This window comes from Streptomyces sp. NPDC050636 (assembly GCF_040654775.1).
In the GTDB taxonomy this organism is placed as follows: domain Bacteria; phylum Actinomycetota; class Actinomycetes; order Streptomycetales; family Streptomycetaceae; genus Streptomyces.
Window position 1 is genome coordinate 115,344 of record NZ_JBFAIP010000002.1, and the last position, 229,930, is coordinate 345,273.

Consider the following 229,930-nt stretch of genomic DNA (forward strand, 5'->3'; position numbering starts at 1 on the left):
AGCGCGGTGCGGCACTGGGCCCAGGTCGGCAGCGCCGCGGGCTTTCCGTTGGCCGCCACCTTCTTTCGTGCACCTCTCCCGCCCAAGTTCTGTCTGTCCTCTCCATCGATCCCGCGGGCCCCGCGCGATCAGGTCTCAGCGGCGGCGTCTCCGCCGCGGCGCGGGCGTCAGGCGAAGGCCAGGGCCCGCCACGGGGAGCCCGGGTCCTGCAAGAGAACACGGTGGATGTGCACGGTCTCCGCGTACTGCGGGCCGAACCAGCCGTTGTCGAACGCCAGCATGCGGCCCAGCGCATAGCCCGCCGCGAATTCCTCCCACGAGCCGTACACCTCCTTGGCCTGCGCGCCGACCCGCTGTACGGCCTGTTCGGCCTGCTGCGGCCCGCACAGCCGGGCGCCGAGGCCCCAGCGGACGAGATTGACGGCATGCGCGTAATCGAGCGCGACGAGGGACACGACCCGGCCGTCCGCCGGCAGCAGCCCGTCCGTACGGAACCGCTCCTCGTAGCGGCCTACGATCTCGGGGATCTCGGGCGCGGTCCCGGCGCCACCCTCCAAGCCCTTCGAACCCTCCGAGCCCTTCGAACCCTGCGCCCCCTTCGCGGCCTCCATGTCCGCCGCGTCCTTCGGCTCCTTGGAGGCGCGGGCGCGCAGCGCCGCCTCCGTGTCGGCCGGCACGAACTGCCCGCCGAGCAGCTGGTCGAGACGCTGCTGCCAGGAGGCCGGATCGACCACCGACCACTGCTCGCGCAGCGTCTGCGCGTCCGCCGCATGGTCGAGGAACACCGTGCCGAGTTCGTTCCACGGCACGCTGTGGTGCACCGCTATCGGTGCGCCGCACGCCAGCCCATGGGCCAGCGGACCGTGCAGCGGGCCGCCGAAGTGGGTGGCGAGCAGCCCGCCGGGCCGTACGCCGACGTGCGCGCGGATCCGCATCCAGGCGGCGCGGTGCGCGGGCGAGGCGGCCAGCAGCGCCGCACACGGCGTCCCCGGATTGACCGCGAGCTGCCATTTGTCGTTCGGCCAGTCCTGCGCCAGCTCGTCGACCGAGACCCGGTCGAAAAACTGCTGCGGCTGCCAAGGCGGCAGCATGCCGCGCGTCAGGACGGGAATGCAGGTAGCGCCCGTCGAGGGGTCGTTGTAGACGGGCAGCGGGTCCTGACCCTGCTGCGGCACCGCCAAATACAGGTCTTCGCCGGCGATCGCCGTGACCTGTCCGTCCCAGTCACCACGCGCCGTCGCTTCGCAAAGCCGCCGTTCCGTCTCGGTCGGCGGCATCCATCCCGGAGTACCCACAGGCCAGACCCTACGGTGAGCGGGGAGTTCGCCGGGAATCGGGGGTTGCCGAACCGGCAAGAAAGATTGCCTGCATACGATCCCGTATCGGAGGCTCCACCCCATGAGCAACCACGACAACCCCGGACACGGGCACGGCAACGATGCTGTCGTCGACACCGCGCACAACGACACCGCGCACCACGACAGCACCCACCACGACAGCACTCACATCGACATCACGCATATCGACTGGGAGGTGCTGGGGCCGCTCCTCGAACGGGGTGCCGAGGTCCAGACGCCATTCTTCGAAGCGGCGACGGCGTGGCTGCGCGAGCTGCTCACGGACACCGGGGCCGGCGCCGGTCCCGGCGGTACCGGTACGGGCACCGGCCCCGATTCCGTACGCCGTTCCGTACGCCGCGTCCTCGACGTAGGCAGCGGCCCCGGGGTCACCAGCTGCCTCCTGGCCCACGCCTTCCCCGCCGCCGAAGTGGTCGCGGTGGACGCCACCGAAGCCCTCCTGGCGCGCACCCGCGAGCGCGCAGCCCGCCTCGGGCTCGGCGACCGCGTCCGCACCCACCTCGCCGAACTCCCGGGCGGGCTCGACGCCCTCGGCGGGGCCGACCTCATCTGGTCGAGTAAGGCCCTGCACCATGTCGGCGACCAGCGGGGCGCCGTTGCCGCCCTCGCCGGCCATCTGCGGCCGGGCGGGCTGCTCGCCGTCTCCGAAGGCGGCCTCACCCCCCGCTTCCTGCCGCGCGACATCGGCCTCGGCCGGCCGGGGCTACAGTCCCGCCTCGACGCGGTGGGTGAGGAGGGGTTCGCCGAGATGCGGGCGGCGCTGCCCGACGCCGTGGACGACATCGAGGACTGGCCCGCCTTCCTCGCCGATGCCGGCCTGCGCACCCCGCGTACCCGCAGCTTCCTCGTGGACCTGCCGGCTCCGTTGCCGGCAGATGCGCGTGAGCACATCCGCGCCGGCCTGATCCGCAGCATGGAGCTGTACGGAGACCGGCTCGACGAGGACGACCTCACGACTCTCGCCCGCCTCACCGACCCCGACGACGCCGCGGGCATCACCCGCCGCCCGGACGTCTTCCTGCTGTCGGCCCAGACGGTCCATACGGCCCGCGCACAGTAGCCACATCCGCGCTCGACGAGCTGGACCCGGCCACGCCCACGGCCCGTCGTCGCCCATCACCACGAGGAGTCCCGCGGCTTCTTCGCCGTCACCGCCCAGGAGACCCGATTCCGGCCCGGATGTCGTAGTCACCGCCCTCGCCGACGACCGCTGCCCGCTCCTGCTGCGACGCGGCGACACCCTGCTCGAAGCCCACGCCCGACGGGCGTTCGGCGACCCCGCGCCCCGGCTCGACTCCGTGCTGCTCGGTTGCGTCAGCTCCCGTTCAACGGCTGCGGGGCGATCACCGCGAACGTCGCGCCCTGCGGGTCCGTCACGACGGCCATCCGGCCCGCGATCATGTCGAAGGGCTCCTTGAGCGCCGAGCCGCCGCCCGCCGTCACCTTGGCGACCGTGCCGTCGGTGTCCGCCACCGCGAAGTACGTCAGCCAGTGCGAGGGGGTGCCGGGCGGCAGAGCCGACGGCATGGACTGCATTCCGCCCACCGGGCGGTCGTTCACGCTGAGCGCGAAGTAGTCCTCGGCGCCTTCCATGGCTTCGCTGTCGATGCCGAGCGCCGCCTTGTAGAAGGCCGCGGCAGCGTCCCGGTCGGTGGTGTTGAGCTCGTTCCAGATCAGGGCGCCGTGCTGGTTGACGATGCCGGCGCCGGGGAAGTCGACCGCCTGCCAGACGCCGAAGACGGCGCCGGTCGGGTCGGCCGCGATGCTCATCCGGCCGAGCGTCATCACGTCCACGACAGGCATGACGACGGTTCCGCCGGCGGAATTGATCGCCTGCCCGGTGGCGTCCGCGTCGGCGGATGCCAGATAGGTGGTCCACACGGTCGGCGGCGCGGGCTGGTCGTCCATCGGGACCGCGGCCATGATTCCGGCCACCGGCTTGTCGTCGAGCCGGCACACGGCGTAGCCGCCGTACTCCGGTGGCCCGATCTCGCCGGTCCACCCGAAGACGTCGGAGTAGAAGTCGATGGCGGCCTGCTGGTCGGGGGCCGCCAGGTCGACCCAGCAGGGCGTCCCGGGCTGGTAGGGAGCGGTGACGTCGGGCATCGTTGCCTCCTTGGGAGCGGTGCGTACCCCTCAGGACGTGCCGGAGGGCCCCTCTCCCACACTTCCCGCCGCCCGCCGAGCCCGCCACTCGGCCGAGGCGGGCCCCGGCGAGGGCGGCAGGCCAGAGGCGCAACGGCAGGGCGGCCACGGCGCTGATGGCCCCGGGCCCGGAGGCACGTCAGAGTGTCCGCGCATGCACGTCAGAGTGTCCGTGCATGAGGGACAAGCGCAGAATTGAGAGAGCCGCCCTGTCCTCCGGAGGGCGGAGCAGTTACTGTCCGCGGCGGGTGGAAGGGACAGCCGGTGCCGTCAGATCGGCCGAGCGACAAGAAGGCTCCCGGTCCGCTCTGGTCCGAGCCCGGGTCGCTGCTGGAGCATGTGCCCGTTGCCGTATTCGGCCTCGATGACGACAACCGGATCTGCTACTGGGGCCCTGGCGCACAGCACCTTTTCGGCTACCACGCCACGGAGGCGCTCTCGAAGCCCGGTGCCCTCCTCCTCGCCGGGTCCCCCGGAGGCGGCCTCGACGCGTGTTCCCGCATGGCCGAGCGAGGCCGCAGCGAGGGGTACTGGCGTGGTCGCCTGTTCGCCACGCATCAGGACGGTACGGTCTTCAGCTGCGGGTTCCGTGTCTTCCCGGTGACCGGCGTCGCCGGGCACTCGGTGGTCATGGCCCTGGCGAGCCGTGGCGACGAGCTGGATCGGGTGAAGACCAACCTCGCCTTCCTCGACGCCCTCTTCGCGACCTGCCCCATAGGCCTGGTCATGCTGGACGAGGATCTGCGCTGCCTTCACCTCAACCAGGCGCTCGCCGACATGAGCGGGCTCCCCATCGCGGACCACCTCGGGCGGCGCCTCACCGAGATCATGATCACCTCGGACGGCGGTGAGTGTGAGCGCATACTGCGCGCCGTCGCCACGCACGGCAAGCCCATCGCGGGGGTGCTGGTGGGCATGCGCACCCGGGGCCATCCGGACCGGGACAAGGTGCTGTCACTGAGTTTCCTCCCGCTCACGCAGGCAGTGGGCACTCGCCCGGGAGTGGGCGGGCTGCTGGTCGACGTGACCGACCGGGAGCAGGCCATCGTGGAGGCCACCGCCACCCGTCAGCGACTGGCGCTGTTGGACCGGGCCTCCGCCCGGATCGGCACCACCCTGGACGTGGAGGTCACGGCCCAGGAGCTGGTCGATGCCGCGGTTCCGGACTTCTCCGACGGAGCCGTCGTGGAGCTCGTGGAATGGATGGACGAGGGTGAGGCGTTCGACCCGGCGCTGCCGGTGGTCACCCGCCGAATCGCCTCCGGCACCGTCCTGCCCGCTCCGGCGACTGAGCTGGTGAGCGGGCGGGAAGTCGTGCACTACCCACCCGGCTCCGCCATCCATCAGATGCTGCGCACCGGCCGTCCGATCTCCGTGCCGGTGAACCAGGAGTTCATGGTCCGCACCGTGCTGGACGAACATCGCGCCCGCCTGCTGGCCGACAGCGGTCTCGTCCATCTCCTGCTGGCCCCGCTCATCGCCCGGGCAACGGTGCAGGGATTCGCCACGTTCGGCCGATCCGCGGCCAGACCGGCATTCACCGAGCAGGACCTCAGCCTGGCCGGAGAACTCGCGTCCCGCGCCGCGCTCTGCCTGGACAACGCGCGTCTGTACAGCCAAGAGAGAAACATCGCGCTCACGCTCCAACGGGCTCTCCTCCCCAGCTTCCTGGCGGCCGGCCCTTACATGCACATCGCTCACCGCTACCTGCCCGGCAGCCGTGTCACCGAGGTCGGCGGCGACTGGTACGACGTGGTCGCCCTGCCCGAGGACCGAGTCGCCCTGGTCGTCGGCGACGTCATGGGACACGGCGTGTCGGCCGCCGCGGCGATGGGCAGGTTGCGGATCACCGCCAAGACGCTGGCCCGGCACGACCAGGAACCGGATGAGCTGCTCACCGAACTCGACCGGTGCGCCCATGAGGCGGGCATCGAGCTCGCGACCTGCCTCTACATCCGCTACGACCCCACCACCGGATGCACCCGGATCGCCAGCGCAGGCCACCCGCCGCCCTTCGTTCGCTACCCGGACGGCCGGATCGAGGTCATCGACGACGTGCTGGGCGTCCCCCTCGGTGTCGGCGGCGTTCCCTTCCACACGACGGAGATCGACCTACCCGACGGCGCCACCCTCGTCCTGTATACCGACGGCCTCATCGAGGCTCGGGGACACGACATCAATGAGGGGCTGAACGCGCTCCGTTCGGAACTGGGTCAGGTCTCGGACTCGTTGGAAGCAGCGGCAGACCACATCCTCGCCCGCCTCGTACCGAGTTCCCCGGCCGACGACACCGTCCTGCTCCTCGCCCGAGTACACCGCCTGCAGCGGTGACGGCTCGAAGTCGCCGGGCTTCCTTCTCGCAAGAAACTCCACCGCTGCCCCGGACTTCTGGGCAGCGGCGGAGTCGGCAGGACCGGATTACACGTCGAACGTGGCAGGGTCGGGCCCCAGGCGCTTGCCCTCGTCCAGGGCGGCGATCGCGCTCAGGTCCGCGTCGTCGAGCTCGAAGCCGAAGACGTCGATGTTCTCCTGGATCCGGGACGGGGTGACGGACTTGGGGATGACGACATTGCCGAGCTGGAGGTGCCAGCGCAGCACCACCTGGGCGGGGGTCCTGCCGTGCTTCTGCGCGATCGCAACGATCGCCGGGACCTCCAGCAGGCCCTTGCCCTGGCCCAGCGGCGACCAGCCCTCGGTCGCGATGCCGTGCCGGGCGTGGAGCGCGCGACTGTCGGCCTGCTGCAACTGCGGGTGCAGCTCGATCTGGTTGACGGCCGGCACGACGGAGGTCTCGCCCAGCAGCCGCTCCAGGTGCTTGGGAAGGAAGTTCGAGACACCGATCGCCTTCGCGCGACCGCTCTTCGCGATCTCCTCGAAGGCCCGCCAGATGGTGAGGTAGTCATCGCGCATCGCGCGCGGCCAGTGAATCAGATAGAGATCGAGGTAATCGAGCCCAAGCTTGCTGAGGGACAGGTCGAACTCGCGCAGAACGCTGTCCCGCGTCCACGCTTCGGAGGCGCTGTTCCACAGTTTGGTGGTGACGAAGAGTTCGTCACGGGCGATGCCGGAAGCGTTGAGGGCCTTTCCGGTGCCCTCTTCGTTGCCGTAGATGGCCGCGGTGTCGATGCTGCGGTATCCGGCAGCCAGGGCATGGCCGACGGCGGTGAACGCCTCGTCGTCGGGTACCTGCCAGACACCGAATCCGAGCTGCGGCATCGCGGTGCCGTTATTGAGCGTGATGGAGGGAACCTTGCTCACGGGGGATTCGATCCTTACGTCGACTTTCGTGTTCTGAGTGTTCTGAGTGTTCTGGGATGTCAACGATCATCCGCCGTGACACATTCCCGCGCATCCCCGCGCATTTTCATGGCAGGGGTTTTCACGGGAGGGGCGGGGCGGGGCACGGTCGCCGCGGTCAACTCGCAGAGGGTGAAGGCGCCGGCGCAGAGCACCACGAGCCCGGTGAGGAGTTCCAGGGCGCCGATGAGCCCCGGGAGCCCGCCCGGGGCTGGGGACCCGTCAGGAGCGAGTCCGTCGGAGACCGTCCAGGTCAACCACAGCAGACCGCCCCACGCGAAGACCGTCGCACTGCCGGTCCAGGCCAGGGCGAGCGCCGTACGGGTGCGGAGCCGGGCGAGCGGTGTACGGCGGGGCAGCAGGCGGGGGAAGAGAAGCAGCAGCAGGCCGGTGGCGCCGGCGAGCGCGAGCAGGCCCTGGACCACGTCGGACGTGTAGCTGACGACGTTGCGGGCGGCCGCGTCGGCCGCATCCATGCCCAGCGTCGAGCCCGAGCCCCAGAGCAGACGGATCACGCCGATGGCGGCGATCAGTACGGCGGCGGGCCCCACGAAGATCCGCTGCACCGCGCGGGTTCCGGTGTCGGGCAGGTCGCGCACCGGGCGGCGGAGCAGTCCGCCCCAGCGCTGATGCGCGTACACCCCGAAGGCGCCGAGCAGCGTGATGGCCTCGACGAGGAAGCCGGTGTAGACGACGGCGAAGACCCAGGGCTGGAGGAAGTCACCGGTGGCTATCGGGTGGTGCCTGCCGAAGACGAGGACCGCGAGGGTGCTGCCCACGAAGCTCAGCATCAGCGGGATGAGCAGCCCGGACGCCATCCACAGCGGAAAGGTCAGCAGCCAGGCCGGGGTACGGCCACCGGCCGGCCGGGTGAGCGTATGCGCCACCGTGGCGGCGATCGCGTCGAGCAGGAAGGTGACGGCGTTGGCCACGATCCAGGTGGTGTGGCTGACCCGATCGATGTCGACGACGCCGAGGTCGAAGCCCAGCACCCACAGCAGCTTCAGGGTGAGGTACGGGGCACAGGCGGCGACGGCGATCCGGCCGAGCAGCGTGAGATGGCGGGGACTCATGACCCGGAGTCTGCTGGGCGCGGGCGGGCCGGGCGTCCTGCGCCGGGACGATCCGGTTCCACCACGCGGGGGAGGCCGCAGCCCCACCCTCGTCACGTCTGGTACAGCGCGTCCACCTCGGCCGAGTACGCCGTCTCGATCGCCTTCCGCTTGAGCTTCAGGGACGGCGTCAGCAGACCGTGTTCCTCGCTGAACTGGTTGGCCAGTATCCGGAAGGTGCGGATCGACTCGGCCTGTGAGACCAGGGTGTTGGCGGCGACCACGGCCCTCCGGATCTCCGTTTCGAGGTCCGGGTCGCGCACCAGGTCCGTCGGCGGCATCTCCGGTTTGCCGCGCATGGTCAGCCAGTGCGCGACCGCCTCCGGGTCCAGCGTCACCAGTGCGGCGATGAACGGCCGGTCGTTGCCGACGACGATGCACTGCGCGACCAGCGGATGCGCCCGCACCCGCTCCTCCAGCACCACCGGCGAGACCGTCTTGCCGCCCGAGGTGACCAGGATTTCCTTCTTGCGGCCGGTGATCGTCAGATATCCGTCCTCGTCCAGGGCGCCCAGGTCACCGGTGGCGAACCAGCCGTCGTGCAGAACGGCGTCGGTCGCCTTCGGGTCGTTGTGGTAGCCCTGGAAGACCTGGCCGCCGTAGAGCCAGATCTCGCCGTCCTCCGCGATATGCACCGTCGTGCCGGGAATCGGGATGCCGACGGTGCCGAAACGGGTCCGCTCGGGTGGGTTCGCGGTGGCGGCCGCCGTACTCTCCGTCAGGCCGTAGCCCTCGTAGATCGTCACGCCCGCGCCGGCGAAGAACAGCCCGAGCCGGCGCTCCATCGCCGAGCCGCCGGACATCGCATGCCTCACCCGGCCGCCCATCGCCTCGCGGACCTTGCTGTAGACGAGCTTGTCGAAGAGCTGATGCTGCATCCGCAGGGCGGCGCTGGGGCCCGACGCGGTGCCGAACGCCTTGTGCTCCAGCGCCTCCGCGTAGCGCACCGCGACCTCCACGGCCTTGTCGAAGGGCCCGACCTTGCCGTCCGCCTCCGCCCTCCGGCGGGCCGCGGCGAAGACCTTCTCGAAGATGTACGGCACCGCCAGGATGAACGTGGGGCGGAAGGACTGGAGGTCGGGCAGGAGCGCATGGGCGGCGAGTTCGGGCTGGTGGGCCAGCTTGACCCGGCCACGGATGGCGGCGACCTGGACCATCCGCCCGAAGACGTGCGCGAGGGGGAGGAAGAGCAGGGTGGCTGCCTCGTCGCCCGGCTTGGAGTGGAAAACGGTCTCGTGGCGCAGCACGATGTTGTCCGCCTCGGCCATGAAGTTGGCGTGCGTGATGACGCAGCCCTTGGGGCGGCCGGTGGTGCCCGAGGTGTAGATGAGGGTGGCGACGGCGTCCGGGGTGACGGCCATACGGTGCCGGTGCACCACGTCGTCCTCGATATGCGCACCGGCGGCGGTCAGCTCGGCGATCGGGTCGCGGTCGAGCTGCCACAGCTTACGGAGCCCGGGGAGCCGGTCCACGACCGAGCCGACGGTCATCGCATGGTCCTCGTGCTCGACCAGGCAGGCCGAGACGTCCGCGTTGTACAGCATCCAGAAGACCTGCTCGGCCGACGACGTCGGATACAGCGGCACGGACTGGGCGCCGACGGACCACAGCGCGAAGTCGAACAGGGTCCACTCGTAGCGGGTGCGCGACATGATGCCGACCCGGTCGCCGAACCGGACCCCCTGTGCGAGAAGGCCCTTGGCGAGCGCCATGACCTCGTCCCGGAACTGCGCCGCGGCGACGTTCTGCCAGCGCCCCTCGTGGTCCTTACGTGCGAGGGCGACCCGGCCGGGGTCGGAGTCGGCGTTGTCGAAGACCGCGTCGGCCAGCCCGCCGACCCGGGGCGCGGTCGCCAGCGGCGGGACGGTGAACTCGCGCAATGACTCGGCCCTTCGTGGTGCTCCTCACAGGGCCGCGACCGTACCCCAAGGTGACGACAAGCGGCAGTGTCCTACCACGGCCCGAATGTGGCGGCGCGGGAATTGGCCAACGGGCGAAATTGGGTTACTACGGGTAAGCGTGGACATGATCCGGCCACTTGGGCGCCGAACAATCACGATGCCGGGACGGTATCTGCACCAAATCTCTGCACCGGCCGTCGCGCGTGTCGGTGTTTCGCGCCGTCTGGGTGGTGATTACGGCATATGCAGCCGGTCGCCGCCCGCGAGGATCGCGTCGGCCAGCGCCTCCGCCGGGCCCCTCGCCGCGGCGTCGCGCTGCCCGTACAGCAGGACGAACTCCACCCCGCCCAGCTCCGGCAGCCCGGCGCGTGGCGGAATCCGGACCAGACCGGGCGGAATCATGCCGAGGGTGTGCGCCATGACGCCCAGGCCCGCCCGGGTCGCCGCGATCAGCCCGTTCAGGCTGCCGCTGGTACAGGCGATCCGCCATTCCCTTCCCTCGCGCTCCAGCGCCTCCAGCGCGCGGGCGCGGGTCACCGCGGGCGGCGGGTAGACGACCAGCGGGACCGGGCGCTGCGGGTCGAGGCGCAGCCGTTCGGTGCCCACCCACACCAGCCGGTCGCGCCACACCAGCCGCCCGCGTGACTCCTCCGGGCGCCGCTTGGCCAGGACGAGATCCAGCCGGCCGGCCGCCAGCAGCTTGTGCAGCGTCCCGGACAGCTCGACCGTCAGTTCCAGATCGACCTCGGGGTGCTCGCGCCGGAACTCTTCCAGCACCTCCGGCATCCGGGTCAGTACGAAGTCCTCCGACGCGCCGAACCGCAGTCGGCCGCGCAGCCGCGTCCCCGCGAAGAAGCCGGCGGCCCGCTCGTTCGCCGCCAGGATCGTGCCCGCGAAGCCGAGCATCGCCTCGCCGTCCTCGGTCAGCCCCACGGCGTGGGTGTCCCGGACGAACAGCCGCCGCCCGGCGGCCTCCTCCAGCTTCCGCACGTGCTGGCTCACGGTCGACTGCCGCAGCCCGAGGCGGTGCGCGGCCTGGGTGAAGCTCAGCGTCTGCGCGACGGTGAGGAAGGTGCGCAGCTGCACGGGTTCGAACACGGGGGGCCACCTCGCTCCATCGTCGATCGCGACAGGCAATCGGCCAGTGCCAGAGGCGCCCTGCAGCCCCACGCCCATCGCGCTACGTTCACCGTTCATCGGGATACGTAATAACAGTGACCACGGTAAGAGGGGTTCCCGATCGCCGCAACGAACGGCAGCCTGAAGAGGACGTCGTCCACGCCACTGCCTGCCGCCGTCCACGCCACTGCCCATGGCGCCGTCCCCGAGCCGCCGAACGACGCGAAAAGAGCCCATGCGCCGCCCATTGATCCCGATACCCTCCCGGCTGCCCGTGGACGGATACATCCTGGCCCTGGTCGGGACCGTCGCCCTGGCGGCCCTGCTGCCCGCGCGCGGACCGGCCGCCACCGTCGCGGACGGCGCCTCCACAGGCGCCGTCGCGCTGCTCTTCTTCCTCTACGGCGCCCGGCTCTCCACCCGTGAGGCAATGGCCGGCCTGCGCCACTGGCGGCTCCATCTCACCGTCCTGGCCTGCACCTTCGCCGTCTTCCCGCTGCTCGGCCTGGCCGCCCGCGGACTGGTCCCGTATGTCCTGCCGCCCGCCCTCTACACCGGGCTGCTGTTCCTGTGCCTGGTGCCCTCCACCGTCCAGTCCTCGATCGCCTTCACCTCCCTCGCCCGCGGCAATGTCGCGGCGGCGATCTGCGCCGGCTCCTTCTCCAGCATCGTCGGCATCGTCGCCACGCCCCTGCTTGCGGGGCTGGTCCTGCACAGCGGCGGCGCCGGACTCTCGGCCGACTCGCTGCTCTCCATCGCCTGCCAGCTTCTGCTCCCGTTCGTGGCGGGGCAGCTGCTGCGGCGCTGGATCGGAACCTTCATCACGCGCCACAAGAAGGCGCTCGGCTATGTGGACCGCGGCTCGATACTGCTCGTGGTCTACACCGCCTTCAGTGCCGGCATGGTCCAGGGCATATGGCACCAGGTCTCGCCGCTGCGTCTGCTGTGCCTGCTGGGCGTCGAGGCCGTGCTGCTGACGCTGATGCTGACCGGCACGGCGTACGGCTCGAAGAAGCTCGGCTTCCCCCGCGAGGACCGGATCGCGATCATCTTCGCCGGCTCGAAGAAGAGCCTGGCGGCCGGACTGCCGATGGCCAGCGTGCTCTTCGGCCCGCAGGCCGGGCTCGCGGTGCTGCCGCTGATGCTGTTCCACCAGATGCAGTTGATGGTGTGCGCGGTGTTGGCGAAGCGGTACGCGGCGGGGACGGGGATGGGGGCGAAGCCGGAGGTCGGGGCCGGGCGGGCTGCCGGTCGCGACACCGGTTCCGAGGCCGCCGCGTCCGGCGTCCCGCGCTAGTGCTGGACACCAACGGGGCCTTCGCGCTGCTCACTTCTCGTCGAAGAGGAGGTCTTCGGAGGGATGGGTCATCTTCACGGTCTCGCTGTTGGTGATCTCGACGATGTTGTGCAGGCCGGTCAGGAAGCGGGGCGGGTCGGCCGACAGGATGCGGAACCTGTCCGCGGCACCGCCCAGGTACGCGGGGAGGCAGGTCAGCGACGTGTTGCCGAGCGACAGGTACTCCTTCAGCCGGCGGAACAGCTTCGGAAGGATCACCGCGTCATCGGTGATCGAGGACATCCCGGTGATCTTCGCCCCGGTGAGGGTCACATCGCCCAGGGAGCCGCTCGTGGTGTTCCACACGCCCTTGCCGGGGCCGGCCTGCGCCTGCTGGGTGGCGGCGGCCAGCTCACGGCGCAGATCCGCGGGGAAGCCCGAGTAGAAGGTGGGGTAGGCCAGCCCCTCCGTGAGCAGGTGGTGGTTGGCCGTCTGCTTCAGGAGCCGCGTCTTGACGTCGATCTCGTAGCCACTGGCCCCGGGCGGGACACCCCGGCCGACCAGCGCCACGCAGCGGCCGAAGGTGTCGCTGCCGCGGGTGAGGACGAAGCCCGGGACTCTGTCGGGAGTGGCGGAGATGTTCTCGTGGCCATTTTCGGGGTCGACGGTGCGCCGGATGTCGGTGAAGCCGAGCCACGTCAGAAGCGTGTCCGTAGCGGCATCGGCGAATTTCCGTGGCTGGCGTTCCTCCGTCCCGTAGTTTCCCTTGTAGTGGGTCTCTAGCGCGTCGATGCCCTCGAGGCGCACATCGACGTGACCGTCCTTCGCGGGCTCCGGCTTGTGACACCCCCGAACGAGCTTCCATTCGCCCACGTAGTCCGGAATGAACGCGACGGTGTCCCCGTCGGGCCTGGTGCGGCCCGAGAGATGAAATGATCCCTTGATCAGCAACATTGGCATGGCGACTCCCACGAACGCCGGGACAGGCCACACGCAGCCACATGCCTCATTGAGCACATGCCTCATGCAGCCATATGCCTTGCAAGGCGATTGCACAGAAGGACAAACCGGTTCCCTTCCATGCTGCGACCGGCTCGGCGCCACCGCCATCGGGGACCGGCTCCTCGCCCGTCATCGGTCGCATTCGTCCTCTCGTGCCGAGCTGTGATCGTGTCTCGGTCCCCAAGCCCCGCGCCCCGCCTCACGCCACGTCGTACCACTCCTTCTCCGCGGCCCAGTGGCGCACCCACCCGGCGAACCCCGGCTCCGCGGTCGTCAATCCGAAGGGCGCGCCGAACGGGACCGCGCCCTCACCGGTGATCTGCCATATGTGGCCACGGTGTTCGCCGGTGACGATCAGATGCCAGTACATGCCGCAGCCGTCCGTGCCGAGCACCACGGAACCGTGGGCGGCGACCGGTGCCAGCAGCGGCTCGATCTTCTCGGACGGCCGCGGGTCGTCTTCCCACAGCCAGGCCGCGGTCAGCGGGAACGGTGCGTCGAGGGCGCGCTCCACCGACTCGTCCGACCAGTCGTCAGGCAGCGCGGCCAGCGGGACGAGGCCGTAGTCCGGTGGCCCGTCCGCACAGCCGTCGGCGATCTCGGCGACGAAGGTGCGGTACGGCTCCGGGAGCGTGATGCCGTGCCCCGACTCGAAGGTGCGCACGGCCGCCCAGCCCAGCGGCGGGTTGCCCCGCCCGGGGGCGAAGACGGCACGTAGCGCCTCGGTGTCGGTGTGGATCTCGGGGGCAGGACCGGTGTGGGACTCATCGGAACCGGGGGATCGGTGGCACTGCTCGGGCTGCACGGCATCCATGAACTCCATGCTGTCACCGCCCACTGACATCGCCGCCCCGCCGACATCACGGCCGGTACCGGGCATCACGGCTACGGGCGGCACCGCAGGCTCAGCCCCCACCACCCCCACGCACGTCGTCCAGCGGCAGCCCGAGGACCAGTGCGCCGGTCGGCCAGGCGTCGGCGGTGCGTGCGTCGGTCAGTGCGGCGTCGGTCAGCGCGCGCCGGTAGACGCGTACTTCGTCCAGTGCGCCGGTGAACTGGGCGCGGCCGTCCGGTCTCTGGCCGAGGTGCACGCCGAAGACCGAGCCACGGCTGACCGATCCGGGGACGTCCGGGACGACGGTGGTCGCGAAGCCGTCCACGGTGAGGAGGAGCAGGCCGCCCGTGCGGCGCAGCGCGAGATGGTGCCATTCGCCGTCGTTGTAAGCGCCGGTGGTCGCGGCCTGGGCGGTGGTGGCCGGCTTGGCGCCCTCCACGGCGGTGAGGCGGGCGACGATCCGGTCGTTCGTGGGGTCGGCTTCCACCGCGACCTGCGGGGATCTGCTGCCCACACCGCCCATCCACAGCAGTGGCTGTTCGCCGCTGGTGGCGGTGTAGCGGAACCAGAGGGCGCAGGTGAAGTCGTCGGTGCCGAGCGGGAGGGAGTCGTGGAAGGGCAGGCGTACGGCGTCGTCCTTGCCGTCGAAGGACAGCGCGTTGCCGAGGAAGCCGTCGGTGGTGCGCGCGCCGCCCAGTACGAGGGCCGACCGGGCGCCCCGGGCGTCGTCGCGGGTCGTCGGATCGGGGCCGCGGCGCGGGCCGAGCCAGTCCTCGGTGAAGCGGGCGAAGCGGATCTCGTCGCGGGCGTCCACCTTTCCGGCCTCGTAGAGCAGGCCGGTGACCTCGGGTGAGATGGCGACCATGTCCGAGTAGCCGGACCAGTCGCCGGTGACCCGTGCCCCCCGGTCGACGCCCTCCCAGGTGCGGCCCTCGTCCCAGGAGGAGCGGATGGTCATGGTCCGGCGCCGGTCGGGGTCGGCGGGCGCCGCGAAGAGGGTGCGGCTGCGGTCGTCGGCGGCGCGGGAGGACGACAGGCGCAGCGCCGAGGCCTGCACCATCGGGCTGTAGAGGTCGGGGATCGCGCGGAACGGCGCGGCGAAGGTGTTGCCGCCGTCGCGGCTGACCGCGGCGTCCCGGTGGCCCAGGTCGGTGCCGTCCTGTTCGCGTCCGTTGACGTAGATCGAGCCGTCGGAGCGTTCCAGGAGCGTCATTTCCGAGGGCTTCTGCCGGAAGGTGCCGTCGTCGGCGATCGGCCAGGTGTCCAGCGCGCCGACCCGCCAGGTGGCACCGCCGTCGTCGCTGTGGATCAGGGCTGCGTGGTTGGCGGTGACCCGGTCGTCCGCGTAGCTCTCGGCGTTGATGCCGAAGACCAGGCGGCCCGCGTGCCGGCCATGGGTGAGCTGGATGCCGTGGACGGGGCCGGTCGCGTACCAGGAGTTCCACTGCGGGGGGCGGATGGCGGGGGTGAGATCGCGGGGCGCGGACCAGGTGGCGCCGTCGTCGTCGCTGTACTGGAGGTGCGGGGTGCGGTCACAGGGGACGTCGCAGCTGAGGCCGTCGTCGCGGCCCTTGTTGTAGGTCTCGGCGATGACGATGCGTCCGGTCCGGCGGTCCACGATGGGGGCCGGATTGCCGTGCGTATCGCCGTTGCCGTGGTTGATGATCTGGAGCGGGCCCCAGGTGCGGCCGCCGTCGGTGGAGCGTTTGACGACGAGGTCGATATCGCCCGCGTCGCCGCAGTCGTGGGCCCGGCCCTCGGCGAAGGCGAGGAGGGTGCCGCGTACGGACTTCACGACGGCCGGTATGCGGAAGCAGGCATAGCCCTGCTCCTGGGCGGCTTTGAAGAGAACCTGCTGGTCGAATCCGCCTGCGGGGGACGGCGTGCTGGACGCCTTGGACGCCTTGGAAGTGTTGGAGGTGATGGACGTGGTGGAGGTTTCGGACGATGCGTCAGGCGCCGCCTGGACGGGGGCGGTCGGGAGGAGGGCGAGGGCCGCGGCGGCCAGCGTGGTGAGCGTGGCCGCGGCGCGGTGTCGCCTGGGTCTGCTGCGGGGGCTGGGGTGAGCGCGGAGAACTGACGTCATGGTCCGGCCTGCCCTTCGAGGCATCGGCGACGGGTCATCAGGACATCCAACGTCCTATGTGCAGTTGCGTCGGAAGCTACTGCCACGTGCGGACCGCGACAAGGAGCCTGCGTCGGTTCTCCGCCCCGGGGCCCGAATTCACTCGCCCGGCCCGCAGGAACTGCGCCGTGTGCGTTGCACGGGCCGGCAGTGCCGGGTGCGGCACACGCGCCACATGCGCCGGGTGCGCCACCTGACCCGGGTGTGACCCGGCGTCACGGCAGCAGCACCACCTTGCCGAGATTGGCCCGTGCCTCGATGATCTCGTGCGCCTTCGCGGCGTCGGCCAGCGGCAGTTCGGCATGTACGACGGCCCGCAGCCGCCCGGCACCGGCCAGCTCCCACAGCTGCGCGCGGTGCCGCTCGTACAGCTCCCGGTGCACGGTGGAGAAGCGCCGCATCGTCAGCCCCGTGATGGTCTTGGAGCCCGCCAGCAGTTCGAACGCCGGGACCGTGCCGCCACCGGAGTTGAAGAAGATCAGCCGGCCGCCGGGCGCGAGCGCGGCCAGGGCGCGCGGCAGCAGCTCGCCGCCGACCCCGTCCAGCACGATGTCGGCCGGCTCGCCCCAGGACTCCTGGTCGTACGTCACGGCCTCGTCGGCCCCGAGGCCGTACAGGAACTCCGCCTTGGCCGCGGAGCTGACGGCGGCCACCACCCGTGGCACGCCCTGGAGCTTGGCCAGTTGGACGGCGAGATGCCCGGTGCCGCTGGCCGCACCGGTGATCAGTACGGACTCGGTGCCGGCCGGCGCTGCGGTGCTCAGCGCGGCGAGCGCGACATGTCCGGGGCGTACCAGCGCCACCGCCTGCGTCGCGCTCGCCCCATCGGGGATACGGCTCGCCAGGAAGGCGGGCGCGAGGGCGAGTTCGCAGTACGAGCCGCTGAAGGTGAGCGAGGTGACGCGGTCGCCGACGGCGAAGCCGGTGACGTCGGGGCCGAGCGCGATGACCTCACCGGCGATCTCGCCACCGGGCGTGCCGGGCAGGGGGTCGCCCCCTCCGTTGCCGTCCCCGCGCACCCGCCGCACACACGGCAGCGTGACGCCGATCGCCTCCGTACGCACCAGCAGCTCGCCGGGGCCGGGCTCGGGCGCCTCGGCCTCCTCGACGCGCAGGACTTCGGGGCCGCCGTAGGTATGGAATCGGACTCGGCGCATGGGCGGACTCCTCCGGGGTCGTCGATCGGTGGCAACCGACCGGGATGCAGTCGTCGAGTGGCGAGCACCCGGCCGACATTCATTGGGTGCCCCAACGATAGCCATGGATCATTGGGATTGCCAATGATTATCCATTGGGCCATCCAATGGATTGATGGATTCTCGATACGGTGGTCCCATGTCCGACAACCCATACGCTCCCCGCCGCATCCGCACCCTCCCCAGCTGGCTGCTGGGCCGCGCCGCCGCCCGCGGCCACCGCCTCGTCGCCGACGCCCTCGCCTCCGAGGGCATGCGGATGATGCATCACGCCGTGCTCTCGGCGGTCGCCGAACTCGGCCCGGTCTCCCAGGCGGAGCTCGGCCGGACGCTGAGCATCGACCCCAAGGACATGGTCGCCATCGTCAACGACCTCCAGAAGGACGAGCTGGTGACCCGCACGCCCGACCCCAACGACCGGCGCAAGAACGCCATCGAGATCTCGGCGGAGGGCCAGCGGCGACTGCGCCGTACCCAGCGCCTCGGCGACCAGGCCAACGCGGAACTGACCGCGGCCCTGAGCCCGGAAGAGCGTGAGCAACTGATCGCGCTGCTCACCCGGATCGTCACGCCGGAGCGCTGATCGGCCGCGGAGCGCTGGTCAGTCAGGGAGCGCACCTCACCGGCCGGTGAGGTGGCGCCGGCCGGTGAGGTGGCGCATGAGCGGGCGCCGCGGCCTCAGCCTGTGGTGGCCGCGGTGCGCAGGGAGAGGCGGTGCTCGCCCGCGTACACGTTCATGGAGGCCCCCCGCAGAAAACCGACCAGGGTCAGCCCGGTCTCCGCGGCCAGGTCGACGGCGAGCGAGGAGGGGGCGGACACCGCGGCGAGGACGGGAATGCCCGCCATCACGGCCTTCTGTGCCAGCTCGAACGACGCCCGGCCGGACACCATCAGCACGCAGGAGGACAGCGGCAGCAGCCCCTGCTGCAACGCCCGCCCGACGATCTTGTCGACGGCGTTGTGCCGTCCCACGTCCTCCCGGATGTCCAGCAGTTCACCGTCCGTGCTGAACAGCGCGGCGGCGTGCAAACCCCCGGTGCGCTCGAAGACGTGCTGGGCGGCCCGCAGCCGGTCGGGGAGGGCGGCGAGCGTCGCCGGTTCGATACGGACCGGGGTGTCGGGGGAGGTGTCCAGGGCCCAGCGGGCGCTGGTGCGGACCGCGTCCAGGCTGGCCTTGCCGCACAGCCCGCAGGAGGACGTCGTATAGACGTTGCGTTCCAGGGTGATGTCCGGGACGGGGACACCATCCGCGAGCCGGACGTCCACGACGTTGTAGGTGTTCACACCGTCCTCTGTCGCCCCCGCGCAGTAAACGATGCTTGCCAGTTCGTCGGCGCTCGCCAGTACGCCCTCGCTGACGAGGAAGCCCGCGGCCAGCGCGAAGTCGTCGCCCGGTGTGCGCATGGTGATCGCCAGCGGCTTCCCGCCGAGCCGGATCTCCAGCGGCTCCTCCGCGACGAGGGTGTCCGGGCGTGTGCTCACCACACCGTCGCGAATCCGGATGACGCGGCGTCGCTCGGTGACCCGTCCCATGTCTGATCAGTCCCACTCGGTCAATTCAGCGCTGCTGTATGTGTTGGTAGCCGAAGCGGCCCTTGATGCAGAGATTGCCATGGGTCGCCGGGGCGTCGTGCGGCGAGGTGACCTTGACGATTTCATTGTCCTGCACGTGGAGGGTGAGGTTGCAGCCGGCTCCGCAGTACGCGCGGACCTCGACGCTGCACACATCGACGCACTTGTAGCAGGTGATGCACTTGCCGTAGTCACGGACGTACAGATCGTTGCCGACCTTGGGTTCCTCGTTCATCCGCGACGCGTCCACAATCTGCGGCTCCTGTCGGTCCTGCGGGTCGTGCGGACCCTTGTCGGTCGTGCGGGCTCTGTCGGTCCTGCGGGTACTGCCGGCCCTGCCGCCCTGCCGGCCCTGCCGATCCTTCCTCTGCCGCGTCAGACCTTCATCTCACGGCCGCCGAACGCGCCCGAGCCGTCCGCCGCGGCCCACGCCGAATCCAGCCCGGCCTGGTCCAACGTCCGCCAATCCGGGGTCTCCTGGACGAAGAAACGGCCCAGCCGCCGCCCCAGCTCGGCCATCGTCCGGCCGGACGCGCCGCGGTCGGTGCCATACCCGTCCAGCGCGTCGGGCCGCTCCGGTACGGCGCACAGGGCGGTCTCCAGAGCGGCTGCGTCCTGGAGCGCCTTGACCGCACCGGCGCCGGTGTGCGGACGGGCGACGGAAGCCGCGTCACCCGCCAGCAGGAGCCGCCCGGCGGTGTAGCTCGGCGCCGCGAAGTCGTACATCGGCTGGATGAAGACTTCCTGCGGTGGCGTCAGCCGGATCAGCCCGCCCCAGTACGGAGGCAGCAACTCGCTGGTGACATAAGCGAGATGGGCGTGCAGAGGGCCGGTGAGGGTGCCGGGCGGCAGGCTGGTGGGCGTGTCCAGCCGGAGGTCGAGGCCGGTGGGCGGGGTCGTGTAGAGGATCCAGTTGGCGCGGTGACCGCCACGGCCGTCCGGGATGCGGTAGATGACGACGTGGCCGCCGGGGAAGACGCCGTAGACGAGGTCCTCTTCCGCCCAGGGATTCGACGGCAGGCCGGGCAGGTCGAGCTCCGCCAGCCGCTCGGCGGGGACCGCGCCGCGCCAGGCGAGATAGCCGGCGTAGCTGGGCCGGACGTCGGGGAACGCGGCGTTGCGCACGATCGAGCGGTAGCCGTCGGCGCCGATGACGAGGTCGAAGTGCTCCGTGTCGCGGTGGTCGGTATCGAATCGGCCCGGATCGGAGTGGTCGGTAGCGAAGCGGCCCGGATCGGAGTGGGCAGTACCGAAGCGGCCCGGATCGCCCTCGTCGGCGTTGCCGAGGTGCACCGTGGCGCCGTCCGCTGAGCCGGTGACCTTGCCGACCGTCACCCCCGTACGGAAGTCGGTGGTCGCCGGCAGCCGTCCCCGCAGCTCGCGCCAGAGCGGTCCCCAGCAGTACGAGCGGAACGGGAAGGGCTGGACGCCGACCAGGCGCCCCAGGGGTGCGGCGCCCTCGCGGGTGTACCAGCGGCGGGTGGTCAGCTGCACCCACGGCATCGCCGCGTCCATGTAGCCGGCGGCGGACAGCTCCGCGTACCGGGCGTTGTGCACCGCGAGGCCGACGCCGCGATCCGCTAGCTCTCCGGCGGCACGTTCGTAGACGGTGATCCGGTCGGCGCCCGCGCGGTGTGCGGCGAGTGCCGCGGCGCAGCCGGCGATACTGCCGCCGACGACGGCGACGGTGCCGCCCTGGATCGGGATGCTGCCCTTACGCATACGGGTTCCCCTTGCCTGTTCCGGCGTGCCCGAGATGGTGCGCTCCGGTGCCGATGGTCGGTCGGTCCGGCTCAAACGGGGGAATTCTCGCAGGACTTGACGGGCGCCGCGATCCCGCCTGGGACGCGGATGGCCAGGTCACGCTGTGCGCTCGTGGGTAGCTCGGCGGCAAAACTGCAGACGACAGCCGATCAGTGATGCCGCCCGCCCGCGGGGTGACGTCGGTCGGCCGGATCCGGTCCGATCCGCGAGACCACCCCTGGCCGGCCACCGCCGTCCGGGTAGTGTGCAGCCGATCAAGCACTACCGATCAAGCACCACAGAGTACGCATCACTGATCAAGCACCACAGATCACGCATCACGCACCGAGCCCCCACCATGAATGGCGAGACGCACATGAGCGAAGGGACAGCACCGGCGGTCGGCGACGCGGCCTCCGTCGCCGACGAGGCGGCCCGTGAGCGGCTGCTCCACCTGCGCAGCAGCATCGACAACCTCGACGCCGCCCTGGTGCATCTGCTCGCCGAGCGCTTCAAGTGCACCCAGCAGGTCGGCGAACTCAAGGCCCGACACAGCCTGCCGCCCGCCGATCCGGCCCGTGAGGCCGCGCAGATCGAGCGGCTGCGCACGCTTGCCGCGGATGCCCGGCTGGACCCGGCGTTCGCGGAGAAGTTCCTCAACTTCATCATCGGCGAGGTCGTACGCCACCACCGGGCGATCGCCGACCGGACACTTGAGGAGCCGGGCGGGTCGGCCGCGGACTGAGTTTCGCCACTGCCCGAAGCTCCGCGCGTAAGGAACCTGCGGCGGCCTGCCGCACCCCGTGGCGTCCCGCCGCCCACCCCCTCCGGGGGGTGGGTCCAGTGGCGCGGATGTGGATGCAGGCGCGGGCGCAGATGTAGCGGTGAGGTCGCGGCTGCCGTGGTGTGGCTGCCGAGGTGCGGCTGCCGTGGTCCGGCTTCAGCCTGAGACGCCCCGCCCCTCAAATCGCCGCCCTGCTGACCAGCGAGATGATGCCGGCCAGCAAACAGCCGCCGTCAAAGCCCACGAGTCCACCGCCACCCACCGCCATCCACCGCCATCCACGGCCATCGCGCTGCCCCTCCAGCGCCATCGGCTGCACCTGGACCCGGTGATCCGCGCCTGCGGGTCGTACGCCTTCGCGTTCCGCAGGATCGCGGTGAACGCGCCCCGCACCTCGGCCGGAGAGCCCAGCCCGACCAGTAATCCGCCGGCATCGGTCTTGTGCCGGATGTCCGGCGAGACGATCTTCAGCGCGACCGGGAATCCGATCCGGTCAGCGAGCGCCATCGCGCCATCGCGCCACCGTGTCATCAGCCGTCGGCCATCAGCCATCGGATCGCCGCTGTCCAGAAGGCGGAGGCGTTTCAAGTCGCGGCATCCGCAGGGGCGTACGGCGATCGAGCCGGGCAGCGCGTACCGTGCCGACCGCAGGTCACTCCCTCGGTGCGGACGTCAAAGTGCCACCCCATGCGGACGTCAAAGTGCCACCCCATGCGGACGTCAAAGTGCCACCCCATGCGGACCTCAAAGTGCCAATCCGTCCGCCGCGTGATGCCGGCTCAACCCGTCGATATCGAGGCCGAGTTCCATGCCTCGCACGTCGTGCGCCCGCCAGCCCCGAGTGACTCTCGCCATACCTGACTCCGGACCGTCCCGCGCCGCCGCCACGGACCACTACCGTCCGGTAACACACGGCTCCATCGGGAGCCGACCGAGCGCCACCACCCTGCCCCTCCGGCCGTGCACCGAGAGCGGAGACAACGATGGCACCGAACCGCAGCTCCATTCCCGGCCCGCAGCCGACCCCGGCCGCGACACCCGCCCCTGCTGTCCCACCCCTCACCCTTAAACCCGGTACGTCCTGGCAGGACGCCTGGCGGCGCAGCCTGGCCGCCGCCCCCGAAGCGTTCCGCGATGATCACGTACTCAACCTCTGGGCCGGCGTATGGCAGCCCGACGGCAGCCCGCTGCCCGCCGCCAGCCCCCTCGACGGCACCCCCATCGCCGGCCCACCCCGCCTCGACGCGGACACCGCGCGGCACGCCGTACGCGCCTCTCTCGACCAGCACCGCACCTGGCGCCACGTCCCCCTCCCCGAACGCAAGGCCCGTATCACCGCCACCCTCGACGCCCTCACCGAACACCGCGAACTCCTCGCCCTGCTCCTCGTATGGGAAATCGGCAAGCCCTGGAAGCTCGCCCGGGCCGATGTCGACCGCGCCATCGACGGAGTCCGCTGGTACGTCTCCGAGATCGACCGGATGCTCACCGGCCGCACCCCGCTCCCCGGCCCGGTCAGCAACATCGCCAGCTGGAACTACCCGATGTCGGTCCTCATCCACGCGATGCTCGTCCAGGCCCTTGCCGGAAACGCCGTGATCGCCAAGACCCCCACTGACGGTGGCCTGTCCTGTCTCACCCTCGCCTGCGCGCTTGCGGCCCGTGAAGGCATCCCTGCCACTCTCGTCAGCGGCAGCGGAAGCGAACTCTCTCCCGCTCTCGTCCGCTCACCCGAGATCGGCTGTGTCTCCTTCGTCGGCGGCAGGGACACCGGCGCGCGCGTCGCCACCGCCGTCGCCGACCTCGGCAAACGCCACATCCTCGAACAAGAGGGCCTCAACACCTGGGGCATATGGAACTTCACCGACTGGCAGTCCCTCACCCCCATCCTCCGCAAGACTTTCGACTACGCCAAACAGCGCTGCACCGCCTACCCGCGCTTCGTCGTCCAGCGCTCTGCGTTCGCCGATTTCCTGGCCGCCTACCTCCCGGCCGTACGCGCCATCTGTTTCGGTCACCCCTTGGCCGTAGCCGCCCCCGACGACCCGCTCCCCGAACTGGACTTCGGCCCCCTGATCAACACCACCAAGGCCAAGGAACTGACCGACCTCACCACCGAGGCCATCTCCCGCGGCGCCGTCCCCCTCCACCGGGGCACCCTCGCCGAAGGTCACTTCCTCCCCTCCCAAGACACTTCCGCGTACCTTCCCCCGACCACCCTCCTCTTCCCGCCCCCTTCCTCCCCCCTCCACCACGCCGAGCCCTTCGGCCCGATCGACACCATCGTCCTAGTCGATACGGAGGCGGAGTTGCTGGCCGCCATGAACGCCAGCAACGGCGCCCTGGTGGCCACCCTTTCCACCGACGACCCCGAGACCTACTCCCGACTGGCCCCCCAGATCCGCGCTTTCAAGGTCGGCCACGGCAAGCCCCGCTCGCGCGGCGACCGCGACGAACTCTTCGGCGGCTTCGGCAACTCCTGGAGCGGCGCCTTCGTCGGCGGCGAACTCCTCGTACGTGCGGTGACCGAAGGCCCGCCCGCAGAGCGCCTCCCCGGCAACTTCCCCGACTACCACCTGATGCCGTAGGGCCCTGCCGGCACCCGCCCTGCTACCCGATCCCCTGCCGGTCGGGAATACGACGCGAACCGCCGCTCGGCAGCCGTCGGCACCGTACGCTCCACCGCCTGGAGCAGGAGCGTACGGTGCCGCACCGCAGACTCGGCCCCACCAACCTACGGCGGCAGGCCCCGCACCAGCGGCACCATGGTGACCCACCGCACACTGGTCTCACTCTCGTGCGAGGTCAGCACCAGCAGCGAGAACAGCAACGCCGCCGGAAAGACGGTGAACGTGATCTTGCAGCTCCAGCTCCGGACGAAGATCCGCACCACCCGGGGCGTGAGCCGACCAAGCGCCATCCGCCGCAATCACAACATCCAGCGCCGCCGCCCCCACCACCACAGCCACACCACACAGACCAGCCCCGCCGTGGGCGCAAAGTCAGAACGTGTCCCGCAGCTGCTCCCGCAACGGCGACAGCGCCCGCAGTCGCCGAGGTCCGCAGGGCCTCCACTCCCACCCGATTTGTCCCTCGCTGCCCATAAGTCGAGCTTATGTGTCGCACGGATACGCAGGTGAAAGGCACTCCGAAACCTTGGTATTGTTATCCATGTCGCCGCGGGGAACACCCCGTGAAGATCACACCTAGTCCGGGTGGCGGAATGGCAGACGCGCTAGCTTGAGGTGCTAGTGCCCTTTATCGGGCGTGGGGGTTCAAGTCCCCCCTCGGACACTCACCCCAAAATGCCTGGTCAGTACGCTGACCAGGCATTTTGCATAAGGATTCGACCGGGTGCTCGAAGCCGGAACACGTGAACCCTGGCAGAGTGGCGCGCTGACCTGGGCTTTTTCTAAGGTAAGGCCGTGGGGGTTCATATCGGCGCCACGGGGGACGCGGGGCGAGATCCGCCTCGCTAGCGGGCGTGGTTGACGCTGCGCGCCGCCTCCGCTGCGAAGGTATTTGCGGGTCGCGCAGTGGCACGTTGCTGCGTGTGAAGCTGATCGTGGGCATCGAGCAGGAACTCCCAAAGGGCCCTTGCGGCTGCGGGGGTCAGCTCAGGTGGTTCCTCCGGCACCACCACAGTGACCTTTGGGTGCCGCCGCTCTGTGTCTGCCACTGAAACCACCGAGCCTCTCCACCAGTACCGGCTGGCGGAGCGGGCGAGAACAGCAAGGGTCTTGGTCTCGCCCGGTCCCTGTCGCGGACGTCGCTCGTTGAGGAATCGTTCAAGCTCGGTGATGACGGCGGCGGTCTTGTTCGCTGCTCCGCTGGTCAGGTTGAAGACGTCGAGCGGGACTCCGAAGAAGTCCGCCAGCACTGACATGTACGGCGCGGTCGGCTGGGGTCCGCCCTCCTCGCGGAGGCGACGGATGTACTCGGCCGTGCTGGTGCCCGCGCCGTGGCGGTGGTTGATCTCGTCTGCTACCTGCTGGTTGGTGTACTCGACGTACCGACCCGGGCACTCAGGATCCTGGGGAGCAGACGCCTCGAACAGGAGGTTCAGTCGGGCGGCGAAGGTCGGCCGCCCGGGGTCGCGGACTGAGGTCGCGGGTAGTGGTCCTTCTTGACGAGTGGTCAGGTGATCACTACAACCGGTGGGCCAACGATCGTTGGACCACCCTTCACTCACAAACAATCATTTGACACTGATCATTTACCGACTTCCATGGATGCATGTAGGGTGCAGCGATCCTCCCGTGATCGCCCACTGTCCGCATGTCCGCCAGTCGATCTGGGCCGCCACCCAGAGGAGTCACCAGTGCCTTCCCCGTTACCGCAACCAACGAGCCGGCAGCGCGACCTGAACGAGAGTCAGTGCTTCGCTCGCTCGCGCTTGGCATCGAAATCGGCACGCCAACGCCTCTCCGTGACCTCGCTGGCCTCGACCAGCCGACTCGACGGGATGCCCGAGTGGGGTGGGCAGTAGTGGCGGCCCCGACTCCCCGCCGAAGGCACGTCGCCCTGGCCACCCACGGCCTCCTCGACTTCCTGGCCGGTGACGTGCGATGACCCCACGCCGAGCCACCTGTCCCGTGCCCGAGCTGCTGCCTGCCGTACATGCCTACGACTACGAGTTCATCGCTTGCCGCCTGTACGACCGCTACCTCCTGAAGCACAGTCACGCCATCCGTGTCTTCAGCGCTCCGCGCCTGGCGGTCCGGCCGGCGGCTGCCGACGCGGCGGATGCCTAGAAGCCGGGCCGGTGGAAGTCGCCATCGCGACCCGGTCCCTGCTGACAGGACGGCCCGGCTTCCCCAACGCACGCATCCAGCTCACCTCAGCCGCTCTCACCACAGCTCTGGATCGTCGAGTGGGGCGATCGAGCCGACGACTGGCCGCTCAGGGATCCGGAACGGGTGCGCTTCTACGGGTACTCCGACCGCGTCATCGACGAGGCCGTGGCCCGTCTGATTGAGCGACATCTGATGACAGTGCCCGCCGGCAAGCCTGGAGTCGCGCAATGAACCGAAACTTCGTGCCGGATACTGAGGTGGGCGTCAATCACCTCGGTGGGAGCGCGCGCGTCGGTACCAGCGTGCAGGCCGGCAGTATCGCCGCTGTACACATTGCACCTCGGCCAGGGCGCAGATGTGCCGTGGGCCCTCCCCTTCCAAACGCGAAAGGTGGGGTGAGAGAGGGAAGTCGACAGACACCAGCTTCGTGCGGCAGGGCTCTCCTTCGCTGTCACCCGTACGACGCTCGTCTGCTGCACCGGCCACCACGTCGGACATGAGTGGTGCCCTCTCCGTACCCGAGCGCTGGGTGACACCCAGCGCGGATCTGGTCCTGAGCAAGGAAGACTCACCGGCGCAGTGAGGCAACGAGCGCAATGCACGGTTGTGCGGCCCGAGGCGGCCCCGGACGCTACAGAGCGGACACCGTACCGTCAAGTCATCCGCTGAAAAGGGCAGCCCGGAATCGTTCCAGGCGCTACGGCCGCTCCGTGCACTTGGTAGCCACCTCTGGATGCTGCTGATGAGTTACTCCCGTGACGAGCAACCCGTCCCTCACAGTGATCTCTTGGAGCCTGATGCACCAGCGCCCGCGCACACCTACTGGACGCCCCTGGCTATCCCCCGCCCACAAGGCGGGACTCGCCGGTCTGGTGGGAACCGCGGTCGAGTGGTACGACTTCTTCGTCTTCTCCACCGCATCCACCCTGGTCTTCCCAGAGTTGTTCTTTCCCGGAGCGCAGCAGGCCACCGGTCTGCTGGCATCGTTCGCGACGTTCTGGGTTGGCTTTCTGGGCCGCCCTGTTGGTGCAGCGCTATTCGGCCATTTCGGGGACCGGTTCGGACGAAAACGCAGTCTGGTGGCGACACTTGTACTGATGGGGGCGGCTACCACAGGCATCGGACTGCTGCCTCGTTACGAGGAGGCCGGGATCACCGCTCCGGTGCTGCTGTGCATCCTGCGGTTCGTCCAAGGGATCGCAGTGGGCGGCGAATGGGGCGGCGCGGTGCTGCTGGCCGGTGAGCACGCGCCGCAGGGGCGCCGGGTGATCCTGACGGCCATGGTGCAGCAAGGGACCCCGCTGGCCTCAATCCTGACCAGCGCGGTCTTCCTCCCGTTCTCGCGACTGGGCGACGGCGAATTCCTGGCCTGGGGCTGGCGGGTCCCCTTCCTGCTCTCCACCGTCCTCATGGCCGTCGGCCTGGTCATACGGCTGAAGGTAGCCGAATCCCCGGAGTTCGAGGGACTGTCGGTGCAGGGGCGGGTGGCGCCCGCCCCGGTGCGTGACACCTTGCAGCGGCACTTCCCGAAGATGGCGGTGTGCGTCGGGGCCTGCGCCGTTCCGGTTGCCGGGACGTATCTGGCCGGCACCTTCGTGCTGTCCTGGGCGACCGTGCACATCGGCTTTCCCCGGGAGAAGGTGCTGGGCGTGGTGCTATGTGCGGCTGTCACCCGATTCCTGGTCCAGCCCGTCGCTGCGATAGCCGCCCAACGCTTGGGGGTCGCACGGATCTGCGCCCTGGGGCTGGCTCTGTACTTGCTCGCGGTTCCGGTCACCGTCCTAGCCTTGGGGAGCGGTTCGCTGGTCCGGATCGCGCTGGGGGTGTGCGCGTTGGAGTCCGCCAGCGCCGTCGTCTACGCGGTGGTCGCCGCGCTGCTCGTCGATGCCTTCCCGGTCCGGGTGCGCTACACCGCGATCTCCTTGGCTCAGCAGTTGGCCGGTGTGGTGTTCGGGGGCACGGCGCCGGCCCTGGCCCAGACCCTGGTCGCGGTGGGGCACGGCTCGCTGTGGCCGGTGGCGCTCTACCAGGCGTTTCTGGCCGTCCTGTCAGCCTGCTGCCTGCCGGCTCTGGCATCCGCCCGCCGCACTGCCACGGCGGCCGCATGCCCCCGCCCGGAGGCGATCAATGCGCCAGGATAGTTTCCGTGGGGCAACGTCATTGGCCGGGCTAGACTCTCTCCCTCTTGGCAGACGCCGGGTTGGCTCCTGCCTCCGTTGGGAGACCTCTGTTGGGAAGGGCGAGAGATGCGCAGTACCGGATCGGCACGCGGCGAGGACGACCGTCCGCTACTCCTGCAACTCGAGCAGCGCCTCAACAAGCTGATCGAGACGCTCTATCCCGACGAACGCACCCGGCCCGGTTACGCGCGGCTCGCCAAGGAGATCCGCGAGACGACCGGAGGGGCCATCTCTGCCACCTACCTCTGGGAACTGGCCACCGGAAAGAAACGCAATGTCACGCTGGAACAGTTGGACATCCTCGCGCAGTTCTTCGGAGTACCACCCGAATACTTCCTCAACGACGAGGTGTCGGAACGGGTCAATGCTCAACTGACGCTGGCCACCGCACTGCGCGACACCAAGATCCGCAGTCTGGCGCTGCGCGCCGAAGGGCTCTCACCTGCCAGCCTGGACGCGCTACTCACTATGGTCGACGAGGCCCGCAAACTGCAAAACCTCTCGGCGATGAACCACCCGAGTCCCCCCGCAGCCGGATCCCATGACTGAGGCAGCGTTCCCCTCGGAATACCCGGGTGGGCTGGGTCCGTTGTTACGCCACTGGCGTTCCGGATCGCACGCGCCCCGAAAGCGACCGGTCTTCCCCACAGCAGGCCATTGGGAGACGCATGCCGAAAAAGTACGCTCAATTACATCAGCGTTGCCAGTCGGTCCTGGACCAACTCAGTTTGCCAAATCCCTTCACCATCGATGCTTTGTGCCAGGAGCTGTCCGCCCAGCGGAGACGTCCGTTGCATCTGCATCCGCTGCCGCAACAGGACGTCCGGAACGACATCTGCGGAATGTGGCTCGCCACCGAGACCGACGACCACATCTTTTTCGAGCAGCGCACCAGCCGAGTGCACCAAGAGCACATCCTGCTGCATGAGATCGGGCACATGCTGTTTGACCACTGCGGCACGGACCTGAGCCACAGCGAGGTGTCTCAGGCCCTTCTCCCCGATCTGAGCCCGCAGTTGGTGCAACGGCTGCTCGGCCGCGCCAGCTACACCAACCGTCAGGAACAGGAGGCGGAGATGCTTGCCAGTCTGCTGCGCATCCGCGCTTCACAGTCCGCCGCCAGAGCTCCGCACGGCGTGCTGGGCCGGCTGGAAGCCGCGCTGGGGGCGCGTGCCGCGGATGAACGCTGAACCCTCCGACGTGCTGTGCTGGTTCGACTACATCTGTGTGGGCTGCCTGTGGCTGGCTCTGGCTTTGCGTGCCTCCGCCGGCCTGCGCACTCCTGAGCAGCGCGGACTGTGGTTGGCCGTGGCCACCGCTGTGGTGTCCATGACGCTCACGCTCCCCGCCGCAACCCAACTCTCTCTCCAGGTCCCTGGAGGGGTCCACACCATCGCCCTGGCACGGAACCTGATCGGAGTGCTCTCGTCGGGCGCAATCCTGTACTTCGTCTCGACGGCCGCCGGTGGCCGACTACGTCTGAGCGTGTGCTACATGACGAGCCTGGCCATAGTGTCCCTGCTGGTCCTGGATTTCCTGGCTCCGCTGCACCAGGAACACGCCGTGACGGGCCACGGTGCGCCGACTCCCTCCACTGCCTATTGGCTCGTCTTGGTTCTGGTCCATCTCGCCGCGGACATCTCCTGCACCTCCCTGTGCCGCCAGTACAGCAGACGCACGGACAATCCCGTCCTGAAGGCGAGCTTACGGATGTTCGGAATCGGCACCGCGCTCTCCGGCCTATTCTGGTTCTGCCAGCTCATCGACCTGCTGCTTCACACCGATCGGCTGCTGCCGTACCTCCCGTACGTCATGGACTTGCACGGGCTGCTACGGGCGATCGCCCTCCTGACACCCTCGCTGTGGGCCGTGCAGGGCGCCGTCGCAGAGATCTGCACCATCTGGTACCTGTGGCCGCTGTGGCACGACCTGGTACAGGCTGTGCCGAACGTCGCGTTCCTCAAACCCCGCCACCGACTGCTCGAGATCGTGTGGCCGCAGGCATCCTGGCGGCTGCTGGCCTACCGCAAGATCATCGAGACCCGGGATGCCATCCTCGTCCTCAATGACTATGTGGCCACCGGTACGTGGGCTCGCGCGCGCCGCCATGTGGCCGCTGTGGGGGTCGCTCACGCCAAAGTCGATGCGACGGTGCTCGCGTGTGTGATGACGGGGGCACGCAGCGCCAAGCTCGCCGGCTTGCCTCACCAGCAGTCCGCTGACGGTCGCGTCAACTTCGACAACGGCGACCTCGACAGCGAGAAGGCATTCCTCCTCGACGTGGCGCGAGCTTACGCCTCGGTCCCAGCCCGGAACTTCGCGATCCATCCGAACACATCCGGCAGGAAGTGAGTATTGATGACCAGCATCCTGATCACTGGAGCGACCGGCAGACCGGCTTGTACCCTGCGGGAGAACCCGATGGTGGTTCCCACCTCGGCTGTGATGAGCGAGGCCATCTGATCCTGGCAGGCAGCAAGTTCGTCAGACAACGCGGCCAGTAACTCGGCACGGCGATGAGGCGCGGTGGGAGGGTGTGCGGCCGGTCGAGAGCACTGGTGATCACTCGCTGCACGGCCAGCTCTGCCGTGGGCGCGTCAAGATATACGAGCCCTGTCTACTTTGGTCCGTGAACGGCGGCTCAGTTCCCCGCCGACGACGAACGCAAGTGTTCCGGCAGGGCCTGTCAATCCAACGGCTCTGTCGCACATCGGGCCCTGTGGAACGGGCCTGTCCCGGTAGTCCGCTACAGGCGCGGCGTGCGCGCCTCGATCCGGTAGTCGAAGGCGGCACCGCCGACGCCGACCGTGGTCATCCCGCCGTCGACGGTGAGGACGGCCCCGTTGACGTAGGACGCGGCGGGTGACAGCAGCCAGGCGATCGCCTCGGCGACCTCCTCCGGATGACCCGGCCGTCCGGCGGGAGTCAGCCGGTTCGCCTCCTCGTATGCCGCCTCGGCACCGCCCGCCAGCCCCGCCTCCGTCGCGAACCGCGCCATCCGCTGGTCGGCCATCTCCGTACGCACCCAGCCCGGGCACACCGCGTTGGCCCGCAACCCCTGCGGCCCGTAGTCGATGGCGAGGGAACGGCAGAGGTGGAGCAAACCCGCCTTGGACGTCGCATAGGCGGCGTTGCCGACGCTGTTGCGGAGCGCGGCGACCGAGGTGACCGCGACCACCGCGCCGCGGGCCGCCAGCAGATGCGGCAGCGCGGCACGCAGCAGCAGGAACGGGCCGGTGAGGTTGGTCCGTATCAGCTCTTCCCAGTCCTCGACCGCGGTGTCGCCGACCGCGCCGCCCCGCCCGATTCCGGCGTTGAGCACCACTCCGTCGAGTCTCCCGTAGGCCGTCACCGTCGTCTCGACGAGCTCGCGCACGGCCTCGGGGTCAGCCGCGTCGGAGGGGTGGGCCAGCGCTCCGGTCTCCTCGGCCACCCGGCGCAGTGGCTCGGGCCGCCGCCCGGAGATCACGACCTGGTGCCCGGCGGTGCGCAGCAGCCGGGCGGTGGCGGCCCCGATTCCCGTTCCCCCGCCCGTCACCAGGACAACACGCGGTTCCGACATGGTCGTTCGCCTCCGAAGATCGGCTTCCGGTTCCCCGCACTGCGAGCATACGAAGCACCGGCACCGCCGGGCCGACCGGGTGCAGCTGCCGTCGGCAGCACGCGGCTGGGTGCGGGGCGAGGAACGACCGCGGCGAACAAAGCGGCGATTAACCTCGCTCTTCCGGTTGGGATGGTGAGGGGGTTGGTGCGTCAACAACTTGTCGATGCACCGGGCAGTTTCGTGGAGTGAGCTTCTTGAGCGGTGCCGCTTCGAGGGTGAGGACGGCCTGAACGATTGATGTGAGGCGGTGGGGGCTGCAGCGGGCTTTGCGGAAGATTCGCCAGGTCTTTAGGCGGGCGAAGGCCCGCTCGATCGGGCTGCGCAGTCGGGAGTGCGCGCTGTTGACGCCCTTCTGGCGCATCGTGAGTTCGCGTCCGCAGTGACGCTTGAACGGGGTGTGAAGGTGCCGCCCGCTCCTTCGTACGCCTCGTCGGAGAGCACGGGGGTTCGTAGATACTCACAGACAGTGACGACGTGATGGGTGCGGGCGGCGGTGATGTCCACGGTCCGGCCCGCCAACGCGGGCGAGTACCAAAGGAGTTCGCCGGCCGGTCCGGTGACGGCCTGGATGTTCACGCCGTGCCGTCTGGCCTCGCCAGAGTAGTCGCGGATGTTGTCGTCGACTCGGTCGCACTCGGCGATGGCGCCGCCGACAAGCACGTACTGCGGCTTTGCCTGACGCAGCGCACGCAGCAGCGATGGGGCATGGTCCGCGAGAAGGCCGGTGACGCTGTGTACGTGGGGGTGAGCGGTGGCCTCGCTGATTCCGAAGCCCGCGGCGATCTTGCCGAGGGTGGCGTGTTCGCGCAGATACACCAGCGCCACCAGGGCCCGCCCCGATGGCCGGAGTTTGCAGCGGCGGTCACCCTCACGGGTGACGATGATGAGCATGGTGGCCCACTCCACCAGTGCATGTGGCAGGTCGAGTGCGCAATGATACGTGACCAACGAGGACCCCGGATCGGTGAGTTGGGACGTGAGACACCTCGCTCACCACTCCGAGGGCCTCGCCTGTCACGGGGCTCGCTCTCTCACCCAGTCAGTGACCAATGGGTGCGTTGCTTTCTGAGTGACCGGGTGGGCGTGCCTGGCGGGGCGTCGTCTCGTTGCGGTAGCTGGTGATCAGCTGTGGTGGGAGGCGGGTTGGGATAGGTGGCGACCCACCGCCACGGATCTACCAGCTCGCCCCCGCGAGCCGCTGTCCAGCACGAACCATCGGCCCCAGATACACGCCGTCCCACCAGCCGGCGGCGTGTTTCCGTACGTCAACCCCCGAATCCACGGACTACCCCGCTACATCAACTGCGGAACCCGGGATCTTGCGCCGCCGGATGAGTGAATTCAAGCCAGCATCGGCGCTGCCGCCACCGGCGTGATCGACTCCGTCGGCGTGCGGGCTGAATGTCGCACGGTGACCGATCGAGGCCTTGATCGGCAGGGAAGTGCTGACGGCCACGATCAGAGTCGGGCCTGGTCACACTGTCCGCCATAGCGGACAAGTTGACGTTCTGGCATCCGCTGTCTACCGTGGACGCCCGTCTCGGGTGGGGTGGGCAACGGACCCGCCGGTCCCTTCACTTGAGTGGAAGGAAGTGTCGTGTCGGGGGATTTAGGTCGACGGGCGGACAACACGAACCAGCCGGGGACGCAGGCTGAGGCAGGCCTCAACGGTTGGTCCCGGCCTACGGCATTGCCCCTGCAGCAGTTGCAGCTCGCAGAATCGCCCAGGTCCGCCGGCGTGGACGCGGAGCATGTGCAGAAGCTCGCCCGGATCGCGAATGCGCTGCCGCCCATCTTGGTCCACTGGCCCACGCTCCGCGTCATCGACGGGGTACATCGTGTGCATGCGGCACGTCTCCGCGGAGATGACCACGTGGACGTCTGCTATTACGAGGGCACCCCAGAGGACGCCTTCATTGAGGCGGTACGGCTGAACACTTCGCGTGGACTGCCTTTGACCCGGGCCGATCGCGCGGCTGCCGTTACGCGGATACTCGGCACGCACCCCCAATGGTCCGACCGTCTGATCGCCTCGGCTGCGGGGGTGACCGCCGGCACCGTGGCGGCGGCACGGCGGTGTTCAACTGCCCAGGACGGACAGTTGAACATGCGCAGGGGACGGGATGGCAGGCTGCGGCCGGTAGACCCGGCCGAGGGACGCAGGCGGGCCGGACGCCTGTTGGCCGTACAACCTGATGCCACGCTGCGGCAGATCGCGGACGAGGCCGGAATCGCGTTGGCCACGGCTCGTGACGTCAGGGAACGTGTGCGGCGCGGCGAAGACCCGGTGCCCCGTGGGCTTCGAGGGCCCGAAGCGGCATACGTCCCGAACGAGCCGGCGTCGGGGACGGACGCGGCGGTCACGTCCGGAACCGGGGACACGCGGATGGCGCAGCTCGTGACGCAACTCCGGAAGGATCCCTCCCTGCGGCTGACGGCAACAGGCAGGGAGCTGCTGCAGATGACGAATGCCCCGCTGCTCTTGCAGGGGGAAAAGGTGCAGCAATTTGTCCAAGCCGTCCCCGGGCACCGCACCGATTCAGTAGCCCAGATGGCACGGGGCTGTGCTCAGCGTTGGTTGGAATTCGCGGAACAGTTGGAGCGTCGTGCGTAAGGGGCGGTGAAACACCGCAGCCTCACGGACGGTCTGCCCCGAGGAACCGTGAGATTCCGGGCGGAGCTTCTCAGCGAGGCGAAGCTTCTCAGCGAGGCCACAAGACGATCGCCGTAACCCCGTTCGCGTGCACGCGGGCGCCGACTGCGGTCACGCTCACAGCCGCCACGGTTGCGCGGCCTTCAGTCACGAATGGGTGCCGCAATCGAGACCGTGCCCACTCGCAGCTGGTCGGACATACAGACCCAGCCTCGCTCTCGGGTGTTGTGCAGCAAGTCAGCGGGACCTGTCCGGAAGATTTCAAGTCCAGTGAGATGGTCATGCTGCTATGAGGTTGTTAAGGATTTTCCAGCAGCCATCTGCCCTGGAGGACGCCTGAGGCTGTTGCAGTTGAAAGTGCTTGATCGGCCGCCTCTGGTGATGCAGCATCGAGGAATCGCAGAAGATTCCAGCTAAATAGCTTCCGACTATCGAGGATTGGTCCTCCACGAGTGTGGACGGGATAGTCAGTCAGGATCCGATTGCTCATCTCAACCCCGCTCGTGGACTGATTCCTTGTACTCGAGTACGAAAATCGAGCCCTCCTCCATGCGGGCCCAACCAGAGGCGGGCGTCAGCGCCAGGGGGACGCGCGGTTAATCCGGCATAAACCGGCCATTCGTTGAAGTTACTCGAAGGGGCGTGACAGCGATGAGTAGTGATGAGATACGGCAACGGCCGGAGCGCGACAAAGAGATGACTGAGTCGGGGGAGGTGGAGCAGGTGTCGGCGGCGCGCGACGGTACTGATGTGGGTTATCGCGATATTCCGGTCCATGTTCTCGTTGAGCGGCGGGCTTTGATCGGTGGGGATCGGGTTGCGGTGGTTGATGGCACGGATTCGGTGAGTTATGCCGGGCTTGTGCGGCGGAGTGATGATATTGCCGCTGAGTTGCTGGCCAGGAATGTACGGCGCGGTGATCTGGTTGGTGTGTGTTTGCCTCGGGGAATCGATGCTGTTGCGTCCTTGTTGGCGATTCTCAAAGTGGGTGGTACCTGTGTGCCGCTCGCTTTGGAGCAGCCGGTTGGCCGGTTGGCTTTTATCCGGGAGGACAGCGGTCTAGCTGTGACCGTTACGACTACGGAGACTGCTGAGCAGATCGGGATCGAGTCTGGGCGGACTGTGTGTCTTGATACGGATATTGTTGCGGATTCGGCATCACGGCTGGGTTCTGTTCCGGTCGAGGTTTCTGGTGATGATGTCGCGTACGCTCTGTACACCTCGGGGTCGACCGGAGCTCCCAAGGCCGCGCTGCTCACTCATGCGAATATCAGCAATTTCGTCTTGTGGTGTCTGGATGAGGGTCTGGTCGACGGTGATAGTCGGGTGGCGCACGCGACGAACCTGGGGTTCGACGCGGCGATTTTTGACATTTTCGCGCCGTTGGCCGTGGGCGCCGTGGTGTGTGTGGTTCATCGCGAGGTCATTGTGTCGCCGGCCGCAACGGTGCGATGGTTCGTCGAGAATGAGATTACTGTTGGATTCCTGACCACGAGGGTGGCGGAGGCGTGCCTGGCCGAGCCGTGGCCGGCCGATGCCGCTATGCGGTGTCTGGTTACCGGTGGCGAGCAGGTCACCATGTGGTTGCCCGCGCACATTCCGTTCAAGGTCCTGCAGATCTATGGACCTACGGAATGTACTGTGTGCGTCGCGACGATGTTCCTGCCCCCGGAGCCTCCGGGTGGAGGGGTGCCGCCGTTTGGGCGGCCTATCAGGAACACCCGGATCTATCTGCTGGACCCGTCGGGACAGTTGGTGGCTGACGGTGAGCCGGGGGAGCTCTATATCTCTGGTGCCGGCGTGGGTGCGGGCTACTTGGACCGCTCCGAGCTCACCGCCCAGCGTTATCTCCCGGACCCGTTCGTTCCCGGTGCGCGCATGTATCGCACCGGGGACCTGTGCCGCATGAACCCTGAGGGCAACCTCGAATTCGTCGGACGGATGGACCACCAGGTCAAGCTCCGCGGCCACCGCATCGAACTCAACGAGGTCGAGGCCGCTCTGGCCTCCCACCCAGACGTGAACGACGTCGTGGTACTGCTCCGTGAAGACCGCCCCGGCGATAAGCGGCTGACCGCCTACTTCACCTACGCGTCCGGCGATGAACCGCCGGCGACCAGCGATTTACGCCGGCATATTTCCGAACGACTGCCGTACTACATGATACCGACCGGCTACGTCAGCCTGTCCCGCTTCCCGCTCACCCCCAATAACAAGGTCGACCGCAACGCGCTTCCCGCACCAGAGAACACCCGCCACGGTATGGCGGAAGATTATCTTGCGCCGAGGACGGACATCGAGCGCGACTTGGTCACGCTATGGGAAGAACTATTGGGGACGGCGCCGATCGGCGTCGATGACGACTTCCATGTCCTTGGCGGAGACTCGCTGATGGCGGGCCGGGTCGTTGAATGGATACGAAGCAATCATGCTGCGGACATACCTTTCTCCCAAGTGTTGGCCGGCGCCACGGTAGGAGAGCTGGCGGCACTGATTGAAGAGGGAGTAGGCAGCGCTGATCGAGCGCCGGGCCGGATAGCCATGATCGGCACGCGTGACGCTGATCACCCGGTCACAGCAACGTCAGGGCAGTTCGGCCTGTGGCTGCAGGAACAACTGGCGCCCCAGGACCGGGCCTACAGCGAGACGGCACTACTCACCATTCGCGGGTACCTCGAGCCCGCGCTGGTCCAGGACTGCCTGACCGACCTCGTGCGTCGTCACGAGGCACTACGCACATGCCTACGCATGGTCGAGGGCACGCTGCGGCAGATCGTGATCGACCCGGCGCCCGTACCTCTTGAACTGCACGACTGTGAGGAGGACGACGCCTGGGCGGTCGTTCAAAGGGAGCTGGTGGATCAGCTGACTCGGGTTCCCTTTGACCTGGCGAACGGACCACTGTTGCGCACCACGCTGCTGCGGGTGAGTCCGGAGCTCCATGTTCTTGTGCTGGCCATCCACCACGTTGCAGTTGACGGGTGGTCGCTGGATGTGTTGTTTGAGGAGTTCACCGAGGCGTATGCCGCGGCCTCATCGGACAAGTCGCTCGAACTCGCACCTTCCCCGGCCTTCGCAGATTTTGCAGCCTGGCAGAATCAGCAGATTCGGTGCGGCGGCTTTGAGCCCAGCGTCGACTACTGGCGTCAACATATGGCCGGGGCACCTTCGGTGCTGGAGATACCGACCGATCATCCGAGACCGGCCTCAGCTTCCGGTCCGGCCGCCGTCGTACGCGCAACGCTGTCGCCTGGAATCGTGCGTGCGCTGCGGGAATTCGGCAGCGCCGAACGTTTCACACCGTTCATGATTGTCCTGGCCGCTTATCAGGCCATGCTTGCGCGCTGGACCGCAAGCACCGACATTGTGGTCGGCGCACCGCTGGCCAACCGGCCGGCCGGCTTTCAGCGAACTGTCGGCTACTTCCTCAACTTGGTGCCGCTCAGGACCGAAATCTCTGGTTCGCTGAGCTTTCGGGACCTGTTGAGCCGCGTGCGGGACAACGTTCTGGGTGCCCACGACCACCAGGAAGTCCCATTCCCTCACCTGGTCGAGCAGCTTATGAGCACCAGGATTCCCGGCACCGCGCCGATGTTTCAGGTCGCGATCGTGTCGCAGGAGGTGCAGCGCCGTACATTCTCGACCACCGGGATCGATGTTGAATATCGGCACGGGTCCCCCCTCGGCGCGAAGTGGGACCTGACCCTGCACATCATCTCCAACCGCGCGGGCACGCTGCCCGGTATCCAACTGGAGTTGGAGTACCGCTCGGATCTGTTTGACGAAAAAACGATGACGAACCTCCTGGACTGGTTGTGTGATCTCCTCGATTCGGGCATCGCGGATCCGGACCGCCTGGTCGGGGACTGGGTGTCGCTGCCGGGCGTTGTCAGGATGGTGCCGGCGGAGATCACCGGTCGTTCATCGAAAATACTCGAAGGGGCGTAACAGTCATGAGCAGTGATGTGGGTTATCGCGATGTTCCGGTCCATGTTCTCGTTGAGCGGCGGGCTTTGATCGGTGGGGATCGGGTTGCGGTGGTTGATGGCACGGATTCGGTGAGTTATGCCGGGCTTGTGCGGCGGAGTGATGATATTGCCGCTGAGTTGCTGGCCAGGAATGTACGGCGCGGTGATCTGGTTGGTGTGTGTTTGCCTCGGGGAATCGATGCTGTTGCGTCCTTGTTGGCGATTCTCAAAGTGGGTGGTACCTGTGTGCCGCTCGCTTTGGAGCAGCCGGTTGGCCGGTTGGCTTTTATCCGGGAGGACAGCGGTCTAGCTGTGACCGTTACGACTACGGAGACTGCTGAGCAGATCGGGATCGAGTCTGGGCGGACTGTGTGTCTTGATACGGATATTGTTGCGGATTCGGCATCACGGCTGGGTTCTGTTCCGGTCGAGGTTTCTGGTGATGATGTCGCGTACGCTCTGTACACCTCGGGGTCGACCGGAGCTCCCAAGGCCGCGCTGCTCACTCATGCGAATATCAGCAATTTCGTCTTGTGGTGTCTGGATGAGGGTCTGGTCGACGGTGATAGTCGGGTGGCGCACGCGACGAACCTGGGGTTCGACGCGGCGATTTTTGACATTTTCGCGCCGTTGGCCGTGGGCGCCGTGGTGTGTGTGGTTCATCGCGAGGTCATTGTGTCGCCGGCCGCAACGGTGCGATGGTTCGTCGAGAATGAGATTACTGTTGGATTCCTGACCACGAGGGTGGCGGAGGCGTGCCTGGCCGAGCCGTGGCCGGCCGATGCCGCTATGCGGTGTCTGGTTACCGGTGGCGAGCAGGTCACCATGTGGTTGCCCGCGCACATTCCGTTCAAGGTCCTGCAGATCTATGGACCTACGGAATGTACTGTGTGCGTCGCGACGATGTTCCTGCCCCCGGAGCCTCCGGGTGGAGGGGTGCCGCCGTTTGGGCGGCCTATCAGGAACACCCGGATCTATCTGCTGGACCCGTCGGGACAGTTGGTGGCTGACGGTGAGCCGGGGGAGCTCTATATCTCTGGTGCCGGCGTGGGTGCGGGCTACTTGGACCGCTCCGAGCTCACCGCCCAGCGTTATCTCCCGGACCCGTTCGTTCCCGGTGCGCGCATGTATCGCACCGGGGACCTGTGCCGCATGAACCCTGAGGGCAACCTCGAATTCGTCGGACGGATGGACCACCAGGTCAAGCTCCGCGGCCACCGCATCGAACTCAACGAGGTCGAGGCCGCTCTGGCCTCCCACCCAGACGTGAACGACGTCGTGGTACTGCTCCGTGAAGACCGCCCCGGCGATAAGCGGCTGACCGCCTACTTCACCTACGCGTCCGGCGATGAACCGCCGGCGACCAGCGATTTACGCCGGCATATTTCCGAACGACTGCCGTACTACATGATACCGACCGGCTACGTCAGCCTGTCCCGCTTCCCGCTCACCCCCAATAACAAGGTCGACCGCAACGCGCTTCCCGCACCATCGATGGAGGATGAGGCAGGGGAGATTCGCCCCACGAGTGGTGTATCGGATTTGGTAGACCGCGTCAGGGCCATCTGGGAGCAGACGATCGGGGTCACCGAGATCGGCTTGGACGACACTCTCTTCGAGCTAGGGGGCTCATCGCTGCATGTCCCTGAGATTCACCGGAGGATAAGCGATCTCTTCGACGCCCCCGAACTCGGCATGATCGATGTTTTCAACTACCCCACTCTGCGTACGTACACCACCCATCTCGCCAAGCTGATTGAGGGAGCGTCCTCGGCGACACGCACGGTAACCCGGTCCGTCCCCGCCCCTGAGACAGCGGACGATGACTCTGCGATCGCCATCATTGGCATGTCGGGCCAGTTCCCCGGTGCGCGGACCGTCGACGAGTTGTGGTCGTTGCTACGGGAGGGGCGCGAAGGTATTACCCACGAGATCCCCGGCCGGACGGAAACAGACTGGGTCGCCTCGGCTGGGCTTATCGCCGATCGCGACGGCTTCGACCCTCAGTTGTTCGATCTCAGCCCGGCTGACGCAGAACTGATGGACCCGCAGATGCGGCGGTTCCTTGAGACGGCATGGGCCGCGCTGGAAGACGCCGGATATGCTCCAAGAACGCAGGGATTGCCCCCCGTTGGTGTTTTTGGTGGCTCGTCGTTTCCTCGGGACTGGGCGGAGCGGTTCGCGGCCTCGCGACCCGAACCCGGGACTACGGCCGAACGCCGCTTCATGAACGGGAACCCTTGGCAGAACCTTGCCACTCAGGTCGCGTACAGGCTCGGCTTGACCGGACCGGCAGTCGATGTGCAAACAGCCTGTTCCACTTCACTCGTCGCGGTTCATCTTGCCTGTCGGAGTCTCATCGAGGGTGACTGCGATCTCGCACTCGCCGGTGGCGTGGGCCTGACCCAGAGCGCCGGTTACTACTACGAAGAGGGAGGAATCCTGTCGCCGGACGGCCGTTGCCGGCCATTCGACGCAGAGGCACAGGGCACGCTGCCCGGCAACGGAGTCGGCGTCGTAGTTCTCAAACCATTGAACCGCGCGCTAGCCGATCACGACACCGTGCACGCGGTGATCCGGGGATCGGCCGTGAACAATGACGGCGCCCTCAAGGTCGGCTTCTTCGCACCGAGCATCGAAGGCCAGCGAAAGGTCGTTCAGTCGGCCTGGCGCGCGGCGAACGTCTCGGCCGAGAGCATCTCTTACATTGAAACGCACGGCACTGCCACCGTTCTCGGCGACTCAGTCGAGGTCAATGCATTGACCCAGGCCGTTCGGGCCGACACCGATCGAACAGGTTTCTGCGCCCTCGGATCAGCGAAGAGTAACCTAGGCCATCTCGACGCGGCCGCCGGGGTGACCGGTCTCATCAAGGCAGCGCTGGCCGTCAAAAACGGCGTCATCCCGGCTACTCTCCACTTTCGGAAACCCAATGCCGAACTGGATACCCCGAATAGCCCGTTCTACGTCAACGCCACAACCATCCCGTGGCCGGACTCCGGCTCTGCCCCTCGCAGGGCGGCAGTCAGCGGATTCGGCGTCGGTGGGACCAATGCCCATGTCGTCCTGGACGCCCCGCCTGCACCGCAGCCAGTCAACCACGCAGCCGGGCCGCAACTGGTGCCGATCTCTGCTCGGACGCCGGCGGCGCTCGAGACCATAAGCCGGCGCCTGGCAGATAACCTCAGCACCCACCAGCATCCGCTGGGCGACGTCGCTTTCACCCTCCGGCACGGACGTGGTTCGCTGCAGCATCGACGCGCCATGGTCTGCCACACCACAGAAGACGCCGTCGCCACTCTGCGAGATGTGGAACAGCACCGTGGGTTCACTGGTGTGGCGGACTCGCGCCGCCCGCTCCGGCTGGTATTCATGTTTCCTGGGGTAGGCACCCAGCATCCCGGTATGGGGCGCGATCTGTACGATCGTCACCCCGTCTATCGCACCGCACTCGACCGGTGTTCCGAGCTGTTCGAACGAAGCCTCGGTACCGACATCAGGGAGTTGCTGTTCCCCGAGTCCGGCCAAGAAGAATCCGCCGAAGAGCAATTGCTGCGCCCATCGAGGAACATGGCGGCGATCTTCGCCACCGAGTATTCATTGGCTGTGCTGCTCGATTCGTGGGGTATTCGCCCTGATGCGGTCATCGGCCACAGCCTTGGTGAGTACACCGCTTCCTGCGTGTCCGGGATACTGTCAGTCGAGGGCGCGGTCAAACTTGTAGCGCGGCGTGGAGAGCTGTGCGATGAGCTGCCGGAATCGGCGATGCTCGCGGTATCGCTCGATATGTCCACTCTCGCCGATCGGCTGGACGAACGCCTGACGGTGGCGGCAATGAACGGTCCTCGCTCCAACGTGGTATCAGGGCCTATCGATGCGATCCGAGAATTCCAGTCAACGCTGGACGCCGACGGAATCCGAGCACGTCAGCTACCCATGAAGGCGGGGTTGCACTCACCACTGGTGGAACCGTTTATGGGTCAGTTTGCACGCTTTGCGGCTACCGTGAGCACCAATGCACCGAGGGTGCCGGTGGTGTCCAACGTGACGGGAGATTGGTTGCCGAAATCCGGCATTATCGACCTCAATTACTGGGCCCAGCACCTTCGACAGACGGTGCAGTTCGAAAAGGGCCTCACCACGCTCCTGGACTCGGCTGATGACAACACCGTGCTGGTCGAGGTCGGGCCGGGCAAGACGTTGACCACGCTGACGCGGCTGCACTCGCTCGTGGAAAAGGTTCGAGGCGTGATCCCGGCACTTCCTGTCCCGACATCGCCCGGCACCGAGCGGGACTCGTTGCTGGAGACCATCGCGCAACTGTGGTGCGACGGCGTCGAGATTGACTGGAGCGCATTGGACGCCGGCGAGCAGCACGCCAGGATACAGCTGCCGACGTACGCATTCGAGCGATCAGCGACTATCTCGGAAAACGGCACTCCAGCAATTGCCGCCGAAAGGTCACGCAAGGTCGTCACCGATGAAGCCGAGCTGGCGCGCGGACTCGCCGAGCTGTGGGGTGAGCTGCTTGGCGTTCCGGATCCACACGACGAGGACAACTTCTTCGACAGGGGCGGTCATTCGCTGTTGGCCGTCGAGTTCAGCACCCGCGTCCGCCAGGAACTCGGCAGTCCGGTAGGCCCGCACCTACTCCTGGAACACCCCACCTTCAGGGAGCTCGTCAGCCACATCCAACAACTTGCCGTTACCGGCGAACGGTTGCACGCCGAGCCATCCGGCATCCTGACCGAACTCCAGCAAGGCAATCCGGGCCAGACACCAATATTTATGGTTCAGCCGATAGGAGGCACGGTCTTCACCTACCAGGCGTTCGCCCGGCATCTCGGGGTCGACCGACCGGTGCATGCATTTCGCGCGGTAGGGCTGGAAGTAGGCGAGAAACCGTACGAGAGCATCACCGAAATGGCCTCTCGGTACGTGGACGAGCTGCTGGCCGTCCAGCCGAACGGGCCACACGTCATCGGAGGCCACTCGTCCGGTGGTGTCGTCGCCTATGAAATGGCATATCAGTTGATTGAGCGAGGCATCGATAAGCCCCTTGTGGTGATGATCGACACTGTGACTTCCGAACAGTCGCACTCGCTCCAGAATGTCTCGGATGTGGAAAAGCTGGTGGACACCCTGCTCGATATTGCCCCTGAATCCACGGCGGCACTGCGAACCGCAATCGCCGAGGATCCGCTCATCAGGGGCGTTGTGATGCAGACGAATCTGGCGCTGGCGAGCTACTACCCAAAGCCATGCGCGGCCGACATCATATATTTCCTGGCGGCAGAGCGTGACGAAGTTCTAGACCCCCGAGCAGGCGAATGGTGGGCAAATTATTGTGAGGGGGAAATGGAAATGCATACTGTTCCCGGAAACCATTTCTCGGTGATGGAGGAGCCACAGATAGCGCAGATTGCCGAGCTACTGATCTCACATTGGAACCGGACAGAAGGTGTGAATTAATATGCCCAATGAAGTCATAGTCGTAGGCGCCGGCCTCGCCGGCCTCACTTCTGCTATCGCGTTGCAGCAGCGGGGCTATTCGGTTCTGGTGCTGGAGCGCCGCTCCGTGGCGGGTGGGCTGTGCGGGAGCACGCGCATCAATGGGTATCAATTCACGCTCGCATGCAACGACTTCGGTTCCAGTCTGCGGCAATATCTGTCCGAAATAGGAGTGAACCTACCGTTCCACGAACACAGTTCTATATTCTATTGCGGGGACGAGGAGTACGTCCTTCCGCCCACCCCTCGAACTCTGGCCAACCTGGCTCGGCACGAGCCGGACAGGGACAGAATGACTGGAGCCCTGCGCGATCCCGGTAGCGAAAATAGGTTTGAATATGCCGGACAACTCCTGGACGCTACTGTGCGCAATCGAGACTTCGCGGATTTCCTGGCGATACCCTCGTATGTCTCCGGCCTCAGTCCCGCCACCCACCGGCTTGACTGGTTCCTTCAGGGGTCCAGCAGGAACCCCGATTACGGATACGACAAACTGATCACGCCGGCAGGTGGCCCGCAAGAGATCACTGATGCGTTGACTGCGCGCTTGGTTCACCTCGGTGGTCGTCTCCAATTCGACACCGATGTGCATGATGTCCGCCAAGCAGAGGGCGGCAAAGTCGTAATGACCTCCCGGGGCGAGTATCGCGCCCGGTGGATCGTATCCAGCCAAGGCCGATTGAGTCACAATGCAACCCGATCGGGTCTGGAACTAGCCACTTTGCACATTGCCACACGGCCCGACGTGCAATTCCCGGCAGGCGTCCATACCGTTGCTCATCTGCCATCCGGTCTTGGCCGCTGGCTCGGGATGCTCGATGCAGGTCAACTGCCGAGTCGATTCGGCTTTCACATATTTCCCTGTGCGGCTACCGCAGAGTACCGGTCGTTCAACGTGTACTTTTACTATCCGCGTGGCGTCGAGGAATTCGATGCTCCGACCGTGGAGGTGATTCAAGAATACATCTTGGGCGAGTTGGAGAGAATGATCCCTGGTTTTTCGGCCGACATAATATTTCGACAACTCGTCTCTCCCGCAGAGTTCAAGAAGCAGCACGATCTGCGGCGGGTATCCATTCAAGATATTCTGCCCCGTGGCGTCCAGAAGCCTGCGATCTACGACGCGGAAACCGACATATACCACGTCGGGAATACCGTCGGGCCGCCTGCGTACCATGCCTGTGCGGCCGTTCTGTCCGGTCTGGAGGCTGCCGAATTGCTGGCCTCCAGCAATCCCCGCGACCATAAACCCGCAGCATAAGTTCACCGCATCAGGAAATGGAATTTCGTATGTTCATCGAAACAGTGATAGTCGGTGGCGGCCAGCAGGGATGCGGCGTCGCAGGGGCGCTTGCCAGACTTGGCTATGAATCCTTGGTGCTGGAACGAGGCGAGGTCGGCCAAGCGTGGGCACATGAGCGTTGGGACAGTCTGTACGTTAATACGCCGAATCGGATGGTTGATTTTCCGGGCTGGCCATACGATGGCGACGACCCTGAAGGCTTTATGCCGGCCCGTGAGGTGGCTGAACGCCTCAGGCGCTACGTGTCCGGAATGGGTATCCAGGTTCGCGAACGTACTCCCGTTCGGGCTGTTGAGTCTCTGATTGATAACCCGTCCTGTCGCGATGCACGATTCCGGGTCCATCTCGCCAATGATGGTGATGTCATAGAGTCCCGCAATCTAGTTGCGGCCTTGGGTGGGTATTCTTCTCCGTGCGTGCCTGATGTGGCCTCGGATGTCGACCCTTCGATCACGCAGCTGCACAGTTCGCATTACCGTAATCCCCAGTCCTTGCCAGACGGTGCAGTTCTCGTCGTGGGTGCCGGGAGCAGCGGGCAGCAGATTTGCGAGGATGTGCGTGAATCTGGTCGGGACGTATACCTCGCGGTCGGTCGTCACAAGACTGCGCCCCGTTTCTACCGCGGCGCCTGCGTGCTCGACTGGCTGCGGTTCATGTCAATCGAAGGCAACTTCGAGTCCGCGTCTGTGGGACGTGATCTGTCCCTTTCGCTGCCTGGTGCGTCGGTACTCAGTGGTAGAGACGGCGGTCGAGACCTGAACCTGTCCATCCTGGCCAAGCAGGGTGTCACCCTTGTCGGCTCTGTGCGCGCCGCGGAGGGCGCGGTTTTGTTGCTGGAAGAGAATGTCCGCTCGATAGCGGAAGCTGCTGCCCGTGCAGAGCACGAGCTTTTGGACGCTATCGACGCAGCCATCGAAAAGCGAGGGCTGGAGGTCCCTGGCCGAACACCACCTACTATCGTCGATACCTCGCTTCTCTCCGGCTATGGGAAGAGCCTGGACCTCATCGCCAACAACATCACAACGATCATTTGGGCGACAGGGTTCGTACCGGACTATCGGGTCTTGCCCGGCGCGGCCCTTGATGAGAACGGATCTCCGGTGCATCGCAAGGGAGTTGGCGCGTTGCCTGGTTTGTATTTCGCGGGCCTGCCTGAGGGCAGGATTGTAAGGCCATTGCTTATTGGGGCTACACGCGCCAACGGCGAGTTTGTCGCCCGACAGATCCAGTTGGACAATACTCTTCGCCATGATTCGCCAGCGGCGGCTGCCCAACTCTGGGCAGCAGAAGGGGCCGCTGCACGTTGAGTAGCCGTTTCTCAACCGGTCATGGCGTGCAGGTCGAACAAGGGCCCTGATGGTGTGATCTTCCGGGGATACGTGCATGCAGGCAGGGCCTCTCGGTCCCCTCAGTCGTAGATCGGCGTGCTCGCTGTAGTTCGTCGATCTCGTGCAGGGAGTAACTGCCGGATATGAAGGCAGAGTTCCGTGACCTCCTGACGGAGGTCACGGAACTGGAGCGGGCTGAGGGGATCGCCGACCAGCTTGATGACCTGCTGCTCGACATCGCTTGGATTTTCCCTCGCACCGATCTGTGGGGGCGGGTGGCGGCGTGCGTGCGCGGCCTGCTGCCCCCGCTGTCCCGCAAGAACGGCTGGCTGATCTCCGAGTACATCGGCGAGGAGACTCCCTGGGGGCAGCAGCACCTGCTGGATCGTGCAGTGTGGGACGCGGAAGTGCTGCGGGACTTCACCCGCCGCTATCTGATCGCCGGGCTTCGAGGATGGCGGGCTGGGGCCGGGCCCGGCGGGCCGGGTGTGCTGGTGATCGACGAGACCGGCTTTGCCAAGCGCGGCAGTGCCTCGGCCGGGGTCGCGCGGCAGTACTCCGGCGCTCTGGGCGGAGTTTTCCCTTGTCAAGTGGGGGTGATGGCTGCCTGGGCCACCGGGGTCGGCCAGGCTTTGATCGACCGGGAGCTGTACCTGCCCCGTGAGTGGACCGAGGACCGTGCGCGGTGCCGCCGCGCGCGCGTCCCCGACCGGGTCGGCTTCGCCGTCAAGCCGCGCCTGGCCGAGCAGATGATCGACCGGGCGGTGCCGGACCTGCCCGAGGGGCGGGTGTGGGTGGCCGCGGACGAGGTCTACGGCCGCGACGGCGCCTTCCGCCCTCATCTGGAGGCGGCGGGCCTGCCCTACGTGGTGACGGTGCAGGCCAACCAGAGCGTGCTGCCCCGCCCCGGCTGGAGGCACATCGCCCGCCTCGTCGAACGCTGCGCGGCCGAGGAGGACTGGGTCGAGCTGCCGGCCGGCCCCTCCCGGCTGGACTCGCGTATCTGGCAGTGGTGGGTGCGCCGGATACCCGTCCCGGACGCGGCCGTCGGCAGCGGATGGGCCCGCTGGCTGCTTGCCCGGCGCCGACCCGAGACGCCGGATGAGCGGGACTACTACCTGGGCTGGGGCCCGGAGGGCACCTCGGTGGAAGAGCTCGTGCTGGTGCCCAGCGCCCGCTGGCGGGTGGAGGAGGCGATCAAGCTCGCGAAGTCGGCCGCTGGGATGGCCGACTACGAGGTGCGTCACTTCCACGGCTGGTACCGGCACGTCACCTTCTCCCGGCTGGCCGCGGCGTTCCTGGCCGCCCAGGCCGCTGGTGGAGCTGGCTGCGTTAGTCGACCGGTTGCATCGAGATCGGGCAGGAGCTCTGCCAGGCCACCTCCATCGTCAGGAGCGATCGCGCGATGGTTGGAGAGCAGGTGCCCGATTTCGTGCTGGACGATGTGCTCCTGGTGGAGCGGTGGTTCGTAGCAGATATGGTCCTCGGCATCGGTGGCCAGCCACAGCCGGCAGGCTCCATGCAGTGCCGCCTCGTGCGGCAATGCGTGAAGGCGCAATGGTCTTCCACGGCGGGCGGCCAGAATGCCGCACAGAGTCTGGACGGACAGAGCGTTCGGCAGGTCGAGCTGGTCGATTACCGCTTCGCAGCGTCGGCGCAGCCCGGGTGATTTGTTCGGCATGGGTGTCCGCGTCGGGCCTCTCTCGATGGGGGTAAGGGCCACTGCGTTTCAGGGGGTGCCGGCGGTGTGCCTGCGTCGGGCTCCTCCCCTCGCACCTGGTCCAGGTTCTCCACACGGCGGGCTTCGTTGACGATGGTGAGGAGGGCGTCCAGACTGGCGGGCGACAGGCCCTCTGCGCGGAGCGCAAGGTTGCGCACTTTCGTGTCGCGCAATGCGACGGCGAGCGCTAGCTGGGCGTTGACACGGCGTGAGACCTCGTCGTTGATGAAGTACTCCAGCGGGACTCCGAAGAACTCCGCCAGGACGCTCAGTTGCTCAAGCGTTACGTTCCGCTTGCGTCCGGTCGCGAGTTCCCACAGGTAGGTGGCCGAGATCGTGCCACCTGTTGATTCCCGAATCGTGGTGGCGAGCCGGGCATACCCGGGGCGTTTGCGCTCATCGGGATACAGCGCGGTGATCAGACTGTAGAGCCGATCGCCCAGGTCGTGCAGCCGGGGCGGGCCGGTTTCACCGCGAGCTGCCTCACCGCTGGCCATGGGTCCCCTTTCGAACATCGAACGCGCGGCTATGATCTCGTGATCCTGTCGGCGTTACTTGGTCTTGTGTGTCTTGTGTGTCTTGCTTTCTTGGCATGGAGCTCTCTGTGGAACAGGCCACCGAGCTACGGGAGTTGGTGAGCAGTCGGGATGTCCCCGCGGATATCGCTACGCGGGGCCGGATCGTCTTGTGGGCGGGTGAGGGGCGCCGCCGCATGGACATTGCCGAGCTGCTCGGTGTGTCGCTGCCGACGGTGGACCGCTGGAAGCGGCGTTATGCCGAGCGGGGCCTGGCCGGACTGGAGGGGGAGCGTCCCGGTGGCGGGCGGGAATAGGTGCCGGCGCGGGTGCGGGCCCGGGTGATTACCCTGACGCGGATGACGCCGCTGGATGGCACGGGTCTTTCGCACTGGTCCACACGGGAGTTGGCGAAGTACCTGAAGTGGGCCGAGAGCATTACCGTGTCCTGGCACTACATCGCCCGGGCCTGGCGGGAGGAGAGCCTGAAGCCGCACCGGTCCGGCACCTTCAAGATTTCCAAGGACGCCGCGTTCGCGGAGAAGGTGGCCGATGCGATCGGCCTGTATCTGGCCCCGACGGGCGGCGCGGTGGTCCTCTCGGTCGACGAGAAGACGCAGATCCAGGCGCTGGACCGGACCCAGCCGGTGCTGCCGGTCGCCTTCGCGGCGAGCGAGAAGCGCACCGCCGACTACGTCCGGCACGGCACCACGAACCTGTTCGCCGCCCTGAACGTGACCACCGGCGAAGTGCTCGGCGAGTGCAGGCCGCCCCGGAACGGCAAGGATTTCCTGGCCTTCTTGAAGAAGGCGGTCAAGCCGCATGCCGCGAAGGACATCCATGTGGTCCTGGACAACCTCTCGACGCACACCACCCCGGAAGTCAGGGAGTGGCTGTCGAAGAACCCGCACGTCCACTTCCATTTCACTCCCGTCGGCTCTTCGTGGCTGAACCAGATCGAGATCTGGTTCGGAATCCTGACCCGGCAGTCCATCTGCCGGGGCACGTTCTCCAGCGTCCACGTCCTGATCAAACAGATCCGCGACTACATCAACTCCTGGAACACGACCGCGAAACCGTTCACCTGGACGGCGACCGCTGGCGAGGTCCTCGCTAAGGTCCGACTCGTCACGACCAACGTAAAGAAACTCGTCAATAACAACTCGAACTGATATGAACAGGATCACGAGACACTGGATGCCGAGAGGCCGGCCGTTCTCGTCAAGGACGCTCGGAACTCGAAACTTCAGGGCCTGCCCGACACGGGGTGTGTCTTGACTCGTCCGGCAGCAGAGATCTCGCGGGTGAGTCTGTCTATCTGCGACGGATGGCCAGGGCCTACCGCTCGTCCACCTCGCCTATCAGCACACGTTACTGACCAGAGCCGCGGCCCTAGGCGGGAGTCGAACGGCACAGTTCCCGGGTCCAGCGCCGTGATCCCACCATCGCAGCGCAGAGACCGAGGCGACCGCGACGACCGAGCCACGGGCCTTCGATACGTGCGGGAGAGCGGCGCGCAACATGTTGAGACTCCTGCTTGCCGAGATCGTGCTGCATGACTCCATGCAGAGCGGCGGAGTAACGCCACGGAACCAGTTGATGGCAGACAGGACGGCTCAGTGGACACCCTGGTGTCCAAGTGTTCCGTCCTTCCGCCGACCGGATCCTGTACGGAGACCGGCTGCGCATTGCCGATCTACCGGTGCCGCCGCGCAACGCCCGTGCCCCGTTCAGGAACCACGATGCAGCCCTGACGTGGCTGTGGACGGGGTCCGTGGATCGAACCACGGGCAGGGGAGGCGGACTCTGGCGCGGGGCGTCAGGCCTGGGGGCTGCCTACGACAAGACGTCATCGCCGTCGGTCTGTTCCAGTAGCCGGACCTCGTCGGCGGGCAGGCGCTCCGCGGGCGTGAGCCGGGTGGATCGGGCGGGCAGGAACCAGGCAAGGGCGGCGGCGAGGACACAGAAGCCGGCGGAGGACCACAGCACCATGGTGTAACCGCCCACCGTTGGCTGACCGTTGCCGCTGACATGAGCGGCCAGGACGGTGGCGGTGAGCGCGCTGCCCAGGGAAAAGCCGGTGAAGCGGACCACCTGGTAGAAGCCCATGGCGCTACCTGTCTCCCGGGCGGGGATCGACTGCACGATCAAACCGGGAATCGCGGCGAAGGTGGTGCCCAGTCCCACTCCCAGGACACCCGTCATCACGAAGGCTTGCCACAGGGCGCCATGGAAGACCGCGAAGAATCCGCAGCCCAGCGCGGCTACGAGGCAGCCCAGCGTCAGCACCGCCCGGATCCCTATGCGTGTCACCAAGGCCGGCAGTGTGCGGGAGCTGATCAGCATGAAGAAGGACAGGGGGATGAGGACGAGGCCGGCCACGACGGCCGATGCGGAGAACCCGAATCCGCCCGAGCGTGGGGATTGCGCAAACTCCGTCACCCCCGAAAGCACCATGTACATCGCGACGCCGAGCACCATGGCGCAGGCATCGGCGGAAAGCACGGAGGGATGGCGCAGCAGACGCAGCTGAACCAGCGGGTTCCCGGCGCGCAGCTGCTGCACGGCCCACACCGTGAAGAGCACTACCCCGGCGGCCAACAGGCCGATGATCGCCGGCGAGCCCCAGCCCCACTGTGTCCCCTCTGCCACTGCCACCAGCGCGGTGACCAGCGCCAGCGCGAGCAGCACGGCGCCGGCCCAGTCGAGCCGGTTGGGGGAGCTACGCCCCGCGCTCGACGGTATGACTGCGGCGACACAGATCAACGCGAGGCCGGACACGATCGTGCCGAACCAGTACGCACCCGCCAATCCCCACGCCTCGGCGAGCAACCCGCTGATCGGGTAACCGGCGCCGAGGCCGGCCCCCGCCGATACCGACAACAGCGCGATCATCGGCGCGACCTTGGCCTGCGGCAGTTCTTCCCGGGCGGTGGCCATCGCCAGCGGCGCCAGCCCGAGCCCGACGCCCTGCAGTCCGCGGCCGACGAGCAGCATCCCCAAGCCGCCTGCCAGCGCAGCCACGACACCGCCCGCCGTGACCACGGCCAAGCCGCCGAGTAATGTCACTCGCCGTCGCGGGCCGTCGCCGAGCCGGCCCAGGACCGGTGAACTCGCCGCGCCGACCAGCAGCGCCACGGTCAGCGACCACTGCGCCGTACTCAGCGACTCATGAAAATCGCGAGCAACAGTGGGGATCAGCGGAGCACCGAACGAGCTGATGATGCTGGAGACCAGCGTGGCCAGCACCAGCACCGGCCCGATCAGCGCGCTGCGACGCCTCCCGCTCATCATCGTGCCCCCTCGGTCCGCCGCGTGCCCATCAGTCGCTCAACAACCACGCCCGGGCCGATCAGTGTCACAAGCTCGGTGTCTGCAAGGCCGAGCAACGCGCCTCGGAGAACCTGTGTGATGTGCTCGACGATCTCCGAGTAGTCGCTGACGACGCCATCGGTGACCTGAACGTCGGACGGCTGGAAGTAGCGCGCGATGTCGACCGCAGCGTCGTCCGGCTGACCGATGATCCGCCGGGTCAGCACATGACCTATGACCATGAGACCTCCCAAGAGAAGTGCGTGCAACTTGCACGCAATAGCGTACGCCCATTCCGTGCGTTTCGCACGTATTATTGTTGGATGGCGAATACGGGTTTGGCACGGGACCTGGAGCAAGCGCTGGGACAGCTGTTGCTGCGGCGCAACCGGAGCGTGCTCTACGACGCGGTCCTCGACTCGGCACCGACGGGTGTCGATCGTCAGACCTACCCGGTGCTCAGTGGGCTGGCTCGACTCGGACCGCAATCGGCGGCGCGGCTTGCCGACGAGGTCGGCATCGACCGATCCGGCGCAAGCCGCTATGCCGACCGACTCGAAAGCGCGGGCCTGCTTGAGCGCAGCCCCGACCCCTGCGACGGCCGGGCCACCCTGCTCGCACTGACGCCCAAAGGTCGCGCCACGGTCACTGGGCTCCGCGACGCGCTGACCCGGCACCTCGCGGGCCGGATCGCGGACTGGCCCGATGGGCAGGCGCAGGCACTGATCGACGGTATTCGCCTACTCATCGACATGCCCCAGGACTGATGCGATGAAGGGGCGGGGCCTCCCGCTCCTGCCGGGTGCGCAGGATGCTCGGCTCGGGCAGAAGTCCGAACTCGGGGAGGCCCTGGATGAGTTCACCGTACGACGGTGTGCAGTGGGTGGGAATGGACCTGCACCGGCATCGCTCGGTGCTCGTGCGGATGGCGGCGGACGGGCGGAGGCTTGGTGTCCTGGCGGGCGGGCTGCTCCCCGCACCCGCGGGGATGGTCCCTCCGCGAGTGTGTAGGCCGTGCTCGGCTACGGCAGCCGCAGCTCGCCCCGCATCACCGGCATGTGGGTATGGTTCAAGTCCCCCCTCGGACACCGACCGGTAGCCCACGGGTTGTCGCAGAGTGCTGGTTGAGATTCATCTCGACCAGCACTTTCTGTTTTCCGGGGTGGTAGGTGAGGACGAGCCCGAGGTCTTTGTAGGTCGCGGCCCGATCAGCTCGGTCGGCGTCGTGCAGGACGGCGGCGAGATTGCTGTACGAGCGGACCAGCGCGGCGATCTCGTCCCTGGATGTGTGGTTGCCGTGGGCGGTGAGTGCTTGGTTGAGGTCGGCTTCGGCCTGGGCCCGCACGCCCTGGGTCTGGGCCATCCATTTCGTGACGGTCGCGGGTCGGCGCCTGCTTCGAGTGCGGCGCGGTGGGTGGCGAGCTTGGCGTTGCACTCGGCGATGGTGTCGCGGGGCGCGGGCGGCGCGGGCGTTGGTGTCCGGTGGGGCGGGGAGGGCGCTGGCCAGGGCGTCGGTGGTGTCGTCGATGCGGTGCGGGGCGAACAGCTTGCTCAGCCAGGCGTCCAGGGGCGGTAGGACGTGCTTTTCGCGCAGGTAGATGCTGCGGGTGCGTTTGACGCCGTGGGCGGGGCCGGTGCGGGTGCGGGAGGTGAGGATGTCCTGGGCTTGGGCGAAGGTGTCGTCGTCGATGAGCGGGGTGTGGGCGAGGGTTTTCGACACGATCCACTTGTCCTGGGCGTTCCAGCGCTGGACGGTGGTGTAGCCGAGGGTGACGTCCTCGATGTTGAGGAGGGTGTCGTCTTTGCGTTGCCGGTTCCATACCTGGCGGCCGGTGCAGCGGGGGTTGGTAAGGACGGCGCTCTTGCTCCAAGCTCGGGTGTCGCGGTGGCGGTTGCGGGCCGGATCGTGGGCGGAGGGGCTGGGGATACCGTCGCGGGTGAGGCCCTTGGCGATGGCGAAGATGCCCAGCCCCCGGAGGAACTCGGCGAAGACCCGCTGCACAACCGGGGCAGTCTCGGGGTCCACTCCAAGGCCGCGCAGGCGTTTGCCGTCGGCGGCTTTGGCGGGGTTGGGGTGTGGGCCGAGGTCGACGAGACGGTAGCCGTAGGGCGGGCGTCCGCCGAGGTAGCGGCCTTCGATCTCGGTCTGGGCGGCCATCGCCGCGTGGACGCGGGCCTTGATCCGGTTGCGTTCGCCCTTGGACATGCCGCCGAACACCGACATGATCAGGTCGTGCGGCCTCGTTGGTCGGGTCGATGGCCCGCCCATCTCGCGGACGCAGACCGCGGATTCGACGCGGTGGTGATCGGTGAGCCGCAACGTGCCTTCTACGGCGACCACCTTGGAAGGTAGGACAAGCCAACAGGTGGCGCGGCAGGTGCCCCGTTCTCGGGGCACCTGCCGGTCCCTACAGCTCTTGGTGCGGGCGGGCCGGCAGACCGTCGATGCTGGCGGAGTTCTTCTGCCGCATGTAGTCCTCCAGTTCCTGGTCCGACTTGCGCATGCCCCACTGGTCCTGGAGGTCGCGCTCGCGGACCAGGTCCATCTCCGGCACCGTGAATCCGCACGAGTCGGTGATGCGAGCGAGCGAGACGACCATGATGGAGCGTGGGATCGGGTGCTTGCCGAAGTGGCCGATGAGGGTGTCCCATTCGGGGGCGTCAGGGAAGACGCAGCGGGCGGTGCCGTACAGCCGGAGAATCTTGGGGCGGCGGGAGAACGAGCAGAACATCAAGGTGATCCGGCCGCTCTCACGGACATGGGCGATGGTCTCGGCTCCGGAACCTATGAGGTCCAGGTAAGCCACCGTCGTGTCGTCGAGGATGGTGAACGTATCCATGCCCCCTTTGGGGGAGACATTGACGTGCCCGTCCGAGGACACGGGTGCGGTGGCCGTGAAGTACATGGGTGCCTGGGCGATGAAGTCACGCAGCGAAGGGGTCAGCCCCTCGTAGAGCTTGCCCATGGGGGTTACCTCTCTGAACTCTCTGAAGAAGGGGGCGTGCCGGGGGCGGAGCGCAGGGCCCCGTGCAGATGCACCAGGCTGTCGCCAAGGGAACCGGTCCGTACGTGCTCCACTGAACACACCGTCAACTGATGGTCTCCGAGACGGAGTTGGTGGTGGCGTGCACAGACCAGCCAGGCAAGACAGTCATCGAGCAGTGGTACGCCGTGTGGCCCGGTGCGCCAGCGGGTGGGCGGCGCGAACCGGTCGACGCCGACGGCCGCGAACCGCTCGGCCACGTCGCGCTGGGCGGCGCTGAGCAATTGGATCCCGAATCTCCGGCAGTCCTTGATCTTGGACCAGGTCGAGGACGACTCGGCAAGTGCGAACGAAACCAGCGCCGGTTCGGCGCTCACCGAGGTGAACGATGTGATCGTCACCCCCGCAGGGCCGGCGGGCGTGGCCGCGGTGAGTACCGCGACGCCGGAGGCGTGCCCCCGCAGTGCGGAGCGCAGCAGACCGGAACCGACCGTGGGCGCTGCGGGGCCCGGGGGCGGCGCCGAGGAGACCGGGGCCGTCATCGAGGCCGGGTCGGTGGTGGTCACGACCCCGTCCCGGTAGGTGCGGTGCCGAGCAGCCGCTCGGGTCGGGGGGCCACGGCCGTGATGGGGCGGGGTGTGCCCGACTCTGTGCCGGGCTGGGTCTTGATGGTGATCCGGGCGGCCAGCTCGTGCGCCCGGGCGCGCGCGTCCTCGGCCGACTCGCCGCGCACGATGAGCAGCCCGGACCGGTCGTACGACCAGGCGATGGGTGCCACCGTGTCACCGGGCCCGAGGGTGAGCTGCAGGGTCACCACGTGCGGATCGGCGCGCACCTCGTCGGCTCCGGTGACGGACTCGACGACGCCCGGCTCGGCGGTCAGGAAGCGGATGGCGCCGCCGCCCCTGGCCGGGCCCGGCGTGATGGGTGCGGTGCGGTCCGCGTACCAGAGGAAGGCCAGCGCGTCGATGTCGGTCCCGTATACCTCGTCGACCAGGTCGGCGATCCGGTCGCCGCCACGCCGGTTGTGGGACTCCACCAGGCGGGGGCCGTCGGGGGTGACGATCACCTCAGAGTGCGAGGGGCCGTCCTTGATGCCCACGGCATCCAGCATCCTGGTCACCAGCGACTCCATCCGGGCCGTGCTGTCCGCGTCGAGGGCCGCCGGCTGCACATGCCCGACCTCGACGAACGAGTCCAGCTTCTCCTTGGCCGTGTACGCGACGACCACATGCTCGCCCGCGAAGCTGAACGCCTCCACGCTGAACTCGGGGCCCCGCAGATATTCCTCCATCACAAACGTGTGCAGCCCGAACTCCGCTGCCCAGGCCGCGACTTCCGGGACCGCGTCGGGGCCGTGCACCAACCGAACGCCAAGGCTGCCGGATCCGTATCTGGGCTTGATCACCGCGGGCCCGAACTCGGCGACGAAGGCGCGGATGTCGGCCTCGGTGTGCCCCAGGCGGGCGGCGACCCCTTCGATGCCGCGTTCGGCGAGCAGCGCCCGGAAGGCCAGCTTGTCCTGCAGCACTCGGACGGTGTCGAGGTCGGTGCCGGGCAGGCCGAGTGCCGTCGTCGCGGCCGCCGCCGACTCCAGACCGTCCTCGATCATCGAGACGACCCGGGCCAGCGGCCGGTGCCGGTGTACGCCGGCCAGCAGATCGGCGACGGCCTGCGGATCGCGGTAGTCCGTGAGATGGGCTTCGGCCACCAACTCCAGGCCCGACCTGTCGAGTTCGTGCACTCCGTGCACCCAGACGATGGCGAAGCCGGCCTGCCGCGCCTTCTTCAGGGCGGCGACCGTGCCCCCGATGACCGCGATCCGCGGTGCGTTCTCGTGTGTCATGCGCGCAGCTCCCGTCCCGCGGCGTTCTCCAGCCAGCGCACGACCTCGACGTTGTCGGCGCCTTCCGGCATTTCGTCCTGCGCCTTCTCCCACAGCTCCTGGCAGGCGTGGCCGAAGGCGGCGGGGCCGCCCGCGGAGTCGAGCAGCGATGTGCCGATACGGATGTCCTTGAGCATCAGACGCAGCGCGAAGCCCGAGTCGAACGTGCCGGGCAGCACATGGTCGGGGAGCTTGGTCTGCGAGGCGTGGTTGCGGCCCGTGGAGGCGTTGATCACCTCCAGCATCACCGCGGGTTCGAGGCCGAACGCCCGCCCGGCGAGCATGACTTCCGCGACCGCGGCGAGATTGACCGCCGAGAGCAGGTTGTTGAGCGCCTTGAGCGCGTGTCCCGCGCCCGCCGGACCCACCCGGTGGACCCGGCCGAGCGCACCGAGCACCCGTTCCGCCCGCTCCACGTCCCCGGGTGCACCCGCGGCCATCAGTGTCAGCTCACCCGCGCGCGCGGCGGCCGGGGAGCCGGAGACCGGCGCGTCCACCACGGATACCCCATGGCCCTCGGCCGCGCGGCCGAGGGCCAGCGTGTCCTCGGGAGCCGAGGAACCCGTGTCGACGATCAGGGAGCCGGCGGCGAGGTGCGGCAGCAGCTCCTCGGCCACCTGCCGCACAGCCGCTCCGTCGGGAAGCATGGTGACCACCACCGGCGCGGCCAGGTCCGCGACGTTTGCCGCCGTGCGCACGCCCGGGTGCGCGCCGGCCGCCGTGGCGACGCTCGTACTGACGTCGTACGCGACCACCTCGAACCCGCGCTCCGCGAGCCGGCGGCACATCCCGCCGCCCATGGACCCCAGGCCCGCAAATCCCACCCGCATGATCCGTTCCTTTCTCGGTACTTGTGCTTGCGCGTCCGGGCGGACGCGCTCATGCCGTTCCGGCGCGCTCATGACGTACCGGTGGCGACCAGCCCCCGGACGATCAGGACGAGCGCCGCGACCACGGCGAGGGTGAGCACCGCGCCGCGCATCCGGCCGCCGTCCACATGCCGCCGGACCGGCCCCGACAGCGCGAACCCGGCCACCACCGCAGGCAACAGCAGTGCCCCGAAGGAAAGTTGCTCGCGCGGAAGGCGGCCGACGGCGGTGAGGGAGCCGAGCGAGAGCAGTGCCCCGGCCGTGAAGAAGACCCCGAGGGTGCCGCGGACCGTGGGCCCGGGCTCCCGGTGATACACCAGTGCGATGAACGGCCCGCCGATGGACGACGCCGTCCCGGTGAGGCCCGCCACGGCGCCGGAGGCGAGCAGCGTGCCCCGGTTCCTGGGCAGCCGGGCCGGGGCGAAGGCAAGGAGCGAGACGACGCCCAGCGTGATGCCCGCCGAGAGCAGGTCGAGCGTCGGCCCCGAGACCACGAGGATCACGTACGAGGCCGCCGCCGTGCCCGCGATCCGCCCGGCCAGCGCCCAGGAGACGCCGTACCAGTCGGTGTGGGAGAACTCCCGGACCGCCCCGAGCGCGGCAAGGACGGCGGCGACGAGCAGCAGCGACCCCGGCATGAGCTCCGGCGCGGCGATCTGCACCACCGGCGCCGACACCAGGGCGAGGCCCACTCCCAGGCTGCCCTGGACCAGCGCACCGAAGAACACCGCGACGGACGCGAAGGCAAGGACGGACAGTTCAGGCATCGACGGGTACCCCTGTACGCATCCGCTCCCCGGCCGCGCGGGCGACCCGCTCGGCCGCGCCGCCCGCCACCACGAGCACCGCCGCGGCCACCACCCAGCCGAGCGACCCCGAGCCGAGGAGCAGTCCGGTGACCATCACGGGGCCGAGGACCCGCTGTCCGGCCACGCTCAGATTGAAGACGGACAGATAGCGTCCGCGCTGTTCCTCGGGGGCCAGGGCGATGGACAGGTCCCACACCGCGGAGTTGGCGATCACCTCGGCCAGGGACAGCGTCACCACGGCGGCGGCCAGCCACGCCACCGCGGGCCCACCCCCGACGGAGCCGGACGCGGCGAAGCACAGACTGCTCACCGCGAGCACGGCGCCCGTCCACGTCAGCATCCGCGTGGTGCGCCGCTGGCTCGTCGCCAGCTTGCTGACCGGGATCTGCAGCACCACGACGAGCACGGTGTTGAGCGCGAACAGCACGGACACGGTGGCCCGTGGGGCGTCGGTGTGCTCCAGGATCCACACGGGCATCGCGACCAGCAGCATCGTGTCGAAGAAGAACAGCAGGAAGTTGAGCCCGGTCAGCGTCAGATAGCGCGCGTCGGGCAACACCCGGCTCCTGACCGGCTGTTCCTCGGCCGCCTCCGGGGCACCGCCGGCCGTCGGCGCGGCCAGCTCGGGAACCCGAAGGACGAGCACCGCACCGCCCAGGAAGGCGAGCCCGATGGCGATCAGCGTGACCCGGTAGGCGGCCTGGGTGTCGCTGGCGAGCGCGACGCCCGCCGCCATCGCGCCGACCCCGAGTCCGCAGTTGCGTACGACGTTGACCACCGCGAGCAGCCTCGTGCGCTCCTGGCGCTCCGGCACGGCCACGGCGACAAGGGCCTGGAGCACCGGGGGCCCCGCCCTGTCGCACGCCACCGCGCACAGCGTCACCGCCATGAACTGCCAGAAGTCCGTGACGAAGACGTACGCCGCACAGCACACCCCCCGCCCCAGGTACACGGCGGCGAGCACCCGTCGCGCCCCGTACCGGTCGGCGAGGACCCCGCCGAGCAGCGAGATCCCCAGGGCCACCACACCGGCGAGGGCGAGCCCGGAGGCCACCTGGTTCGCCGAGAGGTCCACCTGCCGGGTGAAGTACGCCATGGAGCTCGCCATGAACAGGCCGATGCCGAGCGACTGGACGAGGGCTGCGGCGGCGAGCCTGCGGCCGCCCGCGGTGAGCTTCACGTCACTCGGTCCCGAAGTCGAAGTCGACCTGGTCCTCGAGCTCCATCTCGCGCACGATGCGCCGCACCCCGGAGAAGTCGCGCACCAGCAGGCCGGTGCCGGCCTGGCGGCGGCAGTCCTCGACGATCTCGTCGGCCTTCTCGAAGCCCGCCGCCTTCAGGATGCCGGGCCACACCGCGAAGTCCTGCTCCACGAAGGCGTGCAGCGCCTTGGGCAGCGAGTCGACGAAGGCGCGGCGCTGTTCGTTGTTCATGTGCACGTACAGCGCCTTGGCGACCTCGACCATGACGGAGGAGTGCGCGGACTCGTCGCGGGCGTGCAGCCGGGGCACCAGGGCGTGCAGCGGCTGGACGGTCTTGTCGCGGGAGAGCAGCTCCAGATAGGCGTTGACGCTGATCTCCGAGACGGTCGTCCACACCAGCTTCAGCAGGTCGCGCTCCCAGCGCTCCGACACCTTCGCGTCGGCCTCCAGGAGGCGGCGGTAGGTGACCGTGTGCGGGTAGGCGGGCTCGCCGGTGATCTCCCGTACCTCGCGGGTGCGCTGCATCGCGATCATGTGCATGTACGTGTGCCAGACCTCGTCCACGTGCGTCTGCTGGACGGCGCGCTTGAGCTGGACGCTGTCGGCACCGGGAAAGGCGCCGTGCATGATCATGGCGAAGGTCGGGTTGGCGACGTACTCCTCGGCCGCGATGACCCGCTCGTTGTAGACGAGCCAGGCCATGGTGAGGACCTTCTGGCGCTGCTCGGGCGTGGCCGCGAGGTACAGCGGGTGCTCGGCGAACGGCAGCAGGCGCTCCGGGTAGTCCGGCAGCTGCTCGTCGTACTCCTCCGGCTCCGATATCTGGTCCAGATCGGTGCGGATCGTGGCACGCCGCGGCCAGGAGTCGGCGATCCGGCGCAGCACGGTCTCGTCGATGCCGTGCTCGTGGCCGTGCTCGTCACCGTCTTCGAAGTCGCCCTCGATGGTCTGCTCGTGCTCGGCGATGCTCAACTCAAGTCCCCTTCGGATACGTCATCTTGTGCGGCCGACGCGATGGCGTCGGCGAGGAGGGCGAGGCCGGGCGCCAGCTCCTCGGCGTCCGCCACGATCGGCGGCATGATCTTGAGGACCTGGCCGCGGGCTCCGGACGTCTCGACCAGGAGTCCGCGCGTGAAGGCGGCCCGCGAGACCCGGTCCGCGAGCGCCGGGTCGGTGAAGCCGAGCCCGCGGATCAGGCCGCGGCCAAGGACGGTGCAGCCGAGATCGGCGAACTTGGCGGCCAGTTCGGTGAGCCGGTCCTCCAGCGCGGCGGCGTTGCGCAGCACCCGCGCGGCGAACTCCGGGTCCGCCCAGCGGTCCAGGCAGGCCGTGGCGGTGACGAAGGCGAGGTTGTTGCCGCGGAAGGTGCCGCTGTGTTCGCCGGGGCCCAGCTGGTCGAGCTCGGGGCGGACCAGGACGAGGGCCATGGGCAGGCCGAAGCCGCTGATGGACTTGGACAGGCAGATCAGGTCGGGGACGATGCCCGCCTCTTCGAAGCTGAAGAAGGTGCCGGTGCGCCCGCACCCGGCCTGGATGTCGTCGACGATCAGCAGGATGCCCCGCTCACGCGCCACTTCGGCGAGCCTGCGCAGCCACGGCGCGCTCGCCACCGCGAGGCCGCCCTCGCCCTGCACGGTCTCCACCACGAAGGCGGCGGGCAGGTCGATGCCGCTGCCCGGGTCGTCGAGCATCCGGGTGAGGTAGTCGATGGTGTCGACGCCTTCGCCCGCGTAGCCCTCGTAGGGCATCCGCGTGACGTGGCCGAGCGGTACGCCGGCCGCCCCGCGCTTGAACGAGGTGGCGGACGCGGCGAGCGCGCCGAGCGAGAGGCCGTGGAAGCCGCCGGTGAAGGCGATGATGTCGGTGCGTCCGGTGACCCTGCGGGCCGTCTTGAACGCAGCCTCGACGGCGTTGGTGCCGGTCGGCCCGGTGAACTGCACCCGGTGGTCGAGCCCGCGCGGCGCGAGCACCACCTCGCGGAAGCGGTGCAGGAACGCGGCCTTGGCGCCGGTGTGCAGGTCGAGGCCGTGGACGGGACCGTCGGCCTGCAGGTAGTCGATGAGGGCGGCGCGCACCTCGGGCGGGTTGTGGCCGTAGTTGAGCGCGCCGGCGCCCGACAGGAAGTCGATGTACTCGCGGCCGTCCGCGTCCCACATCCGGTGTCCTGCCGCCCGCGTGAAGACGGCGGGAAAGCGCCGGCAGTAGGTGCGTACGGCCGATTCGAGCTCGTCGAAGACGGCCGTGTCCGATCCGGGGGTCGCCGCTCCCGCGGTGACCGGTTCGGTGGTGGTCATGAGGCACTCCAAGGGTCGATGCCGGTGATCTCGGCCGTCTCACGGGGGGTCAGGGCGGTGCGCGGGGAGAGCGGGAACCAGCCCGCGAGGCTGAGCCGCAGCAGCTCGCGCATGCGGTCGGCGATCAGCTCCGGGGTGTAGCGCTCGGGCACCTCGGCCGCGTCGATCACCGGGGTCGGCGGGAAGTAGCGGCCGCCGGGTACGGGGCGCACGACGGCGTCCCACAGGTTGAGGCTCTGGCCGCCCCAGCGGGCCCGGCCGCTGAACACCGAGTACAGCGGCAGGCCTTCGGGGTGCGGTCGGCTCAACGCCTGGTTCACTGTCTCGCTGACCATCTCGACGATCAGTCCGCAGCCGCCCGCGGACCGGGCCCTGCGAGCCTGCGCGAAGAGCGCGAGCGCGCCGTCCAGGGCGTCGCCGTGCCGGGTCAGACCGCCGCTCTGCGGGGTGTAGCCGAGGTGCGCCAGGGTGGGGGTGCCGGTCGCAGCCACCGCCTCGATGCAGTCGAACTCGCGCTCACCCGCCACCTCGATCTTGACCGCGTCCGCGCCGGCCGCGACGAACCGGTCGGCGGCGGCCCGTGCCGTGGCGGTGCTGTGGGTCGCCCCGTCCGGCAGGTCGGCGAGCAGGAACGGCCGCTTGTCGGCGGGGAATTCGGCGTCCAGCGCCTTGCGCACCTCGGCTACCAGGCCGGTGAGGGTGGCGAGGCCCCACTCCTGCTCGTCGGCGCCGGTCAGCGTGGTGCCACTGCGACCCAGGTGGGTCATGAAGTACGAGTCGCCGACCATCACGCACTCGATGGGGGCGTCGTGCAGGTCCGGTGCGCGCAGCGCCTTGGCGAGGCCTTCCACCTCGTAACCCCGATACGCGTTGATCTTCAGTCCGAGCTGTGCCGGGCTGTCGTACCGGTGCAGGTACGGAGCCAGCGCGGAAGCTGCCGCCGGCCTGGCCACGGTGGTGTCAACGGTCATGGCCGCCCTCCCAGTAGATCTTGTTGATACGGCCGATGGCGTCCGCCACCACCTCTTCAGGCGCCGCGGTGAAGCAGAGCCGGGCCCAACCGTCGCAGTGGGCGCCGAACACCCGGCCCGGCGCGAGTCCCACCCCCGCCTCGGCGCAGCGACGCACGAACTCCGCGCCGTCGCCGTAGCGGCCCAGGTCGAGGAAGGTGTAGAGCCCGCCCGTGATGCGGGTGTGCGGAATCTCCAGGGCGGCGTCGGCGAGTCGCCATGCCCGCTCCGCCGCCGCCCGGCGCCGCGCGAGCTCGTCGGTGGGTGTGGCGAGCGCCCGGAACGCGGTGTGCTGCGCGGCGGTGGACACCGAGTACAACGTGTGCAGCGACCACTTGGTGAGGATCTCCTCCGCGCCGGGCGGCGAGATCAGATGGCCGACACGGGCGCCGGGCATCGCATACGTCTTGCTGCAGCTGTGCACCGAGAAGGTGCGCTCGGCCGCGCCGCGGACGGTCGCCATGTCGAGAAAGCCGCCGCCGCTGAAGTCGTAGTTCTCGTACGCGTTGTCGGCAATCAGCCACAGGTCGTGTCGCGCGGCCAGCTCGGCGAGCGCGCCCAGGGCCTGCTCGTCAAGGCGGAAGCCCGTCGGATTGTTGGGGTTGTTGAAGTAGATCGCCCGGGTGCGCGGCCCCACGGCCTGCTCGATCGCCGCGATGAAGTCGAAGCCGGGGTCCTCGCACAGCTCCAGAAAAACCGGCACCTCGTGCGGTGTCCCGCCGGCCGCCCACACCAGGCCGGTCGCGAACAGCCACTGCGGGGACAGGATCAGTACCTCGTCTCCCGGGCTCAGGATCGCGTGCAGGGTCACTGCGATGCCGTGGGTGGCGCCGCTCGTCACCAGGACCTGCCCGGGGGCGACAGGGGTGCCCCGGCGCCGGCTCGCCGCCTCGGCGAACGCCGAGCGGAGCGCGGGGACTCCGCCGGGCGGGGCGTGCTCGTGGGCCGCGATCCCGAACTCCGCGCGCTCCCAGGTGCTGGGCCGCGCGCACGGCTCGAAGACGGTCTTGCCTTGCTGCAGCGGCACCGGGTCGGCGTGCGCGCCGGAGCGCAGCAGCCGGTCGACGGCCACCAGCGGGGAGGGCGGTATCTCACTGAGGTTTCTACCGAAGGACGGCATGAGGTGTGCTCACTCCTGGACTTGGAACGGGGCGGGGCCGAGCGGGAGTTCGGCGGCAGCGCCCCGGGCGGGCCGGTCGATGCCGAGGTTTCCGCGCAGGGTGGTGCTCTCGTACTCGGTGCGGAACAGGCCCCGGCGCTGCAGTTCGGGCACCACGAGGTCGACGAAGTCGTCCAAGCCCTCGGGGAGCACGGGCGGCATGACGTTGAATCCGTCGGCGGCCTCGCCGGTGAACCACTCCTCCATGAGGTCGGCGACGTCCTGGGGGGTGCCGATGACGATGCGGTGCCCGCGGCCGCCGGTCAGGGACTGGTACAGCTCCCTGATCGTCAGACCCTCGCGGCGCGCCTTGTCGTAGACGAGCTGCTGGCGGCTGGTGCTGCCCTGGGTGGGCGGCAGTTCGGGCAGCGGCTCGTCCAGCGGGAAGCCCGAGATGTCGACGTCGCCGAGGAGCTGCGTGAGCAGGCCCAACCCGACGACCGGGTCGACCAGTTCCTGCAGTACGGCGTACTTGTCCTCGGCCTCGGCGCGGGTGCGGCCGATCACGGGGAAGAGGCCGGGCATCACCTTCATCTGGTCGGCGTCGCGCCCGTAGGCGGCGGCCTGCTGCTTGATGCCGCGGTAGAACGTCCTGGCCTCGTCCAGGGTCTGGGCGGCAGTGAACACCACCTCGGCCCAGCGGGCGGCGAAGTCCTGGCCGTCCGCGGAGGCGCCCGCCTGGATGAGCACGGGGTAACCCTGCGGCGAGCGGGCCACGTTGAGCGGACCGTGCACCGAGAAGTGCTCGCCCTTGTGGTCGAGCACATGCAGCTTGTCGGGCTCGAAGTAGCGCCCGGACTCCTTGTCGTAGCCGAACGCGTCGTCGTCCCAGCTGTCCCACAGGCCGGTGACGACCTCCATGAACTCCCTGGCCCGGTGGTAGCGCGACGCGTGGTCGGGCTGGGAGTCGCGGTTGAAGTTCTTCGCCTCGGCGTCCGTCACCGAGGTGACGATGTTCCAGGCGGCCCGGCCGGCGCTGAGGTGGTCGATCGAGGCGAACTTCCGCGCGATGTGGAACGGTTCGTTGTACGTCGTCGAGGCGGTCGCCGCGAGACCGATGTGTGTGGTGTGCACGGCGAGGGCGGACAGCAGCGTCAGCGGGTCGAACTGGAGGAAGCGGCCCCAGCGGCTCAGCTCGTCGGCATTGCGGTACGGGGTGCGGATGCCCACCCCGTCGGCGACGAAGAACATGTCGAACTTGCCGCGCTCGGCGGTGTGCAGGAGCTCGCGGTAGTGGGCGAAGTCCAGGCCGCCGTCCGCGCGGGCCGTGGGGTGCCGCCAGGAGGCCACATGGTAGCCGGGGGTCAGGAGGAAGGCTCCCAGACGGAGCGTACGGCGTGTCACGCCCATGGCAGTTCTCCGGTGTCCTTGCAGGTGAGGAGCTTTGGGTCAACGCGGACACTAGATCAGGAGCCGAGGCGGGACAGGGTTCTGCCCGCACTGTGGCTTTACCACGGAAAGCGCCTTCTGCCTCTTTTGATTACCTCGCTATGACTGCCCTATGACACCGGTGGAAACCGCGCGGGCCCCGCACCCTTCAGGGTGCGGGGCCCGGTGGCGTGGGACTGGGGCGTCCTCGTGGACTGCGATCAGAGAGGGCGCGCGTGGGAAGCCTCGCCGGGCGCGGACTCGTAGTGGTGCTCGGGGCGCCCGGCGCCCCCGTACTTCAGTGTGAGCTGGACCCTGCCGCACTCCTGCAGGTGCTTGAGGTAACGCTGCGCGGTGGAGCGGCTCACTCCGGTCAAGTCGGCCACCTCCTGTGCGGACAGCGGCTGGCCGGCCCGGACCAGAACGTCGCGGATGCGCTCGGTGGTCGCTGCCGAGTACCCCTTGGGCGGTGCTTCCGCCTGGACCGGCGTGTGGAGCGTGCCGAAGATCTCGTCCACCTCGCCCTGGCCGAGCTCTGCGAACCGGTCGAGACGGGTGCGCATCTGCGCGTAGGACGTCAACTTGGCCCGCAGCGCCGGAAAGCCGAACGGCTTGACCAGGTACTGCAGGACACCGTTGCGCAGTGCCGAGCGCACGAGCTCCGCCCCGTGGGCCGCTGAGATCATGATGATGTCGGTCTCGTGGCCGAGTCGGCGAAGCCTGCGCACCAGGCGCAGTCCGTCCTCGTCCGGAAGGTAGTGGTCGAGCAGCATCAGATCGACGCCGCCGCGTTCGACGGCCGTCAGTGCCTCGGCGGCCGTGTGGGCCCGGCCCACGACACGGAATCCCGGAATGCGGGACACATAGCCGGAGTTGACCTCGGCGACGTAGAAGTCGTCGTCCACGACCAGAACGTCGATCACAGTGCGGATCCCGCCGCCATGGGCGGTTCCTGGGGCAGCCGGACCGTGAACACGGCACCGCCACCTAACCGTTCGGTCAGCCGGATCGAGCCGCCGTAGCGTCGCGTGATGCGGTGGACGAGTGCGAGGCCGAGCCCTCGGCCGCGATGTGGTGGCGCCTGCTTCGTCGACCAGCCCATGCGGAACACCGTCGTGCGCAGGGCGGGTGGCACACCGGGCCCGTTGTCGGCGACGGTCAGCACCGTGGCGCCCGGCTCCGCCCGCACGCCGACCTCGGCGAAGGGCTTCGCCGCCGGTTGCGCGGCCGCCGCGTCGACAGCGTTGTCGATGAGATTGCCCAGCACCGTCACCAGGTCGCGCGAGGCGACAGAAGGCCGGGACGGTGTCGCATTGTCGGCTAGCCGCAGCGTCACGCCCCGCTCGGCGGCGGCCGCCCGCTTGCCGGCGAGGAGGGCGTGAAGCAGCGGCTCGGACCGCCGCCCCGGCGGTGTGTGAAGCTCCGGTGCGGGGGCGCCGGAGAGCTCCGCGACGAACTGCCGGGCCTGTGCGTACATTTCCAGATCGAGCAGGCCCGCGAGGACGTGCAGGTAATTCGCCAGCTCGTGGTCCCAATCTGGCGGTGTAGCGGCGAGAATCCGTTGGTTCTTCAACCTTCCCCCTGTGTAAATGCAAGATCAAGATCTTGGGTCCCTGCCTTCCTACATGGCCGAAATGAGCAGAACAATCTTTCCGAGGTAAAGCCAGCGTATTTACCAGGACCGCCCTGACCGGGACCCGCGCCTTTAGCCTTGGTGCCGCACGCAGTCGGGTGCGTGCTTTCCGGGAGTCTTGGGGAGGCGCTGGTGGAAACTGGAGCAGAACGGAATGTTCTGGCTTTCGTGGACAGCGACTATGCGGACACCCCGTACGACAAGTGGGCCTGTGATGCGGGGGTACGGCCGCACCTTCTGGTCTCTGCGGGCAAATTCCCCCAGTACCGACACATTCCGGGCGCCATCCCCGTCGCCGGCTATCCCCACGGCGGCGAAGCGGAACGGACGGCCCTCGACCTCGCGGAGCGCATGCCGCCCTGCGCGGTACTCGCCCGCATGGAAGGCGACTTGCTGCGCGCCGCGCGGCTGAGGGAGCTGCTCGGTGTGCCGGGCCAGGACTTCGCCAGCGCCCTCGCGTTCCGCGACAAGGTTCACATGAAGACTCTGGCGCGCCAAAGCGGCGTGGACGTACCGGAGTTCGCTCCGGTACGCGTGGCCTTCGACCTCTTCGGCTTCGTCCGCGAGCACGGCTACCCCGTGGTGGTGAAGCCGGCCTTCGGTTCCGGTTCCACGGGCACTCATGTGCTGCGCGGCCCCGCGGATCTGGCCCGGCTGCTGGCCGAAGGTCTGCCCGAGCACGCAGAGGTGGAGCGGTTCGTGGAGGGTGCGATGTACGTCGTGGACGGGCTGGTAGTGGAGGGCGCACCGGTGGCCACGTTCGTCTCGCGCTACCTCAACGACTGCCTGTCCTTCCGCGACGGCACATATCTGGGTTCGGCACAGCTCACCCGTGCCCATCCGATGACATACCGGCTCATCGACTATGCGCGAAAGGTCCTCGACGCGCTGCCCACCCCCGAGTGCACCACCTTCCACCTGGAGGTCTTCCACACACCCGAGGATCGCCTCGTACTGTGCGAGATCGGCAGCCGGACCGGCGGCGCGCTGACCGCCCCCGCCATCCGCGCCGCCACCGGCTTCGACCTCGACGAACAGTGGTTCCGGGCTCAGGTCACCCCGGGCGGCGTGACCGATACCGGGGTTCAGGGCGTCGCACCAGGACAGAGCGCGGGCTGGGTCGTCTTCTACCCCGAACGGGGCACGCTCGCGGCCCTGCCCGAGGATCCCCCACCCTTCGTGGCGGAGGAACGCCTGCGGGGTACGGTGGGCACGGCGTACCAGGGGGGCGAGAAGTCCGGTAGGTACGTGGCGGGTTACGTGCTGACCGGTGTCGACGACCAGGAGGTCGAGCGGCGCGCAGAGGAACTCGCCAGGTGGTATGCCGCGGGGGTGCGGTGGGCCGGAAACGACGGCGGGGACGACCGGTCGGACGACCCGGACGACAGCCCCAACTGACAGCGAAACAAACCCGCTTCGGGCCGTACGGCCTGGTCCGACATCTGAAGCGGAGAGCCAGGGAGCGGAATGCGCTACATCATCATCGGGTCCGGAGCCGTCGGCGGTTCGATCGGGGGGCGGCTCCACGAAAGCGGCCACTCCGTCGTCCTGGTCGCCCGCGGCGCACACTTCGAGGCGCTGCGCCACAGCGGGCTGCGACTGACGGTCCCCACCGGCACGCTCGCCCTCGACGTACCCGTCGTGTCACGGCCCGAGGACGTCGAACTGCGTGACGGCGATGTGCTCGTTCTCGCCGTCAAGACCCAGGACAGCGTGGCCGCCCTGGATGCATGGTCCGCGCGGCCGGTGGCGGGCGGCGGCACGGCGGGTGAACGCCTGCCTCTGGTGTGCGCCCAGAACGGGGTGGAGAACGAACGCCTGGCGCTGCGCCGCTTCCGCGAGGTGTACGGCATGTGCGTCATCCTGCCCAGCAGCCACCTGAATCCGGGCGAGGTCATCGCACCCTGCGGCCCATACACCGGTGCCCTGGTCCTCGGCCGGTACGGGACGGGCACGGACGACGCCGCCCGGCAGATCGCGGACGACCTGGAGAAGGCGCACTTCCTGGCCCCGGTAGCGGCGGACGTGATGCGCTGGAAGTACGGCAAACTCCTCGGCAACCTCGCGAACGTGGTCGAGGCGGTGTGCGGCTCCACCTCGGACGCCACCGCCCAGGACCTGGTCGCCCTGGCGAAGGCCGAGGGAGCCGCGGCCCTCGACGCCGCGGGCATCGCCTATGCGAGCGCGGCCGAGATCACCGAGCTGCGCAGCGGGGCGGTCGACCCGCAGCCGATCGCTGGCGAGCGCGCTCTCGGCTCGTCCTGGCAGAGTCTGGTGCGGGGCGCGGGATCGATCGAGACGGACTACCTCAACGGGGAGATGGTGCTGCTCGGCCGGGAGCACGGCGTGCCCACCCCGGTGAACACGGCCCTGCAGCACGCTGCCCGGGAGAGCGTACGCCAGAGCCGGGAGCCGGGCGGCCTGACGGCCCAGGAGTTGAGCACGCGCATCACCGGGGGCCTCACCGGGCGAATTCCAACCTGAAGTCACAGGTCACGGGCCTGGCGTGAGCGGCGGGTGGGGTGCTCGGGCGGTCGGCGGCGTGATCGTCTCGGGGGGATCGTTCGCCAGGCCGCCCGCAGGCCCGGAACCGGCGACGCAGCGGGTGGCCGCAATCCGGGGAGCGCGGATCACCTCCGCTCGCGCGGAGAAGACGGGAAGGCCATTGGTGACCCCAACCAGGTGAACAGCCGACCCGCGCACGCACGCCGTCATGTGGTCCTCCGCCCCTTCGCCTCGACCCGTCCCGAGGGCGGGGCCGTCGTCCTGCGCATGGCGACCGCACTCTGGCTGTACTGGTTCACCGCAGGCGGGGTGGACGAGGGACGGCACTGGATCGAAGTCGCGCTGCGGCTCGGTGGCGGTCAACCGTACGAGCGCGCCACAGCCATGTGGCTCTGCGGCTATCTGGTCATCTTGCAGGGGGATATCACCCTCGCCGAGCGCTACGCAGACGATGCGGCAATGACGGCGGGCACGGCAGACGCGGGTGGCGCGGTTGAACCAGCAGGCTCGACGGGCGCAGGTGGGCTCGTGGCTGGTGCGTCGATGATCCGGGGCCTGGCAGCCCTCTTCCGCGGGGAAATGGACTCCGCATGGGCCCTGTCCGAGCGGGCCGTGCGCGGCTTCCGGGAGGAGCAGGACGCCTTCGGTGTCCAGCAGAGCCTCAGTCAGGTGGGAATGGCAGAGATGATGCGAGGCCACCTGGACGAGGCTCGTGCGGCGTTGGACCAGGCTTACGCATACGCGGTGCAAGGCGGCGAGCTGTGGCACCGGTCGTACGTGGTGTGGGCGCTGGGCATGCTGCACGCCGAGGAGGGGCGGCCTGATCAGGCCCTGGCAGAGTTCCGACGGAGCCTGCGGCTCAAGAACACCTTCCGGGACGCGCGCGGGATCGGGGCGCTCCTAGAGACGACAGCCTGGGTGATCGCGGATCAGAGGGATCCGCTGACTGCGGCGCAGTTGCTGGGCGGTGCCCAGGCGGTGTGGCCCGCAACCGGACTGCGGCTGTTCGGTTTCCGTGCGTTGATCGAGACCAGCGAGCAGTACCGCAACGACATCCGCACCGAGCTGGGCGAGCGGGACTTCGCCGAGGCATTTGCTCGCGGCTTGGCGATGACGGTCCGGGATGCCGTTGCTCTGGCGCTCGGGGAAGGGCCTCGATGACACCGAACTCCTGGACGCCGGTCGCTGTGCAGGGCTTCGTGAAACAGCACTGATACCAAACGCTGCTGAACTACCTGGTGAGTGCTCCCCACTGCCTGTTTGACCTGCTGATCAGCGTCCTGTGAGGATCCCCGCATGAACGCTCGAATACTTGCCGGAGCCCTGCTGAAGATGGCGTTCGGGCCATCGGCGAAGAGGCGCTACCCCGCCCCGCTGACGGCCCACCAGCGGTGGATGGTGTCGCTCGACGCTGTCTTGGCCGAGCGGATGTGGGGGCACAGCCACTTGATGCTCTATCCCCTGAAGCGGATCAACCCCACCAACTGCCAGGTAAGCCTGAAACATAGCTGGGACATCACCTGCTCGGGGAGCCTGCATTCAACCTTGAATTGGCTTGCCTCGGAGGGGCACCGAGAGCAGATGGCACCGATCGTCGGACACCCACCAGTTGCGTGGGACTTCGGCCGCTACGTCACGGTCACCCGGCTGGGATTCGGCGCCGGCTACATCGATGAGGCAGGCGCCTGGCAGCTCCTCACGAGCGCGGTCGCACCCGTGGCACAGGCCTACCCATCGTGGCAGGCCTTCGCGCACGACTTCGTCACCGGACGCGAGCTGTGGATGCGCAACGCAGGGGGTGAATGGGCCGGTTCCCAGGAAGAGACCGTTCAGGCCGTGCATCGCCTGCTGGATCCGACAAACACCGACAGCCCGTGGCAGCAGGTCCCGTGGGAGACCATCCACCACGGCGACCACGTCCCCCCTCAACGCCGGTGACAAGAGCGGCAACGGCGCAATGCGCTCCCAGAGCTCATCCGGGTGACCCATGGTGAGCGGCGGATGACCTGCCCGGTGGGCCGGTCGATGAACGCCAGTCGGTTCAGGCCGTGGCGGGTCAGGATCCGGTGCACGGTCGAGGCGGGCAGCCCAGGACCTGACCGATCCGCGCGGGGCCGAGCCTGCGCTCCTTGCGCGGTTGGCAGATCTGGGTCTCGGTCTCGGCCGTGGTCTTGTGCGGTGTGCGGTCGGCTGGACCGGTCGCGCAATCCGGGTTCGCCCTCGGCCGTGAACCGTCGCATCCATTTGTGGGCTGTGGTGAGGGATATGCATGTTCAAGACCCAGCGGCCGTTAACAATGCTCGTGATCAATGCAACTAGGACCTGCCCGACGGATCGTGCGACGGAAACACGCCTGATCGGTCACCCCGCTGCGGGCTCCGTCGCCATCACACGCACCGGGCGCGTCTCCGGCAGCAGCGCGAAGCAGCCCAGACTGAGCAGAGCGATCCCCGTCAGATACGCGGCCACGCCCCAGGGCACCGGGCCGCCCTGCTCGGCGAGCGTCGTCGCCACGATCGGTGTCAGCGCTCCGCCGAGGACCCCGCCGAGGTTGTAGCCGACCGCGGCCCCCGTGCAGCGCACGCGCGGTTCGTACAGCTCCGGCAGATACGCGGCGATCACAGCGAACATCGTGATGAACGCCAGCATCGCCCCCAGGAAGCCGAGGAACATCAACAGCGGCGCCCCCGTGGCGAGCAGCGCGACCATCGGGAACATCCACAAGGCGGAGGCCGCGCATCCCGTCAGGCACAGGGGGCGCCGGCCGAAGCGGTCGCCCAGCAGCGCCGCCAGCGGTGTCAATGAGCCCTTCACCACCACCGCGGCCATGATGCAGGTCAGCATGACAGTACGGCTCACGCCCAGTCGTTCCGTCCCGTAGGTGAGAGACCAGGTCGTCACGGCGTAGAAGATCGCGTATCCCACCGCCAGCGCGCCGGCGGTCAGCAGAACGAGCCGCCAGTGGTCGCGCACGACTTCGGCGAGCGGCACACGTGCGTGGTCCTCGATTTCGCGGAAACGCGGACTCTCGGCGAGCGACGACCGCAGCCACAGCCCCGCCACGGCCAGCAGCCCAGCCGCCCAGAAGGGCACGCGCCACCCCCAGGACGCGAACTGCGCGTCGGACAGCGTCGCCGACAGCGCCAGCATCACGCCGTTGGCGAGCAGGAATCCCAGTGACGGCCCAACCTGCGGAACGCTCGTCCACAGCGCGCGCCGTTCGGCGGGCGCGTGCTCTGCGGTCAGCAGCACTGCCCCGCCCCACTCCCCGCCGAGCCCGAGCCCCTGCAGAAACCGCAGGACGAGCAGCAACACGGGAGCGGTCACCCCGATCGTGTCGTACGTCGGCACGCAGCCGACCGCGACCGTGGAGGCCCCGGTGAGGAGCAGTGACGCGATGAGAACCGGGCGTCTGCCGTGGCGGTCCCCGATGTGTCCGAACAGCACCGAGCCGAGTGGCCGGGCGACGAAGCCCACGCCGAAGGTTCCGAAGGCGGCCAGCGTCCCGGTGACCGATGAGAACGTGGGGAAGAACAGCGGCCCCAGGACCAGCGCCGCAGCGGTCCCGTAGACGAAGAAGTCGTAGAACTCGATGGCCGTCCCGGCGAGTGAGGCGGTCGCGAGCCGCAGCATGGAGGGCGCCCTTACGGTGCGTACGTCGTGCATGCCACGTCAACTACCCACGGTGATCAGCGGTTACGGGGGTGCGGGGCGCGGACGCATCAGTACGTCACGGCGATGCCCAGCGAGACCGTGGACGCGGATCGTGCCCCACAGGGGACGACAAGCCGGCGGTCGGTGTATCCAAGTTGGTGTGACCAAGTCGGTGTGTCCAAGCAGAGGCTGATCGACCGGGCAGCGGCGTGACTCGACGGCGAGCAGTAGCCGTTCAAGACGGCAGTCAGCCCATTCTGTTGGAAGCCCCAGGAGCGCGAGCACCGCACAGGTCGTGATTGCCCCGCGGGTGTCTGCGCTCGGCCGGCTGGCCACGTGCCCCTGAAAAAGGGTTCGGGCTGGTAGCGGGGCGGCTGCGAGGTTCCGTTGAGGGCCGGGCCACCCGGATCCGGGTCGTGGAGTCGATCACGTGGAACGCTCCAGGGCGGCGCGCCAGGCCGGGCTGTCGACGTAGTGGTTGTCGAAGCGTTCCGAGGACTCGGCGATCTCCTTCGGGTCTGCCTCGCCGCGCATCACCCGGCCGAGCAGGCGCAGGTAGTCGAACCTGCCCATACCGGGGGTGAAGACGAACAGGACATCCGCTTCGCAGCCCGGGGCGGCCGCGAAGGCGTGCGGGGTGTGGGGCGGTACGGCGAGGAAGTCGCCTGCCTTGAGGACGGTGACTTCCTCGCCCACCAGGACCTGCAGGGCTCCGCTGATGACGAAGAAGAGTTCCGACGCCCGGGTGTGGAAGTGGGCGGGCGCTCCCACCGCGCCCTTGGCGAAGGTGGATCGGTAGCTCGTGCAGCCGCCTGCGGTGCCGTCCGAGTCGGCCAGCAGGGTCATCACGCTGCTCGGGTCGGCACAGGTCTCGGCATCTGCATGGCGGGTCAGCATCGCTTCGAGCGGGGTCGTGGTCGCGGGCATGGTGGGTGTTTCCTCGTTCATGATCGTGATCCTAAGTGCGAGGGTGGGACGGGACTGGGCGAGGCGTGTCAGCCGCCCAGCGTGATCAGGACTGCGATCGCTGGGCCGAAGGCGCCGCCCAGCTGGTAGCAGAGGTTGAACAGGCCGATCGCTGTGGGGCGCTGAGTGGTCGGCGCGGCCTGGGTGGCGTATACGGCGAGCGTGGCCTGGCCCGCGCTCGTCGTGAAGACGGCCAGCGTCGCGACCAGCAGGAGCAGCGGTGCCCAGGGGGTCAGCGCGGCGGTGAGCGGGGCCAGCGCTCCGACCGTGAGCAGGATCGTCAGGACCCGCGGGCGGCCCAGCCGGGCCGAGGCCGCGGCCAGCACCATGGAGAGCACGGAGCCTGCGAGGAGGGCGACCAGCTGGCCGGTGCCGATCGTGGAGGTCGACCAGTCGGTACGGTCGCGCAGCAGCTGCGGGATGGTGAAGAGCAGCGTGAAATACGAGGTCGCGAAGGTGCAGGCGAGCAGGGCGGAGAGGGCGAAGGCCCGGGTGCGCAGCAGCGTTGCGGGGACGAAGCCCGTGGGGTTGGACCGGATGTGCAGGGCCAGTAGCACGGTCGTCAGCAGCGAGGCGGCCACCGCCGGGAGCGGGTAGCGCGGGATGAGTACCAGTGCCGTCGCCGTCAGGACCAGCAGGGCGGCGCCCCGGCCGTCGAAGGGGGTGGTCTGCTTGGGTGCGGACAGGTCGGCGCGGCGCATGACCGCCGGCAGGGCCAGGAGGGCGACCGCCCCAACGGCGAGTGACACCCGCCAGGAGGCCGTGCCCGCGATCGCCGAGCCGAGCAGCGGTCCGACCGCGCCCAGCGTCCCGAAGCCCGCCGTGATCACCCCCATGCGGCGGACCGAGCCCGCCAGGCTCATCGCCGCGGTGACCAGGCCCGCGCCGCCCACCGCCTGGGCCGCCCGGCCTGCCATGGCCAGCGGCAGCCAGGGCGCCACGGCGACGACCGCGGTGCCGGCCACGATCAGGGCCGCGCTCAGCCGGAGCGTGTTGCCCAGGCCGCGGCGGCGCAGCAGGCCCGCCATCAGCGGGGTGCCGACGGCCATGGCCCAGGCGAAGACCGTGACGAGCCAGGTCGCCGTGGCCGTACGGATGCCGAGCGAGCCGGCCATGTCGGGCAGGATCAGGACCGGGCTGTTGGCGCTCGCGGCGACGGGGGTGGCCAGCAACGCCAGCCATGCGGACGGGACTTGGCGCGAAGCCGGCGTGGCGGGCGCGGTGGCGGGGGCCGGTGCCTGCGCGGCGGGGCGGGGGCGGGCGAGCAGAGACATGGCAGGCTCCGGAAGGTGAGGGGGCGGCGTGGCGGGCTCAGGGAAGTCAGGAAGGCGGTTCGGGCAGACCAAGCAGCTCACGCAGCTCAGGCGGCTCAGACCTTGGTGACGACCTCGTGGTACGCGAGCCGCGGCGAGCGCGGGAACCAGGCGTCCGCTCCGGGGCGGCCGATGTTCACGACCATCAGAGGCGTGTGGTCGTCGTCCAGGAACTCCTTCTGCACACCCGGGAAGTCGAAGCCGGTCATCGGCCCCGCGGCCAGCCCCGCCGCGCGCACGCCGAGGATGAAGTACGCCGCCTGGAGCGTCGCGTTGAGCAGCGCGGACTCCTCGCGGACCGGGCGGTCGGCGAAGATGAGGTCCTTGGCCTGTGGGAAGTGCGGGAGCAGCGCGGGGAGCTCCTCGTGGAACTCGTTGTCGGCGGCGAGGACCGCGATCAGCGGCGCGGCCGCAGTCTTGCGCCGGTTCCCCTCGTCTATGAGGTCCAGGAGTCGCTCGCGGGCCTCGTCGGAGCGGATCAGGACCACCCGCAGCGGCGACTGGTTGTAGGCGGTCGGGGCGTACTTCACCAGGTCGTAGATCGCCTGGACCTGGTCCTCGGTCACCGGCTCGGCGGTGAAGGTGTTGGCGGTGCGGGCCTGGCGGAAGAGGAGGTCCTGGGCGGTGGGGTGGAGAGCGAGCTCGGACATCGGGGTGCTCCTGTCGTTCAGTCTTGATAATCTCAACGTTGAGATAAAAGCAGCTCGACTCTCTCAACGTCAAGTGTCTTAACGTTGAGAAGATGTCCATTGAGAGGAGTGACGGTGATGAGCGATGCCGTGGACGCGATCATCGGCCAGTGGGCCAAGGAGCGCCCCGACGTGGTGGAGGACCTCTGGCCGGTGCAGCTCTTCGGGCGGATCCAGCGGCTGGCCCGGGTGGTCGACAAGTCCGCCAGGGCCGCGGCCGCCGCTCACGGCGTGGAGCACGGCGAGTTCGACGTGCTCACCACACTGCAGCGCTCCGGGCCGCCCTACACCCTCACCGCCGGGGCCTTCCTCAAGGCATCCATGGTGACCTCCGGTGCGATCACCAACCGCATCGACAAGATGGAGGCGAAGGGCCTGGTCGAGCGAGTACGTGACGGCGACGACCGGCGCACCATCAAGATCCGCCTCACCGAACACGGGCACGAGGTCACCCGGGCCGCCTTCGCCGACCATCTGGCGAACTACGCACAGCTGCTCGCCGACGTGGACCGCGACCTGGTCGACAAGACCGCCGAGGGCCTCCGCCAAGTGCTGGAGACCCTCGGCGACACCACCATCAAGTGACGGCTGTCCGACAGTCCGGGAACGCACACGGTGAGCCGGATGTGATGGCCGTCGCACCCTGTTCGTGATGCCGCCAGTGCGCGGCGTCCGCCTACCGGCTCTGAAGGAAGGGCAGAAGCGCCGGGTGCGTCGCGCGAGCTTGCGCGGGTCCATCTCTCCGTCGTCCTCATCGGCCGGGCTGGGATGGGCTGTTCGTCTGGACCACGTTGTGCACAAACGGCACCAGCGGTCGTTCGGGGACCCTTGGATGTTGCTAACGGCCGCAGCCCTGGCGACGTCGCGGATCAGGCTGGGCGCGCTGGACACCCCTGTCGCCCGGCGGCGTCCGCAGCAACTCGCCCGCCAAGTAGCTACCTTGGATACCCTCAGCGGCGGCAGGGCCATCTTCGGATCGGGTCTGGGCGGTCCAATCTGAGGACGAGTACGGCAGCTTCGGTGACACAACCGACCCCCTCGTACTCACCCAACGCCTCGACGAGGGACTGGACTTGCTGCAACGCTACTGGTCGGGCGAGTCCGAAGAACACGACGGACAGCACTACCAGGTACGAGATGTGACCTTGCTGCTCGCCACCATGCAACGCCCCCGACCGCCGGTCTGGATTGCCGGATTCTGGTCGAACCGCCCGCCGATGCGCCGCGCTGCCCGCTGGGACGGCGCGGTCCCCTTGTTCGCTTCCGCCAGGCACGGCCACGTTCCGCCCGTCGATCAGGTCCGCGACCGAGGGCGCGCGGACCGACCGTTTGGGGTTACTGCTCGACCAGTTCGACCACGCCAGGGAGATGGCCCAGGTGCGGACGGGGCTCGGCGACGAGGAGTACCTGTGGGAGCCGGTGCCCGGTTCTGGTCGATCCGGCGCCGGGGCGAGGCGGCGACGCCCTGGGCGTTCGGGCCGGGCGAGTGGGTGCTCGACTCATAGGAGCCGCACCTGTGATCCACGTGTCATAGCGCCATGGTTTTGCACTGCTGGCCGACGTGCTCGTTCCTCAACCCGTGCGCCGGACGGCGTTGACCAGGACGGCGAGACCTCCGACGATCCGTCCCGTGTCGGCCCGTCGTTGCACCAGGTCGACCCGGTGGCGGTGCCCCGGTTCCGAGCCCTCCGGCAGTTCGACCTTGAGGCCGACCACGAGCGGTGAGAGCGGGTCGGCGCCGAGCGCCACCGGCTCGTCGGGCAGCTCGAGCAGCCCGGCCGAGCGGTGGACCACCGCGACCGGAAGCCGGGCATCGGATCGCCGTACGTGGACGAGCTGCTCCCCGCCGAGTCGCTTGGGCAGGGCGATCGGGACGACGGCGAACTCCCCTGGTACCAGGTCGACCACGGCGACGTTCTTCTGGGCGAGGTTCCCGGCCTCCCAGACGTGGCTGCCAGCCGCGGGGTCGTCGAAGCGGCTCAGCACCGCGGCGACCACGCAGGTAGGGGATCCGGGCGGTGGCACCGACGCCCGAGGCCAGCGGGCCTTGACGACGCGGGTCTCGCCCGGCGCCAGGTGGAACTCGGCCTTCACCGCCGTGGCCTCGAAGAAGTCGGCCGGGAAGACGAACTCGGTCCCGGCGTACCCGGTCGCCCGGAACGTCACGACGAAATGCGCCGCCGCATCGGCACCGGCCCGGTTGCGCACCCGGGCATGGAACCAGTTGTCCTGCCCGTACTCCGGATTCTGGTGGGTCGTGCCGCCGTCGTTGCCGGTGCGGACCCAGAGATCGGGCGAGTCCCAGAACGCGCCCGCCCAGGTATCCGCCCCGGGGTCGGCTACGTCGTCGCGCAGCCACAGGGCGGGAGCCGGGAGGGGGTCGGGCAGGCCGTAGACGAACCGGTGGAAGGCGTGCACCACCCGGACGTCGCCGCTGCGGGCGACCAAATGCTCCTCCAGCCGCTCGGTGGACAGCGGCAACCCGCCCGCCTGGGCCTCGTACAGGGAGCGCATGTGTCGGTTGAGAGGTCCGGCGCCCATCATCGCGGCCAGTCCCTTGAAGAGAGCGCTGCCCGCGACGTAGGAGGCCTTCGGCGTGTGGCGCTGCCAGGGGTCCCGCGAGCACAGGGTTACGGGTGGCTCGGTGAAATCGAGAGGCACGGCGTCGTCCGCTCCGTCGTCGTGGAACGTGGTGAAGCCCTCGTCCCACCACCCGTCGGCTTGGCCGGCGGGCTTGAGGCCGCGGGCGAACCAGCTGTGGAACGTCTCGTGCAGGAGGGCGCCGGCCGACGTGGTCGTCCCTCCCTCGTACTCCATGCCCCCGCTGCCGGTGAAGTACGCGATGTACCGGTCATCATGGAGGTAGCCGCCATAGCCGTTCTCGTTGTCGATGAGGAGGGTACGGGTCGCGTCGATCTGAGCCTGGAGGTCGACGGCCGAGCCGGCCGGCCGCCACGCCTCGATGTTGACCGTTTTGCCGGACACCGGCAGCATCGCGGTTCCGGTGCTCCGCTCGACGGTGTCGGACGCCCGGATCTCCAGCAGGGGGGACACCGAGCTGGACCGGGCCGGGAACGCCACCGTCCAGTGGCGGGCGGCGAGTTCGGCGATGGAACCGTTGGTGATCACCGAGTGCGGGACGGCCGTGTTGTCGATCCGGATGTCCAGGTCGATGGAGTACTGGTCGAACTGCAGGTTGGCCGGCAGCCAGGCCTCGAGGTAGCGGGCGCGGTTCAAGTCGGACAGCGCGAGCGCGAAGGCCAGCCGGGGACCCGGCGCCCACTCGAATCTGGGCAGGTAGGAGCCGCCGAGCTGGCTGTCCGGGACGGCCAGGGGATACCGCACGCGCAGGGTGTGCACCGACCCCTCGCTCTGGCTCGACTCGATGACGCGCAGATCGGTGAAGGGACCGGTGCCGAAGGCATGGTGGGCCAGCTTGGCGGCGGGGAACGGCGTACCGTCCAGCCATGCCTGGGAGACCGACTGACGCAGGTCGAAGAAGGGGTTCCCGGCCGTCGGCCCCACGGTGTAGGTGAGGGTCGCGTCGGCCGAGGCCGAAGCGGACGCACCGTCGAAGACGATCGACGCCGTGAGGGAGCTGATGTCGACAGGGACGGCGAGCAGTCCGTCGACCGTCTTCGGTGGTGGAGCCACTTCCCAGTTGCCGGCCATGGTCCTCTCCCGGGTCAGCCGGAGCCGGAGTCCGGATGACCGAACTCGATGTCCAGGCTGATCTTCTTCACCGTGACCTTCGTGACGTCCGCTCCGTCGACGCCAAGGCGCTCGAGCAGGCCGTGCGCCGCCGTGCCGTCGGCGCGTGCGCTCAGCCCGCGCAGCCCGCCGCCTTCCGCATCCGCCGTCAGGCCGGGATCGACGGTGTAGCGCATTCCACCGATCTCCATCCCGTCGGCCAGCAGGGACACCTCGATCGTCTGGTCGCCGGCGGCCCGCAGCTCGTCGGCGGTGAACGACGCGCCCGGCACCAGCTGCAGCTCCAACCTGTGCTTCTCGCCCGGGTTCAGCCGGAATCCGTTCGCCGCATCGTTGAGGTCGAGCGCCCACCCCTTGTCCGCGAGGACACTCGGCATGGTGACCCTGAGCTCCATGTGCGCCGGCCGGGGCAGGTTGTTGCCGGCGAAGAAGACCGCGTCGGCCATCGACGAGATCAGGGCCTCCGGGCCCGCGCCGCCGGGCACGAGGGTGACGTTGCGCTGGCCGATGTTGTTGTCGTTGGGCACCAGCCGCCATTCCTCGATCGACTCCGAGCCGGTGAAGTGCACCACGTTGCTCGGGTCGCCCGCCGTGGAGGCGATCATCAGCGCGCAGTCGTGGCCGTGGACGTTCTCGTTGGGCACCCACTCGAACGGGCCGAACACGACGTCCGCCGCGTTGTTCGCCGCGACACTGGGTGAGGTCAGCCCCGCCGCCGGCGACATGGGCGTGAAGTCGCCCGGCCAGCTCAGCCCCGCTCCGGGCAGGCAGTGGTAGCCCTTGACGGTCACGGTCCCCGACGCCGAGGTACCGCGGTTCTTGACCTTCACGTAGAAGAAGTTCTTCGTGCCCGCGATGGCGTTCTGGTGTTCGGGCAGACCGTCAGGCGCGTTCCGGTTCCACATCGACTGATTCGCCCAGTGCACCGGCTGGAACTCGTACTCCCCGGCGCGCCCATCGTCGATGTACACGTCGACGGCCGGCGGCTTGCCGCCGTACGATCCCTGCTTCTCGAACCCCCAGCGGATCACCTTGTTGTAGGCACCGCCGGACAGACCCTCGGACAGCCAGTTCTCCAGGTCCGCCTCCTGCAGCTCCTCGCACCACAGCTGGGCGCCGCGGCCGGGGACCCGGGTCATGGTGATGGGGTCCACGTTGTCGGGGTTGGTGCCGGGTGTGAGCTGTCCGATGGCGCGCAGGATCAGGTACGTCGCAGCGCGGGAGGCGAACAGTCGCCTTCCAAGGTCCGGGTGGTCGCCCCCGATCGCGCGGTAGATCCGGAAGTGGCAGGTGGCCAGGATCTGCTCGCTCTGGTAGTTCTCATCGTCCTCGGGTCCGCCCCATCGCCACGTGCGGTCGAAGCGACGCGAGGTCGAGGGCCGGAACGGTGCGTAGCGGAACCGCTCCGCCGTCCCCCGCAACGCGGACTCCGGGTCCATCTGCAGCGCGGCCAGGCCGTCGCCGGCGCTGTGGGCGAAGCCGAACGTGCCCGTGCCCACGTGGTCTCCGAGAGACCCGTGACCACCCATCTCGTGCCAGTGCACCCACGGGTCGACCGCGCGGCCCAGGGGCTGGGTGGTGTTGGTGAGGTCGCACAGGGAGTAGCACATGTGGTCCGTGCCGCCGGTGCCGTTGGGCGCCCAGTGCGCGTTGACGTCATCCACTCCTGTGCCGCGGTGGTCGACCGGGATGGGGAAGTCCGTCCCGTCGAAGTAGCTTTCGATCGGGAATCCCAGGTCGGCGATCCTGCGGAACAGCTGGGTCTGGTGGTAGTAGGCGTTGACCGCCGCGAAGTCATTGGTCCGCGGCGCGAAGTTGAAGTCCGACCCCGACGGACGAGTGGGAGGGGCCGGGTTCGGAGCTTCGACGTCCTGGATGACCACGTATGTGCCCCGCAGTTTCTGGGACCCGTTGACCGGAGCGTCGAGTTGGTGGAGGACCTCGCTCGAGTCGTGGTTCTGCAGGATCGCGTCGCTGTCGTCAGCGGTGACGGTCAGATCACCGGTGCCCACATTGGGGTCGACCCGGAAGACCATGCCGTTGACGAAGCAGGTCTGGCACTCGATGTAGAGGACGGAGCCGGTCTCCACCTCGGAGAGGAGGAGCCAGACCAGATTGCCGTACCCGGGAAGGTCGTGCCGGACGATCATCTCGGCGCACAGGTACGTGCGTCCGGGCTCGATCGACCCGTCGACCGGAGCGATGTCCGGGAACGGTTGTGTGGTGTCCTCCCCGGTCCGGGCCCCCTCCTCGCCCGAGGGGCCCGCCAGGTCCTCGTCGGGGGGTGCCGGTTTGCCGGCGAAGCGAAGCTCGGGCTGGTAGCGGTAGGCGACGAACCGTCCGTTCATCAGGCCGGTCTCGGCGGTCCCGCCGTTCCGCTGGTCGGCGGCCCGCCCGGTGAGCCCGAGCGCGCGCCGCACGACGCGTGTCGCTTCCTTCACATCGGCCGGGGTCTCGGCCTCCGCGTCCACGCGGTGCGCGACGCGGCCGAGGAATCCGGCGCCGTCCTGGAAGAGCTTGCGGTAGGAGTCGATCCGCTCCTCGCTCGGCAGCCGGCCTTCCAGGTCGGGATCCGTGTTGTTCGTGACGCCGACGACCCGGTTCGGCCCGTGCTTCACCTTGACCGAGATCCCCCGCCGGAACACCGGCACGTCGAAGTAGGTCTGCGTGAAGGCGACGGTCGTTCCGTCGAAGAGCCTCTTGTCGTCCTCGAGCCGGTACTCGATGTCCTTCTCCTCGGGCGCCGTGGCCGCGGCCCTCATACGCAGGTTGCCGAGTGGCGGCCGCGCCAGCCCGAGCACGTCGGCGGCTTCCCTGAGGTAGGCGCTCGCCGCCTCGACGGGGTCGTTCTCCTCGCTGGCCTGGAGCTCCTGGCTGTGCCGGATGTGCGTGACGTTGGCGCCATCCTTGGTGATGTGGCCCTTGACCGAGCCGTTATAGAAGGTGGACATCAAAATCTCCCCGTCCAACAGACCTGATATCTGTCTCGAGAGCCTCTCCGGCGCCGCCTTGGACAACGGCTGATACACCGTCAGGACGAAATGCGCACGGCAACAAGAATTGCCTGCACGGTGATGAGGCCACCGGCTCCGCGAGGGAAATGTGGGCAACGCGGCTATTTAGGCTTCGAATTCGAGACTACGCCGCGCATTTCCCGCTGTCGACCGGCGGAGTTGTTGCCTGGTTAACCATTCGTTGTAGGGCGCGGGGAACGCCCTTGACCTGGAGAAACGGGTAGGGAGCAGACAAAACAGGACCGGCAAACGAGTACGCCGAGGTTGCCCGGCAGGCCGCCGGCGGCATGACTGTCGCCAAGATCGCCGATGACTGGAGCGTGAGTGTCGAGCGGGTCGAGCAGATCCTCGCCCACACCGGTGAGCCGGAGTGGCCCGTGGGAGAACTGAAGCTGACTTGGATGTCGCTCGGCCTCTATGGACCGGCAAGGTCGCTGAACGGCCAGATCTCCACCTGCAAGCCACGGGCGCGAAAGCCGTGGGCTGTTCCCGTGTCCTGGTCTACGCGGTCACCACTCTGGTCGGTACGACCGTCGTCGCCCTCGTGGCGATGGGGGCTGGCGCTTCCCTTCTGGGGAAATCCATCCCAAGGAGACGAGCCGGGACACCTACATCGTGATGGGCATCGACTTTGGCGGAGCCGTGATCTGCCTCCTCCTGGGTGTGCTCGGCGCGGCGCTGGGCTGGGCTGGCCTCGATCTCCTCGGCAACTGGTTCGCCAACTTGGTTGGGCTCGTGTGACGCGGCGCAGGAATACTGTCCGTCCTCGCTGACAACCTGTTCCGAACCCCGGCTTCCCGGACCTGGCAGCTCTCCCCTGTACTGGGAGCAGACCGCCCTGGAGTGACGCCGGCCGATAGGTGGCCGGACAGGCAAGCCTCAGCCCAGGTCGTGTGCGGAAGACGACTCATAGCTGGCCGCCGTGTCGACCGGTAGTTGGCCACTGAGGGCCCGTACCGACAGACGATGGCCTCACCGTCAGTTGTGACGGCTCAGGCGCTGGTGCAACGACGCGCTGATTCGTGAGGGCTCATCGCCGTGATCGGCCCGGCTGGTCGTCCTGGCACGCCAGGACGACCAGCCGAAGATGTGGTGCCACGGTCAACGAGCCACGGCGAAGAGGGCAATGAAGAAGGGAGCCATGTAGAGCAGCAGGAGCGCACCCGCTACGGCCGCCACGATGAGGACAGCCTTCATCGCTTTCTCCATGGCCCGATGGTCGCGGGCGGGTCGCACAGCGACTTGGGGACAATCCTCATGATCAGTCACGGAGTCATCCTGCTGATTGCGGTGGCGGCAGGCTATCCGTAGAAGTACTCAGTGCGACGGTCGCCTCCGATGCCCCGCCTAGCCAGGTCGGAATCGACATGGCCGTCTATCGGCCGACGTGACTGAGCGCGCCAGTTGGCGGCTCTCGCAAAGTAGCGCGCTCATGAGTTGGTAGCTGAGCGGTTCCTCGTAGCACCCCCAACTTCGGGCGCTCGTGCGCCGGCGACTTTGTGGACGACGCCTCGGCGTAGCCCGCCGACTATCCTCACCTGGGCCGGGGCCATCTGCTTGCGGATCGGCAAGGGCCGGTCGACGAGGGGGCGTTCGCAACGGGAGTGTGGGCCCCGCTGTCGGTCCGGCGATTCATTACGAGACGGGGGCACAGCGGAATATGGACGGTGCAGAGCTCGTGGCGGCGGTCCGGCGGGGGGACGCCGAGGCGGTGACCGCTTTGCTGGAGGCGGGCAGGTGGGGTTGATCACCAACTGCCGTCGGAACTCGTGCATAAGATGGCGTCCTCTACACAGAACTGACGCTTCATCAGGTTGAGGGTGATGTCCGTCGTGATTGGCCGTGGACGGTGACAGTTCTGGTCATGCGGACCGACATGCTGTTCTGGGACTCCTTGTCCCTTGAGGTCCGCTGCTGCTGCGTCGCTATATCCCTCGCCGGCCGGACATCCGTCGACGAGGGGGCCCAGCGGCGCCGCATGTGCCGAGGACGACCGGTACACCTTGGCGCGCCGTTGCCGACCCGTCGTGTGGCGCGTGGGTCAGGCTGCGGCAGCCAGGGCGTCGAACTCGTCGTCGGTGAGGGTGATGCGGGCGGCCTCAGCGTTTTCCTCTAGGTGGGCGGTCTGGGAAGTGCCGGGGATGGGGAGCATGACCGGGGAGCGGTGCAGTAGCCAGGCGAGGGCGAGTTGGGAGGGGCTGGCGCCGTGTTGTTTGGCGACGGCGTCGAGCGGGCCGCCGGAGCGGGCGAGTTCGCCGGTGGCTATAGGGAACCACGGGATGAAGGCGATGTTCTCGCGCTCGGCGTACTCAAGAACGTCTTCGGCGCTGCGGTTGGCGAGGTTGAAGAGGTTCTGCACGGAGGCGATCTCCGTGATCGCGCGGGCCTCCTTGAGCTGCTGGACGGTCACTTCGGAGACGCCAATGTGGTGGATTTTGCCTTCCTGCTGGAGCAGGACGAGCTCACCCAGCTGGTCGGCGAGCGGCACCTTCTCGTCGATACGGTGCAGCTGGTAGAGGCCGATACGTTCGACGCCGAGGTGGCGCAGGCTCAGTTCGGCCTGCTGGCGCAGGTACTCAGGTCGGCCTACGGGGCGCCAGTCGTCGGGGCCAGGGCGGGTCAGCCCACCCTTGGTAGCGATGAGTAGGTCGTCGGCGTAGGGGTGCAGGGCCTCGCGGATGAGCCGCTCGCTGACGAAGGGGCCATAGGAGTCGGCCGTGTCGATGAAGTTGATGCCCAGCTCTACGGCGCGGCGCAGCACCCGTACTGCCTCGGCTGGGTCCTTGGGCTCGCCCCAGATGCCGGGGCCGGTGAGTTGCATGGCGCCGTAGCCGAGGCGGTTGACGGTCAGGTCGCCGCCGAGGGCGAAAGCGCCGGAGGCATCCGCAGGGCGGGAGCTGTTCTGGTGGCTCATGTGACCCATTTCTTTCACTTGGAAACTGTGTAGTAACTGCACGCCGAAACCACGGGATAGTCAGGTTGAACCCCGAAGTCCGGCTGCCACGCGGCACCGTGTCCTGCTACGGGGCCATGGGTTGCCGGGTGAGGGAGTGCGGGAGGCATAGGCGTGATCGTGGGCGAACGTGCGGCTGCTCGTAGGCCGAATTCCGTTGTGGTGGGGAGTTAGTCAGTCCAGGTGTCGTCGGTAGTGCAGTCCGGGTGCGCGGTCGAGATCGAGCGTTGCATGCAGGTTCCTTCACTGCCGGGCGTGCCACCGCTCCGAACTGCCGTTGCATCACTTACCGTGCCGCCATCACCCGGTACGGACGTTATGGACATCACGCCGTCGCCCAGTTCAGTCCGCGGAAGATGCCGCCTCCTGCTCCTCTGCAACCATGCCCAGCTCCCGCATGCGTCCGATGGTCCGGTCGTGCCGTTCGTCCCCGAGGCCCGTGGTCAGCCAGGCCGGTGCGTACCGCGGGTACCTTGCCGGGTCGTACGGGACGTCCAGCTCGGATTCGTCGACGGCCGCCATCTGCCGACGGAAGCGCTCGGTCTCCTCCGGGGTCTCCGGGTCCCTGACGTAGCTGACCGTCCACTGGTGGCGGTCGATGCCGCCGAGTGTCGCGTGCCAGAGGTGCCAGTCGAAGGCTACGACGTCGCCCGGCCGGGTCTCCAGCACCTGGAGGGGGAGCCCGGCGAGCTGGCGGCGCAGGCGCTTGCCGTCCCACTCACCCGCCCAGACGCCGGACTCGCGGTGCCATCCGGCCAGTACGGCGCTGTAGTCGGCGTGGTGGGAGCCGGGCAGCACCCGAAGCGCACCTGTGTCGCCCGTCACGTGCTCCAGGTACATGATGAGCTTGACGCCGGACATCCCAGGGACCGCGTCCTTGTGCAGCGGGGCTTCCCGGTAGAAGAGGACGCTTTCCGCGAAGGTCGGCAGCACGTTCCCGACGAGTTGCCCGGCCGTGTCGAGGAACCGGGGGTCCTCCAGCAGGGACAGGCTGAGCGGCGTCCGGTCCGGCGTCATCATGGGCAGGTAGCGGCCGGGGATCCCGCCCCCATCGGTCCGCTCGTCGGTCACGAAGGCGTCGGCGTGGGCCCGTCGGACCTCCTCCGTCAGGCGTCCGGTCTCGTCGTCGTTCAGGAGTCGCGGCAGCACGACGTAGCCGAAGTTGCGGTAGTGCTCGATCTGCTCGCGGGAGAGTCGCATCGGGGGGGATTTTCCTTCCTTCCCGGCTTACGCCGTCGGTCCTTGGGGGCTGTCGGGGAGCAACGCGGCTCGGGCGGTGCGGACGGCCTTGTCCTCCGCCGGGTTCAGCGCGCGGTCGTCTTCGTCCGCCCAGCGGGCCCAGACGGAATCCTCGGGCGAGGTGAAGCCCGCGTTCTGGCGCAGGTTGATGGTGTCGTCGCGGCCCAGCAGCCGCAGGGCCCGCCGGTCGCCGGTGCGGCGCGCGGTGCGGGCGAGGGCGGTGCAGTTGGGGCCGGTGAAGGTGTCGTCTTGGCGCATCGCGGAGGTGTTGAATCCGATGCCGAGGAACTGCCGCTCCTCCGCCAGGACGCTGTGCGAGCCGGAGTGCAGCAGGTTGTGGTGGATGACGACGAGGTGGCCCGGCCGGGTGGCCAGCAGTCGCTCCTCGGGGTGGGGCCGGTCCAGCGCGTCGGGGGCGATCGTCACGGCGCGGCGGTGGGAGCCGGGGACGACTCGGAGGGGGCCCGCGTCGTCCGTCATGGGCTGGAGATAGAGGAAGCAGATGATCAGCAGGGGGTGGGCGTAGCCGCCCTGTGGGAAGGAGCCGAAGCGGTCGCGGTGCCAGTGCACCGGCAGGCCGCGGAGTTCGGTCTCCATCGCTGGGGCCCCGAACAGCACGGTGCTGTCCAGTTGGACTCGGGGGCCCATGACGGCTTCCGCGAACCGCAGCAGCCGGGGCCGGCTGACCACCGGCCAGACCTCCTGGGGATAGCGCTCCACCAGGTTGGTGACGAAAAGCGGCCGGTCGTCGGTGCCGTCGGTGAATCGAGTGTCGGCGACGGCCCGTTCGCGCAGCCTCCGGAAGCCGGCCACGTCCTGTTCGGTGAACAGGCCGTCGAGCACGATGTAACCGTCTTCCCGGAAGGCCTCGACGGCTCGTGCGACGTCCACGGGACGGTCGAGCGGATGGGTGATCACGGGCTTTCCACACTCCTCTTGTCTCGTGCCGTCCCGGCCGGTTCGTCCGCCGCCGCTCTCCGGTGGGCCGCCGCGCGCAGCGCCTGCACCCAGAGCGTGTACATCCGGTTTTCCCATTCGCGGGCGATGCCGAAGAGTCGGTTGGCGTGCATGTGCGCGAGGCTCGCGTGGATCTCACGCGGGGGCCGCCACAGTTCCCCGGCCCGGTGCAGCCTGTCCGCCGTGCCGGCGGCTGCGGGCAGCAGGTCGGCGTACGGGCGGAGGAGGTCCGGCGGCGGGGCATCGTCCCGGGGCTCGGCGGGCGCGGGGTGGTCCGCGGCGGCGATCCGCAGGCCGAGCCGGCGGACGAGGCTGCGGACGGTGTCGTCCGCGCGGTGGCCCTCGCTCAGGTCGGCTGCCAGGGAGAGGCGTTCGGCGGGGCCGAGTCCCCAGTGGGCGAAGAAGCGGTCCAGGGTGAAGGTGGCCTCCATGAGGCGGTCCGGGCCGGGTTCTGCGGCACGCGCGTCGCCGAGTACGGCCGCGCAGACCGTGCTGTCGGCGCCGAACGCGCGCTCCATGGCGGCGAGCGCGGCCGGACCGCCGTACCGTTCGGTCTCCGGCCGGTAGGTGTCGACCGCGACGGCAGGCAGCCCCTCGGCGTCGGCCGCCTCGCGGGCCCAGTGCAGGGCCCGGATCAGCACGTCTTCCCCCGCCTTCGGGCTGGCGCCACGCAGCCGCAGGCGCAGGTGGTGGTCCGGATCGGCATACCGAATCCAGAACCAGCGGTCCAGCAGGCCGTCGTCCTCGAGATTCCGGACGAGGCCGGGGACACGGCCGGACGCCAGGCGTTCGAGCTGCTCCGGCGTGCCGTAGAGCTTGAGGTACGCCCACTCGCCGCCGGGCAGGCACCGGCGGTCCGCTGGGGCGAGGACCCGGTCGGATCGGCGGGCCGGGCCCTTGCCGGGGGTCGTCGCCTCCGTCGGCGCGTTTCCGGCGCGGAGGCTTCCCGTCGTCACCACCGGGACAACGACCTCGGAGAGGTAGGGCGCCCCGGCCTCGTCCCGCAGCCACAAGTGATCGAAGTCGGGCAGCATCTCCTGGACGACGACCCTTCGCCGCCCCTGTTCCCGGGCCCGGCGCAGCTGGGCGGCCAGTTCGGCGGCGAAGGCGGGGTGTTCCAGGTCCAGGAGCAGGCGGTTGTCGAATTCGACCAAGTACACGTGGCGCGGCACGCGCCACTCCCGGCGCCAGCGCTGGACGCCGTGGAACCAGCGCTCGTCCGCGCTGCCCGAACCCTCCGGGACCACCGTGGTGTCGGTGACGTTCCACTGGGCGGGGCTCAGCACGATCCGGTCCCGGACCAGGCGCGGCAGGAACGGGGCCTTGCCGACGCCGCCCCAGTGGAAGACGGACGGCAGGGGGCGGGCGTCCTCCGCGATTTCGAGCAGGAACCGGCAGACGTTCGGCGCCTGCATGAGGGTAAGCATGTGGCTTTGTCCGACGGCCAGTCGACGGCCCAGCCGCCGGGAGCGGACGACGAACCGCCCGCCCTCGACTCCCACCGTGAGGTCGGACAGCGGCAGCACGCGGTCGGCGGGCACGGACGGCGCCACGTTGACGGCGATCTCATAGGGCCGGACGACCGGGTGGAGGGCGACGTTCGCCGCCCGGCCCGCGCTGGGCAGGTAGCTGAGCTCGACCGGCAGGGCCCCCTCGGCGCGCGCCTCGGCCTCGTAGAGCTCCCGCAGAGCCGAGAGTTCGGCCTCGTCCAGCAGGTCGTGGAAGCGGCTGAGGGAGCGGCCGCCCGGGGCCAGGGGGGTGACGCCGAGGACGGCCCGCCAGTCGCCGCGGTCGAGGTGCTCCCGGCTGCGGGCGTGCAGTTGGAGGAACACGTCGAGGGCTGACGGGGCGGGCGAGTCGGCGGGTGTCCAGCGGGTGAGCCGGGTGATCAGGTCGTCGGTCAGCTCGACCTCCGTCTCCCCGGAGTTGAGGGCGCCGCTGACGACGCGCAGCAGGATGTCGTCGCGCTCCTGTTCACGGGCGGGGGGCGGGGGGCTGGGGGGTCGCACGGGGCGCGGTTCGGTGTAGGTGGCGGGTGGTCCGAGCCCGGTTTCGGGCGACAGCAACTCCTCCACGGGCACCTGGGCCCCGATGCCGTACCGCTCCAGGAAGGCCTCCCGGTAGGTCGACAGGTGGTCGTGGCCGTGCGGGAATCGGCCCAGGCGCAGCAGGATCTCCGCGGCGTCGGCGGCGGCCCGGGCCACGTCCCGGTGCAGGGTGCGGCCGACGGTGGCGAGGCGTGCGTCGGCCTGTGCGGCGGGCGTGGTGGTGCACAGCGCGTGCTGGCTGCTGTGGAGAACGCGCAGTGCGTCGTCTGCGTCCGCGGGCGCGGCGCGATCGAGGCTGGTGGTGCGGGCGAGGACGTCGTCCAGGGCCGCGGTGAACGATGCGCCGCCGGGGAGGCGGTCGACCGCGTCGCGCACGGAGCGGGTGGGGTCGGGGTCGGTGGGTGACGGGCGGAGGGCGCCCACGAGGAAGTGGCTTTCCCAGAGCTTGCCGAGGAGGGCGGCGACCCGTCGCGGACCGGCCTGGGGGAACTCGGCGGCGAGCTTGGCGTGCAGGTCCCCGAGGGCGATCGGTTTCGTCGCGTGGTCGAGGACGGCGGCGACCGGCCGGGAGATCCGGACCGTGGCCCGCCGGACGTCGCGCCGCCCGTAAACGTCGGCCTGCGGCAGGATGAGCCGGTCGGCCACGACGTGGCAGGCGCGGTTGACGTGGACGGGCAGGGCGGCGCGCAGCGTCTCGTCCTGTTCGATCCGTTCGATGACGCCGAGCAGCCAGCCGAAGTCGGCGCGGGTGCGGACGGCGGCGAGCACGGTGGCGCCCAAGCGCTCGGTGCTGCTGTCGGCGAAGCGGCCGACGGAGACACCCGCGAACGCCCCGAATGGGGTGGGGCGTGTGCTCATGCGTGTGACGTAGCGCAGCAGCGCGGCGCGCGTGCGGGCGCGCCGCCGCGACTCCTGCGCGTCGCCGGTCGCGTCGGACGGGTCCGACCCGGCGAGCCGGTGCGCGACGGCGTCGGCCAGGGACGGGCTGGCGTGCCGGAGGGCGAGCCGCACGGCGGGCAGGGCGGCCGTCCGGAGCAGGTCCGCCTCCCACGTGCGCACTTCGGTACCAGGCCGGGGGCCGGCCTTTGAGAAGACGTCCGTGCTCAGTGCCGGGGCCCGCAGAACGTAGAACGGCGCGGGCTCGTACAGGGGCCGGCCCGGCGCCGCGGTGCGGACGGTCACGTGCGCTCTCTCCTTCACTATGGGTGGGGCGACGCATCCTTCGACAGGGTGTGCCGCTTCTCTCCCCGCTTCGGCGGTGCCGCTCCGTCAATCGATGAGCAGGCTGCGGTCCCACAGCGGTGCCGTGTCGGTGACGGCGGCCAGCATGCTCAGCAGCACGCCGCAGACGCCGGTGAGAAAGCCGGGGTCGTCCAGATGGACTCCCGGTCGTTCCTCGTCGCGGTAGCCGAGGGGGGTGGACGGGTCGTACTCGGCGGTCAGCCGTGCCAGGGCCGCGTCCGCCGCCGCGCGAGCCCGGCCGCCGGGGTCGTCGGGGGCGAACAGGGTCCACAGCCGCAGCAGCCCGGCCGTGCCGTGGCAAAGACCCGGCGAGTCCCCGGCGGTGTGGTCGAGTTGGGGCCGGTGGTCGACTGCGGCACGGCGCAGGGCATGCCGCTTGAGGTCGCCCCGCCCTAGGGCGGTGCCCGCGTGCCAGAGGGCACGGGCGATGCCGAGGCCGCCGTAGCACCAGCCGGGACGGCCGGGCGGCTGCCCCGCATCCGTGGCGGGAGCGGGGGCTGGGACCGTGGCGGGCCAGTCGGGCGCGCCGTCCGGGGCGACGGGCTCCGTGCGGCGGGCGTGCAACCAGTCGGCGGTGTCGCCGAGGGCGCGGTCGAGGGCCGGTCCGCCGTGGCCGGCGCGGCGGGCGAGAGCGAGGGCGGCGAGCGGGCCGGCGATGCCGTGAGCGAGGCCGAAGTCGTAGTGGCCACCGGGGTGTCCGTGGCCGTCGGCGTGCGCGGCGATCCGCCAGCGCGGTGCGTCGGGCGGACCGGCCAGCCGGACGAGGTGGTCGACGAGCACCGTGACGGCCTCCGTGACGGCCGGACCGGCGTCGGTGGCCGTGACGAGGTAACCGAGCAGCCCGGCGGCGCCGTTGACCGCGTCGTAGTCGTGGTCCTGTACGCCGTCCTCGCCATGGCGCCAAGGGTGATCCCGGACGCGTTCTGCCAGCGCGCGGTCGAGGGAGCGCCGGACCGTGTGGTAGCGCGGGTCCATGGCCTCGGCCGCGGCGAAAGTCAGGGCCACGCCACCGAGGCCGCCGTGCATGCCCAGTCCGGCGATGGGCCGGGCCCGGGTGGCCTCGGCAAGGGTCTTCAGGTGGGTGTGGGCCGCGGCGTCCCAGCCCTCGCCGGGCAGGGCGCGGGCGAGTTCGGTCATCAGCAGGGCGACGCTGGGCAGCCCTGAGGACAGCGCGGTGGGCCAGAACTCGAAGCCGCCCGCCGACCGGCTCCGGGCCAGGTCCGCGTACCGGGGCGCCGCCTCCGGGTCACGCAGCCGGCCCGCTGCCTCGCGCACGATCCCGAGGGCCGGGTCACGTGGTGACGTGCGGACCGGGACGTCACGGCCGCAGCGGGTTGCGGGCACGACGGCCGGGACGTCCCGTTTCATTTCGACGTTCTCCAGCCCGTCAGCGACCTAACGCGGTCGGGTCGCCCTCGGGGCTCTCGGAGCCCGAACAGCACTTGGTCCAACGGCAGCTGTACGGGTGTGTGCACCACCAAGCCGTGGGCTCGGTGTCCAGGGCGTCCGGCGACGCGATGTGAATGTCGAGGTCGAACTCACTGTCCAGGTCGATCAGCGTTGCGGATGACACGACGGATCACTCCATTTCGGAACATCTCTTGAACAGCTATCAAGACGTGATCACAGAAGTTAAGTTGCGTTCGAACACGTGTCAACTGACTTGAGGGACAGGGGAATCGAATGGCTGGTGTTCGTGCGCCTCGTCCAACAGGCCGCGAGCAAGGGGGAGTTATGCACGTCCTGGTACTCGGCGGAACGGGTTTCCTCGGCAGGCCCTTGGTGGCGCGGGCCCTAGCGCGCGGCCTGCGCGTCACCACGTTCAACCGCGGGACGCACGGCCCGGACCACCCGGGCGCCGAGGTGGTGCGCGGCGACCGCACGCGGGCGCCGGACCTCCGGCGGCTGGCCGTGTGCGGTCCGTGGGACGCGGTGGTGGACACCTCGGGGATGCTCCCCCGGGACGTGCTCGCCTCGGCCCGAGAACTGGAGGGGGCCGCCGGCCGGTACGCGTTCGTCTCATCGCTGGCCGCCCTCGGCTGGCCGCGGACCGCGGTCACCGACGACTCCCGGCCACGGCCCTGCCCCTCCGACGCCGGTCTCGACGAGGCGGACTTCGACACCCTCAAGGCGGGCTGCGAACGGGCGGTCACGCAGGTCTTCGGACCGCGCTCCCTCATCGTCCGGCCGGGCCTCCTGCTCGGGCCGCACGAGGACCTGGGGCGACTGCCGCGGTGGCTGAACCGCGCCGCGCGGGGCGGCAGGATTCTTGCCCCGGGGCCGCCCGACCTGCCGCTGCGCTTCCTCGACGCGCGCGACCTGGCCCGCTGGCTGCTCGATGTCCTCAACGGCCCGCAGCCGGCAGGGGCGTTCAACGTCACCGGCCCGCCGGGACAGACCACGCTTGGTGAACTGCTGACGCACTGCCTGGACGCCGTCGGCACCATTGGCGCGGAGACCGTCTGGGCCGACGGGGCCTTCCTACGGGCCCACGACATCCGTCCGTGGCTCGGCCTGCCGCTGTGGGCCGCCGACGACGCGGGGGCCTGGTCCGTGGACACCTCCCGGGCGGAAGCAACCGGCCTGCGCACCCGACCCGTTGCCGAGACCGTGCGGGACACCTGGGCCTGGATGACGGTCGGCGGTACGGCGGGCCGGGACTACGCGGCCGGTGCCTACGCGCTCACCCCGGCGCGGGAGGACGCCCTGCTCCGGGCCTGGGACACCCGGACCGACGGAGCGGGGACGCCGGACGCGAACGGCCGGGCCGGCGGTCGGGAGACGGGGGCCCGGGACGTCCGGGTGCGGCAGGCGTGACGGCGCCGGTCAGCAACCCGACCCGGGGGCGGGCGGAGCCGCGTCCAGCTTCCAGTGCCCCTTGTCCGCCTCCACGAGCGTCCACGCCGTGCAGGAGGGGGTACCGACGACGTCGACGCGCAGCGCGTCCCGGACCACCCGCACCGCGATCCGGTCCTCGGGGACGTCCTTGAGCTTGTCGAGGAAGCTCTCGGCGTATTTCTCGCCCGCCGTGTCGTCCGTGAAGCGTTTCTGCAAGGCGTCCGTGTCGCCCTTCCGCAGCTCCCGCTGCACCGCCTCCGCGAGCCGTTGCGGGCTCGATTCGCTGCCGTCGTCCGCCGTGGCGATGGAGACGGTGACGAAAATCAGCCACCCGGCGAACGCGGCGATGCCCAGCCGCATGCCGAGCACATGCCGTCCGGACCGGGACGTGGTGGTCAGCCGAGTCATAAGTCCCATTGAACTACACACGACAGGGCACTCACTTTGAGACAGCGGCTTTCAGACGCTGACGAACGACACCGGAACGGGAGGCGCTGGGCCCAGTGACGTCCGATCAGGAGCAGACGAACGACGCGGAACGGGAACTCTTCGGGGGCCGCCTCCGGATGGATGAGGCGTCGGCCCGGCACGAGCAGGTGCCGCTGGAGATCCCCTTCCATAGGATGGCCGGCCGGGTCCCAGCGTTGCTGGCGCGGTCCGCCGCGATGGCCTGGGCGGTGGACCGCGTCTCCCTCGTCACCGTGGCCGTCGCGGAGGTGGGCCGCGGCACGGCCACGGCCATCGGGCTGCTGGCCACCAACGAGGTGCTGATCGACCTGTTCGCGGGCGGCCCGACGCCGGACCGGGTACGCGCCGCGCTGCCGTCCCTGCTGCTCGTGGCCGGTACGGCGGTACTCGTCGCGCTGCTTACGGCCATGTCCGCGCTGGCGGTGGGCCGGCTGGAACCCCAGGTGGAGCGGGCCGCCTCGCTCCGGCTGCTCTCCCACGCGATCCGGGTGGAGCTCGCCGACCTGGAGGACGCCCAGGTACGCCGGCTCCTGGAGACGGCCGAATACGGCACCGACGCCGCGCGCCGGCTGATCGGGCACGCCGTAGCCGTGATCAATGGCTTGATCTCACTGGTCGCGGCCGCGTGGGTGCTGACCGTGCTGCACCCGCTCCTGTTGCCCCTGCTCCTGCTCACCGCCATGCCCAAGGGATACGGCACAGTCCGCACGGCCCGCCGGGTCTACCGCAGCATCCAGCGCTGGCTCGACCACGTACGGGTGCGCAGGCGGCTGTCCGACCTGCTGCTGGCCCCCGACCCGGCCCGTGAGCTCCGCGCCCACGCCGTAGGACCCCATCTGTTGCGGCGATACCGGGAGCTCACGGATCAGTCCACGGCGGAGCAGAAACGGCTCGCGCTGGCCGCCGCCGGCACCGACCTGGCCGCCGGTGCCGTGTCCGGCGCCGCCACCGGGAGCACGTACGCCGTCCTCGGGCTGCTCCTGGTCTCCGGACACCTCCCGATGGCCGCCGCCGGCACCGCGGTGCTGGCCGTCCGCAACACCACGAGTCAGCTGTCCGGACTGGTGCGGAACGTCAACTACCTGTACGAGCAGTCGCTCTACCTCCTGGACCTGGACCGCGCGGTGGCCCTGGCCCGCGAGCGCGCCATTCCGGCCGGTGGCCTTCCGCTGACCGGACGGCCGACCGTCCTGGAGCTCGACAACGTCTCGTTCACCTACCGGGGGCAGACCGCCCCCGCGGTCACGGGCGTGAGTCTGCGCATTCCGCGCGGCAGCGTCGTCGCCCTGGTCGGGGACAACGGCTCGGGCAAGTCGACGCTGGCGAAGCTGATCGCCGGGCTCTACCTCCCGGACTCCGGCCAACTCACCTGGGACGGCACCGACATCAGAGAGCTGGACCGCGACACCGTCTTCGACCGCGTCGCCCTCGTCGACCAGGACTTCCTCAAGTGGCCCTTCACGGCCCGCGCCAATGTGACCCTGGGGCGTCCCGAACGCGCCCACGACGAGGCCGCCCTGCGGCGCTCCGCAGCGTTCGCCGACGTGGACGGCTTGATCCGAACGCTGCCCCGCGGCTGGAACACCCTCCTCGAACGCGGCTTCCACGGCGGCCAAGGCCTCTCCGGCGGCCAACAGCAGCGCTTTGCCCTGGCCCGGGCCCACTTCCGCGACGCGTCCGTCGTCATCGTCGACGAACCCACCGCGGCCCTCGACGCCGCCTCCGAGATCGAGGTCTTCCACCGCATACGAGCCCTGGCCGACAGCGGCCGCACGGTCGTCCTCATCACCCACCGCCTCGCGTCGGTGCGCTGCGCCGACACCATCTACGTCCTCGACCGGGGCAAGGTGATCGAACAGGGCGACCACGACGGCCTGCTGACCGCGCAGGGCAGCTTCGCGGCGGCCTACCGCCTGCAGGCGGAACAGTTCCGGGACGGACCGGAGCAGCCCCCGTACACCGGGGCGGGCCGGACCACGTCGTGCCGGTCACCCAGGCCCGCCGGTCCCGGGTGACCGGCACGACAACCGCATCTGGTGCTGGACAGGCGACACCGCCCCCTGAGCGGTCGAGTTGATCCGCACCTTGGAAAGGGGCCGTAGACAGCGTCCTCGACGTCTACGCAACCAGAGCCCACGGGTGCTGGACCGTCGTGGTCCCCTGCACACGCGGGGCCCGGGGGACGCAGCCCGCCGACGGGGGGCGCGTGTCCGGAGTAGGTGGTTGGTGGGGGCTCGTGGAAGCCGAACTTGGGGTGGGCAACGAGCCGGTCGCACACCGAGTGCGGCAGGTCGGTGGGGGTGTGGGGCCGGGTGCTCGGCGACGAGTGGTTCGTCTTCTACAACAACCTGAAGAGCCCCGACGGCTCGCTGGAGCACACCGGCGACAACCTCACCGGCGACGGCGAAGGGGACGACGAGTCGGTCCTCATCGACCGCTCCAAGGTGCCCGCCACCTGCGACAAGGTCGTCTTCCCGGTCTCGATCCACGACGCCGACAACCGCGGGCAGACTTTCGGCCAGGTCAGCAACGCGTTCATCCGCGTGGTGAACCAGGCCGACGGCCAGGAGCTCGCCCGCTATGACCTCTGCGAAGACGCGTCCACGGAGACGGCGATGATCTTCGGCGAGGTCTAACGGCACGGCGGCGAGCGGCAGTTCCGCGCCGTCGGCCCGGGGTATGTGTCAGGGCTGCGAGGCATCGCTCTAGACTTCGGGGTCAATGTTTCGTAAGCCAGGTACGGCGCGGGGGAGCCCCGTACAAAACGATTGGGTAGCCAGTGCTTCTGAAAACGTTCGGCTGGTCGTTCGCGGTCACCGCGCTCGGCCTGGTCGCGGCGGTGTTATACGGGGGGTGGACCGGCTTCGGGATCGTGGCGATCCTGTCCATCCTCGAGATCTCGGTGTCCTTCGACAACGCCGTGGTCAACGCCGGGATCCTGAAGAAGATGAATGCCTTCTGGCAGAAGATCTTCCTCACGATCGGCGTCCTGATCGCGGTCTTCGGCATGCGCCTGGTCTTCCCGGTCGTGATCGTCGCCATCAGCGCCAAGATCGGCCCGATCGAAGCGGTACGGCTCGCGCTCAACGACAAGGACCAGTACCAGCAGCTGGTGACCGACGCTCACCCGTCGATCGCCGCGTTCGGTGGCATGTTCCTGTTGATGATCTTCCTCGACTTCATTTTCGAGGACCGTGACATCAAGTGGCTCGGCTGGCTCGAGCGCCCGCTCGCCAAGCTCGGCAAAGTCGACATGCTCTCCGTCTGCATCGCGCTCATCGTGCTCATGATCTCCGCGATGACCTTCGCCACCAACGCCCACCAGCACGGCGGCATCCATGCGGACAAGGCGGAGACCGTCCTGATCGCCGGCATCGCGGGCTTGATCACCTACCTGATCGTCGGCGGCCTCTCCGGCTACTTCGAGAACAAGCTCGAGGAAGAGGAGGAGCGCGAGCACGAGGCCGAGGAAGAGGCCAAGAGGAGCGGCAAGAAGGTCCCGGCGGTCGTGATGGCAGGCAAGGCCGCGTTCTTTATGTTCCTCTACCTGGAGGTCCTGGACGCGTCCTTCTCCTTCGACGGCGTCATCGCCGCCTTCGCGATCACCAACGACATCGTCCTGATGTCGCTCGGCCTCGGCATCGGCGCGATGTACGTCCGCTCGCTCACGGTCTACCTGGTCCGCCGGGGCACCCTCGACGACTACGTCTACCTGGAGCACGGCGCGCACTACGCGATCGGCGCCCTCGCCGTGATCCTGCTCGTCACCATCCAGTACGAGATCCACGAGGTCATCACGGGCCTCGTCGGCGTCGTCCTGATCGCCTGGTCCTTCTTCTCCTCGGCCCAGCGCAACCGCAGGCTAGCGGCGGCCGAGGTAAAGGACATGGGGTCCAACGAGAAGGCTGAGGTCTCCTCCGGCGTCTGAGCCGGGCCGCCAGCGCGGGCCGCAGGGTCGCCAGGCGGACGGTGTCCTCCGCGATCGACGACACCGACGTCAGAGTCAGGCCCCACCCGCCGTCGTACCCCTGATGGCGCAGCAGGGTTCGGGCGGCCTCGCCCGCTCTGCCCTCGAACGCTGCAAGCCCCGCACGTGCCCGCTTCATGATTCGCCTCCGCCATCGACAACGGATCGTCTGGACGGACCGATACCCGATTCGGCTACCACGGAGGCGTGTTCACGACTCGGCGCTATGGGTAGCGTTCGGCGCCGTACCCACTGTTTGACTCAACCCAGGTGAATGACATCGGGAGTTCGACAGCGCCCATCCGGGGGAAGTGAACCCTTCTCGGCAACTTCTCGTGACGGTACGTGATTTTTGCTCAGGCGGTGCGGCCGTGTTCGAGGTGGAGCAGGACGAGGGCGGCTCGGGCGATGCGGGTGATGGCTGCCGGGTCGAGGCTGACCCTGCGCAGGGCCTCGGAGGTGACTTTCAGCAGGGCGTTCGTATGCTCCGCCATGCCGTGCACGCTGCGGAGCACCGCGTTGAACGTCCGGTCCGGCTCGGTGAGTTCGTCGCCTTTGGGCTTTTAGGCCGGGTGGCTGAACCCGTCACGGATGTTCTCGTAGCCCAGGTCGGTCAGGTTGGGAATGCCGAGGGTGGCGGCGAGCCGGTTGAGGGCGTCGACGAGGCCGTGGGTGCGGACGCAGGTGGTGTCGTGCTCGCGGCCCGGCCGGACCGGGGAGCCCCGCAGCGGCCAGCCGTCCGGGGCCGCGATGCCGTTGTCCCGGGCGAGTTGGACGAGCCATGAAGCCTCTCGGCTGGGACATGATCTTCGCAGACCCGTTCCCACCAGGGGCTTCACACATATTTGACGCTGGGTCACCATCTCGACCACCTGCACGCGGTCACGCACCATAACCATGGCGTTGCCGAGAAGACCTCAATGGATATAACTGATTGAGATGATGTCGTCCCGCCCAGCGGAATGGCGGGAGAATCATCATATGATATACAAGTATAATGCCTTTACAGCACCCCTTCCGCTTCGGTGTCAACATGTTCGTTCCCGGTTCGCGACGCGAGTGGAGCGCGAAGTGCCGCAGAGCCGAGGAACTCGGGTTCGATGTAGTCGGAGTGGCCGATCACCTGGAGTTCTCCGCACCGTTTCCAGCAATGGTGCTCGCAGCCGAAGCGACCGAACGGGTACGGCTGAGTACGTTCGTGTTGAACACACCGTTCTACAACCCCGTCCTTCTCGCGCGCGAGGTGGCGAGCACCGACCAATTCATCGATGGGCGTATGGAACTCGGGCTCGGCGCAGGATACGTGAAGGCCGAGTTCGACACCGCGGAGATACCGTTCCTCAGTGGCGGAAAGCGGGTCGAACAGCTGGAACGGACTGTCACCACGTTGCGTTCTCTGTTCAAGGACACGGAATATCAGCCGCGTCCAGTCCAACCATCCGGACCACCACTGCTGATTGGGGGCTGGGGCGACCGGCTGCTGCGGCTGGCCGCCACGCACGCCGACATCATCGCCTTCACCGGAGGCTGGGCCAACACCACCGGTGATGTACTCCATCTCGCCGGAATCGCGCAGACGGAAGAACGGGTCGCCTACGTGCGCGGCCTACTCGGTGACCGCGCCGACGCTGTGGAGCTCAATATCATGGTGCAGCAGGTGATTCCGCCCGCCGAACGCAGCGCGATACCTGACAGATTCGATCCGCTGCCGCCCAACGCTGAGGACAGCCCCGAAGAGCTGCCTTCCATGTTGATCGGAACCCCGACGGAGATGGCGCAACAACTCAAGGAACGCCGCGAACGCTACGGCTTCACCTACTTCACGGTCATGGAATACAACATGGAGAACTTCGCGCCGGTCATCGCCGCGCTGCGCTGAACTACAAAATTCGCCACAATGCCGCCGATGACGGGGGCTTTGATCGAAAGGGGTGACCCGATTCGCATCGGCGCCAGAACCAGTCGTGGAACGGCCGGCGTGAATCTCGCGCTCGCCGACCAGGGAAGCCCCACAACCCTTATGCTGCTACGCCACGGTGAGACGGCATTGACACCGGAGAAGCGGTTGTCCGGCAGCGGCGGCTCCGATCCGGAGTTGTCGGAGACCGGGCAGCGGCAGGCCGAGGCCGCCGCGAGGATGCTCGTGGTACGCGACGCGGTGCAGGCGGTGGTGTCCTCACCGCTGCGCCGAGCCCAGCAGACGGCCGAGACAGCGGCACGACGGCTGGGCCTGGACGTCCAGGTCGACGAAGGGCTCACTGAGGCGGATTTCGGTGCCTGGGAGGGACTTACGTTCGCCGAGGTGCGCGAGCGCTACCCGGACGAGCTGGCAGCATGGCGCGCTTCTCCGGCGGTAGTGCCGGGCGGAACCGGGGAGACATTCACCTCGGTTGCGCGCAGGGCCGTGCTCTCACGGGACCGGCTCCTGGCGCAGTACAGGGGACAGACGGTGTTGGTCGTCTCGCATGTCGGGGTGTTGCGGACGCTGGTTCGGCTGGCGCTCGGCGCACCGCCCGAGTCGCTGTTCCGGATGGAGCTGTCGGCGGCCTCACTGTCGGCCGTGGCCTATGACGGGGATGGGAATGCGTCGGTGCAATCGCTGAACGACACGTCGCACCTGGCGGACCACCGCTGACCACGCCGGCAGACGAGGGCGCGGTGCCCGGCACCGCGCCCTCGTCGGTCAGCGTCGAATCGTCTTGGTGCGCATGAGGAATTCAGCGAGGTAGCCGTCGTGCGGCAGTCCGTGCTCCATCCACGGTGTCGGATGGTCACCGACGTAGACGTTGGCGATGGTCGGTTCGGCCACCAATTCGTCGATCAGGTTCTCGTCGGTGGTGACGGCAGTGAGGACGAGGGTGTCGCGCAGCGGCCGGATCCCGGCGTCGCGGTCCCACGGTGCAACCCACGCACAGGGGAAGCCCAACTCCATCCCGAGCTGTTCGGCGAACGGGCTGTCGAGCTGGTGCACCGCCGGCCGGAGCACCGCGGAACCATCGCCGAGATCGCCGACGATGCCGTCACCGCCGAGCCACGCCTTGGTGCCCGCTGCCCGCTGCCGCAGATACGCGTCCCACCGACGGGCGGGACCGACAGGCATCACGGGCAGGACTGCGCGTTCGTCCGTCGGGTGCAGGCTGGGCAACGCGGCGAGGCGTTCGGCGATCGCCGCGGCCACGGGGGCGGGGTCGCCCTCGACCAGTACGCCGGTGGCGTTGACGCAACCGACGCCCCCACCACTGCTGATCGACTCCACGATGGTGTCGACGATCGGTTCCCACTCGGTTTCGGCGGTGATGAGAATCTTGGAGCGCCCGGGGCCCTGCGGCAGAATGCGTCCATCGCCCGCGTATTTGCCCACGACATCCGCGCCGCCGTACACCATTCCGAAGTCGGCGTGCCGGAGGATGTCGTCGGCCACGTTGTGGTCGGTGGGCAGGAACGCGATTCCCTCGTCGCCGAAACCTGCCTCGCGCAGGGCAGTGACGAGCCGATGTGGGGTGAACGGCTCACGACGGGAGGGACGCACGGCAACGCGATAGCCGAGCGCGAGGGCGTCGAACCAACCCTGGTGCACCGCAGGGTGATTGCCCGCCGCATGGACGGCGAATACCTCACCGCGCCGGGTCCACACCGCCGCACCGTCACGGGCCCGCGGATCGCGCCACGAGCCGACCGCAGCGGCCGGCTGCGCGTTCGCCACGCTGTGGTGGATCCGCTCGGCGGCCCGCGCAATTTCGTCGGTGGCATTGCGCACCACCGTGATCGGTATCCCGGTGACCGTGCTGACGGTTTGCTGATATTCCTCCGGCGTCAGTCCCGCGATCGACTGCGTGGCGAAAGCCCGGCCCGCCTGCGCGAACGCCGCGATCCGTGTGTCGACGGGTAGCGCCGGCGCTCGGCGCAGGGCCTTTATCGCGCGGGTGATGTAGAGCGAAGGTGCGAGACTCAGTGTCGCGACCGGGTCTCCGGCAAGATCTCGAATGGTCTCCTGGCGCCGGGACCGATAGGGGCCGCCGGGGCCGAGAACGTCGAGGGACAACATCAGTACACGCCCTCGATCACCTTCGTATCGCCGAAGGACGCCACGGGTGCGACGTCTGCGACCGAATCACCGAAGCCGCCATCCACCGGTGCGATCCGGGTTGCGTAGTCCCGCTCGATGTTGTTGACCAGCAAGGCAGTTCGGCTCATGTGATGCACGACTATCTGCCCGCGCTCGCCGTACGGAACAACCTGGCCGGTGTCGGGGTCGATCACCCGGAACGTGGTGTACGGAGCGAAGGAGTCGAACACGCACGGCTCGTCGTCACCGAGGCCGGGTCGCTCCACCGATGTCCCCAGCATCATCGTGCCGCCGTACCCGCCGACGAACTTGGCGCTTCCGAACACCTCGTCGCGCAGCAGATCTCGGGTGTCGGCGTCCAGATGTGTACCGCCCCAGATGATCGCGCGAACCTTCCGGTTCACCAACTCGACCAGATCGTCGTGCTGCGCGAGGCGCTCCAGCATCGGCGGGGTGGCGAAGAGGACGCCCACATCCTGGCTGGCCAAAATGTGGCCGACCTGTTCGATGAGGTGATCGGTGTAGGCGTCGGCCACGTCTGTCCGGCCCTGCGCGAGCAGCTTCTTCACCCATCGCGGGTCCAGATCGATGCTGAAGTTCAGCCCACCCCGACCCATCGCGGCGTCGACCGCCATTGCTCCGACATTGTGCGGCCCGGTGGGAACCGCACTGAGCCAGTCGACATTTCGAGGTACGCCGTGAGCATCCAGTCGCTCACTGAACCATTCGACGCTGCACCGATGCCACTCCGCGGCGTACGTCACTCGCTTGGGCTGCCCTGTGGTACCGCCGCTTTCGTAGACGGCCGCCCTGTGCTCGTCACCGTAGCCACGGGGAATCAGCTCACGGACGCCGACATCGCGCAGCTCGTCCACCACATTGGGAAACAGGCCGAGATCGTCGAAATCCCGGACATCGGTCAGCGGATCAAAGTCGAGTGCCTCGGCCCGTTTCAGCCAGAACGGTGACCCGGTCTCCGGACTGAAATGCCACCGCATCATCTCCCGAACGAACTCTCCGCCAGTTTGCTCGACCATGGATTTCCTCTCGAAATAGTTGAACAGATGCCCGGAAACTGCTCGTTGGCCTCGTCATGGGTCTCACCAAGCGCCGTCGCGACGATGTCCTGGTGATTTCCTACCCGGTCTCGGCCGACCCTCTGAGGCAGCGGGTGGTGGAGAGGCCGGACGTGTCGATCCAGGATTTCTCGTCGAGTACGAGGTTTCGGATGATCTCTCCGGCGGCAGGTGCTTGGCACAGTCCCTGACCGGAGAATCCAGCCGCGTAGAGGAACGGGCGGGAGCCTTCACGGCCGATGAAAGCCATCCCGTCCGGACTGACATCGAGGTCTCCGCTCCACCCGTGCTCGAGGCCGTTGTCGGCGAGGCTCGGGAAGGTCGTGCCGAGGTGGTTCGACACCCGTTGCAGCCAGGCCTGTCGGGTTTCGTCCGGAGCGGGGCGGCCCATCCCGACGAGGATGCGGTCTCCCCAGCTTCGAATCCGCAGGCTGGACGGGTGCATGGTCATCGGCAGAGCGTTGCGCGGGGCACTACCGGGAGTGTCGGTCAGGAGCATTTCGACGGGGTATGTGGTCACAGGAATGCGCACGTCGGCCATGGCGGCGACCGTTCCCGCCCAGGGGCCTGCCGCGCAGACGATGGTGTCGGCGCGGATGCTGCCCGCGGGCGTGTGGACCCGCCCATCTGGGTCGATGCCGGTGACGGGTGTTTCCGTGCGCAGGATGGCGCCGGCCTGCTGGGCGGCTGTGGCATAGCCGCGCACGATCGCGGCGGGATCGCAGGCGTAGGCCTCGGGCGACCAGGCTGCCGCCAGGATGCTTCGCTCGTCGACCAGCGGGTTGAGCCGCGCTGCTTCAGCAGCGGTCACGAGTTCGACGTCCACTCCAGCTGCCTGCTGGGCAGCTTGGGTGTCTCGGAAGTCCTGCACCTGGTGTTCGTCGGTGAACAGCACGAGCAAGCCGATGCGCTTCAAGCCGAGGTCGGTTCCGGTCCGTTCGGTGAAGGCGTGGTAAGCCGCCAGGCTGCGGACGGCAAGGCTGCTGATGAGAGCGTTGCCGGGAAAGTAGGTACGCACAACGCCCGCAGTGGTCCCGGACGATCCCGATCCGAGCGCGCCACGCTCCAGCAGGACGGTACCGACGCCTGCCTCGGCGAGCTGGCACGCTATTGAATTGCCGATGACGCCTCCGCCGATGACGAGGACGTCTGCGCGTTCGGGGAGTTGGCTCACGACTGGCGGACCGATTCATCGGAGCGCAGTTGGCGCAGGTGATCGCCGGTGTCCCACGGGTACAGGTGCAGATTCCAACCGCCCAAACAGTTGATGTAGAGGGCCAGTTGGCTCGCCACGCTCAGGAAATCATCGCGATCGAGCTGGTCGAGGCAGGCCAGGAAGCGCTGGGTGAAACTCCAAAGCTGCTCCAGGCCGCAGTAGCCCAGAAACTCGGCCGGAATACCGACCAGCAGGCGCGCCATGTGACGCAATGAATCCATCGGCATGCCCTGGACCGCGGCCCGGACCAGACCACCGTAGGTGGCATACCCCAGCGGGCGGGTCTCACCGTTGACGAACAACAGAGTGGGTAACACCGTCTCAAAACTCCCTGCCCCGGAAGGGATCACCCCCTCGTGGAGATCAGCGAGCTCCTGTGGTGCGGACAGCCAGGCCCGCTCGGTCGCGGTGTACACGTCGTGTATGAGACGTTTCGCGTCGGGATCTGCGGCGGTCAAATGCGGAATACGATGGCCGCCTTCGGTTCCCGCCTTGCGGACCTCCGCCAAGATCGGCTTCTTCGTCGAATAGACCGAATCCCAGATCGCCTTGCCGGCCTCCAGTAGTGCGGGGATGTCCTCCTGCCGGATCCGGCCCACCGGGGATGCCGGCATCGGTTCGGTCAACGTGCCGTACTTGATGCCCAAATGCTGTAGCGCGGAGCAGAATACGGTCCCATCGGGCGCCTCGCGTCGATCTGCGATCCGAGTAGACGCGGACAGATGCAGCAGCGACGGTATCGGTGCCGCGTGATACAGATGCTGTCCCGCCACCAGCGCGTGTCCCTGCAGACTCTGGTAGGGCAACGACTCCCACAGCGCGTCGGCAAGTTCAGCGTTGCGACCGTCGAGTTCCGCGGTCACGGTGATATCCAGGTCGGGCCAGGCGATCTCGATATGCCGACCGGAAAACGTTTCAGTCAAGATTTTCCCCTTGTTCAGTGAGATGCCGCCGCTGCTATTTCTCTGCGAAAGAGTCACGGACGGAGTCGGTTTCCTGCGTCATCATGGCGATGGTCGTCTCGACGACCTCGGCATCGTCCCCCGGCATCCCGTACCACTTTTATAGGTGCGGCACGCGCATCCGATGCTTGACCATTTGGTTGGGTGTGTTCAATCCGCCCACATCGGCTGACGGCAATGAGAGAGCCGCGACACCGGGTCGCCAGCAGCCAGTTGAGGAACTCATGTGTGCCGCCGCCGGAGTCGGTGCGGATCAGGGACAGCCGTCCGCGCCGGTGCCTCTTCGGCACTGGGCCAGAGCGACGCGGGCGGCCTCGATGTGGTCGGCAGCGGTGTTGCCGCCCGCGTTGCCCGGCCGCAGCAACGCGGCGACCGGTTCCCTGGAACCCTCATGGCCATGGTCGACGAACGCGAACAATGGATGGTGACCGAAGGTCTTCTTCCAGGCCACAGCGGCGTCCTGCTTCTCGGAGTGCGCCAGGACCAGCACCCCGTCGATGTCCACAATCACCTTGTTGCCCGCGTGCGGGCAGCCTTGCAGGGCAACCGCCAGACCCGGTCGCGGACTTAGGTCCGGGACTGCCGGATCGTCGCAAGGGCAAGCGCAAGCGGCCCGGTACTGGCGAGGGCATCGATCAGTCGGGGCACGGGCGGGTCGGAGGCCACCGGCCCGAACACCGCCGACTCGGCCCGCAGCATGCCCACATCCGCCAGGCAGTCCCCACCGAGCGCGACCGACAGCGCGACATCCCATTCGGATGCTGCGACTGGTCGATTCACCTAAGTGATGGGGTTCTGCAGGTCACTTGTGAATCGTGACGCAGGCCCTACTGTCGGGATAGTTGCTCCACGAGATGCAAGCCGGGGTTCCGTCAGGGAAACTCAGGCCGACCTTGTCCGTGAATTCGAATCTACTGGCTGCGCAGATCTTGCCGCTGGTCGTGACGTAGTTCCGACCGATCGATATGGTCGCGCGGCCGCAATTGTCGGCGTGGTTCTTGGTCAGCGTGGCCGTTACGGATTCAACGTGCAGCTTAGTGCCGGTTAGGTCAATGCACTTACTGCCTGTGCTGCCGGCGTTTCCGATGCAGCTGCTGGCGGAGATCTTTGTGAGGTCCGCTGCCGAAGCTTGCGTCGCTGGAATCGCTGCGCTGCTCATAGCTAATACGGCTGCTGCGGCAATACGAGTGATCATATCTCCCCCTAAATTTGCGGTCAGAACATCTTGTTCTTGTGGGTCGCTAAGGCTCAAGTCGATTAACGATTTCACGCCTACTTTGGCCGATTCAAGATCACCCTAAGAGGTCATCTCGGGCATTTTTGGCAATGTTCATGCAGATGGTGAATAGTTCCTGTGCAACGCCTATGGCAAGTAAGGGTGTTTAAGGTAATAAATAAGCGGATTACGGCAATGATTCCCTAGGAGGCGTCTGGGCTGCCTTGGGGCAAGCACTCAGCCTGGTGCCGGGGACGCGTGTGCTCGACCTCGCGAACGGATCGGGCGAGATGCTGTGCAACTGGGCACGCGCCCACCATCACGGGGACCGGGTCGGACGTCGCTATCGGCCGGTACGTCGTACGGCTTCGGCGCAGCTCTTCCTGCGGCGCCGTATGGGCCGAGGTGCGCACGCATGCGCGCAGCGGGGTGCGAGAGGTATCGATCAACGCCGGACCGGAAGAGCACCTGATGGCATACCCGAAGAGCGAGCCGGAAGGCAGCAGCAGCCCGATGGTCGCCACGTCGAGTCGCTGGGCAGAGAAGGCGTGCGCGGTGGTGGCAGCCAAGCTGGCATGCACGAGCAAGGACGGCTCTGAGGTGGTTCCCGCTCCGGCCGATTGGCGTCCGGTGCCCGTGGTCCGCCTCTGAGCCGTTTGCCGAGGCTGGTCAGGGCGGCGTCGCACGTCTGGATACGGCTGTCCTGGCCGTCTTGCCCCCTACAGCCGGACTCCTTCCGCACCAGTACCGTTGCACGCTCACGCGATGCGGATACGGGACCTCGGGGGCGTGCCCAGTGGCGGGGAGCGAACTGATACTCGGTAAGACGATCGCCAAGGCGCGCAGGCGCAAAGGATGGCCGCAGCGCGATCTGGCTGCGATGAACGGCCGGTCGGAAAGCTGGGTGTCGCGGGTCGAGCGGGATGTGTTCCCGGTCAACAGCCTGGATCCGTTGCGTCAGATCTCCGATGTCTTGGGCATTTCTCTGGCCGAACTTCTTGCTGCTGTACCGCCGCCCGGACGATCGCCGGTATCGGCTCGGCGTCGGTCCAGCTCGACTAGGGTTGTTCGCCATCTTGGTCCGGAGGAGGGTGACGACCCCGTGCGACGCCGCGAACTTCTGGCCGCTGCGGCGGTGGTCTTCGCCTCTCCTCTGGCCGGGGCAACGCCGACCGAGGCCAGCACCCTCGCCCCGCCCGAAGACCTCCTGCTTATGGCACTGCCACTGTGCCGAGGAACAGTGAGGTGTCACCGGTCGGCGTCACTGCCGCGGTGAAGACATCCCGGCAGGAGAAGAGAGCTGGTTGCGGTTGGTGGCTTCCTGTGCGAGTCGCTGGCCGGCTGTGAGAGGCGGTGGGCCTGTGCAGACAGGGGCGCGGGCAGCCAGGAGGCGAGCGTCTGGGCGCGGTCGTCGGCGATGGGGGTAGAGGGGGTGGGGGTGTGGTCGAGGCGGCGGCGGTACAGGCCGGTGGCAGGTTCGATCGGTGGCAGGCCGTGGTGGACAGCGGTGAGGGAGACGCGAGCTGGGATGGCTAGACCATCGGCGTCGAGGTCGCCGTAGTAGAGAATGCGGTGGACTTTGGGGAGTTCCCTATGCCGGGCATCAACTGGTCGCGGGTCTTGCCCGTGCGCAGTTCGCGGCGCAGGACGGCGGCGGCGTTGGTTTTGACGTAGAGGTGAGTCTGGAAGTCTTCGCCGGTGTCGTGGTCGAGGTGGTGGTGGCCGTCGCGGGCGAAGCAGTAGGTGCAGACCCGGAACGTACCACCTCCGAAGATCCCGGAGCGGTTCAACGTAGAGGGCGACGTCCATCTGACTGAAGGGCCCGCACCTGTGGTCCACATCGTGGAGAACCCCAGCGTCATGGCCCTCGCCCTACGCCGCTTCGGCCTGCGCTGCCCGCCGCTCGTCTGCACATCGGGCTGGCCCAACAGCGCGGCGATCCACCTCCTGCGCCTGCTCGCGCACCATGGTGCGGCCCTCCGCTACCACGGCGACTTTGACGGCGAAGGCATCCGCATCGCTGCATATGTACTGGACAAGACGCCCGCCCGGACCTGGCGCATGGGGGCGGAGGACTACCGCGCCGCCGTGGTCCGCACCCCATACGGCCCTCCGCCCGGCCGCCTCACCGAGGCACCCTGGGACCCGGAGCTGATTGTGGAGATGAACGGGCACAGCACCGCTGTGGTCGAGGAACTGATCGCCGACATACTCCTGGCAGACCTGGCCGATGCCGCTCGGTCGGATGGCATGACCGGCGGCAACTGATCAGGTGGTGGGGGCGACTGCCCACCGTGTGACATACATCGGTGTGGCACATACGCGAAGCTTGATACATGACGATGAAGCGAACCAACGTCTACGCCGATCCGGAAGACCTCGCCATCATCAAGGAGGCGGCGAAGCGGCGGGGCATCAGTGAGGCCGAGATCATCCGCCAGGGCATCCATCTCGCGGCAATGGCCAACCGCGTCTGGGACGAGCCTCTGTTCTCCCGCACCTTCGAGGGGTCTGGCCGTACGCCGACCAAGCGCGAGGTGCATGATGTGGCCGTGATGCTGTAACTGACGCCGTTCGCCGTGAGGCCTAGACCGGATCCGCCGCGTGATCATCGTCATCGCGGACACGTCCGGACTGCTGGCGGCGCTCGACTCCACCCAGCCCGAACACGAGTCGGCGAATGAAGCGATCATGGCCGCCGGGCTGGTGACGTCCCTCTGCTGCTTGCCGAGACCGACCACGTTGCCACGACCTGGACCTAGCGGACGCCGTGAACGTAGCCCTCGCCGCCGACTACGACACCGACGCCGTGCTCACCCTCGACCAACCGCGACTTGCGCGCCGTGCGCCCGCTCGGCCGGCACAAAGCATTCCGGGTACTGCCCGACGATCTGCCTCTCTGACGACGCCCATCCCGGCCCAACCGAAAGGTGCAACCGGATGGGCTTGCGATGGAGGGCGACCAGGCTCAACAGCGGCTCAGGCAGCAGGGGCACAGCGTCCGAGCGTGCGTCAAACGGTTGCCCGTAGCGCACGCAGCGCCCGTAACGCGCTGACCTCCGCCCGGGCGAGGGCGGCTGACACGCGCCCGAACAGCGCCGAGGCCTGGACGCGGTTCGGTGCCACGGGGGGCTGCCCACCCCGATGGAGCGGGAAGGTGGCGCGAGGAAGGCCACCAGCTCCCCCTGAACATCGTGCAGTTCCGCGGCGAGACGCGTGACCGGCGCATCGCCGCTGCATCGATCATCTGCCCTGCGGGCACGGCTTGTTGGGCCTGCTGAGGAAGAAGGGAAGTCACGTCCCCCACACTCCCTTGCGGGAAAGACCGGTTGTAACGCGGGGGCGGACCCGGCCGGCACCAAGGCATGGCCCGGACAAGGGCGGTGCGGCCTCAGCATCCCGATGCTTCGAGGAGTTCGTGCAGAAGATGGGCCGCGGTGATCACGCCGAGCAGGTGCGTGCCGTCCTTCGCCTTTTCGGCCACGGCGACCAGTGGGCTGCGTACGCGGGCCATGGTCGATCACATACTCCGGCACCAGGACGGACCCCGCTGACCTGCGCTGGGTCCGCGCCGACGGAGCGATGGTGCCGCTACGAACGGCGAAGTATCAGGTCAAGCTTTCTTGACTACGCTGGACTTGAGCTGCATGGGGCCAAACCCGTCGATCTTGCAGTCGATGTCATGGCCGTCCACGCCGTCCACGAGCCGGATATTGCGCACCTTGGTGCCTGCCTTGATCCCGGTCGGGTTGCCTTTGACCTTCAAGGTCTTGATCACGGTTACCGAGTCGCCGTCGGCGAGCACGTTCCCGACCGAATCCTTGATCACCTTGTCCCCGGTGTCAGCGGTGGAGTCAGTGGACGCGCGTGACCACTCATGCCCGCACTCCGGGCAGATCAGGAGCGCCCCCATCTCGTAGGTGTACGCGCTGGAGCACTCGGGGCACGGCGGCAGGTTCTCGGTCACTGAGACAGTGTATTTCAGCCGGTGAACCGCCTCGGGCCGCAGGGCGTGCCCGACCTGCCCAGTGCCCCGGACGCTGTTCAGAAGCTTGCGCTCGTCGTCGGCACCGCTGCAGCCTCCGCCGCAGCGCTGCCCGGCGTCACGTAGATGTGGATCTTATCGAGCCTTTATATGCCCCTTCACTACCGTCACTAAGTCCGATTTGTGGCGTGAGGTGGCTCTGTGTGACGCGACGGCCACTTAGAAGGAGATTCAGTGCATCTGTCACCCAGCCCTGACCTGCCCCCCGACGGCACGAGGCCGGCCCGTCGCCGCATCCACCCGATCGCGCTCCTGGCAGGGGCCGCAGCCACCGGCTTCGGCGCTCTTTACGTGACGGGCCTGCTGGCTTCCGGTGATGAGGTGCCGGCGGGCACGCGGGTGCGTGGGGTGGACATCGGCGGGCTGAGCCGCTCACAGGCTCAGGAGAGGCTGGACCAGCAGATAGGCAGGACCTGGCCGGAGCCGGTGAAGGTGCGCATTGGCGGATTTACCGCCACCATCGACGCGCGTGCGGCCGGCTTCTCCATGGACAGTGCGCAGACCGTCGCCCGTGCCGCGCGGGCGGGCGCCGACCCGCTGACCGTGATCGGCCGCCTGTTCACCGGTGGTGACCGCGACATCGAACCGGTGATCCGCGCCGACGAGGCGAAGACCCGCGCGGAGCTGACCAAGACGGCCACGCAGTACGACGGCACGCCCCGGAACGGCGCTATCTCCTTCGAGCAGGGCAAGCCGGTGCCCGTAGAGCCCCGCAACGGGCAGTCCCTCGATGTGCGCGGCGCGGTCGAAGCGCTGAGCTCGGCAGTCCTCAGCCGGCAGGCGGGACCGGTCGCTCTGCCGGTCCGGCGGAGCGAACCCGCCGTCGACGCGGCAGAAGTGAACCGTGCCATGGCGCAGTTCGCCAGGCCCGCGATGTCGGCCCCGGTCACGGTGACCGTAGGCGGACGGCAGATCCCCATCAGCCCCGCGACGGTCGGCAAACACCTCACGATGAAACCGGACAAGACCAACCGGCTCATCCCCGAACTCGACGGTGAGGCGCTCCTGCGGGATCCGGCGGTGGCCCGCCCCCTGGCGCCGGTCACCGGCAAGATGGCCGAGGCGCAACTGCGCCTGGACGGCGACCGGGTGGTGGCCTCGGACGCCAAAACCGGCCGGGAGGTCACCGCCAAGGGGCTTGAGCAAGCCGTGCTGCCCCTGCTGACCAGGACCGGGGCGGCCCGTACCGCAGCGCTGGCCGCCAAGGAGATACAGCCGAAGCTCACCCGTGACGCCGTCGAACGACTGGGCATCAAGGAGAAGATGTCCACCTTCACGGTCAACTTCGAGCGCGCCCCGTACCGCACGACGAACGTCGGCCGCGCCGCGGAACTGATCAACGGGTCGGTCGTGCTTCCCGGCAAGACCTGGAGCCTGAACCGCACCGTCGGTGAGCGGACCAAGGCCAACGGCTTCGTGGACGGCATCATCATCCAGAACGACCAGTACACCAAGGCGGCCGGGGGCGGCGTCTCCACCGTCGCCACCACCGTCTTCAACGCCCTCTTCTTCGCGGGCGTCAAACCGCTGGAGCACGGGGCGCACTCGTTCTACATCGAGCGCTACCCGGAAGGCCGGGAGGCAACGGTGGTCTGGGGCAGTCTCGACCTGAAGTTCAACAACGACTCGGGCAACGCCATCTACATCCAGGCCAGCGCTACGGACACCTCCGTCACGGTCAGCTTCCTCGGCACCAAGAAATACGACTCCGTCGAAGCGGTCACGGGCCCTCGCACCAACGTGAAACAGCCGGGAAGCCGCCCCGGGGCCGCGAAGAACTGTCTGCCGCAGACACCGCTCGAAGGCTTCGACGTCAACGTCGACCGGGTCTTCCGCTCTGACGGCAAGGAAGCCAAGCGAGAGACGTTCAAGACCCACTACGTGCCTCGCGACGAAGTCACCTGCGGGCCGAAAACCGCTGACCGACCGGCCGACGACAATCGCTCGGCCGATTCCCCACGTGAACGGTGAGACCTGGTGTGCGGGAGCGCTCGGGGTCGGGCCTGTTCGCGGGTGCATGGTTGCCCCGAGGCGCTGTCAGGGGGTGTGACCGTTTTCCGTATCCCGAACCGGGCCTTCGCTTTCGGCGAGTTCGGACCACTCGGGATCCGGCCCACCGCAGGCTCTGACAGGGCCGAACAGGGCACCCTCGACCTGCTGTCGGACCTGCGGTGGAACGGCCGTGAGATTACGCGAGGATCGAGAGGGAGCGGTGCCCATGCTCGGCGTCTCGGCCCCGGCCGCTGGTGTGCCGGCGGGGTCAGTCGTGGGGGCTCTCCGGCCGCGCCCCCCGCACGGCATAGAGTGCTCCGCCCACGACGAAGGTGCCGGCTGCGGCTGCCCATGCGGCGGGCTGCGGCCCCGGTTGCACGGCCCAGGCCCAGATCATCGCGGCTCGGCCAGGGGCGCCACCGCCTGCCAAGGACACCGCGCCGAGATACGCGACCGTCGGCAGCCAGCTCAGCCGGGCGCCGATCACTGTTGCGGCCACCGCAGTGATCCCCACCGCCCCTACGAGGTTGCGGACCATCACGGGGGCACCGAACTCCTGCGCGTGCCCTGGCACGGCGAGCGCCAGTGTGCCGGCGGCGAGGGTGGTCAGCGCCAGCAGATGAGCCAGCCGCCGGGGCCACGCGGGGCGCACGGCTGTCCGCTCCAGCTCCGCAGAGTGCTGGTAGAGGCTGTTGCCGATCACCGCGGCGGCGATCATCGGCGCGAGTGCCATAACAAGGGGCACGTGCTGGTACGGGTCCGTGTAGGCGTTCAGCCGGTGTGCGCAGACGGCGGCCAGGAGCGCGGTGCCGAGGAGCGTGGCCACGGTGAGCGGCAGGGCGCGCGAGCGGCAGTAGAGGACGAGTCCGTACGTTGGTGCGTAGGCGGCTGTTTCGGGCCTCATAGGGCGGGCACCCCGCTCACGTCGCAGCGGCCCGCGGTCGCGAAGTAGCGGCCGAGCCAGGCGCGCCGCTGGTCGTCGCGCATGGTCGTGAGGTGGGACAGCGCCCGTGCGTTGGCCTTGGCATCGGCGTTTGCCGTGGCGTTGCCCCACTCGCGGGCATTCTCCTCCGTGGTCTGCCGTCTGCGCTCACTGAGGCCGTTGGAGACCAGCCAGTCCCGTACGGCGTCGTCGGTCCTCTGGGTCGGGAAAGTATCGCAATCGCGCGACGTCAGCGCTGCCGCGGCCTCCCACGCGAACTGCTCCGGTTCGGCCAGTTCACCGCGTACGACGCTCTGACCGAGGTAGAGCGTGGGCAATTCCGCCTCGCCGCTACGGGGAGCACGGTGCAGGTCCTCGAAGCGGGCGGGGACGTTCGCCACTCCGTCGAGCCGGCTCGTGATCCCCGACAGGGCGCGCGAGACCTCCGGCAACAGGTCGCGGTTCAGCGCGTTGACGCACACGCGCGGAGACGAGTCGTTGCACACCTGCGCCTTCCCGGCGGGGTTCGGGTGCCACATGTCCTCGCCTGTCCGCATGAGGGGCACGGCCGCGGCGGCCGCGATGGCCAGGGCCGGCAGTGCGGCGTACCAGTGACGGCGGGCGGCGTACGCGAGAACGGCCGCGGCGGCGAGACCGCCCGTCCACGCTGCCATCGCCAACGGCTGCCACCAGACCGGTAGTGCGTCGCCGCCGCCGTGGGTCGTGGCCGGGCTGAGGAAGCGGAGCGCCGCCTTCTGGTCTGTGGGCAGGGCGAGTGCCACATATGCGCAGCCGGCGAGGGCCAGCGCGGCCAACCGCCACCGCACGAGCCGTCCGACGACCATGCCGCCCAACGCCACCGCGGACAGGAACACCGCGTCCGCCGCCGGCGGGGAGGCGTGCGGCCGGCCTGACGAGGCGTACGGCCAGGTGGCCGCCAGTGTCCCGACCGCGGCGAGTACGTATCCGGCGAGGACGCCGAGTACCACCGGCGCCGCCGCCACCAGGAACTGCGCGAGCGGGCCCCTGGCGCCGCAGACCCGCAGCTCCGCTGTGCGTGACCGGCGCTCCCGGCCACCCTGCCAGCACCCCGCGGCAGCCGCCAGGGGGCCGCCGAGCAGCACGGCCGCGGTATGCAGTTGCAGCTGAGCCAGTCCCCAACTTCCCTGCCAGTAGGCCGCTTTGGCCGCCAGTGGCAGAGCGAGAGTGAGGAACGTCGCGAGCGCGATCCAGCGGGCGGGGCCGCTGCGCACCTCGGCGAACAGCGGGTGGTGAGTGCGGCGGGACGGCTGCGCAGTGCCGGGGACGGACGGTCGGGAAAGGGTCGGTGCGCTCATCGGTGTGCCCCCGCGGTGGTCGCCGCCTCGGCGCGGTGGCCGCGTAGGGCTGCCGTGTAGCCGCGCTCAATGGCGTTGCCGCCGATTCCCGCGCCGTCCACACTCTCGCCGAGCCCGGCGAGTGAGGCAGGCGTGCCGCGGTAGGCCACCTGGCCGGACTCGACGAGGGTCACCTGGGTGCACGCCACGGCCACGTCCTCCACCAGATGGGTGGAGACGACAACCGTGCTTTCGCCGCCCAACTCCTTTAGTAGTGAGCGGAATTCGACCCGTTGCTCGGGGTCGAGTCCGGCGGTCGGTTCGTCGAGCAGCAGCACGTCCGGATCGTTGACGATGGCCTGCGCGATACCGACCCGCCGCACCATGCCGCCCGACAGCGTCTTCACCTTGGCGTCGATTCGGTCCGTGAGCCCGACCCGCGCGACGGCCCGCTCGACCGCCGTCGCGGCCTCGGCGCCCGGCATTTCCTTCAGCCAGGCCACGTAGGCGACGAACTCCCGCACGGTGAAACCCGGGTAATACCCGAAGTCCTGCGGCAGGTAGCCGAGTCTGCGCCGGGCCGCCGCCAGTTCCCGGTGGCCGGACAGGTCGTGACCCAGCAGTTCCACGCGTCCGCCGTCGGGGCGGGCGACCGTGGCCAGTACCCGGATCAGGGAGGTCTTGCCGGCGCCGTTCGGGCCGAGCAACCCGTGTACTCCGGGGCTGAGGTCGAGGTCGATGCCGTCAAGGGCGACGGTCTTGCGATGCCGGACGGTCAGCCCGGTGACGCTTATGGTGCTCGGGGTGGTCACGGATTCTCCAGACGGTCGAAACGCAGGCCCCGGCCGGAGCCCGGGCTGAAGTCGAATGAATGGCGGCGCAGGGCGAGCACACCCGCGCAGAGCGCAGCGGCCACGGCCCAACCCCCTTGCACAGAGGCCCCCGAGAGGTACTGAGCCAGCTGCTCGGCGAGCGCGGTCACCGGGAGGATCCGGCCATCGCCGCCGCTGTCTGCCCCGCCGTCGCCGTGCGCCGCGAGCGCCGGCAGCAATACCGCGAACGTCCAGCCCGCGGTGACGATCCCGGTGGCGGTCCGGCACCCGACGTACGAGCCGAGCGCGAGCGCTCCCAGCGCCAGCGCCAGCCCCGGCAGCAGCCAGGCCGCGGCGCCGGGCGCACCCGGGGGACCCGGCAGGAAGGCGCCCACCGTGGTGAGCAACGGCACGCTCACCCCGAGCACGGCGGCGGCCCTGGTCAGCAGCAGCCGCAGCCCGCCGGACGGCGTCGTGGCGCTGATCTCGTACATCGGATCGGCATGCGGCCCGTACGAGAGCGCCACGCCGGCGAGCGGCAGTACCGGGGCGAGCGTGAGAAGCAGGGGACGCGCGCCGTCGAACCCGGCACCGTATGCCAGCCCTGCGGCTGCGGCACACACCAGCAGCAGCGCGACTACCCACGATCCCCGCAGGGCCGGCCCGGCGGCCCAGAGTGCGCGGCCGAGTTGACGGTTGAGGGCGGGAGAGGGGTGGCGGGCGGAGCCCGCGGTCTCGTGCGGCTTCGTCTCCGCCTCCTCCTCCGCAATCGCGAGGAGCACCGATCCCCGTACCTCTGCCAGTACCGCCGTCGCGACCCCCGTCGTACCGACCGCCCTCGATACCGCGGTCGCGCACGGGGTGCATGCCTCGACGTGCTTCTCCAGGGACCACGCGTCGGGCTCGGGGAGAGACCCGTCCGCGTAGCGCGCGCTCATAGCGGCGTCCACGTGCCATGCCGACGGGGCGGCATCCCGTCCGCGACCACCCCGGTGTTCGTCTTTCCACGTCATGCGAGGTCTCCCAACGGCATGCCACCATCGGACAACTGGGACAAGAGGGTGCGCAGTTCGCGGCGGGCCCGCATGGCCCGGGTCTTCACCGTGCCCTCGGGTATCCCGAGCAGAAGCGCGGCTTCGCGTGTGGTCAGCCCATCGACGACGGTGGCACGCAGCACCTCGCGCAGCTCCGGAGAGATCCGGTCGAGGGCAGTGCCCACATCCCCGTACTCAAGCCTGGCCAGGACCCGTTCCTCGGCGGACGGCGCAGTCGCGGCCGGCTCGTACTCGACGCGCTCGGCCCGTGCCTGCGCTCGCTGCGCGTCCACCAGCCGCCGCCCTGCGATCACCCACAGCCAGCCGCCGGACTCACCGCCCCGGTAGGTACCGGCGGAGCGCCACACGGTGACAAACGTGTCCTGGAGGACCTCGCGCACGGTCTCCGGGTCCCCGCACCGCCGCGTCAGCCGCGCGTGCAGCCAACCGGCGTGCCGGTCGTAGAGCGTGGCCAGCGCAGCCTGATTCCCCCGGGCCACGGCACGCAGCAGCACCGCGTCGTCATCTCGGTCTCGGTCTGCCCCCATGGGGCGAAACAGTCTCACGCCCTCTCTATCGCTCGGCGGACCGCGGTTGGTTCATGAGGCACACGCAAGGGGCTCTGGACGAAGACGGAGGCGAACACGGTGAAGGCTCCGGCCGCTGAGCGGTCGGAGCCTTGGTTCAGCCCAGTGAGGCTCGGTGTCGTCCGCGTCCTTGCCGTCACGAGGGGCGCCAAAGGGACAAGACTCGCCTCGGCGGCTTGGGAAATCTTGTGCACCTCAACACGGCAAAACCCCGAAGCCGTGGTTCAGGCAGTGCCGTAGAGTCCGGCCAACTCGGCGATGGCGCGGGTCATCTCAGCTCGGGCCTCGGGAGGGCCGAGGACCTGGACGTCGGTACCGAACTGCAGCAGGTGGCGGACCGCCTCCACGACGGGGTAGGCGACCTCCACCCGCAACCACTCGTCGGTGCCGGGCTCTGGGACAGGCGGCCCGGTGAAGTAGCCGTCGGCGATACGGGTCACCATGTCCAGCCGCTCCCGGCGCAGCCGGACGGCGATCGTGACGCCGACGCTGCGGTCTTCCACCTCGCGGCGCAGGTCGTGCCAGACCTGGGTCAGCTCCACGCCGGGGCGGCGGCGTGCTTCGGCCTCGATGACGCTGACCTGCGACAGCCGGTCGGTTCGGAAGAGCCGCGGCTTGCCCTTGTGGTCGGCGACCAGGTACCAGGTGCCGGCCTTGGCCACCAGCCCGTAGGGGTCGAGGGTGTAGGTGCGGAGCGCGGTCCGGCCGCCGTGGCGGTAGCGGACGCGCAGCCGGCGGTCGCTGAGGACCGCGGCGTACAGGGCCTCCAGGTCGGTCTCGGGGCGGGGCGCGGCATGCCAGCGGTCCGGTTCGACGAGGATGCGGCGGCTGGTCAGCTCGGCCGCCGGGCGGTGCGGCGCGGGCAGCGCGGCCATCACCTTGCGCAGCGCGGAGCCGAGGGCGTGGTCGAGGCCGAGCGCCGAGTGTGCGCTCTGCGACGCCAGGACGAACAATGCGCGCGCTTCGTCGGTGGTCAGACCTGTGACGTCGGTGCGGAAGCCGTCCAGGAGCCCGATGCCGCCGTCCTGGCCACGCGCGGCGTACACCGGGACGCCGGCCGCCGACAGCGCTTCGACGTCGCGGTAGATGGTGCGCTGCGACACCTCCAGGCGCTCGGCGAGTTCCTTGGCCGGGACCAGGTCACGGTGCTGGAGCAGCAGCACGATCGAGAGGAGGCGGTCGAATTTCACCTGCGCAGAATATGACGGCGGGTGTCATATAAGCCCATCAAGATCGCTCCCGTTGGCACCGACGAAGGAGCAGGACTGTGGAGCGTCACGACATCGAGACCCTGGCCGCCCGTGTAGAGGGGCCCGTGCTGTTGCCCGGCCAGGAGGGCTTCGACGAGGAGCGGACGGGCTTCAACCTTGCCGTGCGGCACCGTCCGGAGGTGATCGTCGGCGCCGCGCGGGCCGAGGACGTGGCGGCGGCCGTTGCCTTCGCCGCGGCGCACGGCCTGCCGGTGGCCGTACAGAACACCGGGCACGGCTTCTCGGTGGCCGCCGAGGGCGGACTGCTGGTCACCACCCGGCGCATGGACGCTGTCCGCGTCGACCCCAAGACCCGCAGCGCGCACGTCGCAGCCGGCGCCCGTTTCGAGCAGGTGATACCCGAGGCGGCGCGGCACGGCCTGGCGCCGCTGAACGGCTCCGCCCCGCACGTGGGCGTCGTCTCCTACACCCTGGGCGGAGGGCTCGCGCTGCTCGGACGCAGCCACGGCTGGGCGGCCGACCGGGTGCTGGCCATGGACGTGGTGACCGCCGACGGGCGGCTGCGCCACGTCACCCCGGACGCCGAGCCGGAGTTGTACTGGGCGCTGCTGGGTGGGCGGGACAACTTCGGCATCGTCACCGGCATGGAGTTCGGCCTGGTCCCGGTGGCCCGTCTGTACGGCGGCGGGCTCTTCTTCGACGTCGAGGAGACCCCCGGGATCCTGGAGGCGTACCGGCAGTGGACCGCCACTGTGCCCGATGAGATGAACTCGTCGGTGGCACTGATTCCCTTCCCGGACGACCCGCAGGTGCCCGAGCCGATGCGCGGACGCCACGTCTGCCATGTGCGGATCGCCTTCACCGGCTCCCCCGAGGCCGGCGAGCGGATGGTCGAACCGCTCCGCCAGGCCGGTCCCCGGCTGCTGGAGAGCCTGCGCGACATGCCCTACGAGCAGAGCGCCGACATCCACGACGACCCCCCGGTCCCCATGCCGTGGGCTGCCGACGACGCCTTCCTGGCGGACCTGGACGGCGACACGGTCCGTACGCTCCTCAAGCACACCGGCCCCGGCACGTCGCTGCCGGCCATTGTGGAACTGCGCCACCTGGGCGGTGCGTTGGGCCGCCGACCCGAGCACCCGAACGCCGTCGGCCATCGCGACGCGCGCTTCATGCTGGCGGTCCTCACCCCCTTGACCGGCGTCTCCGCCGCCGACGCGCACGCGTTCCTGGAGCGCGTGTTCAAGGACCTGGAGCCCTGGACCAGCGGCCGGTTCCTCAACTTCATGGGCCACGGCGACACCGCCGATCAGGAACGGATCCGCACCGCCTACACCACGGACGACCACAGGCGGCTGACCGCGCTGAAGGCCGAATACGACCCCCAGAACATCTTCCGCATCAACTACAACATCCCGCCGCGCACCAGTCGGTGACGTCGACTCCTTGGAGGCCTCCATGACACCGTCGTCCGCGGATGTCGCCCCGACCGATCCCCACCTGCCGGCGCGTCGCTCGGCTGGCCGGCCGTGCACATCCGCCGGCCGCATCAGTGCGGCTCGTCGTCGTGATCGGGGTCGCGTGGGTGGCGGCGAGCGTCGCCTCCCTCGTCCTCAACTGGTGGGACACCAACGCCGTTGGCGCGGTGTGGACCGTCCTGCAGGCCATCCCCGTCTCGGTGTTCGCCATCCTGCAACTCGCCGCACTGCGCGGCAGAACCTGACCCACCGCTACCAAGCCCGCGCCAAGCGCGCCGGGCGGCGCCATCCATTCTTGGAGTCCCGCATGACCATAGACAGCCAGCCGGTGAACGCACCGGGCTCGTCCGTCACGTTCATCAACATCTTCGAAGTAGCCTCTGAACAGCTCGATGCGTTCGTCGCACAGTGGGAGCAACGCGCTGCACTCATGAGCACCAAGTCCGGGTTTCTCGACTCCCGGCTGCACCGGGCCCGTTCGTCGGAGACCCGGTTCCAGCTCGTCAACGTCTCCCACTGGGAAAGCCGGGAGGCGTGGGAGGCCGCCACTGCGGACACCGAGTTTCGCGAGCGCACCCGAGCCGCGCGCGAGGACCCGCAGACGCCGATCACGTCAAACCCGGGACTGTACGACGTCGCCGCCGAGTTCTCCGCAGTAGCAGCGGAGCCGAGGTAGTCACGCCGACCGCCCGCCGTGTCGGCCGCCCGCCGTGTCGGCCGCCGGGTGGGGCGGTCGATGGCCCGGATCGCGGAGTTTCCTGAGCCGGCTGCGGAACAGGCCTGCTGGTGGGGGCGCATCCTGGAGGTCCTGCACGGTCTGCCACCGGATGCGCCGGGCGGGACGAAGCCGCGGCCGGAGTTCGACCCGCGACAGCACTCGCCGGCCCAGCGCGAGCGGGCGCGCGCCCTCACTGCCCGCGGGCCTGGGTCCGCCGACGGCGGGCCGACTCGGGACGTGGCGCACCTCGACTTGATAGGCAAGTGAGCAGTTGCCTATCCTGAGGTCGTGGCCGCCGACCTCTTCAAAGCCTTGGCCGACCCCACCCGCCGCACCATCCTCGACGAGCTCGCGGAGAAGTCCGGACAGACACTGTTCGAGATCTGCTCGCGACTGAGCATGAAGCATCGGCTCGGCATCTCGCGCCAGGGGGTCTCCCAGCACCTCGCCGTGCTGGAGGCCGCCGGGCTCGTCGAGACCAGGCGGGAGGGCCGCTACAAGTTCCACGACCTGAACACCGCCCCGCTGCGGCAGATCACCGAGCGATGGCCCTTGCCCGACACATCCGGACCAGAGGAGAGCACCCCATGAAGATCCATCTGACCAGCGTCTTCGTCGACGACCAGGCCAAGGCCCTGCACTTCTACACCGAGATCCTCGGCTTCGTGAAGAAGCACGACGTCCCGGTGGGTGAGAAGGACCGGTGGCTGACCGTCGTCTCGCCCGACGAGCCCGGCGGCACCGAACTCCTCCTGGAGCCCGCCGGCCACCCGGCCGTCAAGCCCTACCGCGACGCGCTCGTCAAGGACGGCATCCCGCTCGCCCAGTTCGCCGTCGACGACGTGAAGGCGGAGTACGAGCGCCTGCGCGGCCTCGGCGTCCGCTTCACCCAAGAGCCCCTGGAGATGGGACCCGTCACCACCGCCGTCTTCGACGACACCTGCGGCAACCTGATCCAGATCGCGACACAGCCGCAGTAGCCGGTCGGCCGCGTGCGGGGCTCAGCCACGGCGAGGCTTGAGGACGGCGACCTGCGCACCGCCTTCGAGTGGCCCAGGCGCCAGACCGGCTCCACCCCGGCGCCCTCAACACCGTCATGCGCGACGTCAGCTCCCACCTCACGTCAACGGCCGAGCCACGCGACGCGCGATTCGAGCCTTACGGTCGTGACACACAGTAATCGCTGGCGGCCAGTTCGGCACGCTGCACACGACTAACTTCGCTTCCGAAGGACAGCTCAGCGTCAGTCGGGTCATCCCGGACCGTGACGCCTTGCCTCAGACAGTCCAGTCCACCCAGGCACGGCGACGGCGATGGCGTCGGCCGTGTCAGACGTGCGTGAGGAGACGCTCCAGCGGCCGGGGAACGCGCTTGAGGTCCAGGTGCGCGACCAGCGCCTGCGCGTAGAGCGCCTTGCGACCGCTGTGCGTGCCCATGAAGCGCCGCAGCTGGTGCTCCACGGGCCGTTCCCGCTGTGCCGGCTGGCCCTGGAAGGTATGGAAGGGGCGCATCTCGCCCTGGTCCTCGATCACCTGCTGCACGCCCTCGGCCCCGAGAGCGCGGATCAGCTCGTCCTCCAGGTCGGCGACGCACACGTGGAACCCAAGCGTCTCCAGTCTGGTGTGCGTGAGTCCGGACCCGAGCCCGACCCGCTCCAGATGGCGCCGGAAATGACGCTCCTCGCCGATGTCGCAGAGACCGGCCAGCGGGAGGCCGAGCCCCGGAGGACCACACACGTCCAGGAAACGCCCGATGCTCGTCGCACCTCCGAGCGGTACCACCGCGACGCCCTCCGCACCGAGGTCGCGGCCGTAGCGCGTGGCCAGCGCTTCGAGCGCGACCTGATCACTGCTCCCCTCGACGAGCACGATCGTCCGCACACCGCCGCCGGCCAGCTCCCGCGCCACCGCGGCGGCCGCACCCGCTCCCGCTCCGCCGGCCGCCCACGCGGCCACCGCCAGGCGGAATCGCCTCAACTCGTCCACGAAACCTCGCTTCCCGACGCCATCCTGGCACGGCTGAGATCTCGTACGCACGCACGTTTTCCGGGGGCAGTGACTCAACAAGACGGAGGAGGCGGCACCCTCCCGCTCCCCCCTCGGCGTCGCCGGACACGAAGGCTCCACCGCCATCGTCGGCCTCAACGGACTGCGCCTCCTGCGCCAGACCGCCTGGCCAAGCCTCACCAGGAACACCGCGTGAGCAAAGACTCCAGCCGCACCAACCCAACGTCGTTAGAGGAAAAGGCCGTTCACGTGAGACAGGGATCTCGGCGGCCAGGGTGAGACATGCCGGGGAGCCACAGGTCACAGCAGCGAGGAATGACGCGCGACTTGAGATCCCACACGGCACTCCAGGCCCTCGCGCATGACCAGTTGCACGTGCTGGCGCGTGGTGTGGCGCTTGCGGATGGGTGGTTCAGTCAGGACGTGCGGCGGTCCGGCGCAGACCTTGAGTCCGGCGCAGTTGGCGGCTGTGGCGCTCTGCCGAGCCTCGGGGAGCGCAACGGGCTGGTTCCACTCCATCGACCTCGCGACCGCCCGACCGCGCATCACTCACGAAGCTGACCAACAGGAAGGCGCACAGCATGAGTTCGGCGTTACGCAGACATCCCGCCACCTGGAAACCGCAATACGGCCCGGACAAGTGGGAGAGGCGATGGCCGACCCGCGCCTTCTCCAGAGCCTTCTTCCGGAATTTGGCTCTTCGAAACCCTTCGCCGCGTTCTTGAGCGGGGTCTTTCCGGCCAAGGGAATACGAGAACACCTTTGGTATGCGTACGGAGCAGGTCTTTCATCCCGTACCTCGTGAGTAATTCGGCAATCATCAGACGTGCCACCGAGACGGGATGGGTAAGAGCCGTTCGGACCTCGTAGTCACGCTTCGGAATCATGGGAAGGCAGACCGCGATGAGTATGCCTGTTGCGGCGGCGGCAATGATCCACCAGGTGCCTGCAGAGGAGTGCAGGGCAACCACTAAAGCGCAGGGCTAACTAACCCCAGGGCAAACTAGCTCCAGGTGAGCCACGCCCACAGCGCGAACGCCACGGCGAACGCGGCAGACAGTTGCACCGTCAGCCTCTTGTTCGCCGGGGCCGCCTTGCTGGCCGACGTGCCCAGCGGGTCCTCACCCTGCTGCACCGCTATTCGCATGTCTGCGCGACGCCCTATGGCGCCGAGAATCAGCGCGAGGACCACGGTGGAATAGATAGCGAGAAGTTCTCCGAGACCGTGCCCTCGCAGCTTCCCGAGCGCCGTCAGGAAACCTATCCCGACGAGGGGGACAAGAGCGATCTGGTTCCTGGACCGGGGTGTTGGCATCATGGGCAGCCAGACGACGAGGAAGAGGACCGTCGTGATGACGGCGATGATCCACCAGACACTTTCAGAGATGTGAGGGGCGTGCAACGTTCTCTCCCTTATCACTGTGGGGCCCGCAAAGCGGGCCCCACAGCTCAGCTATGCACAACGGGCAGTTAACCGAACAGGTCAGTGATGCCCGAGTAAATCGAACCGGCGGCGTCGCCGAAGACCTCCTTAGTCTTCGTGGCTCCCGACTTTACTAGATTGCCACCTTTCGAAACGGCGTCCTTGAACTTGCCACCGACGAAGCCGACTACGGTACCGGCCGCGGTGCCAGAATTCACCGCTAGTGAATCCGTGATCGACGCCGGTGAAGATGGAGCTGCCGACCCCGATGGCGCTTGTCCTGACCGCCGGGCAGGCCGCCGACAGTGCCCATTTCATCCCCGTCCTCGATATCGCGGGGATTCCGCGGCGGTCGGCACGGCGATGCGCGGCAGTGTCCCCATCGATGGGAGAAAACAGGTCTGGGTCGCTGTGGTTCGAGCTGTATGCCGAAGAGGCCGGGGGCAGGCGCGCCGACCCCCGGCGGCCGCGCCGCTAGGCCGGCGGGCCTATGATCGGCTCTAGCTCCCCCGGCAGCTCGATCGTGAGCGTGCCGTCTCCGTTGTCGAAGGCGGTCAGCGAGGTCAGGGTTCCGTCACGCCACCAGTACAGGTGTGGGGAGATGGGGCCGTTCCCTTCGTTGGCGTCGTTTTCGTACGATTCGAGGCCGAAGGAAGCCAGGGCTTTGACGGCCGTGCCCGCATGGTGGTCCATGATCGGGTGGAAGGCGAAGTGGTGCCGGCCGGGGACGGCGACCAGCACGCCTTCGGGCGGCGGGTGTCCGTGCGTGGTCCGCATAACCTCGTCGAGTATCAGCACCTGGCTCCCCACGTAGTGGGAGTCGCCGGCGACGAGGTGGAGGACCGTGCCGTCATCGAGCTCGACCGTGTCGTACTCGAACGGATCCTTCAGGAGGTTGGCCCGTCCGGCCGCCCGCAGCTTTTCCAGCCCGCCGTACTGCGCCACGTCACAGTCCCTGAGCATGCTGACGGCGTCGCCCAGGTCGAGGGAGAGGGCCTCGACGAGACCTTCCGCCACGGGCCGCGCGTACTCGTAGGCGTCGACGATCTCCGGCGGCAGCATGTCATCGGCTATCAGCCGGAGATAGACAAGCTCTGACATGTTGTCAGGATTGCGGTCGGGATGGCTGTTTGGGTTATGGAAGAAATTCACAGCAGGAGCGTAGGGCGCCCCACTGACAGTCCCTCACCGCGAAGCCGACACCGGCCGCTGCACCCGGATCGACTGCTAGTTGGGAGAGCTCAATTTCGTCGGTAATTCAGGGCTGGTCGGTGAATGGTTCAACTCGGACCTCTCGTCCCCCCCCACGGCCAACGGTCACAGCCACCGCAAGACGGTACGGACACCGGGCCGTAGCGCCTTCGGCCTGCCGCCACGTACCGTACGCCCCGCATTCAGCCGGGTCTGATGCCATACGCAACGCCTGCCGACGGCACGGCCGACATCCCCTGTCCCCACCAGACAAGGATCACCGTATGAGCCTGGATCGCCGTAATCTGCTCAAAGCCGCAGCGGGTGCCGGGGCGTTGAACGTCCTGTGGCCGCTCAGCGCCGGGCTCAGCCCCGCCCAGGCGCAGGAGGCCGCCGAACGGCTCGGCGCCTCCTGGGACGCCGCGCCCTTCACCCTCGGCGTGGCCTCCGGTGACCCGCTGCCCGACAGTGTCGTGCTGTGGACCCGGCTGGCTCCCGAACCCCTCGCCGTCGAGCAGTCGCTGCCCGACTCCGTAGACGTCACCTGGGTGGTGGCCCGCGACCGCGAGCTGCGGCAGGTGGTCGCGCGCGGCACCGTACCCGCCACCGCCGCCCTCGGCCACAGCGTCCATGTGACCGTCTCAGGACTGGATCCGGACCGCCGCTACTGGTACGCCTTCCGGGCGTTGGGCAAGCGGAGCCGGGTCGGCCGCACCCGCACCGCCCCGGCGGGACGGATCGCACGGGTCCGCTTCGCCTCCGCCAACTGCCAGGCTTTCCACGACGGTTACTACCCGGCCTACCGGGGTATCGCCCGCGAGGACATCGCCTTCGTCGTCCACCTCGGTGACTACATCTACGAGCACGGGCAGGTCGGCGGCCAGGCGCTCCGCGACCACGAGGGCCCCGAGGTCTTCACCCTCCCCGAGTACCGGCGCCGCCACGCCCTCTACAAGAGCGACCCGGCCCTGCGTGAGGCGCACGCCGCCCACCCCTGGTTCCTGACCTGGGACGACCACGAGGTCGTCAACGACTACAGCGGCACCCGCGGCGGCTCCTTCGTCAAGCGGCGCTCCGCCGCGTATCAGGCGTGGTACGAGCACATGCCCCACCGCGACCCCTCGGCCGGCGCCCACGGGACCGCGCTGCCCGCCGAACCGCGCATCCACCGGGTGCGCCACTGGGGTGACCTGCTGGAGCTGACCGTGCTCGACCTGCGGCAGTTCCGGTCCGAGCAGAATCTGCCGGACGGCACCATCCTCGGCGCCGAGCAGCGGGCCTGGCTCGGCCAGGGCATCGACCGGGCACCGGACGCCTGGCACTGCTGGGTCAACTCGATCATGCTCAGCCAGCTGCGCGGTAAGCCGGGCGGCGGCTATATGTTCACCGACCAGTGGGACGGCTTCCTGACGGAACGCACGGATGTGCTCGGCCAGGTGCAGCGCAGCGGCCTGGAGGACCTGATCGTCATCACCGGCGACTGGCACTCCGCCTTCGTCGACGACATACGACCGGACTTCAACAACCCGGACGCGCCGGTCATCGGTACGGAGTTCACCGCACACTCCATCACCTCCGGTGCGTACTCGGCCGACTGGAACGGCGCCAACGGCCCCCTGATGGGCCGGGCCAACCCGCACCTGCAGTACTTCGAGGGCAACCGCTACGGCTACGACGTCTACGAGGTCACCCCGGAGCGCTGGACCACGCACCTGCGGGTGGTCGGCGACCGCCGCGACCCGGCTTCCCCGGTCACCACCCTGACCCGCTTCCACGTGGACCGGGGCCGGGCGGGCGCGTACGAGGACGAGGCGACGAAGAACTCCCCGGCGCAGTACCGGAGGGACTGACGGCAACAGGGACCGGGGACGCGGTGTGTGTCACACCCGCGTGTGGTTCCATCGCGTCCCCGCCGCAGCTGCTTGTCGAAGACCTTCTTGCCGGCCGGGGTGAGCCTGTGCCAGTGGTGAGCCGTCTTGCCGACGTCCAGGCCAAGGAAGACACTCACGTCGCCGATGTCGTACAACCCGTTCTCCCGAACAGGGCCTGTGCGGTGCCGGCCAGGGTGATGGTGCCGTAGCTCCGCCGCGATCGCCGGCACGCGCTCTCCGGTCCGGCTCAGCTCGACCATCCGAGCCCGCATTGCAGGACCATGCAGGACCAATGCAGGACCAAGGCGGGGCCATGCACCTGCAGTGCGCCCGTATCTCCCACAATGCGCCCTCTGGCGGCGGACGACATGGTCGAGGATCCGGCACAGACTGAAGGGGCGGTGGCCCCCTGCTCGACAAGTGCCGCTGCGATACACGCCAAAAGCGCCGACGTTTTCTGCCGCATTCCCGTTGTCGGGACGGGGGAGCGGTGGACGGAACAGGTTCAGCGGAGCGAGGTGTGGCGGCATGGGACGGCGCGCCGACACTCTGAGTCGAGGCAGTCGTGGCAGTCGCGCCAGATGGTTCAGTGTGCGGATCCAGCGCCACCGTCGCACGGTCATTGTGTTGGGGGCCGTTGTCCTCGTGTGCTGTGCCGCCCTCGGCTGGGGTGTGACCGACCAGCTGTCCAGTGGGGGCTACGGCAGCCCCGCTGCGGAGTCTTCGCGTGCCGAGCGTGTGCTCAGCCGGCGATTCGGGGCTGGGAGTGCCCAACTTCTGTTGGTGGCACGGGCTTCGGCTCCGGTTACCGATCCGTCGGTGGAGGCTGCGGGGCGGCGTCTGTGCGCAGAGCTCACTCGTGCGCCGGGTGTGGCCTACGCGCAGTCGGTGTGGAATGCACTCCTGTTGGTGTGAGCGGGCTCGGGAGCGCCGTTCAGACGTGTATGGGGTGTGACGAAGTCAGCCCAGCACGCCGGTCAGGGTGCGGATGACTACGGTGGCGAGGGGGCCGCGGGAGTTGCTTTCAGGTGAGGTGGCGGCGAGCAGGGCGGCGATGCGGGGGTGGCTGCCGTCGGCGGCCACGTGGTGCAGGTGCGCGAACTGACGCTGGGCGTCGGGGCGTGCGGTGGCCTGTTCGTTCTGGACGAACAGCGCGGTCAGGGCGTTCAGCAGGGCGAAGGCCTCGAGTTTGCGGGCTGGGTCGGCCGGGTGGTCGGCGAGTACGTCGAGTACGTGCTCGAGCAAGTCGATCGCGTGCGGGCCGAGGGTGGGGCGGGTGATGACCAGAGGCGGCAGCCAGGGGTGGCGTTGCATGATCTTCCGGGCCTGATGGGCGATTTCGAGTAGGTCGGCCTGCCAGTTGCCGCTCGGGGCGGGCAGGTCGTATTCGCCTGCGGTGCTGTCGGTCATCAGGTCGAGCAGGTCGTCGCGGGTAGCCACGTAACGGTAGAGCGAGGCGGCGCCGGTGCCGAGCGCTGCGGCGACGCGGCGCATGGAGACGGCCTCCAGGCCCTCGCGGTCGGCCAGTTCCACTGAGACAGCGGTGATCTCGGCGCGGCTGCGCTCGGCTGGGCGTCCGACCGGTGCCTGTTCCGGCCGCATCCAGATCACCGGTTTTGGTTCTCCTGCCATTGCTACCTCCTGCGTTGCTGTCAGCTTAGCCTTCGCATACGGTGTTCGCGAACACTGTTTTCGAAGAGGGGAGTCGCGATGCCGCGTTTCGCACACAACGGCGGGACACAGATCGCCTTCGAGGACCTCGGAGGCAGCGGCGGCGACCCGTTGCTGCTGGTCATGGGGCTGGGGACCTCGCGGTTTTGGTGGCCGGACGGGCTGGTCGGCGAGCTGCTGCGCCGCGGCTTCCACGTGGTGGCCTACGACCAGCGCGACGCCGGCCAGTCCACGCACCTGCCTGACCGGCGTGTCGGCCCGCCGATCAAAGCCCTGCTGCGCCGCGCGGCCCCCGCCTACAGCGCCGAAGACCTGACCGACGATGCGGTCGCCGTTCTCGACGCCCTCGGCTGGGAACGCGCCCACCTCTTCGGCCACTCCATGGGCGGGCTCGTGGCGCAACGCACCGCGATCCGCCACCCGAAGCGCCTGCTCAGCCTGGCCACCTCCTCGGCCGTGCCCAGTGACGCCACCGGCCTGAGCGTCCTGCGCTACCTGCGCCCGGCGCCGCCAGTCCGCTTCGCCCGGCTGCGCTACCCCGAGACCCCGCAGGGCAACCTGGCCCTCGCCGTGGCCGTCGCCCGGATCCTGGCCGCGCCCGGCCAACACCTCGACGAGGACGACGTGCGCGCGTTCGTGGACAAGGAAGCCGCGCACCGCGTCGCCGGCTTCCGCGATCAGAAGGCGCAGAGCCGCCAGATCGGCGCGAAATGGCACGGCGGCCCGCTCGCCCGGATCGCCGCGCCGACCCTGGTGCTGCACGGCGAGGGCGACCCGCTGCTGCGCGTCGCGGCCGCGCGCGACATCGCCGATGCCATCCCCGACGCCCGCCTGCGCACCCTGCCCGGCGTCGGCCACTTCCTTGCCCGGGACGCCTGGGCCACTTATGCCGACGAACTGCGCACGCTCGCCGACCGCGCTGATGAGCAACCACCCACCACCGGGCTCGCACATGGGTGACCGGCGGCCGACCGGCGCAGCGAGTCCGCGCATGCACTGCGAGGGGTGGCGGTCGACGGCAAAGCCTCCGCGGCGCCGCCCAGGCCAAGGGCCGAAGAATCCACCTGCTCGCCGCGCTGGACCACGTCTCCGGCCGCCTGACGGTTCGCCGGACGAACCGGCGAACCGTCACGAAACATCGAGGCTAGTTGGTCGGAGAGACGTAGCCGCTGATCTGCATGCCCCAATATGGGCTGTCACCCACCGCGCCGGGGTATTGGTCGCGGTGGGCGGAGGAGGTCGAAGGATCGTTGGTGACCTCGTTGCCACCGATGCTCTCGATGGTCCCGTCGGGATTGACCGCCGTGACGATGGCAACGTGATCGGCGTAGCCGTTGCCGTCGTAGTTGAAGACGACCGCGTCACCGACCTGGGGGTCCGGATGCAGTCCTGCGCCGTACTGTCCGAAGCTGCCGGCCGCCGGGGTCAGTCCGTTGGCGTTGTAGCCCGCCTGCGCCCAGACCCATGCCGCGAAGTCGGCGCACCAGTTTTCCGGCGAGCCATCTGCGCCCGTGCAGCTGGAGTTGTACCCCTGCTCGCCCGCGCTGTTGGTGTCACAGGCGTGATGGTCGAGATTGGCGTTCGCGATCGTGACGATGTCGTCGGTCGTGGCCGACGCTGTGCCTGCGGCCAGCATGAGGGACGGTATCGCCAGGGCTGCTACCACCATGCCCCTGACGATGGTGCTACGCGTCTTCCGGGATGCCATGATTTTCCTCTCTGTTTCAGCGGGATCGGACGTGGCCGCGGTGAGTTGGCGCCAGTGATCGGCCGCCGGCCGGGCCTGCTCCAGAGCCTCCGCTCGGCCAGCTCGTCCCGGCTCCCGATGGCAGCGCGCGTCTCAGTACTTGCGCGCCGCGACCACGTCAGTCAGGACGTTAGAAACACCCGATGAAGGCGCCGTGAAACGGTGCAGCCGTTACTCCTGCTGGGTCCGCCGGCCCGGAGTGCGGAGTGCGGGGTGTGGGGTGCCCGGTTGAAGCGCAAGGCTCGCTCGTCGGCGGCCTGCAGGGCAGGCGATAGCGGAGAATCGCCTCCCGGGCCGCCCGCACAGCAGCAGCCCGCCGCGCAGGCTCTTGCCGTAGCCGTTGGGAGCCCCCCCCGTCCATCACGGAAGCCTCCGGTCCCGCCCACATCGAGATTTCATCGGCATTTCAGAGCCTCCCGTGATGGTTGGCAGGCAACGTGCCGAACAGCCACTCGCGCATCCGTGTCCTTGACGCGTATCCGTAGGTGCGCGAACTCAGTGAACGAACGGGGACCCCGATGGATGATCTGTTGCACAAGCTGGTTTCTGCGGCCCTCACCGGCCTGCTGATTGCCCTGGTGGGAGCTCTGAGCCTCGCCGCACGCAGGCGGCGGGTCGCCCGGGAGGAGGCCGCCGCGCCGGCTCCGGTGGAAGATCGCAGCCAGACGCTGCTGCGTCAGGCCCGGCAGTTGGACGACACCCGCGATGAGCTGGCCGCTCAGGGCCGGCAGGCGGAAGCGCTGGCGCAGGCCAGGGAGGCCGCCGCTCTCTGGCATGAGCTCACCCGGGTCCGGCCAGGGCGCTTCCACGCCGAACGGCGGGCGGCACTGGAGCGTCTGAGTGAACTGCTGGCCGCCATGGGGCAGGGGGACCAAGCGGCGCAGGTCCGCCAGGAAGCCGCCGGACTTTCTTGACCGAGCGAGGGGACCGCAATGCCCGCCGCCATCTGGACCGGCCGCAACGCATACCCGGAGAAGGTTGCCGCCGACATGGCCGCCGCCCTGGGGGACGAACTCGGCCTCGCAGAGCCGCCGTTGGCCGTGACCCTGCCGGCTGAGAGCACCGGTGTACCCGCCGGCAGCCTGCTACCGCCACGCGAGCGATTCAGCGGAATGCCCGCGCCGACACGCTGCTGCATCTACGTCGACGCCTCCACACCCAGGGCCTTCGAACTGCGTGCCTCGGTCATGGGCGGGCGCTCGGGGATCCGACGAAGCCTCGGACTGGGCCACCTCCACTACGCGGTGCCCCTGGCACCGCGGGTTCCCTCCCGCATCGAACTCGGTCTCGGCGCAACCCGTGGCTCCGTCCCCGCACGCTTCGACGGAGACGCCGCGATCACGGACTGCCTGAACCGGGATGCCCAACTGCTCGACCTGGGCCGTGCACTGACGCCCGGCACGGCCGGGCCCGACCGGCAGCACGCCTGGCAGGTGGCATGCCGACTGACGATCGATCCGCGCCCGCACGGTTCGGTTCTGTTCGTCCAGACCCTGCACCGCCCCACCCTCCGGGCCTGGTCCCTCGGTGCCCACACCGTGCTGGACTTCGCCGCCCGCGCCGAAACGACGCTCGCGTAGCGCCATGAGCGAGCGGCATCACGGAAGAGGGGGCAGCGCCCACCCCGTAGGACGCGCACGTCCCCGAGCGGACGTGCCCCACGGTAACGGTCCGACCAGGCTGCGCCGGTCGGACCGTTACCGCTACCCCGCATATCCGGTTACGAGGACTTGACGCGCCCGTCAGGCTCGTACCAGACGACTCCGTCACCGCCGTCGTGGCCGATGGTCTGCGCCATGACGTTGCCGTCCTGCCAGTACTTGGGGTGCTGGTTCAGGAAACCGGGGACGGACTGGAGCGAGGTGGCGTCGCACGCAAGGTCGGTGCGGATGCAGAACCGTTGTACCGGGACGCCGTCGAACTTCGCCGGGCCGGCACCGGTAGAAGTGAATCCCAAGGCGCTCCAACCCTGCGGAACCCGGGCCCAGATGCCCGTGTCGGGCTGCATGGGGTCGGAATACAGCATGCCGTTCACCTGCGAGCGGGGTATGTCAGTACCGCCCTTGGCTATCGTCTGGAGCACCTGGTCGGCCACTTGCGCGCCTTGGGAGTAGCCGACGATCGTGAAGCGGGCGCCCGGATCGCGGCGGTAGGTGTCCTCGGCGGTGGCCAGCAGATTGCGGTACCCCTCGCGCACACTGGCGTCGAAGCTCGGGGCGTTGACGTCCGGAACGTTGTGGCCGTTGAGCCAGGGTCCGGCGCTCGCCGGATAGCAGACCGGCACCGGGATTCCACCGTTGAGGTGCTTGTTGGCGATGGCGTAGGTGCTGGTGCAGTCGGGTGCGTCCGCTGCCGAGCCCGTGCCCCCGACCTCCAAGTAGTAGTGGTGCACCGTATCGGCGTGGGCAACGGTGGGTGCGACGGCAGTGATCGCCACCACGGTTGCCGTCGCACCGGCAGCGCCGATCGCTTTCTTCCATCTGCGGGCCAGGGTCATCGCTCTGCTTCTCCTCCAGCTGGGACGGCATACAACTGCTGTGCTCGGCTCAGACGTTAGCCACGACCGTTGGAATGGCGATGAAATAACGATGAGTGCGCTGACGGCGCCGTATCCGGAGGCGGAGGCGGAGGCGGAGTCGGGAGTCGGACATCGCCCATCGGGCCCGTGCCTCGTCGCCGTGGCAGCCCCTCAGGACCGGCGCATCGTCATGGACGCATGCCGTCGGTTCGAAGGCGTTCAACGAGTGCTTCGAAGGCGTTCAACGAGTGCGCAGAAGAGGAAGAGATTCGGGACAGTGGACGTCGTTGGCATGAGGCTGTGCCAATTGCCGTCGGTGTTGAGCCTGATGGCTCCCTTCGTGATGTCGATCTGCCGCACCTGCGGCCACCGCGCGGACACCGCTCCCGACCCGACCTGCTCCCTCGTCAGCCAGACCTCCCCGAAGGCCAGTCGCTCGCCCCTTCCGAGTGCGGCCAGTGCCCGGGGCAGTTGGGCATGGGCGACGGCCCGCTGGATCGCGGGCCCCCATTCCGCCACGCCGCTGTCCTCCGGCCTGCCGAGCAACACGACCCGCTCCCCTTCGACGTCGGTGAGCGCGTAGGTGAGAGTGGTGCGCAGGACGCGGGCGGCCGAGTCGTGCGGGTGCCGGGTGCTCTTCTGCAACACCGAGGTGGTGTCGTAGCGGACCACGTGGATCCGCCCGTCGACGGCAACCGTCAGCCCGTGCTCGTACAGGTCCAGTCGTGCGTCCGCGCCCGTCCTCGTCGCGGAAGGCCGGCCGTACCGCGCGAAGGCCAGCAGGCCCCGGAGCCACCGGACCGGCACGGCATGTCCGTGGGGTGTGTGCGCGGCACCCACGTAGGTGGCACGTCGCTTGCCGATGTGCTCGCGGCCGGCCGCTGCGGAGATCCTCGCCAGCAGCAGTTCCTCACCGCGGGAGCGCGGCGTCGGTCGGGTCACGGCCTGGTGCGGGCGAGGCCGAGCCCGGCGTCGTGCCCGCGCAGGATCATCTGGTGCGTCCGCCGCAGCATGTGGCCCGGAAACACCCCCAGGTCGTCGGCCAGACGGCGGCGGGTGCGATCGAACACGGTCAGTGCGTCGGCCTGTCGGCCGCTGAGATACAGCGCGCGCATGAGCATCGCGGCGACCGGTTCGTTCAGGGGCTGCGCCGCGGCCAGGGCCCACAGCTCGGCGACCACCTCGGCGTGCCGGCCCAGCCGCAGCTGCCAGTCCAGCTTCCGCTGCACGAGGGCGATCCTGCGCTCGGTGAGCCGCAGCCGCTCCAGCTCGGCGAACGGCCCGGGCAGGCCGGGCAGGAGCTCCCCGCGGAACAGGTCCAGCGCCTGGGAGCAGATGCGGACCGCCTCGGCCAGTTCGCCGGCCCGCTCAGCCGTCCCGGCCGCGGTGACCAGTTCCTCCATGCGCGCCACGTCCACCTCGACCGAGCCGGGAGTCAGCCGGTAGCCACACCGGTCTCTCTGGATCACCGGGTCCGGACCGTCCCCCGTGCGCAGGATCCTGCGCAGTCGGTAGATGTACACCGGCACCACGTTCGTCATCGGTGGCTCCATCCCCCACACTCCGTCGCGCAGTTCCTGCTGGCTGACCGTCCGGTCCGGACACAGCACCAGCGTTGCCAGCACGGCTTGCTGACGGAGGTGCCCCAGGTCCACGGGCTGTCCGTCGAGCCATGCCTGCAGCGGTCCGAGCACGGAGATCCGCAACTGCGGTTCGCGTGCCCGGCGGACGACGGTCCGCGGTACCGGGCTCGCCGCCTGCCTGCGGGGTCCGTGGCTCGGGGCGACGAGGCCGCAGTCGAAGGCGTGGACGATGGCGGCGGCTCGGTCGCGCAGCCCGAGTTTGCCGAGGACCTGCGCGAGGTGTCCGGCCACCGCGTCCTCGGGGATGGCGAGAGCGGAGGCGATCTCGGCGTCCCTCAGGCCACAGCCGACCGCGTAGAGCACCTCGCGCTCCTGATGCGTGAGCGTGGTGACGGTCGGTTGGCCGGTGGTTGCGGTCGTCGGCATCGCGGCTCCCTGGGCTCCGGACGGATCGGTCTGGCGGATGCCGTCGACGCTGGCCCCGGCACCGGTCAACGGACAGGCCAGCGGACCGGCCGTATCCGGCCGGTGGCCGCGCTAGAGTCCCTCACCTGGGGAAAGACCATATGGCGGGGGAAGGCCATGACCTGTGACCAGTGAGTTCAACGTGCTGTTACGGCAACTGCGGCACAAGGCGGAGATGACTCAGGAGGCCCTGGCAGAGCGCGCAGGAGTGGGCGTGCGCACCATCCGCGGGTTGGAGACCGGCGAGCGCGCCGACCCCAGGGTGACCACCGTGCGGCTGCTGGCCGATGCCCTCGGGCTGAGCCCCGAGGAACGCGAGGAGCTGTTGGCGGCTGCCATCCGCCGGACCGGGGAGGGGAACCAGCCGGACGACGGGGAGGGGAACAAGCCGGACGACTCAGCCGACCGTGTCGAACCGGCGCCGGGGCAACCGGGCTCGGTGTTGCACGAAACCCTGGCCGACGTCGCCGAGGAGCTCGCACAGGCGACGGCTGCCCGCTGGCAGCGCGAGGAGGAGCAGCGGCAGGTCCACGATCCCTACCCGCTGCCGGTGCGCTGGCGACCGGTTCCCGAGGAGCTGATCGACCACTGGGCCAATATCCGCCGCCTGCCCGCCGGAGCCGCGCCCGGTCCCCTGGACCTGAGTGGGCGACTGGACGAGATCGTGGGCGTGTACCGGCGGATCCCGTCCGGGCGGCTGGTGGTGCTGGGCCGGTCCGGCTCCGGGAAGACGATTCTCGCCGTGCGGTTCGTTCTCGACCACCTGAAGTCGAGGGCCCGCACCGAAGCCGTACCGGTGATCTTCAGCATCGGCTCATGGGATCCCACCGCCATCACGTTCCGGGACTGGCTGACCGCGCAACTGACGCGCGATCACCCCGGTCTCGCCGTCCCGGGGCCCGGCGGGTCGAGCCTGGCCGCCGTACTGGTCGAGACCGGCCGAGTGCTGCCCGTGCTGGACGGTTTCGACGAGATCGCCGGCGGTCTGCGCCGTCCCGCGCTGGAGGCACTCAACGCCACCACAATGCCACTGCTGCTGACGAGCCGTCCGTCCGAGTACGCCGCGGCCGTGGCGGAGACCGACGTACTCACCTCCGCCGCCGCGGTGGATCTGACCGACCTCACCCTGGGCGACCTGGCCGACTACCTGCCGCGCACCACGCGCAAGGCCCGCGGCGGGTCCCCCGCGGAGACCGCCTGGGACCCGGTGCTGCGCGAGCTGCGAGAGCGGCCGCACAGCCAGGGCGCTGCCCACCTCGCCGCGGTGCTGACCACTCCGCTGATGGTCACGCTGGCCCGCGCCGTCTACAGCGACACCCCCGACAACGACCCGGCCTCGCTCCTGGACACCAGGCGATTCGGCAGCGCTGAGAAGCTGGAGGACCACCTCCTCGACAACTTCATCGCCACGGTCTACCGCCCTCGGCCCGAGCACCGGCCGGGCAGCAGGCCGCGTCGCACCTACGACCCGGAACGCGCCCAGTACTGGCTCGGCTACCTCGCCCACCACCTGACCCGGCTCGACACCCCCAACCTGGAGTGGTGGCGGCTCGGCGGTGGGCTTCGTCGCGCCACGCGCACGCTGGTGACCGCGCTGGTGATCGGTCTGACCATCGGGCTCGTCGACTGCGTCGTGGGCACCCTGTTCGACTCCCTCGAATTCCAGCTCGCGGACGGGATGGTGGCAGGGCTCCTCTCCGGACTCATGTTCGGGATCGCGTACTGGTTCCTGGTGGCGGCCAAGGACGCGCCGGTGCAGCCATCCGGCGTGCGCATGCGGCTGTCCGGCAGGGACATGCGGATATTCGGCAAGGAAAGGAAGGCCGGCCGGAGAGCCCTCTCCCGACTGGGGATCGGGTTGCTGTGCGGGCTCGTCTTCGGTGTCGGCTACGGCTTCGCACGTGGCGTGCTCAACGGGGTCCTCTTCCACGTCGGCCTCCCGACCTACCTGGTCGTCGGCCTCGACGACGGCATCATCTACGGACTTGTGTTCGCGCTGGGAGCCGGCCCCGCCTTCGGCCTCCTGACTCTCCTCGAAACCCCTCTCGACATCCGATCCGCCGTCAATCCGGTCAGCCTGCTGCGTACGAACTTCCGCACGGTCGCCACCCAGTTCCTCGTCTGGGCCCCCGCCTTCGGACTCCTGGTCGGCTTTGGATCCGGGGTGGTGATCCGGCCCATGCCGGCGATCCTGGGCCCACTCGTCTGGAGTCTCACGGCCTCGCTCAAACTCGGCGTCATCAGCGGGCTCGGAGGCGCCCTCGGCTACGCGCTCAGCCTGACCGCCTGGGGCCAGTGGGCGGTCCTCGCCCGGATCTGGCTGCCGCTGACCGGCCGGCTGCCCTGGACCGTCGTCACCTTCCTGGAAGACGCCTACCAGCGGGGTGTGCTCCGCCAGGCCGGTGCGGTCTACCAGTTCCGCCACGCCCGCCTCCAGCACCACCTCGCCCGCGCCTACCGGGCGCCCCGCGTCCCGGAACAGCCGACCGGACAGGGGCGCATGGCGACAAGCGGGCCGGCAGCGTCGCCCGCCGTGCCGCCGCGCTGAGGCACGGGCGATGCCGACGCCGATGGGGCCACCGGGCTCACCCCCCGCGAATCATCTCCGCGCACTTCTCCCCGATCATCATCGTGGTGATGCACGGATTCACGGCCGTCAGGAACGGCATCGCCGAGCCGTCCGCCACTCGTAGTCCGGTGACGCCCTTGACGCGGAGTTGGGGGTCCAGCGGGGTGGCCGGGTCGTCGGGGGCGCCCATTTGGACGGTGCAGGCGGGGTGGTAGACGGTGTTGTGGGTGGTGCGGATGTAGTCGAGGAGTTCGGCGTCGGAGCGGGCGTCGGGGCCGGGGGCGAGTTCGGTGCCGGCCCAACTCGCCATGGGGGGCTGCGAGATGATCTCGCGGGCCAGGCGGAGGCCGTATGTCATGACGCGTACGTCGTGTTCGTGGGTGAAGTAGCGCGGGTCGACCATGGGCTTGTCGCGGAAGTCGCGGGTGCGGAGGCGGACGGTGCCCAGGGAGCGGGCGCGGGTGACGTTCGGGGTGAGGCAGAAGGCGTTCTCGGAGGTGGGGTAGCCGCGGCGGTAGGTGTTCATGTCGAAGGGCACCGAGCCGTAGTGGAACATCAGGTCCGGACGGTCGATGCCGGGCTCGGTGTCGGCGAAGATGCCGATCTCCCACCATTGCGTCGAGGTGCTGACCATGGGCTGTTTGGCGTCCCACATGATGACGCCCTCGGGGTGGTCCTGGAGGTTGGAGCCGACCCCCGGGGAGTCGACCAGCGTCTCGATGCCGATGGTGCGCAGGTGGGCGGCCGGGCCGATGCCGGAGAGCATCAGCAGCTTCGGGGAGTCGATGGCGCCGCAGGAGACGACGACTTCGCGGCGGGCCCCGACCGTGCGGGTGTGGATCAGGTCGGGGGAGAGGTAGTCGACGCCGGTGCAGTGCCGGTCGGGGGTGAAGCGGAGCCGTTTGGCTTGGACGCCCGTGCGGATGTCGAGGTTCGGGCGGGTGTCGATGACGGGGTGGAGGTAGGAGACCGAGGCGGATGAACGGGTGCCGTCCGGGCGGCAGTTGATCTGGAACCAGTTCGCGCCGCGGACGACGGTCTTGCCGCTGTTGAAAGGTGTGGTGGGGATGCCCGACTCGGCGCAGGCCTCCAGGAGGGCCACGCCGCAGGGGTCGTTGGGCGGGACGGTGCGCAGGGTCACCGGGCCGCTGCGGCCGTGGTGGCCGCCGGGGGCGTCATTGGTCTCCAGGCGCTGGTACAGCGGGAAGCAGTCGGCCGCGCTCCAGCCCGTACAGCCCATCGCGGCCCACTCGTCGAGGTCCTCGGCCGGTGCCCAGAAGGCGATACAGGAGTTGTGCGACGAGCAGCCGCCCAGCACCCTGGCGCGGGCGTGCCGCATGAAGCTGTTGCCGTTCTCCTGCGGTTCGACCGGGTAGTCCCAGTCGTAGCCGGATTCGAGCAGGCCCATCCACCGGTCGAGGCGGAGGATGTTGGGATCACCGACGTCCGAGGGGCCGGCCTCCAGCAGACAGACGGTGACGGCCGGGTCCTCGGACAGCCGGGCGGCCACGACCGCTCCGGCGGTACCGCCGCCGACCACCACGTAATCGAACTCGTCGACAGGAGCGGCGGGAGAGGACGGGCCGGAAGAGGTGGCGTTGGTGGCAGGGGGGTTGTTCGGATGGGGGGCGTCCGCCGGGGCCTTCTCGGGCATCGTGCCGTCTCCAGGTCAGGGTTGTTCGGGGGCGTTGGGGTCCGGTACGGCGGCGTGGCCGGCCAGGACACCTGTGCGCTTGCGCTGGACGAACCAGTAGTAGGCGAATCCGCCGATCGCCACGACGCCGATGAACAGGAAGGCGCCCCAGCGCAGATACCAGTGCTGGGGGCCGGTCGCGTTGTAGACGGCGGCGCGCGGCCAGGCCAGATTGAGGGACATGGCGGCGCCCCAGAGGACGGCGAGGATGTTCACCGGGAGTCCGAATTTCCCGAGGGAGAAACGTCCCTGGACCGGGGTCCACTTGCCGCGCAGGCGCTGGACCAGCATCGGCAGGGTGACCAGCAGATACGCCAGGTAGATCATGATGATCGCGATGCTGGTGATCACGGAGAAGATCTGTGGCTGGTTTACGTTGATGAGGAGAATGCCGATCGCCACCAGGCCGATGACGACCGCGGGGAGTACCGGGGTCTGGAAGCGCGGGCTGACCTTGGCCAGGAGCGAGGAGGCGGGGAGGTTGTTGTCCCGGGCCATCGCGAACGCCAGGCGGATGCCGGCGGTGTGCACCGCCAGCTCGCACACGGTGATCGCGATGACCACGCACCAGAGCACGATCTGCCCGATGGTCGAGCCGAGGGTGGACAGGACGACATACTGCAGGCCGTCGACGGACAGTTCCTCGGCGTGCAGGTCGGGAACCGCGAGGAGGGCGAAGAGGAGGATCAGGCCGCCGATGAAGAATGAGGCGACCAGCGCCCGGAGGATCGCGCGGGGGGCATTACGGCCGGGGTCCTTGGATTCCTCACCGAGCGACGAGGCCGTGTCGAAGCCGTACATGACGTACGCCGACGCCAGTGACGCGGTCAGGAACGCGCCCAGGTAACCGAGGTTCTCGCCCTTGCCCAGGCCGTAGGTCTCGGTCAGGGCACTGGGGCCGCGGGTGACATGCGCGGCAAGCAGAACGATCAGGACGATGGCCGCGATCAGCTCGATGGCCACGCCCGCGGAGTTGATACGTGCCATCAGCTTGACGCCGAAGGCGTTGATCAGGGTGGTGAAGGCGACGAGGACGGTGCCGAGCAGGACGGCGTTGGCCGCCGCGTCGTACCGGCCGGTGCCGTCGCCGATGAACTGGAACCACGACGAGATCTGCGGCAGCGTCACCTGGTAGGCGAGGGCCACCGCGGACAGCGAGACCATGGTGGCGGTCAGCATCATCCAGCCGCCGAGCCAGCCGATGTGCGGGCCGCCGAGTTGCTTGGCCCAGTTGTAGATCGACCCGGCCACCGGGTAGCGGGCGGCCAGCTCGCAGAAGCACAGCGCCACCATCAGCTGGCCGAGGAAGACCATCGGCCATGACCACCAGTACGCCGGGCCGCCGTTGCTCACACCGAAGTAGAACAGCTGGAAGGTGCCGGTCAGGATCGAGATGTAGCTGATCCCGGCGGCGAAGGTGTGGAAGTTGCCCAGGGTTCGCTTGAGTTCCGGCTTGTAGCCGAGTTCCGCGAGTGCGTGGTCGTCGTGCGAGCCGTCGGCGTCGGGGCTTGTCACTCGAACCACCTTTGCGGGCGCGGCGCCGTATTGCGCCAGATGTGCTTGGCCTCCTGGTACTCGGCCAGTCCCGCGGGCCCCAGCTCCCGCCCGACGCCGGACTGCTTCATTCCGCCCCATTCGGCCTGCGGTACGTAGGGGTGGAAGTCGTTGATCCACACCGTTCCTGCCCGCATCCGGGCGGCGACCCGGTGGGCCCGCTCGGCGTCCTGCGTCCACACCGCCCCGGCCAGGCCGTACTCGGTGTCGTTGGCGAGTGAGACTGCCTCGTTCTCGTCGCGGAACCGCTCGACCGTCAGCACCGGGCCGAACGACTCATCGCGGACGACGGACATGTCCGGAGTGCATTCGTCGAGCACCGTCGGCAGGTAGTAGAAGCCGTCCGCCAGCGCCGGGTCGTCGGGTGCCGAGCCGCCGCAGAGCAGTACGGCACCCTCGTCCAGCCCGGCCGCCACATACGCCTCCACCTTCGCGCGGTGCGCGGCCGAGATCAGCGGGCCGGTACGGGCATGCTCGTCGAACGGTCCGCCGAGCCGGATCCGCCGGGCGCGGCCGACCAGCTCGTCGACGAACGTGTCATGCAGCTCGTCCTGGACGAGCAGCCGGGCGCCCGCCGAGCAGACCTGCCCGGAGTGCAGAAAGACCGCCATCAGGGCGTAGTCCACAGCGGCGTCGAAATCGGCGTCCGCGAAAACGATGTTCGGGTTCTTGCCGCCCAGTTCGAGGGCGATCTTCTTCACGGTGGGCGCGGCCGCGGCCATGATGTGCCGGCCGGTGACCAGCCCTCCGGTGAACGACACCATGTCCACCCGGGGGTCCTCGGTGAGCGGCGCGCCCACGATGGGGCCGGTGCCCAGCACCAGATTGGCGACGCCGTCCGGCAGCCCGGCCTCGGCCAGCAGCCGCATGAGGTGGATGGCGGTGTGCGGGGTCAGTTCGCTGGGCTTCAGGACGAAGGTGTTGCCGGCGACGAGGGCGGGGGCGACTTTCCAGGCCGTCTGCAGCAGGGGGTAGTTCCACGGCGTGATCAGCGCGCAGACGCCGACCGGCTCGTGCCGCACCGTACTGTCCGTCTCCGGGCTGCCGGAGTCCACCACCCGGTCGGTGCCGCCGGCCGCGCCCAGGTTGCCGAAGTAGCGGAAGCAGTTGGCGATGTCGTCCATGTCGTACACGCTCTCGACCAGCCGCTTCCCGGTGTCCAGGGACTCGGCCTTGGCCAGCGTGTCCCGGTCGCGCTCCAGCAGCTCGGCGACGCGCAGCACCAGCCGGCCGCGCTCTGCGGCCGGTGTCCGGGGCCAGGTCCCGTCGTCGAAGGCCGTACGGGCGGCCGCGATCGCCGCCGCCGCGTCCTTCGGGCCGCCCTCGTCGACGGTCGCGACCAGGCTGCCGTCCGCCGGACAGCGGATCTCACGCACCTGCCCGTCGGCCGCTGCGGTCCACTGACCGCCGATGAACAGCTCCGGCATGGTGGTGCCTCCGGTCTCCGGTCTCATACGTGGTGGTTGCGGCGGGCACGGCGCCCCGGATGGCCCGGGACCCCGGGCGGATCTCGGTGACGATCTCAGCACCGAGAGTAGGACGGGCGGGGCGGGTCCGCACGATACGAGCGGCCGGGAGGAGTCGGATCCCGCCAGGTGGCAGCACCGAGTGGCGCTCCCGGCCGGGACGGGAGAATGGGGGTATGCCCGCAGAGTCCGCACGAGAGTCCGTACCCGGCCCCACCGCGCACCCGGTCCCCGACGCCGCGGCGTATCTGGCCGGTCGCTGGAGCGTCGACCGCGTCGTGTGCGACCTGCGGGACGGTACCGAGGGCCGCTTTCACGGCACGGCTGACTTCCGGCCCGATGCGGCGGGGGAGGGGCTGCTGCACATCGAGGAGGGCGAGCTGACCTGGGGCGGGACGGTGCATCCGGCGAGCCGGACGCTACGGCTGCGGCCCCGGCCGGACGGCACCGCCGCGGTCGCCTTCGCGGACGGCCGGCCCTTCCACGACCTGGACCTGCGGACCGGCCGCTGGACCGCCGTCCACCCCTGCGCCGCGGACCGGTACGAGGGGAGCTTCACCGTCGTCAGCGCGGACGAGTGGCTGCTGGAGTGGCGGGTCGGCGGGCCGCACAAGGACCAGCTGCTGCGTTCGGTGTATCGGCGCCGTGGGTGAGTGAGCTCCCTCCGACGACACGCGTTTCCCTCCGACACACGTCTCTGCGCGCATGTCTCGCTGTGCACGACTTTCTCTGTGCACGTCTTCCTCCGGCACACGCTTCCCTTCGCCAGCGGAACTACTGACGGGCAGTCAGGCATTGCCGCCCCCGGCCGAAATACGCCGAGCAGAGCCGCCCAGGACGTTACCGAGCGGGAACCTCAGAAGTAGCGCAATTAATGCCATCGACAGTTGCTGCGCCGAGCCCCTCCTGCCAGGGTTTCAGCAATCTCAGCTCCCCTAGGGATACCGGAGGCTTCATGCCCGTCCGCCGCACCGTGGTCGCCGCCGCCTCCGTCGCGGTGATCGCCGTCCCCCTGATCTTCTCCGTCAGCGCAGGTGCCCAGCCGGGCGTCGGCAAGTCGTCCGGCGCCGCATCGGCCGCGTCGGAACTCGGACTCAAGCCCCCCACCAAGGAATCCGTCGCCACCGGTAACGGCGGCGCGGTCTCCAGCGTCAACACCTACGCCTCCCAGGCCGGCATCGAGGTACTGCGCCGCGGCGGCAATGCCGTCGACGCCGCGGTCGCCACCGCCGCCGCCCTGGGAGTCGTCGAGCCGTACTCGGCGGGCATCGGAGGCGGCGGCTACTTCACGTACTACAACGCCCGCACCGGCAAAGTCAGCACCATCGACGGCCGGGAGACCGCCCCCGCCCGTATGAAGTCGGACGCCTTCATCGACCCTTCGACGGGCAAGCCCATCCCGTTCCCCGAGGCCGTCAACTCCGGTCTCTCCGTGGGTGTTCCGGGCACCCCGGCGACCTGGCGGAAGGCCCTGCGCGACTGGGGGACCATATCGCCGGCCAAGGCGCTGCGGCCGGCCACGCGGATCGCCGACCACGGCTTCGTCGTCAACGAGGAATTCCGTGCCCAGACCGAAATGAACGAGGAGCGCTTCCGGAAGATCTCCTCCACCGCGAAGCTGTTCCTGCCGCACGGTGAGCTCCCGGTCGTGGGATCACGCTTCCGCAACCCCGACCTCGCGCGTACGTACCGGCAGCTCGCCCGCGAGGGGATGGACGCGCTCTACCGGGGCGGGATCGGGCGCGATGTCGTCCGCACCGTCCAGCATCCGCCCGTGGCACCGGGCTCCGACGCGAAGATACGCCCCGGCCTGATGAAGGCCGGCGACCTCGCGAAGTACACCCCGCTGCGTCAGGATCCGACCCACGCCACCTACCGCGGCCTCGACGTGTACTCCATGGCGCCCTCCTCCTCCGGCGGCACCACCGTCGGCGAGGCCCTCAACATCCTGGAGAACTTCAAGCTGTCCGCGGCCGACCGGGTCCAGGCGCTCCACCACTACCTCGAAGCCAGCCGTATCGGGTTCGCCGACCGCAACCGGTGGGTGGGCGATCCGGCCTTCTCCGACGTGCCCACCGAGCAGCTGCTGTCCAAGAAGTTCGCCAAGGACCGCGCCTGCCTGATCAGCCCCACCGCCACCCTCACCAGCCCGGTCGCGCCCGCGGATCCGCGCCGCCCCGGCACCGGCTGCACACAGCGCACCGGCAGCCCGGAACCGTACGAGGGCCCCTCGACCACTCACCTGGTGACGTCCGACCGCTGGGGCAACGTGGTGTCCTACACCCTCACCATCGAGCAGACCGGCGGCTCCGCGATCACCGTGCCCGGACGCGGCTTCCTGCTCAACAACGAGCTGACCGACTTCGACTTCACTCCGCTCTCCAAGGACGTGCCCGGCCCGAACCTGCCCGGCCCCGGCAAGCGCCCGCGCAGCAGCATGTCCCCGACGATCGTCCTCAAGGACGGCCGGCCGCTGCTCGCGGTCGGCACGCCGGGCGGCGCCACGATCATCACGACCGTGCTGCAGACCCTGGTCAACCGTGTCGACCTGGGCATGACGTTGCCCGAAGCGGTCGCCGCACCGCGGATCTCGCAACGCAACCGCGCGGACACCGAGGCCGAACCGGCGTTCCTCAAGTCCCCTGAGCGCACCGCACTCGAACAGCTCGGCCAGCGCTTCGTCGAGGCCCCGAAAACCTTCACCCCGTCACCGGAGATCGGCGCCGTCGCCGCCCTGGAGTTCCTCGCCGACGGCCGCACCCAGGCGGTCGCCGAACCGAAACGCCGAGGCGGCGGGTCCGCGATGGTCGTCCGCAAGGCCGGCCAGGGCTCGTAGTAGCGATCGGACCGAAGGCCCGGGTGCAATCCACCCGGGCCTTCGGGCACCGCGATCGCGCCTCAGCCCTTCACCGCCCGCACGGCGTACAGCAGCGGAATGATCGGCTCCGACGGTGGCAGACGCCACCAGCCGTTGTCGGACGGCACCATGGACTCGAACCGCTTCCAGGGCAACAGCTCGGTCTCCCGCACCAGTTGGACGGTCAGCCCCGCGCCGACCATGGCCGAGACGACCTCGCCGATGCCGTGCCGCCACTCGTAACTGGTCGTCGCGCCCTGCACCGGCGGGCCGTCGGTGTAGGTGTCCGGCGTATCGCTCCTGAGGGGCCCGCGGCCCGCCAAGTAGTCATACCGGAGCAGGAGTTGCCGCCGATCCGGGCCCGGCGTCGGGCCCAGGGCGTCCAGCAGCGGATGGAACTCCACCAGGTAGAGCGTCCCGCCCGGCCGCAGCAGCGCGCTGACGATCCCCGCCCAGACGGTCAGATCCGGCAGGTAGCACAGCGCCCCCTTGCCGGTGTAGATCACATCGAACCGGCGGCCGCCGAGCGCCTCCACGGCCCGGTGGACGTCGGACCGTACGAACTCCACATCCCGCCCGGCCTCGGCCGCCAGCCGCCGAGCCTCCGCGACCGCCGCCGTGGAGATGTCCAGCCCTACGGTGTGCGCGGCGCCCCGCTCGGCGAACGCGGCCGTCTCGGTGCCCAGATGGCACTGCAGATGCAGCACGTCCCGCCCGACCAGATCGCCGAGATCCGTCCATTCGAAGGGCGCGAACCAGTCCTCGGCGGTACGGGAACCGTCCAGGCCGTAGAACTCGCTGGCCACATGGACGGGGGTGCGGGCATCCCAGTTCGCCTCGTTGGCGCGCACCATCTCCTCGGTGGTCGGCGGCTGCCCGGTGGTCGGTGCGGCCTCGGCCACAGGGATCGCCCCCAAGCTCTCAACTCCGTTCGAGCAGGGGGGACCCCCATCGGCCGTCGGCTCACTCTGCTCTGTGGTCATTCACCTGTTCTACCGGCCTCGCCCGGCGTCCACACCTCACCATCAAGCACATTGCGCATCCCGACCCACACCATGTTCATCAGCCGCAGGGTGATCCGCTCCGGCGACTCGTCGGGGTGCCGCTCCATCCAGTCGGTGAGTGTGTCCGCCGCGCCGACCAGGGCGTGTGCCACGAAGTCGGCGTCCTCGTCGTGCGGCCGGGTCGCCGCCGCGCTCTCCGCGATGCCGACCCGGACCAGGTCGGTGACCTGCTCCATGACGGCCCGCCGTGCCTGTGTCACCTCCGCGGCGATGGCCGGGCTCAGCTCCGACGCCTGCCGGTGCAGTACCACCCAGCTGGCACGGTGTTCGGTGACGAAGGTGAAGAACGCGTCCAGGCCGGCCCGCAGCCGCAGTTCGAGGGAGTGCGCATCGCCGGCGGCGGCCTGGAACGCGGCCACCAGACGGCCGGCCTCGCGCCGCAGGCAGGCGATGAACAGCCCTTCCTTGGAGTCGAGATAGAGATAGACCATCGGCTTGGAGATCCCGGCGAGCTCGGCGATCTCATCGACCGACGCGGCGTGATAGCCGCGTTTGGCGAACACCTGGATCGCCGCGTCGATGATTTGCTGTTCCCGGACCGGGCGGGGGACGCGTCGCCTGCGTGTGTCACTCATCCTTGTCAGCCTACCCACTACGCGAGTAAACTTACTTTGCAGTAAGTTTACTGCACGGTAAGTAGTGGACGGTATGGCAGGGAGGGGTTCTGTGGCCGACGATATCCGTGCCCGGTTGGACGGGCTCGACTTCGCGAGCGTCACACCGGAGGAGTTCGCGAAGATCGTGAAGGGGCTCACCGGCAGGCAGATCGGCGAACTCGCGCACGGTGAGCTGCGGACGCGGGTGCTCGGCGAGGTCTTCGGGCGGATGGGCCGGCAGTTCCGGCCGGAGGCCGCCGGTACGCTGCGCGCCCTGATCCGCTGGAAGATCACCGGAGAGTCCGCCGTGGTCTACGAGACGACCATCGCGGACGGCGTCTGCACCGTCAGCAAGGGCCGTACGGACGCCGAAGCGCGGCTGACGCTGGTGATGCGTGACGCCGAGTTCCTCAAGCTCGTCTCCGGCAACGGAAATCCGGTGACGATGTTTCTCACCCGCAAACTCAAGGTGTCCGGCGACCTCGGCCTGGCCTCCGCCATGAACCGCTACTTCGACATTCCCAAGGCCTGACAAGGACTGACTCCCAGTTCGGGCGTTGTGGTGCCTGTGAAATGATGCCCCCGCGGCCGGCAATCGGCCGACCAGAAGGGGGAATTGGGCATGGACAACGGGCTGCGCTGGATATCCGACGCCTATGACTTGGGGTACACGGTCGTTCTCTGCGAAGGCATCTCACCGGCCGAGATGCTGTCGCGGATGGGATTCGCCGAGGACCGGGTCTGCCCGTTGTCGTACGAGGAGGTCGAGGAGATCATGTTTCTCGGCGACGACGGCACCGTGGCCGACCTGGAGTTCATCGACCCCGAGGACGAGGAGAGCGCGGCTCGCCTGGAGCGTTGCGGATTCCTCGCTCAGCCCGAGTCCATCGTGCGAGCGGGCGGTTCCGGCGGATGGGCGTATTCGATTGAGCCGCACTTCGCGAATTCCAGTGACGAGGAACTGCTGGCGGCCCTGTCCCGAGACACCCGCGTCTTCGCATTGCACAACAACGGGGGTAAGGGGTTCACCACTGCCTCGTTCGCTTCCTTCGGAGTTGTGCACTGCTCCTTCGAGATAGGTGCCCCGTGGGATGTGCCGGAGGTAATGCCCGAGGAGCTTTCCGACTTCGTCGCACCGGGGGAGGGCGACGAAGAAAAGGACGATGAGGCTTTTCTCCGCTTTCTGGAGCAGAAGTACGGCATAAGCATTCCGGAGGCCGAGGTTGTGTGGCAACCACTGCTCTCGGGCGCCTTTCCCGGGTAAGGGCCCGTACCGGCTCAATCGGCGCAGCGGACGATCACGGTCACCGTCCCCCGGGACATCGTCGCCAGCCGGGGTGCCCGCCGGGCGAGGGCGCGTCCGACGGGTCTTGTCACTCGACCCATCGGACACGCCCTACGCCTTGTCCGATGGATGGTGTTCCCGTTGCCACGCGCGATACGTGACCGGCAAGCAGGGGAGAGAACAGGCTGCAAGGGTCCACTGGGGTGATCTTTGGGTGCGCGTCATGCCGAGAGGACGGTAAGGGGAAGGACAGAGGCGATCACCGACTCGGCTTTCAGGAGAATTCATGCGCATCCGCACCACGCTCTTCGCAGTCGCCCTGGCCACCACTGCCCTGCTCGGCGGCGCCGGTGCTGCCGCCGCCGATGGCCTACCGCTCTTCTCCCATGCTTCGGGTTCCGGGTCGGGCGTCGCCACTTCCCCCATGACCGGTGAATCAAAGGGGGAGCGCAGAGCCACGGTTGCGTCCGAGCTGGATTTCACCCCTGGCGGGCTGCTCAGCCGATTCATGGGCGTGTGATTCGGGCTGTCGGGGCCATGAGCCAAGGGGCTGCTACGTCGCGGCAGCGGCCCTGATCCACCGGACAGGTCCTACTGGTACATCGTGCACTCACCTCTTGCTCCGTTCGGTGACCGTAAGGACGGGGCCTGACCGGGTGCTGAGCGCAGGGTGAGAGCGCGATGAGAACCGGCGGGGCGGGCTTCGGGTCCAGGCCGCCCCGGCCGTCACGGCGCATATCTCCTGGGCGAATGAATACCCTTGAGTAGGAAGGCGGTTGGTGCTGCGGCCCGGCGATTCGTGGGTATGTTGGAGACCGCACCGGCCCGGTCGCCCGTCATGGCGCGGTCGGCCGCGGCTTCATGGCGGTGGATGCCGAACGACGGGAAAGTGTGGAATGAGCCAGGAAACACAACCGCAGTCCAGCACCGTCGATGTCAGCATCCCGAGCGTGGCGCGGATGTACGACTACTACCTCGGCGGCAAGGACAACTACTCCGTGGACCGCGAGGCCTGCGAAGAGCTGAACAAGGTCGTACCGAGCACCCAGGTGCTGGCCATCAACAACCGGCGTTTCCTGCAGCGGGTGGTCCGATGGCTGGCCGTCGAACAGGGCATCCGGCAGTTCATCGACCACGGATCAGGCCTGCCGACCCAGGACAACGTCCACCAGGTGGCGCAGCGGGTCGATCCGGAGTCCCGCGTGGTGTACGTCGACAACGACCCCATCGTGCTGGCGCACGGCCGCGCCCTGCTGGAGGAGAACGACAACACCGCGGTCATCCAGGCCGATATGCGCGACACGGACGGCATCTTCGGCAGCCCCGAGGTCGAGCGGCTGATCGACTTCAATGAGCCGGTTGCCGCCCTGTTCGTCTCCGTACTGCACTGCATCCCGGACAAGGACGATCCCGCGGCACTGGTCAGGCGGGTCGCCGAACGGCTGGTTCCCGGCAGCTTCCTGGTGGTCTGTCAGCTGGTCAGCGAGGACAAGGCGACCCGCGACTTCGTCTCCGACTTCATGGACAAAACCACCCACGGCAACTGGGGCCGGGTGCGCCAGGCGCGTGACCTGGAGCAGTTCCTGGACGGGCTGGAGATTCTGGAGCCGGGACTGGTGGAGGTCTCCACCTGGCGACCGGACACGGACCTCGGGCCGAAGCAGCTCACCACGGAGTGGATCGAGTACGGCGGCGTCGCACGTAAGCCGTAGCCGGCCGTAGCGCCACGAACAGCGAAAGGCGGGGCCCACACGGGCCCCGCCGGTCAGCTGTCCTGCTTGAGCAGCCGCTCCAGTATCGCCAGGGACTCACGCGGCGATTCGGACTGCGCACTGAGCCGGTCCATCACCGCGAGGTAATGGTCCACGTCATCGCGCTTGTCCAGATACAGCGAACTGGTCAGCTGCTCCAGATAGACGATGTCCGGCAGATCCGGCTCCAGGAACCGCAGGATCGTGATCGGACCGCCGGCCGCCGCGAGACCCCCGAGGCTGAACGGCGCAATCTGCAGCGTGACGTTCGGCAGCGCCGCCATCGACCGCAGATGCCGCAGCTGATCCGCCATCACCTCCGAACCGCCGAGCGGGCGACGCAGCGAAGCCTCGTCGATCACCGCCCACAGCCGCGGTGCGTTCGCCACGGTCAGCAGATCCTGACGCTTGATCCGCAGCGCCACCCGGCGGTCGATCTCCTCCGCGGACGCCTGCGGGTGGCCGAGCCGCGTCACCGCCCGGGCGTACTCCGGTGTCTGCAACAGGCCCGGCACGAACTGGACTTCATACGTGCGGATGACGGACGCGACCTCTTCCAGGCCGATCAGCGTCTCGAACCAGCTGGGCAGCACATCGCCGTACTGGTGCCACCAGCCCGGAGAGCTGGTCCGGCGGGCCAGCGCGAGGAAGTCGCCGCGCTCCGCCTCCTCGGTGATGTGATAGAGCGTCAGCAAGTCTGCGATGTCCCGCTCTTTGCAGCCCACCCGGCCGAGCTCCAGGCGGCTGATCTTCGCGTGCGAGCCGCGGATGGCGTCTCCGGCGGCCTCGCGGGTGATGCCCGCCGCCTCCCGCAACCGTCTCAACTGGGTGCCCAGCACGATGCGCAGGACGGTCGGGCCGCCCCGGGGATGCTCCAGGTAGCGGCGCAGAGATGTATCGCGGCTCGGCTGCGCGGCGATCATGGTGACTCCCCTGAGTGGTCGGGCGAACGCTCAGTGTCCCACCGCCCGTAGCGTTCGTACAGTCGAGCCAACTATCCAGCTGACATATGTCAGCCGCAATCGATGAGATCGTCGAAGTCGCCGTCCTTGGCGCCCTGCACGAAGGCCGCCATCTCGGCGCGCGTGTAGATCAGCGCCGGGCCCGACACATACCGGGAGTTGCGCACCGCCACCCCGCCGTCGGAAAGAACTGCCAGCTCAACGCAGTTGCCGCTGGGATTGCTGCGGCGGCTTTTGCGCCATACGGCGCGTTCGATGCTGGTCGCCTGCATGCCGTTGGTCACCGACTCCATCATGCTGCTCCCTTGCTGGAGGACGAGCCTCCGCCGATCCCGGGCCCGCGATCAGAGTGGCGCGAACGGGCCCCTGTGCAACCGTCCTTACCGATGCAATTGCAGATGTACTTGCAGCGGGGCGCGGCTGACGAGGATATTAGCTGTCCCGGGAAGTTCCGCCCAGCCCCGAAAGCCCTCACGGAGTTCGTGATGACGACGCATCCGGCAGAGACGACCGTGCACGACGCCCTTCGGGAGGAAACACGCAAGGACACCTGGTGGCTGCCAGGCCCCGACGACTTCGCCGCATGCGCCCTCGGCGGCTCCCCGCACACCGTGGCGGAGGCCCGCCGCTTCACCCGGCTGACACTCGAAGGCTGGCAGATGTGCACCACCGTCACGGAGGACGCCGCCCTCGTCGTCTCCGAACTCGTCAGCAACGCCCTGCGATACGGCGCCGAAGAGAAGGAAGGCGACGGCAGCCGGTGCCACGCCGAAGCCGGCTCCTACTGCCCCGCCTGGCTCGCACTGACCCGGCAGGACGCCACCGTGCTGTGCGCCGTCTCCGACCCCGGCACCAGAACGCCGGTACTCGCCCCGCACCGACCGCTCGCCGAGTCCGGCCGCGGACTGCACATCGTCGACCAGCTCAGCGACGCCTGGGGCTGGACACCGGACCCCTCGGGCAAAACCGTCTGGGCCACGGTGTCGACGCACGACTGACAGACCGCCCGATGACATGCGGACGGGTCGCACCGCCACCGCCGCGACGGCCGTATGTGACCATGAACCGTTAGACGTCACCACGGCGGAAGGCCCGAGAAGCCGATGGATCTGCTGTCCCTGCGCTACTTCCGGGCCGTCGCCCGGCGTGAGCACATCAGCCGGGCCGCCGAGGAACTCCGGGTGGCCCAGCCATCGGTGAGCCGGACGATCGCCCGACTGGAAGCCGAACTGGGCGTGCCGCTCTTCGACCGGCAGGGCCGCACCATCCGGCTCAACCGCTACGGAACGGCGTTCCTGCGCCGCGTCGAGCGAGCGCTGGACGAACTGGACGACGCCCGCCGCGAAGTCGCCGACGCCGCCGGGCTCGACCACGGCAGCGTCGCCCTCGCCGCGGAGACCCTGCTGCCCCTCTCCGAACTGCTGGGCGCATTCCGCACCGCACACCCCAACATCACCATGCGGGTCTTCCAATCCACCCCGGAAGTGATGCGCGACCAACTACGCGCGCGAGAGGTGGACTTCTGCTTCTCCTCGCAACCACTGCACGGGCCTGGGCTCGACGCGGTCCGACTCCTCCGTGAGGAAGTACTGCTCGCCGTCCCGGCCGGACACGCGCTGGCAGGCCGGACCCAGGTCACGCTGGCCGACATCGCCGACGAACCCTTCATCTCCACCCGGCCCGGACACTGGCAACGCGCCCTCCTCGACCAGCTGTTCGCGACAACCGGACGCCGCCCCGTCATCTCCTGCGAAGGCGACGAACCGGGCGCCACCCACTTCCTGATCGCCGCCGGCCTCGGCATCGGACTCCTGCCGACCATCGCCCGCACCGACCCCTCAGTGATGCCACTGGCCTGGCTGCGGCTGGACACCCCCGACTGCATCCGCACCCTGAGCCTGGTCCGGCGGGAAGACAGCTACCTCTCCTCCGCCGCCGCCCGCTTCCGCGACATGGCCGTCACACACTTCACAGAAATCGCGCACTTCCAGCAAGCCGAATGAGACGTCCCCGACCGACGGCCCGCCGCCAAACGGACCCGCACCGAACGGATGCAACTCGATGGCGACCTCGTTCGCCGACGCATCCTCGTCCGACAACTGGACGAAATCCCCACCGACAGCGGCCAGATGACGCTGCACACCATACTGACAAGCCTTGGCCAGCCGGTCCGCCTCGACCGCCGACAGCCGCACACCCCGACGCAACTGGACATGGACGACCGGCCGCGCCTCCAACTCGCCGCCCGCGTCCAGCACGAGACAGAACCCCTCGATCAACCCAGCGAGCGGATTGCCCTCGTACAGCCCGAACTCGACATCCTGCGGATAGATGCTGGCCCCCAGACCCGGTCGGTACCCACCCGCCACAGCGCCGGACGGGCCGGCCGCGGACGAGATGGTGCCTGTCACCGGAATCCTCCACGCCGGGCCCGGCGGAGTCATGAGCGCGGCTACTCAGAAACGCGGATGAGTACACCACCCGCCCCTCAACCCCCGTCGCGCGCCCCGTCCGACAGACCGAACGCCGCCAACAGCCGCTCGGCGGCCAGCGTCGCCGTGATCTCCCCCTCACGCACCGCACGCTCGATCCCGGGCCCCAACCGACGCACCTCAGGATGCTCCTGAAGACGGTCGATCAACCGCTCCCGCACCATCGCCCAGGTCCAGTCGACCTGCTGCGCACGACGCCGCTCGGCCAGCGCACCACTGGACTCCAGCAGAGTGCGATGCTGCTCGATCCGCTCCCACACCGTCTTCAGCCCCGTGCCCTCGCGGGCACTGCACGTCAGCACCGGCGGCGTCCACACCGCATCCGCCGGCTGCAACAGCCGCAGCGCACCGGCCAGTTCACGCGCCGCCGAGCGGGCGTCCCGCTCATGCGGACCGTCCGCCTTGTTGACGGACACCAGATCCGCCAGCTCCAACACACCCTTCTTGATGCCCTGCAGCTGGTCACCGGTGCGAGCCAGCGTCAGCAACAGGAAGGTGTCGACCATATTCGCCACAGTCGTCTCCGACTGGCCGACACCGACCGTCTCCACCAGGATCACGTCATACCCGGCGGCCTCCATCACCACAATCGACTCACGCGTCGCCCGCGCCACCCCACCCAGCGTCCCAGACGTGGGCGAGGGCCGGACAAACGCCGCAGGATCCGTCGCCAGCCGCTCCATCCTGGTCTTGTCACCCAGAATGGAGCCGCCCGTACGGCTGGAGGACGGGTCGACGGCCAGCACCGCCACCCGGTGCCCCATACCCGTCAACAGCGTGCCCAGCGCATCGATGAACGTCGACTTACCGACACCCGGCACCCCGCTGATGCCCACCCGGCGAGCCGCACCCGAAAACGGCAACAGCTCGATCAGCAGCCGCTGAGCGGCCGCCCGGTGATCGGCACGGGTGGACTCGACGAGGGTGACGGCACGGGCGATCCACGCCCTGGACCCCGCCCGGACACCCTCCGCATACCGTTCGACATCGATCCTCGGCGGCATCAACGGCACCGGCTCACAGCTCGTGACCGAGGACCGACGCCAAATCCCGCACCAAATCATGAGCGGCATCGGGAATGACCGTGCCCGGCAGGAACACCGCGGCCGCACCCATGTCGCGCAACGGCTGCACATCCTGCGGCGGAATCACCCCGCCCACCACGACCGTGATGTCCTCACGATCCTCCGCGGCCAACGCCTCCCGCAGCGCCGGCACCAGCGTCAGATGACCAGCCGCCAACGACGACACCCCGACGATATGGACATCCGCCTCCACCGCCTGCCTGGCCACCTCGGCCGGCGTCTGGAACAACGGGCCGACATCCACATCGAAACCCAGGTCGGCAAAGGCCGTAGCGATCACCTTCTGGCCACGGTCATGACCGTCCTGGCCCATCTTGGCCACCAGGATGCGCGGCCGGCGCCCCTCGGCACGCTCGAACTCGGCCACCAGATCACGGGTGCGCTCGACCCCCGAAGAAGGGCCCGCCTCATCTCGATACACACCGGAGATCGTACGGATCTGACCCGAGTGCCGCCCGTACACCGACTCCAGAGCATCCGAAATCTCACCGACCGTCGCCATCGCACGAGCCGCATCCACGGCCAACGCCAGCAGATTCCCCTCAAGCCCCTCACCAGGACCGGACTTCGCCGCCACAGTCAACGCCCGCAACGCATCCTGACAGGCACCCTCGTCACGCTCCGCACGCAACCGCTTCAACTTCTCGATCTGCTGCGCGCGCACCGCAGAGTTGTCGACCTTGAGGACCTCGATCTCCTCATCGGTCTCCACCCGGTACTTGTTGACACCGATCAGCGCCTGCCGCCCCGAATCGATCCGCGCCTGCGTACGAGCCGCGGCCTCCTCGACACGCAGCTTCGGGATGCCCGCATCGATGGCCTTGGCCATACCACCGGCCGCCTCGACCTCCTCGATGTGCTGCCAGGCCCGCTGCGCCAGATCGTGGGTCAGCTTCTCGACGTACGCGCTGCCACCCCACGGGTCGATGACCCGGCACGTGCCCGACTCCTGCTGCAGGAACAACTGCGTGTTACGGGCAATCCGAGCGGAGAAGTCGGTGGGCAGGGCCAGGGCCTCGTCCAGCGCATTCGTGTGCAGCGACTGGGTGTGCCCCTGCGTGGCGGCCATCGCCTCCACACACGTACGCGTGACATTGTTGAACACATCCTGCGCGGTGAGCGACCAGCCCGAAGTCTGCGAATGGGTACGCAGAGAAAGGGACTTGGGATTCTTCGGCTCAAAGCGCTGCACGAGACGCGCCCACAGCAGCCGAGCCGCCCGCAGCTTGGCGATCTCCATGAAGAAGTTCATGCCGATCGCCCAGAAGAACGACAACCGCGGGGCGAACGAGTCCACGTCCATGCCGGCCGCCATACCCGCACGCAGATACTCCACCCCATCGGCCAGCGTGTACGCCAGCTCCAAGTCGGCCGTCGCGCCCGCCTCTTGGATGTGATAGCCGGAGATCGAAATGGAGTTGTAGCGCGGCATCTTCTGCGACGTGTACGCGAAGATATCGGAGATGATCCGCATCGAGGGCTGCGGCGGATAGATGTACGTGTTGCGGACCATGAACTCCTTGAGGATGTCGTTCTGGATGGTCCCGGCCAACTTCTCGGGCGGAACACCCTGCTCCTCGGCCGCCACGATATACAGAGCGAGAACGGGCAGCACCGCACCGTTCATCGTCATCGACACGGTCATCTTGTCCAGCGGAATGCCCTCGAACAGCTGCCGCATGTCATAGATCGAGTCGATGGCGACACCCGCCATCCCGACATCGCCGGTAACCCGCGGATGATCACTGTCGTAGCCACGGTGCGTAGGCAGATCGAAAGCGACCGACAAGCCCTTCTGCCCGGCAGCGAGATTGCGCCGGTAAAAGGCGTTCGACTCCTCGGCGGTGGAGAATCCGGCATACTGCCGGATCGTCCACGGCTGATTGACATACATCGTCGGGTACGGGCCACGCAGATACGGCGTGATCCCCGGATAAGTACCCAGGAAATCCACGCCTGCAAGATCGGCCTCGGTATAGAGCGGCTTGACGTCGATGCCCTCCGGGGTCTCCCAGATCAGATTCTCGACACCCTTGCCGGTGGCCTGCTGCACCGCTTCCGCCCACTGCCCGGCGCCACCCGCACCATCCGCCGTGACCGCGCCCTCTCCCGCACCGTCCAGCTCGATCGTGCTGAAGTCCGGAATGGCGCCCGATCGCGCCGGGATGTCCGTCGGCGTACTGCCGAGGGCGCCTGACGGCGCCGGGATGTCCGACGGCGTACTGCCGAGGGCGCCCGCCTGTCGCGTCGTCTCATCCATCACGCCACCTCCATGACATCCAGAGCCGAGGACAGCACCTCGACCACGTCGCAGCCCGCGAAGACAAACGCATCCACACCGGCCGCCACGAATTCCTCCCGGCGCTCACCCGGCTTGCCCGCCAGATACACCCGCAGCGCACCCGCCGACTTCAATGCGGCCGCCACAGCCGCCGCCTGCTCGCCGTACACCGCATCACTCGAACACACACAGACAATGCCCGCGCCACTGCGCACGAACGCCTCGCCCACCGACTCCACGTCCACCGACGCGGACTCCTGAACCGTCTCGATGCCGCCCGCCTGGAACAGATTGGCCGCGAACGCCACCCGCGCCGTGTGCACCACTGCCGGACCCAACGCCGCAAGAAACACCTTCGGACGCTCCCCACCCGCCGCAAGATGCGCATCGGACCGAGACCGCAACCGCTCATACGCATCGTCCCGCCGCACCCGCGGCAGCCCACCACCCACCGGAACCGGCGCCGGCTCGCGGTGCACCGGCGGCTCCGCGAGATGCGGGAACTCACTGACACCGGTGATCGGTTCACGGCGCCGGGCCAGGTCCTCGGACCGCCGCCGCCAGGTACCCGCCAACCGCTCGCGGATCAACCCGGAACGCAACGCCGCGGCCTGGCCGCCCCCACCCTCGATCTCCTGGAAGAACGCCCACGCCACACGGGCCAGCTCATCGGTGAGACTCTCCACGTACCAGGAACCGCCCGCAGGGTCGATCACCTTCGACAGATGCGACTCCTCCAACAGCACGGACTGGGTGTTACGGGCGATCCGACGGGCGAACGCGTCCGGCAGACCCAGCGCGGCATCGAACGGCAGCACCGTCACCGCGTCCGCACCGCCCACACCCGCGGACAACCCGGCCACCGTGGTACGCAGCATGTTCACCCACGGATCCCGACGGGTCATCATCACCGTGGACGTGACCGCATGCTGGCGCTGCGCGGCCCCGGCAGACGAAGCCCCGCACACCTCGGCGACCCGCGCCCACAGCCGGCGGGCCGCGCGCAGCTTCGCGATCGTCAGGAACTGGTCGGCGGTGGCGGCGTAGCGGAACTCCAACTGCCGGCAGGCCGTATCGACATCCAGCCCGGCCGCGGTCAGCTCCCGCAGATACGCGACACCGGTGGCCAGCGAAGCACCCAGCTCCTCAGCGGTCGAACCACCCGCCTCGTGATACGGCAACGCGTCCACGGCCAGCGCCCGCAACTTGGGCGAGTCACCCGCCGCGCGCACGGCCAGCCGGGCCGCCGCCTCCAACTGGACGCGCAGCTTGCTGTCGTCGCCCGTACGGGCCAGCAACCCGAGCGGATCGGCGCCCAAGGTGCCGGTCGCCTCGCTCAGCGGCACACCGGACGCGGCGTACAGCCGCAGCAACTCCTCGGCTGCCGCGGTGAAATCGGCGCCCGCGTCCAGAGCCACGGCGGCCAGGTCCAGATAGACGCCCTGAAGCGCCTGCGGCAGCTCCGCCACCGGCAGGCCGCCGTCCCCGACGGTCAACCAGAGCGAGGTGACGCCGTTCTCCAGGTCGGCGAGGACCGACTCGTTGGCGCGCCGTGGGTCGGAGTGCACATGGCGCTGGCGTACGTCCCACCCGGAGACGGCGGTGCCCTCGGGGCGGCCGGCGCGTACGAACGGCGGGAAGCCGGGATGGCCCACCGCGGCGGTGTCCGTCCCGGCGGTCTCGGCGGTGTAGAGCGGGCGGATGCGGATCCCGTCCTGGAGCTCGGTCGCGAGCGCGTCCTCGGCGGCGGCGCCCGCCGCTTCTGTGACGCCCGATTTGCGCAGCACGCCTTCGACGAGGCGCTGCCACTGTTCGCGGTCCGCGTCCGGGAATGCGGCGGCCAGGGGGAGTTCGGGGGACTCGGCGGTCATGGCAAGCAGGCTAAGCGAACGACCGTTAGCCGGAGCAGAGGCTCCGGCTGTGACCTTGCACTCGTTGACCTTGCGTTTGTCCGTATTGGGGCTGGTAGGGGGCGGGCCGCGACGGCACCTTGCTACCCACCAGTAAGTAGCAGGAAGCGGCCGCGATCCGTACGCGTTGCTCTGATTCTGTAGGCGTTGCTCTGCTGCGTACGCGTTGCTCTGGTGCGTACGCGTTGCTCTGGTGCGCGTTGCTTTCTGGGAGGCCCGCGCCGTTGCGCAGGGGTGTCGCGCGTCGGTTTGTACCCGTATGCGAAATCCCGTCCGGCCCGTTATCCCGTCCGCCCCGTTCTCGCTACCGTGGGCGCGGCACCTGACCGAGGAGCGGGAGGAGCGGAATGTCCAGGCGACGAATCCCGCGCACCACGACCATCGCCGCCCTGCTCCTGGCCCTGCTCGCGGCCGCCGCCCTGGTGTCATGGGCGCTGCCGCGCACCGACCCGGACGGTGCCGCGGCCTGCCCGGGACGCAAGATCGCCGCCTGGTCGGCCGATTCGCCGCTCACCGGAGAGTTCACCCGCTACGGGGACGACAACACCCGGGTGGATGACTGGACCGGCGGCGACGGGACCCACTCGGTGCGCCTCCCCGACGGCCGTACGCTCTGGCTCTTCTCCGACACCTTCCTCGACAGGGTGCAGCCACCGCCCAACCCGCAGGGCCAGCCCTACCGCTGGCGCACCGCCGACAACGGCGGCGCGCCCCTCCTGCGGCACAACACCGCCGTGGTGATGTCCCGTTCGGGACGACTGGAAAGCACGCTGACCGGCGGCACCCCGGGCGCCCCCGGGCCGCTCTTTCCCGACGCGGAGGGCGGCTGGCGCTGGCCCGTCCGCGCCGACGTGGAGCCCCGTACGCCCGGCGCGCGCGAGAAGGTCGTCCGCGTCCTGCTGTGGAACCGCGCTCCGGGAACCGGCCCCTGGGTCTTCGGCATCCCGCGCAGCACGGAGGTCGCCACCCTTTCTCTCCCCGATCTCCGCCTGGAGAACATCACCGAGACCGTGGACCAGACGACCGTTACGGACCCGGCCAGGCGCGTTCTCTACGGTGCCGCGATGGCCCGCGACGGCGCCTGGACATATGTCTTCGGCGGCGACGACCCGCCCGAGTCACCGGCCTCCAGCGCCTACCTCGCACGGGTCCCGTCCGGGCGCCTGGCGAACCGCGGCGACTGGCGGTTCTGGGACGGCGCACACTGGCAGCGGCGCGCCGACCGTGCCCGGCCGGTGCTGTCGGACGGGGGCCGGCGCGGCGTCGGCAGCGCCTTCACCGTCGTACGCGACGGCCCGACCTGGGTGCTGATCACCATGGACACCGGGGGAGCGGGCACCGAAGGGATGACCGCGGTCACCAGCTACTGGTCCTGCTCGCCTCAAGGCCCCTGGCACGGTCCGAACGGTCGCATCACGCCGCCCCGGCCGTCCGACGCCGAACCGCAGTACGTCGCCGCCTACAACCCGCAGGCGCACCCCGAGTTCACCGCTTCCGGCGAGCTCCTGCTCAGCTACGACGTCAACTGGCTGGGCCCGCCCGGTGTCCCGGCCGATCCACGGCTCAATGGAAATGTGGACCTCTACCGGCCGCGCTTCCTGCGGGTGCGGCTGGGGCTCGCGGGGTGATGGCGAGGGGGCGAAGGTGAGGGGTGATGGTCGGGGGTGGGGGTGGGGGCGACGGGTGCTTGGAGTCTCCGCTCAATCCCCTCCCTTCTCATCCCTTCGTGTTCCTTCGTGTTCCTTCGTAGTTCACTCCGCCGTCCCCTCGTACGTGTGCCTCGCCTGCCTCGCCTGCCTCGCGATGGTTCCTTTTATTCCGGCAACGATTACGGAGAGTTACTGGTTCCCTGCGTGGGGTGAGTGGTTCGTGGCTGGGGGGCAACCGGGATGACATGTCGGGACTCAAGCGGCCCGTCAGGTCAGGCTGACGCCATCAGGGATCGGCTCCCGTGCCGCTCAGGGCTCGACTGCCGTGCCGCTCTGGGTTCAACTCCCGTGCCGCGTCCGCCATTCCCGGGCCACCTCGTCGATGTCGAACGGAGTGAGGTTCAGCGGCGGGCCTTCGAGCGGTGTGTGCAACGCTGCGCGGATCCGCTCGTTGACGGCGGTCAGGATGCGGCGCAGCGAGGCCTCGGTGGGGGCATTGGACGCGGCCTCCAGCGCGTCCTCGGCCTCCTTGCGCAGGACGAGCGTCGGCGGCAGATACGAGAGGTTCTCGCGGCTCATCTTGTCCTTGATCCACCACAGTTCGTCATACGGCTGGTCGAGGTGGGGGAGGGGCTTTCCGGCGCCGGGCAGATCGGCGAAGTCGCCGCGCTCCGTGGCCTCGCGGATCTGCTTGTCGATCCAGCTCTCGAAGGTGACACCAGGTGGTTTGCGCTCGGTCATCGCGTGAATCTCCCGACGGCTCACGAGGGGGGCGACGGTTCACGAGGGCTCAGTGGTCGGCCGATCCTCTTGGTGGGCATGCGCGTTGCCTACTTTCCTTCACCCTAACGCGCAGCCGTGGCTCAGTCGGAAGAGCCGCCGTCCGTCGGGCCGGGCGTCCCGGCCGTCGTGCCGCCGGCCGTGCCGTTCTCCGTCCCGGTCGGGCTCGGCTCGACCACCGGGAAGGCGTTGTTGCCGCCGCAGACCAGGGGGCCGATGCGGACATCCGCGCCGATCAGGGTCACGGTGACCTCACCCGGCGGCTTGTCCCCGGGGACCTTGGCGTTGGCGGCGGTGCACACCAGCTGGTTCAGCGAGGCGGAGTCCACGAGTTTCGCGTTCATCGGCAGTGTGATCACGACCGTGCCCTGGCCCGTCGCCGTGGTCAGCCGGCCGGGGAACTTCGGCAGGACGCTGGAGAGCCCGCGCATCCGCTCGGCGTGGTTCGGCCCCTCCATCAGCAGTTGGATCGCGTCCTCCGGGTCGACCGGTGCCTTCGCCGGGCGGGTCGCGGAGCGCAGCCCGGAGGGCCCGTAGAAGAACAGCTGGACATCGGCCGGGGACTGGCCCGGCGCCTTCACACCGGCGGCGGGCTCACCGGCGTCGATGACATCGGTGGGGGCGATACCGCAGCCGGTCAGCACGGCCGTCAGGACGCCGCCCAGCGCGCCGGTCAGCAGGCCGCCCAGCACGATCCGTCGGGCCAGCCGGGCCCGCCGAGCCCGACGGGAGGCCGGGGCACGGCGGGCGTTGAGGGTGTCGCGGGCGTCGCGGGAATCGGGGGTGTTTGCGGAGCTCATGCGTCGTGTTCTTTCCCGGGCCCGGGACGCTGGGAGTCCCGGCCGTCGTTCGCGGCGGTGTGCGCCGAGGCCGGGTTCCCGGTCGGGCGCTCGGCGTCGTCCGGGGTGGTGTGCTCGGTGGTGTTCGCGGCCGCGTGCTCGGTGGTGTCCGCCGCCGGGTGCTCGGCCGGGCCCGTAGCACTATCGGCGTTCGGCTCGGCTGTCGGCTCGTCGCCGGCCGAGCCCCGCTCCCCGTCCGCCGTCCCCGAGCGGTGCAGCGGTAGATCCACCGTGAACACCGCACCACCCTCAGGGGAGTTGGCGGCTCGTACGGAGCCGCCGTGCAGCCGGACGTTCTCCAGCGCGATGGCCAGGCCCAGACCGCTGCCCTCCGACCGGGCGCGGGCCGAGTCCGCCTTGTAGAAGCGGTCGAAGACATGCGGCAGGACCTCGGGGTCGATACCGGGGCCGCTGTCGGAGATCTCGATCAGCAGCCGGTCCGCGCCCGGCGCCGGCGCGTGCAGCAGCACCCGCACCGGCTCGCCGCCGTGGTGCAGGGCATTGCCCACCAGGTTGGCGACCACCACATCCAGCCGCCGCGGGTCCAGCCGCGCCCGTACGTTCGCCGGCAGGTCCGTCGCCACCCGCTTCTGCCACGCCCTGGCCTGCAGCGTCTTACGGATGGTCTCCGCGACGTCCACCTCGTCCAGGTGCAGGGCGGCGGCACCGGCGTCGAACCGCGAGACCTCCATCAGGTCCTCGACCATCCGGGCCAGCTTGCCGGTCTCCTGGCTGATCAGCCGGACCGCGGAGGCGGTGTCGGGGTCGAGGGAGTCGGCGTCCTCGTCGAGGACGTCGGTGACCGCGGACATCGCTGCCAGCGGTGTCCGCAGCTCGTGCGAGACATCTGCCGCGAACCGCCGGGAGTTGGCCTCCAGCCGACGCAGATCCGCCACGCTCTCCTCCAGCTTCGCGGCCATGTCGTTGAACGTCCGTGACAGGTCGGCGAGTTCGTCGGTGCCCTTCACCTCCAGCCGGGTGTCCAGCTTGCCCTCGGCGAGCCGTCCGGCGGCCTGCCGCAGACCCCGTACGGGCCGCAGCACACCGCGCGCGGCGAACAGTGCCGGGATCACCGCCAGTACGAGCACCGGCAGCGCACCCCGCTGCGCGGCGCTCACCAGCGCCTCGACGTTGGACTCCTCGGCGTTGAGCGGCAGCTGCGCGTAGACGGACAGGGCGGAGGCGTCACCGTCGGACTGCCGTACCGGCATCCCGATCAGCAACCACGGATCGCCGGCGCGGTCGACCCGCTGGAAGGCCGGCACATGGCGCTTCTCGACGGACTCCTTGAGCTCGGCCGGCACCACCACACTGCGATGCAGGCCGCCCTCTGCGCTTTCCGGGACGCCCTGGTAGTGGACCGAGATGTCCCACTCCCGGGACTTGCCCGAGCGCTCCAGCTGGATCCGGAAGGAGTCCAGATCCGCTTGGGCCGGCGGCACGGGGAGCTCCGGCGCCAGGGAATTGATCTGCCCCCGCAGGTCGTTGACGGCGATGTCCTGGGAGCGCTGGAGGATGGCGTTACGGGCCTCGCGGTAGGTCAGCCCCGCGGTGGTCAGCGCGCTGACGGCGGCCACCAGCAGAAACACGACGACGAGCCGGGCCCGCAGACCCCGGACCAGCTGGGGGGTCCCGCGTCGTAGGTGGGGGAGGGTCGGCACCAGGCTGCCGAGGCGGCTCACAGTGGTCCGAAGCGGTAGCCGAAGCCCCGCACGGTCTGGACGTAACGGGGGCTGCGCGGGGTGTCCTCTATCTTCGTGCGCAGCCGCATGACACACGCGTCGACCAGCCGGGCATCGCCGTGGTAGCTGTGCTCCCAGACGTGCTCCAGCAGCTGCTGGCGGCTGAAGACCTGCCCTGGGGTGGCGGAGAGGAAGAGCAGCAGCTTCATCTCCGAGGGGGCCAGTGCGAGGTCCTGGCCGCCCTTGCCGACGACCAGTCCGGCCCGGTCGATGGCGAGCTCGCCGTATGTCTCGACCGGGGTGGGCCCCGGGTCCGCCGCGGCCGGCTGGCCGTCGGCGGGCAGCGCGGTACGGCGCAGCACGGCGCGGATCCGGGCCTCCAGCACCTCGCCGCGGGCGGGCTTGACGATGTAGTCGTCGGCTCCGGCCTCCAGCCCGAGCACCACGTCCAGGTCGTCGCCGCGCGCGGTGAGCATGATGATCGGCAGCTGGCGTTCGGCGCGGATCAGGCGGCAGACCTCGAAGCCGTCCTTACCGGGGAGCATCAGGTCCAGCAGGACGATGTCGGGGCGGAAGCCCGGCAGGACCTCCAGCCCCTCCTCACCGCTCGCCGCGGCCGCCACTTCGTGGCCGCGCCGCCGTAGCGCGAGGCTCACCCCGTCCCGTACGGCGGCGTCGTCCTCGATCAGAAGTACACGTGGCATGGGGTCTAGTATCCGTAGGTTTCATGATGGGTCTGTAACAGGAGCAGCCTGCCCGGAATCCCATGCATCTGTCGTGGTGCAAGGCGGCAAGCGTACGAGGCACGCGCCGCCGGTCGGTACGCACACGAGCTCAGCATGAGGGACGGGATTCACATGGGACGGCGGCGCTTCGGCATCGAGGGCGGGATCATCGGAGTCACCGCGGCGGCAGTGGTGTCGCTCGCAGTAGCGGGGGCGCTGGCCTTCGCACAGCCCGGTGCCACTTCCAAAGCCCAGGCCGAGACCGTCGACTCCGCCGGGAAGAAGCCCAAGCAGGCTCCCGCGGTCACCGCGGTCGACCCGTCCATCGTGCACGGCTCGGACCGTCCGGGCCGCAGCCTGAACATCACCATCGACGACGGCCCGGACCCGGTCTGGACCCCGAAGGTGCTGGACGTCCTGAAGAAGCACGACGTCAAGGCGGTGTTCTGCATGATCGGCCCGCAGGCGAAGGAGCACCCCGACCTCGTCAAGCAGGTGGTGGCCGCGGGCCACAAGCTCTGTGACCACTCCATCAGCCACAACACCGGGATGGACCACCGGCCGGAGAGCTACCAGTCGCAGCAGATCCTCGACGCCCAGAAGATGATCGAGGACGCGGCGGGCGGTGCGAGGGTGGAGTACTACCGGGCCCCGGGCGGCGCCTTCACGCCCTACAGCCGGCAGCTCGCCGCGGATCACGGGATGCGGCCGCTGGGCTGGAACGTGGACAGCAAGGACTTCGAGAGCGGCAGCGTCGAGACGGTCGAGGCGACGGTCCGCGGGGAACTGCCGAACGGCCCGACGGTCCTGTTCCACGACGGCGGCGGCAACCGGGCGAAGACGGTGGCGTCGCTGGACCGGCTGCTGCCGTGGATGAAGCAGCAGGGGTACGGGTTCGGGTTCCCGCAGCGCTAGATGAGTAGGTCCTGCTAGCTAGACGAGTGGGTCCCGCTGGGCGCGTAGGCCTGTGTGCGGGCCTGTGTGCGGTTGCGGGGCCTGTCCCGATATACGGCTGTTGGGGCCTGCCCATCGGACAGGCCCCAACAGCCGTATATCCACAGCCGGTTACCCAGACCGGTTACCCAGACCCCGGGAGCAGATTACTCTGTGTAATTGTTGCCGGGGTATGAGGAGGAGGCGTCGCAAGGCAAGGAGGGGGCGTCGCAAGAGCAAGGTACGGCGCGCTGGTTCACGCAGTGCCGACTCGCTGGCACATGCTGGCTCACGCGCAGCGCCGAGTCACTGGCTCACGCCACACCCGCTCGCTGGCTCACGCCGCGCCGAACAGCTCCGCGAGGCCGCGCTCGACGTCGAGATGTGCCTGCTCGCACCCGGCCGGCACGGCCCCGTACGAGCGCGCCAGGAACTGCCGGACGTCCGCGGTGTCCAGCTGGACCATGGCGACGCCCTCGTCCGCGTGGAACTCCATCACCGTGCGGTCCGGGCCGGCCGGGCGCACTCTGACGTCGCCCCGTCCGGCCGGCATCCGCAGGCCCTCGGCGAGCAGGTCGCGGGCGAACGCCCAGTCCACCGCGACACCGTCCAGCGAGATCTCCGGCGGGAAGGACATCCGTACCGCCAGCGGGTCGGCGGGCTGGTACTGCAGCACCGCGGGCACCGGGTGCGGGCCGGGCGTGGTCGCGATGAGACGGACCTGGACGGCTTGGTCGATGACGCTGTTCATCGCGGCTGCTCCCTCACTGCTGTCGGGTTATGGCACGGCTCACCCAGTAGGACGGTGTGCTCGCGTTCGCCGTGCACGCGACAGGTGTGTGATCTGCGTCATGTTGTGGATTCCCGGTGTGATTCGGGGTACTGGTCAGGGCCCGGTCCGCCGATGGGTGCGCCCCTCGGGCAGTCGATGGGTGTGCTGGTGGGTGTGCTGATGGGGGCGCCGCTCGGCGTGCTGAGGAATTCGTCGAGGATGCCCGGGGCGGCCGCCGCGGCGAAGGACGGGGCGTAGCCGTCGGCGAGGTCCGGAATGCGATAGCTCTCCTCGCCCGCCGCGACCGCCGCCGTGAGTGTGACGAGCCCGGCCCGGCGGGTGAACGGCGAGGTGGAGAACGTCCAGGCCGCGATGGCCTCGCGCTGGAGGGCGAGGGTGTCACGGCTGAAGGTGCCGGAGCGGGTGACCAGATAGCGGCCGTGCGTCCCGTGCCCCAGATTGCGGTACGCGTCCCGGGCCAGCCACAACGCGATCGGCGTGCTGACCGCGGCGTAGATCCAGGCGCAGTGCAGCAGGACGGGCGTGAACGCGGCGCCGAGGCCGGCGAGGACGACCGTGCCGGGCAGCACGGCGAAAAGCAGGCCGCGTACCCGTCGCCGGCGGAGGGCGACGCGGGGGTGGGGCGTCAGCAGAGGTTGTGCCCGCCCTGGGGTCAGGGGTGCGGGTGCTTGCTCGGGCGTCGGCTGTGCCTGCCCTGGTGTCTGCCGTGCCTGCCTTGGCACCCGGGGCGTCAACTCCGTTCCGGGGAACGGGGATTGCAGGGTGCCAGTCGCCACGCGGAGCGCCTCGTGGCGGGGTGCGGGTGGCAGCAGTCCGCTGCGGCGGCGGTTCTCCTCGCGGTTGCCGAGGCCGCCGGCCACCGCCCGGACGAGTGCGCCACCGCCGGCCCGCAGCAGCAGCGGTTCGCGCAGCAACACACCGCGCAGCCGGGCCCGTTCGATGGTGACCGAGCGGGTGGTGAAGAGGCCGCGGCGCACTTGAAGCGTGCGTGCGTCGGCCCACTCCAGGCAGTAGTTCCACCAGTTCTCGATGTAGAGGGCGACCGCGCCGACCGAGCCCAGGGCCAGGATGACGAGCAGTGCCGCCGGGATCGTCAGCCACAGCACGCTCGCCCCGAATTCGACGAACGCCCGCTGGACGAAGCCGATTTTCCACGGCTCGATGCCGATGCCGTCCAGTACCCGGTAGATGGCTCCGGCCACCACGAAGACCCCGCCGACGACCCAGAAAGTGAGCGGTGCGTACCGCAGCCAGCGCCAGCTGATCCGGGCCAGCACCGGGTCCTTGGCGGCTGCCTCGGTATCGGCGTGGGCGAGCAGCTCCGCGCGCAGCCGTGCCGCATCGGCGACCCTCAGCGCCTCCAGGGAGAGCTCGCTCCCGCTGTCCCCGCCCGCCGTGCCCGCCCGCAGCACGGTGACGCCCAGCAGGCGGTGCAGCGGCGTCGCCGTCAGGTCGACGGTGCGAATGCGGTGCAGCGGCACACTGCGCAGCCGTCGGGTCAGCAGCCCGCTCCGTACTTCAAGGGCGATGGGGGCATCTCCCGTGCCGTCAAGGTCATGGGGGCGGGTGACGCGGAAGTCCGTGCGAGCCCAGCGGACCAGGCCGATCACGGTGATGACGGCGAACGAGGCGGCGAGGGCGGCGAGCGTGATCCACGCTTGGGTGTTGATCTTGCCGCCGGTGGCCAGCGCCGTCAGTGCCAGTGATCCGAGTGGTGCTGCCATCCAGCCGCAGTGCACCAGAAGCGTGCGCGGATCCAGTCGCCGCCACTGCGGTGCGGCGGGTGTCTCCGCGTTCAGATGCGAGCTCATGCCGCATCACCCGGCACGTCCTGGGCGGCCTCGCTGATCCGCCGGGACAGCTCTTCGGCGTCCGCGTCGGACAGTCCCGCGATCTTGATGTCACCGGCGCTGGACGCGGTGGTGACGGTCACCGTCGCCAGCCCGTACCGCCGCTGTATGGGTCCGCGCATGGTGTCGACCGTCTGCACCCGGGACAGCGGCGCGATCCGCCGCTTCTGCCAGAACCAGCCGCCCGCCGCGTAGACCGCGCGGCCGCCCAGCTCCCATGCGTGCACGGAGTACCGCCAGCGCGGCATGACGAGGACGTAGACGAGGGCGGGCAGCACCAGTGTGACCAGCAGCAGTGGGCCCAGCCAGGGCAGCGCGCCCGGGAAGAACAGCACCGAGAGCACCGCCATTGTCAGCGCGGTGAGCAGCATCGGACCGCTGAGCGTGAGTATCGCCTGGACCGTCCACCAGTGGCGGGCGCGCGGATCGACGCGATGACGGGGCGGGCGCAGGAGTGGGGCGGCGTGCTCGGGCATGAGGGTTCACCGGTTTCCAAGTCAAGCGTATTGAGTAGCGGTACGTTATAACGGTACAAGCGACTTGTAAAAGCGGCCTGGTCGCCGAAGCCACGGTTTCGGTCGAGGGGCGGCAGATCATGTGAGGGGAGGCTGGTCCATGCCGAGAAAGGTGGACCACGAAGCCAGGCGCCAGGAGATCTCCGAGGCGCTCTGCCGGATCGCCGGCACCCGGGGACTGGAGGGTGCGAGCCTGCGCGATGTCGCCGCCGAGGCCGGCATTTCGCTCGGCCGGCTGCAGCACTACTTCGGCTCGAAGGACGAGATGCTCCTCTTCGCCCTCCGGTACATCAACCGGCTGGCCGACCAGCGGATCCGCGAGAGCGTCGCAGCGCTGACCGACGAGCCTTCGCCGCGCCAGGTGCTGCGCGCCTGCCTGACGGGGATGCTGCCGCTGGACGAGAAGAGCCGTATCGGGATGATGGTCGGCGCCGCCTACTACACCCGCGCCATCCACGACGAGGACCTGCGCGCCGAGGCCAAGGACGGCATCCCCAAACTCTGCGCCTTCTTCACCGACCAGCTGCGCGCGGCCGCGGAACGGGGCGAACTGGCGCCGGACCGGGCCACCGAGGACGAGGCGATGCTGCTGATCAGCCTGGTCGACGGGCTCTCCGCCTACGTGCTGCTGGATGTGCACACCGCGGAGCAGGCGTTGCGGCTGCTGGATCGGCAGCTGGCCCGCCTGTTCGGAGACGAGGAGCCGCATGCCGGGGGCTGAGCCCGCGTCCCGCACCTGGCCGCCGGGTACTGAGCGGCCCCGGCGAGCTCGGGTGGAGGCGGGGGCCGCTCGGCTGAACCCGTAGAGGCAAGAGCCGGAAGCCGGGAGGACTGAGGGTCGGGAGAGCCGGAAGTCGGGAGAGCTGAGAGCCGGGAGAGGCGAAAACCGGACGGCCAAAGGGGAATGGCCGACCGTGAGCGCGCGCGGCCGCGGGGAATGGTCGGGCGGTGAGGTCGCGCGGTCCACGCCTGGCGCGGTCCGTACTTCGCGACTTCGCGCGGTCTGCGCCTCCCGCGGTCTGCGCCTCCCGCGGTCTGCGCCTCCCGCGGTCTGCGCCTCCCGCGGTCTGCGCCTCCCGCGGTCTGCGCCTCCCGCGGTCTATGCCTCGCGCAGCAGGGCGGCGAGATCCGCGTCGACGTCCAGATGTAGGCCCTCGCAGCCCTGTGCGACGACCCCGTACGACCGGGTCAGGAAATCCCGCAGATCCCGCGTCTCGAACTGCACCATCGCCATCCCGTCCGCCGTGTGGAACTCCACCACGGCGGCCTCCGGGCCGCACGGCCAGATGTGCACATCGCCCGTACCGGACGGCCCGCGCAGCCCCTCCTCCAGCAGATCGCGCCCGAACGTCCAGGCCACCTCCGCCCCGTCCAGCGACGCGGCGGGCGGAAACACCACCCGCACCGCGAAGGGGTCCGCGCGGTCGTAGCGCAGGCTCGCCGGAATCTCCCGCGACCGCGGTGTGGTCGCGATGAGACGGGCCTGAACGGCTTGGTCGATGACGGTGGACATCGCCGGCTCCCTTGCTTTCGGTGCTCGGACTCGGTGCGTTTTCCTGCCGCTGCTTCTTGCCTCTACGACCACTAGGACGGCGGGGGCGTTACGCCAGTGCATCGGAATCCTGCGTGACCTGCGTCACGAAGCTTTGAATGCGGGGATATGTCCTCTTTACGCTTACGCAGTCCATGCAATGCCCCGACGGCCGGACCCACCCGCCGCGCCGAGTGACGCGCCGAGTGACGAGCCGGGGGCCGTGCCAAGAGCCGCGGAGCCGAGCCGCCACCGGGGCGAGCGAGATGTCAGGGGCTGTTCCTTCATGAGTTCCTCCACGTCAGATGCCTTCGAGGCTTCCGAGGGGCCGGTGGCGAACGCGTTCGCCGCGCTCTACGAACGCGAGCATCCGCGCCTGGTCGGCTACGCCTGCTCACTGACCGCCAACGCCTGGCTCGCCGAGGACCTCGTCGCCGAGGCCCACTTCCACGTCTGGCGACGGATCCAGGGCGGCCACCGCATCGACAACATCCCGGCGTATCTGCGGACCACCATCCGCCACCTCGCCGCGCCGGTCGGCGCCGACGCCGCCCGCGAGGTCCCGCGTGACCCGGAGGACGTCCACACCTGGCCGGCAACCGACGCGTCCGCCGGGAGCGCGGACCCCTTGCAGCGCATCGCATACGTCGATCTGCTCGCCCAGGTCCTCGACCAGCTGCCGCACCGCTGGGTGAAGGCGCTGTGGCTCGCCGAGGCCGAGGACCAGCCGCTGGCGGCGGTCGCGAAGGCGATAGGCGCCGGAAAGGGCGCCACCTCCGTGCTGCTCCACCGGGCGCGCGAGGGCATGCGGCAGGGCTTTCTGCGGGCCGTACCAGGCGCGCCCGAAGACGCCGCGTGCGGCACGTACTGGGAGCGGGTACCCGCGTTCATCCGGGGCGAGGCCACCGACAAGCAGGCGGACGATGCCGGGGGCCATGTCCTGCACTGCCGGGACTGCCGGGACTGCCGGGACCGGGTGGCCCTGCTGACCCGCGCCGACCACCGGCTGCCGGCACTCACCGGTCCGGCGCTGCTGGTGTTCCTGACGGGCGATTCGGCGAAGTTCCTGCTGCCGCTGGTCGGTGCCGGGGCGGCCGCCGCGGGCTCTCCCGCGTACGGGGGCGGCCCGCTCAAGGCCGCGCACCGGTCCATGCGGCACCTGATGCGCGGCCAGGTGACCCAGGCCGGGCCGGTCGCCGCGACGGTCGCAGGCGTGGGCGTCGCGGTGGTGGCCGGCGCGGCGGTCGCCGCGGGACTCGCGCTGACCAGCGACGATACGGCTGCGGCGGGCCAGCGGGCAGCGGCGGAAACCGGCACAGGGCCGGGGCAGCCGGCGGCGCCGGGCGGAGGCGGGGCACCCTCTGCGGCGGATGGCGTTGGTGGTACGGGGGCGGGTTCGGGGGCCTCGGGGGCTCCGTGGGCGGCGCAGGCTCCGTGGCCACCTGGGGTGTCGCCGGCGAGCGATCCGGTTCAGTCGAGCGGGAAGACGCCGGAGCGGTCGGTGCCGGAGCGGTCCGCGCCAACCACGCCGGTACCGTCACGTTCGGCTGCTGCCGGGCCTGGCTCGCCGTCGCCCGCCGTTGTGCCGAGGAGCGCGCCGGCTTCGTCCGCCAGTCCGACGGCGGTTCCGACACATACGCCCACGCCTGCGGCTACGCCTACGCATACGGCTACGCCCACACCCACGGCTACGCCGACCCCAGAGCCCACGGCTACGACGGCCACAACTGAGTCCCCGACGCCGACACGCGAATCCCCCAACCCGGAAACATCCACCACCCCGGAAACATCCACCACCTCCGCAACGTCTCCCACCTCCGCAACGTCTCCCGCCCCCGCAACGTCTCCCACCCCCTCGACCGAGCCGACCCCAGAGCCCACCAGTGGCGCCACCACCCCGAGCCCGAACGCGGACTGAGACCAGTACCGCAGCCAGCAGGCCGCAGGCAGCAGGACGCGATCACGGCCCCCTGGACGGGTTGTTCGGGCTGGGCTAGCTTCCAGCGCAATGAGGGCCGCGAGGGACCTGAGGCCCGTGGGGAACTTGAGTGGTGGGGTGGGATGGGGCGGATGCGGGGTACGGGGCGGTCGCGGGGTACGGGGCGGTTGTCGTACGGCGGATGGCTGCCGGGCGTGGCCAGGGGAGGTAGGAGGGCCGTAGCGGGCGTGACGGCCGGTGCGGCGGTGCTCGGCGTGCTGTCGGCCGGCCCGGTGGCCGCGTCCCAGCCGGACGATGCCACCGGCCATGCGATCCACAACAACAATCCGGTCCACAACAACAATCCGGTCCACGCCAGCAATCCGGTCCACGCCAGCAATCCGATCGACAACAGCCATGCTCTCCACCCCGGTTGGCGCCTCAAGGACAGCGGCAGCACCGCCCGTTTCCGCGGGTTGGCGGCCGTCAGTCGTACGACCGCATGGGTCGCCGGAACCAAAGGCACCGTGCTGCGGACCCACGACGGCGGTAGGCACTGGGCCGATATCTCGCCGCCCGGTGCTGGTGCCCTGGAATTCCGCGATATCGAGGCGTTCGATGGTCGCCGCGCCGTCGTTCTCGCGATCGGCGAGGGCGAGGCCTCGCGTGTCTTCCGTACCGATGACGCGGGCGCCACCTGGACCGAGAGTTTCCGCAACACCGACCCGCGCGCCTTCTACGACTGCCTGACGTTCTTCGACCGGCGGCACGGCATCGCGCTCAGCGACCCCGTCGACGGGAAGTACCGCATCCTGTCCACCGGTGACGGCGGCCGCAGTTGGCGCCTGCTGCCGTCGGACGGGATGCCGCCGGCGCAGAAGGGCGAGGCCGCGTTCGCCGCCAGCGGGCAGTGCCTGGTCTCCTCCGGCAGTCACGACGCCTGGATCGCGACCGGCGGTGCGGCCACCGCCCGGGTCCTGCACACCGCCGACCGGGGCCGGACCTGGACGGTCGCCAACGCCCCCGTCCCAGCGGGCGATCCGGCCCGCGGCGTCTTCGCCCTCGCATTCCGCGACCGCACGCACGGCATCGCGGTCGGCGGTGATTTCCGCCCCGAACAGCCCTCACCCCGGGCCGCGGCGGTCAGCGCCGACGGCGGCGCCACCTGGGCCACGGCCGCCGCGCCCCCGCACGCGTACCGCTCCGGCGTCGTCTGGCTTCCGCATGCGCGCCGTGCCGCCCTCGCGGTGGGTCCGTCCGGCAGCGATCTGACCCTCGACGGCGGCCGTACCTGGCGCGCCTTCGATCACGGCTCGTACGACACCGTCGACTGCGCGCCGGACCTGGGGTGTTGGGCCGCGGGCGAGCAGGGGCGCATTGCGCGGCTGGAGCCGTGACGAGGGGGTGAGGCGGCGCCGGGAGGACGCCCGCCCCTCACTCCATCAAACTCCCCAGCCGCCCCTCCAACACCACCAACAACTCGCCCAGCGCGGCGGACAGTTCGTCCTGCCGTTCATCGCCGATGCCGTCGAGCAGCGCCGCCTCGTAGCGGAGTTGCTCGGGCAGCAGCCGGTCGATCGTTTCGCGGCCCTCGTCGGTGAGGGAGAGATGCGCGACGCGGCGATCCCGGTCGTCGGGGCGGCGGGCGATCAGCCCGCGCTCCTCCAGCTGCCGTACGCGCTTGGTCACCGCCGCCCCGGAGGCGAACGTCTCGCGGGCCACCCGTCCGGGGGTCAGCTCGCGGTCCATCCGGCGCAGTGTGCCGAGGATGTCGAACTCGGGGCGGGTGAGCCCGGCCCGCCGCAGCGGCGCGTCGGCCGCCTGCTGCAGCAGGGCGGAACAGCGGTTGAGCCGCCCGATCACCGCCATCGGGCCGGTGTCCAGCCCGGGGTGTACCTGCTGCCACTGGCGCAGCACCCCCGCGACGATGTCCTCGGTCACCCGCACTCTCCTCTCGGCCACACTGCCGTACGGCCCAATTGTGCCTTCCGCGTTGTCCCGTCGCCGGGCCGGGCCGGGCGGGGTGGGGGTACCTCCTATGCCCGTAAGGCATGGGGGAGGGTCAGGCGGCCGGTGCGGGTGTCGAGAGCCGGCGGACCAGACCGGCCAGCGCGCGGTGCCCCTGCCGCTCGGCACGGGCGATCCGCTCCTCCGGGAGGGCCCGCTGCCACCACTCGCCGACCGCGACATCGACCGCCTCACGAAGCTCGACCAGGCAGCAGGCGAGCCGGTCGCGGGCCCAGCCGGTTTCCTTCGCATCGCCGGAACCGGGCACCGGGCCCGCCGCGAGCAGCCGGTACGCCGCGGCCTCCGCGTCCGCCACCCGCTCCAGGGCGATCTCGATACGCGCGGTGGCCCGCCGGTTGGTGACCAGCACACAGCAGGCCAGGCCCACCGCCGCGCCCATCACGGTGTCGATCCAGCGGTCGGCGACCAGTGTCGTCGCCGGCAGATGCCCGCCGAATTCGGTCAGCAGCAGGGCCATGGGCGTCACACACACCGAGCCGAGCCAGTAGTTCCGGGTGATCCAGGCCTCCGCGCCGAGCTGGAAGGCCAGTGCCAGCGCGATCATCGTGAGATGCCCGGTGTGGATCAGCGGCAGCAGGGCGGTGAAGAGCAGCAGGCCGAGCAGATTGCCGAGGGTGCGCTGTAGCGCGCGCTGCCAGGAGAGTGTGGTGTTGGCCTGGTAGATCGAGGCCGCGGTGACGACGGCCCAGTACGGGTGCCCGACGCCGACCGCCATCGATGCCCAGCCCGCCAACACACACCCGGCGGCGACCCGCGCGCCGATCGGCAGCAGCGGCGACCCGGGTGTGAGTCGGGCCAGCACCGCCCGCAACCCACGCGGCCGCTCGGGTGCGGGGCGTCGCAGCCCTGACGCCCCGTCGGTACCCCGAACCTCTACTGCTCCTTGCGTACCTGCCGAATCCGTCGTCGTACCTCCCGACTCCACCGTCGTACCTGCCGACTCCGCTCCCACCTTGGGAAGCGGGCGCCCGCGGCGCAGATCGTGGGCCCAGCCGCGGAGCTGCTCGGCCTCGGCCACCGCGCCCAGGGCCGTGCCGGTACCGCCCAGCGCCGATTCGGCCCGTACAAGAAGCCGTTCGAGGCCGGCGTGCGCGGCGGCCTTCGCTGGTGTGCGGGCCGGGACCAGGAAGAGCGTGTGCCATGCGGCGTTCACGGCGGCCGCTGCCGCGTGCCGAGTGTGTGTCACCCCGGCTACCCCAGCCACCCTGGCCACCCCAGGCACCCCGACCGGTCCTGTACCGCCGTTACCCGGCTCCGTACGCAGCAGCCCGGCGGCGGCCTCCAGCGCACGGGCGGTCGCGATCCGCTCCGGTCCCTGCGGCCGGACCAGCGCGGGCGCCATGCACACCAGCCACGCCAGGACGCCGGTACCGAGCGCCAGCGCCAGATGCCCCGGCACCTGGCCGAGGCGCTGTGGCACGAAGAAGGCCGACGCGGCGACGAAGGTCAGGATCAGATTCCCCGGCGGGCCGATCCGCGTCGCATCGCAGGCCATCTTGTGGATTGCGGCGACCAGCGAGGCGAGCATCACCAGCAGGGCGGCCGAGGCCGTCAGGGACGCGGCGGTCAGCGCGACCCCGAGGCCGGCGACCATGCCGAGCACCACCCACGGCAGCGTGCGGGCGCGGGCGGCGTACGGCCGGCCGTGCGCGTACAGGGCGCACATCGCCCCGGCCGAGGTGTAGAGGATCAGATCCAGCCGTCCCACGGCGAGCAGCGTGAGATCGGGGATGGCCAGGGTGACGACCGCGCTGAGCGCCGGCTTGTGCCAGATGTCGACGGGGTGGCGCAGTCGCACGGTGCTCCAGATGGGCAGCGGGCGGCTGCGCACTCCGCTCTTCGGCGCGGTCGTCGCTCTCTTCCCGGCAGGTCTGGCGTGCTTCCCCATGCGGGAAGGCTAGCAGAAGATTAGCAGGTGTTTTACTTGTGAAATGGTTGAGCTTCTAGCTGGTGCAAGGCGCCAAGGAAGTCGATGTTCTCCAGTGCTCGCGCTCGGCATGCCGAAGGCGTTCCCCACGCGCTCCGCAGCGCCCGCGCCTTGCGAATCCACAGCGACAGATCCAGTTCCTCGGTGTAGCCGACCGCACCGTGCAACTGGAGCGCCGCACGCGCCGCGCCGTACGCCGCCTCGCCCGCGGCCACCTTCGCCGCGGCGACATCCCCACACGCGCGCCGCTCCCCGCCGGCCAGCGCCACCGCCGCCGCGAACACCAGGGGCTGCGCGAATTCCAAGGCCAGCAGCGCGTCCGCCAGCCTGTGCTTCACCGCCTGGAAGGAGCCGATGGCCACACCGAACTGCTTTCGCTGCTGCGCGTATGTGACGGTGTCGGCCAGCAGTCGCCGCCCGACACCCAGCGCCTGGGCGGCCGTGAGGAAGGTTGCGACGTCGGCGGCATGCGCGGCGGCCGCCCGTACCTCCGGCCCGCTCGCCAACACCTCGCCGTCGAGCCTGGGCCGGGCGAGCCGCCGTGCCGGGTCGAGCGACGGCTGGACCGGCCCCTGGCCCGCCGCGCGCAGCAGCCGGTCATCCACGATGACGAATGTGGTATCGGCGGTGGCCGCGTCCAGGGCGTACGGCCCATGTGTCTCATCCGCGTACGACACGAGCCGGCCGCCCGTCGCGATCCCGGGCAGCCAGCGCCGGCTGAGGGCCGGATCGCCCAGCCGCCGCAGCAGGGTGGCCGAGGCGACCGTTTCGACGACCGGTCCCGGCACTGCATGCCGCCCCAACTCGACGAAGGACAGGGCAAGTTCAACGAAGAGCAAGCCGGCGTCCCCGTGCGCCTCCGGGGCCACGCCTTCGTGCCCGTTCGGGGCCACGCCGCCGTACTCCTCCGGTACCGCGAGTGCGAACACCCCGGTGTCCGCGAGCCGTTGCCACACCTTTCGCCCGGGGCCGGTGTCATCCGCCGCCCACGCGCGTACGGCGCCCGCGGTGTCCGCCGCGCCCAGCAGCCGGTCGAGTGTCCGGCCGAACTCGCGCTGCTCGTCATCAAGAAGGAAAGTCACCCTCGGTCGTCCTCTCGCCGCTTGCCGTTTGCCGCACCGCGCTGCTCCGCCCGGTTGTCGACGCCGACGCCGACGCCGATCGCAGGGCCCTTGCCGCAGGCGCCAGCCCCAACCCCAGCCCCAGCCCCCGCCTCCCCTCCCCCCGCGTCACCGCCTCCCCTTCGGCAGTCCGAGCAGTCGCTCGGCGATGATGTCGCGCTGGATTTCATTGGTGCCCGCGTAGATCGGACCGGCCAGCGAGAAGGTCCAGCCCTCTGCCCAACTACCGTGATCTGGCGCGTCGTTGGCATTGTCGGCGAGTTCGCCCTCGGCGCCGAGGAGGTCGAGTGCGGTCTCGTGCAGGGCGATGTCCAGCTCGGACCAGAAGACCTTGTTCAGGCTGGACTCGGCGCCCAGATCGGCGCCCGCGGCGAGCCGGGCGGCATGGGCGAGGGTGAAGAGGTGATAGGCGCGGGCGCCGATGACCGCGTCGGCGACCCGGTCGCCCAGCGCCGTATCGGTCGGATCGGCGCGCCGCCGCCACAGCGTGACGAGACGCCCGGCGGCCGCCGTGAAGCGCCCGGGGCTGCGCAGCGTGAGGCCCCGCTCGTTGCCCGCCGTGCTCATCGCCACCCGCCACCCCTGCCCCGGCTCGCCGATGACGTCCTCGTCCGGGACGAAGACCTCGTCGAGGAAGAGCTCGGCGAAGGCGGGCTTGCCGTCCAGCCGTCCGATGGGCCGTACGGTCACGCCGGGTGCGCGCAGATCGAACATCACATACGTCAGCCCGCGGTGCGGCCGGTCCGCGTCCGGATCGCTGCGGAACAGGCCGAACGCGCGATCCGCGAACGCGGCCCGCGAGGACCACGTCTTCTGTCCGCTGAGCAGCCAGCCGCCCTCGGTCCGTACGGCCGTGGAGCGCAGCGACGCGAGGTCCGAGCCGGCTTCGGGCTCGGACCAGGCCTGCGCCCAGATGACTTCGCCGCTCGCCATCGGCGGTAGTACGCGGGTGAGTTGGGCCGGGGAGCCGTGCTCGAAGAGCGTCGGGGCGAGGAGACTGATGCCGTTCTGGCTGACCCGGCCGGGCGTGTTCGCGGCGTGGTACTCCTCCTCGAAGATCAGCCAGCGCGCGAGCGACGCCCCCCGGCCGCCGTACTCCTCGGGCCAGGAGACCGCCGACCAGCGGTCCGCGGCCAGGGTGCGCTCCCATTCCCGGTGGGCCGCGAACCCCTTCTCGGTCTCCAGTGAGGGGAGCGGTGTGGCGGGTGCGTGCGCGGTGAGCCAGGTGCGGGCCGCATGCCTGAACTCCTCGTCCTCCGGGGCGTGTTCGAGATCCATCGACGGGCGGCCTCTTTCCTGAGGTTTCCAGGTTCCCTAACAAGTGTTTGGTAGGTTAGCGTACGGTCATGACGACCGAGAAGCCTTCGTACGTTCCCGGGCATGGGCTGCTGACCGGCCGGACGGCCGTCGTCACCGCCGCCGCGGGCGCCGGCATCGGCGGCGCCACCGCCCGCAAGCTGCTGGAGGAGGGCGCGGACGTCGTCCTCTCCGACGCCCATGCGCGTCGGCTCAAGGAATCCGAGGACCGGCTCGCCGAGGAGTTCGGTGCCCGGCGGGTCGCCGCCCTGCCGTGCGACGTCACCGACGAAGCGCAGGTCGGCGCGCTCTTCGACCTGGTGGAACAGCGGCACGGCCGGCTCGACATCGTCGTCAACAACGCCGGCCTCGGCGGCACCGCCGACCTCGTCGAGATGACCGACGGCCAATGGGACAAGGTCCTCGACGTCACCCTCAACGGCACCTTCCGCTGTACCCGCGCCGCGCTCCGCCGGATGCGCGGCGCACGCGAGGGCGGTGTGTGCAGCGCACGCGAGGGCGGTGTCCGCAGCGGCTCCGGCGTCATCGTCAACAACGCCTCGGTCGTCGGCTGGCGCGCCCAGCGCGGCCAGGCGCACTACGCCGCCGCCAAGGCCGGGGTGATGGCTCTGACCCGCTGCGCCGCCGTCGAGGCCGCCGCGTACGGGGTCCGGGTGAACGCCGTCTCGCCGAGCCTGGCCATGCATCCGCATCTCGCCAAGGTCACCACCGACGAGCTGCTGACCGAGCTCACCTCCCGGGAGGCGTTCGGGCGCTACGCCGAGCCCTGGGAGGTCGCCAATGTCATCGTCTTCCTCGCCAGCGACTACTCCTCGTACATGACCGGCGAGGTCGTCCCGGTCAGCAGTCAGCACGCCTGAGACCGGGACCGGGCCGGATACGGAGCGACAATGGCCAGGTGCCAACCGCAAAGAACGCCAAGAGCAGCACGAACGCCAAGAGCTCCCGGAGCGCCACGAAGGCCAAGAGCGCCACGAGCGCCAAGAGCTCCCGGAGCGCTGCGAATACCGACAGCACCCGAAGCACCGCGAATACCGACAACACCCGAAGCGCCGCGAAGAAGAAGGCGACCGTGAGCGCGCCCCCGGAGCGCCGCCGTGAGCTGCTGAACACCGCCGCCGAGGTGTTCGCCGCCCAGGGCTACAACGCCACGACCGTACGGAAGATCGCCGATGAGGCGGGCATGCTCGCCGGCAGCCTCTACTACCACTTCGACTCCAAGGAATCGATGGTGGACGAGATCCTCTCCACCTTCCTGACCGAGCTCTGGGACGGCTACGACGCGGTACTCGCCGCCGGGCTCGGCCCCCGGGAGACCATCGAAGCCCTGGTCACGGAGTCCTTCCGGGAGATCGACCGGCACCGCGCCGCCGTCGCCATCTACCAGAAGGAGTCCAGGCACCTCGCCGCCCAGCCCCGCTTCGGCTATCTCACCGACTCCCAGCAGAAGTTCGAGAAGGCCTGGCTGGGCACGCTGGAGCGGGGGGTGGCCGACGGGGTCTTCCGCACCGACCTCGACATCCGGCTCACCTACCGCTTCGTCCGCGACACCGTCTGGGTCGCGGCCGGCTGGTACCGGCCGGCGGGACACCACAGCCCGGAGGAGATCGCCCGCCAGTACCTGTCGATGGTCCTGGACGGCATCGCCGTGCGGGAGTGACCTCACCACCCAAGGAGCAGCTGTCATGGCCAAGGCATCCCAGGCACCCGAGGCATACATCGTCGATGCGATACGCACCCCCGTCGGCAGGCGGAACGGCAGCCTGTCCACCGTCCACCCCGCCGACCTCGGTGCGCATGTCCTCAAGGCGCTGATGGACCGTACGGACGTGGACCCGGCCGCCGTCGAGGATGTCGTCCTCGGCTGCCTGGACACCGTGGGACCGCAGGCCGGCGATATCGCCCGCACCGCCTGGCTGGCGGCCGGACTCCCCGAGGAGGTGCCGGGCGTCACCGTCGACCGGCAGTGCGGCTCCTCGCAGCAGGCCGTGCACTTCGCGGCGCAGGGTGTGCTCTCCGGCACGCAGGACCTCGTCGTCGCCGGCGGCACCCAGAACATGTCGATGGTCCCGATCGCCTTCGCCAGCCGGCAGGCCGCCGAACCGCTCGGCCTCACCGACGGCCCGTTCGCGGGCAGCGAGGGCTGGCGCGCCCGCTACGGAGACCGCCCGGTGAACCAGTTCCACGGCGCCGAACTGATCGCCGAGAAATGGGGCATCTCCCGCCGTGACATGGAGGAGTTCGCGCTCCGCTCGCACCAGCGCGCGATCCGCGCCATCGACGAGGGCCGCTTCGCGCGGGAAACCGTGCCGTACGGTGACATCACCCTGGACGAGGGGCCGCGCCGCGACACCTCCCTGGAGAAGATGGCGGGCCTCAAACCGCTCGTCGAGGGCGGCCGGCTGACCGCCGCGGTCTCCTCCCAAGTCTCCGACGGCGCCTCGGCGATGCTGCTGGCGAGCGAACGCGCGGTCCGCGAACACGGACTCACCCCACGTGCCCGTATCCACCACCTCTCCGTACGCGGCGAGGACCCCATCCGTATGCTCTCCGCACCCATCCCCGCCACCGCGCACGCGCTCAAGAAGACCGGCCTCACCCTCGACGCGATCGACCTGGTCGAGATCAACGAGGCGTTCGCGTCGGTGGTCTTGGCCTGGCTCAAGGAAACCGGCGCCGACCCGGACAAGGTCAATGTCAACGGCGGGGCCATCGCCCTGGGCCACCCCCTCGGCGCGACCGGCACCAAGCTGATGACCACGCTCCTGCACGAACTGGAACGCACCGGCGGACGCTACGGTCTCCAGACCATGTGCGAGGGCGGCGGGCAGGCGAATGTCACCATCATCGAACGGCTCTGACGCGGCAGGGTAGGGGCCGGGAGTTCGGCGAACCGGGTATGCGGCGGGAGCCTACGGGCCCGCAGAGAGCCCGACCGGGCAATGCGTAAACTCCAGGTCATGCCCATGCCACACACTTCCCCCGCCCCCGACGCGACCGTGGTGCGCACCGGACGCCGGGGTGCGATCCGCTCCCTGCCCATCTGTCTGGTCCTGATCGCGCTCGGCCTGGCCGGGGTGGTCGGACTGATCATGCTGGCCACCGGGACGGCCAAGGGCGACTTCTCCGTGAAGGGGCTGATCGGGATCCTGATGATGCTGGCCTTCGGCGCGCTCGGGGTGCTGTTGGGCATCCCGATCTGGCAGGGCAGGCGTGCGGCAGTGATCGTGGACGGCGCCGGCCTGTGGCTGGACAACGGCCGGGCGCGGCAGATCATCCCCTGGGACGTGCTGGCCGGGGTCGGCATGCAGTGGAGCCAGATGGGGCGGCGGGTGAAGCAGTACTCCATCGAACTGTGCCCGAGCGGCCCGATCAACGACCGCGATCCGGTGCTCTGGGCCCTGGTCCGCGACGAGGAGCCGATCGGCCCCGGCCTGCCGCGGCTGCGCTACCGCCTTCCGGTGCCGCCGGGCAGCCAGCAGCAGGTGACGGCGGCGGTCCGCCGGTACGCCCCACCGCACCTGTGGCTGGGCGAGGCCCAGCGTGAACCCGGCCACCTCGGCCGCCCCGACCTCAGCCGCCGCCCCAGGCGCTGACGCTCCCGGAACGACGGCTGAGGTAGGGCTCCGGTCAGGAGCAGGGTGTGTTCGGTCAGGAACAGGGAGTGTTCTTGATGTACAGCGCCCGCGGCCCGGACGCCGGTCCATAGCGGACTTCCTTCGTCGCGCCCTTCGGGAGGCGGCCGCGCGGGTCCTTGTGGCGCGGTATGACGATGGTGAAGCACGAGGTGCGCTTGGTGCACAGATTCGTCAGCTGCACATAGTGCTGACGGTCCTTGTCGAAGAACCTTTGCACCTTGACGCACCGCGGTGTCCGCTCGGCGGCCGCCGCGTTCGAGGCCGTGGCCAGAGTCAGCGAGGCGCTGCATGCCACCGCTGCAAGCGCTATGGCCATGATCTTCCGCACGTAATCTCTCCCCCGTTGGATACTCCCCGCGAGGCCGGCCGGCCCGGCCTTCGCGCGTTCAAGTGTTCTACCCCATTATTGTCCACACGCACCGGGAGAACATCAGCCCCCGGTACCACACAGCCGTCAATCCTGGGTACCACTGCAGGGCACATCAGCGATCTTCGGAGCGGACGGACTCGTGCCGAGCGTTCCGGGATCCGAGCGTTTCCGGGATCCGGGCGTTTTCCGTGATCCGGCCGGCTCCATGATCCCCCTGGCTTCACGATCCGGCCGGCTCCGGGAACCGCCCCGCGAAGTGACCCGTTTCACGGGATGGGGGGCGCAGGCAGGCGTGTCACGGCATGGGGGTGCTGGCAGGCGTGTCACGGCATGGGGGTGCTGGCAGGCGTTTCACGGGACGCGGGGCGCAGGCAGGCGTGCCAGCGTCTCGTACGCCTCCGTCATGATCCGGTCCACCAGCTGCGCGCACGATGGCAGGTCCTCGATCAGCCCGGCGATCTGGCCGGACGCCATCACCCCCAGGTCCGGCCGTCCCTCCACCATCGCGGCCCGCAGCATCATCGGCGTATTGGCCGCCAGCAGGACCTGACTCCAGGTCAGCTCCTTGCTGTGCTTCATCGCGAGCCCGTCGCGCACCATCTGGGACCAGCGCATCCCGGACCGCTTGCGGAATGCCGCGGAATGCCGGACGGCCCGTAGCAGTGCGGCCGAACGTCCGCTCTTCTCAAGCGAGTTGACGAGATCGGTCCGCAGCATCCGGTGCGGCATCCCGTCCACCTTCGTCGTGACGGTGACGTCCTTGACCGACGCCGCCAGATAACGCTCCTTGACCGCGTCCGGAACGGTGCTGTCGGAGGTGAGCAGAAACCGTGTGCCCATCGCCACCCCCGACGCCCCGAACGCGAGCGCGGCGATCAGCCCACGGCCGTCGCGGAAGCCTCCGGCCGCGATGACAGGGATCCCGACCGCGTCCACGACCTGCGGCAGCAGCACACTGGTCGCCACCTCGCCCGTATGCCCGCCCCCCTCGCCGCCCTGGACGAGCACGGCGTCGGCACCCCACGCGGCCACCTTCTCGGCGTGCCGGCGCGCCCCGATGGACGGGATCACGACCACCCCCGCGTCCTTGAGCCGTGCGATCAGCTCACGGGAGGGAGCCAGCGCGAAGGAGGCCACCTTCACCCCCTCGTCGATGATCACCCGCACCCGCTCCTCGGCATCACCGGCATCCGCGCGCAGATTGACCCCGAACGGCGCGTCCGTACGGGAGCCGACCTCGCGGACGGCCGCCCGCAGCTCGGGCACGGTCATCGTGGCGGACGCCAGGATCCCCAGCGCCCCGGCCTTCGCGGTGGCGGAGACGAGTCGCGGCCCGGCCACCCACCCCATGCCGGTCTGGACGATGGGGTGCCGTACGCCGACGAGATCGGTGAAGGGGGTCCGCAGGGGCGGCGGGGCCGCTGCGGGAGTCGTGCTCGCGTTGTGGTGGTGGCTGCGGTTGCTGTGGTGGTGGCTGCGGTCGCTCGTCACGTACGCACCTCGCGGTCGCGCAGCCCACGGGGGTCGATCACCTCGCGGATCAGCCGCAGCTCCGCCGCGGTCGGCTCCCGGGTGTACGGCACCTCCGGCGGCACCGTCAGCTCGAAGCCGGTGGCTTCCCGAACCTGCTCCACGGTCACGCCGGGGTGCAGCGAGCGCAGCCGCATCGAGTGGTCCGGCGTCGCGAAGTCGAACACGCCCAGATCGCTGATGACTTCGGGGATGCGGTGGTAGCGGGTCGCGGAGGGGCCGGCCGCCGCGGCGCGGTCGTATCCGACGCCGCAGACCATGTCGACCCGCTCGACGAAGGTCCTGGGGGAGTGCCGTGGAACCCAGTAACTCGTAGGGTTGTTCAGGGTGTTGATGGGTGCGCCACGCACTCCGAGCAGCTGGCGGTCCGGCCGGGACCACTCGCCGACGCAGGAGATGTTCTGGTTGCCGAAACGGTCGATCTGACTCGCGCCCATCATGACGTGCCGGCGTCCGGTGGCGACCAGCGCCAGATGCTGGCGGTACGGCAGCCATCCCTCGGTCACCTCGGCCCGGGCGCCGACCGCCGGCACATCGCCGATCAGCAGTGCCTCTCCGTCGGTGAGCAGCAGGTCGGGGGAGAAGGTCAGCCGGGCCAGCCGCGCACCGATCGAGGGCACGGTACCCATGGGACTGGCGAGGACCTCGCCGGCATCCCGCCATGCCTCGGCGCAGGCCAGCGCGCAGTACTCGGCGCGCGTGGCAGGGGTAGGGGTAGGGGGAGCGGACAGGGTGGAGGGGGTGGAGGGGGTGGCTGAGCCGGAGGGGGATGAGGGGGTGGACGGGGTGGGTGAGGGGGAGCTCATACGTCGTCTCCTCCCTTCGTCCCGTGGAAGGCCTCGACCGCGGACCGGTAGTCGCCCTCGTCCCCGGAGAGGAACCGCTTGACGAACACCGCCCACTCTTCCGGATCCGCGGCCGCCGTTGCATACGCCCTCTGGAACGCCTCGTCCCGGCCGTAATCCGGGTCGCAGGCGGTGAAGTGCGCACCGTTCGGCGCCGCCACGACCCCGGTCACGAACGGACGCTTGACGAGCATCGTCTGCGGCCCGCCCCCGGACATCAACTCGGCGCTGTCCACGATGCGTTCGCAGGACAGATACGCGGTGTCGGCGGCCTCGCAGAAGAGATCGTCGAAGTACGGATCGGGGCCCAGGTACTGGCCGTTGCCCTGGGCGTCCGCGCGATGCAGATGGACCAGCGCGGCGTCCAGCCGCAGCGCGGGAACGGCAACGAGCTCCTCCCCGTCCTCATACGGCGAAGACACCGTCCGCAGCTGTGGGTTGACCTTCAGTACGTCGGAGCCGAGCCCGGCGCGCACCGGCATGAACGGCAGCCGCTGGCCGGCTGCCGTCAGTCCCCACATGAACATGGCCTCGTCCAGCTCGGTCAGTGCCAGGGTGCCGTTCTGGCGGGCGGCGCGGAAGTGCGGTTCGAGGGGGATCGAATCGAGGGTGGCGAAGGGCGCGATCACGCGCCGGATCTTGCCTGCGGCGGCCAGCAGCCCCACGTCCGGACCGCCGTACGCGACCACGGTCAGATCGGTCAGTTCGGACCGCAGCAGGGCCCGGACCAGCGCCATCGGCTTACGGCGCGAGCCCCAGCCGCCGATCCCGATCGTCATGCCGCTCGCCAGCCGTCCCACGGCCTCGTCGGCACTCATGGTCTTGTCGCTCAACTCGACTCCTTTGGCGATGACTTGGTGGGGGGTGGCGGGGAGGTGGATGGAGAGGGGGAGAGGGAAGGAGATGAGGGCGTGGGCATGGACGGGGAGGGTGGTGGGGGCGGAAGCGGGGCCGGCGACACGAAGGCGTCGCGGTGCCGGTCGGCGACGCCGCTGAGGTTCGCCTCGAAGGTGAAGCCCTGCTCGAAGCGGTAGCTGCGGCGTACGTCGACCGGGTCGATGCCATTGATCGCGGCCTTGGCCAGCCGGATCAAGTACCCGTCCTTCGCGGCGATTTCCCCCGCCAGTGTCAGCGCCGAGTCCAGCAGCTTTTCGCGCGGCACTACCTCCCATACGGAACCGTGCTGGTGGAGCTCGCGGGCGGTGACGGTGCGCGAGGTGAAGTAGAGCGTGCGCATCAGATGCGGTGGCACGAGCCGGGCGAGATGGGTGGCCGCGCCCAGTGCGCCACGGTCCAGTTCGGGCAGTCCGAACGTCGCGTCGTCACTCGCCACGATCGCGTCCGCGTTGCCGACCAGCCCGATCCCGCCGCCCAGGCAGAAGCCCTGCACCGCCGCGACAACCGGGACTTCGCATTCGTAGACGGCCGCGAATGCCTCGTAGCAGCCGCGATTGGCGCCGATCAGCGCGGAGTGCCCCTCGGTCCGCTGCATCTCCTTGATGTCGACGCCGGCATTGAACCCGCGCCCGGCGGCGGCGAGCACCACACACCGGGTTCCGGGGTCCCGCCCGGCCGCCCGTACGGCCTCGGCCAGGTCGTACCAGCCTTGTACGGGGAGGGCGTTGACCGGGGGAAAGTCGACGGTGACCAGGGCGATCCGGCCGGGAGCGCCGTTTGTCGTGCGGCCCACCGTGCCGGCCGGCTTGCCGCTCGCTGCGCCGTCCGCGATGTCGCCGTCGGCCGGCGGCAGGGCGGGGTGAGAGGTGGAGACACCCATGAGCAGATCAGCTACCTTTCCACTACGTTCCACGTTCCATCAAACGTTTGTTAGGTGCTGTTGGGTGAGAAGGTAGCAGCGCGCGGAGCGCTGCGGGAGGTGTCGCATGGCGCTCACCATCGATCTGTCGGGCCGCGTTGCGGTCGTCACGGGCGGTACGCGAGGCATCGGCGCGGGGATCACCACGACCCTGCTGGCCGCCGGAGCACAGGTCGTCGCGTGCGCGCGCCGGCCCCCGGACCGTCCCCTGGAGGCGGCGGGGCGGACGGCGCGGTTCATGGAGCTGGACCTGCGCGATGCGGACGCGGTCGGCGCGTTCTTCCGGCGGATGCGCGGCGAATACGGGCGCCTGGACGTCCTCGTCAACAACGCGGGCGGCACGCCGTACCGCCTGCTCGCCGACTCCTCTCCCCAACAGGCGGCCAGAGCAGTTGAGTTGAACCTGATCGCGCCGATCACCGCATCCCTCGCCGCCCGCGAGGTGATGGCAGATCAGGAATCCGGCGGCTCCATCATCATGATCGGCAGCGTCAGCGGGACCCGTCCCTCACCCGGCACAGCCGCGTACGGGGCGGCCAAGGCGGGCCTGGACAATCTGGCCCGCACCATGGCCGTCGAATGGGCACCGAAGATCCGCGTCAACACCCTGACGCTCGGCATGGTCCGTACCGAACTGTCCCACCTCCATTACGGAGACGAGGACGGTATCGCCGCCGTCGGCAACACCGTTCCGCTCGGCCGGCTGGCCGCACCGGCCGAGATCGGGGAGGCATGCGCCTTCCTCGCCTCCGACCTCTCGGGGTATGTGAGCGGCGCGAGCCTGCTGGTGCATGGGGGTGGGGAACGCCCGGCCTTCCTCGACGCGTCGACGGCCGAGATGCCGAGCGCCTCTAGGGCTACCACCACCGCTGCCAGCACCGACCCCACCGCCGCCAACGTCTCCACCGCCGCCGCCAACGTCTCCAGCATCGCCAACGTCGCCAACGTCGCCAACTCCGTCCAGACCTCAACTGCCAGCAAGGAGAGCTGAGATGACCGGAATCTGTGACGGACGTGTCGTCATCGTCACCGGCGCGGGGCGCGGCCTGGGCCGTGCGCATGCCCTTGCCTTCGCCGCCGAGGGAGCCCGGGTGGTGGTGAACGACCTCGGGGTGGGGTTGGACGGCTCGGGTGGTACGGGGGCTTCGCGGGGTTCGCGGGGGCCGTGGGGTTCGGGAGACGCGGGCGGGGGCGGTAGGGACGGCAGGGAAGGCGGCCCCGCGGAACAGGTGGTCGCGGAGATCCGCGCCGCGGGCGGCGAAGCCGTCGCACACGGCGGCGATATCGCCACGCCAGAAGGGGCCGGCTCCCTTGTCGCGGCCGCCCTTTGCACGTACGGGCGCCTGGACACGCTCGTCAACAATGCGGGCTTTCTACGGGACCGGATGCTCGTCAACCTGGAGGAGGACGAGTGGGACGCGGTGCTGCGGGTCCACCTCAAGGGCCATTTCCTCCCCCTCAAACACGCCGCGGCACACTGGCGCGCGGAGGCGAAGGAGGGCCGTACGCCACAGGCTCGCGTCATCAACACCAGTTCGGGAGCAGGGTTGTCGGGCAGTGTGGGGCAAGGCAACTACTCCGCGGCGAAGGCCGGAATTCTCGGCCTGACGCTGGTCGCCGCGGCCGAGATGGGCCGCTACGGCGTCCAGGTCAACGCCATCGCGCCGGCCGCCCGCACCCGTATGACGGAGCAGACCTTCGCCGAGACCATGGCCGCCCCGGGGGAGGGGGATTTCGACGCGATGGCTCCCGAGAACGTCTCGCCGCTGGTGGTGTGGCTGGGCTCCGCCGCCTCCGAGGGGGTCACGGGCCGGGTATTCGAGGCGGAGGGCGGGCGGATCACCGTGATGGAGGGCTGGCGCCCCGGCCCGACCCTCGACAAGGGCGCCCGCTGGACCCCGGCCGAGGCAGGCGCCACGGCACGCCAACTCCTGGCCGGCGCCGAGACACCACAGCCGGTATACGGGGCGCGGTGAGGGGTGCGGGGGGCGGGGGGGAGCCGGCACCCGCACCGCGCGCGAGCCGCGAGTCTCGCCCAGCCTCCGGCGCACCCGGCTGCCGCTGCCGGCCCGTTCCTCCCCTCAGTCGCTGGCGCCCGGGCGTGCCGTCACCACTCTCAGGCCCCGGTCGGCGAACTCGCGGCGGATGGCCTCGTTCGCTCCGCTGTCTGTGATGAAGGTGTCAAAGACATCCGCGTCGCCGACCCTCGCGAAGCAGCGCTGGCCGATCTTCGAGGAGTCTGCGACGACCACGGCACGCCGGGAGCGCTCCGCCATGAGGCGGTTGACCCGGGCCTCCGCCTCGTCGTGCACCGTGGCCCCCATCACCGGATCCATGCCATTGGCTCCGATGAAAGCGATGTCGACCGAGATCTGCTGGAGCACCAACTCGCTGAACGGTCCGACCAGTTCAAACGACCGCGAGTGTGCCACCCCGCCGGTGAGCACGATCTTGATCTGCGGTCGTACGGCCAGCTCATTGGCGATGTTGAGGGAATTGGTGACGATCGTCAGATGCGGCTGTGGGCCCGCCTCCGCGAAGTCCGGGCGAGTGGCCAGCACCCGGGCGATCGCCGTGGTCGTGGTGCCGCCGCTCAGACCGACCACGTCCCCGCGCTCGACCAGCTTCGCCGCGGCCTTGGCCACCGCCTCCTTCTCCTCGGACCGATGAGCGTGCTTGTACCGGATCGGCAGGTCGTACGCCACCGAGCTGAGCACCGCCCCGCCCCGGGTGCGGGTCAGCAACTGCTGCTCGGCGAGGGCATCCATATCGCGCCGCATCGTCGCGGCCGAGACCTCCAGCTCGGTCGCCGCCTCCTCGACATCCACCCGGCCTCTGTCCCCGAGCAGCTCAAGCAGTGCGTTCATCCGTTCATGGCGCTTCATGGCGCGAGCCTAATTCGTTTCAACAGACCCGGGTGAGCCCAGGTGCCGGCGACTGGCCGCCGGGCCGCCTCAACCACGTCGGATATCTCCAGGCCTTCGCGGCACCAGCCGCCCTCGTCGCGAGGCCCGCAGCTCCGAGGCGCACTATTGGCGGCGAGGCGGGCAGTGACATTGGTCGGGACGTTGGCGCCGGTGTCACCACAACGGAGACCGGCTGGCCGCTGCCCACCTGAGCCTCGCCGGTACCAGTGCATTCAACGTATTCAACGTATTCAACGTATTTCATGTATTCCACGCATGCCATCGAGTCGAGTCCTCCTTGTCCGTGTGCATGGTGAGTGCTGACTGGCTGCTGCCTGACGTGATCATTTGTTGCTCGGTGTGAGGCCCTGTCGTGGGGTGAGGCACTGCCTCAGGGCCGCTCGTTGTCCGTCCGGCAGGTGGTCACCTATGGGTGATCGGCGCGGGCTGTGGTTTCCGTCGCAGATCCAGCTACCTTCCTCGGCGTCGAACCACCACGGCTCTGCTCCCCACCCGGGATGCCCCTGCAGGAGTCTGCGGGCCAGGGCCTCACAAGCCTCCGGGGCGTTGTGGGCCTTGAGCGCCGCTTTCACCGCACTGATCGCTTCGGTGGAAACGTCCGGGTCGCCGAGTACGGGCAGCAGCAGAAGCAGTCGCGTGTGGGGGTCGGTGACGCCGACTGCCCTGGGCGGGCAGTCGAACAATGCGGTCAGCTCGGGCCAGCACAGGCCGGGGCCGATACGGTCTTCGTCGTTGCTGGCCAGGACCTCGTCACAGGACCAGTCCGGGTGAGTGAGGAAGTAGTCCGTGCTGCTGTTGTCCTCTCCGTTGTTGTAGTGGACGACGATGCTGTGGCCGCCCGCCAGCGGGACGTGAAACACCGGCCAGGCCGATGCGTCGTGGAGACGGTCCAGGACGGCGCCGGCATCCGCGGCATCCACGCCGAAGGACTCCACCGGCAGTCCTTCGTACAGGTCCGCCAGATGTGCGGCCCAGAAGCCGGGCTCCGCTATCAGCGGCAGACCATCGATGACGGGAGAAGAGGCGTACCAACGCCGTGCCATGACCATGTCTCGATTGTCGTGGCGGCTGTTCCCGGCCGGTCGATCACCCCCGAGTCGGCGACTGGGCGGCGAGTTGGCCAGGAACCGTCGCCGGAGTGCCCAGAACGGCCAACAGCCTCGCCGCCTCCTTGGCCACTGCTTCCCGAGCCGGTTTCATGTACTTCCGGGAGTCGACGAGCGCCGGATCCGCGCCCAGCTCCTCCCGTATGGAGTGGGTGAACACGGAGACCAGATGTGTGGAGATATTGATCTTCGTCATTCCGGCGGCGATGGCTCGGCGCAGTTCGTCGTCCGGCACTCCGGAGGAGCCGTGCAGCACCAGCGGCACCGGCAGCGTCGCACGCAGTGCCGCGATCAGGTCCTTGTCCAGCACCGCCGTGCGCTCGTGCATCGCGTGGGAGGAACCGACGGCCACGGCGAGCGCGTCCACTCCCGTCGCGCGGACGAAGGCCAGCGCCTCCTGCGGGTCGGTGCGTACCCCCGGCGCATGAACCCCGTCCTTGCCACCGACCTTGCCCAGCTCCGCCTCGACGTAGACGTCCCGGTCGTGGCACCAGGCGGCGAGTTCGGCGGTGGCGGTGACGTTCTCTTCATAGGGCAGTGCGGAGGCGTCCACCATGACCGAACCCACTCCAGCCGCAATGCCCTGGTGGACCAGCTCCGGCTCGGTGATGTGGTCGAGATGTACCGCGATCCGGGCGGAGGAATCCTCGGCCAGGGCGAGAGTGGCGCGGGTGATCGGCAGCAGACTGCCGTGATAGCGGATGCAGTTCTCGCTGATCTGCAGGATGAGGGGGGCGTTCATGCGCTCGGCGGCGGTGACGAGCGCCTCGGCGGTTTCCAGATGGATGACGTTGAAGGCGGCGGCACCGACCCGGGCCTCACGCGCGGCGTCGACGATCGATGCGGTCGGAACGAGGGGCATGGGATCCTGACTCCCTTGCAGACTGGGTGAGTTGATGTCGGGGGAACGGTGCGTCTACGGCACGGCCGGCGCTTCGAGCATCACGGAACGGGTCAGGCTGCGCGGGTTGTCCGGGTCCAGGCCCCGCGCCCGGGCCCGCTCCAGCGCCACCCGCTGCACCAGCACCAGATCGGCCAGCGGATCGCGCGTATGGCACACGAAGCGCGCACCGGTCCGCGCCACATCCGCCTCCAGGCCCTCCGGTGCTTGGCCGAACAGCCAGGTCACCCGGCCGGGTGCCGCTATCGCGATCGGACCGTGGCGGTACTCCATCGCCGGGTAGGACTCCGTCCAACTCTGCGACGCCTCCCGCATTTTGAGAGCTGCTTCATTGGCCAGCCCGAACGTCCAGCCTGTGCCGAGGAAGGAGAACTGCTCGGCGTCCACCCACTCCTGCTCGATCGGTGCGGTCAGCGCTTCCTGAGCGTCGCTCACCGCACCGGAGACGTCCTCGCCCAGGTGGGCGCGCAGCAGCATCAGCGCCGTCGTCGCGAACCGGGTCTGCACCACGGACTTCTCGTCCGCGAACGGCAGCGCGACCGTCTCGTCGGAGATCGTGACCGCCGGAGTCTCGGGGTCGCCGAGGACCGTCACCGTCGGGATGCGCCCCTTGACCGCGTCGAGGACGCGCAGCACCTCGGTCGTCGTGCCCGAGCGGGTGATCGCCACCACCGCGTCATATTCGCGGGCGCTGCCGAGGAACGCCTCCGAAGCGGCGAAGGGATCCGTCACCCCCAGCCCGGCGCTCTCGCGCAGCGCCGCATACGACTGCGCCATGAACCACGAGGTGCCGCAGCCGACGACAGCGACCCGCTGTCCGGCTTTGGGCAGCGGGCCTCCCGCAGCCCCCATCTGTGCGGCTGCCCGCCAGGTCTCCGGCTGACTGCGCAGCTCCTGCTCCATGTATGACGTCCCGCTCATGGCCACCCTCCCGTGGTGCGTAGGTCCGGCGCTCGGATCCGATGCGTGGTGCCTGGGTCGGATCGCTGCGCAAAGGTCATTCTGCGTGATTCTGCAAGATTGGGCTTTGTTACAATCGACTGTACGCATCTTTCGCGCACGGATCCATCCCTCGTGAGGGTGATGCGGCATGCGGGGAGCGCTGGAATCTGTCCCCGGAAGGCCCTTCAGGTGGTGCGAATGGGGTGTTGGGCTGCGCGTTTGATGTGTGCGTTGGCCTGCGCATTTGGCTTGCGCGTCGGTTCGCGTGCTGGCGAGTGGGGGAAGCTGATGACGCACTGTTGACACTTGCGCGAAAGTCGTCCAATACTCGCAAGATCAGTCATGATCACTCATGCAGCAAGGCCGCTCCGCCGTCCAAAGGACTCCCCATGTCCACTGCCACGCTCTCCGCGACACCCCCACCGCCGGCATCCAAGACCCCGCACCGCACCGGAAAACTGTTCGCGCTCACCGGCGCCGTCGTCGGTGTCATCTACGGCTACGACACCGGCAGCATCTCCGGTGCCCTGGTGTTCCTGAGCCGGGACTTCCACCTCACCGAGGCCGAGAAAGGCCTGGTCAACAGCATCCTGGTAGGGGGATCCATCGTCGGCGCGCTGATCGGCGGCAAGCTCGCCGACGCCCTCGGCCGCAAGGCCGCGATGCTGATCGTCGCCGGCTCGTACGCCGTCTTCGTCGCGCTGTCCGCGCTCGCGCCGAACGTCGTCGTGCTCGATGCGGTCCGTTTCCTGCTCGGCGTCGCCATCGGCATCTCGATTGTCGCGGCCCCGCTCTACATCGCGGAGTCGACCCCGGCACGCATCCGCGGCGCTTCCGTCGCCGCCTACCAAGTGGCGACGGTCGCCGGCATCGCGGTCACCTACTTCGTCAACTGGGGCCTGTCCGGTGGCGGCCACTGGCGGTGGATGCTCGGCCTCTCCGCGATCCCCGCGGCCCTCGTCCTGATCCCGCTGTTCCGGCTGCCGGACACGCCTCGCTGGTACGTACTCAAAGGCCGTACGGAACGAGCCGTCGAGGTCATGGCGACGACCGACCCGGATGCCGACGCGCGCGCGGAGGTGACGGCAGTGGCCGCCGCACTCGCCGAGGAGAGCGGCGGATCGGTGCGCTCACTGCTGCACAAGCCGTACGCCCGCGCCACGCTCTTCGTCGTCGGCCTCGGGTTCTTCTGCCAGATCACCGGCATCAACGCCGTGACGTACTACAGCCCGCAGATCTTCGAGGAGATGGGCTTCACCGGCAACGGCCAGAACTTCCTGCTGCCGTCCTTCGTCCAGCTCGCCTCACTGGCCGCGACCGTCCTCGCCATCCTCATCATCGACCGGCTCGGCCGGCGCGTGGTGCTGCTCTCCGGGATCGGCACGATGGTGGTGATGCTCGCCGTCCTGACCGCGGTCTTCGGCTTCGCCGACCTCCAGGGGGCCACCATCTGGGTCGGCTTCGGCGCCATCCTGCTCTTCACCGCGGCCTTCAACTTCGGCTTCGGATCGCTGATCTGGGTCTATGCGAGCGAAGCATTCCCCGCTCAGCTGCGCTCCACCGGGGCGTCGGTGATGCTCACCGCCGATCTCGTGGCCAATCTCCTCATCGCCCAGTTCTTCCCCTCCCTGATGGCCTGGGCGGGCGCGGCCTGGACGTTCGCCGGCCTCGGGGTCCTGGCCGTGGGGGCTCTGGCCTTCGCCGCCGGCACCGCGCCCGAGACCAAGGGCCGCCAACTGGAGGAGATCCAGGGCTACTGGCGCAACGGCGGCCGCTGGCCCACCCCGGCTCCCGAGAACGCTCCGTAGCGAGGCGGCGTCGGCCGAGCCCCCGTGGCTCCCGGTGCCTCAGGACGGCAACTGCTCCCGGTACCCCTCCAGTGCCGGGGCAGTCGTCGTCGCGACGAATTCGGTGATCCGGTAGGCGCACACACCGGCGATGCTGAACGGGTCCTCGGCCACGAGCCGCTCGACGGTCGCGCGGTCCATACCGGCGGCGAGGATGACGCCCCCGTCACGCGGCACCTTGCGGCCCGCGGCGATGAAGTGCCCGGCGGCGTATTGCTCGTTCAGCCACGTCACATGCTCCTGCAGGGCAGCGTCGACGCGTTCGATGGGGGCGGTGTAGGTCAGCTCAAGTACGAACATGAACGCAATATAGAGGGTGGCCGCAGGTGCGGCCGTCTTGCCCTTCCGGTGCCCTTCCCGCGTCGAATGTGCAGGCCAGGGGCGGCCGGCGGCCGGCGCCGACTGCTCAGCGGGCCACCAGGCGCGGAACGCCTGCCGACCCGTCCGATCATGGGTTCGGTAGCGTGGTCGTCACCATGGACACTTCCGGAACGATCTCCTGCGACGACGAACTGCGGCACTGGCCGACCGACGAAGCCCAGGCGCGCGCGGTCCAGGACCGACTGCGGCCGTACGTACGCCTCGACGAGTCAGGTCCGGAGCTCGGATTCGAGGAGACCGTGGTGGGCGTGGATGTCGCCTACGACGACGAGCGTGACGTCGTCGCCGCGGCGGCCGTGGCCCTGGATGCCCGTACCCTCGCCGTCGTCGACGAGGCCACCGCCGTCGGCCGGGTCTCCTTCCCGTACGTCCCGGGACTGCTCGCCTTCCGCGAGATTCCCACCGTGCTCGACGCGCTCGGCCGCCTCGCCCGCACACCGGACCTGGTGGTCTGCGACGGGTACGGACTGGCCCACCCGCGCCGCTTCGGGCTCGCCAGCCACCTCGGGGTGCTGACCGGTCTGCCCACGATCGGCGTCGCCAAGAACCCCTTCACCTTCCGGTACGCGGCTCCGGGGCCGGACCGGGGCGCGGCCTCCCCGCTACTGGACGACACCGGTTCGGACGCGTCCGGCGCTCCTACTGGCGCCGAGGAGGTGGGACGCGCGCTGCGCACCCAAAAGGGCGTCAAACCGGTCTTCGTCTCTGTAGGGCATCGCATCGACCTCGACGGGGCCTGTGCGCATACGCTCCGGCTGGCGCCCAAGTACCGCCTCCCGGAGACGACCCGGGCTGCGGACTCGTTGTGCCGGAGGGCGCTCGCGAGCGTATGACGCGCAGTGGAGACGCCGGGGCGATGGCCGGCGTGGATACCGGCGTCGTACGGCGTGATACGGGCGCGGGCTATCCCCGGACGACCCGGAAGGTGATCCCCGCCTTCTGGAGACGTGCCGTCAGCGCTTCGCCCATGGCGACCGCCGTCGTCACCTGGCCCGCCGTCTCCGGCAGATCGTCGAAGGCCAAGCTCAACGCCGACTCGGCGAGCATCTTCGCGGTCTCGTCGTAGCCGGGATCGCCGCCCGAGACCTCGGTGACCAGGCGTTCGCCGCCGCCCGTCGCCACGAAGCGCACCGTGAACCAGCTCTTCGCCCGCCGCTCCGGGCTCGGCCCGTCGCCCGGTTCCAGGCGCCCCGACAACCACCGCCGCGCGGGCGGCACCTGGGCGAGCGCGCAGACCGCCCCCGCGCCCAACGCTCCGCCCACCGCGACCGGCAGCCACCGCACCCCGGCGTAGTGGCGATAGCGGAAGTCGGGCCCGTAGCGGTCGAGCGCGGTGGCCGAGCGGGCGATGATCTGCGGATCGATGGTCGGCAGCGGCACACCCCAGGCGCGCGTCTCGCCGCTCCTGAGGGGCGGCCCTAGCGGCGCCCGCACCGTACGGCCGTCCGTACGCTTCTGGAGCCGCTCCGCCCGCTGCCGCTCGCGGGCCGCCCGCGCCATGGCCACCGGACGCGAGGCGACTGTCAGTACGGACGCCAGAGTGCCGCCCGAGAAGGTCGCGTTGGTCCGTACGAAGCCGTCGATGCGCAGCGGCACGCCCTCCGGGAGCAGCCCCACGGTGAAGAGCACACCCAGATCATGCGGAACGGAGTCAAAACCACAGGCATGTACGAGGCGCGCGCCCGAGGTGCGGGCCGTCGCATGGTGCCGCAGATACATCCGGTCGACGAATTCCGGCTCGCCGGTCAGATCGACATAGTCCGTCCCGGCCGCGGCGCAGGCGGCGACCAGCGGCTCCCCATAGGTGAGATACGGGCCGACGGTCGTGGCCAGCACCCGGGTGTCCGCGGCGAGCGCGCGCAGCGAGTCCGGATCGCCGCTGTCGGCACGCAGCAGCGGCAGGTCGGCGCAGGCAGGGTCGATCTCGGCCAGCCGGTCGCGCAGGCGCTCCAGTTTCGCGGTGCTGCGTCCGGCCAGCGCCCAGCGGCAGTCCTTGGGCGCGTGCCTGGCCAGATATTCCGCGGTGAGCGCCCCGGCGAACCCGGTAGCGCCGTAAAGCACGAGGTCATGGGCCCGTCCTGAGGTGTCCTGCCGTCGCATCGCGCGTCCTTTCGAGTGGAGTCCGGACCTTAGGCAGTCGCTGCCGTCCCGTCAACGACCGCTCCCGGTCATGCGGTTGGTGGCCCGGTGCGGCCTGCCGTCTTGACACGGCGTCGGAGCAGGGGCCACATTCGCCCATGACATAGGACGTCCAATGTCCGGATTGCCGGGGCACGCTGATCCGCCCACTGGTGCGCTGAGCTGCCCATCGAACCGACCACCGCCCTTCCGGACTGGACCGTACGGCAGAAAGCCGGACGCCATGCGCGCTACACCTTCTACACCCCTTTCCGCACACTTTCCCGCACCGCTCACCGGAGTCGTGCCACCGCTGTGCACTCCGCTCACCGACCGCGGCCAGGTCGATGTGCGGTCACTGACCTCCCTGACGGAGCATCTGGTCGACGCCGGAGTGGACGGCCTCTTCGTGCTCGGCTCCACGGGGGAGGCCGCCTACTTGTCGGACGTCCAACGACGTACCGTCATCGAGACGGTCGTCGCAGCCGCCCGGGGCAGGCTGCCCGTCCTGGCCGGGGCCATCGACATGGCGACCGCCCGCGTCCTGGACCATGCGCGAACGGCCCGCAGTCTGGGTGCCGCCGGCATCGTGGCCACCGCGCCCTTCTACACGCGCACCCATCCGGCCGAGATCGCGGACCACTACACCCGGCTCCGCGACGCCGTCGGCCTGCCGCTCTTCGCCTACGACATCCCGATGGCGGTGCACACCAAACTGCCCGCGGACACGGTGCTCGCGCTGGCCGCCGATGGTGTGCTCGCCGGACTCAAGGACAGCAGCGGCGACGACGGCGCGCTGCGCCGCCTGCTCGTCCGGCTGCGCACCGTGAACCGCGGATTCTCCGTGCTCACCGGGTCGGAACTCTCGGTCGACGGGGCTCTGTTGGCCGGGGCACACGGCGTCGTACCGGGACTCGGCAACGTCGACCCGGCCGGTTATGTGCGGCTGTACGCACACGCCCGCGCCGGCCGTTGGCGCGCGGCCGCCGCCGAACAGGACCGGCTCACCGCCCTGTTCTCTCTCACCGACGTCGGTGACGAGGCGGCGATGGGCCGCAGCTCATCCGCACTGGGAGCCTTCAAAGCCGCGCTTCACCTGCTCGGCGTCATCGACAGCCCGGCCACCGCCGCCCCGCAGCTGCCGCTCGACGACGCCGCGAACCGCACCGTCCGCCAACTACTGGAGGAGGCCGGACTGCTGTGACGAGGCGCCCTACGGGCCGTGCCGCCAGGGCGGCTCCCTGGTACCGGGAGATCACCCCGCGCCAGTGGAAGGCGATGGTCGCCGCCTGGATCGGCTATCTCCTCGACGGCTTCGACTTCGTCCTGATCACCCTCGTCCTGACCGAAATCGCCGACGACTTTCACCTGAGCACCGCCACCGCCGCCTCGCTCATCTCCGCCGCTTTCATCACCCGTTGGCTGGGTGGCGCAGTCCTGGGCGCGATGGGTGACCGCTACGGCCGCAAAGCCGCCATGATCGCCAGCATCCTGCTCTACTCGCTCGGCACCTTCGCCTGCGGTTTCGCCTGGGGCTACACCAGCCTGTTCATCGCACGGTTGGTGATCGGCATGGGCATGGCGGGGGAGTACAGCGCCAGCGTGACGTATGTGCTGGAGAGCTGGCCCACCCGGGTGCGCAACCGCGCCTCCGGATTCCTCATCTCCGGTTACGCGGGCGGCACCGTCGTCGCGGCGGAGCTCTACAAATGGGTGGTCCCCAACTGGGGCTGGCGCTGGATGTTCTGGATCGGCGTACTGCCCGTCCTGGTCGCGCTGTGGGTGCGCAGATCGCTGCCGGAGGCCGGGGACTGGGAGGCGGAGGTCGGCACTCCCTCGGGCGCATCGACGAGGTCGGCCGCCTCGAAGACGGAACGCCCAAATCCGTTCCGGCCGTTGTTCGCCGGCCGTGCCCGCTCCTGGCTCAACGCCGCCCTGGCCGCGACCGCCTCGGCCGCGCTGTTCTGCGTCTTCACGCCCGCCGGCACGGCATACGTCCCCTGGCTGTCCGCGGTCGCGGCGCTGTGCCTGATCGCCTTCGCGGTGCAGCTCGGCGGCCGCAGGCGATGGCTGCTGTACGTGTCCCTGATGGCGACCGTGTTCTGCGCCTTCCTCTACAGCTGGCCCATCCAGGCCCTGCTGCCCACCTACCTCAAGACCGACCTGGGATACACCCCCGCCCAGGTCACCGACGTGATGTTCTACGCGGGCTTCGGCACCATGGCGGGCTGCTGGCTGGCGGGGTTCGTCGGCGACCGGATCGGCACCCGCCGCGCCTACGCCTGCACCCTGCTGGCCTCCCTCGGCTTCGTCTTCCCGGTCTTCGCGGTCCAGGACAGCCTGGTGGGACTCGGGTTGCTGCTCTTCGGGCTGCTCGCGCTCAGCCAGGGCATCTCCGGCATCCTGCCGAAATACATCGCCGGCCACTTCCCGACCGCGACCCGCGCCGCCTCGTTGGGCTTTGTCTACAACGTCGGGGCCCTGGGCGGGGCGGTGGCCCCGGTCCTCGGAGCGCATCTGGCCGAGGGCATGTCCCTGGGCCGGGCGCTGGCGGTGCTCACCTTCGGGCTGACGCTCATCGTCGTCATCCTGGTGGGCGGCAATGTGCCGCAGCGGCTGGCCCGGCTCGTGGACCCCGATGTGCCCGACGACCACCTCCTGCCGGCGGCCGGCGGAGCGGAGGCCGCGCCCAAGGAGACGTCCCCCGACTCGGCGTAGTCCGGCCGGCGGGGTGTGGACGAGGACAGCAGCAGCGCGATGCCCGGCTCGGTGAACTGACGCAGTCCCTGGCCGTCGTGGAAGTCGAACATCGCGCTGGCGAGTTGCGGGGCTGAGGTGGGTGAATTGTCCCTCTGCCGGCCTGGCGTCCGGCGCTCCGCGGGCCGTTGTCAGTGGTCGCCGTTAGCGTGGAATGCGATGGGAGCGACGTGCGCAGGAAGCGCGGCGCGTCGGGTGGCGCCGCGTGCGGTGCCGGACGGGGGAACGGACGTGGAGGAGCTCATGGCGAAGGCAGCGGGTCCGGCGGCGGCGTGGGAGCGGGTGCGGACGTTCGCGCTCGGGCTCCCGGGGGCCGTGGAGGAATTTCCGTGGGGCGAGAGCGTCGTCAAGGTCAACAAAAAGGTCTTTGTCTTCCTGGGCACCGATGACGGCAGCTATCCGCTGGGGATCACGATGAAGCTCAAGGACCCGGAGGCGCACGCCCATGCGCTGTCCTCGCCCGGCGCCGAGCCCGCGGGCTACGGCCTGGGGAAGTCGGGATGGGTCCGGGTTCCGCTGGCGGAGCAGCGTGCCCCTGCGGCGGATCTGCTCTGTGACTGGATCGAGGAGTCCTACCGCGTCATAGCCCCGAAGAAGCTCATCGCCGAGCTCGACGGGGGATAGCGGCGCAACAGCAGGCGCGCGAAGGCCCGTGGCGGCGATGGCAGTTGAACATCGCCGGCACGGGCTTTTTTGACGGTCGCCACGTGGCTCGGGGGCTTGTGGAAAGTGGAACACGTTCTTAACATCGCGAGTGTTACATCAGAAGTGTCACAGTGCGCACGGGAAGGCAGGGGGCGCGATGGCAGAGGCAGGGAACGGCCCGCTGAGCGGGGTGCGGGTGGTCGAGCTGGCGGGCATCGGCCCCGGTCCTTTCGCGGCCATGCTGCTGGCCGACCTCGGCGCCGACGTCGTCCGTGTCGACCGGCCCGGGGGCGCGGGGCTGCGCATCGACCCGGCGTACGACATCACCAACCGCAACAAACGCTCGGTGCTGGTCGACCTGAAGAGCACCCAAGGAGCGGCGCAGGTGCTCGATCTGGTGGAACGCGCTGATGTGCTGGTCGAGGGGTACCGACCGGGTGTCGCCGAGCGGCTGGGCGTCGGTCCCGAGCAGTGCCTGGCGCGCAATCCCCGCCTCGTCTACGGCCGGATGACCGGCTGGGGCCAGCAGGGTCCGCTCGCTGACACCGCCGGACACGACATCGGCTATATCGCCATCACGGGCGCCCTCGGCATGATCGGCCCGCCCGACGGCCCGCCCGCCATCCCCGCCAACCTGGTCGGGGACTACGCCGGAGGCTCCCTCTACCTCGTCATCGGCGTCCTCGCCGCCCTTCAGCACGCCCGTGCCGAGGGCGGGAAGGGCCAGGTCGTGGACGCCGCGATCGTCGACGGCACGGCCCATCTCACCGCGATGATCCACGGCATGCTGGCGGCCGGCGGCTGGCAGGACCGGCGCGGCGCGAACCTGCTCGACGGCGGCACGCCGTTCTACGGGGCGTACGAGACCGCCGACGGCGGTTATATGGCGGTCGGCGCACTTGAGAAGCGGTTCTACGCCGAATTCATCCGCCTGCTGGGCATCGCGGACGACGCCCCCAGCCGCGACGACCTCGCCGCCTGGGAAGAGCTGCGCACCGCCATCGCCGCCCGCTTCAGAACCCGTACGCGTGAGGAGTGGACGGCGGTCTTCCAGAAGTCCGACGCCTGCGTGGCGCCCGTCCTGTCCCTGCGCGAGGCGCCGGCGCATCCGCATCTCGCCGCCCGCGGCACCTTCGTCGACCACGGCGGGATCACCCAGCCCGCGCCCGCACCCCGCTTCTCCGACACCCCGGGCGCGGTGCACAGACCGCCCGCCCAGCCCGGCGCGGACACCGAAGAGGTCGCCCGCGACTGGCAGACCCCCAGCCTCACCGCCGAGCAGAAGGACGCAGGCAGCTGATGGAACTCGCCACCACGCTCCAGTACGCGGGCGATCCGCGCCAGGCGGCCGAAGAGGTCGCCGCCCTGGAAGGCGCCGGACTGGACGCCATCTGGGTCGCCGAGGCCTATGGCTTCGACTCACCCACGATCATGGGCTTCCTGGCCGCCCGCACCGAGCGCGCCAAGATCGGCTCGGCGATCCTCAACGTCTACTCCCGCACCCCCGCCCTGATCGCGCAGACCGCCGCCGGGCTCGACGCGATCTCCGGTGGCCGGGCGCTGCTCGGCCTCGGCGCGTCCGGACCGCAGGTCGTCGAGGGCTGGCACGGCAAGCCGTACGACAAACCGCTGGGCCGCACCCGCGAGACCATTGAGCTGTGCCGCCGGATCTGGCGCCGCGAGGTCATCGACCATCACGGCATCACGGACATGCCGCTGCCGGCGGAGAAAGGCGGCAAACTCGGCAAGCCGCTGAAGATCCTCACCAAGCCGGTCCGGCCCGCGATCCCCGTTTACGTGGCCGCACTGGGCCCGGCCAACGTCCGGATGACGGCCGAGATCGCGGACGGCTGGCTGCCGACCCTGTTCATCCCGGAGAAGGCCAAGGACGTCTGGGGCACGCCGCTGGCCGAAGGCGCCGCCAAGCGCGCCCCGGAGCTCGGCTCGCTGCAGACCGTGGCGGGCGGACTGCTGGCCATCGGGGAGGACGCCGCTGCCGTACGCGACCTCGCCCGCCCCGTGATCGCCCTGTATGTCGGCGGCATGGGCGCCAAGGGGAAGAACTTCTACAACGACCTAGCCGTCGCCTACGGCTACGAAGAAGCCGCGCAGAAGATCCAGGAGCTGTACCTCGCCGGGAAGAAGCGGGAGGCCGAAGCGGCCGTACCGGACGAATTCTGCGAGCTGATGTCGCTGTGCGGGCCCGAGACCTACGTCCGCGAGCGCATCGCGGCCTTCCGGGAGGCGGGCGTGACGATGCTCAACGTCCACCCCGTCGGACCCGAGCCCGCGAAGCTGATCGAGACCGTCAAGAACTGGCTCTGAGGAGGGCCCGCACATGAAGCGCCAGATCTTCACCGAGGACCATGACGCCTTTCGTGAAACGGTACGCACCTTCCTCGCCAAGGAAGTGGCGCCGCACTACGAGCAGTGGGAGAAGGACGGCATCGTCAGCCGGGACGCCTGGCGGGCGGCCGGCAAGCAGGGGCTGCTGGGCCTGGCCGTGCCCGAGGAGTACGGGGGCGGCGGGGAGCCCGATTTCCGCTACAGCGCCGTGCTGGCCGAGGAGTTCACCCGGGCCGGTGCCGCCGGACTCGCCGTCGGCCTGCACAACGACATCATCGGCCCGTACCTGACCACGCTCGGAACCGACGAGCAGAAGCGCCGCTGGCTGCCCGGATTCTGCAGCGGCGAGATCATCACCGCCATCGCGATGACCGAGCCCGGCGCCGGCTCCGATCTGCAGGGCATCCGCACCTCGGCGGAGGACCGCGGCGACCACTGGATCCTCAACGGCTCCAAGACCTTCATCTCCAACGGCATCCTCGCCGACCTCGTCATCGTGGTGGCCAAGACGACGCCGGAGGGCGGGGCACACGGCCTGAGCCTGCTGGTCGTCGAGCGGGGCATGGAGGGCTTCGAGCGTGGTCGCAACCTGGACAAGATCGGCCAGAAGTCCCAGGACACCGCCGAGTTGTTCTTCAACGACGTACGGGTCCCCAAGGAGAATCTGCTCGGCGAGCTGAACGGTGCATTCGTTCACCTGATGACGCATCTCGCGCAGGAGCGGATGGGCATCGCCGTCGCCGGTATCGCCGCCGCCGAACACCTGGTGGAGATCACCAAGCAGTACGTCAAGGAGCGCGAGGCGTTCGGGCGGCCACTGGCCAAGTTGCAGCACATCCGCTTCGAAATAGCCGAGATGGCCACCGAATGCGCCGTCACCCGCGCCTTCCTCGACCGCTGCATCGCCGACCACTCCGCCGGCGAACTGGACGCGGTGCATGCCTCGATGGCCAAGTGGTGGGCCACCGAGCTGCAGAAGCGCGTCGCCGACCGCTGCCTCCAACTCCACGGCGGCTACGGCTACATGACCGAGTACCGCGTGGCCAGGGCCTTCACCGACGGCCGCATCCAGACCATCTACGGAGGCACGACCGAGATCATGAAGGAGATCATCGGCCGCTCCCTCCTCGGCTGACCCGGACCGGCCGGTCCCCACCCGCTGCGAATGCCTCACCCTCATGCGAAAGGCTGCCTGACTTGAGTACCGAAGCGTACGTATACGACGCGATCCGCACCCCTCGCGGCCGTGGCAAGGCCAATGGCGCACTGCACGGAACCAAGCCGATCGACCTGGTCGTCGGCCTCATCCACGAGGTGCGGCGGCGCTTCCCCGGCCTGGACCCGGCCGCGATCGACGACATCGTCCTCGGCGTCGTCGGGCCGGTCGGCGACCAGGGCTCCGACATCGCCCGTATCGCGGCGATCGCCGCCGGACTGCCGGACACCGTCGCCGGCGTCCAGGAGAACCGCTTCTGTGCCTCGGGCCTCGAAGCGGTCAACATGGCCGCTGCCAAGGTCCGTTCGGGCTGGGAGGACCTGGTCCTCGCGGGCGGTGTCGAATCGATGTCCCGGGTCCCGATGGCCTCCGACGGCGGCGCCTGGTTCGCGGACCCCATGACCAACTTCGACACCGGCTTCGTCCCGCAGGGCATCGGCGCCGACCTCATCGCCACCGTCGAGGGCTACGGGCGGCGCGATGTCGACGAGTTTGCGGCGCTCTCACAAGAGCGTGCCGCCGAGGCCTGGAAGGCAGGCCGCTTCGAGCGCTCCGTAGTCCCGGTCAAGGACCGCAACGGGCTCACGGTTCTGGACCACGACGAGCACATGCGGCCGGGCACCACCGCCGAATCGCTGTCCAAGCTGAAGCCGTCCTTCAAGGACATCGGTGACCTCGGCGGTTTCGACGCGGTCGCCCTGCAGAAGTACCACTGGGTCGAGAAGATCGACCATGTGCACCACGCGGGCAACTCCTCCGGCATCGTGGACGGCGCGGCGCTGGTCGCCATCGGTTCCAAGGAGGTCGGCGAGCGCTACGGCCTCACCCCGCGCGCCCGCATCATCTCCGCCGCGGTCTCCGGCTCCGAGCCGACCATCATGCTGACCGGCCCTGCCCCCGCCTCCCGCAAGGCACTGGCCAAGGCCGGGCTGACCATCGACGACATCGACCTCGTCGAGATCAACGAAGCCTTCGCCGCCGTCGTGCTGCGCTTCGTCAAGGACATGGGCCTGTCCCTCGACAAGGTCAATGTCAACGGCGGCGCCATCGCCCTGGGCCACCCTCTGGGAGCCACCGGCGCGATGATCCTCGGCACCCTCATCGACGAGCTGGAGCGGCAGGACAAGCGCTACGGCCTGGCCACGCTGTGCGTCGGCGGGGGCATGGGTATCGCCACCGTCATCGAGCGTCTCTGACCGCCCGTCCTTAACCCCCTTACGGAGAAGCCACAGTGAGCGAGCCCACCACCATTCGCTGGGAACAGGACGAGACCGGCATCGTCACCCTCGTCCTCGACGACCCCAACCAGTCCGCGAACACCATGAACCAGGCGTTCAAGGACTCCATCGCGGCGATCGCCGACCGCGCCGAAGCCGAGCAGGACTCCATTCGCGGCATCATCTACACCTCCGCCAAGAAGACCTTCTTCGCGGGCGGCGACCTCAAGGACATGATCCAGGTCGGTCCCGAGAACGCCCAGCAGGCATTCGACACGGGAACCGCCATCAAGAAGTCCCTGCGCCGCATCGAGACCCTGGGCAAGCCGGTCGTCGCGGCCATCAACGGCGCTGCCCTGGGCGGCGGTTACGAGATCGCCCTCGCCAGCCACCACCGCGTCGCGCTCGATGCGCCGGGCTCCAAGATCGGCCTGCCCGAGGTCACCCTCGGCCTGCTCCCCGCGGGCGGCGGTGTGACCCGCACCGTACGCCTCATGGGCATCGCGGACGCCCTGCTCAAGGTGCTGCTGCAGGGCACCCAGTACTCCCCGCGGCGTGCCCTTGAGAACGGTCTCGTCCACGAAGTGGCGACGTCCGACGACGACATGCTGGCGAAGGCGCGCGCGTTCATCGACGCCAACCCCGAGTCGCAGCAGCCATGGGACGTCAAGGGCTACAAGATCCCCGGCGGTACGCCGTCGAACCCGAAGTTCGCCGCCAACCTGCCCGCGTTCCCCGCCACCTTGAAGAAGCAGCTGGGCGGCGCTCCTTACCCGGCGCCGCGCAATATCCTCGCGGCCGCCGTCGAGGGCTCGCAGGTCGACTTCGAGACCGCGCTGACCATCGAGGCCCGGTACTTCACCGAGCTGGTCACCGGCCAGACCGCGAAGAACATGATCCAGGCTTTCTTCTTCGACCTGCAGGCCGTCAACTCCGGTGCCAACCGCCCCAAGGACATCGAACCCAAGACCGTACGCAAGGTCGCGGTGCTCGGTGCCGGGATGATGGGCGCGGGTATCGCCTACTCGTGCGCCCGCGCGGGCATCGAGGTCGTCCTCAAGGACGTGTCCGCGGAAGCCGCGGAGAAGGGCAAGGGCTACTCCGAGAAGCTGTGCGCCAAGGCCGTCGCCAAGGGACGTACGAGCCAGGACAAAGCGAACGCGCTGCTGGCCCGCATCACGCCCACCGCGGACCCGCAGGACGTCGCGGGCTGCGACGCCGTGATCGAGGCGGTCTTCGAGGACCCGGCGCTCAAGCACAAGGTGTTCCAGGAGATCCAGGACATCATCGAGCCGGACGCGCTGCTGTGCTCCAACACCTCGACGCTGCCGATCACCCTGCTCGCCGAGGGCGTGGCGCGGCCGGTGGACTTCATCGGCCTGCACTTCTTCTCGCCCGTCGACAAGATGCCGCTCGTCGAGATCATCAAGGGTGAGCGGTCGGGGGACGAGGCGCTCGCGCGCGCCTTCGACCTCGTACGCCAGATCAACAAGACCCCGATCGTCGTCAATGACTCGCGTGGCTTCTTCACCTCGCGTGTCATCGGCCACTTCATCAACGAAGGCGTCGCGATGGTCGGCGAGGGCATCGAGCCCGCGTCGGTCGAGCAGGCGGCGGCCCAGGCGGGCTACCCGGCGAAGGTCCTCTCCCTGATGGACGAGCTGACCCTGACCCTGCCGCGCAAGATCCGTAACGAGACGAAGCGGGCCGTCGAAGAGGCGGGCGGCACCTGGCAGGACCACCCCTCGGACGCCGTCATCGACCGCATGGTGGACGAGTTCAACCGCCCCGGGCGCAGCGGCGGCGCGGGCTTCTACGAGTACGGCGAGGACGGTCGGCGCGCAGGTCTGTGGCCGGGCCTGCGCGAGCACTTCGGCCAGCTCGGGCACGAGATCCCGTTCCGGGACATGCAGGAGCGGATGCTGTTCTCCGAGGTGCTGGACTCGGTCCGCTGCTTGGAGGAGGGCGTGCTCACCTCCGTCGCCGACGCCAACATCGGATCCATCCTCGGCATCGGCTTCCCCGGCTGGACCGGTGGCGTGATCCAGTACATCAACGGATACCAGGGTGGGCCAGGGCGGGAGAAGGCCGCTGGGCCAGGGCGGGAGAAGGCCGCTGGGCCAGGGCGGGAGAAGGCCGCTGGGCCAGGGCGGGAGGAACTCGTCGGCCTGCCCGGCTTCGTGGCCCGAGCCCGTGAGCTCCAGGCGGCGTACGGCGACCGGTTCGCGCCGTCTCCGCTGCTGATCGAGAAGGCCGAGAAGGGCGAGAAGTTCAGCGACTGACCGTGGGCGGGGGCGGGCCGCCGCGGCCCGCCCCCGTCACCCCTCGCTCTTGCCGCCCTGCCCTTTGTCGCTCTCCGCGCCGAACCACTCCCGCAACTCCTGCTTCATCGACCGCTGGAAGGCGGTGACCAGTGCCTGGACCACCATCGGCTGCATATGGGCGGACAGCGACTTCATCCGCGCCATCTCCTCCGCGTCCGGCCCGCCGTCCCGGTACGGCTCCCATACCTCGTCCTTGAAGAGCCGGCTCAGCTCGCGCGCCGCCGAGCGGGTGTGCTCGATGACGACGGTGCGCGCCGCGAGGATCGTCTCCAGCGCGATCGGGACATCGAGCAGCCGCGTTCCCAGGTGCAGCAGCCCCGGGTCGACCTGGAAGACCTGCGGGTCGTCGGTCCGTACGAGCACGCTCATGGCCGCCAGCCGGTCCAGGTCCTCCTCGGTCAGTTCCCGGCCGACCCGCCGCTCCAGCTGGTCCCGGGTCGCTTCCTCCGCCTTGTCCGGGATCCAACTCGCCACCAGCGCACGGTGGATGGCGAGATCCTGGGCGCTCAGATCGGGCGGCAGCTGCTCCAGATAGCGTTCGATCGCGGAGAGCGTCATGCCCTGGTGCTGGAGTTCCTCGATGAGCGCGAGCCGCGAGAGGTGGTCCGGTCCGTAGCGGCCGACCCGGCGCGGGCCGATCTCCGGCGGCGGCAGCAGCCCGCGCGTGCTGTAGAAGCGGATCGTGCGGACCGTGACGCCGGCGCGGGCGGCCAGTTCGTCGACCGTCAGGTCGGTGGCGGACTCCATCATGTTCAACAGTATTGCTGTCTCACCACTCTTGTGAAACCTTCCGAACTCCTTCCGAACTCCTTCCGGGCCGCGCAGCACCCGCAGCCGGGCCCTCATCCCGGTCCGCGGATCAGGCCCACCCCGCCAGGAGGCCGTGTTGACCACGATCCTGCGCATGCCCGGCGAACCGGGCGAACTCACCCTCCCCGCCCTGTTGTTGCGCAATGCCGAGGACCACGGGGAGCTGCCGGCGCTCTCCTGGCGCGGTGCCGGATCGGCCGGCTGGCACACCCTGAGCTGGGCCGAGGTCCGCCACCGGGTCGCGGAGCTGGCCGCCGGCTATCGCTCGCTCGGCGTACGGCGCGGGGAGATCGTCCTCCTTATGATGGGCAACCGTCCCGAGCACTGGCTCAGCGATCTGGCTCTGGTGCACCTGGGCGCCGTCCCGGTGACGGTGTACGGCACCGCCGCGCACCAGCAGATCGCCCATATCGCCCGGCACAGCGGGGCCCGCTTCGCCGTTCTGGAGGGTGCGCGGGAGCTCGGGCGCTGGGAGCCGCTGCTCGATGATGCGGCTGCCCGGCTGGAGAAGCTGGTGATCGTCGAGACGGGGGACGTCGCCGGGACGGGTCGGCACGAGACGTACGCATCGCTGGTTGCCCGGGGCGCCGAGCGGTATGACCCCGGCGCGTTCGAAGAGGCGTGGCGGCGGGCGGACGCCGGCGACACCCTGACCGTCGTCTACACCTCGGGCACCACCGGCGCCCCCAAGGGCGTCGTGGTCAGTCACCGCAACGTGCTGCTCAACGCGCTGGCGCTGGACGGTGCGGTGGAGCTGCCCGATCATGTGGAGCACCTCTGCTACCTGCCCTTCGCGCATATCGCCGAGCGGATGCTGGGCATTTACCTGCCGGTGTTCCGCGCCTCGCACGTCTACCTCTGCGCGGACCCGGCAACGGTCGCGGCGACCGCCCGCGAACTGCGTCCGGCGCAGTTCTTCGGCGTGCCGAGGGTCTGGGAGAAGCTGGCGGCGGCGGTACGGGCGGTGCTCGCGCAGCTTCCGGAGGAGCGGCGGGCGGCCGTCGAGGCGGCCGGTGAGACCGCGCGCGCCCATGTCGGCGCCCGGGAGCGGGGGCAGCGGCCGCCGGACCGGCTGGCGGCCGCGTACGCCGAGGCGAGGGCCGGGGTGCTGGAGCCGCTGCTGGCACAGGCCGGGTTCGACCGGCTGGTGTGGACGGCGAGCGCGTCCGCGCCGATGCCGCCGGATGTGGTGCGGTTCTGGGCCGGTCTGGGCATCGTGATCATGGATGCGTGGGGGCTGACCGAGACTGTGGGGGTGTCCACGACAAACAGCCCCGGCGCCTTCCGGCTGGGCTCGGTCGGCCGTCCGATCGACGGCCTGGAGGTGCGTACGGCCGGGAACGGGGAGATCGAGGTCCGGGGGCGGACCGTATGTGCGGGGTATCTGCGGGCGGACGGGTCGGTGGAGCCGGTGACGGACGCCGACGGCTGGTTCGCGACGGGCGACATCGGCCGGGTCGACGCGGACGGGTTCCTCTGGCTGACCGACCGCAAGAAGGAAATGATCGTGACGTCCACCGGCAAGAACGTCTCGCCCGCGCTGGTGGAGAACGCCCTCAAGGAGCACCCGCTCATCGGGCAGGCGCTGGTGCACGGCGACGGCCGGTCGTATCTGGTCGCGCTCCTGGTGCTGGACGCGGAGCTGGCCCCGGCCTGGGCGGCGCAGCGCGGCATCGCGGGGACGCTGCGGGAGCTGGCCGGGCATCCGGCCGTACGGGAGGAGGTCGAGCGGGCCGTCTCGGCCGCCAATGCCCGGCTCAACCGGACCGAACAGGTCAAGCGATTTTCGTTGCTGAGTGAGGAGTGGGGGCCGGAAACGGGTGAGCTGACTCCTTCTTTGAAGCTGCGGCGCAGGGTCATTTCGGACAAATACCGGCAAATCCTGGATGGCTTATATCGTTTGTGATCTCCCCCACAGACGGGGGAGCACTCTTCGTGGAAGGTGTGCCGTCGGCCGACTTCGCGCGATCCGCGAAACCCACGGCCTCAGCGCCTGCCCGAAAGTGAGAGAACCACCAAGTGAGCACAGAAACCGTCACCGATGAAGTCCAAACGTCATCGGACGGGGGGAGCGGCGTCCCACAGGACGCGGGCGACGCGGGTTACAGCAAGGGCCTGAAGGGCCGGCATGTCAACATGATCGCCATCGGTGGAGCGATCGGAACCGGCCTGTTCCTGGGCGCCGGCGGCCGACTGCACTCCGCCGGACCCGCGCTGGCCGTCGCCTACGCGGTCTGCGGCCTCTTCGCCTTCTTCGTTGTCCGGGCCCTCGGCGAGCTGGTGCTGCACCGCCCGTCGTCCGGCTCCTTTGTCTCGTACGCCCGTGAGTTCCTGGGGGAGAAGGGCGCCTACGTCGCGGGCTGGATGTATGTCGTGAACTGGTCGACGACCGGTATCGCCGACATCACCGCGATCGCGCTCTACACGCACTACTGGAGCCTGTTCACCGACATCCCGCAGTGGGTGATGGCCCTGATCGCGCTGGCGGTCGTGCTGGCGGTGAACCTGATCTCGGTGAAGATCTTCGGTGAGCTGGAGTTCTGGTTCGCGATCATCAAGGTCGCCGCGCTGGTCGTCTTCATGTTCATCGGCATCTTCCTGCTGGCCACCCAGCACCCTGTCGCCGGGCACACGCCGGGAATCAACCTGCTGACCGACAACGGCGGACTCTTCCCGACCGGTCTGCTGCCCGTGGTGATCGTGCTCCAGGGCGTGGTCTTCGCCTACTCCGCCGTTGAGCTGGTCGGCGTCACCGCCGGCGAGACCAGCGACCCGGAGAAGGTCGTGCCGAAGGCCGTCAACTCCATCATGTGGCGAGTGGGCGTCTTCTACGTCGGCTCGGTGGTGCTGCTGGCGATGCTGCTGCCGTGGAACAAGTTCACCGGCGGCGAGAGCCCCTTCGTGACGGTGCTGTCCAACGTCGGCGTGCCGGCGGCGGGCGATGTGATGAACCTCGTCGTGCTGACCGCCGCCATGTCGAGCCTGAACTCCGGGCTCTACTCGACGGGCCGCATCCTGCGCTCCATGTCGATGGCGGGCTCCGCGCCCAAGTTCGCCGGGCTGATGAACCGCAACCAGGTGCCGTACGGCGGTATCTTCCTCACCTCCTCGGTGTGTGTGCTGGGTGTCGGGCTCAACTACCTCATGCCCGGTGAGGCGTTCGAGATCGTGCTGAACATCGCGGCGCTGGGCATCATCAGCACCTGGTGCACAATCATGATCTGCCACATGGTGTTCGTCCGGCGCTCCAAGGAAGGCCTGGTCAAGCGTCCGAGCTTCCGGCTCCCCGGTACGCCGGTCACCGACATCGCGACCATCGTCTTCCTGCTCGGCGTCATCGTGCTGATGTGGTTCGACGACGGCGTCGGCCGGCAGACCGTGATGATCATCCCGGTCCTCGCGGCGGCGCTGGTCATCGGCTGGTACGCGGTCCGCGGCCGGGTGCGCCGGATCGCCGAGGAACGCGAGCTGACGAAGTAGCCGCACACTGCTTGCACACCGCAGGCGCCTGAGGAATCGAGGGCGGCCGCGGAGGCCGAGAGGCTTCCGCGGCCGCCCTCGCGCTTGCCGTCCCGGCTGATTGTCAGTGCCCGCCTTTACTGTTGACGCATGACTGGGAACACGGGGATCTCATACGTCAAGGGGGACGCCACCGCGCCGCAGGGCAAGGGCGTCAAAGTGATCACGCACATCTGCAACGACCTGGGTGGCTGGGGCAAGGGCTTTGTGGTGGCGGTCTCCCGCCGCTGGCCGGAGCCGGAGGCCGCCTACCGGAAGTGGCACCGCGAGCGTGCACGGAACGACTTCGGGCTGGGCGCGGCCCAGTTCGTCCAGGTCAGCGAGTGGTTGTGGGTGGCCAATGTGGTCGGCCAGCGGGGGATCAGGACGGGTAGCAAGGGTGCCCCCGTGCGGTACGAGGCCATTGCGGCGGGGCTCGGCCGCGTCGCGGCGAAGGCCGAGGAGCTCGGGGCGTCGGTTCATATGCCGCGCATCGGCTGCGGGCTGGCGGGCGGCACATGGTCCCGGGTGGAGCCGCTGATATCCGAGCGGCTCACCCGGCGCGGCATACCGGTGACGGTCTACGACCACTGAACTCGTACGACCGCTGAACCTGTAGGCACCGAACTCGTCAGCACCGAACTCGTCAGCACCGAACTCTGGGTCCGCCGACCGCAGTTCAGCCGTCGGTCAACGGACAGTGGTCGGATGACCACCACCGAAACCGGCCAGGGGTGTATCTGGGTACACCCCTGCACGGCATCCAGACGCAATGGCGGCGGACCCGCCGGACGGCATCGTCGACGCCATGCGAAGGAAACCTGTCGACATCAGGGCGATGGCCTTGTTCCTCACCGTTGCCTTTCTGGCGGCCGGGGCGCTGGGTGCGCTCCAGCCCGCGACCCGGATACCCAGTGAGGTCATCCAGCTGACACAGTTCGGACCCGCACTCGGGGTGGGACTTGCCGCGCTGCTGTGGCCGGAGCGGGTGCGGGAGTTGCTCGCCGACCCGGTGCCGGGTCGCAACGGTCGGGGGGTGCTCCTGCTCGTCACGGCGCCTCTGATCATCGCGCTGAGCGTCATTGCGTACGCGGCACTCACCGGGGACGCGCACCATACTCGGCCGGGTGCCCCGTTCGTGGTGATCGCCGTGGCACAGCTGATCGGCGCGTGCGGCGAGGAGATCGGGTGGCGTTGCTTCCTGCAGCCCCTGCTGCGCACCCGCTGCGGCCCCCTTGCGGCGTCGGTCACGGTGGGTGTGGCGTGGGGTGTCTGGCACGTCCAGGTTTTCGCGAGACACCCTGTGTACGCGGGGGCGTTCATCATGGCGGCCGTTTCCATGTCGGTGGTGATGGGGTGGGCCCTTGAAGGGGTGCGGGCTTCCAGGCTGCTGCTCGCAGGGGGCTTTCACGCTCTGATCAACCTCGGCATGCTGCTGTTCATGGACGAAGAGTCCGGCGCGGTGCTCCCCATGGTGTTGTTCGGCGCCTCGTGCCTGGCAGCGGCGGGACTGTGGACGTGGATGAGCGTTGGCGGGCTGGGGTCGGCCGGGTCGTCGGCACCGGCTAGGATCCCCCCGGTCATGGACGATGTTCGATAATCCACGTACGGCCGCCTCCCGCGCCTGTGTTGCCGTCGGTCGGTGCCAGTTGGCGAGCCTGCATGCGATCGCGGTGTCGGTGGTGGGCTCGCTGGTGGTACTCGCCCTGTTGCTGGTGCCCGTGGGCGTGGGCTTCCGGCTGCTGCCGCCCGCCGCGCGGGCCCTGCGCGTACTGTCCGATCGCTCCCGTTCACGCGCCGACCGGTGGACGGGCGTCCGTATCGGTCCACCGGAGCCGCTGCCCGTGGACCGTGCCCTCAACGCCCGCAAGAGGTCGGGCGCGATCATCGCTGACGAGGGGTTCTGGCGCGACCTCGCGTGGGCCTGGCTGGAGCCGGTGGTCGGCGGGCTTCTCGTCGCCGTTCCCCTCGCCCTGGTCGAGTACGGGGCGTTCGGCGTGCTGGTGCAGCCGTTCATCTGGCGGCTCATCGACGACGGCAACTGGTACGCGTTCGTCCCCGTGCACAGCACCGCGACCATGTGTGCCGCGCTGGTGCTGGGCCTCGCTTTCATGGCCGTCGGGCTGCTGGCCGCCCCCGCCACGCTCCGGCTGCACACCCGGGTGAGCCGACCGCTGCTTTCCGCGCCGCGCAGCGTCCAGCTCGCCCAACGGGTCGAGCGGCTCACCGACACCCGAGCCAGGGCCCTGGACGCTCAGGCCGCCGAACTGCGGCGCATCGAGCGCAACCTGCACGACGGGGCACAGGCTCGGCTGGTCGCTCTGGGGATGACGCTGGACTGTGCCACCCGCCTGATGGAGACGGACCCGGCGGCGGCGCGTGAGCTCCTGCTGGACGTACGTCGAACGTCCGAAGGGGCCTTGCAGGACCTGCGCGAACTGGTGCACGGCATCCACCCGCCGGTCCTCGCCGACCGGGGCCTGGGCGACGCCGTCCGGTCGCTGGCGCTCGACAGCTTCCTCGACGTCCACGTCGAGACCCGGCTGCCGGGTCAGCTCCCGGCACCGGTCGAGTCCGCCGCCTACTTCGCGGTGAGCGAGGCGCTGGCGAACGCGGCGAAGCACTCCGGGGCCCGAGAGGTCGGCGTCGCCCTGACCTACGAGAACGGCCTGCTGCGCGCAAGCGTCACCGACGACGGCCACGGCGGCGCCGACCCCTCACGGGGCACCGGGCTGGCCGGCGTGCGACGGCGATTGGATACCTTCGACGGCACCCTCGACCTGCACAGTCCGCAGGGCGGACCGACCACCGTGACGATGGAGATTCCGTGCGCGTTGTCCTCGCCGAAGACCTCTTCCTACTGAGAGACGGGCTGATACGCACACTCCAGGAACACGGCTGCGAGGTTGTCGCGGTGGACAACGGTCCGTCTCTGCTGCGCGCGCTCCTCGCAGAGGGGGACATGGCACCGGATGCCGCCGTGGTCGATGTGCGGCTGCCGCCGACCTTCACCGACGAGGGCCTGCAGGCCGCACTCGAAGCCCGTCGCCGGCGGCCCGGACTGCCCGTCCTCATACTCTCCCAGTACGTCGAGCAGCTGTACGCGCACGAGCTGCTGGCCGGGGGCGAGGGGGCCGTCGGATATCTGCTGAAGGACCGGGTCACCAACACCGAGCAGTTCATCGACGCGGTCCGCCGCGTGGCTGCCGGAGGCACAGTGATGGACCCTCAGGTCATCTCCAAACTGCTGTTGCGCAGCGACGCCCGTGGCAGGATCGGCAACCTGACACAGCGCGAGCGGGACGTCCTTGAGCTGATGGCCGAAGGCAGGTCCAACGCCGCCATCGCCGGCGGCCTGCACATCAGCGAGAGCGCCGTCGCCAAGCACACCGCGAGCATTTTCAGCAAGCTCCGGATCAACCCGTCGGCGGACGACAACCGCAGGGTGCTGGCCGTTCTGGCCTATCTCAAGCGCTGAGACGCTTCGGTGTGGAGCTTGGCGGGCCGTCACCGACGGGCCCTCGCCGGACTGCGCGCCGAGCTACAGAAGAAGGAACTCGACGCGCTGCCGGACGACGAACGGCCGCAGCTCAGCCGCCGGTCACCGGATAATGGTCGGACAGGTTGGTGTAGGTGTAGTCGGTGCCCCAGCTGGAGACCGTCCAGGGGTCCGACTGCTCCTTGATCACCTCGTTCTGCCAGGCGGCGGGACGGGCGTGGCCGTTCCGGTGCAGGACATAGTCCAGGTCCTCGCGGGGGTCCGTCGGGTAGCGGTACTTGGCGACGGAGTTGTCCTGGGTGTCGAACGAGTACGGGTGGCCCGTGCGGCTGTCGGCGGGGGCCAGATCGCCGTTGCTGAGCAGCGCGTCGTACTCGGGGCTGTGTGAATCGATGTTCAGATCGCCCGCGACCATGACCTGTTCGTCCGCCGGGATGCTCTTGGCGTCCAGGAAGGCGTCCATCTCCTTGAGCTGCTTGGCGCGGTCGGCGGCCGCGTCGCCTGCCGCGCAGCCCGAGTCGGTGGACTGGGTGTGTGTGCCGACCATGTGCACCTTGGTGCCGTTGACGTCCAACACGGCATAGACGAAGCCCTTGTTGGAGTGGGAGTCCGCGCCGCAGGCGTCCTTGTAGACGTACTGCTCCTTGCGGAGGATCGGCCACTTGCTCAGCAGGGTCACCCCGCCGTCCTCGGGTGTGACGGACGAGTAGGCGCCGCCGGTGGCGTCCCAGCCGTCCTTGCTCCGGCCCATCACCGGGGTCTGGTGCGGATACTGCGCGGCGGCACGGGACTTCAGCGCGTCGGAGGAGGAGTTGTCGAAGGCTTCCTGGAGGACGACGACGTCCTTGCCCTGGAAGAAGTCCGCGGCCGGAATCGCCTGGGCGCGGTGGTCCTGGCCCCAGTTGGGATAGAGGTTCTTGCTCATGAGGAAGGCGTTGTAGGTGAGCACCTTCAGATGGGGGGTACCGGCGGCCGACGCGGTCGGGGGCGTGGCGGCCAGGGTGACGGCGGCGAGGGCTGCGGCTATCGCGGCGGCCCGGGAAGTGCGCAGCGCTGAGTGCGACACTGAATCTCCCTGTGGGGGTGGGGGACTGATCCGGCGGCACTCATCAAATCAGCTGCGGTTACCTTGGGGTAACCGGTGGGTGGGCGGGAGATTGACGGGACGCGTCCGCAGGCCGTCGCCGTCCGTCGCGGAGGCCGTAGGACTTGCCGATGAAGTCGCGCTGGATCTCGCTGGTGCCGCCGTAGACGGTCGAGATCAGGGCCGTCCGCAGATGGCGCTCCATGTCGTATTCGTTCATGGCGTACTGGTGCACCCACCGGCCGGGCGCCGACCCCGGCACTCGACGCCCCTCAGGGGCCGCCGTATGATCATTAATGCGATGAATTGCGTACGGAACGACCCCGAACCCCCACCGCCCGGAGGCGTGCTCTGGTCGCTGGTCGGGGACATCCGGATGCTGCTCACCCTGCCCGCCGCACTGACGATGCAGGTCGCCCACCCGGCGGTGGGCGCGGGCGTGGAGGAGCACTCCGTGTTCCGTACGGACCCGTGGGGGCGCGGCGAGCGGTCGCTGGTCTCGCTACAGCTGTGGGTGTACGGCGGGGAGGAAGCGGCCGAGGAGGGGCGTCGGCTGCGTCGGCTGCACAGGACCATCCAGGGCACCGACACCCATGGCCGGAAGTACCACGCGCTCACCCCCGCCTACTACGCCTGGGTACACGCCACCGGCTACCCCGTCTTCCGGCACGGGCAGCAGTATCTGGGCCGCCCCTTCACCGAGGCGCAGGAGCGGCAGCTGTACGCGGAGTGGCTCCAGGTCGGCCGGATCCTGGGCATCAACGACCGCGATATGCCGCAGACGATCGAGGAGTTCTGGCCTTACTACCGCAAGGTGCTCGACAACGAACTCGAAGCGACCGCCGTGGTGCGGGAGCTGATCGCCACCGACCGGCCGGTGCCGGCTCCGGACCGGGGCCCGCGCTGGCTGCGGCTGCTGCTCCGGCTGGCCTGGCCGGTGATCCTGCCGCGGTTCGTCCGCTTCCGGCGCTTCGTCACGATCGGGCTGATGCCGCCGGACGCCCGGCGAGCCATCGGCCTGGAGTGGACCGACGCCCAGGAGCGCCGACTGCGCCGTCTGGGCCGGGTCGTGCGGGTCGTGGTGCCCGTGCTTCCGGAGCGGCTGCGCTTCATGCCGATGGCCCGCCGGGCCCGGCGGGCGGCGCGCGCATAACGGACGGGATGGAGCCGGGGAGCAGCGTCCCCGGCTCCGACCACATCAGTGCCCGTGGCCGTGCTCGTGCACGTCGTGCGTGGTAGCCGTGATCTGCTTCCACGACTTCGGCTCTGCGACCGGCGCCTGCTGCGCGCCGAGCGCCCGCTTCGCAGCCCCAGCAGCCGGCTTCGACTGCTGGAACAGCCAGGTGTCGAAGAAGTCGCCCAGCTGCTTGCCGGACTTCTTCTCGGCGAACTTCACGAAGTCGGCCACCGAGCCGTTGCCGTACTTGTTCTCCGTCTGCCAGGACTTGAGGATGTCGAAGAACGCCTTGTCGCCGACCTTGTTGCGCAGCGCCTGAAGCGTCAGCGCGCCACGGTCGTAGACCGCGCGGTCGAACTGCTTGTCGGCGCCCGGGTCGCCCGGCTTGACGGTCCAGAACGGGTCATCGGCCGGGTGCTGGGAGTAGACCCAGTCCGCCAGCTCCTGGGTGGTGCCCTCGCCCTCCTTCTCCGACCACAGCCACTGGCTGTAGGTGGCGAAGCCCTCGTTGACCCATATGTCCTTCCAGTCCTTCACGGACACGTTGTCGCCGTACCACTGGTGCGCCAGCTCGTGCACCACTACGGAGACGTTGGTGCCCCGGTCGAAGGCCTTGCTGCCGTAGAACGGGCGGGTCTGGGTCTCCAGCGCGTACCCGGCCGGCACATTCGGGACGTACCCGCCGACGGAGTTGAACGGGTACGGGCCGAAGACGCCTTCCAGCCACTCGGTGATCTCGGTGGTGCGCTCGATGCTGGCCCGCGCCGAGCCCTTGTTCGCGCCGAGATCCTTGCTGACGGCGTTGATCACCGGCAGGCCGTTCGCGGTCTTGTCGGTGGTGATGTCGAACTTGCCGACGGCGAGCGTCGTCAGATACGTCGCCTGCGGCTTGTCCGAGCGCCAGTTGTAGCGCGTCCAGCCGAGCTTGGAGGTCTCCGAGGCCAGCACGCCGTTGCTGAGCGCCTGGGTCCCGTCCGGGACCGCTATCGACACGTCGTACGTGGCCTTGTCGGTGGGGTGGTCATTGCTCGGGAACCACCACGCCGAGCCGTGCGGCTCCTGCGCGATCACGGCGCCGTCGGGCGTACGGGCCCAGGCGGTGAAGTCGTCGATCTTCAGCTCGGAGGGCTTGCCCGCGTAGCGCACCACGACGCTGATCTGCTTGCCCTTCTCCAGGGGCGCGGACGGGGTGACCTCCAGCTCGTGCTTGCCGGACTTGGCGAAGGTGGCCTTCTTGCCGTTGATCCGGATCTCGCTGACCTTGAGACCGAAGTCGAGGTTGAAGCGGGAGAGGTCCTGGGTGGTGGTGGCGAGCAGCGTCGCCGTGCCCTCCAGCAGGTCGGTCTTCGGCTGGTACTTGAGCCGCAGATCGTAGTGGGAAACGTCGTATCCGCCGTTTCCGCTCTCTGGGTAATAGGTGTCGCCTATACCCGGAGCGCCCGGGTTGAAGTCGGCCGCCGATGCCGGGATCGCCAGCAGCAGGCTGAGCGCGGCCGCGCCCGGGACGAGGAGTCTGTGACGCACGAGTCCTCCAACTCGTAGGGGAGATGGCGCTTCAGACCCTATGCACTCGTAGGGGTCAGCGTCATGTACATGGCCTCATCTGACATATGACCGACATGAACCGTCATCAGCCCCCGGCTCCCCGCAACAGCTCATCCGTCACGCACCGCACTCCCCACCTCACACGCACCCTTACGCATGGCAGTTGGCCGCGCTAACGTCCGGCGCGTGACGATTCGTGCGCGGGTCACCCGCATCCCCTGGAAAGCCCTAGTGGTGGCGACCGTCGTCGCCCTGATGTCCGCCCTGACCGGGCCATCCGCCGCGCAGGAGGCGTCCGGCGAGAGCAGACCCGTCTACTCCTACGACCGCGCGATACGCGAATCGGTCTGGGTGGACACACGGCTCGACGGCGACGCGGACGGGAGGACCGACCGGGTCGCCGTCGACATCGTGCGGCCGCACGAGCCCGCGCAGGAGGGCCGGCGAATACCCGTGATCATGGATGCCAGCCCGTACTACTCCTGCTGCGGGCGCGGCAACGAGAGCCAGAAGAAGACCTACGACGACCAGGGCCGGCCGGTCCAGTTCCCGCTCTATTACGACAACTACTTCGTCCCCCGCGGCTATGCGACCGTCCTCGTCGACCTGGCGGGCACCAGCCGCTCGGACGGCTGTGTCGATGTCGGGGGACGCTCCGACATCCAGTCGGCGAAGGCCGTCGTCGACTGGCTGGCCGGCCGGGGGCGCGCCTACAGCGCCCGTACGGGAGGGAAACCCGTCGCCGCCGACTGGTCCAACGGCAGCACCGGAATGATCGGCAAGAGCTGGGACGCCACCATCGCCAACGGCGTCGCGGCCACCGGCGTCAAGGGACTCAAGACCATCGTCCCCATCGCCGGCATCTCCTCCTGGTACGACTACTACTTCGCCAAGGGCGCCCCGCTGTACGACGGGGGCCCCGACGGGCTCGCGTACCGGGTCGAAAGCGACCACGCGCACCAGAACTGCGCCGCCGTACAGAAGAAACTCGTCGACGGCGCCCCGCGCACCGGCGACTGGACGGACCTGTGGACCGAGCGCGACTACGTCCCCGACGCGGGCAAGGTCCGCGCCAGCGTCCTCATGGTCCACGGCATGCAGGATCTCAACGTCCGTACGAATCACTACGGCCAGTGGTGGGACGCACTGGCCCGGCACGGCGTCGAGCGCAAGATCTGGCTGTCCCAGACCGGTCATGTCGACCCGTTCGACTTCCGCCGTGGCATTGGGGTCTCCCCTGCTCGAGCGGAGCCGAGAGCTTGGGGATGGGTCAAGACCCTCCACCAGTGGTTCGACCATTACCTGATGGGCTACGACAACGGCATCGACCGGGCCCCGATGGCGGACATCGAACGCAGCCCCGGTACCTGGTCGACCGACACCCGGTGGCCCGCGCCCGGCACCACGGCCACCACGCTGCGGCCGCGCAACGGGACCGAGCCGGGCGTCGGCGTCCTGGGCACCGAGCCCGCGCCGCGCGGCACGACCGAGACATTCACGGACGACCCGAAGCTCAGCGAGGCCGACTGGGCGGCCCGTATCGATGAACCGACGCCCGCCAAGGCCGGGTTCAGCACCGGTCCGCTGAGCGCACCCCTGCGGCTGTCCGGCGCCGGCAAGGTGACCGTGACCGCCACCCCGACCACGTCGACCGCCCATCTCTCGGCCGTCCTGGTGGACCTCGGCCCCGACACCATCCGCAACTACGCCGCCGAAGGCGAGGGCATCACCACCCTCGACAAGCAGACCTGCTGGGGCGCCGGAACCACGGGCGACACCGGCTGCTTCAAGGAGACCGCCGCCGACACCCAGAAGGTGGCGCACACCGTCTTCAGCCGCGGCTGGGCCGACCTCGGCAACTACGCCGATGACCACAAGGGCCGGCCGCTCACCCCCGGCAAGCCCTACACCATCACCCTGGACCTGACCGCGAGCGATCACATCGTGCCCGCGGGACACCGCCTCGCACTCATCGTGGCCGGTACCGACGCGGGCCTGATCGAACCGCCGCCCTCCCGGCCGAAGCTCACCCTCGACCTGGCCCGTACCTCCGCCGAGCTGCAACTGACCGGCGGCGCCCCGGCCCTCGCCCGGGCGACGGCCGGCGCGGCGAGCCAAGCGGGTGGTACGGGAGCACCGCTGCACGGGATTGCCCCGCCGCGCTCGATCAGCCACGTACCGTTCGCCGGATGACCGGCCGGGGCCGCCCCATGCGCGGGCGGCCCCGGTTCCCCGTTACCTCCCGCCTCGCCCCCACCCGTCCCCAGGAGGCACCCCGTGATACCTCGCTCCCGCGGTCTCGCCCTCGCGGCGCTGGCCATCGCCCTGACGGCCACCCTCGGCGTGAGCCCGGCCCCGCCCCCCGGCGCGGCCGGAACCCACCCGCCCCGCACCGGCTTCGAGACGAGCGACGGCGCCCGCTGGACCAGCCAGTCCGAGGAACAGGACTTCCTCGCGGCCGTCGACCGCGCCACGCCCCGGGTACGGGTCGACCGGATCGGCGCCACCCGGCAGGGCCGCCCCGTGCGGCTGGTACGGATCGGTGCCCCGGCACCGGAGCGCCCCCAGGACGTACGGCGCGGCAACTCCGTCCTGCTGATCTGCTCACAGCACGGCGACGAACCCTCCGGGCGCGAGGCCTGTCTGACCACCGTCCGCGACCTCGCCTACGCCAAGGACCGGGCCACCCGGCGCTTCCTGGAGCACACCAGCGTGCTGGTCGTACCGACCGCCAACCCCGACGGCCGGGCCGCGGACACCCGCGAGAACGCCGACGGCGTGGACATCAACCGCGACCACATCGCCCTGAAGACGGCCGAGGGCCGCGCGATGGCCGCCGTCATCCGCGACTACCGCCCCGACACCGTCTACGACCTGCACGAGTACGGCCCCACGGTGCCGTACTACATGAAGGACGTGCTGTCCCTGTGGCCGCGCAACCTCAACACGGCGGATGCGGTGCACCGCGAAGCCACGTCGCTGTCCGAGGACTTCGTCGAGCCCGCCGTCCAGAAGGCGGGATTCAGCACGGGCGTCTACGGCATCTGGACCGACCCGGAGACCGGCGACCCCGTCAAGCAGGTGGCGGGCGACGGCCAGGAGCGGATTCTGCGCAACACCGCGGGGGTGAAGGGCTCGGTCGGTCTGCTCGTCGAGACCCGTGTCGACGCGATCAGTGATGCGGAGAAGGCCGACCCCGCGCTCAACAACAGGCGCCGGGTCAACTCACAACGGGCGGCACTGCACGGCGCGTTCACCTTCCTCGACGGTCACCGCCGACGTATCGAGCAGGCCACCACCTCGGCGCGGCTCGCCGGATTCGCCGACCGCGGACCGGTCTACCTCGGCGGCGCGGACAACGAACCCGCCACCGACGAGCAGACCCTGACCGACCCGCCCTGCGTCTACCGCCTCGACGCGGGGCAACTCGCCGGCATCAGGGATGAGCTGGCACTGCACGGAGTGTCCTGGCAGCGAAACGGGGAAGGTGCGGTCGTACCCCTGCGCCAGTCGCTGCGCGGCCTCGTGCCGCTGCTGTTGGACGGGCGGGCCGGATATCACCTTGCGGTCGCGACTCCCCTGCAGGCCTGCCGTGGTGTGGTAGGGGGTAACGGATAAGAAAATTACGGTCAATTGAAAGGTCAACGTATGTCGGACACAGGCAACGGCAAGGGAGACGGGGGTGGCTCGTCCTCGATGGCGGATTTCCCCGGCGACTCCCAACCGACCGGGCCCCCACAGACCGACCGCGTGGTCTTCGGCGTCACCGCGCTGCTGACTCTCGCGTTCATCGCCTGGGGGGCCGCCTCCACCGATTCGCTCAAGAACGTATCGACCACGATGCTGGACTGGGTGATCGCCAACGGCGGCTGGGCCTTCGTGCTCACCGCCTCCGGCTTTGTGATCTTCGCGATCTGGCTGGCCGTCAGCAAGTACGGGCGGATCACCCTCGGCAAGGAGGGCGAGGAGCCCGAGTTCCGTACGGTGTCATGGATCGCGATGATGTTCAGCGCGGGCATGGGCATCGGCCTGATGTTCTACGGCGTCAGTGAGCCGCTCGGGCACTTCACGACGCCGCCACCGGGCACCGACCCCAAGGACGCCGCCCAGGCGATGGACACGGCGATGGCCACCACGCTGTTCCACTGGACGCTGCATCCCTGGGCCATCTACGCGGTCGTGGGTCTGGCCATCGCGTACAGCTGCTTCCGGCGGGGGAGGCGGCAGACGATCAGCGCGGTGTTCACACCACTGCTCGGCAAGCGGCGGGTCAACGGCTGGGGCGGCCGGGTCATCGACATCCTGGCCATCTTCGCCACCCTCTTCGGTTCCGCGGCCTCGCTGGGCCTCGGTGCGCTGCAGATCGGCAGCGGAATAAAGGTGCTGGGCTGGATGGACAGCGTCAGCACCACCCTGCTGGTCGGCGTCATCACCGTGCTGACCATCGCGTTCATCCTGTCCGCGGTCTCCGGCATCGCCAAGGGCGTCCAGTACCTGTCCAACATCAACATGGTGCTGGCGCTGATCCTGGCCGTCTTCGTGTTCGTGGCCGGGCCGACCATCCTCATCCTCAACCTGCTGCCGACCTCGCTCGGGTCGTTCATCGGCGAGCTGCCGCAGCTGGCCGGCCGTACGGAGGCCAGCAGCGGTGACGCGGTGGGCGGCTGGCTGCGCTCCTGGACGGTCTTCTACTGGGCGTGGTGGATCTCCTGGACGCCCTTTGTGGGCATGTTCATCGCCAGGATCAGCCGCGGCCGGACGATCCGTCAGTTCATCGGCGGTGTGATCCTCGTGCCGAGCGTGGTCAGCCTGGTGTGGTTCGCGGTGTTCGGCGGCTCGGCCATGAAGCTGCAGGACGGCAAGAAGCTCAGCGGGTCCACCACGTCCGAGGGTCAGCTCTTCGACGTGCTGCACCAGTACCCGCTCGCGACCGTCACCAGCATCCTGGTGATGATCCTGGTCGGCATCTTCTTCGTCTCCGGTGCCGATGCCGCGTCCATCGTCATGGGCACGCTGTCGCAGAAGGGAACCTTCGAACCGAGCCGGCTCGTGGTCATCTTCTGGGGTGTGGTGACCGGCGCGGTCGCCGCGATCATGCTGCTGATCGGCGGCGGATCGGGCGACGCGCTGACCGGATTGCAGAATCTGACGATCCTGGTCGCGGTGCCCTTCCTGCTCGTGATGATCGCCATGTGTTGGGCGCTCATGCGGGATCTGCGCAGCGATCCGCTGATCGTGCGCGGCCAGAAGGGCGAGGAAGCCGTCGAGATGGCCGTCATCGCGGGCCATGAGCAGTACGACGGCGACTTCGAGTTCCAGATCGGGCCGGCGGACGGCGGGGAGAGCAGCGGCGCCACGGCCGTCGGGGAGGGTGCCGGGAAGTAGCCGGCGGAACCCTTGCAGCGGAGGGCCGGAGCCACCGGCCCTCCGCTGTCTGTCGTCTGTTACGTGGTTCCGGCCTCGCGCACCATCCGGACCACATCGTCCGCGCACCCCCACGCCACGGTCACACCCGCACCGCCGTGCCCGTAGTTGTGGACGCACAGCGTCCCGCCGGACAGCCGCTCCGCCGTCAGCCGCACCGCCGGGCGGGCCGGACGCAGCCCCACCTTGTGCCGGAGCACCCGGGCCTGTGCCAGCTCCGGGAATCGCCGGGCGCAGCGCGCCACGATCGCCTCCGCCACCGCCGGATCCGGCTCCAGCGCCTTAGGTCGTCGTCGCGGCGGCCGAGTCCGCCTCCACGAACCACTCCTCGACGCCGGGATTCTCCAGGATCACCAACTGCCCCTGGACGGAGCGCACTTGAGGATCGGGTACGAGATCCCGCGCGCCCAGCCCGGTGCAGTTCACGACCGTCGCGGCCTCCTGGCCCGCCTCCTCCAGCGAGGTGACCGTCCGCCGCTCCAGCGTTCCGCCGGCGTCCGCCAGCCGCCGTTCCAGGTAGCGGAGATGAGCCGGCATGTCGACGAGGGGCGTGCGGGCGCGCCATCCGGACGCGCACCCCTCGGGGAGTTCGTCCGGGCGCGCCTGACGCAGGCCGGGCACGGCGTCGTACCAGGCGGAGAGGGGCTCGGCGCCTGCCGTTGCCGCTGTTGCCGGGCCGGTCGCCACGTCCGTCATCGCGTCCGTCATCGTGCCCGTCACCATCCGGGAGCCCGTCTCGTCCGGCCGCTCGGCGAGGCCGGTGAGCACTTCGAAGGTGCGTACGGACCAGCGCACCGCCTCCTCGTACGGGTGGATGCGATAGGGCCAACACAGCGCTCCGGCCACCGCCGATGTCGTATCGGCGGCCGGGTCCCGGCTCACCAGCCGCACCCGGTGCCCGTCCTCCGCCAGCGCGACCGCCGAGGTCAGCCCGATCACGCCGGCACCGATCACGAGTACGTCACCCGCGTCGGTCGTCACATTGATCGTCATGTCTGGAAGCTACTGCCTGGGGCGCGGGTGGACGAGGGAGCGTTCTGGGCGGCCTCCATGCGGGGATACTCGGGACATGTCTGCGAAATCTGCGGAATACGCGACCTTCGGGCTGGCGCCGGCCATGCGCCCCGGTGGTGTGCTGCCCACCGGGGCCTATCAAATACACCGGGATTTCCTGGACTTCAGCATCGACGGCAGGCCGCTGCTGCTGCAGCTCGCCGATCTCGACGCGGTCTCGCCGCTCGCCGCCGACCTGGGCCCCTCGCTCTTCGCGGCGCAGGTGCGGCGGCTCCTGCTGGAGGACGGACCGGCGCCGGACGGCGGCCGCCGGGTCATCTACGGCTGTCCCGAGTGCGAGGGACCGGCCTGCGGCGCCGTCACCGCGGTCATCGAGCGCGACGGCACCGACTTCGTCTGGCGCGACTTCGCCTGGCAGACGGACGACATCGTGGACCTGAGGCGCAACGGCTACACGGGAATCGGGCCGTTCCGCTTCGAGGGCGCACAGTACCGCTCCGTACTGGAACAGCTGCTGACGTCCGACGCCGCGGGCCCGGCGCGGCCCGCCCGCCGGGTGCTGCTCATCGGGCGGCGGGCCGCCGTACTGACGAAGCTGGCCGCGGCGTTGCGCGGTACCGGCATCGGCGCGGAGATCACCCGCGACGCGACCGGCGCCGCACCGGACGAACTCCGCTCCTACGGGGCGGTGGCGCTCGGCCGCGGTGTGGGGGACGCCGAACGCGCCGCTGTACGGCAGGCGTTCGCGGACGCCGGATCGGCGGCCGTCGTCGTCGACGGCCTTGCGCCGATCGTCCCTCTGCTCGTCGCGCAGATCGAACAGGCGCTGGACCGCTGCCCGCAGGGCGAACGCCGGCTGCTGCGGCTCGCCGCGGAGCGCGGCACGGCGACCCTCACGGTCGCCATCCCCTGCCGGGTCCGGCTGACCGGATACCGCCTCGACCGGCTCTACCGCACCCGTACGACCGAGCTCTTCGACGGCCAACTGGAGGCAGGAGAGCACCGGTTGGGGCTGGCCGGGCCGGCTGGGGAGGCGTTTGTGGTAGCGCGGACCACCGGGGGTGTGCTGGTGGCGCCGGTGGACGGTGATGGGACGGGCGGGCGCTGAAAAGGTGAAGACGGGGCCCGCGGTGGCGTTCTAACATGGCGCGGTCCAACCCATGTGACGCAATACGACGATGGCCCCGGCGCGCCGCTAAGCGCCACCGATGATGCAGAAGATCTTCAGTGCCGGTACGAGTTTCCGGAGGGCCGCCTCCACCGTGCGATGAGCGGCCGCGCACGGCGTGCCGAACCCGCCGCAGGCCCCGCCATCCGTACCCGCACCCCCGGCGAACTCCGACGCTCCCGACGGCCGCGCGCCCACTCGTGCTGGGACCACCTCTACGCCGCCCCGCTGTGGCCGATGCACGGCGCCAACCTGGGCACCCTGCTGCGCACCTGTGACGCGGTCGGCGCCTGTCTGACCGTGCCGCGCTTCTCGTGGGTGCCGGAGGCGCTGGAGCGCGGCAATACGCTCCGCAGGCCCGCCTGTGTGCACTGGACCGGCGATCCGGTGGGCTGGCTGGAACGGCAGCGCGAGCGCGGGCTGCGGGTGGTGGGCGTGGAACTCGCCGACGAGGCGGTGCGGCTGGGGGGCCTGCCGGCGGCGCGTGAGCCCACGGTGATGGTGCTGGGGCATGAGCAGCACGGGATTCCGCCCGAGGCGCTGGATCTGCTGGACGAGGTGGTGGAGATCCCGATGGTCGGCACCGGCGCCAGCCTCAATGTCGCGGTGGCGGGGTCGCTGGTGCTCTACAAGCTGGCGGGGCTGATGTGAGGTCCGGGGGCTACGCGGACCGGAGTCGTCGTGTCCCGTCCGGCTGCGCTCCGCGTCGTCCGCACGTGATCTTGGTGTAACCCTCCGGCCGTCATCCGGACAAACCCGGACCTTAGGCTGGTAGCGGCACCGTCGGCCGATGACGCCCCTCGGATTCCGCCCGCCGCCGTTCGTCCGCCGTTCGTTCGCATCGTCTGAACTGAGACCGTCTGAACTGAGGCCGTCCGGGTGGAGACCGTCCAAGCTGAGATCGTCCGCGTTCAGATCGTCCGAGCTCAGATCGCCTGAGGAGGCCCATGCCCCGCGCGCAGCGCGCCGTGCCCGCCTGGCTCGCCCACCCCTTCCGCTGGCAGCGGCTGCCCGTCCCGTGGGCGGCCGTCGCACGCGGCGCGCTGTGTGCGGGGCCGCTGCTCGGTGCGGGGATCGCGACCGGCCACCCGGCGGCCGGCGTACTGGCCGGTCTCGGCTCGATGCTCGCGGGCGTCAACGACCGCCCCGGAACCCGCCGCACCGGCATCGTCCACATCGGTCTGCCCGCCCTCGCCTCGGCGCTCGGGATGCTGATCGGCGCCTCGCTGCAGGCGGCCGGCGCGGGCTGGTGGATCGTCCCGGCGCTGTTCGCCGTCGGCTTCGTCTCCGGCGCGGGCAGCGTGGCCGGGCCCGTACGGTCCAACGCCGGAATGCAGATGCTGGCCGCCACCATCCTCGGCGCGGGCATGCCGCTGCCGGGTTCGCCCTGGGCGAAGGCCCTCTACGTCTTCGCCGGATGCCTGTGGCTGCTCCTGCTGCGCCTCGTACTGCGTTCGCCGCGCCCTGTGGGCGGCGCGCTCAGCGGCGAGCGGGCGGCGGTGGCCAGGGTCTTCGACGCGCTCGCCGATGCCCTGGGCGCGGCCGGCGGGCCCGGCGCCGAGCCCGCCAGACGACGGCTGACCGCCGCTCTGGACCGGGCGGACGAGGCCCTGCGGCTGCACCGACTGACCAGTCGGCTGCTGCGTCGCCGCGCCCGCGCGGAGGAACTCCTGCTGGCCGAGCGGTTCGCCGCGGCGACGACGCTGTGCGAGGCCAGCGTCGCGCTTCTGTGGGAGGCACGCCCGCTGCCGGCCCGCGTCGCGGAGAGCCCCCGGCGGTTTGCCGAGGCGCTGCGCACCGGGCGCCCACCGGGCCGGCTGTCCGCCCCGGAGACCAGCTCGGCCGCGCGCGGAGCCTTCGACCAGGCCCTCCTGGATGCCGCGGTCGCCTTCGCCCGGCCGGAGCCGTTGTCCCAGCCGTATCCGGCGGCCGGCGCTGCTTCGACGCCTGGCTTCGGGCGGCTGGAGCCAAGGCCGGGGCCGGTGTCAGGTCCGGTTTCGGGGCCGGGCCACGGGCCGCCGCCGCCCCGCCGTCCCGCCTGGGTGTCCGTGGCCCGTCGTGCCCTGGGCGTCGTCGGCCGGCGGACACGGCGCGGGCGCAGTGTTCTCGGACCCGCCGGGCGGGACTACGGGCTGCGGGTCGCCGTCTGCATCGCAGCGAGCACCGCCGTGGCCCTGCTGCTGCGCGCCGACCACTGGTACTGGCTCCCGGCGACCGTCACCTTCCTGGTCAAGCCCGACCTGGGCCCGCTCTTCTCCCGTACGGTCAACCGCTTCGCCGGCACCGTCGCCGGCGTGCTGGTCTTCGCCGGGGCGGGCCTGCTGCTGACCGGCTCGTGGTGGCCGGTGCTGGCC

192 protein-coding genes, 1 tRNA gene and 17 pseudogenes (2 of these 210 only partly in view) are annotated in these 229,930 nt (G+C 69.3%); 96 read left to right on the forward strand and 114 right to left on the reverse strand.

The features are described from left to right. Both AB0I10_RS03020 and AB0I10_RS03025 read right to left on the reverse strand, forming a co-directional pair. Positions 1-59, reverse strand: partial view of a YihY/virulence factor BrkB family protein gene (locus AB0I10_RS03020; protein WP_363150515.1) — the 5' portion only. Its footprint begins 826 nt before the window's first position; the window shows 59 of its 885 coding nt (coding positions 1-59); its start codon is at positions 57-59; its stop codon lies off the left edge, out of view. Positions 60-167: 108 nt separating this feature from the next. Next, positions 168-1,277, reverse strand: a complete 1,110-nt coding sequence (locus AB0I10_RS03025; RefSeq protein ID WP_363150516.1) for a DUF1266 domain-containing protein — start codon at positions 1,275-1,277, stop codon at positions 168-170. 121 nt (positions 1,278-1,398) lie between these two features. Here AB0I10_RS03025 and AB0I10_RS03030 point away from each other — a divergent pair, with 121 nt between their 5' ends. After that, entirely contained in the window at positions 1,399-2,418 is a 1,020-nt protein-coding gene (locus AB0I10_RS03030; protein ID WP_363150517.1) for a class I SAM-dependent methyltransferase, read from the forward strand. Positions 2,419-2,672: 254 nt separating this feature from the next. Here the strand turns inward: AB0I10_RS03030 and AB0I10_RS03035 are convergent, their stop codons facing one another. Continuing rightward, the gene (locus tag AB0I10_RS03035) at positions 2,673-3,464 is read right to left on the reverse strand and encodes a VOC family protein (protein WP_363150518.1); all 792 of its coding nucleotides are present in this window, start codon (positions 3,462-3,464) and stop codon (positions 2,673-2,675) included. Between the two features lie 303 nt (positions 3,465-3,767). Between AB0I10_RS03035 and AB0I10_RS03040 the strand changes: the two genes are divergently transcribed. Further along, positions 3,768-5,834: a SpoIIE family protein phosphatase gene (locus tag AB0I10_RS03040; RefSeq protein WP_363150519.1), complete on the forward strand. Its 2,067-nt coding sequence runs from the start codon at positions 3,768-3,770 to the stop codon at positions 5,832-5,834. A gap of 87 nt (positions 5,835-5,921) precedes the next feature. Here the strand turns inward: AB0I10_RS03040 and AB0I10_RS03045 are convergent, their stop codons facing one another. The 4 genes from AB0I10_RS03045 to AB0I10_RS03060 form a co-directional block, all read right to left on the reverse strand. Then, positions 5,922-6,761 carry an aldo/keto reductase gene (locus AB0I10_RS03045; RefSeq protein WP_363150520.1) on the reverse strand — a complete coding sequence of 280 codons (840 nt, stop codon included), beginning with the start codon at positions 6,759-6,761 and terminating at the stop codon, positions 5,922-5,924. A 59-nt stretch (positions 6,762-6,820) separates the two neighbouring features. Next, positions 6,821-7,873 (reverse strand): hypothetical protein, encoded by a 1,053-nt coding sequence (locus AB0I10_RS03050; RefSeq protein WP_363150521.1) that lies wholly within the window; start codon positions 7,871-7,873, stop codon positions 6,821-6,823. Positions 7,874-7,965: 92 nt separating this feature from the next. Beyond that, entirely contained in the window at positions 7,966-9,792 is a 1,827-nt protein-coding gene (locus AB0I10_RS03055) for a long-chain fatty acid--CoA ligase (RefSeq protein ID WP_363150522.1), read from the reverse strand. A gap of 255 nt (positions 9,793-10,047) precedes the next feature. Continuing rightward, complete coding sequence (locus AB0I10_RS03060) at positions 10,048-10,911, reverse strand: LysR substrate-binding domain-containing protein (RefSeq protein ID WP_363150523.1); 864 nt, start codon at positions 10,909-10,911, stop codon at positions 10,048-10,050. Positions 10,912-11,167: 256 nt separating this feature from the next. Between AB0I10_RS03060 and AB0I10_RS03065 the strand changes: the two genes are divergently transcribed. After that, on the forward strand, positions 11,168-12,229 hold the full coding sequence (locus tag AB0I10_RS03065; protein WP_363150524.1) for a bile acid:sodium symporter family protein: 1,062 nt from the start codon (positions 11,168-11,170) through the stop codon (positions 12,227-12,229). Positions 12,230-12,259: 30 nt separating this feature from the next. Here the strand turns inward: AB0I10_RS03065 and AB0I10_RS03070 are convergent, their stop codons facing one another. The 4 genes from AB0I10_RS03070 to AB0I10_RS03085 form a co-directional block, all read right to left on the reverse strand. Beyond that, positions 12,260-13,168 (reverse strand): nuclease, encoded by a 909-nt coding sequence (locus AB0I10_RS03070; RefSeq protein WP_363150525.1) that lies wholly within the window; start codon positions 13,166-13,168, stop codon positions 12,260-12,262. Between the two features lie 241 nt (positions 13,169-13,409). Next, positions 13,410-14,024, reverse strand: a complete 615-nt coding sequence (locus tag AB0I10_RS03075; RefSeq protein WP_363150526.1) for an SMI1/KNR4 family protein — start codon at positions 14,022-14,024, stop codon at positions 13,410-13,412. 91 nt (positions 14,025-14,115) lie between these two features. Beyond that, positions 14,116-16,131, reverse strand: a complete 2,016-nt coding sequence (locus AB0I10_RS03080) for an exo-alpha-sialidase (protein WP_363150527.1) — start codon at positions 16,129-16,131, stop codon at positions 14,116-14,118. A 254-nt stretch (positions 16,132-16,385) separates the two neighbouring features. Continuing rightward, complete coding sequence (locus AB0I10_RS03085) at positions 16,386-17,327, reverse strand: zinc-binding dehydrogenase (protein ID WP_363150528.1); 942 nt, start codon at positions 17,325-17,327, stop codon at positions 16,386-16,388. Positions 17,328-17,505: 178 nt separating this feature from the next. Here AB0I10_RS03085 and AB0I10_RS03090 point away from each other — a divergent pair, with 178 nt between their 5' ends. Further along, positions 17,506-17,949 (forward strand): MarR family winged helix-turn-helix transcriptional regulator, encoded by a 444-nt coding sequence (locus AB0I10_RS03090; protein WP_363150529.1) that lies wholly within the window; start codon positions 17,506-17,508, stop codon positions 17,947-17,949. Positions 17,950-18,044: 95 nt separating this feature from the next. Here AB0I10_RS03090 and fdhD read toward each other — a convergent pair whose 3' ends face one another. From fdhD to AB0I10_RS03105, 3 genes and pseudogenes are all read right to left on the reverse strand, one after another. Next, positions 18,045-18,899: a formate dehydrogenase accessory sulfurtransferase FdhD gene (gene fdhD / locus AB0I10_RS03095; protein WP_363150530.1), complete on the reverse strand. Its 855-nt coding sequence runs from the start codon at positions 18,897-18,899 to the stop codon at positions 18,045-18,047. 25 nt (positions 18,900-18,924) lie between these two features. Next, positions 18,925-19,185: pseudogene (locus AB0I10_RS03100) on the reverse strand (Fe-S-binding domain-containing protein); the annotation flags it as partial. 128 nt (positions 19,186-19,313) lie between these two features. Beyond that, positions 19,314-20,660 (reverse strand): FAD-dependent monooxygenase, encoded by a 1,347-nt coding sequence (locus AB0I10_RS03105; protein WP_363150531.1) that lies wholly within the window; start codon positions 20,658-20,660, stop codon positions 19,314-19,316. Positions 20,661-21,057: 397 nt separating this feature from the next. Here AB0I10_RS03105 and AB0I10_RS03110 point away from each other — a divergent pair, with 397 nt between their 5' ends. Next, positions 21,058-21,426, forward strand: a complete 369-nt coding sequence (locus tag AB0I10_RS03110) for a chorismate mutase (RefSeq protein WP_363150532.1) — start codon at positions 21,058-21,060, stop codon at positions 21,424-21,426. Between the two features lie 217 nt (positions 21,427-21,643). Here AB0I10_RS03110 and AB0I10_RS03115 read toward each other — a convergent pair whose 3' ends face one another. Both AB0I10_RS03115 and AB0I10_RS03120 read right to left on the reverse strand, forming a co-directional pair. Continuing rightward, entirely contained in the window at positions 21,644-21,775 is a 132-nt protein-coding gene (locus AB0I10_RS03115) for a hypothetical protein (RefSeq protein ID WP_363150853.1), read from the reverse strand. A gap of 14 nt (positions 21,776-21,789) precedes the next feature. Then, positions 21,790-21,981 (reverse strand): annotated as a pseudogene (locus AB0I10_RS03120) (acetate--CoA ligase family protein); the annotation flags it as partial. A 467-nt stretch (positions 21,982-22,448) separates the two neighbouring features. Between AB0I10_RS03120 and AB0I10_RS03125 the strand changes: the two are divergent. Then, positions 22,449-24,053, forward strand: coding sequence for an aldehyde dehydrogenase family protein (locus AB0I10_RS03125; protein ID WP_363150533.1), 1,605 nt, complete (start codon positions 22,449-22,451; stop codon positions 24,051-24,053). Between the two features lie 146 nt (positions 24,054-24,199). On the opposite strand, the gene AB0I10_RS03130 is transcribed toward AB0I10_RS03125, so the two are convergent. Beyond that, positions 24,200-24,385: a hypothetical protein gene (locus AB0I10_RS03130; protein WP_363150534.1), complete on the reverse strand. Its 186-nt coding sequence runs from the start codon at positions 24,383-24,385 to the stop codon at positions 24,200-24,202. Positions 24,386-24,674: 289 nt separating this feature from the next. On the opposite strand from AB0I10_RS03130, the gene AB0I10_RS03135 reads away from it, so the two are divergent. Next, positions 24,675-24,759, forward strand: a tRNA-Leu gene (locus tag AB0I10_RS03135). A gap of 181 nt (positions 24,760-24,940) precedes the next feature. Here the strand turns inward: AB0I10_RS03135 and AB0I10_RS03140 are convergent. Beyond that, on the reverse strand, positions 24,941-25,663 hold the full coding sequence (locus AB0I10_RS03140; RefSeq protein WP_363150535.1) for a hypothetical protein: 723 nt from the start codon (positions 25,661-25,663) through the stop codon (positions 24,941-24,943). A 370-nt stretch (positions 25,664-26,033) separates the two neighbouring features. On the opposite strand from AB0I10_RS03140, the pseudogene AB0I10_RS03145 reads away from it, so the two are divergent. After that, positions 26,034-26,254: pseudogene (locus AB0I10_RS03145) on the forward strand (DUF6302 family protein); the annotation flags it as partial. A gap of 61 nt (positions 26,255-26,315) precedes the next feature. On the opposite strand, the gene AB0I10_RS03150 reads toward AB0I10_RS03145, so the two are convergent. Next, the gene (locus AB0I10_RS03150) at positions 26,316-26,450 is read right to left on the reverse strand and encodes a hypothetical protein (RefSeq protein WP_363150854.1); all 135 of its coding nucleotides are present in this window, start codon (positions 26,448-26,450) and stop codon (positions 26,316-26,318) included. A 566-nt stretch (positions 26,451-27,016) separates the two neighbouring features. Between AB0I10_RS03150 and AB0I10_RS03155 the strand changes: the two genes are divergently transcribed. From AB0I10_RS03155 to AB0I10_RS03170, 4 genes are all read left to right on the forward strand, one after another. Beyond that, positions 27,017-28,402, forward strand: coding sequence for an MFS transporter (locus AB0I10_RS03155; RefSeq protein ID WP_363150536.1), 1,386 nt, complete (start codon positions 27,017-27,019; stop codon positions 28,400-28,402). Between the two features lie 105 nt (positions 28,403-28,507). Continuing rightward, positions 28,508-28,990, forward strand: a complete 483-nt coding sequence (locus AB0I10_RS03160; protein ID WP_363150537.1) for a hypothetical protein — start codon at positions 28,508-28,510, stop codon at positions 28,988-28,990. Positions 28,991-29,109: 119 nt separating this feature from the next. Next, complete coding sequence (locus AB0I10_RS03165; protein ID WP_363150538.1) at positions 29,110-29,631, forward strand: hypothetical protein; 522 nt, start codon at positions 29,110-29,112, stop codon at positions 29,629-29,631. Further along, complete coding sequence (locus tag AB0I10_RS03170; protein ID WP_363150539.1) at positions 29,621-30,793, forward strand: MAB_1171c family putative transporter; 1,173 nt, start codon at positions 29,621-29,623, stop codon at positions 30,791-30,793. The genes AB0I10_RS03165 and AB0I10_RS03170 overlap by 11 nt, the downstream gene beginning before the upstream one ends. 394 nt (positions 30,794-31,187) lie before the next feature. Here AB0I10_RS03170 and AB0I10_RS03175 read toward each other — a convergent pair whose 3' ends face one another. Next, positions 31,188-32,003: an SDR family oxidoreductase gene (locus tag AB0I10_RS03175; RefSeq protein ID WP_363150540.1), complete on the reverse strand. Its 816-nt coding sequence runs from the start codon at positions 32,001-32,003 to the stop codon at positions 31,188-31,190. 250 nt (positions 32,004-32,253) lie between these two features. Then, positions 32,254-32,993: pseudogene (locus tag AB0I10_RS03180) on the reverse strand (transposase family protein); the annotation flags it as partial. A gap of 790 nt (positions 32,994-33,783) precedes the next feature. On the opposite strand from AB0I10_RS03180, the gene AB0I10_RS03185 reads away from it, so the two are divergent. From AB0I10_RS03185 to AB0I10_RS03210, 6 genes are all read left to right on the forward strand, one after another. Further along, on the forward strand, positions 33,784-34,659 hold the full coding sequence (locus AB0I10_RS03185) for a streptomycin biosynthesis protein (RefSeq protein ID WP_363150541.1): 876 nt from the start codon (positions 33,784-33,786) through the stop codon (positions 34,657-34,659). 690 nt (positions 34,660-35,349) lie between these two features. After that, a complete protein-coding gene (locus tag AB0I10_RS03190) occupies positions 35,350-38,646 on the forward strand; it encodes an amino acid adenylation domain-containing protein (protein WP_363150542.1) in 3,297 nt (1,098 codons plus the stop codon). 5 nt (positions 38,647-38,651) lie between these two features. Then, on the forward strand, positions 38,652-44,138 hold the full coding sequence (locus AB0I10_RS03195; RefSeq protein ID WP_363150543.1) for an amino acid adenylation domain-containing protein: 5,487 nt from the start codon (positions 38,652-38,654) through the stop codon (positions 44,136-44,138). Between the two features lies 1 nt (position 44,139). Then, complete coding sequence (locus AB0I10_RS03200) at positions 44,140-45,438, forward strand: FAD-dependent oxidoreductase (protein WP_363150544.1); 1,299 nt, start codon at positions 44,140-44,142, stop codon at positions 45,436-45,438. Between the two features lie 29 nt (positions 45,439-45,467). Beyond that, positions 45,468-46,787, forward strand: a complete 1,320-nt coding sequence (locus AB0I10_RS03205) for an NAD(P)/FAD-dependent oxidoreductase (protein WP_363150545.1) — start codon at positions 45,468-45,470, stop codon at positions 46,785-46,787. A gap of 164 nt (positions 46,788-46,951) precedes the next feature. After that, positions 46,952-48,280, forward strand: coding sequence for an IS701 family transposase (locus AB0I10_RS03210; RefSeq protein ID WP_363150546.1), 1,329 nt, complete (start codon positions 46,952-46,954; stop codon positions 48,278-48,280). 163 nt (positions 48,281-48,443) lie between these two features. Here AB0I10_RS03210 and AB0I10_RS03215 read toward each other — a convergent pair whose 3' ends face one another. Further along, positions 48,444-49,025 carry a hypothetical protein gene (locus tag AB0I10_RS03215; RefSeq protein WP_363150548.1) on the reverse strand — a complete coding sequence of 194 codons (582 nt, stop codon included), beginning with the start codon at positions 49,023-49,025 and terminating at the stop codon, positions 48,444-48,446. 95 nt (positions 49,026-49,120) lie between these two features. Between AB0I10_RS03215 and AB0I10_RS03220 the strand changes: the two genes are divergently transcribed. Beyond that, positions 49,121-49,360, forward strand: a complete 240-nt coding sequence (locus AB0I10_RS03220) for a helix-turn-helix domain-containing protein (protein WP_363150549.1) — start codon at positions 49,121-49,123, stop codon at positions 49,358-49,360. Between the two features lie 12 nt (positions 49,361-49,372). Beyond that, positions 49,373-50,215, forward strand: a complete 843-nt coding sequence (locus AB0I10_RS03225; RefSeq protein ID WP_363150550.1) for an IS630 family transposase — start codon at positions 49,373-49,375, stop codon at positions 50,213-50,215. A 664-nt stretch (positions 50,216-50,879) separates the two neighbouring features. On the opposite strand, the gene AB0I10_RS03230 is transcribed toward AB0I10_RS03225, so the two are convergent. Beyond that, on the reverse strand, positions 50,880-52,334 hold the full coding sequence (locus tag AB0I10_RS03230) for an MFS transporter (protein ID WP_363150551.1): 1,455 nt from the start codon (positions 52,332-52,334) through the stop codon (positions 50,880-50,882). After that, entirely contained in the window at positions 52,334-52,624 is a 291-nt protein-coding gene (locus AB0I10_RS03235) for a hypothetical protein (protein WP_363150552.1), read from the reverse strand. Before AB0I10_RS03235 ends, AB0I10_RS03230 begins: the two co-directional genes overlap by 1 nt. Positions 52,625-52,678: 54 nt before the next feature. On the opposite strand from AB0I10_RS03235, the gene AB0I10_RS03240 reads away from it, so the two are divergent. Then, positions 52,679-53,122, forward strand: coding sequence for a MarR family transcriptional regulator (locus AB0I10_RS03240; protein ID WP_363150553.1), 444 nt, complete (start codon positions 52,679-52,681; stop codon positions 53,120-53,122). Between the two features lie 302 nt (positions 53,123-53,424). Here the strand turns inward: AB0I10_RS03240 and AB0I10_RS03245 are convergent, their stop codons facing one another. The 14 genes from AB0I10_RS03245 to AB0I10_RS03310 form a co-directional block, all read right to left on the reverse strand. Beyond that, entirely contained in the window at positions 53,425-54,696 is a 1,272-nt protein-coding gene (locus AB0I10_RS03245; protein ID WP_363150554.1) for a recombinase family protein, read from the reverse strand. Between the two features lie 67 nt (positions 54,697-54,763). Beyond that, positions 54,764-55,321, reverse strand: coding sequence for a pyridoxamine 5'-phosphate oxidase family protein (locus AB0I10_RS03250; RefSeq protein ID WP_363150555.1), 558 nt, complete (start codon positions 55,319-55,321; stop codon positions 54,764-54,766). Between the two features lie 5 nt (positions 55,322-55,326). Then, complete coding sequence (locus AB0I10_RS03255; protein ID WP_363150556.1) at positions 55,327-55,905, reverse strand: flavin reductase family protein; 579 nt, start codon at positions 55,903-55,905, stop codon at positions 55,327-55,329. Beyond that, entirely contained in the window at positions 55,902-57,185 is a 1,284-nt protein-coding gene (locus AB0I10_RS03260) for an ATP-grasp domain-containing protein (RefSeq protein ID WP_363150557.1), read from the reverse strand. The genes AB0I10_RS03255 and AB0I10_RS03260 overlap by 4 nt, the downstream gene beginning before the upstream one ends. Then, the gene (locus tag AB0I10_RS03265; protein ID WP_363150558.1) at positions 57,182-58,054 is read right to left on the reverse strand and encodes an NAD(P)-dependent oxidoreductase; all 873 of its coding nucleotides are present in this window, start codon (positions 58,052-58,054) and stop codon (positions 57,182-57,184) included. The genes AB0I10_RS03260 and AB0I10_RS03265 overlap by 4 nt, the downstream gene beginning before the upstream one ends. Before the next feature lie 68 nt (positions 58,055-58,122). Then, positions 58,123-58,860: a TSUP family transporter gene (locus AB0I10_RS03270; protein WP_363150559.1), complete on the reverse strand. Its 738-nt coding sequence runs from the start codon at positions 58,858-58,860 to the stop codon at positions 58,123-58,125. Further along, the gene (locus tag AB0I10_RS03275; protein WP_363150560.1) at positions 58,853-60,082 is read right to left on the reverse strand and encodes an MFS transporter; all 1,230 of its coding nucleotides are present in this window, start codon (positions 60,080-60,082) and stop codon (positions 58,853-58,855) included. The genes AB0I10_RS03270 and AB0I10_RS03275 overlap by 8 nt, the downstream gene beginning before the upstream one ends. A 1-nt stretch (position 60,083) precedes the next feature. Continuing rightward, positions 60,084-61,076 (reverse strand): diiron oxygenase, encoded by a 993-nt coding sequence (locus AB0I10_RS03280; protein ID WP_363150561.1) that lies wholly within the window; start codon positions 61,074-61,076, stop codon positions 60,084-60,086. After that, positions 61,073-62,398: a diaminobutyrate--2-oxoglutarate transaminase gene (gene ectB / locus AB0I10_RS03285; RefSeq protein ID WP_363150562.1), complete on the reverse strand. Its 1,326-nt coding sequence runs from the start codon at positions 62,396-62,398 to the stop codon at positions 61,073-61,075. The genes AB0I10_RS03280 and ectB overlap by 4 nt, the downstream gene beginning before the upstream one ends. Beyond that, positions 62,395-63,369, reverse strand: a complete 975-nt coding sequence (locus AB0I10_RS03290) for a 3-methyl-2-oxobutanoate hydroxymethyltransferase (RefSeq protein ID WP_363150563.1) — start codon at positions 63,367-63,369, stop codon at positions 62,395-62,397. Before AB0I10_RS03290 ends, ectB begins: the two co-directional genes overlap by 4 nt. Continuing rightward, positions 63,359-64,528, reverse strand: a complete 1,170-nt coding sequence (locus AB0I10_RS03295) for a pyridoxal phosphate-dependent aminotransferase (protein ID WP_363150564.1) — start codon at positions 64,526-64,528, stop codon at positions 63,359-63,361. Before AB0I10_RS03295 ends, AB0I10_RS03290 begins: the two co-directional genes overlap by 11 nt. A 9-nt stretch (positions 64,529-64,537) precedes the next feature. Then, positions 64,538-65,917, reverse strand: coding sequence for an LLM class flavin-dependent oxidoreductase (locus AB0I10_RS03300; RefSeq protein WP_363150565.1), 1,380 nt, complete (start codon positions 65,915-65,917; stop codon positions 64,538-64,540). Positions 65,918-66,156: 239 nt separating this feature from the next. Further along, complete coding sequence (locus AB0I10_RS03305) at positions 66,157-66,858, reverse strand: response regulator (protein WP_363150566.1); 702 nt, start codon at positions 66,856-66,858, stop codon at positions 66,157-66,159. Beyond that, complete coding sequence (locus AB0I10_RS03310) at positions 66,855-67,508, reverse strand: ATP-binding protein (RefSeq protein WP_363150567.1); 654 nt, start codon at positions 67,506-67,508, stop codon at positions 66,855-66,857. The genes AB0I10_RS03305 and AB0I10_RS03310 overlap by 4 nt, the downstream gene beginning before the upstream one ends. 192 nt (positions 67,509-67,700) lie before the next feature. Between AB0I10_RS03310 and AB0I10_RS03315 the strand changes: the two genes are divergently transcribed. The 4 genes from AB0I10_RS03315 (at position 67,701) to AB0I10_RS03330 (ending at position 72,011) form a co-directional block, all read left to right on the forward strand. Continuing rightward, positions 67,701-68,966: an ATP-dependent carboxylate-amine ligase gene (locus tag AB0I10_RS03315; protein ID WP_363150568.1), complete on the forward strand. Its 1,266-nt coding sequence runs from the start codon at positions 67,701-67,703 to the stop codon at positions 68,964-68,966. A gap of 69 nt (positions 68,967-69,035) precedes the next feature. After that, complete coding sequence (locus AB0I10_RS03320) at positions 69,036-70,052, forward strand: 2-dehydropantoate 2-reductase N-terminal domain-containing protein (RefSeq protein WP_363150569.1); 1,017 nt, start codon at positions 69,036-69,038, stop codon at positions 70,050-70,052. A gap of 288 nt (positions 70,053-70,340) precedes the next feature. Then, a complete protein-coding gene (locus AB0I10_RS03325; RefSeq protein ID WP_363150570.1) occupies positions 70,341-71,234 on the forward strand; it encodes a hypothetical protein in 894 nt (297 codons plus the stop codon). A 135-nt stretch (positions 71,235-71,369) separates the two neighbouring features. Beyond that, the gene (locus tag AB0I10_RS03330) at positions 71,370-72,011 is read left to right on the forward strand and encodes a DUF1266 domain-containing protein (protein WP_363150571.1); all 642 of its coding nucleotides are present in this window, start codon (positions 71,370-71,372) and stop codon (positions 72,009-72,011) included. A 56-nt stretch (positions 72,012-72,067) separates the two neighbouring features. Here the strand turns inward: AB0I10_RS03330 and AB0I10_RS03335 are convergent. The 5 genes and pseudogenes from AB0I10_RS03335 to AB0I10_RS03355 all read right to left on the reverse strand — a co-directional run. Then, positions 72,068-72,340 (reverse strand): annotated as a pseudogene (locus AB0I10_RS03335) (helix-turn-helix domain-containing protein); the annotation flags it as partial. A 94-nt stretch (positions 72,341-72,434) separates the two neighbouring features. Continuing rightward, positions 72,435-73,706, reverse strand: a complete 1,272-nt coding sequence (locus AB0I10_RS03340; RefSeq protein ID WP_363150827.1) for an MFS transporter — start codon at positions 73,704-73,706, stop codon at positions 72,435-72,437. A gap of 447 nt (positions 73,707-74,153) precedes the next feature. After that, a complete protein-coding gene (locus AB0I10_RS03345) occupies positions 74,154-74,675 on the reverse strand; it encodes a cupin domain-containing protein (RefSeq protein WP_363150572.1) in 522 nt (173 codons plus the stop codon). Between the two features lie 47 nt (positions 74,676-74,722). Then, positions 74,723-75,967 carry an MFS transporter gene (locus AB0I10_RS03350; RefSeq protein ID WP_363150573.1) on the reverse strand — a complete coding sequence of 415 codons (1,245 nt, stop codon included), beginning with the start codon at positions 75,965-75,967 and terminating at the stop codon, positions 74,723-74,725. Positions 75,968-76,062: 95 nt separating this feature from the next. Continuing rightward, on the reverse strand, positions 76,063-76,656 hold the full coding sequence (locus AB0I10_RS03355) for a malonic semialdehyde reductase (RefSeq protein WP_363150574.1): 594 nt from the start codon (positions 76,654-76,656) through the stop codon (positions 76,063-76,065). Between the two features lie 117 nt (positions 76,657-76,773). On the opposite strand from AB0I10_RS03355, the gene AB0I10_RS03360 reads away from it, so the two are divergent. The 3 genes and pseudogenes from AB0I10_RS03360 to AB0I10_RS03370 all read left to right on the forward strand — a co-directional run. Next, positions 76,774-77,280, forward strand: a complete 507-nt coding sequence (locus AB0I10_RS03360; protein ID WP_128508905.1) for a MarR family transcriptional regulator — start codon at positions 76,774-76,776, stop codon at positions 77,278-77,280. A 188-nt stretch (positions 77,281-77,468) separates the two neighbouring features. Next, positions 77,469-78,002, forward strand: a pseudogene (locus tag AB0I10_RS03365) (LLM class flavin-dependent oxidoreductase); the annotation flags it as partial. Between the two features lie 61 nt (positions 78,003-78,063). After that, positions 78,064-78,194, forward strand: a pseudogene (locus AB0I10_RS03370) (DinB family protein); the annotation flags it as partial. 73 nt (positions 78,195-78,267) lie between these two features. Here the strand turns inward: AB0I10_RS03370 and AB0I10_RS03375 are convergent. Next, positions 78,268-80,367, reverse strand: coding sequence for a hypothetical protein (locus AB0I10_RS03375; RefSeq protein ID WP_363150575.1), 2,100 nt, complete (start codon positions 80,365-80,367; stop codon positions 78,268-78,270). Between the two features lie 14 nt (positions 80,368-80,381). Next, entirely contained in the window at positions 80,382-83,357 is a 2,976-nt protein-coding gene (locus tag AB0I10_RS03380) for a hypothetical protein (protein ID WP_363150576.1), read from the reverse strand. 305 nt (positions 83,358-83,662) lie between these two features. Between AB0I10_RS03380 and AB0I10_RS03385 the strand changes: the two are divergent. Further along, positions 83,663-83,791, forward strand: a pseudogene (locus tag AB0I10_RS03385) (DinB family protein); the annotation flags it as partial. A 244-nt stretch (positions 83,792-84,035) separates the two neighbouring features. Next, complete coding sequence (locus AB0I10_RS03390) at positions 84,036-84,161, forward strand: hypothetical protein (RefSeq protein ID WP_363150577.1); 126 nt, start codon at positions 84,036-84,038, stop codon at positions 84,159-84,161. A gap of 1,300 nt (positions 84,162-85,461) precedes the next feature. Here AB0I10_RS03390 and AB0I10_RS03395 read toward each other — a convergent pair. From AB0I10_RS03395 to AB0I10_RS03420, 6 genes are all read right to left on the reverse strand, one after another. Next, positions 85,462-86,334 carry an aldo/keto reductase gene (locus AB0I10_RS03395; protein ID WP_363150578.1) on the reverse strand — a complete coding sequence of 291 codons (873 nt, stop codon included), beginning with the start codon at positions 86,332-86,334 and terminating at the stop codon, positions 85,462-85,464. Positions 86,335-86,715: 381 nt separating this feature from the next. Beyond that, positions 86,716-87,573, reverse strand: coding sequence for a phytanoyl-CoA dioxygenase family protein (locus AB0I10_RS03400; RefSeq protein WP_363150579.1), 858 nt, complete (start codon positions 87,571-87,573; stop codon positions 86,716-86,718). Between the two features lie 27 nt (positions 87,574-87,600). Continuing rightward, positions 87,601-88,530: a phytanoyl-CoA dioxygenase family protein gene (locus AB0I10_RS03405; RefSeq protein ID WP_363150580.1), complete on the reverse strand. Its 930-nt coding sequence runs from the start codon at positions 88,528-88,530 to the stop codon at positions 87,601-87,603. Beyond that, positions 88,527-91,799: a lantibiotic dehydratase gene (locus tag AB0I10_RS03410; protein ID WP_363150581.1), complete on the reverse strand. Its 3,273-nt coding sequence runs from the start codon at positions 91,797-91,799 to the stop codon at positions 88,527-88,529. The genes AB0I10_RS03405 and AB0I10_RS03410 overlap by 4 nt, the downstream gene beginning before the upstream one ends. Before the next feature lie 87 nt (positions 91,800-91,886). Continuing rightward, positions 91,887-93,227 (reverse strand): lanthionine synthetase C family protein, encoded by a 1,341-nt coding sequence (locus AB0I10_RS03415; RefSeq protein ID WP_363150582.1) that lies wholly within the window; start codon positions 93,225-93,227, stop codon positions 91,887-91,889. A gap of 19 nt (positions 93,228-93,246) precedes the next feature. Next, positions 93,247-93,432, reverse strand: a complete 186-nt coding sequence (locus AB0I10_RS03420; protein WP_363150583.1) for a hypothetical protein — start codon at positions 93,430-93,432, stop codon at positions 93,247-93,249. A 161-nt stretch (positions 93,433-93,593) separates the two neighbouring features. On the opposite strand from AB0I10_RS03420, the gene AB0I10_RS03425 reads away from it, so the two are divergent. Further along, positions 93,594-94,676, forward strand: coding sequence for an NAD-dependent epimerase/dehydratase family protein (locus AB0I10_RS03425; RefSeq protein WP_363150584.1), 1,083 nt, complete (start codon positions 93,594-93,596; stop codon positions 94,674-94,676). A gap of 9 nt (positions 94,677-94,685) precedes the next feature. On the opposite strand, the gene AB0I10_RS03430 is transcribed toward AB0I10_RS03425, so the two are convergent. Continuing rightward, complete coding sequence (locus AB0I10_RS03430) at positions 94,686-95,105, reverse strand: hypothetical protein (protein WP_363150585.1); 420 nt, start codon at positions 95,103-95,105, stop codon at positions 94,686-94,688. 95 nt (positions 95,106-95,200) lie between these two features. On the opposite strand from AB0I10_RS03430, the gene AB0I10_RS03435 reads away from it, so the two are divergent. The 3 genes and pseudogenes from AB0I10_RS03435 (at position 95,201) to AB0I10_RS03445 (ending at position 99,093) form a co-directional block, all read left to right on the forward strand. Next, complete coding sequence (locus tag AB0I10_RS03435; protein WP_363150586.1) at positions 95,201-97,180, forward strand: ABC transporter ATP-binding protein; 1,980 nt, start codon at positions 95,201-95,203, stop codon at positions 97,178-97,180. A gap of 291 nt (positions 97,181-97,471) precedes the next feature. Continuing rightward, a pseudogene (locus AB0I10_RS03440) lies at positions 97,472-97,897 on the forward strand (TerD family protein); the annotation flags it as partial. A 47-nt stretch (positions 97,898-97,944) separates the two neighbouring features. Further along, positions 97,945-99,093, forward strand: a complete 1,149-nt coding sequence (locus AB0I10_RS03445) for a DUF475 domain-containing protein (protein WP_363150587.1) — start codon at positions 97,945-97,947, stop codon at positions 99,091-99,093. Between the two features lie 395 nt (positions 99,094-99,488). Here the strand turns inward: AB0I10_RS03445 and AB0I10_RS03450 are convergent. Next, positions 99,489-99,884: pseudogene (locus AB0I10_RS03450) on the reverse strand (transposase family protein); the annotation flags it as partial. 245 nt (positions 99,885-100,129) lie between these two features. Between AB0I10_RS03450 and AB0I10_RS03455 the strand changes: the two are divergent. Next, on the forward strand, positions 100,130-101,011 hold the full coding sequence (locus AB0I10_RS03455) for an LLM class F420-dependent oxidoreductase (protein WP_363150588.1): 882 nt from the start codon (positions 100,130-100,132) through the stop codon (positions 101,009-101,011). A gap of 114 nt (positions 101,012-101,125) precedes the next feature. Beyond that, a pseudogene (locus tag AB0I10_RS03460) lies at positions 101,126-101,767 on the forward strand (histidine phosphatase family protein); the annotation flags it as partial. A gap of 48 nt (positions 101,768-101,815) precedes the next feature. Here the strand turns inward: AB0I10_RS03460 and AB0I10_RS03465 are convergent. From AB0I10_RS03465 to AB0I10_RS03490, 6 genes and pseudogenes are all read right to left on the reverse strand, one after another. Continuing rightward, a complete protein-coding gene (locus AB0I10_RS03465; RefSeq protein WP_363150589.1) occupies positions 101,816-103,177 on the reverse strand; it encodes an aldehyde dehydrogenase family protein in 1,362 nt (453 codons plus the stop codon). After that, on the reverse strand, positions 103,177-104,235 hold the full coding sequence (locus tag AB0I10_RS03470; RefSeq protein ID WP_363150590.1) for an AMP-binding protein: 1,059 nt from the start codon (positions 104,233-104,235) through the stop codon (positions 103,177-103,179). The genes AB0I10_RS03465 and AB0I10_RS03470 overlap by 1 nt, the downstream gene beginning before the upstream one ends. 100 nt (positions 104,236-104,335) lie before the next feature. After that, positions 104,336-105,448 (reverse strand): FAD-dependent oxidoreductase, encoded by a 1,113-nt coding sequence (locus AB0I10_RS03475; protein WP_363150591.1) that lies wholly within the window; start codon positions 105,446-105,448, stop codon positions 104,336-104,338. Next, a complete protein-coding gene (locus tag AB0I10_RS03480; RefSeq protein ID WP_363150592.1) occupies positions 105,445-106,470 on the reverse strand; it encodes a hypothetical protein in 1,026 nt (341 codons plus the stop codon). The genes AB0I10_RS03475 and AB0I10_RS03480 overlap by 4 nt, the downstream gene beginning before the upstream one ends. Positions 106,471-106,658: 188 nt before the next feature. Continuing rightward, positions 106,659-107,202: pseudogene (locus AB0I10_RS03485) on the reverse strand (transposase); the annotation flags it as partial. A gap of 52 nt (positions 107,203-107,254) precedes the next feature. Further along, entirely contained in the window at positions 107,255-107,647 is a 393-nt protein-coding gene (locus AB0I10_RS03490) for a hypothetical protein (RefSeq protein WP_363150593.1), read from the reverse strand. A 239-nt stretch (positions 107,648-107,886) separates the two neighbouring features. Here AB0I10_RS03490 and AB0I10_RS03495 point away from each other — a divergent pair. The 3 genes and pseudogenes from AB0I10_RS03495 to AB0I10_RS03505 all read left to right on the forward strand — a co-directional run. Next, a pseudogene (locus tag AB0I10_RS03495) lies at positions 107,887-108,013 on the forward strand (SAM-dependent methyltransferase); the annotation flags it as partial. Then, positions 108,014-108,319, forward strand: coding sequence for a DUF2690 domain-containing protein (locus AB0I10_RS03500; protein ID WP_363150828.1), 306 nt, complete (start codon positions 108,014-108,016; stop codon positions 108,317-108,319). It abuts the pseudogene before it with no gap. A gap of 145 nt (positions 108,320-108,464) precedes the next feature. Next, the gene (locus AB0I10_RS03505; RefSeq protein ID WP_363150594.1) at positions 108,465-108,944 is read left to right on the forward strand and encodes a helix-turn-helix domain-containing protein; all 480 of its coding nucleotides are present in this window, start codon (positions 108,465-108,467) and stop codon (positions 108,942-108,944) included. A 256-nt stretch (positions 108,945-109,200) separates the two neighbouring features. Here AB0I10_RS03505 and AB0I10_RS03510 read toward each other — a convergent pair whose 3' ends face one another. Next, the gene (locus tag AB0I10_RS03510) at positions 109,201-109,458 is read right to left on the reverse strand and encodes a hypothetical protein (protein WP_363150595.1); all 258 of its coding nucleotides are present in this window, start codon (positions 109,456-109,458) and stop codon (positions 109,201-109,203) included. Positions 109,459-109,510: 52 nt separating this feature from the next. Between AB0I10_RS03510 and AB0I10_RS03515 the strand changes: the two genes are divergently transcribed. The 3 genes and pseudogenes from AB0I10_RS03515 (at position 109,511) to AB0I10_RS03525 (ending at position 110,571) form a co-directional block, all read left to right on the forward strand. Continuing rightward, a complete protein-coding gene (locus tag AB0I10_RS03515) occupies positions 109,511-109,936 on the forward strand; it encodes a DUF2399 domain-containing protein (RefSeq protein ID WP_363150596.1) in 426 nt (141 codons plus the stop codon). Between the two features lie 68 nt (positions 109,937-110,004). Next, a pseudogene (locus tag AB0I10_RS03520) lies at positions 110,005-110,258 on the forward strand (CopG family transcriptional regulator). A 14-nt stretch (positions 110,259-110,272) separates the two neighbouring features. After that, positions 110,273-110,571: pseudogene (locus tag AB0I10_RS03525) on the forward strand (VapC toxin family PIN domain ribonuclease). 488 nt (positions 110,572-111,059) lie between these two features. Here the strand turns inward: AB0I10_RS03525 and AB0I10_RS03530 are convergent. Both AB0I10_RS03530 and AB0I10_RS03535 read right to left on the reverse strand, forming a co-directional pair. Beyond that, complete coding sequence (locus AB0I10_RS03530; protein WP_363150597.1) at positions 111,060-111,182, reverse strand: hypothetical protein; 123 nt, start codon at positions 111,180-111,182, stop codon at positions 111,060-111,062. A 99-nt stretch (positions 111,183-111,281) separates the two neighbouring features. Then, positions 111,282-111,635: a zinc ribbon domain-containing protein YjdM gene (locus AB0I10_RS03535; RefSeq protein WP_363150598.1), complete on the reverse strand. Its 354-nt coding sequence runs from the start codon at positions 111,633-111,635 to the stop codon at positions 111,282-111,284. Positions 111,636-111,956: 321 nt separating this feature from the next. Here AB0I10_RS03535 and AB0I10_RS03540 point away from each other — a divergent pair, with 321 nt between their 5' ends. Further along, positions 111,957-113,684 carry a VanW family protein gene (locus tag AB0I10_RS03540; RefSeq protein WP_363150829.1) on the forward strand — a complete coding sequence of 576 codons (1,728 nt, stop codon included), beginning with the start codon at positions 111,957-111,959 and terminating at the stop codon, positions 113,682-113,684. Between the two features lie 289 nt (positions 113,685-113,973). On the opposite strand, the gene AB0I10_RS03545 is transcribed toward AB0I10_RS03540, so the two are convergent. From AB0I10_RS03545 to AB0I10_RS03570, 6 genes are all read right to left on the reverse strand, one after another. After that, positions 113,974-114,609, reverse strand: coding sequence for a hypothetical protein (locus AB0I10_RS03545; RefSeq protein ID WP_363150599.1), 636 nt, complete (start codon positions 114,607-114,609; stop codon positions 113,974-113,976). Beyond that, a complete protein-coding gene (locus AB0I10_RS03550; RefSeq protein ID WP_363150600.1) occupies positions 114,606-115,964 on the reverse strand; it encodes a hypothetical protein in 1,359 nt (452 codons plus the stop codon). Before AB0I10_RS03550 ends, AB0I10_RS03545 begins: the two co-directional genes overlap by 4 nt. Continuing rightward, on the reverse strand, positions 115,961-116,755 hold the full coding sequence (locus AB0I10_RS03555; RefSeq protein WP_363150601.1) for an ABC transporter ATP-binding protein: 795 nt from the start codon (positions 116,753-116,755) through the stop codon (positions 115,961-115,963). Before AB0I10_RS03555 ends, AB0I10_RS03550 begins: the two co-directional genes overlap by 4 nt. Beyond that, a complete protein-coding gene (locus AB0I10_RS03560; protein ID WP_363150602.1) occupies positions 116,752-117,693 on the reverse strand; it encodes a zf-HC2 domain-containing protein in 942 nt (313 codons plus the stop codon). Before AB0I10_RS03560 ends, AB0I10_RS03555 begins: the two co-directional genes overlap by 4 nt. 71 nt (positions 117,694-117,764) lie before the next feature. Continuing rightward, positions 117,765-118,337 (reverse strand): RNA polymerase sigma factor, encoded by a 573-nt coding sequence (locus AB0I10_RS03565; RefSeq protein ID WP_363150603.1) that lies wholly within the window; start codon positions 118,335-118,337, stop codon positions 117,765-117,767. A 263-nt stretch (positions 118,338-118,600) separates the two neighbouring features. Further along, complete coding sequence (locus AB0I10_RS03570; protein WP_363150604.1) at positions 118,601-119,566, reverse strand: YafY family protein; 966 nt, start codon at positions 119,564-119,566, stop codon at positions 118,601-118,603. A 77-nt stretch (positions 119,567-119,643) separates the two neighbouring features. Here AB0I10_RS03570 and AB0I10_RS03575 point away from each other — a divergent pair, with 77 nt between their 5' ends. The 6 genes from AB0I10_RS03575 (at position 119,644) to AB0I10_RS03600 (ending at position 122,763) form a co-directional block, all read left to right on the forward strand. Beyond that, positions 119,644-121,023: an FAD-binding oxidoreductase gene (locus AB0I10_RS03575; protein WP_363150605.1), complete on the forward strand. Its 1,380-nt coding sequence runs from the start codon at positions 119,644-119,646 to the stop codon at positions 121,021-121,023. Between the two features lie 131 nt (positions 121,024-121,154). After that, positions 121,155-121,310, forward strand: a complete 156-nt coding sequence (locus tag AB0I10_RS03580; RefSeq protein ID WP_363150606.1) for a hypothetical protein — start codon at positions 121,155-121,157, stop codon at positions 121,308-121,310. Positions 121,311-121,372: 62 nt separating this feature from the next. After that, on the forward strand, positions 121,373-121,741 hold the full coding sequence (locus tag AB0I10_RS03585) for an antibiotic biosynthesis monooxygenase family protein (protein ID WP_363150607.1): 369 nt from the start codon (positions 121,373-121,375) through the stop codon (positions 121,739-121,741). Positions 121,742-121,801: 60 nt separating this feature from the next. After that, positions 121,802-122,050, forward strand: coding sequence for a hypothetical protein (locus AB0I10_RS03590; protein ID WP_363150608.1), 249 nt, complete (start codon positions 121,802-121,804; stop codon positions 122,048-122,050). A 21-nt stretch (positions 122,051-122,071) separates the two neighbouring features. After that, the gene (locus AB0I10_RS03595; protein ID WP_363150609.1) at positions 122,072-122,374 is read left to right on the forward strand and encodes a metalloregulator ArsR/SmtB family transcription factor; all 303 of its coding nucleotides are present in this window, start codon (positions 122,072-122,074) and stop codon (positions 122,372-122,374) included. Beyond that, positions 122,371-122,763, forward strand: a complete 393-nt coding sequence (locus AB0I10_RS03600) for a VOC family protein (protein WP_363150610.1) — start codon at positions 122,371-122,373, stop codon at positions 122,761-122,763. Before AB0I10_RS03595 ends, AB0I10_RS03600 begins: the two co-directional genes overlap by 4 nt. A gap of 348 nt (positions 122,764-123,111) precedes the next feature. On the opposite strand, the gene AB0I10_RS03605 is transcribed toward AB0I10_RS03600, so the two are convergent. The 3 genes from AB0I10_RS03605 to AB0I10_RS03615 all read right to left on the reverse strand — a co-directional run bounded on the left by AB0I10_RS03605 (position 123,112) and on the right by AB0I10_RS03615 (position 126,313). After that, positions 123,112-123,768: a TOPRIM nucleotidyl transferase/hydrolase domain-containing protein gene (locus tag AB0I10_RS03605; protein ID WP_363150611.1), complete on the reverse strand. Its 657-nt coding sequence runs from the start codon at positions 123,766-123,768 to the stop codon at positions 123,112-123,114. A gap of 1,024 nt (positions 123,769-124,792) precedes the next feature. Next, positions 124,793-125,191, reverse strand: coding sequence for a hypothetical protein (locus tag AB0I10_RS03610; RefSeq protein WP_363150612.1), 399 nt, complete (start codon positions 125,189-125,191; stop codon positions 124,793-124,795). Positions 125,192-125,686: 495 nt separating this feature from the next. Beyond that, the gene (locus tag AB0I10_RS03615) at positions 125,687-126,313 is read right to left on the reverse strand and encodes a hypothetical protein (RefSeq protein ID WP_363150613.1); all 627 of its coding nucleotides are present in this window, start codon (positions 126,311-126,313) and stop codon (positions 125,687-125,689) included. A 374-nt stretch (positions 126,314-126,687) separates the two neighbouring features. Here AB0I10_RS03615 and AB0I10_RS03620 point away from each other — a divergent pair, with 374 nt between their 5' ends. Further along, positions 126,688-128,253: an alkaline phosphatase D family protein gene (locus AB0I10_RS03620; protein ID WP_363150614.1), complete on the forward strand. Its 1,566-nt coding sequence runs from the start codon at positions 126,688-126,690 to the stop codon at positions 128,251-128,253. A gap of 981 nt (positions 128,254-129,234) precedes the next feature. On the opposite strand, the gene AB0I10_RS03625 is transcribed toward AB0I10_RS03620, so the two are convergent. Then, a complete protein-coding gene (locus AB0I10_RS03625) occupies positions 129,235-129,906 on the reverse strand; it encodes a TetR/AcrR family transcriptional regulator (RefSeq protein WP_363150615.1) in 672 nt (223 codons plus the stop codon). A gap of 78 nt (positions 129,907-129,984) precedes the next feature. On the opposite strand from AB0I10_RS03625, the gene AB0I10_RS03630 reads away from it, so the two are divergent. Next, a complete protein-coding gene (locus AB0I10_RS03630) occupies positions 129,985-130,905 on the forward strand; it encodes an alpha/beta hydrolase (protein ID WP_363150616.1) in 921 nt (306 codons plus the stop codon). 184 nt (positions 130,906-131,089) lie between these two features. Here AB0I10_RS03630 and AB0I10_RS03635 read toward each other — a convergent pair whose 3' ends face one another. Next, positions 131,090-131,614 (reverse strand): CHAP domain-containing protein, encoded by a 525-nt coding sequence (locus tag AB0I10_RS03635; RefSeq protein ID WP_363150617.1) that lies wholly within the window; start codon positions 131,612-131,614, stop codon positions 131,090-131,092. A 596-nt stretch (positions 131,615-132,210) separates the two neighbouring features. Between AB0I10_RS03635 and AB0I10_RS03640 the strand changes: the two genes are divergently transcribed. Both AB0I10_RS03640 and AB0I10_RS03645 read left to right on the forward strand, forming a co-directional pair. After that, a complete protein-coding gene (locus tag AB0I10_RS03640; RefSeq protein WP_363150618.1) occupies positions 132,211-132,606 on the forward strand; it encodes a hypothetical protein in 396 nt (131 codons plus the stop codon). Positions 132,607-132,624: 18 nt separating this feature from the next. Then, positions 132,625-133,272, forward strand: coding sequence for a hypothetical protein (locus AB0I10_RS03645; protein WP_363150619.1), 648 nt, complete (start codon positions 132,625-132,627; stop codon positions 133,270-133,272). 140 nt (positions 133,273-133,412) lie between these two features. On the opposite strand, the gene AB0I10_RS03650 is transcribed toward AB0I10_RS03645, so the two are convergent. The 3 genes from AB0I10_RS03650 to AB0I10_RS03660 form a co-directional block, all read right to left on the reverse strand. Then, entirely contained in the window at positions 133,413-134,189 is a 777-nt protein-coding gene (locus AB0I10_RS03650) for a PE-PPE domain-containing protein (protein WP_363150620.1), read from the reverse strand. Between the two features lie 240 nt (positions 134,190-134,429). Continuing rightward, positions 134,430-135,152 (reverse strand): DUF6585 family protein, encoded by a 723-nt coding sequence (locus AB0I10_RS03655; RefSeq protein WP_363150621.1) that lies wholly within the window; start codon positions 135,150-135,152, stop codon positions 134,430-134,432. Beyond that, positions 135,149-136,219, reverse strand: a complete 1,071-nt coding sequence (locus AB0I10_RS03660) for a BTAD domain-containing putative transcriptional regulator (RefSeq protein ID WP_363150623.1) — start codon at positions 136,217-136,219, stop codon at positions 135,149-135,151. The genes AB0I10_RS03655 and AB0I10_RS03660 overlap by 4 nt, the downstream gene beginning before the upstream one ends. A gap of 181 nt (positions 136,220-136,400) precedes the next feature. Between AB0I10_RS03660 and AB0I10_RS03665 the strand changes: the two genes are divergently transcribed. Beyond that, complete coding sequence (locus tag AB0I10_RS03665) at positions 136,401-138,806, forward strand: helix-turn-helix domain-containing protein (protein WP_363150830.1); 2,406 nt, start codon at positions 136,401-136,403, stop codon at positions 138,804-138,806. Between the two features lie 37 nt (positions 138,807-138,843). Here AB0I10_RS03665 and AB0I10_RS03670 read toward each other — a convergent pair whose 3' ends face one another. The 3 genes from AB0I10_RS03670 to AB0I10_RS03680 are packed head-to-tail and all read right to left on the reverse strand — an operon-like array spanning position 138,844 to position 143,501. After that, positions 138,844-140,481: a GMC family oxidoreductase N-terminal domain-containing protein gene (locus AB0I10_RS03670; protein WP_363150624.1), complete on the reverse strand. Its 1,638-nt coding sequence runs from the start codon at positions 140,479-140,481 to the stop codon at positions 138,844-138,846. Between the two features lie 15 nt (positions 140,482-140,496). Further along, on the reverse strand, positions 140,497-142,035 hold the full coding sequence (locus tag AB0I10_RS03675; protein ID WP_363150625.1) for an amino acid permease: 1,539 nt from the start codon (positions 142,033-142,035) through the stop codon (positions 140,497-140,499). Further along, positions 142,032-143,501, reverse strand: coding sequence for an aldehyde dehydrogenase family protein (locus tag AB0I10_RS03680; protein WP_363150831.1), 1,470 nt, complete (start codon positions 143,499-143,501; stop codon positions 142,032-142,034). Before AB0I10_RS03680 ends, AB0I10_RS03675 begins: the two co-directional genes overlap by 4 nt. A 215-nt stretch (positions 143,502-143,716) precedes the next feature. Here AB0I10_RS03680 and AB0I10_RS03685 point away from each other — a divergent pair, with 215 nt between their 5' ends. Beyond that, positions 143,717-144,193, forward strand: coding sequence for a DUF6314 family protein (locus AB0I10_RS03685; RefSeq protein WP_363150626.1), 477 nt, complete (start codon positions 143,717-143,719; stop codon positions 144,191-144,193). 302 nt (positions 144,194-144,495) lie between these two features. Then, entirely contained in the window at positions 144,496-146,376 is a 1,881-nt protein-coding gene (gene ggt / locus AB0I10_RS03690) for a gamma-glutamyltransferase (protein ID WP_363150627.1), read from the forward strand. Between the two features lie 62 nt (positions 146,377-146,438). Here the strand turns inward: ggt and AB0I10_RS03695 are convergent, their stop codons facing one another. Together AB0I10_RS03695 and AB0I10_RS03700 are read right to left on the reverse strand one after the other, a co-directional pair. Then, the gene (locus AB0I10_RS03695; protein ID WP_363150833.1) at positions 146,439-147,251 is read right to left on the reverse strand and encodes a class I SAM-dependent methyltransferase; all 813 of its coding nucleotides are present in this window, start codon (positions 147,249-147,251) and stop codon (positions 146,439-146,441) included. Positions 147,252-147,376: 125 nt separating this feature from the next. Next, the gene (locus AB0I10_RS03700) at positions 147,377-148,036 is read right to left on the reverse strand and encodes a TetR/AcrR family transcriptional regulator (RefSeq protein WP_363150628.1); all 660 of its coding nucleotides are present in this window, start codon (positions 148,034-148,036) and stop codon (positions 147,377-147,379) included. Positions 148,037-148,109: 73 nt separating this feature from the next. Here AB0I10_RS03700 and AB0I10_RS03705 point away from each other — a divergent pair, with 73 nt between their 5' ends. The 4 genes from AB0I10_RS03705 to AB0I10_RS03720 all read left to right on the forward strand — a co-directional run bounded on the left by AB0I10_RS03705 (position 148,110) and on the right by AB0I10_RS03720 (position 151,054). After that, positions 148,110-148,589, forward strand: a complete 480-nt coding sequence (locus tag AB0I10_RS03705; RefSeq protein ID WP_363150629.1) for an SCP2 sterol-binding domain-containing protein — start codon at positions 148,110-148,112, stop codon at positions 148,587-148,589. Positions 148,590-148,679: 90 nt separating this feature from the next. After that, positions 148,680-149,321: a DUF6461 domain-containing protein gene (locus tag AB0I10_RS03710; RefSeq protein ID WP_363150630.1), complete on the forward strand. Its 642-nt coding sequence runs from the start codon at positions 148,680-148,682 to the stop codon at positions 149,319-149,321. Positions 149,322-149,628: 307 nt separating this feature from the next. Beyond that, on the forward strand, positions 149,629-149,862 hold the full coding sequence (locus AB0I10_RS03715) for a hypothetical protein (RefSeq protein ID WP_363150631.1): 234 nt from the start codon (positions 149,629-149,631) through the stop codon (positions 149,860-149,862). Positions 149,863-150,238: 376 nt separating this feature from the next. Beyond that, entirely contained in the window at positions 150,239-151,054 is an 816-nt protein-coding gene (locus tag AB0I10_RS03720) for an SAM-dependent methyltransferase (RefSeq protein ID WP_363150632.1), read from the forward strand. 53 nt (positions 151,055-151,107) lie between these two features. Here AB0I10_RS03720 and AB0I10_RS03725 read toward each other — a convergent pair whose 3' ends face one another. Together AB0I10_RS03725 and AB0I10_RS03730 are read right to left on the reverse strand one after the other, a co-directional pair. Next, complete coding sequence (locus AB0I10_RS03725) at positions 151,108-152,016, reverse strand: helix-turn-helix transcriptional regulator (RefSeq protein ID WP_363150633.1); 909 nt, start codon at positions 152,014-152,016, stop codon at positions 151,108-151,110. A gap of 89 nt (positions 152,017-152,105) precedes the next feature. After that, positions 152,106-152,348: a DUF397 domain-containing protein gene (locus AB0I10_RS03730; protein WP_363150834.1), complete on the reverse strand. Its 243-nt coding sequence runs from the start codon at positions 152,346-152,348 to the stop codon at positions 152,106-152,108. 192 nt (positions 152,349-152,540) lie between these two features. Between AB0I10_RS03730 and AB0I10_RS03735 the strand changes: the two genes are divergently transcribed. Then, positions 152,541-153,053 carry an ATP-binding protein gene (locus tag AB0I10_RS03735; protein WP_363150634.1) on the forward strand — a complete coding sequence of 171 codons (513 nt, stop codon included), beginning with the start codon at positions 152,541-152,543 and terminating at the stop codon, positions 153,051-153,053. Between the two features lie 105 nt (positions 153,054-153,158). Then, entirely contained in the window at positions 153,159-154,058 is a 900-nt protein-coding gene (locus tag AB0I10_RS03740) for a LysR family transcriptional regulator (RefSeq protein ID WP_363150635.1), read from the forward strand. A gap of 485 nt (positions 154,059-154,543) precedes the next feature. On the opposite strand, the gene meaB is transcribed toward AB0I10_RS03740, so the two are convergent. The 3 genes from meaB to AB0I10_RS03755 are packed head-to-tail and all read right to left on the reverse strand — an operon-like array spanning position 154,544 to position 159,784. Next, complete coding sequence (gene meaB, locus AB0I10_RS03745) at positions 154,544-155,551, reverse strand: methylmalonyl Co-A mutase-associated GTPase MeaB (RefSeq protein WP_363150636.1); 1,008 nt, start codon at positions 155,549-155,551, stop codon at positions 154,544-154,546. Positions 155,552-155,564: 13 nt separating this feature from the next. Continuing rightward, positions 155,565-157,892 carry a methylmalonyl-CoA mutase gene (gene scpA / locus AB0I10_RS03750; protein WP_363150637.1) on the reverse strand — a complete coding sequence of 776 codons (2,328 nt, stop codon included), beginning with the start codon at positions 157,890-157,892 and terminating at the stop codon, positions 155,565-155,567. Next, the gene (locus AB0I10_RS03755; protein ID WP_363150638.1) at positions 157,892-159,784 is read right to left on the reverse strand and encodes a methylmalonyl-CoA mutase family protein; all 1,893 of its coding nucleotides are present in this window, start codon (positions 159,782-159,784) and stop codon (positions 157,892-157,894) included. Before AB0I10_RS03755 ends, scpA begins: the two co-directional genes overlap by 1 nt. A 386-nt stretch (positions 159,785-160,170) precedes the next feature. Here AB0I10_RS03755 and AB0I10_RS03760 point away from each other — a divergent pair, with 386 nt between their 5' ends. Further along, on the forward strand, positions 160,171-161,451 hold the full coding sequence (locus AB0I10_RS03760; RefSeq protein ID WP_363150639.1) for a DUF4185 domain-containing protein: 1,281 nt from the start codon (positions 160,171-160,173) through the stop codon (positions 161,449-161,451). 360 nt (positions 161,452-161,811) lie between these two features. On the opposite strand, the gene AB0I10_RS03765 is transcribed toward AB0I10_RS03760, so the two are convergent. The 4 genes from AB0I10_RS03765 to AB0I10_RS03780 all read right to left on the reverse strand — a co-directional run bounded on the left by AB0I10_RS03765 (position 161,812) and on the right by AB0I10_RS03780 (position 165,477). After that, on the reverse strand, positions 161,812-162,213 hold the full coding sequence (locus tag AB0I10_RS03765; RefSeq protein WP_363150640.1) for a DUF1992 domain-containing protein: 402 nt from the start codon (positions 162,211-162,213) through the stop codon (positions 161,812-161,814). Between the two features lie 122 nt (positions 162,214-162,335). Continuing rightward, positions 162,336-163,052 carry a hypothetical protein gene (locus AB0I10_RS03770; RefSeq protein WP_363150641.1) on the reverse strand — a complete coding sequence of 239 codons (717 nt, stop codon included), beginning with the start codon at positions 163,050-163,052 and terminating at the stop codon, positions 162,336-162,338. After that, complete coding sequence (locus tag AB0I10_RS03775) at positions 163,049-164,752, reverse strand: ATP-binding protein (protein ID WP_363150835.1); 1,704 nt, start codon at positions 164,750-164,752, stop codon at positions 163,049-163,051. The genes AB0I10_RS03770 and AB0I10_RS03775 overlap by 4 nt, the downstream gene beginning before the upstream one ends. Before the next feature lie 17 nt (positions 164,753-164,769). Continuing rightward, on the reverse strand, positions 164,770-165,477 hold the full coding sequence (locus AB0I10_RS03780; RefSeq protein ID WP_363150642.1) for a response regulator transcription factor: 708 nt from the start codon (positions 165,475-165,477) through the stop codon (positions 164,770-164,772). A gap of 135 nt (positions 165,478-165,612) precedes the next feature. On the opposite strand from AB0I10_RS03780, the gene AB0I10_RS03785 reads away from it, so the two are divergent. Continuing rightward, positions 165,613-166,413: a polysaccharide deacetylase family protein gene (locus tag AB0I10_RS03785; protein ID WP_363150644.1), complete on the forward strand. Its 801-nt coding sequence runs from the start codon at positions 165,613-165,615 to the stop codon at positions 166,411-166,413. Between the two features lie 355 nt (positions 166,414-166,768). Here AB0I10_RS03785 and AB0I10_RS03790 read toward each other — a convergent pair whose 3' ends face one another. From AB0I10_RS03790 to AB0I10_RS03800, 3 genes are all read right to left on the reverse strand, one after another. Further along, the gene (locus AB0I10_RS03790; protein WP_363150645.1) at positions 166,769-167,182 is read right to left on the reverse strand and encodes an SsgA family sporulation/cell division regulator; all 414 of its coding nucleotides are present in this window, start codon (positions 167,180-167,182) and stop codon (positions 166,769-166,771) included. 98 nt (positions 167,183-167,280) lie between these two features. Next, positions 167,281-169,035: a PH domain-containing protein gene (locus tag AB0I10_RS03795; protein ID WP_363150646.1), complete on the reverse strand. Its 1,755-nt coding sequence runs from the start codon at positions 169,033-169,035 to the stop codon at positions 167,281-167,283. Continuing rightward, positions 169,032-169,550: a PH domain-containing protein gene (locus AB0I10_RS03800; protein WP_363150647.1), complete on the reverse strand. Its 519-nt coding sequence runs from the start codon at positions 169,548-169,550 to the stop codon at positions 169,032-169,034. Before AB0I10_RS03800 ends, AB0I10_RS03795 begins: the two co-directional genes overlap by 4 nt. A 139-nt stretch (positions 169,551-169,689) precedes the next feature. On the opposite strand from AB0I10_RS03800, the gene AB0I10_RS03805 reads away from it, so the two are divergent. Then, complete coding sequence (locus AB0I10_RS03805; RefSeq protein WP_363150649.1) at positions 169,690-170,310, forward strand: TetR/AcrR family transcriptional regulator; 621 nt, start codon at positions 169,690-169,692, stop codon at positions 170,308-170,310. Positions 170,311-170,688: 378 nt separating this feature from the next. On the opposite strand, the gene AB0I10_RS03810 is transcribed toward AB0I10_RS03805, so the two are convergent. Beyond that, the gene (locus AB0I10_RS03810; protein WP_363150651.1) at positions 170,689-171,102 is read right to left on the reverse strand and encodes an SsgA family sporulation/cell division regulator; all 414 of its coding nucleotides are present in this window, start codon (positions 171,100-171,102) and stop codon (positions 170,689-170,691) included. Positions 171,103-171,406: 304 nt separating this feature from the next. On the opposite strand from AB0I10_RS03810, the gene AB0I10_RS03815 reads away from it, so the two are divergent. Together AB0I10_RS03815 and AB0I10_RS03820 are read left to right on the forward strand one after the other, a co-directional pair. Continuing rightward, complete coding sequence (locus tag AB0I10_RS03815) at positions 171,407-173,038, forward strand: sigma-70 family RNA polymerase sigma factor (RefSeq protein ID WP_363150652.1); 1,632 nt, start codon at positions 171,407-171,409, stop codon at positions 173,036-173,038. A 404-nt stretch (positions 173,039-173,442) separates the two neighbouring features. Next, positions 173,443-174,435 (forward strand): oxidoreductase, encoded by a 993-nt coding sequence (locus tag AB0I10_RS03820; RefSeq protein WP_363150836.1) that lies wholly within the window; start codon positions 173,443-173,445, stop codon positions 174,433-174,435. Between the two features lie 37 nt (positions 174,436-174,472). On the opposite strand, the gene AB0I10_RS03825 is transcribed toward AB0I10_RS03820, so the two are convergent. The 4 genes from AB0I10_RS03825 to AB0I10_RS03840 form a co-directional block, all read right to left on the reverse strand. Then, on the reverse strand, positions 174,473-174,979 hold the full coding sequence (locus AB0I10_RS03825; RefSeq protein WP_363150653.1) for a MarR family transcriptional regulator: 507 nt from the start codon (positions 174,977-174,979) through the stop codon (positions 174,473-174,475). 121 nt (positions 174,980-175,100) lie between these two features. Beyond that, positions 175,101-176,954 (reverse strand): FUSC family protein, encoded by a 1,854-nt coding sequence (locus AB0I10_RS03830; protein ID WP_363150654.1) that lies wholly within the window; start codon positions 176,952-176,954, stop codon positions 175,101-175,103. A 32-nt stretch (positions 176,955-176,986) separates the two neighbouring features. Continuing rightward, entirely contained in the window at positions 176,987-178,075 is a 1,089-nt protein-coding gene (locus AB0I10_RS03835; protein ID WP_363150655.1) for an acyl-CoA dehydrogenase family protein, read from the reverse strand. Positions 178,076-178,222: 147 nt separating this feature from the next. After that, entirely contained in the window at positions 178,223-179,392 is a 1,170-nt protein-coding gene (locus tag AB0I10_RS03840) for an acyl-CoA dehydrogenase family protein (protein WP_363150656.1), read from the reverse strand. Positions 179,393-179,460: 68 nt separating this feature from the next. On the opposite strand from AB0I10_RS03840, the gene AB0I10_RS03845 reads away from it, so the two are divergent. The 4 genes from AB0I10_RS03845 (at position 179,461) to AB0I10_RS03860 (ending at position 183,027) form a co-directional block, all read left to right on the forward strand. Beyond that, positions 179,461-180,291, forward strand: a complete 831-nt coding sequence (locus AB0I10_RS03845) for an SDR family oxidoreductase (RefSeq protein ID WP_363150657.1) — start codon at positions 179,461-179,463, stop codon at positions 180,289-180,291. Between the two features lie 212 nt (positions 180,292-180,503). Next, a complete protein-coding gene (locus AB0I10_RS03850) occupies positions 180,504-181,091 on the forward strand; it encodes a TetR/AcrR family transcriptional regulator (RefSeq protein ID WP_363150837.1) in 588 nt (195 codons plus the stop codon). Between the two features lie 25 nt (positions 181,092-181,116). Next, the gene (locus AB0I10_RS03855; RefSeq protein WP_363150658.1) at positions 181,117-182,292 is read left to right on the forward strand and encodes an acetyl-CoA C-acetyltransferase; all 1,176 of its coding nucleotides are present in this window, start codon (positions 181,117-181,119) and stop codon (positions 182,290-182,292) included. 99 nt (positions 182,293-182,391) lie between these two features. Beyond that, entirely contained in the window at positions 182,392-183,027 is a 636-nt protein-coding gene (locus AB0I10_RS03860; protein ID WP_363150659.1) for a hypothetical protein, read from the forward strand. Positions 183,028-183,082: 55 nt separating this feature from the next. Here AB0I10_RS03860 and AB0I10_RS03865 read toward each other — a convergent pair whose 3' ends face one another. From AB0I10_RS03865 to AB0I10_RS03885, 5 genes are all read right to left on the reverse strand, one after another. Beyond that, positions 183,083-183,397 (reverse strand): hypothetical protein, encoded by a 315-nt coding sequence (locus tag AB0I10_RS03865; protein ID WP_363150660.1) that lies wholly within the window; start codon positions 183,395-183,397, stop codon positions 183,083-183,085. Between the two features lie 393 nt (positions 183,398-183,790). Next, positions 183,791-184,846 (reverse strand): nitronate monooxygenase, encoded by a 1,056-nt coding sequence (locus AB0I10_RS03870; RefSeq protein ID WP_363150838.1) that lies wholly within the window; start codon positions 184,844-184,846, stop codon positions 183,791-183,793. Between the two features lie 80 nt (positions 184,847-184,926). Next, positions 184,927-185,775 carry a CoA-transferase gene (locus tag AB0I10_RS03875; RefSeq protein WP_363150661.1) on the reverse strand — a complete coding sequence of 283 codons (849 nt, stop codon included), beginning with the start codon at positions 185,773-185,775 and terminating at the stop codon, positions 184,927-184,929. Then, the gene (locus AB0I10_RS03880) at positions 185,772-186,647 is read right to left on the reverse strand and encodes a CoA-transferase (RefSeq protein WP_363150662.1); all 876 of its coding nucleotides are present in this window, start codon (positions 186,645-186,647) and stop codon (positions 185,772-185,774) included. The genes AB0I10_RS03875 and AB0I10_RS03880 overlap by 4 nt, the downstream gene beginning before the upstream one ends. Next, the gene (locus tag AB0I10_RS03885; RefSeq protein ID WP_363150663.1) at positions 186,644-187,591 is read right to left on the reverse strand and encodes an enoyl-CoA hydratase family protein; all 948 of its coding nucleotides are present in this window, start codon (positions 187,589-187,591) and stop codon (positions 186,644-186,646) included. The genes AB0I10_RS03880 and AB0I10_RS03885 overlap by 4 nt, the downstream gene beginning before the upstream one ends. 106 nt (positions 187,592-187,697) lie before the next feature. Between AB0I10_RS03885 and AB0I10_RS03890 the strand changes: the two genes are divergently transcribed. After that, positions 187,698-188,621, forward strand: a complete 924-nt coding sequence (locus AB0I10_RS03890) for an SDR family oxidoreductase (RefSeq protein ID WP_363150664.1) — start codon at positions 187,698-187,700, stop codon at positions 188,619-188,621. Between the two features lies 1 nt (position 188,622). Beyond that, positions 188,623-189,606, forward strand: coding sequence for an SDR family oxidoreductase (locus AB0I10_RS03895; protein ID WP_363150665.1), 984 nt, complete (start codon positions 188,623-188,625; stop codon positions 189,604-189,606). Positions 189,607-189,711: 105 nt separating this feature from the next. Here the strand turns inward: AB0I10_RS03895 and AB0I10_RS03900 are convergent, their stop codons facing one another. The 4 genes from AB0I10_RS03900 to AB0I10_RS03915 form a co-directional block, all read right to left on the reverse strand. After that, positions 189,712-190,515, reverse strand: coding sequence for a DeoR/GlpR family DNA-binding transcription regulator (locus tag AB0I10_RS03900; protein WP_363150666.1), 804 nt, complete (start codon positions 190,513-190,515; stop codon positions 189,712-189,714). Positions 190,516-190,880: 365 nt separating this feature from the next. Then, positions 190,881-191,606, reverse strand: coding sequence for a hypothetical protein (locus AB0I10_RS03905; protein WP_363150667.1), 726 nt, complete (start codon positions 191,604-191,606; stop codon positions 190,881-190,883). A gap of 37 nt (positions 191,607-191,643) precedes the next feature. Continuing rightward, on the reverse strand, positions 191,644-192,525 hold the full coding sequence (locus tag AB0I10_RS03910; protein WP_363150668.1) for a class II fructose-bisphosphate aldolase: 882 nt from the start codon (positions 192,523-192,525) through the stop codon (positions 191,644-191,646). Between the two features lie 54 nt (positions 192,526-192,579). Further along, entirely contained in the window at positions 192,580-193,485 is a 906-nt protein-coding gene (locus AB0I10_RS03915; protein ID WP_363150669.1) for an SIS domain-containing protein, read from the reverse strand. A gap of 410 nt (positions 193,486-193,895) precedes the next feature. On the opposite strand from AB0I10_RS03915, the gene AB0I10_RS03920 reads away from it, so the two are divergent. Beyond that, positions 193,896-195,314, forward strand: a complete 1,419-nt coding sequence (locus tag AB0I10_RS03920) for a sugar porter family MFS transporter (protein ID WP_363150670.1) — start codon at positions 193,896-193,898, stop codon at positions 195,312-195,314. Between the two features lie 39 nt (positions 195,315-195,353). Here AB0I10_RS03920 and AB0I10_RS03925 read toward each other — a convergent pair whose 3' ends face one another. Then, the gene (locus tag AB0I10_RS03925) at positions 195,354-195,653 is read right to left on the reverse strand and encodes a YciI family protein (RefSeq protein WP_363150671.1); all 300 of its coding nucleotides are present in this window, start codon (positions 195,651-195,653) and stop codon (positions 195,354-195,356) included. 176 nt (positions 195,654-195,829) lie between these two features. Between AB0I10_RS03925 and AB0I10_RS03930 the strand changes: the two genes are divergently transcribed. Continuing rightward, entirely contained in the window at positions 195,830-196,567 is a 738-nt protein-coding gene (locus AB0I10_RS03930) for an endonuclease V (RefSeq protein WP_363150672.1), read from the forward strand. A gap of 70 nt (positions 196,568-196,637) precedes the next feature. On the opposite strand, the gene AB0I10_RS03935 is transcribed toward AB0I10_RS03930, so the two are convergent. After that, positions 196,638-197,834 carry a saccharopine dehydrogenase NADP-binding domain-containing protein gene (locus AB0I10_RS03935; RefSeq protein WP_363150673.1) on the reverse strand — a complete coding sequence of 399 codons (1,197 nt, stop codon included), beginning with the start codon at positions 197,832-197,834 and terminating at the stop codon, positions 196,638-196,640. 262 nt (positions 197,835-198,096) lie between these two features. Here AB0I10_RS03935 and AB0I10_RS03940 point away from each other — a divergent pair, with 262 nt between their 5' ends. From AB0I10_RS03940 to AB0I10_RS03975, 8 genes are all read left to right on the forward strand, one after another. Further along, a complete protein-coding gene (locus AB0I10_RS03940; RefSeq protein ID WP_363150674.1) occupies positions 198,097-199,056 on the forward strand; it encodes a dihydrodipicolinate synthase family protein in 960 nt (319 codons plus the stop codon). Then, positions 199,053-200,570: a sialate:H+ symport family MFS transporter gene (locus AB0I10_RS03945; protein WP_363150675.1), complete on the forward strand. Its 1,518-nt coding sequence runs from the start codon at positions 199,053-199,055 to the stop codon at positions 200,568-200,570. Before AB0I10_RS03940 ends, AB0I10_RS03945 begins: the two co-directional genes overlap by 4 nt. A gap of 282 nt (positions 200,571-200,852) precedes the next feature. Next, entirely contained in the window at positions 200,853-201,233 is a 381-nt protein-coding gene (locus tag AB0I10_RS03950; RefSeq protein ID WP_363150676.1) for an MmcQ/YjbR family DNA-binding protein, read from the forward strand. A gap of 178 nt (positions 201,234-201,411) precedes the next feature. Continuing rightward, positions 201,412-202,554: a CaiB/BaiF CoA-transferase family protein gene (locus AB0I10_RS03955; protein ID WP_363150677.1), complete on the forward strand. Its 1,143-nt coding sequence runs from the start codon at positions 201,412-201,414 to the stop codon at positions 202,552-202,554. Beyond that, positions 202,554-203,579, forward strand: a complete 1,026-nt coding sequence (locus tag AB0I10_RS03960; RefSeq protein ID WP_363150678.1) for an LLM class F420-dependent oxidoreductase — start codon at positions 202,554-202,556, stop codon at positions 203,577-203,579. Before AB0I10_RS03955 ends, AB0I10_RS03960 begins: the two co-directional genes overlap by 1 nt. 13 nt (positions 203,580-203,592) lie before the next feature. Then, entirely contained in the window at positions 203,593-204,735 is a 1,143-nt protein-coding gene (locus AB0I10_RS03965; RefSeq protein WP_363150679.1) for an acyl-CoA dehydrogenase family protein, read from the forward strand. Between the two features lie 62 nt (positions 204,736-204,797). Continuing rightward, on the forward strand, positions 204,798-206,012 hold the full coding sequence (locus AB0I10_RS03970) for an acetyl-CoA C-acetyltransferase (RefSeq protein ID WP_363150680.1): 1,215 nt from the start codon (positions 204,798-204,800) through the stop codon (positions 206,010-206,012). Between the two features lie 35 nt (positions 206,013-206,047). Continuing rightward, entirely contained in the window at positions 206,048-208,315 is a 2,268-nt protein-coding gene (locus tag AB0I10_RS03975) for a 3-hydroxyacyl-CoA dehydrogenase NAD-binding domain-containing protein (protein ID WP_363150681.1), read from the forward strand. Between the two features lie 36 nt (positions 208,316-208,351). Here AB0I10_RS03975 and AB0I10_RS03980 read toward each other — a convergent pair whose 3' ends face one another. Beyond that, a complete protein-coding gene (locus tag AB0I10_RS03980; RefSeq protein ID WP_363150682.1) occupies positions 208,352-209,107 on the reverse strand; it encodes a MerR family transcriptional regulator in 756 nt (251 codons plus the stop codon). Positions 209,108-209,243: 136 nt separating this feature from the next. Between AB0I10_RS03980 and AB0I10_RS03985 the strand changes: the two genes are divergently transcribed. The 6 genes from AB0I10_RS03985 to AB0I10_RS04010 all read left to right on the forward strand — a co-directional run bounded on the left by AB0I10_RS03985 (position 209,244) and on the right by AB0I10_RS04010 (position 216,143). Next, positions 209,244-211,073, forward strand: coding sequence for an AMP-dependent synthetase/ligase (locus AB0I10_RS03985; protein WP_363150839.1), 1,830 nt, complete (start codon positions 209,244-209,246; stop codon positions 211,071-211,073). 113 nt (positions 211,074-211,186) lie between these two features. Next, positions 211,187-212,647, forward strand: coding sequence for an amino acid permease (locus AB0I10_RS03990; protein WP_363150683.1), 1,461 nt, complete (start codon positions 211,187-211,189; stop codon positions 212,645-212,647). 129 nt (positions 212,648-212,776) lie between these two features. Next, on the forward strand, positions 212,777-213,259 hold the full coding sequence (locus tag AB0I10_RS03995; protein WP_363150684.1) for a macro domain-containing protein: 483 nt from the start codon (positions 212,777-212,779) through the stop codon (positions 213,257-213,259). Between the two features lie 214 nt (positions 213,260-213,473). Beyond that, complete coding sequence (locus AB0I10_RS04000) at positions 213,474-214,265, forward strand: CPBP family intramembrane glutamic endopeptidase (RefSeq protein ID WP_363150685.1); 792 nt, start codon at positions 213,474-213,476, stop codon at positions 214,263-214,265. A gap of 49 nt (positions 214,266-214,314) precedes the next feature. Beyond that, on the forward strand, positions 214,315-215,529 hold the full coding sequence (locus AB0I10_RS04005; RefSeq protein ID WP_363150686.1) for a sensor histidine kinase: 1,215 nt from the start codon (positions 214,315-214,317) through the stop codon (positions 215,527-215,529). Further along, complete coding sequence (locus AB0I10_RS04010) at positions 215,493-216,143, forward strand: response regulator transcription factor (protein WP_363150687.1); 651 nt, start codon at positions 215,493-215,495, stop codon at positions 216,141-216,143. The genes AB0I10_RS04005 and AB0I10_RS04010 overlap by 37 nt, the downstream gene beginning before the upstream one ends. 112 nt (positions 216,144-216,255) lie before the next feature. Here the strand turns inward: AB0I10_RS04010 and sph are convergent, their stop codons facing one another. Together sph and AB0I10_RS04020 are read right to left on the reverse strand one after the other, a co-directional pair. Continuing rightward, on the reverse strand, positions 216,256-217,230 hold the full coding sequence (gene sph / locus AB0I10_RS04015) for a sphingomyelin phosphodiesterase (protein ID WP_363150688.1): 975 nt from the start codon (positions 217,228-217,230) through the stop codon (positions 216,256-216,258). Positions 217,231-217,360: 130 nt separating this feature from the next. Further along, positions 217,361-217,462: pseudogene (locus tag AB0I10_RS04020) on the reverse strand (acyl-CoA dehydrogenase family protein); the annotation flags it as partial. An 87-nt stretch (positions 217,463-217,549) separates the two neighbouring features. Between AB0I10_RS04020 and AB0I10_RS04025 the strand changes: the two are divergent. Continuing rightward, complete coding sequence (locus AB0I10_RS04025) at positions 217,550-218,401, forward strand: oxygenase MpaB family protein (RefSeq protein WP_363150689.1); 852 nt, start codon at positions 217,550-217,552, stop codon at positions 218,399-218,401. Positions 218,402-218,446: 45 nt separating this feature from the next. Here AB0I10_RS04025 and AB0I10_RS04030 read toward each other — a convergent pair whose 3' ends face one another. Beyond that, positions 218,447-219,949, reverse strand: coding sequence for a M1 family metallopeptidase (locus tag AB0I10_RS04030; RefSeq protein ID WP_363150690.1), 1,503 nt, complete (start codon positions 219,947-219,949; stop codon positions 218,447-218,449). 177 nt (positions 219,950-220,126) lie between these two features. On the opposite strand from AB0I10_RS04030, the gene AB0I10_RS04035 reads away from it, so the two are divergent. The 3 genes from AB0I10_RS04035 (at position 220,127) to AB0I10_RS04045 (ending at position 225,355) form a co-directional block, all read left to right on the forward strand. After that, the gene (locus AB0I10_RS04035) at positions 220,127-222,163 is read left to right on the forward strand and encodes a Xaa-Pro dipeptidyl-peptidase (RefSeq protein ID WP_363150691.1); all 2,037 of its coding nucleotides are present in this window, start codon (positions 220,127-220,129) and stop codon (positions 222,161-222,163) included. 84 nt (positions 222,164-222,247) lie between these two features. Beyond that, positions 222,248-223,588 carry a M14 family metallocarboxypeptidase gene (locus tag AB0I10_RS04040; protein ID WP_363150692.1) on the forward strand — a complete coding sequence of 447 codons (1,341 nt, stop codon included), beginning with the start codon at positions 222,248-222,250 and terminating at the stop codon, positions 223,586-223,588. Positions 223,589-223,666: 78 nt separating this feature from the next. Beyond that, positions 223,667-225,355, forward strand: a complete 1,689-nt coding sequence (locus AB0I10_RS04045) for a BCCT family transporter (protein ID WP_363150840.1) — start codon at positions 223,667-223,669, stop codon at positions 225,353-225,355. Positions 225,356-225,414: 59 nt separating this feature from the next. Here the strand turns inward: AB0I10_RS04045 and AB0I10_RS04050 are convergent. Then, positions 225,415-226,387: pseudogene (locus tag AB0I10_RS04050) on the reverse strand (FAD-dependent oxidoreductase). Between the two features lie 76 nt (positions 226,388-226,463). Here AB0I10_RS04050 and AB0I10_RS04055 point away from each other — a divergent pair. The 3 genes from AB0I10_RS04055 to AB0I10_RS04065 form a co-directional block, all read left to right on the forward strand. Next, the gene (locus tag AB0I10_RS04055; RefSeq protein ID WP_363150693.1) at positions 226,464-227,516 is read left to right on the forward strand and encodes an oxidoreductase; all 1,053 of its coding nucleotides are present in this window, start codon (positions 226,464-226,466) and stop codon (positions 227,514-227,516) included. Between the two features lie 159 nt (positions 227,517-227,675). Continuing rightward, the gene (locus tag AB0I10_RS04060) at positions 227,676-228,227 is read left to right on the forward strand and encodes a TrmH family RNA methyltransferase (protein ID WP_363150694.1); all 552 of its coding nucleotides are present in this window, start codon (positions 227,676-227,678) and stop codon (positions 228,225-228,227) included. 296 nt (positions 228,228-228,523) lie between these two features. Next, a protein-coding gene (locus tag AB0I10_RS04065) for an FUSC family protein (protein ID WP_363150695.1) crosses the window boundary here: on the forward strand, positions 228,524-229,930 show its 5' portion. It continues 669 nt past the right edge of the window; the window shows 1,407 of its 2,076 coding nt (coding positions 1-1,407); it begins with the start codon at positions 228,524-228,526; its stop codon lies off the right edge, out of view.

Excerpts from the sequence above, each read along its gene's own strand:
- AB0I10_RS03025 (WP_363150516.1), bottom strand. The coding sequence starts at position 1,277 with ATGCCGCCGACCGAGACGGAACGGCGGCTTTGCGAAGCGACGGCGCGT.
- AB0I10_RS03030 (WP_363150517.1), top strand. The coding sequence starts at position 1,399 with ATGAGCAACCACGACAACCCCGGACACGGGCACGGCAACGATGCTGTC.
- AB0I10_RS03035 (WP_363150518.1), bottom strand. The coding sequence starts at position 3,464 with ATGCCCGACGTCACCGCTCCCTACCAGCCCGGGACGCCCTGCTGGGTC.
- AB0I10_RS03050 (WP_363150521.1), bottom strand. The coding sequence starts at position 7,873 with ATGAGTCCCCGCCATCTCACGCTGCTCGGCCGGATCGCCGTCGCCGCC.
- AB0I10_RS03065 (WP_363150524.1), top strand. The coding sequence starts at position 11,168 with ATGCGCCGCCCATTGATCCCGATACCCTCCCGGCTGCCCGTGGACGGA.
- AB0I10_RS03070 (WP_363150525.1), bottom strand. The coding sequence starts at position 13,168 with ATGCCAATGTTGCTGATCAAGGGATCATTTCATCTCTCGGGCCGCACC.
- AB0I10_RS03075 (WP_363150526.1), bottom strand. The coding sequence starts at position 14,024 with ATGGATGCCGTGCAGCCCGAGCAGTGCCACCGATCCCCCGGTTCCGAT.
- AB0I10_RS03080 (WP_363150527.1), bottom strand. The coding sequence starts at position 16,131 with ATGACGTCAGTTCTCCGCGCTCACCCCAGCCCCCGCAGCAGACCCAGG.
- AB0I10_RS03085 (WP_363150528.1), bottom strand. The coding sequence starts at position 17,327 with ATGCGCCGAGTCCGATTCCATACCTACGGCGGCCCCGAAGTCCTGCGC.
- AB0I10_RS03090 (WP_363150529.1), top strand. The coding sequence starts at position 17,506 with ATGTCCGACAACCCATACGCTCCCCGCCGCATCCGCACCCTCCCCAGC.
- fdhD (WP_363150530.1), bottom strand. The coding sequence starts at position 18,899 with ATGGGACGGGTCACCGAGCGACGCCGCGTCATCCGGATTCGCGACGGT.
- AB0I10_RS03105 (WP_363150531.1), bottom strand. The coding sequence starts at position 20,660 with ATGCGTAAGGGCAGCATCCCGATCCAGGGCGGCACCGTCGCCGTCGTC.
- AB0I10_RS03110 (WP_363150532.1), top strand. The coding sequence starts at position 21,058 with ATGAGCGAAGGGACAGCACCGGCGGTCGGCGACGCGGCCTCCGTCGCC.
- AB0I10_RS03115 (WP_363150853.1), bottom strand. The coding sequence starts at position 21,775 with ATGGCGCTGGAGGGGCAGCGCGATGGCCGTGGATGGCGGTGGATGGCG.
- AB0I10_RS03125 (WP_363150533.1), top strand. The coding sequence starts at position 22,449 with ATGGCACCGAACCGCAGCTCCATTCCCGGCCCGCAGCCGACCCCGGCC.
- AB0I10_RS03130 (WP_363150534.1), bottom strand. The coding sequence starts at position 24,385 with ATGGCGCTTGGTCGGCTCACGCCCCGGGTGGTGCGGATCTTCGTCCGG.
- AB0I10_RS03150 (WP_363150854.1), bottom strand. The coding sequence starts at position 26,450 with ATGTCGCTCAATCAGACGGGCCACGGCCTCGTCGATGACGCGGTCGGA.
- AB0I10_RS03160 (WP_363150537.1), top strand. The coding sequence starts at position 28,508 with ATGCGCAGTACCGGATCGGCACGCGGCGAGGACGACCGTCCGCTACTC.
- AB0I10_RS03165 (WP_363150538.1), top strand. The coding sequence starts at position 29,110 with ATGCCGAAAAAGTACGCTCAATTACATCAGCGTTGCCAGTCGGTCCTG.
- AB0I10_RS03170 (WP_363150539.1), top strand. The coding sequence starts at position 29,621 with ATGAACGCTGAACCCTCCGACGTGCTGTGCTGGTTCGACTACATCTGT.
- AB0I10_RS03175 (WP_363150540.1), bottom strand. The coding sequence starts at position 32,003 with ATGTCGGAACCGCGTGTTGTCCTGGTGACGGGCGGGGGAACGGGAATC.
- AB0I10_RS03190 (WP_363150542.1), top strand. The coding sequence starts at position 35,350 with ATGAGTAGTGATGAGATACGGCAACGGCCGGAGCGCGACAAAGAGATG.
- AB0I10_RS03195 (WP_363150543.1), top strand. The coding sequence starts at position 38,652 with ATGAGCAGTGATGTGGGTTATCGCGATGTTCCGGTCCATGTTCTCGTT.
- AB0I10_RS03200 (WP_363150544.1), top strand. The coding sequence starts at position 44,140 with ATGCCCAATGAAGTCATAGTCGTAGGCGCCGGCCTCGCCGGCCTCACT.
- AB0I10_RS03205 (WP_363150545.1), top strand. The coding sequence starts at position 45,468 with ATGTTCATCGAAACAGTGATAGTCGGTGGCGGCCAGCAGGGATGCGGC.
- AB0I10_RS03210 (WP_363150546.1), top strand. The coding sequence starts at position 46,952 with ATGAAGGCAGAGTTCCGTGACCTCCTGACGGAGGTCACGGAACTGGAG.
- AB0I10_RS03215 (WP_363150548.1), bottom strand. The coding sequence starts at position 49,025 with ATGGCCAGCGGTGAGGCAGCTCGCGGTGAAACCGGCCCGCCCCGGCTG.
- AB0I10_RS03220 (WP_363150549.1), top strand. The coding sequence starts at position 49,121 with ATGGAGCTCTCTGTGGAACAGGCCACCGAGCTACGGGAGTTGGTGAGC.
- AB0I10_RS03230 (WP_363150551.1), bottom strand. The coding sequence starts at position 52,334 with ATGAGCGGGAGGCGTCGCAGCGCGCTGATCGGGCCGGTGCTGGTGCTG.
- AB0I10_RS03240 (WP_363150553.1), top strand. The coding sequence starts at position 52,679 with ATGGCGAATACGGGTTTGGCACGGGACCTGGAGCAAGCGCTGGGACAG.
- AB0I10_RS03250 (WP_363150555.1), bottom strand. The coding sequence starts at position 55,321 with ATGGGCAAGCTCTACGAGGGGCTGACCCCTTCGCTGCGTGACTTCATC.
- AB0I10_RS03260 (WP_363150557.1), bottom strand. The coding sequence starts at position 57,185 with ATGACACACGAGAACGCACCGCGGATCGCGGTCATCGGGGGCACGGTC.
- AB0I10_RS03265 (WP_363150558.1), bottom strand. The coding sequence starts at position 58,054 with ATGCGGGTGGGATTTGCGGGCCTGGGGTCCATGGGCGGCGGGATGTGC.
- AB0I10_RS03270 (WP_363150559.1), bottom strand. The coding sequence starts at position 58,860 with ATGCCTGAACTGTCCGTCCTTGCCTTCGCGTCCGTCGCGGTGTTCTTC.
- ectB (WP_363150562.1), bottom strand. The coding sequence starts at position 62,398 with ATGACCACCACCGAACCGGTCACCGCGGGAGCGGCGACCCCCGGATCG.
- AB0I10_RS03290 (WP_363150563.1), bottom strand. The coding sequence starts at position 63,369 with ATGACCGTTGACACCACCGTGGCCAGGCCGGCGGCAGCTTCCGCGCTG.
- AB0I10_RS03295 (WP_363150564.1), bottom strand. The coding sequence starts at position 64,528 with ATGCCGTCCTTCGGTAGAAACCTCAGTGAGATACCGCCCTCCCCGCTG.
- AB0I10_RS03300 (WP_363150565.1), bottom strand. The coding sequence starts at position 65,917 with ATGGGCGTGACACGCCGTACGCTCCGTCTGGGAGCCTTCCTCCTGACC.
- AB0I10_RS03320 (WP_363150569.1), top strand. The coding sequence starts at position 69,036 with ATGCGCTACATCATCATCGGGTCCGGAGCCGTCGGCGGTTCGATCGGG.
- AB0I10_RS03325 (WP_363150570.1), top strand. The coding sequence starts at position 70,341 with ATGGCGACCGCACTCTGGCTGTACTGGTTCACCGCAGGCGGGGTGGAC.
- AB0I10_RS03330 (WP_363150571.1), top strand. The coding sequence starts at position 71,370 with ATGAACGCTCGAATACTTGCCGGAGCCCTGCTGAAGATGGCGTTCGGG.
- AB0I10_RS03340 (WP_363150827.1), bottom strand. The coding sequence starts at position 73,706 with ATGCTGCGGCTCGCGACCGCCTCACTCGCCGGGACGGCCATCGAGTTC.
- AB0I10_RS03345 (WP_363150572.1), bottom strand. The coding sequence starts at position 74,675 with ATGAACGAGGAAACACCCACCATGCCCGCGACCACGACCCCGCTCGAA.
- AB0I10_RS03350 (WP_363150573.1), bottom strand. The coding sequence starts at position 75,967 with ATGTCTCTGCTCGCCCGCCCCCGCCCCGCCGCGCAGGCACCGGCCCCC.
- AB0I10_RS03355 (WP_363150574.1), bottom strand. The coding sequence starts at position 76,656 with ATGTCCGAGCTCGCTCTCCACCCCACCGCCCAGGACCTCCTCTTCCGC.
- AB0I10_RS03360 (WP_128508905.1), top strand. The coding sequence starts at position 76,774 with ATGAGCGATGCCGTGGACGCGATCATCGGCCAGTGGGCCAAGGAGCGC.
- AB0I10_RS03375 (WP_363150575.1), bottom strand. The coding sequence starts at position 80,367 with ATGGCCGGCAACTGGGAAGTGGCTCCACCACCGAAGACGGTCGACGGA.
- AB0I10_RS03380 (WP_363150576.1), bottom strand. The coding sequence starts at position 83,357 with ATGTCCACCTTCTATAACGGCTCGGTCAAGGGCCACATCACCAAGGAT.
- AB0I10_RS03395 (WP_363150578.1), bottom strand. The coding sequence starts at position 86,334 with ATGAGCCACCAGAACAGCTCCCGCCCTGCGGATGCCTCCGGCGCTTTC.
- AB0I10_RS03400 (WP_363150579.1), bottom strand. The coding sequence starts at position 87,573 with ATGCGACTCTCCCGCGAGCAGATCGAGCACTACCGCAACTTCGGCTAC.
- AB0I10_RS03415 (WP_363150582.1), bottom strand. The coding sequence starts at position 93,227 with ATGAAACGGGACGTCCCGGCCGTCGTGCCCGCAACCCGCTGCGGCCGT.
- AB0I10_RS03425 (WP_363150584.1), top strand. The coding sequence starts at position 93,594 with ATGCACGTCCTGGTACTCGGCGGAACGGGTTTCCTCGGCAGGCCCTTG.
- AB0I10_RS03430 (WP_363150585.1), bottom strand. The coding sequence starts at position 95,105 with ATGACTCGGCTGACCACCACGTCCCGGTCCGGACGGCATGTGCTCGGC.
- AB0I10_RS03455 (WP_363150588.1), top strand. The coding sequence starts at position 100,130 with ATGCCTTTACAGCACCCCTTCCGCTTCGGTGTCAACATGTTCGTTCCC.
- AB0I10_RS03465 (WP_363150589.1), bottom strand. The coding sequence starts at position 103,177 with ATGTTGTCCCTCGACGTTCTCGGCCCCGGCGGCCCCTATCGGTCCCGG.
- AB0I10_RS03470 (WP_363150590.1), bottom strand. The coding sequence starts at position 104,235 with ATGGTCGAGCAAACTGGCGGAGAGTTCGTTCGGGAGATGATGCGGTGG.
- AB0I10_RS03490 (WP_363150593.1), bottom strand. The coding sequence starts at position 107,647 with ATGATCACTCGTATTGCCGCAGCAGCCGTATTAGCTATGAGCAGCGCA.
- AB0I10_RS03530 (WP_363150597.1), bottom strand. The coding sequence starts at position 111,182 with ATGGCCCGCGTACGCAGCCCACTGGTCGCCGTGGCCGAAAAGGCGAAG.
- AB0I10_RS03545 (WP_363150599.1), bottom strand. The coding sequence starts at position 114,609 with ATGAGGCCCGAAACAGCCGCCTACGCACCAACGTACGGACTCGTCCTC.
- AB0I10_RS03550 (WP_363150600.1), bottom strand. The coding sequence starts at position 115,964 with ATGAGCGCACCGACCCTTTCCCGACCGTCCGTCCCCGGCACTGCGCAG.
- AB0I10_RS03560 (WP_363150602.1), bottom strand. The coding sequence starts at position 117,693 with ATGAGCGCGCGCTACGCGGACGGGTCTCTCCCCGAGCCCGACGCGTGG.
- AB0I10_RS03565 (WP_363150603.1), bottom strand. The coding sequence starts at position 118,337 with ATGGGGGCAGACCGAGACCGAGATGACGACGCGGTGCTGCTGCGTGCC.
- AB0I10_RS03585 (WP_363150607.1), top strand. The coding sequence starts at position 121,373 with ATGACCATAGACAGCCAGCCGGTGAACGCACCGGGCTCGTCCGTCACG.
- AB0I10_RS03590 (WP_363150608.1), top strand. The coding sequence starts at position 121,802 with ATGGCCCGGATCGCGGAGTTTCCTGAGCCGGCTGCGGAACAGGCCTGC.
- AB0I10_RS03600 (WP_363150610.1), top strand. The coding sequence starts at position 122,371 with ATGAAGATCCATCTGACCAGCGTCTTCGTCGACGACCAGGCCAAGGCC.
- AB0I10_RS03615 (WP_363150613.1), bottom strand. The coding sequence starts at position 126,313 with ATGTCAGAGCTTGTCTATCTCCGGCTGATAGCCGATGACATGCTGCCG.
- AB0I10_RS03620 (WP_363150614.1), top strand. The coding sequence starts at position 126,688 with ATGAGCCTGGATCGCCGTAATCTGCTCAAAGCCGCAGCGGGTGCCGGG.
- AB0I10_RS03625 (WP_363150615.1), bottom strand. The coding sequence starts at position 129,906 with ATGGCAGGAGAACCAAAACCGGTGATCTGGATGCGGCCGGAACAGGCA.
- AB0I10_RS03630 (WP_363150616.1), top strand. The coding sequence starts at position 129,985 with ATGCCGCGTTTCGCACACAACGGCGGGACACAGATCGCCTTCGAGGAC.
- AB0I10_RS03635 (WP_363150617.1), bottom strand. The coding sequence starts at position 131,614 with ATGGTGGTAGCAGCCCTGGCGATACCGTCCCTCATGCTGGCCGCAGGC.
- AB0I10_RS03640 (WP_363150618.1), top strand. The coding sequence starts at position 132,211 with ATGGATGATCTGTTGCACAAGCTGGTTTCTGCGGCCCTCACCGGCCTG.
- AB0I10_RS03645 (WP_363150619.1), top strand. The coding sequence starts at position 132,625 with ATGCCCGCCGCCATCTGGACCGGCCGCAACGCATACCCGGAGAAGGTT.
- AB0I10_RS03650 (WP_363150620.1), bottom strand. The coding sequence starts at position 134,189 with ATGACCCTGGCCCGCAGATGGAAGAAAGCGATCGGCGCTGCCGGTGCG.
- AB0I10_RS03660 (WP_363150623.1), bottom strand. The coding sequence starts at position 136,219 with ATGCCGACGACCGCAACCACCGGCCAACCGACCGTCACCACGCTCACG.
- AB0I10_RS03670 (WP_363150624.1), bottom strand. The coding sequence starts at position 140,481 with ATGCCCGAGAAGGCCCCGGCGGACGCCCCCCATCCGAACAACCCCCCT.
- AB0I10_RS03680 (WP_363150831.1), bottom strand. The coding sequence starts at position 143,501 with ATGCCGGAGCTGTTCATCGGCGGTCAGTGGACCGCAGCGGCCGACGGG.
- AB0I10_RS03685 (WP_363150626.1), top strand. The coding sequence starts at position 143,717 with ATGCCCGCAGAGTCCGCACGAGAGTCCGTACCCGGCCCCACCGCGCAC.
- ggt (WP_363150627.1), top strand. The coding sequence starts at position 144,496 with ATGCCCGTCCGCCGCACCGTGGTCGCCGCCGCCTCCGTCGCGGTGATC.
- AB0I10_RS03695 (WP_363150833.1), bottom strand. The coding sequence starts at position 147,251 with ATGGTGCGCGCCAACGAGGCGAACTGGGATGCCCGCACCCCCGTCCAT.
- AB0I10_RS03700 (WP_363150628.1), bottom strand. The coding sequence starts at position 148,036 with ATGAGTGACACACGCAGGCGACGCGTCCCCCGCCCGGTCCGGGAACAG.
- AB0I10_RS03705 (WP_363150629.1), top strand. The coding sequence starts at position 148,110 with ATGGCAGGGAGGGGTTCTGTGGCCGACGATATCCGTGCCCGGTTGGAC.
- AB0I10_RS03710 (WP_363150630.1), top strand. The coding sequence starts at position 148,680 with ATGGACAACGGGCTGCGCTGGATATCCGACGCCTATGACTTGGGGTAC.
- AB0I10_RS03715 (WP_363150631.1), top strand. The coding sequence starts at position 149,629 with ATGCGCATCCGCACCACGCTCTTCGCAGTCGCCCTGGCCACCACTGCC.
- AB0I10_RS03720 (WP_363150632.1), top strand. The coding sequence starts at position 150,239 with ATGAGCCAGGAAACACAACCGCAGTCCAGCACCGTCGATGTCAGCATC.
- AB0I10_RS03725 (WP_363150633.1), bottom strand. The coding sequence starts at position 152,016 with ATGATCGCCGCGCAGCCGAGCCGCGATACATCTCTGCGCCGCTACCTG.
- AB0I10_RS03730 (WP_363150834.1), bottom strand. The coding sequence starts at position 152,348 with ATGGAGTCGGTGACCAACGGCATGCAGGCGACCAGCATCGAACGCGCC.
- AB0I10_RS03735 (WP_363150634.1), top strand. The coding sequence starts at position 152,541 with ATGACGACGCATCCGGCAGAGACGACCGTGCACGACGCCCTTCGGGAG.
- AB0I10_RS03740 (WP_363150635.1), top strand. The coding sequence starts at position 153,159 with ATGGATCTGCTGTCCCTGCGCTACTTCCGGGCCGTCGCCCGGCGTGAG.
- meaB (WP_363150636.1), bottom strand. The coding sequence starts at position 155,551 with ATGCCGCCGAGGATCGATGTCGAACGGTATGCGGAGGGTGTCCGGGCG.
- scpA (WP_363150637.1), bottom strand. The coding sequence starts at position 157,892 with ATGGATGAGACGACGCGACAGGCGGGCGCCCTCGGCAGTACGCCGTCG.
- AB0I10_RS03755 (WP_363150638.1), bottom strand. The coding sequence starts at position 159,784 with ATGACCGCCGAGTCCCCCGAACTCCCCCTGGCCGCCGCATTCCCGGAC.
- AB0I10_RS03760 (WP_363150639.1), top strand. The coding sequence starts at position 160,171 with ATGTCCAGGCGACGAATCCCGCGCACCACGACCATCGCCGCCCTGCTC.
- AB0I10_RS03765 (WP_363150640.1), bottom strand. The coding sequence starts at position 162,213 with ATGACCGAGCGCAAACCACCTGGTGTCACCTTCGAGAGCTGGATCGAC.
- AB0I10_RS03770 (WP_363150641.1), bottom strand. The coding sequence starts at position 163,052 with ATGAGCTCCGCAAACACCCCCGATTCCCGCGACGCCCGCGACACCCTC.
- AB0I10_RS03780 (WP_363150642.1), bottom strand. The coding sequence starts at position 165,477 with ATGCCACGTGTACTTCTGATCGAGGACGACGCCGCCGTACGGGACGGG.
- AB0I10_RS03785 (WP_363150644.1), top strand. The coding sequence starts at position 165,613 with ATGAGGGACGGGATTCACATGGGACGGCGGCGCTTCGGCATCGAGGGC.
- AB0I10_RS03790 (WP_363150645.1), bottom strand. The coding sequence starts at position 167,182 with ATGAACAGCGTCATCGACCAAGCCGTCCAGGTCCGTCTCATCGCGACC.
- AB0I10_RS03795 (WP_363150646.1), bottom strand. The coding sequence starts at position 169,035 with ATGAGCTCGCATCTGAACGCGGAGACACCCGCCGCACCGCAGTGGCGG.
- AB0I10_RS03800 (WP_363150647.1), bottom strand. The coding sequence starts at position 169,550 with ATGCCCGAGCACGCCGCCCCACTCCTGCGCCCGCCCCGTCATCGCGTC.
- AB0I10_RS03805 (WP_363150649.1), top strand. The coding sequence starts at position 169,690 with ATGCCGAGAAAGGTGGACCACGAAGCCAGGCGCCAGGAGATCTCCGAG.
- AB0I10_RS03810 (WP_363150651.1), bottom strand. The coding sequence starts at position 171,102 with ATGTCCACCGTCATCGACCAAGCCGTTCAGGCCCGTCTCATCGCGACC.
- AB0I10_RS03815 (WP_363150652.1), top strand. The coding sequence starts at position 171,407 with ATGAGTTCCTCCACGTCAGATGCCTTCGAGGCTTCCGAGGGGCCGGTG.
- AB0I10_RS03830 (WP_363150654.1), bottom strand. The coding sequence starts at position 176,954 with ATGGGGAAGCACGCCAGACCTGCCGGGAAGAGAGCGACGACCGCGCCG.
- AB0I10_RS03840 (WP_363150656.1), bottom strand. The coding sequence starts at position 179,392 with ATGGATCTCGAACACGCCCCGGAGGACGAGGAGTTCAGGCATGCGGCC.
- AB0I10_RS03845 (WP_363150657.1), top strand. The coding sequence starts at position 179,461 with ATGACGACCGAGAAGCCTTCGTACGTTCCCGGGCATGGGCTGCTGACC.
- AB0I10_RS03855 (WP_363150658.1), top strand. The coding sequence starts at position 181,117 with ATGGCCAAGGCATCCCAGGCACCCGAGGCATACATCGTCGATGCGATA.
- AB0I10_RS03860 (WP_363150659.1), top strand. The coding sequence starts at position 182,392 with ATGCCCATGCCACACACTTCCCCCGCCCCCGACGCGACCGTGGTGCGC.
- AB0I10_RS03875 (WP_363150661.1), bottom strand. The coding sequence starts at position 185,775 with ATGAGCTCCCCCTCACCCACCCCGTCCACCCCCTCATCCCCCTCCGGC.
- AB0I10_RS03885 (WP_363150663.1), bottom strand. The coding sequence starts at position 187,591 with ATGGGTGTCTCCACCTCTCACCCCGCCCTGCCGCCGGCCGACGGCGAC.
- AB0I10_RS03890 (WP_363150664.1), top strand. The coding sequence starts at position 187,698 with ATGGCGCTCACCATCGATCTGTCGGGCCGCGTTGCGGTCGTCACGGGC.
- AB0I10_RS03895 (WP_363150665.1), top strand. The coding sequence starts at position 188,623 with ATGACCGGAATCTGTGACGGACGTGTCGTCATCGTCACCGGCGCGGGG.
- AB0I10_RS03900 (WP_363150666.1), bottom strand. The coding sequence starts at position 190,515 with ATGAAGCGCCATGAACGGATGAACGCACTGCTTGAGCTGCTCGGGGAC.
- AB0I10_RS03905 (WP_363150667.1), bottom strand. The coding sequence starts at position 191,606 with ATGGTCATGGCACGGCGTTGGTACGCCTCTTCTCCCGTCATCGATGGT.
- AB0I10_RS03910 (WP_363150668.1), bottom strand. The coding sequence starts at position 192,525 with ATGCCCCTCGTTCCGACCGCATCGATCGTCGACGCCGCGCGTGAGGCC.
- AB0I10_RS03915 (WP_363150669.1), bottom strand. The coding sequence starts at position 193,485 with ATGAGCGGGACGTCATACATGGAGCAGGAGCTGCGCAGTCAGCCGGAG.
- AB0I10_RS03920 (WP_363150670.1), top strand. The coding sequence starts at position 193,896 with ATGTCCACTGCCACGCTCTCCGCGACACCCCCACCGCCGGCATCCAAG.
- AB0I10_RS03925 (WP_363150671.1), bottom strand. The coding sequence starts at position 195,653 with ATGTTCGTACTTGAGCTGACCTACACCGCCCCCATCGAACGCGTCGAC.
- AB0I10_RS03930 (WP_363150672.1), top strand. The coding sequence starts at position 195,830 with ATGGACACTTCCGGAACGATCTCCTGCGACGACGAACTGCGGCACTGG.
- AB0I10_RS03935 (WP_363150673.1), bottom strand. The coding sequence starts at position 197,834 with ATGCGACGGCAGGACACCTCAGGACGGGCCCATGACCTCGTGCTTTAC.
- AB0I10_RS03940 (WP_363150674.1), top strand. The coding sequence starts at position 198,097 with ATGCGCGCTACACCTTCTACACCCCTTTCCGCACACTTTCCCGCACCG.
- AB0I10_RS03950 (WP_363150676.1), top strand. The coding sequence starts at position 200,853 with ATGGCGAAGGCAGCGGGTCCGGCGGCGGCGTGGGAGCGGGTGCGGACG.
- AB0I10_RS03955 (WP_363150677.1), top strand. The coding sequence starts at position 201,412 with ATGGCAGAGGCAGGGAACGGCCCGCTGAGCGGGGTGCGGGTGGTCGAG.
- AB0I10_RS03960 (WP_363150678.1), top strand. The coding sequence starts at position 202,554 with ATGGAACTCGCCACCACGCTCCAGTACGCGGGCGATCCGCGCCAGGCG.
- AB0I10_RS03965 (WP_363150679.1), top strand. The coding sequence starts at position 203,593 with ATGAAGCGCCAGATCTTCACCGAGGACCATGACGCCTTTCGTGAAACG.
- AB0I10_RS03980 (WP_363150682.1), bottom strand. The coding sequence starts at position 209,107 with ATGATGGAGTCCGCCACCGACCTGACGGTCGACGAACTGGCCGCCCGC.
- AB0I10_RS03995 (WP_363150684.1), top strand. The coding sequence starts at position 212,777 with ATGACTGGGAACACGGGGATCTCATACGTCAAGGGGGACGCCACCGCG.
- AB0I10_RS04000 (WP_363150685.1), top strand. The coding sequence starts at position 213,474 with ATGCGAAGGAAACCTGTCGACATCAGGGCGATGGCCTTGTTCCTCACC.
- AB0I10_RS04025 (WP_363150689.1), top strand. The coding sequence starts at position 217,550 with ATGAATTGCGTACGGAACGACCCCGAACCCCCACCGCCCGGAGGCGTG.
- AB0I10_RS04035 (WP_363150691.1), top strand. The coding sequence starts at position 220,127 with ATGGCAGTTGGCCGCGCTAACGTCCGGCGCGTGACGATTCGTGCGCGG.
- AB0I10_RS04045 (WP_363150840.1), top strand. The coding sequence starts at position 223,667 with ATGGCGGATTTCCCCGGCGACTCCCAACCGACCGGGCCCCCACAGACC.
- AB0I10_RS04055 (WP_363150693.1), top strand. The coding sequence starts at position 226,464 with ATGTCTGCGAAATCTGCGGAATACGCGACCTTCGGGCTGGCGCCGGCC.
- AB0I10_RS04060 (WP_363150694.1), top strand. The coding sequence starts at position 227,676 with ATGAGCGGCCGCGCACGGCGTGCCGAACCCGCCGCAGGCCCCGCCATC.